Genomic DNA, 228,656 nt, shown 5'->3' on the forward strand with positions numbered 1-228,656 from the left:
CGCGCGGCGCTACCGCCGCCGCACTCAAACACCCGTTTTCTTAAAACCTTGGCCACCGATGATCAGTCGGCTCGCTCTAAGGGGAATAAAAGCCAGAGCGGTATTTGCTTAGCTAAATAGCTTCGGGGGCAGATATTAAGACCCCCGACAGAGCTCCCCAAAGCGAATACTGAAGAGCAATTGCAACAACTCCTGCCTTACTGATCAACAGCCACACCGCAAGGTGTGGTTATTGCACAGCCTACAATTAACCTAGGCTTATGATATTGCTTATGTTTACTCTATTTGGAGTTAGGGTGTTACTGAGATTTCTCAGTAACATGGTAAATTTAAAGTGAATTAAATGCTTGGCTGGCTGCTCAAGTTATTGATTTTAGGTGAACTGATGGGTATAAGTTTAAGTTACCTTTCGAGTATAACTCAGAGGTCCACATAATAAATGTTAGCATTACAGGAGCATTAACAAACATGAAGTTATCGATTTTATTTTTAGCGACTTTGCTGTCATTTAATTCTTTAGCTGCGGATTATCAAACCGAGATTGATGATTTCTTTAAGTTGTATCAATCTGGGAAGGTAGATGAAGCAGTTGATTCCATTTATCGAACAAATAAATACGTATCATCAATCCCAGATCAAATTAAAAATGTTAAAAATCAATTAAATGCGCTTGAAGGGCTTATAGGAGATATTAACAATATCGGTAAAGTTGATACATACGCAGTTGGTGATAACTTTGTTCATGTTACATATTTGGCCACATACGATAGGCAACCTGTTCGTTATGAGTTTCAATTTTTTAAAGTCAAAAGCGGTTGGAGAATATATTCATTTTCATTTGATGACGGCATAACCCAAGAAATAGCAACCGAAGCAAGAAAGGCCGCTTTGTCATCTCAAAAGTAATGCTAACGAGGGCCTTAAACACAGCGGCCTGCGGCCGCTGGACTCGTAACAAGTTGCTCGCCATCTAGGCGAGCGTTATGTTTCTAGGAGAATGCAGTGAAGTCTAAAATTTTAACATGGGTTGGAGTTGGTCTATTTATTATCTTAGTTTTTGTAGCGGGACTATTTAGTGGTGCTGTCTTGACGTTTCAAATGAATGGGGCTTCATATACTAAAGAACATGTAGATAATGGTCGTTTTTTTCTATATGCATTAAAAAGGCTTGAAGAAAAGAAAGACGTCGATGGCGCTATAAGTACACTGCGTAATAACTTATTTGCAAAAGTTTCAACTGTTGGCATTCAACTAGAGCTACCTACAAATAGTAGGGATAAAGAGCTTATAGAGTCTTTTTACTTTGAAGTAATTGATTACCTGAATGAACATGGTGGGCTGCATGATACTTACCAAGTTATTGAAAATGGTAAAACTATTGAAAAGCAATCAGGTTATTCAATGCTCTTGCAAGAATTTGCTGAGAAACATAAGAAGGCCATTAAATAGCGTACACGTAACAGTTGTCTCGGTTCCGCTTCGCTTCACATTTTAGCCAACTATTATTTAGCCATTTATGGTGGCGTTATGTGATGTATGCAGCAGTTAGAAAAGTTCGCGGTGAGAGCCAATGCTGCAAGTTGTAGTGTGTCATTGTTGATTCTATAGATCAGAACAAGGTCTGGTTTAATGTGGCAATCGCGAAAGCCGTGCCAGTTTCCCGTTAGGGGATGATCAACATTCTTGGGTGGTAACGTTTCACCGCGTTGTAACTGGGAATAGGCATTTTAGTGTTTTTTTAAAATCTTTTTTGACGTGTGTCGAGTATTCAAGGGTGAGCATTTGGAACCTTGCCCTCGGTCAGCTCGTTGAACTTATCATCAACAGTTACGCTTTATTTGCCTTTGCCGTCAACCAATTCTTTAATTGCAGCGGCAGTTGTTCCATTTGGTTGGCGAGCTTTAAGCTCAAAAGGTATGCCGCCATGATTGATAACTGCACGAGCAAAAAGCTTTAAAGCTTGAGATGGGCTTAGCCCGACATCATCGCAAATGTTGGTGAAAGCTACTTTTGTGTCATGATCAATGCGTGTGCTAAGCATTTCGCTTTTCATGTTAATTACTCCAGCATGTGTTGCAATGTTAGACATTGTAACACATAGTTGGAACATCACATGACAAACCGCGTCATTCACGGCTGTCGACCCTTGCTACGCTCTCGCGGGCATGCGCGGAGCGTAAGGAATAGTAAATGGGACTTAAACTTGAAGTTACAATAGAAAGCTGTTGGCGGGGTTCAATCTTAGATACTGTTTCAAAAATTGCCGAATTTGATTTAGTTGCAATGAAATCTTTTGCTGGACTATTGGGCCTTGAATTTGAAAAGTCACAATCTATTACATTAACAAATAAAGAAAAAGCTTTTGTTTGGGTAGCAAAAACTGCAGAAAATAAATATTGTTTTTCAATTAGCCACAATGAAAAAACTCTTTTAACTGTTAAAACTGAAGGTAATTTCTATGTTGAAACATATTTACCGGACGGAAAGTTTTATCAATTTAAGCTAACGGGTGAAATATAAATTCGCTATTTTACAATTTGCAAAAACTCAAATATGACAAATAGCTATGTTCAGTGGAATTCCTAACAAAGCGTTCTCGCATCGCGCACTACGTGTGCTGGACAGTTTGCGTTATAGATACATGGAAAAGTTGATTTATGATTAAGACAATTAGAGTGACTGAGAAAGATTATCTCAACTTCACTCATTACGCGTTTAAACGCCTGTGCACACCACAACCGAAGGGCGCTATAGGCTTCATCAAAAACATGGTTATTTGGTGCATTTTAACCATAGCTTTTATGTTTGTATTTCAGATTGATTCAATATCATTATCTAGGTTTCATTGGCCATCAGCGACAATAACTGCACTTCCTTTTGTAGTGTTTTTTGTCGTTTACTTTAACAATATGCATAAACTCCGTCAGTCGAGTATTCCCAATCAAAATGGCTTAATGCTTGGAGAAAAAACCATAGAGTTTGGTACTGACGGAATTACAGAAATAAACCCACTTGGAAAGTGTTTTTATAAGTGGGAAAGCGTTGAGTCTGTGGAAGATAATAGCGGTGATCTTTATATTTTCTTAGATAAGCTTTTTGCCTTAATCATCCCTGCTGCTTCTTTTTCCTCAGATACAGAAAAAGCAGAGCTCCAATCAATAGTGAAAAAATATGTATAACAAGGCGCTATTGTCGCCACTGTCGTGGCTGTGACGGCTTACGCTGTGCCAAAGCTTTGCGTTAAGCATCATATGGGGCTTTGATAGATACAGATATGAAAGACACAACATTGTTTTTCCTAAAGAACTGGCTTGAAGAAACAATTAATGGGTGTGACTGCTTTCTGCAAAATATCAACAAGCCATCCTCGTTTGAAAATTTGTTCAATAGACGCTGAATGTTTGATGAGCATGGCTATATGCCTGAAAATCTCATAGCAATAGAAAAATCCGTTACGAATGCAGAGCATTGTTAGATGAAATTATTGCACATCCAAGGTTTTAAGACGAGTAGCTTCGGTTTCAGATACCAAGACCCTTAACGTTTTCGCCGTTGGCGAGATACTTTCTTTTGCGTCGCCAAAAGAAAGTATCCAAAGAAAATGCGACCCCACTTCCGCTCGAAAGCCCGACTGCTCATGCGCTGTCCAAGGCGAAAACGTAACTCGCGCGGCGCTACCGTCGCCGCACTCAAACACCCGTTTTCTTAAAACCTTGGCCACCGATGATCAGTCGGCTCGCTCTAAGGGGAATAAAAAGCCAGAGCGGTATTTGCTTAGCTAAATAGCTTCGTAGCTTCTAGCTTCGGTAGCTTCGGGGTCAGATTCCAAGACCCTTAACTTATAGACGAAACAAAAGAAAGTTACTCGCCAACGGCGAAAAGTGGTTCACTTTTAAGTTGCTTTAATCAAATTCAAATTTGTATAGCACATCAACAGCGTTATCCAAGCCTGATACTGCTTCTAAAAACAGGCTGCGCATTAAGCGATAGCGCAGTGTAAACTGGCCAATCGGCTGAAAAATACCAATACCGTATTTTAGTTGTAAATCTCGGGTCAGATAACCACTGACGGTAACCTGTGAGTTATCACCGGCACCTTCGGTATCCAGAGTGAGATCACTGACCCCAAAAGCCTCGCCAATTTCCCCAACCAGTTTGCCACTGGAGGCGAAACTCATGCCAATTAAGCTGGTGGTAACGCTGTTGGCGGCATTGCCTGATTCACTGTCGAGATCTCGACCCATAATTAAATAGGAAAGGGCATTGGCTTGCGGTTTAGAGGGCTCGGAGAAAATACTAATCACCGGTTGATCGGCCGGACCCGTGACGCGAATACCGGCGATCACGTCATCTTCCATATTGATTGGGTTACGAATGGCTTCGACGTTTAAAAACGGCTGATCAGCGGGGCCACTAAAGGTCATTTTGCCTTGGCGGATCAATAAGTCTTGGCCATAAGCACGAAAGGTACCGTCTTTTAAGTTCACTTCACCCCGCACAGTGGGGTTAAACTGTTGTTGTTGCACACGTAAGTCACCGTTTAAACGGGTTTTTAAACCAAAGGCGGATAAATTCACCGCTTGGCCCAGTTGCACGCGAATGTCTGTTTCAATGGCAAAAGCCGCCGCTTGCTCTTCGCTGATGGGGTTTAAGCGGCGATCTAAGAGCACCAGATCGTTGGATAAGCCCACAGCATTTTGCGGCAAGCTATCAACGATAATCGTTGCACGTGGGATCTGCACTATACCGGTTATTTTACTGCGCCCTGGTGCGGCGGTGATCTGCAGATCGGGTTTTACAAACAATAAGGCTTGTGGGATCTGCAGTTTTAATTCATCCCCTTTAACTTGCACCGCTAAACGCCAATCTTCACGCTGTTGCCAATTAGCATCACCGCTTAAGGTGACGCGGCCTTCAGGGGTGTTGACGATGCCGCTTAAGCTGGCTTGTTCGCCGGTAAACTTCACTTGTAAATCGGCTTGCTCAATATCGGTTGGCGCTAATTTACCTTTAACCCGCAGATCGGCAAGGCGCAGCTCACCGGCAATTTGCGGCTCGGCTAAATCGCCGCTGATACTTAATTGGCTGGATAAGGTACCCGCCAGCTCGCTGTATTCATCCAGTAACGGCCGTAAAAAATCTAATGTCAGGTTTTGTAGGGTAATTTCACTGCGTAACGGTTTTTGTTCTTGGTTTAAATCACTGATCAAGGTTTGTGCCTGTAACACACCCTCCTTGCCAATACGCAGTTCAAGTTGGCTGCGTAGCTGATGTTGTTCGAGCGAGGCAGTGAGTGATAATGCCGACCAATCTAGGGTCACCGGCACATCCAGTTGTTGCGTAAAACTGCCCGGTTCACCGTTTAATTGTAGCGTTGCCTTGGCGGCTTGGCCTTGTTGCCAATGGGCGGCCAATTGCAGTGAAATACCGCCTTTTAAACTCGATTGATAGGGCAGTAGCGGGTTTAATTGCGCTAATTGATAATCTGCTAGCGTTAAGCTGAGGCTGATCGCTTCACGGTTTAAGGTGGTTGCTTCGGTTAAACATAAGGTGGTGGGGGCTTGCTGCCAACAATGCGCGGCCAGGCTTAATTGTTGCTTGATAATATCGACGGTAACAGGCAGCGGCGCAGTTAATTGCCAAGCGCCTGCTGGGCTGGTTAAAGCCACTTGTTGCAGCTCGGCTTGCCAAAGCTGGCGATCGGTTAAAGCACCCGATAAGTTGATATCGGTACTGAATTCATCTGCGGTCAGCGCCAATTTTAATTGATGTGCCAACTCGGTGCCGCTGAGCTCTAGCGATAATTGCTGCAAACGTTGTTGTTGATACTGCCCCTTCGTCGCGTTCAGTTTCAGTTGGCTGCGGATCGGTTGTGCCAAAGACACCTGTGCGGACACGTTCGCTTCCGCCAGTCGAAAATCTTCATAGTCGAGCTTGCTGGCATTCAGTGCGATTGAAATATCAGGCTGTTTCGCCAGGCCGCGTACTGATAAAGCACCGTTTATTGCGCCTTTTAAACCCGGGATACTCAGTGCTAATTGCGGCAGTGTGATTTCGCCATCCAATTGCCATTGTTCTGCCAGTGAACCTTGGACACTCAGCGTATTGCTGCCGTGGCTTAAGGTTAAGCCCGGTGTTGTTAGCTGCCAATCGGCGTTCGCGGGTTGGCCGGTTAGCGCTAACTCGCCCTGTAATTGCAGTGCTTGACCACGTAATGGGCCGCTCAAGTTTACTTGTGGTACGTGCAACTCAAGTTGTCCTGCTGTGTTATAGCTGCCTTGGGTTTGCAGCGAGCCTTGCAAGCGACCGGGGAAATCAGGCCAATATTGACCCGGCTGGATATCGCTTAAGGTTAGGGCTAATTGCCAGGCTATCTGCTGCTGTAAGTTGAGTAAACCTTCGGCATTGATAATGCCACCTAGGGTCGTCAATTGCAGTTGGGCAAGATCAAGTTGTTGTTGCCAATGTTGCCACTGGCCTTGCAGCAGCAGTTGACTGTCGGGCAGGTTGCTACCCGTGATGGCGCTGGCTAAGGACAGGTTTAAAGCACTTAAACGGCCAGTCACTTTTAATTGGGTGTCGTGCAACTGCATAGTCGGTGCACTTAACGGCCAGCTTAACTGGGGGCTTTGCAGGCTAAGTTGAAACGGTAAATCATCGGTTAACAACGCCAATTCGCTGTGTAACTCGGCAGTAATGGGCCCTGAAGCCAGCAATGACACCGACAGATCCGCCAGATCGCCACCGAGTGTTAACTTCAAGCGCTGTCCTGCAAAATCGCCTTGGTTTAACGTTGCATCAAGTTGTGCTTGCAGTGGGTAGTTAGGTTTGAGCTCGACATTGGCGCTGAATTGCACAGAGGCAAGCGGATGCTCGGCGCTGACATCAAGTAGCCGGACTTGTTGAGGAGTTAACTGGGCACTCAAGGTTAACTTCGCCAGTTGCTGTTGCAACGCTGCTTGCTTAAAGCTGAATTCTGTCAGTTGGAAATCTTCTATCAGGATCGACAGCGGCAGCGAAAACTCGGGTAATACCGGCGCGTGATAGCCGGTTAATGCGGCGGTTTCAGTAGGTGCTGGCGCAAGCTCAACGCTTAATTGATGCCAGCGTGTTTCGCTTAAACGCACTCGACTGCCCCAAGCAACCAAGGTGGTACTAAATGATTGCCAAGCAAGTTGCTGAGTCGGGGTATTGAGGGTGACATCTTCTAATATGATGCGGTTAATGTTAATAGGAATAGGAAGTAAAATACGCCCTGAACCGCTGGCCTCGGCGGGTGCTGCGCTTACCGTGTCTGGGTGGGTTTCTTCTAGGCTAGCGAGATCAATCCGACTACCACGCAGTTTTAATTCAGGGATACACACACGCAACTGTATGATGCAGCGTTTTTGCAGGCGAAAGGTTAGGCTTTCAAGCTGCACATCTGCCATGGCATTTTTAAAGCGAATATCCGCTAAGCTCACCCCACTTAACCAAGCGCCCTCAGTTTTGCCGATGCTTAATTCATCGACCAAGCTATCGGCTATCCACACGCTAAAACGTAACCCTGGCTGCGTAAACAACAGCAAGCTGAGTAACAGTAATACCGCTAACAAGGGCAGTACCAGTGTACGGTTTAACCAGCGGCGCACGCGCATTAGACGCTGCTCCTTTGTTCTGACCGAGTGATCATAATTCAGGCCCTAAAGAAAAATGGAGTTGGAAAGGGGAGTCAACGGCATCTAAACCCCAAGCTAAATCGATACGGACGGCGCCAATAGGCGAGGCCCAGCGCACACCAAAACCGACCCCGAGCTTCCAATCTGGGTTGTCTGTCCAAGCACTGCCATAATCGGTAAAGCCGGCTAACCACCAGTTGCCCTTTACCCGATATTGATATTCTATTGAGGCCGTTGTCATGTAACGACCACCAATCAGTTCGCCTTCATCGTTAAGAGGCGAAACAGATTCATAGGCGTAGCCACGTAAGTTGTTATCGCCACCAGCGAAAAAACGGATCGATGGCGGTAAGTTATCGATATCTTCCATCAGCACGGCACCGGCGTCTAGCCGACCGACGAAACGATGATTATTGGCAAAGGTGGTAATGTAGCCCGCTCGACCACGTAACCTGACAAAGCTAGCATCAGAGCCCCAACTGCGATCGGATACTTCCACGCCAAATAACAAGCGATCAGCGCGAGTTGGCATGCCTGAACCCGTTTGCCGGCTGCGCGAGAAACTCAAACCGGGCATAATTAAGCTGCTGGTGTCTTGTTGATCGGCTTGGGTGTAATCCTCATACAACCAGCGTAGCGATGCCGTGCGATACCAATCGTTGCTGAGCAGCCAATGCCGTTCTAATGCCAAATTAGACTCTTTTGACAAGGTATCTTGATAATCACGGTTGCGCAGGCCGTATTGTAATTGCCAGAAATCGGTGGCCACGCTTTCTAATGGCAGTTTATAGGCCGCCTGAATACTTTGCTCGGCCCCCGACAGCGCTAATTTGCTGTCTAAGCTATGACCACGCTCATTTAACCAAGGTTTTAACCAATTGAGCTTTAAGCGCGCGCCCACATCATCTGAGAAACCAATACCGGTCTCGATACTGTTGCGTTTGCGCGGTGCTAGCTCAACATCCACCGGTAAAATATGTTCGGCCACCTGATCGGTATTACCGGTGACTAAAATAGAAGAAAACCAACTGGTGTTGGCAATCGCTTGGTTTAATTCACCCAGTTGTGTTGCCAGATAAGGATCGCCCACTTTAAACGGCACTAAACTTTGTAAGCGGGCATCTTCAATTTGATTGCCTTGAAACCTCACCGGGCCAAAACGGTAACGAGGGCCACTGTCAAACGTCAGTTGTACAAAGGCTTGTTTCAGCGCCGGCGCCACTTCTAAACGAGCAAGACTAAAATTTGCCTCAAAATAGCCTTTGCGTAGGGCTAAATTTGTCAGCGCTTTTTTAAAACTGTCATAGCGGCCATGATGCACGGTTTGGCCAACTTGGGGGGCTTGTTTTAATAGTGCCAGAAAATCACTATCGTTTTGCGCTTCGCCGTTAATCAGAATATTGGCTTTGTTGATAAGCGTGGGCTCACCGGCATCCACCTGAATGAGCAGCCGACTATTTTTACCACTGTGTTGCAGTTCAATGCTGACAGTGCTGTGGTAATAGCCCAATGCTTGCAGAGCCGTGCTAATGTCATCTTCCAAGCGAGATTGAAAACGCAGTGCTGTGGAGATCTCGTCCGGTGTATAACGGTCGAGATAAAGTTTTACATTATCTTCCAGCTCGCCAGATAAACCCGTCAGGCGCAAGCTTGTTTGCGCCGTGGCAATGCTTGGCAGCAGCAACACCATTAAAAACATGATCAATCGGAACATGACTCTCCTGTGAGTTTGTCGGTTAGCCAACGTTAGGTCGTTAGCAGCAAAAAACCGAACTTCTTAAGTTAAGTGTACCTTATCGCCAGCATGGCGGCAGTAAAGAGCAGGCTAACTGCTGAAATATTCTGCAATAAATCAAGCTAAAGTTAGGGCTTGTTGACGTTTGCTGTTTAGATTTTGTTCGTTTGGCGATGTTTTGCTCGCGAAACGAGGAGTGCAGTTTAGTTATTCTAAATAAACGACGAGTGACAAAGAGCAAAGCATCGCCAGACGAACCCTTCGGGCAGCGTGTGGCTGGCATTTCTACTACGTTATCGCTTGTTTATGTAGAATAACTACACGGCACAAGCTCTGCCTTGTATAAATATCAGCCACTCAGCTGCAAAAATAACCATCAAACGTCAACAAGCCCTAAACTTGGCATCACCTCTGACCAGCAAGTTTGTTATACTGAGCCACAAAAGTGACAAAGGTTCACAATTACACAAGGTGGCGCGATGAAAAACATAGTGATCAGCGGCTCTGGCTTATTTACGCCAGAACTAACCATTAGTAATGAAGAATTGGTGCAAAGTTATAATCAGTATGCCGATCAATATAATGCGGAACATGCTGAAGCGATTGCCGCAGGCGAGTTAGCGGCACTGGCGTATTCTAGTTGCGAGTTTATTGAAAAAGCCTCGGGCATTAAATCGCGACATGTGTTGTATAAAGATGGCATTTTAGATCCTGCCGTGATGCGGCCTATTTTTCAAAAACGTGGTGAAGAGCAGATGCCAGAAATGGTTGAAATGGCGTTGTTTGCCGCGCATCAAGCCTTAGTTCAAGCAAATAAAACACCGGCAGATATCGATTTAATTATTTGTGCGGCGTCGAACATGCAGCGCCCTTATCCGGCTTTATCGATAGAGCTGCAACAGCAGCTAGGAGCGGGCGGTTATGCTTTTGATATGAATGTTGCCTGTTCTTCTGCCACCTTTGCCATTAGTAATGCTGCCAATGCAATTCGCGGTGGCACGGCGAAAACTGTACTGGTGGTCAACCCCGAGTTTGCTTCGCCACAAGTCGATTATCGTAATCGCGATAGCCACTTTATTTTTGGTGATGTGTGTACTGCAACCATTATTGAAGCGGAAGAAACCGCAAATAGCCCATACGCTTTTCGTATCTTAGGCATGCGCCTGAAAACTGAATTCTCTAATAATATTCGTTGTGATATTGGCTACACCGAGCATTGCTTTGATCAGCATGATGCCAGTACGCCTTTTTTCAAACAACAAGGGCGCAAAGTCTTTAAAGAGTTATTGCCGATTGTCGCCGATGTCATTTTAGATGAGCTTGCGGCGCAGCACATTGCGCCAACTGAGCTTAAACGGCTGTGGTTACATCAAGCCAATATCAATATGAATATTTTCGCTGCGCGGAAAATTTTAGGGCGCGAGCCTTTACCTGAAGAAGCGCCGTTAGTGTTAGATACTTATGCCAATACGGCTTCAGCAGGGTCGATTATTGCTTTTCATTTGCATCAACAAGGATTGGATACGGGTGACAAAGCCATTTTATGCTCATTTGGCGCCGGATACTCTGTTGGCTGTTTAGTTTTAGAAAAGTGCTAACGCAGCGCAAAAGCAACAATAAAGGTTAATTTATCACTTAAATTGAACGCCTGACGCTATGAAAAATAAGGGGCGAAATGCCCCTTGTTAATTAAATTTTTAATACTGAGTTCTGATCATGCGACATATCGCTTTGTGCAAAGCCATCTGCTTCATCGTCATTTAACCAAGTGGTACCATCGATAAGATAACGAAATTGGTATTCGCTATCTTTGGGTAACGTAATACTGGCACTGAAATCACCGGCTTTACTCTTCTTCATCAAAAGGGCTGCAGGATCCCAATCGTTGAACTCCCCTAACAAAGCAACCTGTGTAGCATCAGGCAGGCGAGCAGCTGCCAACTTAAAGGTCACTTTGCAAGCGGGTTTGGTTTTCAAATACTGCTTACTAATGCTCATTGCACACTCCTGTTGCGGCTTAGGGATTATACCAAATTGATACCAAGCATCATGTTTGGTACCTCATAACCCTAACGCAATGTAACGATTTTGCCAATGCCTAAAAATTAAGCATGGCAGGTTTTTTGGCATCATTAGTTTGTAACAAAATATTTTTTGCATTCAGGCGTAATAATACGGCTTTCCTAAATCGAGCCGCCACACTCTGCCTGGCTATCAGCGCTAAGCCCTTTGTATTAGCGCTTTTGCTTGTAACAGCGTTTTTTAAGGTATTAGCGACACGGGTTGGCGGCGTATTTTTATCGATACAAAAATTAACAGACCAATGCAACGATCTGTCGTAATTCTGCGTATGATGGCAAATAGCAAATTCTTATTAAACTCAGGATCACCTTATGTCTTCAAAATTTATGCGGGTCGGTTTGCCGATCATCATACTGGTACTCGCCATTGCCTCGGCTTACGGTTTGTCAAAGTTGCGTAAACCCCCAGCCAAGGTGGCAGAGCAGCGTTTAGCTTTATTAGTGAATGCCGCTGAGTTACCTGCCGAAGACATTACTTATAAAATTGCTTCGCAAGGTACAGTAACGCCAAAGCTTGAAACAACCCTGATCTCTGAAGTTACCGGGCGTATTGTCGCGGTCTCAGAGCAATTTGTGGTGGGCGGTTTTTTTGAAAAAGGCGACTTGTTATTTCAAGTGGATCCGGCCGATTACGAAACTGCAGTCAAGGCGGCGCAAGCCTCATTGGCGGGTGCCAAGGCACAGCTAGAAGAAGAAAAAGCCCGTGGCCGCGTGGCTGAAACCGAATGGCGCTCTTTTACCGAAGGCAAAGCCCCGGCGTTAGGTTTGCGCCAACCGCAATTGGCCAGTGCCTTAGCCAGCGTGCAAGCAGCCGAAGCCGAAGTAGAGCGGGCACAGCGTGATCTTGACAGAACACAGATCCGAGCGCCTTATGCCGGTATGGTGAATAGCCGCAGCGCCAACTTAGGGCAATTTATCACTCGCGGCTCTCAGTTAGGGATGATTTACGGCACTGAGATTGCCGAAATTCGTTTACCACTAACGGATACCGATTTTGGTTTTTTACCGCCAGCCAATAAGCAACAAAGCTTGTCTATTCCGGTGAGCTTAAGCACTGTGGTAGCAGGTCAGCCGCAGCAATGGCAAGCCACTATCGTGCGTACCGAAGGGGTATTGGATGAGCGCAGCCGCGTGATCTATGCCGTGGCAGAAGTCGCTGATCCCTATCAGCGGCAAAATGCCGCCGGCCAGCCGCTGCAATTTGGTCGTTTTGTACAAGCGGAAATCAGTGGTATTGCCGCATCACAAGTGGTCAAAGTGGCACGGCATTTACTGCAAGCGGGAAATCGGGTGTTAATTGTTGATGAGCAAAACACTTTGCAATTTCGCCAAGTTAACCTAGCACGCGCTGATGCTAATTTTGCCTATATCAATGCGGGCTTTATGCCGAACGATCGTTTAGTGGTATCACCGGTCACCAATCCGATTGGTGGTACTGTGGTGCGCGTGGCGGGTGATACGCCCAAGGATGCGTCAGATAATGATTCGCCTGCGATAACAACCGAGCAACTCGCAAGCGCAACTGAGGCAACCGGCAATGAATAAAGAAACGGGTATTATTGCTTGGTTTGCTCGCAATAGCGTAGCGGCCAATTTATTGATGATTATTTTGCTGCTCGCGGGTGTTGCGGCGGTTTTAACCATTAAAAAACAAGCTTTTCCAGAAATTCAGCTAGAGCAAGTGAATATTCGAGTGCCTTATTTAGGTGCTGCGCCACAAGAAGTGGAAAGTGGCGTTATTGATAAAATCGAAGAGAGCATTCGGGGCGTTAACGGTATCAAACGTATTCGCTCAACGGCGGTTGAAGGTTTAGGCACGGTTGTGGCGGAAATTGCCTCGGGTTATGACATTACCGAGGTAATGGAAGAGATTAAAACGCAGGTTAACTCGATTTCCACTTTGCCAGAGCAAACCGAGCGGCCATTAGTCTATCGGATTCGCTTTCAAAGTAATGTGATGTTTCTATCACTCTATGGTGCAGCCTCAGAGGCGGCATTAAAAGAACTGGCGAAAACCATTCGCGATGAAATTAAAAAACAGCCGGGTGTGAGTAAGGTTGATGTCATTTCAGCTCGAAACTACGAAATCTCTGTAGAGATCCCTGAATCACGCTTGCGTGAATACGGTTTAACCTTTGATCAAGTGGTCAGTGCCATTCGCGGCAGCTCGGTCGATTTACCCGGTGGTTCAATTCGTTCAGAAAGCGGCAATATTTTGCTGCGCACCAAAGGCCAGGCTTACGATCAAAACGATTTCGACAACATTGTTCTGGTGAAATACCCTGATGGTACTCGCTTAACATTAAGTGATATCGCGACAGTGACCGATGGTTTTATTGAACGCGCCAGTTTAGCGACTTTTAATGGTCAAAATAGCGTAACGGTGCGCATTGATGCGGTAGGTGAAGACGACACCCTACAAATTGCTGAAACAGTTAAAAAATACGTTGAAACTAAGCGTAATGAGCTGCCACCGAGTATCTCGTTAGATTATTGGGGTGATTCGAGTTATTACTTACAAGGTCGCCTGGATTTAATGACCAGCAACCTGCTGTATGGCGTGTTATTGGTGCTGCTGGCGCTCACGCTGTTCTTAGAATTCCGCATTGCTTTTTGGGTGATGGTGGGTATTCCAATCTGTTTCTTGGGTGCCTTGGCCATGTTACCGCTGCCCTTTTTTGATGTGTCCATCAATATGATCAGCTTATTTGGTTTTATCTTGGTGCTGGGGATAGTGGTCGATGATGCGATTATCATCGGCGAAAGCGCCTATACCGAAATTGAAAAACGCGGCAAGTCAACCGAAGCGGTCATTGCCGGTGCTAAAAAAGTGGCGATGCCAGCCACCTTCGGGGTGTTAACCACGGTAGCTGCCTTTGTGCCAATGTTATTGGTTGGCGGCGCCCAATCGGCTATTTGGGGCTCGATTGCTTGGGTTGTGGTGTTGTGTTTATTGTTTTCGATTGTGGAATCTAAGCTGATTTTACCGGCGCACATTGCCAATATGGACACCAAACCTTGGGATCCCGATAAAGGCGGTATTTATGCCTTAGGTCGTTTTGGTAGCAATACCCTGAAAAAAATCCGTGGCGCGGTCACTCGCCACTTAAACCACTTTATTCAACAGAAATACCGGCCTTTTATTGAGAAGTGCATCGAATTTCGCTATTTAACCATGGCGGTATTTTTTGCCTTGTTGATTTTAATGTTTGGGGTCATTTCGGCCGGTTTTGTGCGTTGGGTGTTTTTCCCTGATGTGCCGAATGATTTCTTACGCGCCACGGTGCAAATGGAAGAGGGCGCATCTAACGAAGCAACGGTGCTCGCCATGAAAGAAATTGAAGCAGCGTTAATGCGGGTAGATAAAGAGCTGTTAGCAGAAGGCGAAGATTTAGTTGTTAAACATCGTTTAGTTTTTCTCAGTAGCGATACTTCAGGGCAACTGCAAGTTGAACTGGATAAAAGTGAAGGTCGCGAAGTGGACAGCAACGAAATTGGTCGGCGCTGGCGTGAACAGATCCCGGAAATTCCAGGCTTAAAAACCTTTAAACTCAGTAGTTCTGGTTTTGGTGGCGGGGCTGACATTGCGCTGCAATTACGCGGTAGTAATTTGGCTAATTTGCAATTAGCCACTGCAGAATTAAAAGAGCGTTTAGCTACTTATGAAGGGGTCTTTGATATCGAAGATAACTTGCTCGGCGGCAACGATGAAATTGTGCTGGCGCTGAAGCCCGAGGCCGATGTGTTAGGCATTACTTTAGCTGATTTAGCGCGTCAGGTGCGCTATGGTTTTTATGGTGCAGAAGCGCAGCGTATTCAGCGCAATGGCGAAGAAATTAAAGTGATGGTGCGCTACCCACAAGAAGAGCGTCGTTCGATTGGTGATTTAGAGAATATGCGTGTGCGCACCGCTAACGGCGGCGAAGTGCCATTCTCACAAATTGCCAGTTACACCTTGCAACCCAGCTTTAGTGCCATCAACCGGGTTAATGGTGAACGAGCCGTTACCGTTACAGCGGCGGCTGACAAAGCCCGCATTGAACCGGGTAAAGTGGTCGCCGAAGTGCGTAAGACCCTTATTAAAGAGCTAGAACAAAAATACCCAGGTGTCACCGGTGAGCTCGATGGCGCAAGTCAGGATGAAGTGGATGCTATCCGCGATTTATTAATTGCCGGTGCCTTTGCCTTGTTCTGTATTTATGCCTTGATGGCGGTACCGCTGAAATCTTATGCCCAGCCTTTGATTATTATGAGTGTGATCCCCTTTGGTTTAGTCGGTGCGTTAATCGGCCACATGTTGTTGGGGTTAAGCTTGAGTATCATGTCCGTATTTGGTTTGGTCGCGCTGGCCGGGGTTGTGGTGAACGACAGTTTGATTATGGTTGACTTTGTGAACCGGGCAAGGGCAGAAGGTATCGCGATTAAGCAAGCGGTGGTCGAAGCCGGTACGCAGCGTTTTCGCGCCATTTTGCTGACGTCATTAACCACCTTTGTGGGTTTAGTGCCGATTGTGTTTGAGCGCAGCTTACAAGCAAAAATTGTGGTGCCTATGGCGGTGTCGTTGGCTTTTGGTATTTTGTTCGCTACGGTGATTACCTTAGTGTTGATCCCGGCGCTATATGTGATGCTAGAAGATGCTAAAAAGCATGTACCAAAGTGGTTCCGTAACTTTATGCAGGAGTTTGGCCGTTATGCCGATTGGCGGGGTTTAACGGAACGCAAAGCATATGTGCATTTTTATATGCTGCATCTGGTGATGATTGTCGTGTTCTTAATCATTGATGCCATTTTACGCACGAAAGGCATGGTCGCTTTGACCTATATGTTGTTTATGTATTTGCCGGTAACCGCCGCCACAGTTCGTCGTTTACGCAATATAGGCTGGAATCCGTGGTGGGTGCTTGTTAGTTTTATTCCGACTATGGGTAGGCTGTTGGTGTTCGTGATTTGTGCCATGCCTAGTCGGCAAGAAAAACATCAGGCATCTTTAGTGACCAGCCAGTAATCAGCCCAAGGAGCGTGGCATGACACTATGGCAAATTCTGACAGCGGCCATGCCGCTGCTCAGTGTATTTATCTTATTGGTGTTATTTCGCCTGCCAGCAAAGCAGGCGATGCCGCTGAGTTTACTGCTTAGCGCGCTATTGGCTTATAGCGTGTGGCAGATGCCGTTACAGCAATTGAGCGCTGCCGTGTTAGAAGGCTTAGTGATTGCCGCGACCATTATTTGGATCATCTTTGGCGCTATTTTACTGCTCAATGTGTTGAAGCGTAGTGGCGCTTTAGAGGTCATCAAAAAGGGTTTTAGTCAGATCTCGGCCGACAAACGCGTACAACTGATCATTATTGCTTGGCTATTTGGCAGCTTTTTAGAAGGTGCCGCCGGTTTTGGTACCCCGGCTGCCATTGCTGCACCCTTACTCGTCGCTTTGGGTTTTCCACCGCTAGCGGCCGTGGTGTTGGCACTGATTGCCGATTCCAGTGCCGTGTCTTTCGGCGCAGTGGGTACGCCGGTGTTAGTGGGGATTGCGCAAGGTGTTCCCGGCACCTCCTCCAGCGAATTACAGCAGATAGCCCTTATTGCGATTAGTATTGATATTATGGTGGCCTCTTGGCTACCGCTGTTGATGTGTGTGCTGTATACCCGTTTTTTCAGTACGCCTGCCAGTTGGCGCGCCGGTTTTGTTATGGCGCCGTTTGCCCTGTTTTCCGGCTTAGCCTTTACTGTGCCAGCTTATTGGGTGGCGTGGGCGTTTGGTCCAGAGTTTCCCTCTGTATTAGGTGCCTTAGTGGGCTTAGCTTTGGTTTGCACTGCCGCCAAGTACCGTTTTTTACTGCCGAGCGTATTAGCTAATTCTTCTGTAGCAACAGAGCCAAGCATTGCACCCACCTTAAGTCTTTGGCGTGCCTGGTTACCCTATCTGATGGTAGCGTTGTTGTTGGTGCTTAGCCGCGTGCCGGCTTTACCCTTTAAAAGCGGGTTACAACAAGTGAGTTGGCAATGGCAGGGTATTATCGGTTCCAGCTTAAATGTTAGCGTTGCGCCCTTGTATTTACCGGGTACAATTTTTGTGATCACGGCCATTTTAGCCTGTTTTATGTTGGCGGCACCGCGCCAGACGTTGCACCATGCCTTTAAAGACAGTAGCAAGATGTTGCTTCCTTCCGTTATTGCCTTGGCCGCTGCCGTGCCCATGGTGCGGATCTTTTTACACTCTGATTTGAATGACGCGGGTTTGCCGGCGATGCCGATGGCATTAGCCCAGCTAGCCGCAGGCAGTTTAGCTGAGAGTTGGTTATGGCTAGCGCCTTTTGTTGGTGCCTTAGGCTCCTTTATCGCAGGCTCTGCAACCTTTTCTAATCTGATGTTTGGCAGTTTTCAGCACGCCATGGCAATAGAAGCTGACGTGAGTAGCCAGTTGGTGCTGGCCTTACAAATGCTTGGCGCCAATGCCGGGAATATGATTTGTGTGGTGAACGTGGTGGCGGCGGCCAGTGTGGTTAATTTAAATGGCCGTGAAGGTGAGATCATCCGCTATACCCTGTGGCCAATGCTGTTTTATTGCTTAGGTGCGGTGCTGGTGGCAAACTGGTTTTTCAACTAAGCTCAAAGAAAAGGATGAAGTATGCAAATAGTCTTTCGAGCGCATGAAATAATCGAAGCACATATCGTCGCCGGTATGCTACAAGCTCATGATATTGCCGCTCATGTTGGTGGTCATTATTTACAAGGCGCTATTGGCGATATTGGCACCATGGGCTTTGCGAATGTGTTTGTGGCTGATGAAGATATGCCACGGGCCGAGCAGTTATTAAAAGATTATCAAGCGGCAGAAATCGTTGAGCCTACTGCAGCAGACTGGGATGAAACAGGTTTGCAAGGCGCTAAATAACACCAGACGGTTTAAGATGCATAAATTAAGCCGCGACAACCGGCTGGTAATCTATCAGTGTATGGCATGGGCCGCCGTTATCGCGTTTTAGTAACGAACGCTCAGATGAACAAGGACGTTAGTAGTAAAATGAAAAAGTTAAGTACGATACCATCGGCTGTGAAGGCTAAGCCTTTTTACCAACAACCGCGCATCATGTTTGCAATCTGGTTGTTTTTGAGCATCCTATATTTAGCGTATCGCTATATAACTGACCAGTTTTGGCTGGTCGAGACATTTTATGGTTTGTTGTGGCTCAGCTATCCTTTTTGGTTACCACAATTATTTAAAGGGCCTAAGCCATTAGTCATCAGCGATCCGAGGAATTATGTGCGCTTTAATGCTGAGCAAATGCTGATTGGCGAGGCGAATATAGAAATAAAGAAAGTACAAAAAGTTGCGCTAGATGTTGTGGAGCAGCAAGTGTATTTTTCGTTACCTTTTAATAGCAACAAATTACCGAGCTTTGTATTTGCTGTAGAACAGCTTGAAGATTTTAAAGCGCACTTGGTTAAGGGGTTAGGCAAGATTGATTATGTTTAATCTGCTTAGCAAAGTCAGTGAGACCTAGGCCTTACTGACTTCACTTGCACAAGCAGGGATATTAAAAAGCCATTAACACTCAATAATATTAACCGCTAAACCACCACGTGATGTTTCTTTGTACTTGGTTTGCATATCTTTACCCGTATCCCACATGGTTTTAATCACTTTATCTAACGAGACTTTGTGATCGCCACTACCACGGATCGCCAGGCGTGAAGCGTTAATGGCTTTAATGGCGCCCATCGCGTTACGTTCAATGCAAGGTACTTGCACTAAACCCCCGACCGGATCGCAAGTTAGCCCTAGATTATGCTCCATACCAATTTCGGCGGCGTTTTCGACATGTGAGGGGCTACCGCCAAGAATTTCCGTTAAGGCGGCGGCGGCCATGGAACACGCAACCCCAACTTCGCCCTGGCAGCCAACCTCTGCGCCAGAAATTGAGGCATTTTTCTTATACAAAATGCCAATGGCCGCTGCGGTTAACAAATAACGCGAGGCGATTTCTGGGGTTACCGGTTGAATAAATTTATCGTAGTACATCAACACTGCGGGGATAATGCCAGCAGCACCATTGGTCGGCGCCGTTACAACACGGCCACCGGCGGCGTTTTCTTCGTTCACCGCTAAAGCAAACAGGTTAACCCAGTCCATCACTTGCAGCGGATCATTGCTTTTTTCAGCGATTAAACGTTTATAAAGCCCTGGCGCGCGCCGCCGCACTTTCAGGCCGCCGGGTAAAATGCCTTCAGTTCGAATACCCCGTTCGATACAGGCACGCATCGTTAACCAGATATTATTTAACTCACTTTCAATTTGCTGGGTGCTGCGCAGTACTTTTTCGTTTTCTTGCATTAAACCGGCAATACAGAAACCGTGTTCTTTACATAGCGCGAGTAATTCGGCACCAGATTCAAACGGAAAGGGGGGCGGGTTATCGGCGGCAAATTGGCTAGCCGCTTCTTTTTCTTTGGCAAAATCGCTGGCTTTAACAATAAAGCCACCGCCAATCGAAAAGTAGATTTCGCGCAGCAAGACATTTTTCTCGGCATCAAAAGCAATCAGCTCCATGCCGTTAGAGTGCTCTTTTAACGTTTTACGCCGATGAAACATAATGGCGCCTTCGCGGGCAAAACTGACCGAGTGTTGCTGTGCCAATTGTAAACGTTGGCTGTCGTGTACTTGTTTTAAAATACCGTCAACGGCATCAGGATCAATGGTTTCTGGCAGATAGCCCGATAAGCCTAAAATAACGGCTTTGCCGGTGCCATGGCCAATACCGGTTTGGCCAAGTGAGCCATAAAGCTCTACTTTTACACTGGCTACCTGAGGTAGCATCTCATTTTGTGCTAAGTCTTCGGTAAACTTTTTAGCGGCGCGCATCGGGCCAACCGTGTGTGAGCTAGAGGGGCCGATACCGATACTAAACATATCAAATGCACTGATAATCATAATAAATCTACTTCTGAATTCTCATTGGCTGACGAACAGAGGGCAGGGCTAGCGTGTGGGCAAATCCTTGCACCCGGCCGTTTCCATTTTGGTTTATGCAGGGGTGTTGTTCAGGCCATTGTAGCTGAAGCACCGACAGACTGTAAGCCGCGAGCCGGTGAGCAGACCTGTCGTCTCTGAGTTTGCCGAAGCAAATAGTACGCTGGTGTATTGAAAACGTTACAGGGTGGCAGGGCTAAAGCTCAGTTAGCGGATGTGTTGCAGCAATTGCGCCATGATGGCTGCGGTGGCGCCCCAAATCAATTTGTTCTCAAAAGGCATAAAATGCAGTTGTCGAGCCTGCCCGCGCAAAGGCAGCCACAGTTCATGGCAGTTCCGTGGGTCAAGAAAAAAAGTCAGTGGCACTTCAAACACCGCGCTGACTTCAGCCGGATCGGCAATGATCGGGGTGCCGGCAGGCAATAAACCCACCCAGGGGCTAATTTGAAAACCGGTCAGCGTATGATGTGAGCCCAACTGCCCTAATAGCTGAATACGGTTGGCTGTAACGCCGATTTCTTCTTCGGTTTCACGTAGCGCAGCGGCCGCAGGCGTTTCAGCGTGTTCCAGTTTGCCGCCCGGAAAACTAATTTGTCCCGGGTGATGGGTTAAATGCCAGCAGCGCTGGGTAAATAACACACTGAGCCTGTCGCCATAATCAATAATGGGCACCAACACCGCACTTTGTCTAACGTGCGAGCCTTGCTCGATAGGCAGTAACTCGCTTTGCGGCGGCAAACCAGGCTGCAGCAAAAAGCGATTTTTAAACTGCGCGGCTAACATCATCGTCCTGCTCAGAGCGAGTAGCCGAGAGTACCGGTAAAATGCGGGCAACTTTATCTAAGGTTTCTTGATATTCGCTATCGGCATCAGAGTCTGCCACCAGACCGCCGCCGGCCCAGCAATGCAGTTGTCCTTGTTCGCAAACCAGGGTACGAATGGCAATATTAGTATCCATATTGCCGTTACTGCTGATATAGCCGATAGCACCACAATACACGTTACGCCGATGCGGTTCTAACTGCTCAATAATATGCATGGCACTGATTTTTGGTGCACCGGTGATCGAGCCTCCTGGAAAGGCGCCGCGTAATAAGTCACAAGCGCTGAACGGCGCTGCCAAGGTGCTGGTGATAGTGCTGACTAAGTGGTGTACCGCTGGGAAGCTTTCGATAGCAAACAATGCCGGTACTTTCACTGAGCCGGCTTCACTGACTTTACCCAGATCGTTACGCAGTAAATCGACAATCATCACGTTTTCAGCGCGATCTTTTTCAGATAGGGTCAGCGCATCGGCTTCAGCTTGATCGGTCTCAGGGCAAAGCCCACGCGGTCGAGTGCCTTTAATCGGTTTGGTTTCGATTTGTCGATCGGTAAGTTTAATAAAACGCTCAGGTGACATGCTGATCACCGCACCTTCAGGGATACGAATAAATGCTGAGAAAGGTGCGGCATTTTTCTCACGTAACAGTTTATAGGCTTGCCATTCATCCCCTTGATACTTTGCACTAAAGCGCTGCGCTAAGTTAATTTGATAGCAGTTGCCGCTAAGCAACTCTTGTTGCACTTGCGCAAACTTTTCTTGATATTGCTGTTGGCTCATATTGGCTTGCCAAGCTGAGGTTAACTGAAAGTGGCTTGACGTTTGAGGTGCCGCTTGTAAGCGTTGTTGTAACTTATACCAATTTTCTTCGGCATCGCCCGTGTAGTCGGTAAACCACAGTTGCTTGCTGTGCTGATCAAAGATCAGGGCCCAGCTGTATAGCCCAAGTGCCATATCCGGCAGGTGAATATCCGCGGCCGCCAGGCTGGGTTGTTTTTCCAGGTAACGGCCAAGATCATAAGCAAAATAGCCCAGTGCACCGCCATGAAAGGGTAATTCACTGCTGATGACCTTAGGAAAATACCGTTTTAGCGCACAGTCTAATACCTTAAACGGATCGGTTGTGTAATGATGGGCGCCGTGCTCATCTGTTAAGATGGTTTCGCCGTGCTGACTGGTCAGGGTGGCAATGGGCTCGGCAACCATAATCTGATAACGACTATTCGGATGGCTGGCATCTGCCGAGTCAAGAAGCATTGACCAAGGCTGCTCAGCAAATACCTCGAACAGGCTTAACAGAGAAAATATCGGGTCAGGAACCTTTTTCGCGTCGTAGATTAGATACTGCTGCATGATTGGGACTAGCCGCTGTTTTCGATGCACGCTATCATACCAGTACCTACATCAATAGTTAAATGTCTCGCCAAGTTTGGCGACTGAGGAAGGGCAAGCATGACGGTTATTCGCCAACAAGATTTTATTGATAGTATCGAAGATGCATTACAGTATATCTCTTACTATCACCCACTGGATTTTATCAAAGCGCTGGAAGTGGCTTACCATAAAGAGCAAAACCAAGCGGCTAAAGATGCCATCGCCCAAATTCTAATTAACTCGCGCATGTCGGCAGAAGGGCACCGGCCTATTTGCCAAGATACTGGCATCGTTACCTGTTTTGTGAAGATCGGTATGGATGTGAAGTGGGATAAAACCGACTTGACGGTACAGCAAATGGTTGATGAAGGCACCCGTCGTGCTTATCTTAACCCAGACAATCCGCTACGTGCCTCTATTGTTGCTGATCCTGCCGGTCTGCGCAAAAATACCAAAGATAATACCCCAGCCGTGGTGCACATTGATTTAGTACCAGGCCATCACGTTGAAGTGATGATTGCGGCCAAAGGCGGTGGCTCTGAAAATAAAACCAAGATGGCGATGTTAAATCCGTCAGATTCTATTGTGGATTGGGTACTGGAAACCCTGCCAAAAATGGGTGCTGGCTGGTGTCCTCCAGGCATGCTGGGCATTGGTATCGGTGGTACGGCTGAAAAAGCGGCGGTATTGGCCAAAGAATCATTAATGGACCCCGTGGATATTCAAGATTTACTGGATAAAGGCGCAGAGACCGCAGAAGAGAAACTGCGGGTTGAGCTGTACGAAAAAGTGAACAAATTAGGTATCGGTGCCCAAGGGTTAGGCGGTTTAACCACGGTTGTTGATATTAAGATCAAATCGGTACCGACCCACGCCGCATCTTTACCGGTAGTGATGATCCCGAACTGTGCGGCCACTCGGCATTTACATTTTCATTTAGATGGTAGCGGCCCGGCTGATATCAAGCCGCCTAAATTGGAAGACTGGCCACAAGTGACGTGGGAGCTAGGCGATAAAGTGCGTCGGGTAAACCTTGATACCGTGACACCCGAGGAAGTACAAAGCTGGCAAGCCGGTGAAACAGTATTACTAAGCGGTAAAATGCTTACGGGGCGTGATGCGGCGCACAAGCGTATTGCTGATATGCTGAATAAAGGCGAGGGCTTACCCGCTGGCGTTGATTTTAAAAACAAATTTATTTATTACGTCGGCCCAGTCGATGCAGTAGGTGATGAAGTAGTAGGGCCAGCCGGTCCAACTACCGCAACACGAATGGATAAATTTACCGATATGATGTTATCGCAAACCGGATTACTGGGCATGATTGGTAAATCTGAGCGCGGTGATAAAACCGTGGCCAGTATCAAGCAACACAAAGCAGCCTATTTAATGGCGGTAGGTGGCGCGGCATACTTAGTGTCAAAAGCGATTAAAAAAGCCCGCGTAGTGGCATTCGCAGACTTAGGTATGGAAGCGATTTACGAGTTTGATGTTGAAGATATGCCGGTGACGGTTGCCGTTGATAGCAACGGTAATAATGTGCACCAACAAGGGCCGGTGATTTGGAAAGCGAACATCGCTGAGTTAGATGCCAAGTTAAGCCAAGGCTCGAAATAATAATAACAGGCCGCAGCAACGACTGCGGCCTTTTGCTAACCGAGGGAACTGATGAAAAAACTGACGTTACTGGCTGCCTGTATTTTAAGCAGTACGGCCATGGCAAAGGGGCCGCTGACGGTCGAGCACCTAAACCAATTTAATAAAGTGGGTAATGTGGCGTTAGCGCCAGATGGTCAAGCGGTGGTTTACAGCCAGAGCAATGGCGGTTTTGCGCCCGCCGATACCAGCCATGATTTATATCTAATGACGCTAGGTGAAAATCGCAGTGTCAAACGCCTGACTACACACAGTAGCCGTGAAACTGCAGTGCAGTGGCATCCTAACGGCCAGAGTATTTTCTTTATTGCCAATCGTAGTGGCAGTAATCAAATTTGGCGGTTGTCGTTAGACGGTGGTGAAGCACAACAAGTCACCCAACTGCCAGTACCCGTAAATGCGTTTAAACTGGCGGCGGATGGCAAAACCCTGGCGTTAGCGTTGACCGTGAAACCGGGCTGCCAAACGTTGCAATGTACTTTGGACGCCCAAGCCAAAGACGCCGAGAAAAAAGACAGTGCCTTGGCTTATGACCAGCTAATGGTTCGGCATTGGGATCATTGGCGCGATCAATATCGTGAACATCTGCATATCGCCACCATCAGTGATAAAGTGCTGACCGATGCCAAAAATGTGATGGCAGATTGGAATACCGATATCGCTGGGATCAGCGAAGTGGCTTTTACGCCAGACAATCAGCAACTGGTGTTTAGTGCCAAGATCCCTGCCGTCGATCAAGCCTGGCATACCAATTATGATATTTTCCAGGTACCGATTAGCGGTGGCGAAAAAGTCAATTTAACCGCCAATAATCCCGCTTGGGATGCAAAACCGAAATTCTCCATCGATGGCCGTTTTATGGCTTATTTGGCCATGAAGAAACCCGGCGCTGAAGCCGATCGCTTTGGCTTAATGTTGTTGGATCTGGTGACCGGTGAGAAGAAAGAAGTGGCGCCAAACTGGGATCGCTCGATTTCTGATTATCAGTTTGGCTTAGATAATCGTACTATTTATGTGACTACCCAAGATGTGGGGCAATATAGCATTTATGCCATCAACACCAGCTTTGGTGATGTCGTCAAAGTGTATGGTGATGGCTATGCCGCTAACTTACAGGTTGCCAGCGATAAAATTGTGTTTACCAATCATCGCTTAAATATGCCAGCAGAAATTTTTCAAACCGGGCCCGATGGTTCGCAATTACAACAATTAACCGATGTGAACGCCCGCTGGCGCGAGCAGGTGCAGTTTGGTGATTACGAGCAGTTCAGCTTTAAGGGGGCAAATGATGCCACCGTATACGGCTATTTAGTGAAGCCGTGGAATTTTGAGCCAGGCAAAAAGTATCCGATGGCATTTTTGGTGCACGGTGGGCCACAAGGTAGCTTCGGTAATATGTTTAACGAGCGTTGGAATGCGCAAATGTATGCGGCTAAAGGCTATGCGGTGGTCATGGTCGATTTCCATGGCTCTACCGGTTATGGTCAAGCCTTTACTGATGCAATTAGCCGTGATTGGGGTGGTAAGCCCTTAATCGATCTGCAAAAAGGTTTTGAGTATATTGTGCAAGCTCAACCTTGGATTGATGGTGAGCGCGCTTGTGCGCTGGGTGCATCCTACGGTGGTTTCATGATGAATTGGATCGCCGGTAACTGGCCGGAGGGCTTTAAATGCTTAGTTAACCACGCCGGTTTATATGATATGCCAAGTTTTTATGGCAGCACAGAAGAGCTGTGGTTTCCTGAGTTTGATTTAGGGGGCCCAGCTTGGCAGGCTGAGTCAGATTATCAAAAGTTTAATCCGGCGGCGCATGCCGCAAAGTGGCAAACACCGATGTTGGTGATCCACGGCTTAAAAGATTTCCGTGTGCCTTATGCTCAGGGCTTAGGGGCTTTTACTAATTTACAACGAAAAGGCATTGATTCACGGTTGGTGATCTTTCCAGATGAAAACCATTGGATCTTAAACCCGGATAACCGCGTGCGTTGGTACAACGAAGTGTTTCAGTGGTTAGATAAATATACACGTTAAACATAAGCTCCGTTAAGCGTAATGCACGTAAGTTAAGCATGAGCTGTTTGCGCTAAATCAACCGTTGCAGGCCATGGATGGCCGCAAAGAATCCTCAGGGATGATTCATGGCGTGTTGACTGAGTAAACCGCATTTTGCTTAACACTAAACTGCTCGGTATGACCGATCAGCGGGGCTTTGTTATGCGGTCATGCCGCGGTTAATAGTAAGCAAAGGGTTGCTGCCCCGCTTGCAGTTGTCGTCTTGGGGCGGCAATGCCAAAATAGAGACGCAAATTTTCGGTGAAGCCTTCACGTTCTAATTCAAATAGCATATTCGCCAAGGGCTCTAATAAGGCACTGTGGTCGCGATGCAGTAGATGGTAATCGGGTAAGCTCAAAATAAATTGCTCGTTAATCGGGAAATGGCTTTGTGCATTTAGCTGATAAGCCGCAAAAATCACGGCATCGACTTTGCCGGTTAAGAATAAATTTTTGGTACTTTCGATACTGCCAGAGCTAATCACTTGGCGCGAAGGCGGCAGCTTTTTTAAGATTTCTTCCAGCACCAAAGAGCCTCGGACATAAGCCAAGCTTGGCACATCGTTTAGGCTGCATTTTGCACAGCGTTGCTGATTGATATACAAATAGACCTTGGTATCAAACAATACATAGGGTACTGCGACGAGGTTAGGGTAATGCTTAGTGACATCCAGCACCCGTGCCAGCTCGCCATCTAAGCTGCCTTTGTTCGACTCTAATAAACTTCGGCCAAACGGAATATCAATAAAGTGCGCATCAATATTTAAACGCCGATAGGCTTCCGACAACAAAGCTTGGCTATATTGTGCTGCGGGTGAGGTTAGCGCTTGGCGAAATTGCAGCTGCGACGGCAATGTTTCTACCGTTTCGGCGTACGATACACTCCAGATCATTATGCTAAAAAGTAGCAGCCATTTCATCAGATCAATCCGTTTAGTCTCAGCGTTAAAACATCTTGCGAGATGCTGTGCGGCTATTTATGAGTTAATAAAGCAACGTCAGGCGAATAGTGTTACCCGTTCAGCTAATAGGGCGCTAAAAATATCCCTCACGGGCAACGTGTTATCAGTTTACGGCTGCAGCTTTTGTTGCCATGCCGCTAACGCGAGCAGTTGTTGTTTAATATTTTCTTGGATTTTACTATCAATTAAATGTCCTTCGTTGTCAAAAGCGCCGCTAAACGCATTGGCAAAAACTTCGGGTTTATTTAACGGGTGTAAATCGAGATACACGCAGACTTGTCGTAAATGATATTGCGCGCGCGAGCTACCCATGCCCCCTGCCGCTCCCATAATAGCCACCGCCTTGCCACGTAATAGGTAATTATCAGGTTCACGCGAGGCCCAATCTAGCGCGTTTTTTAAGGCGGGGGCCAGTGAGTAATTGTATTCTGGGCAGCCCAGAATTAATGCATCTGCTTGGGCGAAATCGTTAAGTAACCGGCTGACAGCAGCGGGTTTTTCCGCTAAATCGGCGTTATAAAAGGGCACATCCAATAAGTCGGCCAGGTGAATTTTCATACCCTGAGGTGCGTGTGCTTGCGCCCATAGCAACATACCGCGATTAGTTGATTTAGCGCGTAAACTGCCGCCGATGGCCAAGACGTTGAGTGTTTTTGTCATAGTGATAGGATGCTCCATGTCAGGTGTTTAGCCTTGAGGCTTGCCGCGTTCAGGTTTGATAAATAGCTTAAGCCTAGCAGTTATCGTTAAAATTGCAGGATAAAAGTTAACCAAATGCGTAAACAATTTCACCGGTAAACCGCAAAAAAGCAAAGCAGTAATCCGATATCTGCTTTGACCTTTTACTGTTACAATACTCAGCGTTGCTCTCTGATAACAAGCAACGCTTAAACGCTAAGGTGAGCTTAAAGCTTAACATAGGGAATCAGGTGCGAACCCTGAACTGTACCCGCAACTGTAAACTACGCTGTGTTTCAAGGCCACTTAACGGGAAGGCGAAACATGGGTTATCGTAGTCAGTCAGGATACCTGCCTTGGTGTAAAAATGCCCCCGTGCGGGAAAACACGGTAGCGGCCTGCCACCTGTGTCAAACGGGCTGTAGGATGCTGCCTGCGAGCAACTACAGGATATTGTTTTGACAGCCGCCATTTATACTCTAGACCAGCTTTGTTTAGCGTATCCCAATTCGCGTAGCACAGGCTCTGTGCTGGCGCTCGACCAGATTACGTTGACTATTTCCCCTAATGAAGTCGTTGGTATTATCGGCCCAAATGGCGCGGGTAAAAGTAGTTTATTACAACTACTAAATGGCCGTTTTGCGCCGAATAGTGGCCGAATTTTACTTTCTGGCCAGCCGTTGCAGCAGCAGAGTGCACAAGCTTTAGCGCGGCAAGTTGCCACCGTGGCACAAATCAGCAGTGCACCGCAGGGGTTGTTTTGTGAGCAAGTTGCGGCGATGGGCTTGTTACCACATAAGCGCTGGTATGAGGGCACCAGTGCCCAAGACAAGCAGCAGGTAAGGTTAGCATTGCAGCAAGTGGGTTTAGCTGATAAAGCGCAGCTGCGCGCCGATACTTTATCGGGGGGCGAATTACAGCGGCTTTATATAGCACGCGCTTTGGTGCAGCAAGCGACTATTTTATTATTGGATGAGCCGACCAATCATTTGGATGTGAAATACCAACATCAGGTATTGCAACTGCTACAGGGGCTGAATAAAACCATTATTTGTTGTTTGCACGATCTGAATTTAGCCGCACGTTATTGCCACAAGCTATTGTTATTGGAAAACGGTAGGGTGCGCGCCTATGGTACGCCACACGACGTTTTGCGCCCTGCATTATTACAGCAGGTTTTTGGTTTGCCTTGCGTGGTGTCATCGCAAGCCGATTATGGCTGGCTGCAAGTGACCTTTATACCTGAGCTCGCGCACGCGAAAGTCGGAGTGCCAAGCCCATGCTAAAACAGTTAAAACCCCGTCAGCAAGCCTGGCTATGGCTGTTAAGCGGTTTATTGGTGCTGAGTTTACTATTCAGTTTGCAGATTGGCAGTGTCGCGATCAGTTGGCGTGAGTTGCTGCTCGCCTTAACTGGCCAAGCAGTGAGCGAGCCTCTGACCCAGACGATTATCTGGCAAATTCGTTTACCTCGTTTACTGGTCGCCATGTTAGTGGGGGCAGGCTTGGCTGTGGCCGGTGCCGTTTTACAAAACGTCAGTCGTAATCCACTGGCTGATCCTTATTTATTTGGTTTAATGGCTGGTGCTGGGTTAGGGGCGACCATTGTCAGTATTGTGCTACCCGATCAACTGATCAGCATGGCGTTGGCGGCCTTTTTAGGGGCACTGCTTGCGGTGCTGTTGGTGTTTATTGCCTGTATGGGTAATCGGCTACAAAAAATGGAAGTGACCTTACTCGCTGGGGTGGCGGTGTCATTTATGCTCAGCGCGATAAGCAGCTTTATTCTGTATTTTGCTGAGCCTTTTGCGGCTAATCGGGTTATTTTTTGGATGATGGGAAGCTTAAGTCGAACCGATTGGCACAGTGTGGCATTAATTGCGCCCGCCGTGTTGGTATTGCTGGTGGTGGCATTGGCGGTCAGGCGGCAATTGGATGCCTTGTTATTATCAGACGACAGTGCCCGCAGCTTGGGCGTGAATACACAGCGTCTGCGGCTGGTGTTATTACTGCTTACCGCGTTAGTCACTGCCTGTATTGTGGCGCAGTGTGGTGGTATCGCCTTTGTGGGCTTAATGGTGCCGCATATGGTGCGTTATTTTATGGGGGTAACGGCAGTGCCATTATTACTGGGCTCGGCGCTATTTGGGGCCATTTTTATGATGTGGGTGGATAATGCCGCGCGTAGCCTGTTAGCGATGCAAGAAATTCCACTAGGGGTGATCACCTCGGTGCTTGGCAGTGTATTCTTTCTGATTATTTTACGGCGACAGTTACAACAAGGTGGATAGCATGAGTGCAGATGAATTAAAACAACAACGCCATCAGGCACGGCAACAACGCTTAAAAGAGTATGTTGATGCCGCCGTAACACGAGCCAATATTGAAAAAGGCTTGTTGTTAGTGATAACCGGCAACGGCAAAGGTAAATCAACTGCCGGTTTTGGCACCGTGGCACGCGCGGTCGGGCATGGCCTGAATGCGGCAGTGGTGCAATTTATTAAAGGCAGTTGGGCTTGTGGTGAACGTAATTTACTGCAACAACATGGCGTTGAGTTCTCGGTGATGGCAACGGGCTTTACCTGGGATACGCAAGACAAAGCGGCAGATATCGAAGCGGCCGAGCGAGTGTGGCAAGATGCCGAGCGCTTTTTAGCCGACGATACGCTCGATTTGGTGTTACTAGACGAGCTTACCTACATGCTCAGTTATCATTATTTACCACTAGAACGCATTGAAAAAGCGCTGATGCAGCGCCCAGCTAAACAACATGTGGTGATAACCGGTCGCGCTTGTCATCGACGTATCTTGGAATTAGCCGATACCGTTAGCGAAATTCAAGCAGTAAAACATGCGTTTGACGCTGGTGTGAAAGCACAACAAGGTTTGGATTGGTAAATGCGATTATTACACCGAGTGTCGCGACTTTGGTTTAGTGGCGTTATTTTAGCACTAGTCGCTTTGCCGCTCGCTGCCGCGCCGCAGCGAGTGATCAGTCTGGCGCCACACATTACGGAATTAGTGTATGCGGTGGGGGCGGGCGAGCAATTAATTGCCGTGAGTGATTACAGTGATTATCCTGAAGCCGCCTTAGCATTACCGCGGGTGAACAGTTTTGCGGCCTTAAATATTGAGGCCATTTTAGCCTTAAAACCGGATCTGGTGCTTGCCTGGCGCAGCGGCAATCCGGCGCAGGATCTTGAACGCTTGCAGCAATTTGGTATTCAGGTGGCTTATTCTGATCCGGTCACGCTTGATGATATTGCACTGGAGTTAAAGCAGCTCGGTGCCTTACTCGGGCATGCACAGTTAGGTCAGCAACAAGCGGCAGCGTTTCAGCACCGCTTAACCTCGTTGCGTAAAGCCTATGCGCATAAACCGCGGCCAAGGGTGTTTTATGCCATGGGGGTGGCCCCGTTAACGACGGTCGCCAATTCGGCATGGCCTGCGCAACTATTACGTGAGTGTGCCAGTGATAACATTTTCGCTGATGCTAAAGGCGATTATCCGCAGCCATTGTTAGAGCAATTATTAGTACGCCAACCCACGGTGATTATTCAACCACAGCAGGCGGCAACAGCAGCGTTTTGGCAGCGCTATCCCAACCTGCCCGCGGTAAAAAATCAGGCTTTTGTTAGTTTAAATGCGGATTGGGTGTATCGAGCAGGCCCACGTATGCTCGATGCCATGCAGGCCTTGTGCGAAGGGCTAGAACCTTATCGTGGCTCAGTCGATAATATCTGAGCGTTGCTTGCCTAGCGGTCGGCATTCGTTGAAGTGACCGTTGTGCTTGCAAATTTCTTTGGGCTGCTCGTCTTTGCCGAGCTTTTTCACGCCTTCAATCACCGCGCTATCTACCGCAAGGCCCAGTTCAGTTAACAGTGAAGGGGGTTCGACGGTTTTGCTTTGCCCGGTTTGTTGATCTTGCACCACGCGCCTGTTGTCGCTTTGAAGCTGGCTATCACCGAGCATCCCTAAAGCGGTACAACCCGATAACAGGTTACCAAGCAGCAAGCTGCCGCCTAAAACTATCCATTTAGTTGATAACATTGTGCCGCTCCATTTGCAAAACATCCTTTTTGTTGCTGATAAGGTGACAAAAATACAACCTCGGCTAACAAATAGCCAGTTAAAAATAACGTTACAGCCGCTCTAGCTGATATTGGCCACTGGCAAAGGCGTCGGCGAGTTCATGTGAACGACTTAGCACCGTTTGCCAGGCTTGGATGCGCTGTGGCTCGTTGAGTTTAAAGTCTTTACGATCGGGAATTTTACCGTGAGGTAAGCTGCTGATCCAAGCTGGGCTAGGGCAGAGAATCACCACATTATCAAGATAAGCACGATTGGCTCTGCGCCATTTTAAACCTTTATCAAACCAGCCTGGCGTTAAGTCGGGGTAGAAATGCGGATAGAGCACCAAGCCTTCGCTGCTAAATTGCTGATTAAAATGATAATCGGTGATACCACCATCAAAGTAGTGTCCTTGGCCTGCACCTTGAATATCCAAAACGGGCTCTAGCACCATCGGAATGGCGCCACTGGCAATCACCGCGGCGGATAAATTGTGTTCATTTAGTAACACGTGTTCGGTTGGGAGATCCGCACTGTGGAAAAAAGGCGCCGCTTCACCGGCGACATGAAAATGGATACGCTGAAAAAAATGCCGTAACAATCGTCGATTTAATAAATTCGCCCCAGCAGCGAGCATCAACCCCGTGCCTTGCAGCCAAGGGCGGTTGCTGCGGTTTAAGCCTTTAGCGCGGTCAACTATTAAATTTAACTTCATAACCGGGTGCTGCAATACCTGTTGAATACTGTCTTTATCCGGCAGGATCTGCTTAATAATATTTTGTGAGATCTGCGTGATCAGTTTGATGTCGGCCTGCGGCGGAAAGCGAATTTCAGAGTAGGCTTGAGCAAAGCGGCTTGATGCAGCTGCACCATCTTGCTGGGCGTAACAAGCAAAGCGCCAAGCACCGGCAGAACTGCCCAGCAGGTGCAATGGCTTGCTGCGGTTTTTAAAAAATTGTGTAAGCAGATACTGATCAAGCCCATACAGGCAAAACCATTTAGGGCCACCGCTGGCGCCAATCATTACGCTGATATCATCAGCGTGTAAGCCCTGTTGTTGGATCTGTGTAAAGGCGCGTTGGCCTGCGAGAACCCGAAGTGGTCTTTGCACTCTTACGCCCTCAGTTTAACTACCAAATAAGCTGCTATACATCCGCTCGGCATAATCATCGGTCATGCCTGAAATATAATCGCAAATGACCCGCTGCTTGGCAGTTTTGTCCGAGGCATCTAACCAACGTTGCTGCGTGTTAAGCGGCAATAAACGTTGGGGATCAGAGGCAAAAGCATCGAATAATTTCAATAACATATTTTGACTACGAAAGCGTGATTGTTGAATGGTCGGTTGTTGGATCACACAACGATAGACCAGTTGTTTCAGCGTTTGTAAGATATGTTGCTCGGCTTCAGCTAGGCAGGCATTAAAACGAATTAACGGCTCTTCGCAGCGGGGTAGGCTTTCATATAAAGATACCGACGTAATTAACTGATTTACCAAGGAGCCAATTGCATCTTTGCGCAAGTGATGCGCCTTAGCAAACAACTTAACGCCAACGGCCTGCAGTGCTTGTTGTTGCTCGTGGTGCAGTGCAGCAAAGGGCTCAGCGGTAAACTGTTGCCATTGGCTAAAGCTGATATTACCTAGCACGATAGCATCTTCAAGATCATGTACACCGTAAGCGATGTCATCGGCCAGCTCCATAATCGACGCATCTAAGGATTTATAGCGCGATTTTTGCCACGGTGAGTCATCCAGTACTTGGGTTTGTTGAAACGCTTGGCGATCGGTTGCGCTTAGTGGCGCTAAGATCCAATCTAAAATAGCACTGTCAGCCGCAAAAATCGCCTTTGCGGGTTTCCACGGCGCTAAACTTAATGGGTTATCGAGCTGGGTTGGTGCTGTCAGCATCGGTTGTAGCACCGGATATTTTAATAATCCCAGTAAGGTGCGGCGTGTTAAATCCATACCGTGATGTTCAGTATAAGGTTCTAATTTACTGACAATACGTAAGGTTTGGCCGTTGCCTTCAAAGCCACCGTAGGCCAGCATTTTGTAATTAAGTGCTGTTTCGCCACCATGCCCAAAAGGAGGGTGACCTAAGTCATGCGCTAAACACAGCGCTTCCATTAGGTTGTCTTCGGGTAAAAAGGCGCGTACGGTATCATCCGCGTTTAGGCGTAATTGATTGAGTAAACCGGTGCCAATTTGCGCGGTTTCTAAAGAATGGGTTAACCGCGTGCGGTAAAAGTCATTTTGACCAATACCAAGAATTTGCGTTTTAGACTGCAAACGACGAAAGGCAGCTGAATGTAACACACGAGCCCGATCTCGTTGCCATGGCGTACGATGATCTAACGGGCGACTACCGGGTGCCGCCGACCGCCGTTCTGACCAAACTGAACCCATAAATCCTCCGCTGAAATCGCTATAGTTCGATTAGGCCTTGTTATAGTGATGATAGTAATGCAATTACAGCTCAGATGCGAGCGCTGGACAGGGTCTTATTTATACTGTATAAATAAACAGTTTTCTAGCAGAGGGTAAAACGATGGCGGTAATCACCAAATATGTTGTAGAGCGAAATGGAGTAGAAAAAATGACGTTTACCTCAAAAGCTGAGGCGGATGCCTATGACAAAATGCTCGATACGGCAGATGCTTTGCAACTATTACTTCAAGACAGCGCTTTAATCGCTGACGAACAACAAACTGAAACCTTGGCGTTATATTTAGCGCAGCAAAAAGACGCGGTATTAATTGCCTTAGGTGCCAAAAAAGCGCCAGCAAAAACGGCAGCGAAAGAGCCTAAAGTCAGCGAGAAGTCGCAGCAAAGCGCAGCAGAGTTAACGGCCGTAAAGAAAAGCAGTAAAACCGAGCAAGCGGCTTAACCCTTAGCTCAGCCTTCCTAGCCAATACGACTAAGGCAACACCTTGTCTGCGCGCGTGAAGCGCCAAAGGCAAGGTGTTGCTCTTATTGGCAGCACAAGCCTCAGTTGCGCAACCAGGCTTAGCCTACCTCAACACGATCTAGTGTTTATCGCGGTTTTGCCAATAACGATTTAAATCGGCTTTTACCTCTGGCAGCAGTAAATACAGGGCCAGAATATTCGGGATCGCCATTAAGAAAATCATTGAATCGATAAAATCAAACACTGCCATAATGCTGGGTATTGCGCCCATCGATACCATGCCACAGAATAAAATCTTATACAGCGTGGTCATTTTTGGGCCGGTACCCATAATGTAACGCCAGCCGGTTAAGCCATAATAAGACCAGCTAAGCACGGTTGAGAAACCAAACAGCAACAACGCCACCATCAAGACTATCGGAAACCAATCAAATACCGTAGCAAAGGCACCCGAGGTAATTTGTACGCCATCCAGCCCTTGTAATTGATAAGCCCCAGTTAAAATAATCACCAAAGCGGTAATGGTACAAATTAGTACCGTATCAATAAAGGGTTCGAGCAAGCCGACAAAGCCTTGCGAGATAGGATCTTTGGTTCGGGCTGCCGCATGCGCGATAGGTGACGAGCCAATGCCTGCTTCATTCGAGTAAGCGGCGCGCCGAAAACCTTGGATCAACACGCCAATAAAACCACCATAGGCCGCATCGGGCGCAAAGGCACTATGTACGATTAACAGCAAGGCGCTGGGCACGGCAGGTAAATGCTGTGCAATCACCACCAAGGCAGCCAGCAAGTAAATGGCACACATAAAAGGCACCAGTTTACTGGTGACATTGGCAATACTTTTGATACCGCCAATAATCACTGCGCCAATTAGCGCCGCGTAAATCACCCCAAACAGCCAGGGCTGATCAAAGCCCGTTACACTTTCTACTTGCACAAAGCCTTGGTTTACATGCACAAAGCCGGCCGAGCCAAAGATAACAGCAATAGAAAAGAAGATGGCCAAAGCGGAGCCCAAGCGCGGTAAGTGGTATTTATCCAGCGCCGCCTTAATGTAGAACATCGGGCCACCCGAGATACTGCCGTCGGCGTTTTGCTGACGATACTTCACAGCCAAGGTACATTCGACAAACTTGGTCGACATACCCAATAAACCGGCCATGATCATCCAAAACGTCGCGCCAGGGCCGCCAAGGCTGATAGCAATCGCCACACCTGCAATATTACCTGTACCCACCGTACCAGAGAGGGCGGTGGTTAGGGCTTTATAAGGGGAGATTTCACCGGCGCTATCGCGTTCTGGTTTGGCGAATAAGCGGCCAATCGCATAGCGAAAGCCACGAATATTAATAAACCCGAGGTACAGAGTAAAAATGATGGCACCGCTGATCAGCCAAATCATGACCAAGGGAATATCCACGCCATTAAAGGAAAAGGCGTAAAATACGACTGCGGCAAGTTGCGTCGTAAAAGCTTCAAACAGAGATTGAAAAGAGTATTCAGCAGACATTTTGCTATCCAGATGGCTACAACCTGGCCGAGCATACCTGCTTGACGCCGTGCTGACAACAGTGATGTGTCAAACACGGCATTTTTACCGATGAAGCTGTTAAAGCGTCATGTTTTATTCTTGACTATAGCTGGGTAAAAATTGTGCAAGCTTACTAATTGCCTGTCGTAATTGATCTTTATGCGGCAGTGTAACAATCCTAAAGTGATCCGGCTCTGGCCAGTTAAAGGCGCGACCATGCACTAACAGCACTTTGTGTTGCCGTAAAAAATCTAACACAAACAGTTCGTCATCTTTAATCTGATATTTCTTTAAATCAATTTTGGGGAAGAGATACATGGCGCCTTTTGGGCGCATGCAGCTTACGCCATCAATCTCATTGACCAACTTGTGCGCCAAATCCATTTGATCGTATAAACGGCCACCAGGAACGGTAAGTTCATTAATGCTTTGATAGCCGCCCAGTGCCGTTTGCACGGCGTGCTGACAGGGCACATTGGCACATAAGCGCATCGAGGCCAGGATATTTAAACCCTCGATATAGTTTTTGGCGAGCTTTTTCGCACCAGAGATAAACAACCAACCGATGCGAAAACCGGCTATGCGGTAATTTTTAGATAAGCCACCAAAGGTCAGCATTACTAAATCATCTGCTAATGCTGCCGTGCTGACATGCTCGGTACCGTCGTATAAGACTTTGTCGTAGATCTCATCACTCATCACCACCAGCTTATGTTGCCGGGCGATTTCAAGCAGTTCACGTAAGAATTCTGGGCTGTACACCGCACCGGTTGGGTTATTCGGGTTGATTAACACGATAGCACGGGTTTTTTTGCTGATCTTCGCTTTAATATCCTCAAGTGAAGGATACCAGTCTTGTTGTTCATCACATAAATAATGTACCGCTTTGCCCCCCGCTAAATTAACCGCGGCAGTCCACAGCGGATAATCGGGCATCGGCACTAACACTTCATCGGCGGTATTCAATAAACCTTGTAAGGCCATCAAAATCAGTTCAGAGACGCCATTACCGATATAAACATCATCGGCATCGGCACCACGAATACCCCGTTGTTGATAATATTGCGCGACAGCCACTCGCGCCGGATAGATACCTTGTGAATCAGAATAGCCCTGTGCCGTTGGCAAATTATGAATAACGTGCTTGAGAATTTCATCGGGTGCTTCAAAACCAAAAGGGGCAGGGTTACCAATATTGAGTTTTAGGATCCGATGACCTTCTTCTTCCATGCGCTTGGCTTCTCGAGCAACGGGCCCACGGATGTCATAACATACCCCATCTAACTTAGTTGAACGTTCAATTGGTTTCATATCTTCGCCATTTACCCCGTTATATCCATCCAGACAGCTAAATCTTATTAAGCCAGTTTTTATCAGACAGACTAAATTTGCAATGATTTCAGCATAAAATGCGTAAAAAAACCCAGCGTAGCAACTTTTGGTCGAATCTAGCAGACTAAGGCGGTAGAATGGCAGGTTAAATTATAATAATACGTTCTAATAGTGTTGAATTGTTGTTTCATGACAAAGGTGGTTAATGCTGTTTTTCCGAAAATTATTGCTGGTGTTGTTTTGGTTAGGGGTGCTGATTGCCACGTTAAGCCCTTTTAGCCAACTCGAACCACTAAAAGAAAGCGATTCGCTCGAGTCTTTCGAGCAATGGCAGATCCCAACTCGGCTGTCTGCATTATCGCAGGCTGATCAGAAAAAACTGCTACAGCGGTTGGCTTATCCTCGCTCTGAAATCCCCGCTCGGCCGTTACCGGACTTTAATGCCATTACAGATGTCCGTAAAAAGAAAAAAGCTTTTTTTGATTATTTGCGCCCTCATGTGCGTCGCGAGAATCAACGCTTGCTGTTATTGCGCGAGCAATTATTAGAAATTGAAGATAAAAAGCGTAAGAATATGCGCTTACATATCGACGAATATGCCTTTCTTTATAGTTTGTATGATGAGTTCCGCTTAGATATTACCGAAACGGATATGGCATCGCTGCAAGAATTACTGCTGCGCGTGGATATTATTCCGGAGAGTTTAGTCTTAATGCAGGCAGCCAATGAGTCGGCTTGGGGTACCAGTCGTTTTGCCGTGGAAGGCTATAACTTTTTTGGGCAATGGTGCTTTCGGGAGGGCTGTGGCCTGGTGCCATTAAATCGTGCTGAAGATCAGTTTCACGAAGTGGCCCGATTTGAAGATGCCTCCGCAGCGATTAGCAGTTATTTTTATAATCTGAATACTTTTCATACCTATGAGTCGTTACGCCAAATCCGCTGGAAGTTGCGTGAGCAGGATCGCCCCTTACGTGGTGAAGCATTAGCGCATGGGCTGCATGCTTATTCTGAGCGCGGTGAAGAGTACATCGAAGAGATAACCGCCATGATCCGTTACAATCGACGTTTTTTAGAGGATTAAGCTGCTCGCTATTGCCAGCGCTGCGATATGCTGTTGGGTATCGTTTAGCTGGACATCACAGCTAAGCAGCCAAATGCGCATAAGCCAAGGTGCAGCATGGTTATCAAAAGCAGACAGGCATAGCGCGCCGCTATGCCAAAGCGAAAGGCTGCGCTCCAACAGCATGATGCCAAGTTAAAGCGCAGCGATAATCAGGGGTTAGTTTAACTCGACCGCTTGTAGCAGCGGCTGCTCATCATCACTATCTATTTCTAAGCCAACCGGAATGCTGGGGATAGTCGCTTTATCAAATGCTAAATCACCCTCAGTCACTAAAGCGTCGCCCTTCGTCAGCCCTGCGAAATTAAACAGCGATTTATCTGCTAAATGTGATGGCACGATGTTTTGCATGGCTTGAAACATGGTTTCTATGCGCCCTGGAAAGCGTTTATCCCAATCTTGCAGCATCTCTTTGACCACTTGGCGCTGCAGGCCGTCTTGTGAGCCACAAAGGTTACAAGGGATGATCGGAAACTCACGCGCGACAGCGTATTTTTCAATGTCTTTTTCTTTGCAATAAGCCAAAGGCCGGATCACGATATGCTCACCGTTGTCACTGACCAGTTTAGGCGGCATCGACTTCATCTTGCCACCATAAAACATGTTTAAAAACAGGGTTTCAAGCATATCGTCACGATGATGGCCTAACGCAATTTTAGTGGCGCCCAGCTCTTTTGCGGTGCGATATAAAATGCCCCGGCGCAAACGTGAACACAGCGAACAGGTGGTTTTACCCTCTGGAATTTTATCTTTGACTATCGAGTAGGTATCTTCAGTAACAATCAGATATTCAATACCCAGCTGGTTTAAATACTGAGGTAATACCTCAGCAGGGAAGCCAGGTTGTTTTTGATCGAGGTTAACGGCAATAAGGCTAAAGTTTACCGGCGCGGATTGCTGTAAATTCATCAGGATATCGAGCATGGTGTAAGAGTCTTTGCCGCCAGAAAGGCAGACCATGATCTTATCACCTTCTTCAATCATGCCGAAATCAGCAATGGCTTGACCCACGCCCCGGCGCAATCTTTTATGTAATTTGTTCAGATTGTATTGAGCTTTTGCTTGTGCTGCGTGCGACATCAGTAACTACCCGCCAGAAAAAAGGCGCTCATTATACCCAACCTCGCGCCTTTACCAAAGTCTGATAGTTAGCTTTTTTCAAGCGGACAAATAAAGTCAGCGGGTTTCATGGCTAACACATCGCAATCTAGGCGGTCGATGACATGTTCAGCGGTATTACCAATGATCGCCGCAGATAAGCCCGTACGCCCAATAGTGCCGATAATAAGCATTTCGGCATCCAGCTTTTTGGCCAGTTTCGGGATCACGTCTTCTGGCATACCCTCTAATACATGACATTGATCTTTGCTGATTTGATGTTTGTCGGCCAGACTTAATATCGCTTCTTTGTGATGGCGGCGTAAGGTGTCATTGTATTCTTGTGGATTAAACTCGGGGATCTCAATCGCGATATTCACCGGGGTGCCAGGATAGGCATTGACTAAATGCACCTTAGCATCGAGTAATTGCGACATTTGTTGTGCTTTGTGGATCACCCGTTGATTTAATGACAGGTGATGCTCTTGCTCACTACCGGCATTAACGGCAGCAATGATATTGCCTTTAGCAGGCCAAGCATGATCTTTAACTAACAATACTGGGCAAGGACATTTACGCAAAATATGCCAATCGGTCGGCGTAAAAATCATCGATTTTAAAACATCATGATCATGCGTCCCCTTGATCACGAGATCATAATCATTATCTAAAACGGTTTTCACCACGGCTTCAAAGGGGCGATTGTGCCAAACCACGTGCATTTTGATGTCTAAACCCAAGGCGCTGGGTTGTTCTAATAAGGTTTTGACCCAAAGCTCGCGATCTTTAATCACCGACTGTTTCATCGATTCGCGCTCGTCACCCGATAACATGGTGGTCATCTCGTAAGAGAATTCATAAACACTAAGAAAAGCGGTCAGTTGACAGCCTTGCTTGCGGGCAAGTTCGATGGCCCTATCGAGCGCTTTTTGCTCATCAGCGATCGGATCTAAAACCACTAACACATTATTGTAAATAGACATTAAAGCTTCCCTCTTAAGTCAATAAGCTTATCTAAGTGTAGACCAAGATAAGCGATTAAGTGGGATTTATGTTTGTGCTATATCAAGTTAAGGGGCGTTAACACTGGCCTGAAAGCGCGGTTAAGCTAGGGGCATCCAAAATAGTGATGAGCTTGCCATCAACTTGAATAATTTCATCTTTGTGCATTTTACTGAGCAAGCGGCTGATGGTTTCTACGGTCAAGCCCAAATAATTACCAATGTCGCTGCGGGTCATACTAAGCCGGAAGGCTTTTTCAGAAAAACCACGATTGCCATAACGCGAAGCCAAATGATTTAAAAATGTTGCCAATTTTTGCTCTGCAGTTTTACGATTTAACAGCAACATCATTTGTTGATCAGATTGAATATCTTGGCTCATTAAGCGCATCATTTGCTGGCGCAGTTTAGGTAATTGACCTAACAGACTTTCAAGGTTTTGATAGGGGATTTCACAAATCATACCGGTTTCTAGGGCTTCAGCATAGCTGGCATGTTTTTCAGTATTGATGGCGTCAAAACCAATGACATCGCCAGGTAAATGAAAGCCGGTGATTTGCTGTTCACCTTGTGAGGTGAGCGTAAAGGTTTTAAAAGATCCCGTGCGGATGGCATACAACGATTTAAGCTCGTTACCGCTTTCAAACAACATGTCACCTTTGTGCAAAGGGCGCTTACGCTGAATGATATCATCAAGTTTGCTCATTTCTTGCTCACTGAGCGAAAACGGTAAACACAGCTGACTAAAACCGCAATCCTGACAATTTATAGCTGAACGTTGCATCACACACACCCTTTTACCCTTAATAGGGTAACAGCTTAAAAAACTAGTCTATGCAAAGCAAGCCATATTGTATAAATACCATAAACCGCTAACAATAATGCCGCGCTGTAACGAAACCATAATTGGTTTTTTAGTTTGACTAAGCTATTAGCCGCGGAGCCAAATACCAGTAACGCCGGTAAGGTGCCGACACCAAAAAGTAACATGATCAGTGCACCGCTACTGGCACTGCCGCTGGCTAAACTCCAACTAAGGGTCGAATAAACCAAGCCACAAGGCAAAAAGCCCCATAACATGCCATAGCTTAGGGCTTTACCACTGCTATCAAGCGGTAATAAGCGTTTGGTATAAGGTTGGATGAAACGCCATAAACCTTGCCCTGCGCGCTCTAAGCGGGTTAAACCAAACCAAAGCCTAGCAATATACAGCGCCATCGCCAGTAATAATAAGCCGGCCAATAAACGCAACCCAATAAAAGTGGCCCCGGTTATGCCCATGGCGGTCGCACCAAAATAACCGACCAAGCCACCAAAGCAGGCATAGGTAATCAAGCGGCCAAGGCTTAACAACACTTGTAAGCGAAACTTTTGCCAAGCACTTTGGGATGGCATGGCAAATTGCAAGGCGGCAACAATACCACCGCACATGACTAAACAATGGCTGCTGCCTAAAAAACCAATCAGCAGCGCCGCGACATAATCAATGTTCATCAGGCTTGTTCGGTGGTGTCGCTTTGGGCTTATCTTCGTCGAACAAGATACTTAAGCCTTCTTTTTCTAAATCTTCAAATTGCTTTGAGCGCACCGCCCAAAAGAAAATACCAATGCCAATAGCCACAAACAGGATGGCAATCGGGATCAGTACATAGATAATGCTCATTTTTTCAGTAACCTCAATGAATTGGATACCACTAACAGCGAGCTAAACGACATGCCAATCACGGCAATGTAAGGGGAAACAAAACCCGCAACGGCTAGAGGGATAATAACCAGATTGTAGCCCACTGACCAGCCAAGGTTCTGTTTGATCACTCGGGCGGTTTGTTTGCCACCTTGAAGGAGGTTTTGTAATAAGCGTAAATCGGCTTTTAAAAATACGACGTCAGCTTGGTTTTTCGATAAATCGGTGCCAGATTGCACCGCAACCGAAATATGCGCAGCGTTAAAGCTCGGGCTATCGTTAATACCGTCACCGAGCATCAGTACTTTGGCACCTGCAGCGATTAATTGTTGGATCTCGGTGACTTTATCTTCAGGGCTGCAACCTTTGTGCATAAAGTCGAGTTTTAACGCTGCGGTTAATTGTTCTGCTTGTACCGAGTGATCACCGGTTAACATCCCCAGTTTATAGCCTTGCTGCTGCAGTTGCTGAATTAACGCCGTCGCTTCTTCGCGTAATTTATCGACGAGTTGCAACTTGGCTTGCAGTTGGTTATCGAGAGTAAAATACACCTGCCATTCTGGCTCTGCCGGTACGCCACAAAATTGTGCGCTGCCTACTTTGAGTTGCTGGCCTTGCCAACGAGCACGAATACCGGCGCCAATGGCTACCTGTACGTCGTTTAATGTTAGGGGCTGCGTTAAATACGGCGCAAAGGCCCGGGCAATCGGATGCTCAGAATATTGTTCTAAATTGGCCACTAAGTTTAGTAAATCGGTTTCAGCGAGGGCAGGGTTGACCCTGTGCACCTGTTGTAAGCTAAATTTACCTTCAGTTAAGGTGCCGGTTTTATCTACCACGATATGGCTAATGTTGGGTAAAACCTCTAGCACTTGGGCATTTTTAATCAGCACGCCTTGTCGATTTAATCTGGCCAAGGCACAGGTTATCGCCGTGGGGGTCGCTAAGCTAAGGGCGCAAGGGCAGGTGGCGACTAACACCGATAGGGTGACCCAAAATGCGCGGCTGGGATCCCACAAGAAATACCAAAGTAAGAAAGTGAGCAGGGCGATCACCAACAAACGCTCAACAAAATACTTGGCTAATTGGTCGGTTTTTTCAACTAGTTTCGGTTTTTGGCTCAGCGTCAGTTGTTGTAATTGAATGATTTGACCTAAGCGCGAATGGGCTAATACTCGGCTTACTTGCACCTGTAATAAACCATCATGATTAACACTACCGGCCAATACTGTATCGCCAATTGTTTTACTGATCGCGCGATATTCACCGGTTAACATCGACTCATCAACTGAGCTTTGCCCGTCTTTTACTATGCCATCGGCGGGCAGGGTTTCACCGGCTTTAACTAAGATGATATCGCCCGTTTGTAAGCGCCGAGCCGATGTGGGCTGTGGCCCTTGCTCGGTGTAAAGGGTGGCCGTAACCGGCATAATTTTTAATAAATTACTGGTCGCTTCGCGGGCTTGCGCACGCGCGCGGAATTCAAAGAATTTGCCTAATTGCAGCAAGAAGGTAAACATACAAACGGATTCAAAATACACTTCGCCGGTTTGCATCGCGGTGGCATACGCAGACGCAAAAAAAGTGTAATACAAGGCCAGCGTAACCGGCACGTCCATATTCATTTGTCGTGCTTTAATACTGCGCCAAGCACTGACTACAAAAGGTTTAGCGGCATACAGCACCACAGGGATCGTTAAAAGCAAACTGATCCAGCGCAGATAGCCTTCATGGGCTGTTTCAATGCCAGTGTATTCGCCAAAATACAGCGCAAAAGCCAGCATCATCACTTGCATGGTTAAAATGCCGGATACCGCCAGCCGCTTTAGATAACGGTTAAGCTCGAGTTTGAATTTGTGCTCTTCTTGATCGGCCACAAAGGGGCTGGCTTGATAACCAATCTCGTTGATACGTTGTAAAATAGCGCTTAGCGACAGCTGCTTACTATCAAACCGCAGCAATGCTCGCTGGGTTGAGGCGTTAATGCTCACACTGTGGAGCTGAGGCAGTTTGCGAAGTTGTTTTTCGATTAGCCAAGCACAAGCTGCACAGCTCATACCACTGATGGACAATTCAATATCGGTTAGCTCATCATGCTGCTGACTGATATCGGCTAAGACCGCCTCGTTATCAAATTGGCTTAATTCGGCGCTGAGATCCAAAGGTAGGGCATCGATCTTACTGGCTGCAGCCGTTCGAAAACGATAATAATCGGCAAGACCATTATTAAAGATAGTATCAGCAACGGCTTGGCAGCCAGCACAGCAAAAATAATGTTGTTGCCCGTCAACGTTTAAAGTAAAACGTTCGCCGGTGTGAACCGTTTCATGGCAATGAAAACACCTAACTGCTGCCACAGCCGTTATCCTTCTTAATAACCCAGTTTAATTTCTTGTTCTGCCGGCAGTGTTAAGTTGGCGCGTAGTCGCCATTCTTCGGATTTGTCTGATACGGTTAAACGCCAACGGCCGTCTGGCGTGATAGGTAATGTTGCCACATACAGTAGCTCGCCACTGCGTTCGGCATCTACCGCAAAATCATGTGCGCCTAGGGTAGGGTGGTAAAAATCAAGATGAATGGTTTCACCCAATACTTGGTTTTCAGTAAATCGAATGACCGCCCGATTACCGGCGACCAAAATACGTGCATCCATATTGCGCAGGGCGGCTTCGCGATATTTCGCCAGCTGCATATTGATACTTTTACCGGCTTGATAATAGTCGTCAATGACGATTTCAGGCTTATGCTGCTGCATCACCACAACGGTGTGAACGGCTTTTAATGCGGTGACCACAGGGATGGCGATTAACACCCAGGTCCAAGCGTATTTATACCAGGGTTTAGTATCTTCTTGCATAACTCACCTCGTTCATAAAACTAAGCCCCTTTACGGGGCTTAGTGCGCTTCGGATTGCTGTGCGGTTTAGCGCAAGTCTTCCGGATTAGACAGTCGATACACATAAGCCGTTAGGATATGCACCTTGTCTTCGCCTAACGTCGTTTTAAAGGCCGGCATTACACCGTAACGACCTAAACGCAGTGTTTCTTCGATAGTGGCTGAAGAACCGCCATATAACCAAATGTTATCCGTTAGGTTAGGGGCACCGAAAGGTAAGTTATGCGCGACGCTACCACGACCATCAACACCGTGACAGGCAGCACACATACCAAATTTCGCTTTACCGGCTTCCGCATCTTTTTCGTTAACAGCACGACCCGATAACTGCAGAACATAAGCGGTCATCTCTTTGATGCCTTGGTCACCAAGTGCGGCTTCCCAACCTGGCATGGCGGCTTTACGACCGTGCAATAAGGTTTCTTTGATCTTGTCTGCTGTGCCACCATATAACCAATCGTTGTCGGTTAAATTTGGGAAGCCACGTTGGCCGCGTCCATCAGAACCATGACATAAGGCACAGTTTTGTAAGAACAAGCGCTGGCCAATCTTTAACGCTTCTGGATCGTAGGCTAAGTCCAACACATCGCGCTGAGCAAATTGTTGAAATACGGGGCCATACACTTCATCCGCTTTAGCCACTTCCATATCTAACTGTACGTTACGGCCTTCAGCTTGCGCTTGTAATACCGCTTGGCGAGATTCTTCCAAAGATTTGATACCTTGGTTAGAGCTGGTCCAACCTAAGAAACCTTTGTAATTACCTAAACCTGGATAGGCGGCTAAGTAAAACACCGACCAGACTAAGGTGGCAAGGAACATGTACGTCCACCATTTTGGTAGTGGGTTGTTAAATTCCTTTAAGCCATCCACTTCGTGATCAGTGGTCTCATCTTCAGGCACACCGACATAGTTTTTTAAGTTCCACATGATCAGGACTAAACACAGCACCAATACTGGGATGGTTAGTACCCAAATCCAAAGACTCCAGAAGCTACTCATGCTCCGACTCCCGTTTAGAATGTTGTTTTTTTGATTCTGGCTCGTCATCAAAAACAAGGTTGGCTGCTTCGTCGAAATCGGACTTACGTTTTTTACTGTAAGCCCAAATAACGAAAGCAACAAACGCGACGAACAGAATCACTGTCAGAATGCTATGAACTGTTGCAAATTCCATGGCGATTACTTTAAGGCTGTGCCCAGTGATTGCAGATACGCAATCAGGGCTTCCATTTCAGTTTTACCTTGCACTGCTTCAGCTGCACCAGCGATATCTTCATCCGTGTATGGCACGCCGAACTTACGGAATATTTCTAATTTTTTCGCGGTATACTTGCCATCAAGCAGGTTAGCATCTAACCACGGGTAAGCTGGCATATTTGACTGTGGCACCACTGAACGAGGATCCATTAAGTGAGCATAATGCCAGTCGTCACTATACCGTTGACCCACACGGGCTAAGTCTGGCCCCGTCCGCTTGGAACCCCACAAGAATGGGTGTTCCCAAACACTTTCACCGGCAACAGAGTAGTGACCATAACGTTCTACTTCAGCACGGAATGGACGCACCATCTGGCTGTGACAGTTGGTACAACCTTCACGAATGAAGATATCACGACCTTCCATCTGCAGCGCCGTATAAGGCTTTAAGCCATCAATCGGTTGCGTGGTTTCTTCCATAAACATCAAAGGTGTAATTTGTACCAGGGTACCGAAGCTGATCGCGACGATTGTTAACACCCCTAACAAACCCACGCTTTTTTCGACTTTTTCATGATGATTCTTTTGCATGGTCAGTCTCCTTAAGCCGTCGCCACTGCAGGCTGTGCAGCGGGATGTTTACTACTTACCGTTTTGTATACGTTGTAGGCCATGATTAACATACCTGTTACGACGAATACACCACCGATAAAACGCATCAGATAGAAGGGCATAGAGGCTTCAAGGCTTTGTACAAAGCTGTAAGTCAGGGTGCCGTCAGTGTTCACTGCACGCCACATCATGCCTTGCATAATACCGCTGATCCACATAGCAACGATGTAAAGTACCACACCGATAGTGTGTAACCAGAAGTGAGTATTGACCAGTTTTACGCTGTACATACCGGCTTTATTAAAGACAGTAGGGATTAAGTGGTACATCGCGCCGATTGAAATCATCGCAACCCAACCCAAAGCACCTGAGTGCACGTGGCCGATAGTCCAATCAGTATAGTGCGATAAGGCATTAACGGATTTGATGGCCATCATTGGGCCTTCAAACGTTGACATACCATAGAATGATAAGGAAACGATTAAGAAGCGTAAGATGGGGTCGGTTTTCAGTTTATGCCATGCGCCTGACAGGGTCATGATACCGTTGATCATACCGCCCCAGCTTGGTACGAATAAAATCACTGACATCACCATACCTAAAGACTGAGTCCAGTCTGGCAGGGCAGTGTAATGTAAGTGGTGTGGGCCAGCCCAAATATATAACGCAATCAGTGCCCAGAAGTGCACAATCGATAAGCGGTATGAGTAAACAGGGCGGCCTGATTGTTTAGGTACGAAGTAATACATCATCCCTAAGAAGCCTGCGGTTAATAGGAAACCGACCGCATTGTGACCATACCACCACTGCACCATGGCATCGACGGCACCGGCATAAATTGAATAAGACTTAACTAAATTCAGTGGGATAACCATGCTGTTGACAATATGCAGCGCAGCAACCGTGATAATAAAACCACCGTAGAACCAGTTGGCTACATAGATATGGCTCGTTTTACGTTTGGCTAAAGTACCAAAGAAAACAATAGCGAACGACACCCAAACGACAGTAATTAAAATATCGATTGGCCACTCTAGCTCGGCATATTCTTTACTTTGGCTAATACCCATAGGTAAGGTAATTGCCGCGGCAACAATAACTGCTTGCCAGCCCCAAAATGTAAACATTGCCAGCTTTTCAGCAAACAAACGTACCTGACAGGTGCGTTGCACAACGTAATAACAAGTGGCAAACAAAGCACTGGTTCCGAACGCGAAGATAACCGCATTGGTATGTAAGGGACGAAGACGGCTGTAGGTCAGCCACGGGGTGTCGAAGTTAAGCGCTGGCCAGTATAACTGGGCTGCAAGTAATACACCCACCACCATGCCAACAATACCCCATAATACGGTAGTGATGGCAAAGAGGCGGACAACGCTATAGTTGTATTCAACATTTAACGGTTTGGTCTGGCTCATGTTGAGTTCCGCTGCAGTTTTGCTGGTTACTAAATATACCACCTTGAGGTGGCCCTTCTTGTGATAGGCAGGTACTATCGGCACAATATTCTCAATGCCTAATCTTACCTACTATAATTGGCTCGAATGATACGAGTTTTACCGGTCAAAAGATAGGTAAAACAGCCGTTTTTATGATGTAGAACAAAGTCACTGTTCAATTTATCATCGCTTTTCGACTGCGCTGGTTTTTTTTATGCTGTTACGGTTAAAATAGCGTTTTAGCACAATCTAGTGGCAATAAATTGTTGATACGAACTGCGCTTAACGTTGTTATTTCTTTACTCTTTTTATTGGCGTTAACAGCATGTCAACCACCCGCCGAGAATACCAGTCAGCTACTGTTGCTGCAAACCGCGACGCTGCAACTCACGCTCTCTCCAGAGCATGCACCTGTAGAAACCCCTTTACAGCTCCGTCTACAAAGTCAAAAGCCTTTACGAGCCATTAGTGGTGAGCTCCAAGGTATTTCCATGTATATGGGGCGCATTCCGCTAGTCTGGCGCCAGCAATTAGCAGAACAGCCTGAGGCGTTAACCACTTGGCAGGCCGAGCTGTTCTTGGGCGCTTGTCGCGATCCAGATATGCAGTGGCAATTACAATTGATTTTGGATTATCAAGATGGTGAACGTGAACTGCATCAGCTGCAGTTCACCTCCAGTTGGCGCTAACGCTGTGACTCTGTCTTTGTTAACTTGCAGTGGGTTAGGGTTATCAATCTGCAGTTGTGCCGATGCAATTTGGCGCTAGCGCCGTGACTCTGTTTTTGTTAGCTGCAATGTCTGTGTTAACTGCAATGGGCTAGGGGTAGCCATCTGCAGTTGTGCCGTTTCAACGCAGACAAATTCTTGATAACCGTGATCAGGCAAATCCGCCATCGCTTTGCTACGTTCTGCTGCCGGGTTCCACAGCACGGTGCTGTCATGCCCTTGTTGGTCAATAAGTAGCTGATAGTGACCGCTTTGCACGCTTAACTGCGCTGCTGGCTCAAGATAAACCCGATCAATTTCTTGATTAAACACGACGGGATCCGCTTCAATAAAGTGTTGTTGTTGCCTAACTTTATCTATAAAGCGCTGACCCAACCCCTGCACAGTGCAAGCGCTCAGCGAGGGCACTTGGAAATAGCTGTGTAAAGCGGCTTGTTGTAACAGGGGTTCGTCACATTCGAGTGTGATACTGAGCTTATCGGTATAAAGCCGCAAGCAAAGCGTTAAGCTGAGTGTTTTAGCCCGATGTCCAGGCATATCATCGATACTGATGCTTAAGGTTAGGCTATTAAAATCGCTGTGCGCTTGGCTGTCGATAAAGGTCCACATTCGATTGCGCACTAACCCATGATTGGGTACGGCTTGCTGCTCTGGGTTTAATTTGGCTTCAATTGGACCAAACCAAGGCCAGCAAATCGGTACACCCCCGCGTAGCGGTTGTTGTTGATGCCAGCTTGCAAGTGGCGATAACCACAGTGTTTCTTGCCCTGGTTGCGGTTGATAAGACAGTAAATGCCCACCATACAGTGACACCACTAAACTGGCTTGCTGAAACTGTAAGCGATAACAGGGTAGATCGGTAAGATGGGCAAAACCCAATTGTGCGCTGGCGATTGACATGCTATTCCTCAACAACGGTGCTGTGATTATTAAAACGTTATTATAGGCTTAAACGCAAACAGCCAGCAAAGGCTGGCTGTTGTTGAAAAGCGTAAGGCTTAGAACTTCATTAATTCAACAGTGTTATCTAGCATACGGTTGCTAAAGCCCCACTCATTGTCATACCAGCTCATCACTTTGACTAAACGGCCCAACACCCGTGTTTCAGTGGCATCAAAGATAGATGACATGGGATTGTGGTTAAAGTCGATTGACACCAAAGGTAAATCGTTAACATGCAATACCTGATTCATCGGGCTGCTCGCTGCAGCTTGGCGAATAATACTATTCACTTCTTCTGCGTCGGTTTCACGACCGGCGATAAAGGTTAAATCAACCAACGACACATTTAACGTCGGTACCCGTACCGCTAAACCGTCAAATTTGCCTTTTAGTTCAGGTACCACTAAACCCACAGCCGCTGCCGCACCGGTTTTAGTTGGGATCATAGACATGGCCGCTGCGCGAGCACGACGCAAGTCAGTGTGATACACATCACTTAAACGTTGATCGTTAGTATAAGCATGAATAGTGGTCATTAAACCTGACTCAATACCTAGCGCTTCATATAACGGTTTAGCAATCGGCGCTAAACAGTTAGTGGTGCAAGATGCGTTAGAGATAATGTTCATCTCTGGCGTTAAAATCTGATGGTTAACACCATAAACAACCGTTGCATCGACATCTTTACCAGGTGCAGAAATAATCACTTTCTTGGCACCTGCGGTTAAATGCGCGCCAGCCGTTTTACGATCAGTAAACAGACCAGTACATTCTAGTACGACATCTACTTTCAGCTCAGCCCAAGGTAAATCGGCAGGGTTACGAACGCTTAACGTGCGGATCTCATCGTTATTAACATAGATAGCTCGCTCATCATGCTTAACGTCAGCCGCGAAAATGCCATGGGCAGTATCATATTTTAATAAATGAGCATTAATTGACGCATCACCTAAGTCGTTAATGGCAACCACTTTAATATCGTAATTTTTGCTGCTCTCATAGAGTGCGCGTAGTACATTACGACCGATACGGCCGAAACCGTTTATAGCAACACGAATTGACATAAGAACCCCGCTGTTAAGTGCTAGACTAAGTTTGAAAAAGTAATATCAACATAATATGTAGTAAAATTACATTTTTTGCCACAGTTTTCAAGCTTGAAAACTGTTTTGTTGGCTTTTTTGTAATTTTATGACATAAATTAGCTCATGACATCGGCATCTATGCCGCTTAGAATGCTTTATATTAGTTCTAATTTGCCAAGGAATTCCAATGGACGCAGCTTTACGGGCACAACTTATCGCTTTTAATGGTATCGAAACACATTTTAATGATGCCTGGGGCCAGCCGACAGAAGTCAGCGAAGTCAATCAATTAGCCTTATTAGCCGCAATGGGTTACCCGGTTGCAGATGAGGACGCGACCCGCACAGAATTACTTGAACGACAACTCGATTTTTGGCAGCAGTTAATTGCCCCTGTTTCTGTTCAGCAAGTTGCAGAGCAATGGCAACTTGAAGTGCAAGTGCCATTAGCCTTGGCTAACACAGATTTTGTTTTGCAGCTGATCACCGAGCAGGGCAAGGTAACGGATTATCCGTTAACGCCGGTTAATGGTGAGCTAACGCAAGTGACCGTGCTGCAAGAGGAAGAATATCAGCAATATTTACATGTCTTCGATGGGGCATTGCCGTTAGGTTATCATCAGTTGATCCTAACCTGCGCCGGCACAGAATTGTCAGTCAGTCAAAAACTGATTATTACGCCTGAGCGCTGTTATCAACCACCTGCCTTTACTGAACAAAAACAGTGGGGCACGGCAATTCAATTATATGCGCTGCGTTCAGCGCGAAATTGGGGCATTGGTGATTTTACTGATCTGAATAATTTAGTGCGTTATCTTGGGGCGCATGGTGCTGATTTTGTTGGGTTAAATCCTATTCATGCGCTTTATCCCGCCATTGCCGATAATGCCAGCCCTTATAGCCCGTCTTCGCGGCGTTGGTTAAATATTATTTATCTTGATGTTACGGCTGTGCCGGGCTATGCGCAATGTGCTGCTGCACAACAGCAAGTTAAAGACACCGCATTTCAGGAGAAATTAAAAGCGGTGCGTGCCGCAGACTGGGTGGATTACCCCACCGTAATGACGTTAAAACTGCCTGTATTAAAAAGCTTATATCAGTGGCTGCAAACACAAAGCTCAAAACAGTCAAAACTACTGACTGCGTTTGCAAAGTTTAAAGCCGATGGCGGTGAGAGCTTACAGCAGCTAGCCTTATATGATGCGCTACATGCTTGGCTGTATCAGCAAGATTCACAATATTGGGGGTGGCCAAATTGGCCAGAACAATACCGTGATCCTACCGATACCGCAGTACTGCAATTTGCCCAAGATCACGCGGCGGAACTCGATTTTTATTGTTACCTGCAATTTCTGGCCACAGAGCAATTAGCGCAAGCCCAGCAACTGGCTAAAGACAGTGGCATGTTGCTAGGTTTATATCGCGATCTGGCCGTGGGCGTCAGCGAAGCGTCTACTGAGATTTGGGGCAACCCTGAGTTATATTGTCGTGATGCCAGCGTAGGTGCTCCGCCAGATCCATTAGGGCCTGCCGGACAAAACTGGGGGCTGCCACCAATGAAGCCTTATCAGTTATATCAGCAAGCTTACCAGCCGATGATTGATTTATTTCGCAGTAATATGCAAAACGCGGGGGCGCTGCGCATTGACCATGTGATGGCGCTTCTGCGGTTGTGGTGGGTACCTAAGGCCGCAACTAATGCCGGTGGCGGTGCTTATGTGTATTATCCTATTATGGATTTGCTCGGGATCTTAGCCTTAGAGAGTCAGCGGCAACAGGCGGTGATTATTGGTGAAGACCTAGGTACGGTGCCAGACGGTATTCGCGAGTTATTACAGCAATTTGGCATGTACTCTTATCGGGTATTCTTTTTTGAAACAGCTGCCGATGGTGGCTATATTTCGCCAGCACACTACCCGCAACAAGCAATGGCGACACTCAGTACGCATGACTTGCCGACCTTAATTGGTTTTTGGCATTGTGAAGATTTAAAACTGGGCAAAGCGCTCGGGTTATATCAAGATGAAGCGCAATTAGAGCAGCTTTATCATCAGCGTCATCACAATAAACAACGTATTTTAGATTCTTTGCATGGCCATAACTTGCTACCCGCTGATTACCCCCGTAGTGTCGATCAGCTAGCCATGGACCGGGTACTCAATTTTGCCTTACAGCAACATTTAGCCAGTGGCAGTTCACAATTATTATGTTTACAAATCGAAGACTGGCTAGAGATGACGCAACCGGTCAATGTGCCTGGCACCAGTAATGAATATCCAAACTGGCGGCGTAAATTAAGCCGTGATCTTGAGCAATGGACCACCGAAGCACCGATCAATGAATTATTAAAGCAACTCGCACTTCGCCGTAAAGGCCAGTAATCGTGTTGACTCAGGATTAAGCAACAATAATAAGATAAGGACAAGGTAATGAACTTAACGTTTTTTGCACAAGCGCGCTGCAGACAGCCCTTTAGTGTTTTGGGTTGGCAGTTAATGCAACCAGACAATATAAATAAAGGCTTAGTGTTACGCTGCTATCTACCTCATGCGAGTGAAGTTGAAGCTTTTGATGCTAATACCGATAAAAGCTTAGGGCAATTAGCTGCAGTGATAGGCTGCCCGGGCGTGTTTGAACTGGCGCAGCCGAGAAAACGTAAAGCCGTGCCTTATTATCTTCAAGTTAAGCAAGGACAACACCCATACCGGTTGGTTGATCCCTATCAGTTTACTGAGCAAGCCTATCATGCTGTGCATTTTGTGCATTCCCAGCCAGAAAATTTATACCGCCAGTTAGGCGCTCAGCTGATCACTTTAGATTTTGCCGGTAAAAGCCTACCGGCGACTCGCTTTGCCGTGTACGCGCCGGATGCCAGCACCGTCAGTTTGGTGGGTGACATGAACCATTGGGATGGCCGTTGTCATCCGATGGAGCGCACCGAATGCGGGCATTGGGTATTAGTGATGCCTGAAATCGCCACTGGCACTCGTTATAAATTTGAAGTAAAAGATAAACACGGCCATTTATTACCACACAAAGCCGATCCGCTGGCGTTTTACGCTGAGCAATATCCGTCACATGCTTCCTTAGTTTATGATCATGCCGCTTATCAGTGGCAAGATCAAAACTGGACAACACGAAAGTCTGGCAATGTCTATCAAAGTGCGATGAGCATCTATGAGGTGCATCCAGGCTCTTGGCGTCGTGACAGCGACAATGCCCCGCTGAGTTATCAAGCGCTTGCTGCACAGTTAATTCCTTATGTGCTTGAGATGGGGTATACCCACATCGAACTGATGCCGATTATGGAACACCCCTTTGATGGTTCTTGGGGCTATCAGCCATTGGGCTTATTTGCGCCGACCTCCCGCTTTGGTCATCCAGATGACTTTAAAGCCTTTGTCGATGCTTGCCATCAGGCCGGTATTGGCGTGATTTTAGATTGGGTTCCGGCGCACTTCCCTGAAGACGGCCATGGCTTAGCACGGTTTGATGGCAGTTGTTTATACGAATACGAAGATCCGCGTCGTGGCTGGCACCCAGATTGGAACTCCTGCATTTATGACTTTGGTAAAGACTATGTGCGACAGTTTTTAGTGGCGAGTGCGATTTATTGGCTCGAACACTTCCACATTGATGGGATCCGTGTGGATGCCGTGGCCTCGATGTTGTATTGGGATTACTCGCGTAATGCGGGAGAGTGGGTGCCAAACATTGATGGGGGTAATCATAACTATGAAGCCATTAGTTTGTTTCAATGGCTTAACCGTGAAGTGTATAGCAAATTCCCTTTAGCGATGACCATTGCGGAAGAGTCGACCTCGTTTCCTCAAGTATCACGACCCACTGATAGTGGCGGCTTAGGCTTTGGCTTTAAGTGGAATATGGGCTGGATGAATGACAGCTTGCGCTATATCAGTAAAGATCCGGCTTATCGGCAGTATCATCATGGCGATCTGACGTTTTCAATGGTCTATGCCTATAATGAAAACTTCATTTTACCGTTATCGCATGATGAAGTCGTGCATGGTAAAGGCAGTTTGTTAGAAAAAATGCCGGGTGATGAATGGCAAAAAGCGGCCAATATGCGTGCCTTTTTAGCCTTTATGTTTGCCCATCCGGGTAAGAAAATGAATTTTATGGGCATTGAGTTTGCGCAAGCGCGAGAATGGTCGCACTCACAAAGCCTGGATTGGCATTTACTGAGCTTTGATAAACATCGCGGTATGCAGCAGTTGTTTCGTGATCTAAACCATACCTATCGCGGCCATACGCCCTTGTACCAATTAGATTATGACACCGCCGGTTTTGGTTGGTTAGATCATCAGGATGCTGCACACAGTACCGTAAGCTTGTTTCGGCAAGATGCCGCAGGCGAGCGGGTCTATGTGGTCAGTAATTTCACCCCGGTTCCACGCAATGCTTTTTGTTTAGGTGTGGCACAGGCCGGTGAATACGAAATCATTTTAAATACCGATAGCGAACATTACTGGGGCAGTAACTATCCGGTGCAGCAAGCACCTTTGCTAGCGCTTGAGCAGGCTATGCACGGTCAGGCTTGTAGTATCGTGTTAGATTTACCGCCATTATCGACGTTATACATTCGACAAAAAATCTAAGGAAATACCATGACCGCCGTCATTGGGTTGTTAAAAATGTCTGCTGGCCAGCCGAGTCCGTTAGGGGCGAGTTTAGTGCAAGCAGAAACGTGGAATTTTGCTGTGTATGCTCCAGATGCCAGTGAACTGACCTTGTGTTTGTTTCTGCCCGACACCGAAGAGTTGCTTGCCGAGATCCCCTTTCAAGGCCGTACTGGTGAGATCTGGCATGTGGCGGTCAGTGGTATTGAGCAGGGCTCTTTATATGCGCTAAAAGCGGCTGGGCCCACTATTCCGGATGCTGGTTTACGTTTTGATAAAGAGCGTTTATTACTTGACCCTTATTGTCGCAAGTTAAATCGGCCACAAATTTGGCAAGAACGCCAGTACGCTAGCCACAGTCATTATTCTTTAGCGAAAGGGGTGTTAGAACAGGCTCCATTTGACTGGCAAGATAGTGTTAAACCTGCGATCCCTCGAGAAAAAACCGTCATTTATGAAGCGCATGTCAAAGGCATGACCATGCAACATCCCGATGTGCCTGAACATTTGCGCGGGACCTATTTGGGCTTGTGTCATCCGGCGATTATTAAACATCTGTTAGCGCTAGGCATTACCACGGTGCAATTATTGCCGGTGGCTTCTTTTATGGCCGAGCCGCGGCTCAGTGCGTTACGTTTAACCAATTATTGGGGTTACAACCCGCTGAATTTTTTTGCACCGGAACCGCGTTATCAGTACGAAGATGCGGTAGCCGAGTTCAAAACCATGGTGCGCACCCTGCATCAACATGGCTTAGAAGTTATTTTAGATGTGGTGTTTAATCACACGGCCGAAGCGGGTGAAGATGGCCCAGTGCTTAGTTTTCGTGGTTTAGCCAATCGGCAGTATTATCTGTTTCATAGCCATGGCGAAATGATCGATTACCAGAATTATTGTAATTTTACAGGGTGTGGCAATACCTTGAATGTATCGCATCCGATGATGCAGCGTATGATAATGGATGCCTTGCGTTATTGGTTAACCGAGATGCAGGTAGATGGTTTTCGCTTTGATTTAGCGGTGACACTGGGCCGGGAGTTTAAACGCTACAATCCGTTTGCGGCTTTCTTTCAAATCGTCGCGCAAGATCCGGTGATCAGTAAAGCTAAGCTGATCGCGGAGCCTTGGGATGTCGGGCCTTTTGGCTATCATTTGGGGCAATTTCCGGCGCACTGGTCTGAGCTTAATGATAAATGCCGTGATACTTTTCGGGCGTTTTGGCGTGGCGACCAAGGGGTGCTCCCCGAATTTGCTACACGCTTATTGGGCTCGCGCGATATTTTTCAAAAACATCATAAGCCCGCCAGCTGCAGTGTGAACTATATTAGCTATCACGATGGCTTTACACTCAGAGATTTAGTCAGTTACAACGACAAACACAATTGGCTAAACGGTGAAGAAAACCGCGATGGTCACGGCCATAATCTGAGTAAGAATCATGGTGCTGAAGGTGTGACCTCGGATCAAGCCATTATTAATGCCCGTAATCAACATCGGCGTAATTTGGTTGCCACTTTAGTGCTTAGCCAAGGGATGATCCATTGGTTAGGCGGCGACGAGCTAAGTCATACTCAGCATGGCAATAACAATGCGTACTGCCAAGATAATCCGATTTCTTGGTTAAATTGGCAGTTAGATGGGCCCGCCACTAAGTTTCTGAAATTTGTGCAACAAATGCTGAAAATGCGCCAGTCATTATGTTGTTTACAGCAAATCAGCTTATTAGACGATAACTACCAAAAACATGGTGATAAACACCACGTGCATTGGTATTTAATGGATGGCACCGATATGACCGAGCCGAATTGGCATGAATCTGATCGGCACAGTTGCATGGTGGATATTGTTAATGACAATAGCGGTCAACGTTTGTTATGCATCTTAAATGCATCGGATAAAAATCAAGCGGTTAGCATTCCGGCGCCCTTACGCAACTTATTGTTCGACACTTCAGTGAATGACGGTTTAACGCCTACTACAGCGGTGCGTAAAGATAAGTGGTTGCAAAGCGCTTATAGCTTATCGGTCTGGCAGTAGGTTTATGCTGGCTAATAGCCTATAATGCGCGGCATTTTTCGACCCGCGCCAGTTTGCGCGCTTTCAACGTTGTTAAGGATCGTTAGATGACAGACAGCACAACTCTGTGTGAAATTGGTTTTGTTGGGGCAGGGGTAATGGGTAAAAACCTTATTCTCAACCTGGCAGATAACGGCTATCGAGTGGCGGCTTTTGACCTTGATAACCAGAAATTAGAGGCTGTGTTAGCACAAGATGCGGCAGAGCAAGGCGATAAAGGCCCCCGAGTTGTCGGGTGTAGCTCGTATACCGAATTGTTATCACGCTTATCTGCGCCTCACCTAATAGTGTTATCCGTGCCTGCGGGCAAAGCCGTTGACGATGTGTGTCATAAATTGATCGATGCCGGTATTCAAGCCGATGACATCGTAGTCGATACCGGTAACAGTCTGTGGACGGATACTGTCGCGCGAGAAAAAAGCTACGAAGGTAAATTTATCTTTTTCTCCACGGCCGTATCTGGTGGTGAAGTGGGTGCTCGGTTCGGCCCATCTCTCATGCCCAGTGGCGATCCTTACGCGTGGACCCGCATTAAACCGATGTGGCAAGCGATTGCCGCCAAAGTGGATCCAACCACCGGTAAACCCATCGAACGCTTTGAGCCGGGTAATCCCGTAACCGAAGGTGAACCTTGTGCGGCCTATATTGGCCCCAGTGGTTCTGGCCATTATGTCAAAATGGTGCACAACGGTATCGAATATGCCGATATGCAGCTGATTTGCGAAGCCTATCAGGTGATGCGAGATGTGTTAGGCATGTCGGCGGCGGCCATTGGTGAGATTTTCGTGCAATGGAATGATGGCCCACTGCACAGTTATTTAATGGATATCAGTGCCCAAGTCTTAGCCACCAAAGACAGCGAAACCGGCTTACCGCTGGTTGATGTTATTCTAGATAAGGCCGGTCAAAAAGGCACGGGCCTGTGGACTGCCGTGAGCAGTTTACAATTAGGTAGCCCCGCGCCCACCATCGCTGAAGCGGTATATGCCCGTGCGATTTCTGGCTTAAAAGCTGAACGGGTGAAAGCTGCAACGGTACTGGCCGGTCCTGCTCAAAATTTATTCTCAGAAGAACAGCAAGCCGACATGATCCAAGCACTGCATGATGCTTTGTATTGTGCCAAAATTTGCGTGTATGCGCAGGGCTTTCATCTGATGAAAACGGCTGCGGCCGAGCATGGTTGGCAGTTAAATTTTGCCGAAATCGCTAAGATTTGGCGTGCGGGCTGTATTATCCGAGCGGTGTTTTTACAATCGATCACTGAAGCTTACGAGCGAAACGACGAGTTGGAAAACCTGCTGTTGGATCCGTTTTTCTCAAAGCAAATTTCAGTGTATCAACAAAACTGGCGCAAGGCCGTGGCCAACGCGTCGCTGGCGGGGATCCCGGTTGCCGCGTTAAGTTCGGCGCTAAGTTATTATGATGCTTACCGCACCGCGGTGTTACCGGCAAACTTATTACAAGGCCAGCGTGATTTCTTTGGTGCTCATACCTTTGAGCGCACGGATAAAACCAAGGGTAAAACCTATCATGTTGATTGGAGTCGTCCTGAACGGCCAATGGTGAAAGTAAAATGAACGTTGTCATTGGAACACCCGGCTCAAGCAGCAGCACTAAGGTATTGTTATTGGGCGCTGGTGAGTTAGGAAAAGAATTGTGTTTAGAATTAAAGCGTTATGGCTGCGAAGTGGTAGCGGTTGATCGTTATCCGAATGCTCCTGCCATGCAAGTTGCCGATAAAGCGGTGGTGATCTCGATGCTCGACAATGCCGCACTGCGACAGTTGGTGATCACGGAAAAGCCGGCGTTAATTGTGCCAGAGCTAGAGGCGATAGCGACGTCGGTGCTGCTGGAACTGGAAGCCGCAGGTTTTAATGTGGTACCGAGTGCTCAAGCGGTTAATTTAACCATGAACCGCGAAGGGATCCGCCGTTTAGCTGCAGAAACCTTGCAGTTACCTACCTCAGCTTATCAATTTGCCAGCGATAAAGCCGGTTATCTGGCCGCGGTGGCTGCGATAGGTTATCCCTGCGTGGTCAAACCGATTATGTCTTCTTCTGGCAAAGGGCAAAGCGTATTACGCAGCGATGCCGATGTTGAAGCAGCATGGGTTCATGCGCAAGAAGGTGGCCGTGCCGGTAAAGGCCGTATCATTGTCGAAGGGTTTGTTGATTTTGATTATGAAATTACCTTACTGACGGTAAATTCTATTTCAGGCATTCAGTTCTGCGATCCGATTGGCCATCGGCAAGAGCAAGGCGATTATCGTGAAAGCTGGCAACCTCAACAGATGTCGGTTGTCGCTGCGCAAAAAGCCCAACAGTACGCTACCGCTGTGGTGCAAGCCTTGGGGGGTAAAGGCTTATTTGGCGTTGAGCTTTTTGTTAAAGGCGATGAAGTATGGTTTAGCGAAGTGTCACCGCGGCCACACGATACCGGTATGGTTACCTTGATTTCACAGCAATTAAGTGAATTTGCACTGCACGCTCGTGCGATCTTGGGTTTACCTATTCCTAGCATTAAACACTACGGCCCAGCTGCCTCGGCGGTGTTATTAGTGCCTGGGCACAGCCAAAATATTCAATATCATATTGGTGCGGCGGCATTAATGCAGCCCGATACGGAACTGCGTATTTTTGGTAAGCCCGAAGTTCAAGGCGAGCGGCGCATGGGGTTGGCATTAGCCTTGGCTGACGATACTGATAAAGCCTGTGCTAAAGCCTTAGCCGTTATCGCTGAACTCAAAGTCGAATTAAGCTAGTTTATCGCGGTGTTCAGCACCGATAACAAAGAAAACCCACTGCAGTTTGTTCGCTGCAGTGGGTTTTTTTTATGGTGATAAATGGATAAGGTTGTGCAAAAACAAGTTTACAGAGTTAACAGGGGTAACACATTAAATTGTTGCAGGTTTTTGCGTTTGCCGACTATGCTAAGTGGGTTAATCTTAAGCGTGGTTATTTTGATTTTGGATCGCAGGGAGTAGATAGATGAATTTTTGGTCAACAGCTGCGGGGCGTTTATTAATGTTGCCGCTGTTAGCATTAGTCGGTTTTATGTTAGTGGCATGGGTATCGTTACAAACCTTACATCATCATTTAATGGAAGGTCGCGAACAACGCGTCGTGGCAGTGGTAGAGGTGGCCTCTTCTATCGTTAAACATTATCAGCAACAAGCAAAACAGGGTGATTTGACGACAGCACAAGCCCAGCAAGCCGCTTTACAAGCCATCAAAGCCATTCGTTATGATACCGTTGAATACCTTTGGATTAATGATCTTTCCCGTCCTTTTCCCAACATGATCATGCATCCCACTGTGCCTGCACTGGAAGGAACCGTTTTAAATCGTGCTAGTTTTGATTACGCTACCCTGATGCGCAGTGCCGATGGCGAACAACAGCAAACATTATCGAATAAAAACTTGTTTGTTGCGATTATTGATACCGTTGCCCAATATGGCTCGGGTTTTGTGGAATATCAATGGACGAAGCCCTTGGTGGGGGGCGGTGCTTCTGAGCAGCGCTATCCCAAGTTATCCTACGTGGCAGCCGATAACGACTGGGGATGGGTATTAGGTTCTGGTATTTACATCGATGATGTAGAAGAAACTTTTTGGCAAAACAGCCTGAACTTAGCACTGGTGATTGGCATGGTTTTGTTGATCACCTTGGTATTTTCTTTATATGTCAGACGTTGGTTGCTAACGCAGTTAGGCGGGGAAGTTATTTACACCCGTAATATTGTACAGCAGATCAGCAATGGTGATTTCACCGCAGACATTAGCCTAAAACCGCAAGATGAAAACAGCCTTTTAGCTGCTGTGGCTTTGTTAGTGAAACGCTTACGCGAATTAATGCTGCAACAACAACAGTTAGTCGCTGGCTTAAACAAGCAGGCTGAGGTTCTGGATCAGTCCAGTCAAACAAGTCAGCAATCTTTACAGGGCGTAATGGATCAAACCGCACAGGTTGCTACAGCCGTGCATCAAATGAGTACCACCTGTGATGATATGGCTCGAAATGCCACTACTGCGGCACAATCAGCACGTGATGCCGATCGGCAAACAGCTGCCGGTGATCTGGCTGTAAACGAAACCCGAGCGGCAGTTGAGCATTTAGGCCACAAATTAGAAGACGTGGCCAAGGTTATCACCGAATTATCTAAGAGCAGTGAGCAAATTGGTGCAGTAACAGATGTGATTGGCGCTATTGCTGAACAGACTAATTTATTAGCCTTAAATGCCGCAATAGAAGCGGCACGTGCCGGCGAGCAAGGGCGTGGTTTTGCGGTGGTGGCGGATGAAGTCAGAACGCTGGCGAGTCGTTCTGCTAGCTCCACGCAGGATATTAGTCAGCGTGTCAGTGAAATCCAACGCAATACGCAACGTGCTATCGATTCGATGCAACAAAGCCAACAAGAAATGCAAGCCACTGTGGCACGTTCTACACAAGCCAGTCATGCCTTAAATGGCATTAATGGTGCCGTTTCTCAGATCACAGATGTCAACGATCAGTTAGCGAGCGCTACCGAAGAGTTGGCGACGGTTGCCGGAGGGATTAATCAGCATATGGAACACATCGCACAAGCGGTTAATGCGAGTCATCAGCAAGCCGAGGGGTTACGTGAGGCGAGTCAGGATTTAGGTAAGATGGCTAAAACATTGGAGCAGTTATTAGCGGGCTATCGATTAAACTAACGCTGGGTTATTCGCTCAGGTTGCAGCTGATATAGCCTACAACCTGAGCGTTATCAACGTTTACAAATTAAAACGCAAACACCCAGCGCGCTAAAAACAAGCTGGTTAAACTCACCACCAAGACGGCAAAGAGATTTAAAGCAAAACCGGCTTTAACCATGTCTGCAATGCGTAAATGGCCAGATGAAAAGACAATGGCATTGGGCGGGGTGGCTACCGGCATCATAAAGGCACAACTGGCCGCAATGGCAGCTGGGATCACCAAGGTAATTGGCGAGCCTGACATGGCTAACGATATGGGCGCTAGCAAGGGTAAAAAGCCTGCTGCTGTCGCGGTATTGCTGGTGACTTCGGTCAAAAATACGATAACAGTCGTCACGAGCACCACCATCAGCCACAGCGGCATGTTGTCGAGTAACATCACTTGTTCAGCGATATAACTGGCTAAACCACTTTTACTGATCAGCGCGGCGAGGCTTAAACCGCCACCAAATAACATTAAGATCCCCCAAGGCAACTGCTTGGTTTCTTCCCAAGTTAAAATGCGGGTGTTTTTACTATCCAAAGGCAACACCAAGATTAATACCGCTGCGAGCATCGCAATGATGGTGTCATCTAATGGTAAACCGGTGAGCTTGACTAAAAACGGACGTGTGATCCACAGTAACGCGGTCAGGGCGAAAATAATCAGTACCGCTTTTTCACCTCGCTGCATCTTACCTAGCACAATCAACTTTTGGTGGAATAAGTTACGGGTATTGGCAATCTTAACCTGGTCGAGTTTATAAGCAAATTTGGTTAGCCATAACCAACAACCGAACAACATGACTACGGTCAGCGGTAACCCCACAATCATCCACTCGACAAAACCAATACGAATGCCGTAGGTATCTTGTAAAAACGCGGCCATAAAAGCGTTAGGAGGTGTACCAATTAAGGTTGCTAAACCGCCAATCGAGGCAGCATAGGCCACGGCTAGTAAAATGGCCTTGCTAAAGTCATTTTCGGTGGGTTGTTTATCTTGCTCTAACATGCGAGTAATAGACAGTGCAATGGGTAACATCATTACCGCGGTTGCCGTGTTCGACATCCACATAGATAAGAACGCCGTGACTAACATAATACCGCCAATCTGCTGGCTTGGTTTACTGCCCACAATCAGCATGGTATGTAGGGCGATACGTGTATGCAAAGACCAACGTTCCATGGCGATCGAGATGATAAATCCGCCCAAGAATAAAAAGATCAATGGATGGGCATAAGACTGTGCTACGGCGCTTAAACCATTTAAATCGAGTAAAGGGGCCACCAGTAAAGGTAAAAAAGCCGTGGCAGGGATGGGAACGGCTTCACTGATCCACCAACTGGCCATCCAAGCAGTTAAACCTATAACTAACCAGCTAGGTTCATTCATACCAAAAGGTGCGGGTAGCACTAAGGTGATGAGCATCAACAATGGGCCAATCAGCAGCGCCAAAAATGGGGTTTTCGTTTCGTTAACTTTCATGATGAGCTCCTAGAAACGGTATTGCAGACCTAACGCGATCGAGGTGTCAGTCTCATCGGTCAACGCTAACTGGGTAACAAAGAAATACGCTTTGCTCTGGCTATTAAACAGATAATCGACACCTGCAGTATAGTGATTTGCAGCACTCTGTTGTCTGATTTCTGAAGTATCACGGCCAAGTTGTAGCTTGGGTTGCCAATCGCCAGCGGCATACTGCAGGCTGATATAACCGCCCGTACCTTTACGGTCGCCCTCACTTTGTTCACTGTATTGCAGTAATGAGCCTAAAGTAAAGTCACCCAGTTTTTGTTGCCACAATAAACGCGTCGCATCTAAGCCATTTAAACTTTGTGCTCGAGTCAGCGTGATGTAGTAAGGCTGTTTTTTTAAGCCTCGATCCCCATAAGCCAAGCTGATAGCGACGCCATCTTTACCATTTTGCACTTCATTGTCTTGGCCAAGCACATAGCTTGCCGACAGTGTCCAACCTTGATAACTCGGTGAGATATAGGTCAAGCTGTCGCCTAAGCGATCTTGGCCAGGTAAGATTTGCGCGATATCTCCACTGGTTTCATTAAATTGATCAATGCCGCCTTCACTGGTTTTCAAACGCGTATCGTTGCGTCCGGCAATCAATTGGCCAAACTGTCCTTTGATCCCGACAAAAGTGTTACGTGATGAAAAAGGGCTGACGGTGTTAGCCTCATCAAAACCACGCACTTCAACTTCATAGGTAAAAAAAGCGGTAATATGTTCATTTAAGACTTGCTCACCTCGAACACCCAAGCGGCTGAAAGGGCTATCGAGTTGCGAGCCTTGTTTCGTGTAGCGTAATAAGCCTTTATCGGTATGAGCCAGTTGCACTTCGGCCTTACCGTAAACAGTGATAGAGGGTAAGGTTAAAGACACGGCTTTGCTGTCAGCTGCCAGATGACCGGATAATGTGGTAGCGCCGATAGCGGCTACGGTTAAAGCGTTGCGAATGACCTGTTGCATAATGACCTCGTCATAAAGAGTTATAGTTGTAGGCACTAGGTATTAGCAAGAACGCGGCCAACAATTTAATTAACTTAAATCATATGTTTAGTATTTTGTTGATGTAGCTTTGGCTGCTAATTGAAACAGCGCTAAGGGCTTTTTAATCATTATTTTTGCAAAAAAGGCAACGCGCTAAGACAATCCCATCGCACTGCCAAACGTATCGGCTAAGGGTAAGCCTTGTTGCATTAAAACCCTATGCTAAGCAACACATTACTTTTAATAAGGTTTTCATCTATAAGTGTCTAATTTACCTTAAGGCCAGTCGATGGGCTACCCGTTAGTATTGATTTACCTCAACAAATAGCTAACTAGCGCATCGATAAGTGCTATCGTTAAGTCATGTCGTAACGGCTGTGTAATGTTGGCTAAGCCTACTTACACAATGCTTGCAGCTAACCAGTTTTGTTGATTCATTTTGCTATAAGCTTGTTTTAAAGCAGCAGCCATTGGCCATCCTTATGCTTTTAGCCAGGTTAGAGACAAACTGATTGAGCTAAGCGCAGCGCGCAGCGTATATTGATGTCAGTGTTATTAGATAATACAGGATCATCAAATGAAATTATCAGAAGCAGAATGGCGGCAGCGTTTAACCGAAGAGCAATTTCGGGTGACGCGCTTAAAAGGCACAGAATATCCATTCACGGGTGAATTATTACACCATACCGCCGCAGGCACTTATCACTGTGTCTGTTGCGGTGCAGAATTATTTAATGCCAGCACGAAATTTGATTCCGGGTGCGGCTGGCCCAGTTTTTATCAATCGTTAGCGGGGAAGGTACGTTATGAAGAAGACCATAGCCATGGTATGCAGCGCATTGAAATTGTTTGCAATAATTGCGATGCCCACTTAGGCCATGTGTTTGAAGACGGGCCTGCGCCAACCGGGCAGCGTTACTGTGTTAATTCTGCTGCATTAACTTTCACCCATAAGACTTAAGCCTATATTTAAGCTGTAAGTGTTGTGGTAGGGTTTCATAATCAATTACAATAGGCCGCCTTATAAAAACCGCTGTATCCTACAGAAAAGCGGCATAGGCACACCGATTAATTCATTTTATTGAAGTAAAAGGCCTAATAATGACCCTATCACACGCAGAACAGTATCAAAAAAGCTGGCAGGAACGCCAGGAATACGCCGAAAACATGTTACCTATCATTGGTCGGCTTTATCGTAATAAAGGCATCGAGGTGGTCATCTATGGACGGCCTTTAGTTAATGCTACCACCATTGATATTATCAAAGCGCATAAAACAGTAGAGCGGTTCGAAGGCCAAAAATTACGCCTTCGTGAGAGTTTTCCGTTATTAGAAGCCATCAGTAAAATGAATTTGGCACCCGGTCGGGTAGATATTGGTAAATTGGCTTACGCCTATTTATACAAAGACAATGCAACAGGCCTAACGCTTGAGCAATATTTAGCTCAAGAGCTAGCGGATATTCTTGATCACGAAGATCAAGTGACACCCGTCGATGTTGTGCTCTATGGTTTCGGTCGAATTGGCCGCTTAGTTGCCCGCTTAATGTTAGAGCGTTCAGGCCCTAGCAGTAAATTACGTTTAAAAGCGATAGTGGTACGTGGTGGTAAAAAAGGTGACTTAGAAAAACGCGCCAGCTTGTTACGTCGCGATTCTATTCATGGCCCTTTCAATGGCAGCATTACTGTCGATGAAGAGAACCAAGGCATTAAAGCTAACGGTACTTTTATCAAAGTGATTTACGCCAACTCTCCAGAGCAAGTTGATTATACCCAATACGGTATTGATAACGCGCTGATCGTCGATAACACCGGTATATTTAAAGACGATAAAGAATTATCCATTCATTTGCAAAGCAAAGGTGCGGCTCGCGTATTAATTACCGCACCGGCTAAAGGTGAAGTACCGAACGTGGTATATGGTGTTAACCAGCATATGATCACGCCAGAGCATAAAATTGTTTCTGCAGCCAGTTGTACCACTAACGCCATAACGCCGGTATTAAAAGCACTGCAAGATGAGTACGGTATTCGCAATGGTCACGTAGAAACCGTGCATTCTTACACCAACGATCAAAACTTGATTGATAACTTCCACAAAGCCGATCGCCGTGGCCGTGCCGCACCGTTAAATATGGTGTTAACTTCAACGGGTGCCGCCAGTGCGGTGGCTAAAGCCTTGCCTGAGTTAAAAGGTAAGTTAACCGGTAATGCGATCCGTGTGCCAACGCCTAACGTGTCAATGGCGATTTTATCGTTAAACTTGAATCGTGAAACCAACAAAGATGAGCTAAACGATTTCTTACAGCGCACGTCACTGTTCTCTGAACTGCAAGATCAAATCGATTTTACCAGTTCAACCGAAATCGTGTCTTCTGACTTAGTAGGCTCGCGCTACGCAGGGGTAGTGGACTCGCAAGCGACAATCGTAGACGGTGATCGCTGTGTGTTATACGTATGGTACGATAACGAGTTTGGTTACAGTGTGCAGGTTACTCGCGTAATGAATGAAATGGCGGGTATTAAATACCCAACCTTGCCAATCGCAAAATAATTTTTGTGCCATTTAGAAAGCCCGCTGTTTGCGGGCTTTTTTATGTCTGTTGTTTGCTGTTGTGTCGAAATAGTTTAGCTAATAGCGTTGTTTAGTGATGGCAGCAGGATGCTGCTTAGAGCGAAGAACAGGCATTCCTGCTGCGCCAAAATGTTTATGCGCATGTCCGCAATAACGTATTAAAGAAACAACTTTTTCGCCGTTGGCGAGTAACTTTCTTTTGTTTCGCCAAAAGAAAGTCACCAAAGAAAATTCGACCCACGTTGCGGCTTGCAACGTAATGGGATTTAAAAGCGCATCAGACACAGGCGTATTTCGGTTTTAAGATTATTACTGCTTTGAGCGATCAACAGAAATACCTGCCACACCAAAATGTCTATGCGCATATCTTCAATAACTTATAAGTAAACAACGTTTTCGCCTACGGCGAAAACGTTAAGGGTCTTGTTATCTAACCCCGAAGCTACCACTGATTTCTTACTCAGCAGACCGGCATCTAAGAGAGATAAACAATCTTTCGTAAGTACTAAAAATTATCAGCAATCGCATTTAAGATTATGAGCTTTATAAACCCATAATTGACACTTTGTTGCCTATCAGCTAAAAGTGCGTATGGAAGCCTGAGACAAGATGAGAAAATTAGGCAAATATTTTCAGGTTTGACTTACCTCAGTTTACTAAAATACCCGCATGAAATGGACGTTTATGAAAAACACATTATTTTTTATTCTTGTATTATTCTCAACATCAGCATTTGCAGAACCCCTTAAACTATCTGGTACTTTAATCCTTTCAATTGAGAAGGGAACAATTGAAGCTGAACTAAAACTCAGCAACATCCCAAAAATCAAAAATTACTACATCTTTATTAACTCTGGTTTAAACATTGAATACTTTAGAGATAAAGACGATAGCTTCAATTATGCTTTCCGGAAAAAATACAATGAGGAATATTCATACGAAAGCTTCGGATACTATCTTCCTGATAATAGTGGTAAAGAAAAGTTTCTCCCGAAGTCACTAAGCTTTAAGTATACAGGTAAATTTCCTGTGATTTCAGATATGGATAAAGCAAGCCAACATGGTGACTGGAAAGGAAATATTGCATTTAACGGAAAAACATTAAGATCCGACGGGATGCAAGCATCGTGGTATCCAGTCCTTTATGACATTGATAAGGATGTCAGGTTTGATTCCGTGACATATGACATTGAGGTTAAATGTACTGATTGTAAATCAATTTACCTGAACGGTAGCTCGCCAGTTTCAGGCAAAGCAGGTAAGTTTATTAGCGAAAATCCTGTGGAATTAATGCTATTTGCAGGTGATTTCGAAATAGAAAAATCAAATGGCAGCTACTTCTTAAATACAGGACTTTCAAATGAGCAAATGGTTGATTTTGGTAACGTTATCTCATCATTTGAAAAATTTTATCAAGAAAAACTAAATCTGCCATATGGTGATAGTGTCGTATTCATACATACAACACCAATCTCTAAAAATAACAGTTGGCTTTTTGTAGCATACCCTAGCATTGTTAATGTAGGTCACCCTGAAGGCGGATTAAGTGATTTAATAAATGACGAAAAATCTAATTGGTTCAAGCCTTTTATAGCACACGAATTAGCGCATTATTATTTTGGTACTTATAGAAAGTTTAATTCTGAACTGGGTGATATGTTGTCAGAGTCATTCTCAGAATATATATCTCTAAAACTTACAAAAGAATTGATCGGTGAAGATGTCTTTAACAACATCGTCGACAATAAACTTAAAGAGTTAATAAATGCCAAACTGATACCGATTAGCGAAATAAAATCTTCAAGTGGCTATGGTGATAGAAACTTGTACTTTTACACATATGCCCCGACAAATTGGATCAAATTGGAACATGTTATTGGTGAGGAGAATATGTGGAGATGGATAAATAAATTACTTACGGTTGAAAGCGAATTTACTGATTATGACTTTCTAATAAAAACCTTAGGTGATGTATTAAATGATAGAGCATTACTTGAAGTTATTGAGTCCAATTATTTTTCAAAAATTACACCGTTTGATAGCAACCACTAAAGTGGCATTAAACACTTGTAAACTTCTGCTTTTGGCACAAACAAGCTATTCAGCTAAGCGAATACCGCTCTGGCTTTTTATTCCCCTTAGAGCGAGCCGACTGATCATCGTTGGCCAAGGTTTTAAGAAAACGGGTGTTTGAGTGCGGCGACGAAGTGCCGCGCGAGTTACGTTTTCGCCTTGGACAACGCATGAGCAGTTGGGCTTTCGAGCGGAAGTGGGGTCGCATTTTCTTTGGAAACTTTCTTTTGGCGACGCAAAAGAAAGTATCTCGCCAACGGCCAAAACGTTAAGGGTCTTGGTATCTAATCCTGAAGCTACGCTTTCGTTGTAAACACATTGCTCTGGAGAACCCAGTCAGCTAAGCTCTTAACTTAATTAGAAAGTTAAAGATTTAAACTATGACTCCTATTGAGCTTTCTGACAAATTTCGCGGCATCTTTAACTCCACCTTTACCTTTATTGGTTTTTTAAACACCGACGGCGTGTTGCTTGAAGCAAATAATACTGCCGTTGAAGTTGCGGGTATCACACATGACGATGTCATTGGTAAGTACTTCTGGGATTGTTATTGGTGGCAATCCTCAACCTTAGAGCGTGAACGCTTGCGCGAAAACTTTGCAAAAGCGCTTTCAGGACAGGCCGTTACCTACGAAGCAGAAGTTCTAATTAAAGACGGCGCTCGCACCACGATATTATTTAGTTTAAGGCCAGTAAAAAATAGCCAGGGTGACGTGATCTTTATTATTCCTGAAGGCAGCCCTATTCAGCAATTGGTTGATGCCAGAACCAGGATGGAGGCAATTATTGATGGTGCAAATGCTGCTGTCTGGGAGTGGAACTTGCACAAAGATGAGATGCGCATTGATAAGCGATGGGCAGAAATGCTCGGTTTTACCCTAGAAGTTCTAACCCCTTTTTCATTTAAACAATGGTTAGACTTAATTCATCCTGCCGATAAAGATTTGGCAATAAAGCAGCTTGAAGCTTGCACTAAGATGGCGGCACACTCTTACGAGATGCATTATCGGGTAATGCACAAGACGGGCAAGTACATTTGGGTGGTTGATAGAGCAAAGCTGTTTGATTTAACCAAAAATGGCTCTTACGATTCGCTTATCGGGACTCGACAGGATATAAGCCAACTTGCCTCTTATCAGGAAAAGTTGCGCGTTGTTGAAGATACGTTTAGTAACAGCTTTTATCATTCCGGTATCGGCATGGCATTAGTGTCCACTGAAGGTCAATGGTTAAAAGTGAACCCAGCCCTTTCTAACATGCTGGGTTATACCGAAGCTGAATTTTTACGACTGACATTTCAAGATATTACCCATCCGGACGATCTTCAAGCCGACCTAGAACTCTTATATGAGACCATCGATGGAAAACGAGAAAGCTATCAGATGGAGAAGCGATATCGCCATAAACAGGGGCATTTTATCGATGCAATTCTGTGTGTCTCAACCGTGAGATCCGAAGACAGCAAGGTACTATATTTTGTTTCACAAATAATTGATATTAGTGAGCGAAAACACGTTGAACGCTTAAAAAACGAGTTTATCTCAACGGTCAGCCACGAACTTCGAACACCGCTAACGTCAATTTTAGGCAGCATTAAGTTGATTTTGTCTGGCAAATTGCTCTCAACGCAATCTCTACCTGCTAAGGTCAGTTATTTACTAAAGATAGCTCAAGAGAATACTGAACGACTGGCCTTTTTAGTCAATGATCTGCTCGATATAGAAAAAATCTCTGAAGGCAGAATGACGTACAATCTTATACCACATCAACTAGTTGACCTGATTGAGCAAGCCATCAATTCAGTAGCTCATTATAGTGAGCATCTGCTTATTAAGGATTTTTCTCCTGCTGCAGCTCAAGCTGTTGTCAACGTTGATGAACATCGTTTTATACAAGTGGTTATTAATTTGCTTTCCAATGCAATCAAGTTTTCATTGGCTAAATACCCTGTCAAAGTTCAAGCCACGATTACAGACGGTTATGCAAAAATTTCTGTCGAAGATAAGGGTATTGGCATTTCAGAAGCGTTTGTACCACACGTATTTGAAAAATTTTCACAAGCGGATTCAGGTAACATCAGAAGCGTCAAAGGTTCAGGTTTAGGGCTTGCCATCAGCAAGGCTCTGATTGAAGGAATGAATGGCCATATTGGTTATGAATCCGTGGAGGGGCAAGGTAGTACCTTTTGGATTTTACTGCCCATAAACTAAAGCAAAACCCGCTAAATGTATCTCAGTCAGTCGCTGCTCAAAATGCAACTATGGACTTCCCAGCTTTTACAAGACAGTTAGAGTTCAGAGTTTTCTGTGGCTTCCAAAGCATCGTGCACATTAATCCGTAAATAGGTTAGGGCTTGATTAAGAGGGTTGCGCAAGTATCAGTTGAACATACTTGGTATTTGCTAAAACCATTACTGTTCAGGCTTTTATTCCCCTTAGAGCGAGCCGACTGATCATCGTTGGCCAAGGTTTTAAGAAAACGGGTGTTTGAGTGCGGCGACGAAGCATAGCGCGAGTTAGCTTTTCGCCTTGGACAGCGCATGAGCAGTTGGGCTTTCGAGCGGAAGTGGGGTCGCATTTTCTTTGGATACTTTCTTTTGGCGACGCAAAAGAAAGTATCTCGCCAACGGCGAAAACGTTAAGGGTCTTGATGTCTGCCCCCGAAGCTACCGAAGCTATTCAGGTTGGCGAAATTAAGTGCCTGTGGTGGTGTGAATTTGCAACTAGTGGTAAGAACGTTTACAAGTGAGTGGTTCTTTGAAGGTGATTAACCAGCAGAATGCGAGAATGCAGAACAAGGCAATATAAAATATCAGAGGAAACAACAGCAAACAAACGAGGTAAGTAGAAACAGGAATGGCAGAAACAAAAAAGGCCAGCAAGCTGACCTTTTATACTATCTCAAATCGAGAAGCGCGTTATAAAAGTACTATTACAGTACAGTTACGTTAGCAGCTTGTGGGCCTTTTTGGCCTTGTTCGATTTCGAAAGCAACACGTTGGCCTTCGTTTAAGGTTTTGTAACCTTCAGTTTGGATAGCACGGAAGTGAACGAAAGCGTCAGCGCCGCCGTTGTCTTGAGTGATGAAACCGAAACCTTTATCTGCGTTGAACCACTTTACTACACCAGTTACTTTAGCCATGAGAGACTCCTAAAAATTTTAAAAAGTTATTTAACGCGAAATGCGCTTTTAGCCTGACTGTTACTTATGTGGCCAAACGTGCGTGAATCTTCAGGACATGACTTACAAGCGAAGCTGTGTAGCGAAGTTTTCAAAAACAAGTTGTTACATAGGTCTGTACTACAGGCCGGAAAGCACTATAACAGGTCTGAGCGGAATGTATAGCTTTATCGGATAATAAATCGTTAAAACAAGCAGAAATAAAAAAGCCGGTAAAAAATACCGGCTGTATGCTCAGACTAAAGGCAACGCTAATTAGGCACCAATAGCGGTTTCTGGCGCTACGTAAGCCAGTTTTAACGCGTCAGCAACACTTTCGTTGGTTACTAAGCCACGGTACACGTTTAGACCCGCTAACAGATGCTTGTCATCTTGTAAGGCTTTTTTGTAGCCTTTGTTCGCCAAACGAATAATGAAAGGCAGGGTGGCATTGTTCAAGGCGAAAGTAGAGGTACGTGGTACCGCACCTGGCATGTTCGCAACACAGTAATGCACAACTTCATCAACAATATAAGTTGGATCGGCATGGGTAGTGGGTTTTGAGGTTTCCACACAACCGCCTTGGTCAATCGCCACATCAACAATAGCTGAGCCTGGCTTCATGCGTTTGATATGGTCACGGGTAATCAGCTTAGGCGCGGCTGCGCCTGGAACTAATACACCACCAATCACCAAATCAGCGGCTAAGACTTCTTGTTCTAAGGCATCAGCAGTTGAGTAAATGGCCTTAACTGCGCCGTTGAACTGAGCGTTAATGCGGCGTAATACATCCACATTACGATCCAGTACGGTAACATCTGCACCTAAACCTAAGGCCATTTGCGCCGCGTTAGTACCCACCATACCGCCACCGACAACCACGACTTTAGCGGGTGCAACACCAGGTACACCGCCTAATAACATACCGCGACCAGCACAAGATTTTTCTAAAGCACGAGCACCGGCTTGAATTGACATGCGGCCAGCCACTTCTGACATAGGCGCTAATAACGGTAAACCGCCTTTATTATCGGTGACTGTTTCATAAGCGATACAAACCGCTTTTGAATTGATTAAATCAGCAGTTTGTTCTGGATCCGGCGCTAAGTGCAGGTAAGTGAACAGAATTTGGCCATCACGTAACATGGCACGTTCAACGGCTTGTGGCTCTTTTACTTTTACAATCATGTCTGCTTGTGCGAACACGTCAGCCGCAGTCGCTAATACAGAAGCACCGGCAGCTTGATAATCTTCATCGGTAAAACCGATACCCATACCGGCTTGTTGTTCAACCAACACGCTGTGGCCATGGCCAATCAGTTCGCGAACGCTTGCTGGCGTCATGCCGACACGGTATTCATGGTTTTTGATTTCTTTAGGTACACCGATAATCATATGTTTCACCTTGGTTCAGTTGAGTAATATTTTTAGGAAGTATAGCGGCAAAAAACCAGAATTACTGCTTGTTTTAAGTTTGCTAAATAGTGCAATATGCTGTTTATGGTTATAAGTCGGGATTTTATGCTGCTATGTATTCTTTAAGTAAGAGTATCAAGAAGTTAGATAGGATTGATCGAAAAATATTAGTCGAATTACAACTCGATGGTCGTTTAGCCAATGTGGAATTAGCCAGAAGGGTAGGGCTTAGTCCTACGCCCTGTTTAGAGCGAGTGCGAAAGCTAGAATCTGAAGGTTATATCTTGGGCTATACCGCGCAAGTTGACCCACACAAAGTGGGGGCCGCATTATTGGTTTTTGTTGAAATAACGCTAAGCAAAACCTCGCCGGAAGACTTTGATGAGTTCAGTAAAGCGGTGCAAAAGTTATCAGAGATCCAAGAGTGTCATTTGGTATCGGGTAGCTTCGATTTTTTACTGAAAACCCGTGTTGCAAATATGGCGGCATACCGAGAGTTATTAGGGGAAACCTTACTCCGTTTACCCAGTGTGCGCGAAAGCCGTACCTATGTGGTGATGGAAGAGGTGAAACAAAGTAGTTTTGTGCCGATGGTTTAAGCTAAGTTATTGGCTTTATACAGCTATCATTCAGCGAAAAGCCGTTACGCTATGCCTGACATAGATGCACTTTTACCCCAGCTCTGGTAACCTAGTCGCGTCAGTGGCGACAGGCAGTCGTGACTGAGCGCTAGTGGCAATTCATGGTATGAAACCGGCGTTGCGTAGCCAAGTGTGATGACGAATTTAGGGGCCTCTCTTTTGCAAAGCAAAGTGTTTTTCACGTTAAATGGAGTACAGCGATTATTAGAAGTGGGGCTGATAGTTTTTTCTGGCCTGGCACTTTTTATGTTGCTGTCACTGTTGTCTTTTGACCCAGCCGATCCGAGCTGGTCACAAACAGGCTATCATCAACAAATTAATAATTATGCTGGGCGCAGTGGCGCTTGGTTAGCCGATGTGTTGTTGGTCAGTTTTGGCTGGGTAGCCTATTTGCTGCCTTTTGTGGTGGCGTTAACCGGTTATCTGTTGTTTAAGCGCTACCATGACTTATTACAACTCGATTATTTAATTCTAGGCTTACGTTTATTTGGTGTGTTGTTGACACTGTGTGCGGCAACAGCCATTAGCAGCATGAATTTCAATGATATCTATTATTTCTCTTCCGGTGGCGTGTTAGGCGATCGGATAAGCGGTAATTTGCTGCCGTATTTTAATTTTATTGGCACCAGCCTGTTATTACTGTGCGCCTTTGCCACCGGCTTGACTTTATTAACCGGTATTTCTTGGCTAACCGTGGCGGATTATTTAGGCGCACAATGTTTTGCCCTGTTTAATCTTGTGCTGAATTTTCCTCAATTCTTGGCCGAGCGGCGAGCGGCCAATGCCGAGCGCAAAGCTGAACTGGAACGAGAAGAAGAGCTCGCGCCACCTACCAAAGCCATCGCCAAACGCGCGCGTATAACTCGGATGCCTGAGCCGATTGACGATGATATTGATTTTAGCGAGCCGCCAGAAAGTGTCGATCCGCATTTTTCTTTTAGTGATGATAATGTGCCAGCCATTAAACGCAAAGAGCCGCTGCCTATCCGGCCATTGAATGAACGAACTGAAAGCAAAGCTTATTACAGTGTTGACACCTTGGCGGATGATCAACTGTCTTTTAGTGCGGTGGATGATCCCTTTGATGCAGAACATGTTACCAGCACCTTCAAATATATGCAGCAAGAGGAAGAACTGGATCCGTTGATGCAGTTCCCGCCAGACGAGGATGACGCGGTTGATGACAGTGAAGAAGTCGCGCACTCGCTGGAAGAGTTACCGTCTTTAGCCTTATTGGATCGCCCCGATAAAGCGATTAATCCGATTGACCCCGCCGATTTAGAGCGTGTGTCGCGCTTAGTTGAAGCCAAGCTATTAGATTTTAATGTTGAAGCGCAAGTGGTCGGTGTTCACCCTGGCCCAGTCGTCACCCGTTTTGAATTAGACTTAGCCCCTGGGGTTAAAGTGAGTAAAATTACGGGTTTAGCCAAAGATTTAGCACGCTCATTATCCGCAATCAGTGTTCGTGTTGTGGAAGTTATCCCAGGTAAAAGCTTTATCGGTTTAGAGTTACCGAACCAGCATCGAGAAATTGTGCGTTTATCTGAAGTGATTGGCGATGAGATCTTCACGGAGTCCAAATCAGCTTTAACCATGGTGTTAGGCAAAGATATCGCCGGTAAATCAGTGGTGGCCGACTTAGCCAAAATGCCGCATTTATTAGTGGCCGGTACAACCGGTTCGGGTAAATCAGTAGGGGTTAACGTGATGATTTGTAGTTTGTTATACAAATCAACCCCTGATGATGTGCGCTTCTTAATGATTGATCCCAAAATGTTGGAATTGTCGATTTACGAAGGTATTCCGCATTTATTAACCGAAGTGGTTACCGACATGAAAGACGCCGCCAATGGCCTGCGTTGGTGTGTGGGTGAAATGGAACGTCGCTATAAATTAATGTCAGCCTTAGGTGTGCGTAACTTAAAAGGCTACAACCTTAAAGTTAAAGAAGCGGCTGCCGAAGGCGAGCCACTGAAAGACCCGCTATGGAAACCCTCTGATGATATGCGCACTGAAGCGCCATTATTAGAGAAATTACCGGCTATTGTCGTGGTAATCGATGAATTTGCCGACATGATGATGATCGTCGGTAAAAAAGTGGAGGAGCTGATTGCTCGTATCGCGCAAAAAGCCCGGGCCGCGGGGATCCATTTAATCCTGGCGACACAGCGTCCTTCCGTGGATGTGATCACCGGCTTAATTAAAGCCAACATTCCTACCCGCATTGCCTTTCAGGTGTCGTCAAAAATTGACTCGCGTACCATTCTGGATCAGCAAGGGGCCGAAAGCTTATTAGGGCAGGGCGATATGTTGTATTTACCGCCTGGTTCCGGTGTGCCAACACGGGTGCATGGTGCTTTTGTTGATGATCATGAAGTTCATGCGGTAGTCGCAGATTGGAAAAAACGTGGCAAGCCTCAATATATTGCTGAGATTTTAAGTGGCGAAACGACTGAAGAGAACTTATTGCCTGGTGAAACACTCGAAACGGAAGACGGCGAATCGGATCCTTTATATGATCAGGCGGTTGCTTTTGTTATCGAATCGCGTCGAGCTTCGGTCTCTGGCGTACAGCGCAAGTTTCGGATCGGTTATAACCGTGCTGCACGGTTAGTAGAACAAATGGAAAGTAGTGGCGTTGTCAGTGCGCCGGGACACAATGGTAATCGCGAAGTCGTGGTACCTGCGCCAAATAATAGAGGGTATTAATGAAAAAAAGTGCAGTGGTCGTTTTGCTCTTAACCAGTTTAACCGCAGCAGGGTTAACCTCTACGTTATCAGCGCAAACGGTAGAAGTCGTGGCACGACCTGATTTTGCGCCACATATGCAGGCATTACGGCAACAGCGCATGGCGAGCGAAGATGCCAGTCAGCCCTTGATGCAGCAACTGGCGAAAATTAAGAGTTTTTCCGCAGATTATCAACAGCGAGTTTATGATATTCAGCAGCAATTGTTGCAAGAAGGTCAGGGTAAGTTGGCGTTAAAACAACATGCGCGTTTTCGTTTTGAAAGTGAAACGCCAGAGCAGTCATTGTTAGTCAGTGATGGTAAAACCTTGTGGTTTTACAACGAGTTGCTTGAACAAGTCAGTATTTATGATGCCAACAGTGAAGTGGGTCAAACGCCTTTTGCACTGCTCACCTCTACGGATAAAGCGTTATGGCAGCAGTATCAAGTGACGCAGCAGCAACAGAGCTTTTTTATACATCCTCTCGATGCCGGTAATCCGGTGCAGCAACTGATGCTGACCTTTAAAGGGGATCAGTTAGTTGAAATGCAAGTTATTGATATCAACCAACAACAAAGCGTTTATTTGTTTAGTAAGATCAAGGTTAATAGCAGTATTGCCGATAAGCTGTTTACTTTTACCGTGAGCAAAAATTTAGATGTTGATGATCAACGTCAGCGTTAATTTCTACAGTTGCTTGCCTGATGAGTAGCTTACCTTTCGATTTTAATGACAACTTGATGCCGTTGGCCGCGCGCATGCGGCCACGTACTTTAGAGCATTATGTTGGGCAGCAGCATATCGTGGCGCCGGGTACACCGCTCTATCAAGCGATCCTCGCGGGACGCGTTTTTTCGTTGATCTTGTGGGGGCCGCCAGGCACCGGTAAAACCACCCTAGCTGAAATTATTGCCAGTCATGCCAAGGCTAGCATGCAGCGACTTTCTGCGGTAACTGCCGGTGTGAAAGAGATCCGTGAAGCCATTAGCGAAGCGAAATTACGCCAGCAGCAGTATCAACAGCGCACCTTATTGTTTGTTGATGAAGTACATCGTTTTAACAAAGCCCAGCAAGACGCTTTTTTACCCTTTATCGAAGATGGCACTATTATTTTCATCGGTGCGACCACCGAAAACCCCGCCTTTGCGTTAAATAACGCTGTGTTATCTCGCACTCGGGTGTGCGTGTTAAAACCGTTAACCGATGCAGATTTAAAGCAGGTATTAACACGTACCTTGCACAGCCACCCTGAGGGGTTGGCTGCGCTTAAACTCAGCTTAAGCCCTGCTGCTGAGCAGCTATTAATTCAATTAAGTGCCGGCGATGCGCGGCGTTTATTAAACATTTTAGAGCAATTAGCTGAGCTGGTGCAGGATGCCACCATCAGTGTTGAGCAAGTACGGCAAATTGTGCCGCAACAATTACCGGGTTTTGATCGTGAAGGTGAATTATTTTACGACCTGATTTCTGCTTTTCATAAATCCGTACGCGGCTCCGATCCGGATGCCGCCTTGTATTGGTATTGCCGTATTTTGGCCGGTGGCGGCGATCCACTTTACGTTGCCAGACGTTTGCTGGCCATTGCCAGTGAAGATATTGGTAATGCCGATCCTCGCGCGCTGACCTTGGCTAAGGATGCTTGGGATACCTTTCAGCGGGTGGGGCCAGCCGAGGGAGAGCGGGCTATCGCACAAGCCGCGGTGTATTTAGCGCTAGCGCCAAAAAGTAATGCGGTTTATCAAGCCTTCAATGACATGAAGCAGTTAGTGGCCAGCCAAACGGATTATCCCGTGCCGCTGCACCTGCGTAACGCGCCCACTCAGTTACAAAAACAATTGGGGCATGGGGCACAGTATCGCTATGCCCACAACGAACCCGGTGCCTATGCGGCGGGCGAGCGCTATTTACCTGCAGAGCTTTGGGGACAACAATTTTATCACCCCTCTGATCGTGGCATGGAAAAACAATTGGCAGAAAAGCTACGCTATTTACGTGAATTAGACGCCAACAGTAAAAACAAGCGTCAGCCTTGAGGAAAATCAAGGAAAAGCATTTCAATTTGCCGCGACGCTGGTTAATATTCTGACCTATTCGATTAATTGCCACCCTCGGGTTGGCCACAAGAAGTTATTACTATGTTAGATCCAAAATTTCTTCGCGCTGAGCTAGCGCAAACTGCCGAACGTTTAGCAACGCGTGGTTTAACGCTAGATGTTGCCACCTTAACTGCTTTGGAAGAACAACGTCGCGAATTGCAGATGCAAACGCAAGATCTGCAAAACTTACGTAACACTAAATCAAAAGGCATTGGTCAAGCTAAAGGCCGCGGTGAAGACATTACACCACTGTTAGCTGAAGTGGATGGTTTAGGCGCACAATTAGATGCAGCCAAGTTACGTTTGGATGCGGTGTTAGCCGAATTAGACAGAATTGCCTTAAGTTTGCCAAATTTACCGGATGCATCTGTACCTGTCGGCGCCGATGAGCAAGCCAATGTTGAAGTGCGACGTGTCGGTGAGCCGGCAACATTTGCTTTTCCGGTCAAAGATCATGTGGCCTTAGGTGAGGCCTATGCTGAAGGCTTAGATTTTGAAAGTGCCGTAAAACTTTCAGGCTCGCGCTTTGTGGTGATGAAAGGGCAAATGGCCAAACTGCATCGTGCTTTAGCGCAATTTATGTTAGATGTGCATACTGAACAGCATGCCTACACCGAGTTGTACGTGCCTTATTTAGTGAATCACGACAGTTTATATGGCACCGGCCAGTTACCCAAATTCAGTGCCGATTTATTTCATACTCAACCGGCGACCGAGGAAGGTCAAGGTATGGCGTTGATCCCTACGGCAGAAGTACCGGTGACCAACTTGGCGCGTGACAGCATTGTCGATGTAAACGAGTTACCGATTAAATATACAGCGCATACCCCTTGTTTTCGTAGTGAAGCCGGCTCATATGGTCGTGATACGCGAGGCCTGATCCGCCAACACCAATTTGATAAAGTAGAATTGGTGCAGTTGGTGCATCCAGAACTATCAATGGCCGCATTAGAAGAGCTGACGGGCCATGCCGAGAAAATCTTACAACTGCTCGGCTTACCGTATCGGGTCATGTTGCTTTGTACTGGCGATATGGGCTTTGGTGCCTGTAAAACCTATGATTTAGAAGTGTGGTTACCGGCGCAAAATACTTATCGTGAAATTTCGTCTTGCTCAAACATGGGCGATTTCCAAGCTCGTCGCATGCAAGCACGTTTCCGTTCAGCAGAAGGTAAAAAGCCAGAGTTGCTGCATACTTTAAATGGCTCAGGTTTAGCGGTAGGTCGCACCTTGGTAGCGATATTAGAAAACTATCAACAAGCCGACGGCTCAGTGGCTATTCCTGCCGTGTTACAGCCTTATATGGGTGGCAAAACGCACCTGCGTTAAACCGGCCTGTTATAAGCACTTGGCTGGTTTGGGTAAACCGGCTAGCCGAGTGGCTTGTTTAGCAGGGCCTTCTGGAAACAACATAAATAAATATTTACTACTGCCTTTTTCAGGGCCAAATTTGGCGGCCATGGCTTTGACTAACATCCGCACTGCGGGTGAAGTATTAAATTCCTGATAAAACTCTCGCACAAAGCGGATCACCTCCCAGTGCGCCTCGGTTAAGGTTATCTGCTCTAATTCTGCAAAACGCTCTGCTACCGACGGCTGCCAATCAGACATCTGCGCTAAATAACCGTGTTTGTCTAATGCGAGCTGCTGATCGCCTACTGTCAAAAATGTCATGCTCATACTGAGTTTCAATCCTTAATAAAACCTGGCGTTAACGCCATAAGATGCTTTTATTCGCGGCTGCCGTTAATTGCACCCATTCTTGTGCGTTGATCAGCTGAATATGCGCTGGCTTGGCCAGATTACGCCATGCTAGATCACTCGATAAAGCCAGCACCGTGCACGTAAAAGGCAATGATGGCTGTAACACTAGGTAAACGGCATCTTGGCGCAAAAGTACGGTATCAGCTGGGGTACAGAGCTGGGCTAATTCGGTTAAATCTGCTGCGGGGTTAATAAGATTAAACAGTAGCATGGCTTAGCACCTTATTACCTGATCGGCCGCGCGCATCAGGGCGGTTATGGCTGTCGGCGTAATAGTTTGAAATCCGGGAGGCAGCCGCAAAGCGGTCAGACCGCGTTGTGTTAATGCTTGCTGGCAGACGAAGCACTGTTCAATGTCGTATAAACCAAATAAACCAAAGCTTTTATACACCGGCTTGATGGGCAGTGCTTTTAACTCAGCAGGGCTGACTAATTGAAATACGGCGTCTGCCATAAAGACGACACTGAGCTGATAATCCACGGCGGCTAAAGCCAAGGTTAAATCGAGCGCTTCACGAGCGCGGGCTTGATTAAACGGCGACTGCGTTTGCAGTATCAGGATATGTTGCATCAGAATTGCACCAATTTACTGTTGGCCAAACGCATAGCAAACTCGGCCAAGCCAGCCGCTTGAAAAAGGCTATCATTCGCTGCTTGCACACCGCGTTTCTCTGCCGCGGTAATGCAATATAACAAGGGCAGTTGTTGCTGCTGACAAAATTTGGCTAATTCCGCTGCCAAATTACGTTCATCTGTGGGTAAGTCGATCGTTGCTGCGGCTGCGAATACGGCATCTTCATATAAAAACACCTGCTCAATGCTGTAGCCTGCGGCTAAAGCCGCTTTGGCAAATTGCAGAGCACTATCAAAGCTTTGACAAGCAAAGGGGTTTTGAGTCAACAATAAACTAAAATGAGCCACGGTAGTTTCTCTTAATAACGGCATTAGTGCACTGGGCACAGCACAGTAGGGCGCGGCTAAAAAAATACCCCGCTTAGCGGGGTATTTTAACTAAATTACGACTGAGCAGCAAAAGCTTAGTCGTCACCACCCATAATGCCTAATAAGCTTAACAGGTGCACAAAGATGTTGAACACGTTTAGGTATAACGAAACGGTTGCACGGATATAATTTGTTTCACCACCGTTGATGATACGGCTGGTATCAAACAAGATTAATCCTGACATAATCAAAATAACCACGGCACTGATGGTCAGGCTTAACGCTGGGATAGCTAGAAAGATATTTGCTAAAGCAGCAACCAACACCACGATTAAACCAATCATTAAAAAACCGCCCATAAAAGAGAAGTCTTTACGTGTGGTTAAAACATAAGCCGATAAACTAAAGAAGATCAGCGCAGTACCGGCTAAGGCTTGCATAATTAACGCTGGGCCATTAGCTAAACCCGCATACATTGACAACATTGGGCCAAGTGACGCGCCCATGGCGCCTGCAAAACCAAATACCCAGAAAATGCCGCTAGCAGAGTCTGCTTTTTTGTTAACAACAAATAGCATAATAAAGCCTGCGATCATGCAGACTAAAGAAGCCATCGGGGAAATGTTCATGGCCATGGCAATAACGGCGGTTACCGCGCTAAAGGCTAAGGTTAAACCTAGCAAAAAGTAGGTGTTGCGCAATACCTTGTTGATTTCAACACCATGACTGAGTGTGTTGATATTACTGGTTTCTCTGTATGACATAAATGTCTCCTATTACCGAGTTTTGTAAAGTTACTGAGTGCATAATACTGTTAAAGTTCCGTTATAACTAGTGCTGGCTGCACGAAAAAACGGCAGTTAGAATTATTTTAAATTTTTTGCTTTATTTTCCAGAGCAAAGTGATTAGTATACGCAGCGCTGGAGGGATGGCAGAGCGGTTTAATGCACCGGTCTTGAAAACCGGCGTAGGTTAATAGCCTACCGAGAGTTCGAATCTCTCTCCCTCCGCCATTATTCTGAAAAGCCACCCTAGGGTGGCTTTTTGCTTTCTTACGTTGCAGTTTAACGTTAGGTTCAACATCACGCTGTTGCAAACCAGAATAAACCGCGACGACGACAATATAGCGTTAGGTTTGTAACGTTTGCCCGCCATTTGCTGAAATTGTCGGCAGTTAGTTTAGCGAAGTAAAATTAACGCTTTACAAAGTGCAGCCAAGTTTTTAATATGCCGTCCTGTAACGCGGAGGGGTGGCAGAGCGGTTTAATGCACCGGTCTTGAAAACCGGCGTAGGTTAATAGCCTACCGAGAGTTCGAATCTCTCCCCCTCCGCCACGCAGCTTCCTTTACCCGTCTAGCTAAATACCTCATTATTTTTTCATTGAACTATACTCGCTAAATAAACTTAATCGCTATATAGTAGTTTTTGCGCTAGAAGCCTTTGATTTCGCTTGTTAATTTGCACCGATTTCAGAAACATTTAATGGTTTGCAGATGCAACGCTTTCTGGCACACTAAGCAGCTGCTTTGCTGGTTATTGTTAATTTCACGCAAAGCGATGACACCGTAGTTAGCCCTTAAGCGGTTAGCTGGAAAATTAATTTAGCGCCTAGCTGTGGATAAATCCGCCAGCTACAGGTGATAACCCGCATAACGGAGAAGCCAAGTTGATTAACGTGCTGTTAGTTGATGATCACGAGCTTGTTCGGACTGGTATAAGTCGCATACTAATGGATGAGCGCGGTATCAAGGTGATAGGCGAGGCCAGCTCCGGCGAAGAAGCCTTACAGTTTTGTCGTCAAAACGAACCTGATGTCGTGTTGATGGACATGAATATGCCCGGTATGGGTGGCATGACCGCGACCAAGCGCATTCTGCATTATTGTCCAGATGTTAAAGTATTGGCTTTATCTATTTCTTGTGAAGAGCCGGTACCGACCAAAGTGATGCAATTAGGTGCCGCCGGTTTTATCTCAAAAAATACGCCACCGAAAGAAATGGTGATGGCGATTAAAAAAGTGTATTCCGGTGTGCGACATATCTCCGATGAAGTGGCGCAAAAAATGGCCTTGGCTAAGGTCAATAATCTGCAACCTAATCCTTTTGAAGGTTTATCTGATCGTGAATTACAAATCATGATGATGATTACCCGTGGTCAAAAGGTGACCGATATCGCTGATCAGTTAAATGTCAGTGCAAAAACGGTGAATTCATATCGTTATCGCATGTTTGAAAAACTGGCGATTAATGGTGATGTTGAACTGACTCATCTAGCGTTTCGACACGGCATGATAGATATCGCTAAGATTGCGCATTAACAAGTCCTATTATGTTTGATTCAAAAGCGTTTTTGGCCACAGTGCCGCAACAACCTGGCGTGTATCGCATGTTTAACCAGGGCGGCATTGTTATTTATGTGGGTAAAGCAAAAGATCTGAAGAAAAGGCTAAGTAGCTATTTTCGAACCACGGTCGACAGTGTGAAAACTCGTGCCTTGGTTGGGCAAATTGCGAGTATCGAATTCACCCTGACGCACAGTGAAACCGAAGCACTGATTTTAGAAAACAACCTGATAAAACAATACTTACCCAAATACAATATTTTACTGCGTGATGATAAGTCTTATCCGTATATCTTATTAACTTCTCATCGTCATCCGCGGATTAGTTCGCATCGCGGCCCGCGAAAAGTAGTGGGGCAGTATTTTGGGCCTTACCCGAATGCCGGCGCGGTGTGGCAAAGTTTAAAAAGTTTGCAGAAAATTTTCCCGATCCGACAATGTGAAGATGGTTTCTACCGTGCTCGCACGCGGCCCTGTTTGCAATATCAATTAAAGCTGTGCAGTGCGCCCTGCGTGGGTAAAATTAGCGATGAAGATTACGCCGAGCAGGTGCGTTTAGCGGCGCTATTTTTAGCCGGTAAAAACCAACAAGTTATTGATGATTTAGTGCAAAAAATGGCTGCAGCCAGTGAGAGCTGGCAATTTGAAGCTGCCGCTGCCTTTCGCGATCAAATTAGTGCCTTGCGCAAAGTGCAAGAACAGCAATATGTGAGCGGTGATCATGAAGAGCTTGATGCCATCGGCTTTAGCTTGCATGGTCAAACCGCGGTAGTGCATGTGCTGTTTATTCGTGATCGGAAAATTCTCGGTAGCAAATCCTATTATCCGAAAGTGCCGTTGGATATGAGCGCGGCCGAGGTATTATCTGCTTTTATTCTACAATTTTATCTCAATGGTCACAGCGAACAGCAGATCCCTAAAGAGATCGTGTTGCCGATGGCACTTGAAAATGCGGATAGTTTAGCCGAAGCGATCAGTAATATTGCTGAGTTCAAAGTGCGGTTAACTGCCGCTAAACGCGGCGAGAAAGCCCAGTATTTGAGTTTAGCGCAGAAAAATGCGCAAATTGCCTTAGACAGCAGGCAGTCATTAACGCAAAAAATGCGGGTACGCTATCAAGCATTACAGCAATTATTACAATTACCAGATGATATTGGCCGTATGGAATGTTTTGATATCAGTCATACCATGGGGCAGGCCACCATCGCGTCTTGTGTAGTGTTTGATGGTGAAGGGCCTTACAAGCAAGAATACCGCCGTTACAATGTCACCGGTATCACCGGGGGGGACGATTATGCCGCGATGCGCTTTGCGTTAGATAAGCGCTACAGCAAGCTAAGCGAAGTCAGTAAAATCCCCGATATTATTTTTATCGATGGTGGTATCGGGCAACTGAACATCGCATTGGAACAATTTAGCGCTTGGCCACACGCGAAAAAGCCCTTATTGATTGGTGTGGCTAAAGGCGTCAGTCGTAAAGCGGGCTTAGAAACCTTAATTTTGTGGGACAGTGGGCGGAGTATTAACTTACCGGAAGATAGCCCCGCCTTGCATTTGATCCAGCAGATCCGTGATGAGGCGCACCGTTTTGCGATAACCGGTCATCGAAATAAACGCGGTAAAGCGTTATTAAAAAGTCCGCTTGAAAACATTTCAGGTATTGGTGAAAAACGCCGGCAAGCCTTGTTACAATACTTAGGTGGCTTGCAAGGTGTGTTGAAAGCGTCGGTCACTGAACTGAGTTCTGTGCCTGGAATTTCAAAACAACAAGCAGAAAAGATTTACCAAGCCTGTCAGAACAAGTAGCATTAAGGCATTAAGTGCCTGAGAACCCTGTTATGTGGAATATTCCCAACCTGTTAACGCTGTTTCGTTTACTGCTCATCCCAGTATTTATCTATTTTTTCTACTCTGGTTTGGAAAATGCCCGTTTTTGGTCTGCTCTGGTGTTTTGTCTAGCGGCAATTACTGATGCGTTAGATGGCTATTTAGCCAGAAAACTGGAGCAATTTACCCCGTTCGGTGCTTTTTTAGATCCGGTCGCTGATAAGGTGATGGTGGCCACTGCCTTGGTATTAGTTGCCGTAGACATTAAAACCCTCTGGGTGATCATTCCTACTATTATTATTATTAGTCGTGAAATCTTTATTTCGGCGTTACGGGAATGGATGGCCAGCCTAGGCAAACGCGCGAATGTTGCGGTATCGAATTTAGGCAAATACAAAACTATTGCGCAAATGTTAGCGTTAATCGCTTTAATTTGGCAGCCAACATTAAGCTTATTGAGCTGGTTTACACCCGTTGGTATGTTAATGTTGTACATCGCGACTATCCTAACCGTGTGGTCGATGTATGAATATTTGCGTTCGGCCTGGGCGGATTTGTCGACAGTGTAACCAAGTCGCTGTTATTGTCAGCAAGTCAGTTACTTTTTAAGCAAACAGACATAAAACTAAAAATTTAATATTGACGGATTTATTTAAAACAGTAGAATGCGTCACGTGTTAAGGCAGATGGCCACGAAACGGTCATAGCAACGCGAGTTTAGCTCAGCTGGTAGAGCGCGACCTTGCCAAGGTCGAGGTCACGAGTTCGAATCTCGTAACTCGCTCCAATTCTTTAGAGTTGGCAGCAACAGTGGCGGGTTGGCAGAGTGGCCATGCAGCGGATTGCAAATCCGTCCACCTCGGTTCGACTCCGGGACCCGCCTCCATAACATGCTGTTTTAATACGTTTGAAAGTTGTCTGCCCGGGTGGTGAAATCGGTAGACACAAGGGATTTAAAATCCCTCGGGGGAAACCCCGTGCCGGTTCAAGTCCGGCCCCGGGCACCATTTAATATTGACCAGCAATATTAAAGTATCACATTGCGAGTTTAGCTCAGCTGGTAGAGCGCGACCTTGCCAAGGTCGAGGTCACGAGTTCGAATCTCGTAACTCGCTCCAAATTCAAAAAAAACCGTTTATCTAAGCGGTTTTTTTGTATCCGAAATATCGCCTTTTATATTAAGGCGCTTTAACGTTTACCTTCCAAAATTCGCACTATTTCTCTGCTGTGTTCAAATAATTCAATGATGGTGCCTTCAACTTGGATAGTAATAATGCCATCAGCATTCGGTCTTTTTAATACCGTACTACGACGATAATAATCATCATGTAGATACTGGCCAGCCGATAGTTTTTTTTGCCAACCAGGCGGTAAAGGTTTACCTTTTTCTAGCTTTTTCTCCAAGCCTGGTGGTAAGCCTTTATCGTGCTCAGGTTTGGCCATAGCCGAATGACTTAACAGTAAGGTAGAGATGGATAAGACGAACATTAACGTTTTCATTTGCATGTACCTTTCAACGTGTGAACTTTATTTATAACACCCTGCGCTTAACGCTACATTAACCATTGCCGCGGCTGTTGCGTGTTGGTTTGTCGAATCAGGGATAAACAAAAGGGTTGTTAAGCTGTTATTTGATTAAATATAACTGAACATCTGATGCTAAGTGCTAAGTGCTAAGTGCTAAGTGCTAAGTGCTAAGTGCTAAGTGCTAAGTGCTAAGTGCTAAGTGCTAAGTGCTAAGTGCTAAGTGCTAAGTGACATGGCAAGGATTTCAGCGAACAACCGCGACATACAGTCGTATCCTGTTGGCGTTTTTAGGCAACGAGGTTGTTGAGTTCAGCAGCGTTATGACAAAAGATAACCTAGACCTCAAAAACTTTTAATGCTGAAACACCGGTAAGTTTCTAAGTAAAGACTATACTCCTCAGACAGTTATCATTAGGAGTAAAGGATATGCCGATAAAGGTTGCCGTGCTGTTTGAGCGCAGGCCACATGAGAAACGGGTCGCGATGGTGCCCGCAGTGGCCGATAAGCTCGCGAAACTGGGTTGCAGTATCAGTATGTTAAGCGGGGCGGGTTTAGCCAGTAAGCTGCCAGACACGGCCTTTAGTGCTGTCAGTATTGCTCAGAGTGAACAAGCATTACTCGCGGATGCTGCTATTGTGTTGGCTGTGCAAGCGCCCAGTGCTGAACAAATCGGCTTGCTTCAACCCGGCACGATTTTACTCAGTTTCATCTACCCGCATAAAGAGGCGGAATTAACCCGCTTATTACGCGATAAACAGATCACCTGTTTCGCCATGGAACAAGTACCGCGCATTAGCCGCGCCCAAGCTATGGATGCTTTATCTTCACAAGCCGCACTTGCCGGTTATTATGCCGCCTTAATGGGCGCGACTAAGCTCTCGCGTATTTTACCGATGATGACCACTGCGGTAGGCTCTATTCGCCCGGCACGCTGTTTAGTGATGGGGCTTGGGGTTGCCGGTTTGCAAGCGTTGGCCACCGCTAGACGCTTAGGTGCGATTACCGAAGGTTATGACGTCAGGCCTGAAACCAAAGAGCAGGCCGAATCTCTGGGGGCTAAATTTGTGGATACCGGCGTTGATGCTCGCGGTGAAGGCGGTTATGCCCGAGAATTAACCGCTGCAGAAAAAGACAAGATTGCTGCGGTCGTCACCAAACATATTCAACAAGCCGATATTGTGATCACCACTGCAGCCATTCCGGGGCGACCTTCGCCCAAATTGATCAGTAAAGCGCAAGTTGATGGCATGAAACTGGGCGCCGTAATCATTGACCTTGCCGCCGAGGGCGGTGGTAATTGCGAATACAGCGTACCGGGTGAAACCGTACTGCAAGGTCAAATTACTATCGCGGCCCCTTTAAATGTCCCCTCGATGTTGGCGGAGCATGCTTCTGAGTTGTACGCCAAAAACGTACTGAATTTACTGCAACTGTTTATTGTTGACGGTGAAATCGCCCTGAACTGGGAAGATGAAGTGTTAGCCAAAACGGTACTGACGCACGCGGGCGAGATCAAACCCGCTGCGATTAAAACCGCACTAGAACAATAAATATAGGCCTTGGGAGTTTTTATGGAATACAGCACCACTATTTTAACGGGCTTTGTCGCCTTATACATTTTTATGCTGGCTGCCTTTACCGGCTTTGAAATTATTGGCCGAGTACCGGCTATTTTGCACACGCCGTTAATGTCTGGCTCGAATTTTATTCATGGCATCGTGGTAGTGGGGGCGCTCTGGGCATTACTTAATGCGAGTTCATTACCTGAGCAGATCATTGGTTTTTTAGGCGTGTTATTGGGGGCCGGCAATGCTGCGGGCGGTTATGTCGTCACAGAGCGTATGCTGCAGATGTTTAAACCCTCAAGTAAAAGCCCTAAAGCCAAGGAGTAACACATGAATGCAGCTTTGTTGATTGATGCCAGTTATTTCGTTGCGGCGTTTTTGTTTATCTATGGTTTAAAGCGCATGTCGTCACCCTTAACCGCACGCTCAGGCATTGTGGTAGCCGGTGCCGGTATGGTGTTAGCGGTGTTGGCGAGCTTTCTCTACACGTTAGACGTGAACGAAGCCGCAAAACCGCATTTAAGCACCAACCTAACGCTAGCCTTAATTGCTTTGGCCATCGGTTTAGGCTGGGCTTGGCGCAGTGGGAAAAAAGTGGCCATGACCGAAATGCCACAAATGGTGGCGCTTTATAATGGCATGGGCGGCGGTGCAGCAGCGGCTATTGCTGCTATTGAGCTAATTGGCTATAAAACGCACGGCAGTATTTCACTGAGCCTAGCGGTGCTTGGCGGGGTGATTGGTGCGGTGTCGTTGTCCGGCTCATTAATTGCCTGGGCAAAACTCGATGGGCGAATTAATGGCACCTTGCGTTTTAGCGCGCTACAGTTGGTCAACGGCAGTTTGTTGCTGGTGTTGTTAGCCATGGGGGCTTATATCGTTTGGCAGGGCGGTGCGGTCAGCATGCCGGTGTTTGCGGTGTTTTTTGCCTTAGCGCTGGTTTACGGTGTGATGATGACCATGCCCATTGGCGGTGCCGACATGCCTGTTGTGATCTCACTTTACAACGCCTTTACTGGCTTAGCGGTTGGCTTTGAAGGCTATGTGCTGAATAACCCGGCGTTGATGATTGCCGGTATGGTGGTTGGCTCTGCTGGCTCTTTATTAACCTTATTGATGGCCAAAGCGATGAATCGCTCTGTGGCTAATGTGCTGTTTTCAAACTTCGGGGCAGCGGGCGATGAAGAACAAGGCGAAATGGCGGGTAGCCAAAAACCGATTGATGCAGGCGATGCCGGTATTAATATGCGGTATGCCACTAAAGTGATTATTGCCCCAGGCTACGGTTTAGCGGTGGCACAAGCACAACATAAATTGTATGAATTAGTGAAGTTACTGCAAGACGCCGATGTGGAAGTGAAATTTGCCATTCATCCGGTAGCGGGCCGTATGCCCGGACACATGAACGTGTTACTGGCAGAAGCCGGTGTGCCTTATGACATTATCTATGATATGGAAGACATAAATAATGAGTTTAAAGATGCGGATGTCGCCATTGTGATCGGCGCTAACGATACGGTCAACCCCGCCGCACGCAGCAACAAAAGTTCACCGATCTATGGTATGCCCATTTTGAATGTCGACATGGCTAAGCAAGTGTATGTGGTGAAGCGCGGTCAGGGTAAAGGGTATTCTGGTGTTGAAAACGCGCTGTTTTATGCCGATAACACGCAAATGGTGTACGGTGATGCGCAAAAGGTCATGGTGTCGATGATCCAAGCTATTAAGTCATTGGGTGGCGGTCATTAAACGCTGCTGACAACACACTGCGTAACCAGTCGTTGTGTGCTAATAACAAGCATCCACCGCTTAGGTGGGTGCTTGTTGGTCATTAAAGCCGCAACAAGTTGTTATTTTGACAGCGGCAGGGTAAGGGATTAACGAGCGCGCGGCAGGCTAAGACTTGGGTAGCAGCTTGTTGCTAAACAAGCCCAACCAAAACCCCAATTCTAATACCATGCCTAGCACCACAAAAATTACTGCGCCACTCGAAAAACCGTAGCCATAGCATATTAAGGCGGCGAGCAGTAAGCCGATAATCATTAAGGTTCTGTAGAGGGTTTTCATTCATTCTCGCTCTTGCAATAGTGTTGCTGTTTAACTTTAGAGGCTAGGTGGGTTTTCGTCAAATGGCCAGCCGTTGCCCCTTATTTTGGGACGTGATGAGGGGAGAAGTTGCACCGTCGCGTGACAAGTCGCAAAACTTTAGTCGCAAGCGGCTGCTTGTCAGTGCTATTTCACCCGTAAAGCAGTAAAGTAGCGCCATTATTGTGGCCAGGATCAAGGCTGCATTTCTAGGTGTCGTCAGCCCCTTGCGGGCAGTCAAAGGTGGTAAGCATGGCGCAAATTTTTAGTAATGAAGCGATCAGTCGCGTTTTGCTGTTGTTGATTTTAGCCGCTGGGGTGTTTTTCTTTATTGGTTTTTTGGTGCCGGTATTAGCCGCACTGATTATCTGCTTTGCCAGCTGGCCGCTTTATCAAAAATTAGTGCAGCGCTGCGCTGAAAACGTCACCTTAGCGGCAACACTGGCGCTAACGATAATGGTGTTAGGGTTAGTGGTGCCTTTAACGTTGGTGTTTTCTTTTGCGCTGCAAGAAGCCAAAACCTGGCTGCAATGGCTGGTACATGCCAATCAATTTGGTGAGCCCGTGCCCGCTTGGTTAGCCGCCTTACCCTTAGCGGGCGAGTGGTTAGCAGAGTTATGGCAGGCGCACCTTAGTGCGCCTAATCAGTTGGGGCAATTTATCAGTGTGGTCACGGGGGAGCATCTCGGGGGTATTTCCCGCACCATTTTAACCATGGGTTGGCATACCGCAGGTTTTTTGCTGTCACTGTTGTTTATGTTAATTACCCTGTTTTTTTTATACAAAGACGGCGACAAATTAGCGCTGCAATTAGATACCGTGGGCGAGCGGATTTTGCCACAGCGTTGGCAGCGTTTCTCGCGGGTGGTACCGGCTACCGTGACTTCAACCGTGCTGGGTATGTCAATTATTGCCGTGGGTGAGGGCGTGGTACTGGGCGTTGCCTACTGGGTGGCTGGGGTGCCTTCGCCGGTCGCTTTTGGTGTGTTAACGGGCTTTATGGCGCTGGTGCCCGGTGGCGCACCGCTGGCCTTTAGTTTAATTTCGTTATACCTCGTTGGCACCGGTGCTACCACCGCAGGGATTGGCTTATTTTTATGGGGCAGTATCGAGCTATTTATTGTCGATAAAACCATTCGACCCACTTTGGTGGGAGGGCGAATTAAACTGCCGTTTTTACCCACATTTTTTGGTTTAATTGGTGGCGTGAAAACGATGGGTTTAGTGGGGTTATTTATTGGCCCGGTATTAATGGCATTGTTGGTGGCAATTTGGCGCGAATGGATCCGCGATGAAACCCAAAAAGCGCAAGCAGAAGAGCGTAATAGCTTATCTGAATGAGCCCTTGGGCCCGTCAGCAAATCAGCTGGCGGGGGCTTTACTCTGCGCTTTGCAGAGGTTTAACTAAAATGTTACCGGGTTCATTCAGCTCATGTAACTGCACCTGCAGTTGCTGGCCTAACTCGTACAAGGCTTGCTCGGCAAGATAGCAACGGCCTTCTTCCCAATTTAATTTAACCGTTTCGCTACCCTGAGCAATTAAGCTGGCAGGAATAAAAGCCGCCGCGCCGTTTTCTAATAAACGCACACGGATCCCCGCTCGGTTAATATCAAATATCTCAGCGGTAAATGCTTGAGCTGCACCGAGTTGCGGTTGTAGATACAGATGATATAACCAATCGGCGATATCCCGTTCGGCTTTGCGCTGTACTTTGCGTTGATCGGCCAGATGTTGCGTCAGCTGTTCGGGGATCTCCGGCGCAGGCTGTTGCTGTAAAATGGCTTTTAACAAACGTTGATTGACCAGATCGCCATATTTACGGATCGGTGAAGTCCAAGTCGCGTATTGCGTTAATCCCATACCAAAATGCGGTGCAGGCGCAATACTCATGCCAGCATAGGCTTGAAAACGGCGTAAACGGCTTTCTAAATAGCGGGTATCTTGTTGCGTTAACCAGCGACGGAGTTGGCAATAACCGCTCAATTCAGCCAGTTCCTCGTGTGCGACAGGCGCGGCATGCTGTTGCAGTAATTCAGCCAGTGCGCTGAGTTTGTTGCTGTCAAAGCCTTGATGCACGTTAAATAAACCAAAGCCCAAACGATTGGCCAGTAAGTCACCACAGGCTTGGTTAGCGGCGATCATCGCCTCTTCTACCATTTGATTAGCGATGCGCCGATGTTCGGCATGAATATGCACCACTTGACCGGCCTCATCTAATTCAAAGCGGTAATCCGGTTTATCTTGAAACACAATGGCGTGTTGCTGACGCCATTGTTGTCTGGCTTGCGTTAATAACTGCAGCTGCTGTAATTGCTCGGCTATGTCGCTATTATCGGGTTGCCAATCACCTTGTTGTTCTAAAAAGTCGGAAACCTGCTGATAATTAAGTCGCGCCTGCGAGCAAATCCAGGCCAACGTAAACTCAGCAGGGCTTTGCAAAGCACCGTCAGTGGTAATGAACATTGTGGCGACAATGGCTGGGCGCTTTACCCCTTGTTGCAGCGAGCATAAATCATCGGCGAGTTCGCGCGGTAACATGGGGATATTACGCCCAGGCAAATAGGTGGTAAAAGCCCGTTGCTGTGCTTGTTGATCTAAGGCAGAACCGGCGGCTATGTAAGCGTCTGGATCGGCAACAGCAACTTGTAATTGCCAGCCATCCGCCACGGCTTGAACACTGATCGCATCGTCCATATCTTGAGTTGAGGCGTTATCAATCGTCAAAAACGGTATCGTGGTGAAGTCTGTACGAGGCTGAGTATCCAGTAATGGCCATTGCTGATGAGCATCTGGCGCTCTTTTCGGTAATGCGTGCCGCGCTAACACAACCCACCAAGGCGCTTCTGGATCATCGGCTTTTGCCACTAACTCGGTAATGGTGACCATAAAGCTTTCAGCGCTAAGCGCATGCTGGCTTAGCGTAGCAATCACCCAATCACCATTTTGTAACTCAGCGGCATTGATGCCCTCAGCTACTGTCGCTTTAAAAGCGTCTCGTAACAGTGGGTTGGCGGCCTCTACACTGAGTTTATTTTTTTGACGTTTAATCTGGCCAACAAAACTGCTTATGGCACTTTCTAACAATGCTTCAGGTTCAGCTTGGCTTTTCTCGCCCTCGGTGCGGATCACCGCGCGGATACGATCACCATGCAGTACCTTTTTCATTTGGGGAGGCGCGATAAAAACACTTTCTTTGTCGCTGATTTCTAAAAAGCCGTAGCTTTTTGCCGTTGCGCGAACGATACCTTCTTTAGTGGGTAACGTTTCTTTAAGTTGTTGTTTTAATTGAGCCAAAAGCGGATTGTTTTGCAGCATAAATAAGAACCTAAGAAATTAACCGCGCCACTATACGGTGTTAGGGCGCAGAAGCCAAGTTAAGCCCAAGCGATTGGCATCATTATGCCAGTGCTTTTGCGGATTAACGGGTTAAATCTTCAGCATATCCATAAATATCCTTGTTGCACCCTGTCAGGCACTGTGGTTACATGTGCTACACGTGTTTTATAGGCTAAACTCATAAGCCTATGCAGTTAAATGGTGTGAAGAGTGCCAGAAACTTGGAAAGTAAACGATAGTATAAGCCGTGCTTCGGCAGTAGTGTTTTATCTGCTGACTGCAGGTTTTTACACTATTATTGCGTTATTAGGACTGGTCGAGCACCTGTTTTTAGCTAAGCTTATTCTGCCTTTACTATCATTTAATTTAGTTCTCGCCACCGCCTTAGTTAGCTTGGGGTTAACCGCTTTACTCTTCAACCGCCGCAAACTGCAAATATTTTGCAGCCTATTGATATTAAGTTTTATCAGTTATCTGTGGTTGGCTACTCGTCAAGGCCAGCTGCAAGACTTAAGTGGAATGCCATTACCCTTGCTGTCGGTGCTGCTATTGTTAGCGGCGGCCATATTAGTCTGTTCGCATACCACGCGTGTTGGCCATTATCTTTGGCGCATTTTGGCTTTCATTTGTCTCGTGTATGGTTGCTATGCCCAGCTAAGCTTGTGGTTTCCGCAACTGCCTTGGCAAAATACCACGCCCTTTAGCTCATCCTTATTACCCATTATGCTGATTATGGTCGGGATTTCGGTTTGGCTAAAACAGCATTTTCAGTTGCAGGTCACGGGGCCATTAAGCCATAGCGCTATTGCTGCTATGTTAATGTTTCAAGCCGGATATGGCATCTGGTTTGCCTTAAGCGTGTTTGATGTGCGCTATGAAACACACTTAGCCGAGCAAAAAGTGACTCGGGTGGTCAGCCAAGTACAAGCACAGTTAGCGTTTTCTGAAGAGTTATTTCAGCGTGCTCGTATAAGATGGCAGCGAGTTAATCCTGCTGAACGTTTGCAATTTATCACAGAAGATCTGTCTGCCATCACGGCTGCCTACGATGTGGTCTATGGGGCCGTTATTTTTGATCAGCAACAGCAAGCCGTGTTGATGACGGGTAAAGCCGCTGCGTTTCAAGCACAAGGTTTGTTCAGTAGTGAGGGCACTCGTTCGTGGCTGTTTTCTGATTCGGATCAGGAAGCCATGGCCATCAATCGTGCTTCTTTAGACAGTGATTCACCCATTATGATGTTGCGCTTAGCTTTGCCTGTTACAGACGCGTCGCCACAATTTTTATTAGTGCTGATTAATTTACAACAAGCGTTATTAGTGGATAACTCTGTGGGCGCGGCAAAAATCCAAATTTACCTGGAAGTATTACCCCAGTTGCTGTTTACCGCCGATGCCAGTGGCTTTAAGCGGGCGACCTTGGCTGATTTACAACGCCGTTATCCGTATCATCAACAAATTCAACCGGATCAAGCTAATTGGGGCAGTATTCCTTTTTATGTTTTTATTACCGATCTCACCGAGTTACAAGCGCGCAGTCGATTACATCAAATCATATTATGGGTATCGCTACTGTTCTGCTGCACCTTTATTTTAGCGGTTGATCGCACGCGTTTGTTGCGCCACGAAAAAGTGAAACTGTCTACCCTCGCTAAGTTTGATGATATTACCGGCTTATTGCGCCGCGATGCCTTTTATCAAGCGGTCGAGCAGGTGGTGATCCGTGAAAAGACGGCACCCGAAGTGATTATTTTTATTGATTTAGACGGGTTTAAACCGATAAACGACAGTTTTGGGCATGATGTTGGCGATAAACTGCTCTCAGAAATGGCGCTGCGTATCCGTTTGCTTTGTGGAGAAAAGGCTTTATTAGCGCGTTTCAGTGGTGATGAGTTTTTAGTGTACTTACCTGAATCTCCCGTTGAGGCCACTGAACAGTTAGCGAATGCGTTGTTACGCGCTTTATCTCAACCTAGCACAGTGACCGGGTTTGATGTGTATTTGTCAGCCAGTATTGGTATTGTGCAAAATCAAGAAGCCCATTGCAGCTCGCAATTATTAACCCAGCTTGCAGATGTGGCGATGAGTAATGCCAAACAGGCGGGGGGAAATACTTACCGTTTTTATCAAGATACCATGGCTGATAACTACCGCAATATTGTGGCTATGCGTAACAAGTTACAAGCGGCCCTCGATGCAGAGCAGTTACAGGTGTATTACCAGCCGGTGATTGAGTTCAGCACGGGTAAAACCGTTGCCATTGAAAGTTTAGTGCGTTGGCAGCATCAGGGGCGCTTTATCTCGCCCGTTTCTTTTATCCCGATTGCTGAACAAACCGGACAAATCATTCAGATCGGCGAACAAGTCATGAAGATGGTGCTACGTGATCTGGTTGAAAACCAGGGTTTAGCCAAACTTAGCGTGGCGATTAATGTGTCAGCACAGCAGCTTAGACGTTATGATTTTGTGCAATTCTTAGCCGCAGTTTTAGCTGAATATCAGATCGACGCTGCGCGAATTTGTATTGAGTTAACCGAAAGCGCTTTATTAGAAGAACAAGGCCATACGCTGGCTCTGCCCAATCAGATTAAAGCCTTAGGCTGTCAGCTAGCCATTGATGATTTTGGTACCGGCTATTCTAGTTTGTCTTATCTTTATCGGTTGCCGGCAGATATTGTGAAATTAGATCGCTCCTTTACCCGCGATCTTACTCACGATCTTAAGCAACGTAAAATTGTTGAAATGCTGGTTAGTACCTGTAATCAAATTGGTAAAACCGTGGTGATTGAAGGTGTGGAAACCGCAGAGATGAGTGAATTGTGTCAACAACTCGGTTGTGATCGAGCGCAAGGTTATTATTATGCGCGGCCGATGCCGTTAGCAGACTTACTGACGTTTTTAAATCGCCCTGCAGAGCAGGGCTAGGTATACAAGAAGATGACCGTTGCTGCGGCTCGGTTATTCTTCGTGATCATGCTGGGCGCCAGCGGCCACTTTGCTGGAATCTTGAACCAATTGGTCCAGCATTTTAATTTCGATCGGATCGAGTAAGCGCCATTTGCCGGGTTTAAGCTCGGCTAAACGAATATGCATAATACGGATGCGTTTTAGCTTAACCACTTCATAGCCTAAAAACTCTGCCATACGGCGAATTTGCCGATTAAGCCCCTGCGTTAAAATAATCTTAAACGTATTACGTGAGATCTGGGTCACCTGACAGGGAAGGGTGACCGTGCCTAAAATGGGCACTCCCTGTGACATTTTCTTGATAAAGTAATCTGATATCGGTTTATTCACGCTGACCACGTACTCTTTCTCGTGGGCATTGCCGGCGCGCAATACTTTATTAACGATGTCACCGTCATTCGTTAAAAAGATTAAACCTTCAGAGGGTTTGTCTAAGCGGCCAATCGGGAAGATCCGCTCGGGGTACTTCACCGCATCAATGATATTGCCAGCAATATGCCGCTCAGTGGTACAGGTAATGCCAACCGGCTTATGATAAGCCAGATAAACCCGTTTGGGTTTTTCCTTTAAGGGTTGCCCTTTAATTAAGACAGTGTCAGCATAAGATACTTTCAGGCCCATTTCTGCCAATTGACCATTTACGGTGACTTCACCGGCAGCAATGTGGGCATCGGCCTGACGGCGCGAGCAAAAACCGGTATCACTGATAAATTTATTTAAACGGTACAAGGTAGTTTCTTCGGTCATAGCGGTGTCGGTAAACAGTATTAAAAGTTATCTAGCGCGCTAGTGTAAGTGTCTGGCTTGGTTTGTACAAGGTTTTCACCGCCGCGCGTTCAGCTTGATTTAGCATAAGCCTTCAATTAATTGAGAATTCAGCATGACATTACCAATACATGATATTTTACCGCAAGCCAGCCGCATTAGTATGGGGTGTATGGGATTAGGCGGCGGTTGGAATGAAACCGAGGTAAGCCTCGCGGCCGAGCAGCAGGCCTTTGCCGTAATAGAGACCGCACTGGAGAATGGTATTAATTTCTTCGACCATGCGGATATTTACAGTCATGGTAAAGCTGAAACGGTGTTTGGTCGTTATTTAAACGCCCATCCTCAGCAACGGGAGCAACTGTATATTCAGTCTAAATGTGCTATTCGCTTACCGCAGACGGGGCAAGTGGGTTTATACGATTGTTCTAAAACCGCTATCTTGCGCGCTGTTGAAGAATCGTTACAACGTTTACAAACCGAGTATCTCGATCTGCTGTTACTACACCGGCCGGATCCTTTATGTCAACCTGAAGAAGTAGCAGAAGCGTTCAACCAATTACAACAGCAAGGTAAGGTAAGGCACTTTGGTGTCTCGAATATGGGCTGGGCACAATTGCAACTGTTGCAGCAAGCCGTGACACAGCCGCTACGTGCTAATCAGTTAGAAATGAGTTTAGCAGCACATAACTGGCTAGAAGAAAGTGTTATGGTCGGTATGCCCGCCGCTGCAGGTCGACACTTTGGTTATGGCACCATTGAATATTGCCAATTGCATAACATTCAAATTCAAAGCTGGGGCAGCTTAGCACAAGGTCGCTTTAGTGTCGGTTATCCTGGGCAGACGGAAGCAGAAAGTGCGGTGTGTCAGCTACTGCAACAATTTGCAGCAGAATATCAATGCAGTACTGAAGCGATTATCCTCGCTTGGTTAATGCGCCATCCGGCACAGGTACAGCCGGTGATCGGCACCACCAATTTACAGCGCATTCGTGCTTGTGCCGAAGCGAGCCGTATTTTATTAAATCGCGAGCATTGGTATCAATTATATATTGCGGCCCGCGGCGAACGACTGCCTTAACAGCCTAGGTTGCATCAAGCAAAACGCCGCGTTTTACGCGGCGTTTTTTAAGGGCAATAAACATGCTTACATATTCGGGTAGTTCGGCCCGCCGCCCCCTTCTGGTGTCACCCAAGTAATATTCTGACTGGGATCTTTAATATCACAGGTTTTACAGTGAATGCAGTTCTGCGCATTAATTTGCAGTTTAGGATTAGCGTGTTCGTCTTCGATAATTTCATAGACTCCTGCCGGACAATAACGCTGTGCCGGTTCGGCATATTTGGCTAAATTAACCGTGATCGGAATGCTGGCATCTTTTAAACGTAGATGACAAGGCTGTTCTTCCTCGTGGTTGGTATTGGACAAATACACTGAACTTAAGCGATCAAAACTCAGCTGGTTATCTGGTTTCGGATAACTGATTGGCTGACACTCGCTGGCCAGTTTTAAACAGGCGTGATCCGGCATGGTATCGTGTAGGGTAAAGGGTAATTTACCTTGAAACAGGTTTTGATCCAGCGTGTTATAAACACCACCGAAGAAGGTTCCAAACTTGTGGATGGCAGCACCAAAGTTTCGCGCGCTATAAAGCTCTGTATAGAGCCAGCTGTTTTTAATATTGCTGGCGTAAGCCGTTAAATCTTGCCCACCCAAATCACCATTAAATAAGGCATCCGCAACGGTTTCGGCAGCTAACATACCCGATTTCATGGCCGTGTGATTACCTTTAATTTTGGCAAAGTTTAAGGTACCCGCGTTACAACCGAGCAGTAAACCACCTTTGAAGCTCATTTTCGGTAAGCTGTGCAAGCCGCCCTTGGCAATGGCGCGGGCACCGTAAGTCACGCGTTTGCCGCCACTAAGATATTGACGAATCACCGGATGTTGCTTATAGCGTTGAAACTCTTCAAACGGGTTCAGATAGGGGTTTTGATAATTTAAGTCGACAATTAACCCGACCACAACTTGCTGATCTTCGCTGTGATATAAATAACCGCCACCGCTGGCATCGTTTAAAGGCCAACCGGCAGAATGCACGACTAAACCTGGATGATGTTGATCGGCAGGCACATCCCAAATTTCTTTAAAGCCAATAGCATAATGTTGTGGTGCGCTGTCTAGATCTAATTTAAATTGGCTAATTAGTTGTTTGCCTAAATGCCCGCGGCAACCTTCAGCAAATAACGTATATTTTGCCTTTAATTCCATGCCGGGTGTGTAACTGTCTTTGGGTTGACCTTGGCGATCGACACCCATATCACCAATGATTATGCCAGCAACGGCACCGTCGTTCAGCAGTAATTCGCTGGCGGCAAAACCGGGGAAAATATCGACACCTAAGCCTTCAGCTTGTTCGGCTAACCAACGACACAAATTGGCTGCAGAGATAATAAAATTTCCGCTGTTATGCATGGTTTTAGGTGCGGCGATACCTGGTATTTTTCGGGCTTGCTCGGCATTATTAAACCAGTAGATATCATCATGGGTTACCGGTGTTTTCAGCGGTGCTCCCAGCGTTTGCCAATCAGGTAATAATTCATTTAACGCTCTGGGTTCAAACACGGCGCCCGATAAGATATGAGCGCCCACTTCAGAGCCTTTTTCCACCACACAAACAGACAGTTCTTGAGCTGCGGCTTGCGCGCGTTGCATCAAACGGATGGCAGCTGATAAACCAGCTGGACCTGCACCGACGATGACAACGTCGTACTCCATTGCTTCTCTTTCCACTGAATACCTCTCTTGCTGCGTTGGGGGTGGCGGTCGCGAGTGGCTTAATGAAAATAACGCATTAAGTCACTCAGTAAACCGACGTTGGATGCTATAGTTTACATAATTGTCGCATCTAATACGGCTATCAGAATATTGCAGGTTGACGTTAACGTCAACAGGAAGTAGATTGACAGGCATTCGACAAGTTAAACTTTACCTTCACGTAAAGCAGCCTGCAAAAGGCTGGCATTAATATGAGGCCATTATGAAGCTATTAGTACCGGTAAAACGGGTAATTGATTATAACGTGAAAGTTCGGGTTAAACCGGATCAAACTGGTGTGGATTTAGCGAATGTCAAAATGGCATTGAATCCGTTCTGCGAAATTGCTGTTGAAGAAGCGGTGCGCTTAAAAGAAGCCGGTACCGCTAGCGAAGTGGTCGTGGTGTCTATTGGTGCAAAAGCGGTTCAAGAACAGTTGCGTACAGCTTTAGCTTTAGGTGCAGACCGCGCTATTCATATCGAAACTGACCTTACGCTTGATTCGTTACAAGTGGCTAAATTATTAGCCAAAGTGGTGGCAGAAGAACAACCACAGCTAGTGATTCTGGGTAAACAAGCGATCGATTCTGATAATAACCAAACCGCTCAGATGTTAGCTGCGCTAACCGGTATGGGGCAGGGTACTTTTGCCTCAAAAGTAGTGGTGGCTAATGATAAAGTGCAAGTGACACGTGAAATTGACGGTGGCTTGCAAACAGTAGAACTGAGTTTACCTGCGGTGGTATCAACCGATTTACGCTTAAATGAACCGCGTTACGCCTCACTGCCGAACATTATGAAAGCGAAAAAGAAACCTTTAGATGTTAAAGCCGCAGACAGTTTCGGTGTCGGCTTAAGCTCAGAAGTACAGACTTTAAAAGTCACGGCACCACAAAGCCGTAAAGCCGGGGTCATTGTCGAGTCAGTGGCTGAGTTGGTCAGCAAGTTAAAAGATGAAGCGAAGGTGATCTGATGACGATTTTAGTAATTGCAGAACATAATAACGCGGCGTTAAAAGCAGATACATTCAAAACAGTACAAGCGGCGACCTTAATTGGCCAAGACATTCATCTGTTAGTGGCGGGGGCAGATTGCCAAGCTGCAGCTAACGAAGCCGCGACCATCGCGGGGGTCAGTAAAGTGTTACACGCAGATGCGCCCGCTTATGGCCATCAACTGGCTGAAAATGTCGCCGCACTGGTGGCCGAGCTTGGCGCGAGTTACAGCCATATTCTGGCGGCCGCGACCACCACCGGTAAAAATATGCTGCCACGCGTAGCGGCTTTACTTGACGTGGCACAGCTTTCCGATGTGATTGCGATTGAAAGTGCCGATACCTTTGTCAGACCTATCTATGCCGGCAACGCTATCGCTACCGTGCAATCGACGGCCAAGATTAAAGTATTAACGGTGCGTAGTTCTGCTTTTGCCGCTGCTGCAACCGGCAATACTGCTGCCATTGAAGCGGTGTCGGTGGTTAAAGATCTCGGTGTATCTCGTTTTGTCGCAGAAGAGCTTACCAAATCAGAGCGTCCTGAACTGACCGCCGCTAAAGTAATCATTTCTGGTGGCCGTGGTATGCAAAATGGTGAAAATTTTGCGCTGCTAAATGGTATTGCCGATAAGTTGAATGCGGCGATTGGTGCGTCTCGCGCTGCAGTGGATGCCGGCTTCGTGCCGAATGATATGCAAGTGGGCCAAACCGGTAAAATTGTGGCTCCTGATTTGTATATTGCCGTCGGTATTTCTGGTGCTATCCAACACTTAGCCGGTATGAAAGACTCGAAAGTGATTGTTGCCATTAACAAAGACGCTGAAGCGCCAATCTTCCAAGTAGCGGATTACGGTATTGTTGGCGATTTGTTTAATGTACTTCCTGAGCTTGACGCTGCGCTTTAACAGTTGGCGTTAATAGCAAGTCGTTATGAAAAACGGAGTGGCCAAGCCACTCCGTTTTTTTAGGCCGCGACAAAAACCTTTACCTGCTTAACCTCGCTTTTCGCATAATCTGCTGGCTTTTCCTGTGGCGCAACTTTACTATTTGCAGCTGTTATTTATCTCATATGGTCTGGTTCGTCTTCAGGGAGAAAAGTCATGTTACCGCTTATTCGACATGCAGAGCCGGCAGATATTGCGGCAGTGAAAGCCATTTATGATGCCCCCTTAGTCTATGCCAACACCTTACAATTGCCGTTTCAGCCGATGGCAAAATGGCAAAGTTTATTTGAACCGCAAGCCGGTTTTTATAATTTGGTGGCGGAATTAGAAGGTGAAGTCATTGGTCAATTAGGTTTACAGGTGATGCAGAATCCGCGGCGACGCCATGCTGCGGATATTGGTATGGCAGTCGCTGAAGCGTATCAAGGGCAGGGGGTGGGCTCGTCACTGCTGCGTGCCGCCTTAGATTTAGCGGATAACTGGTTAGCCCTGCGGCGTATTGAATTACTGGTGTATAGCAATAACGACTCCGCGATTGCATTGTATGAACGTTTTGGTTTTGAAGTTGAGGCGGAATTAACAGATTATGCCTTTCAATATGGCAACTATATCAATGCGCTGCAAATGGTGCGGATTAATGCTGACCTTTAATCAAAGCGCACCGCCGGTTTAAGACATTTTAGGGTGAAACCTTAGGTTTCACCCTGTTATTTATTATTTCATCTCTTCCAGTTGTTTTTGCTTGTTTTCCCAACGGCGTTTCGCAAAACGACGCAGGTTGGGAATGTTATCGGTTTCATCCATAATCGGTTGGCCGATAATCGCTTCAAACACATCTTCCATGGTCACTAAACCCATCCAGCTGCCGTACTCGTCATAAACCAGCGCCATATGTTGCTGCTCGCGGATCAACTGCGACATTAATTGCTCAACATTCATTTTATCCGAAATGACTTTAACCGGTTTTTTGATGTCTGAGGCCGTTTGTCCGCTTTGATAATCCAGCATGTCATAACGAAACACGATGCCGATAGGAGCTTCTTCGTGATCTAAAATAGGATAACGGGAATACTGGCCTTTTTTGGCGCGTTTCACTAAATCGGCTAACAGTTCATCCGGTTTGGCATAATCACAAACGGTGCGCGGCGTCATAATATCGCGTACTTTGATCTCATGCAGATCCAAAATATTACTGATCACGCGTTGCTCATTTTCATCCAGTTTATTTAACTCACGGCCTAAAATGGTTAAGGCTTTAATTTCTTGTCTTAAATCAAGTTCATGCTGGCCGCCACCAAATAATTTCATCACCTGATCCGACATCCAGATAAAAGGTTTTAGCAACAGAATCATCGCGTTTAACACAGGAGGCAACACTGGCACTAGGCTTGGCCAATAACGGGCACCGATGGTTTTCGGCACGATCTCGGAAAGAATCAAGATCAATAATGTCATTACCGCAGAAGCGATACCCAAATAGCCATCACCAAATACAATAGTGACTTGCGCACCGACACCGGTTGCACCCACGGTGTGGGCCACGGTATTGAGCGTTAAAATCGCCGCTAAGGGTTGGTCAATTTTTTCTTTTAATTGTTTTAGTTTTTCGTATAGCTTTGGCTTGAGCAATTTTTGCTGCGCAATATAGCTCGGTGTGATGGAGAGTAGGGCGGCTTCAAGAATAGAGCAAATGAAGGAAACGCTGATAGACAAAACCACAAACGCGATCAATAAACTCATATAATTTAGTTTTAACACCTCTTTTTGCTAAGACGGCAACATTATATCAAGCGTATTTAACAATAGCTTTAAAATAATTGCTGAGATTGGCCAGCAATTTGAGCAAAAAAAACCTTCACAAGGAAGGTTTTTTAAGGTTTCGATTTACTGATTTTGCGCGTAAAGCTTACATTTTGCCGCATCTTCACACTCACCATACAAATACAAACTGTGATGGGTGAGTTTGATGCCATTGCTGTTAGCGATTTCTAATTGGCGTCTTTCGATAATATCATCTTCAAATTCGACAACCTTACCGCATTTTAAACAGACTAAATGATCATGATGGTTAGCACCGGTGAGTTCAAACACCGATTTGCCGCCTTCAAAATGGTGGCGCGTTAAAATGCCCGCATCATCAAATTGGTTAAGTACTCGATAAACTGTGGCTAAACCGATATCTTCACCCAACTCCAACAGGATTTTATACACATCTTCAGCACTGATATGCTGATTTTTTGGATCTTGTAGGATCTCAAGGATTTTCACTCGAGGCAGCGTGACTTTGAGGCCCGCTTTGCGTAATTCGGTATTGTGATCGTTCATAAGTACTCTTTTTTAACGTGAACTTGCTAAGGATTATAAAGAGATCAGGGCTATATTCAAATGCTTTATGTACATTGCTTTTTTAAGAGCCACTCTTGTACTGTTAACGACAATCGGTAGAATGCACTAAACAGGTCTTACCAGGGGAACTTATGCGTTGGGCATTTAAGCCATCGGTACTGCGGCATTTACTTAATTTTTGGCCGCCGTTTTTATTTTGTGGTATCAGAGTGACGGTATTAAGTGATGATTATCGCTATTGTAAAGTAGAGCTAAAATCACGGCCTTGGACCAAAAACATTAATCGCAGTCAATTTGGCGGTTCTATGTTTGCGATGACCGATCCCATTTATCCCTTGATGTTAATGGGCGCCTTAGGTAAAGAGTACCACGTTTGGGATAAACAAGCTGACATCAACTTTATTAGCCCTGGCTACAGTAAGTTGGTGGCTGAGTTTTGGTTATCGGATGACACCGTGACCGACATCAAGCAACACACAGCGCAGGGCGACAAATATTTTCCACAGTTTCTGGTGCATATTCATGATGCGAAACATCAGGTGGTGTGCGAGGTCAATCGTACCTTGTATGTGCGAAAGAAAGCACAATATCGCGCTGGCTAAGCATCAAAAAGCACAAAGGCTGCCCATGGCAGCCTTTGTTTGAATAACCTAAGCGCTGGCTGTAATTACAGCGAGGCAAACTCAGCTAAACTCATTTCATCATAAACTTGCTTACACCACTGCTTAACCCTTTTTTCGGTTAATTCAGGTTGACGATCTTCGTCAACCCCTAAACCGATAAAGTGGTTATCATCCACTAAGGCTTTTGAAGCCACAAAGTTGTAGCCTGCGGTTGGCCAGTGTCCAACGATGATGGCGCCTTTAGGTTCGATGATGTCACGTAATGTGCCCATCGCATCGAGGAAATACTCCGCGTAATCTTCCTGATCACCACAACCAAAGATACCAACCAGTTTATTATTAAAGTCGATGCCTTCAAGTTCTGGGAAAAAATCGTCCCAGTCACATTGTGCTTCGCCATAATACCAAGTAGGAATGCCCAACAGCAGTAAATCAAAATTCGCTATATCTTCTTTACTGCTTTTAGCGATATCCCGTACTTCTATTAACTGTTTACCCAGTTCTTTCTGGATCATTTTGGCGATATGTTCAGTGTTACCTGTATCGCTACCAAAAAAAATGCCAACTGTTGCCATGTTTTAAGCCTTCTTACCCGGCCAAAGCCTGTTCTAAAAGATGTTCAATAAAGTGACTACGTGTCATATTTGCCTGTGCGGCGGCCAAATCAAGCTTTTCACAAAGCTGTTCTGGCACTTTACACTCAATACGCTTTAAGCCCTTAACACGATCGCGTTTAATTTGATTACGTTTGTTTTGTTTCAGTTGTTCTTCCCGTGGCAACAAATTGGTTTTGGGCCGACCAGGACGCTTATCCAAAGCAAACAAATCAATAGTTGTGCGATCAGTGGCTATTTTCGCCATTAATCTGTAACCCTCTTATTCGAAAAAATACTGCACAATACTTTTCACGATAAACACCAGGGGTGATAAAAACAGCACTAGCCAAACAAAAATTTGTCCGATTCTTGGTGCTTCACTTTTCTTCAAGACGTCTCGGATAGCCAGTACGATAAAGAAGTACAATCCGCCAAGTCCTAACCATAATCCAATGGTTTCAAACTGTTCTATGCTCATTGACATCGTTCGCCTCTGAAAAAAGTGCGCGCATCATAGCATATTTAGTGAAAAGTTTTCTGCGTTACGTCAATAAAAAGTCAGATACCAGCTTATTAAACGCACTGGGTTTTTCGGCATGTAACCAATGCCCCGTGCCTTGAATAATCTTCGCTTGTGCCTGTGGGAACAAGCCTAAGATGGTTGGGCGATGTTCTGGCAAAATATAATCCGATTCGGCACCCTTGATAAACAAGACTTTTCCATTGAATTGGCCACCGGCTTGCGGCGCGTTTATCAGCTGCAGATACTGCTGCTGCAAGGCGGCTAAGTTAAAGCGCCAACGGAATCCGTTGTCTGTTTTCTCTAAGCTTTTCAGTAAAAATTGCCGCACACCCGGTTCAACAATGTGCTGCGCCATCTGTTGGTCTGCCTCACCGCGATTGGCGATGTGCAAAAGATCAACCTGATTTAAGCCGGCAAAAACCGTGCTATGCCGAGCGCTGTAACTGACCGGAGCAATATCCGCCACAATTAAGCGGTCGAGTCGCTCAGGGTGGCGCAGCGCAAATTCCATCGCCAATTTACCGCCCATCGAGTGCCCTAACAGCGCAAAAGGTCGCAGCCCTAAGTCATCTAAGGTTTCAGACAGATCGGCTGCCATCAGTGAATAGTTCATTTCATCGCTATGTGCAGAGCGGCCATGATTGCGTACATCAACGTTGAGCACCTGAAAATGCTCGCTTAGCGCACGCGCCACACCGCCTAAATTTTCTAAGCTACCGAATAAACCGTGGACCAACACCACTAAGGGGCCTTGGCCTGTTAATTGATAATGTAAAATCATAATTATCCTATCTGCGTAATTGCTGCTATTTTAACAAAACAGCGAACTGGCGTCAGTGGCAAAGCCTTTATATAATGACCTGAATTTGAGGTAACGGATTAAATCTATGAAAACCATTGAAATTGACGACGATTTGTATCAATACATTGCGGCACAGACATTGCAGATTGGCGAAAGTGCGTCGGATATACTGCGTCGTTTATTGCCTGGTGCTCCGCTAAAAACTTCCACTGCATCCCTTGACAGCTCGCCAGAGCTCAGCAAAGCTAAGTCTGAAGAGCCAGTGGTTCCGGTTGCAACGGTTAGCGAGCCGCCAAAGCGTACCGAGAAACAAGGCAATATTTTTGATCTGGTCACGCCGGCTGATTTACAAGCCGAGCACAATATCGTTGGCCGTTTTTTGTATTTGTTGTCGGTGTTAGCCCGAGTGCACAAAAAAGACTTCCCCAATGTGTTGGAAATAAAAGGCCGCAATCGCCTGTATTTTGCTAAATCAGCAGCGGAATTGTCTGAAAGTGGCAGTAGTACTAACCCTAAGCAAATTCCGAATACGGATTTTTGGGTGATTACTAACTCGAACACAACTCGCAAGAAAATGATGTTGACAGAAACGGCAAGCAAACTGGGTTATAGCGCTGAAGACGCAGAACGTATTCGCGATTTATTATAATAATTAAGGAATGGTTATGTCATTACATCCGCTGGCAGGTCAGCCGGTACCTAACGAACTTATCCCGAATGTTTGCCGCTTAATGACGGCCTATTATGTCCTAGAACCCGATATTCATAGCCATGCCACACACCGCGTTAGCTTTGGGACTTCTGGCCATCGTGGTAGCGCATTAAGCTGCTCTTTCAACGAGCCGCACGTTTTAGCCATTTGCCAAGCGGTCGCCGATTATCGTAAAGCACAGGGGATCACGGGCCCGTTGTTTTTAGGTAAAGATACGCATGCCTTATCAGAAGCGGCCTTTGCCAGTGCCTTAGAGGTGTTAATTGCTAACAATATTCAGGTTTGTATTCAAGAAGGCCTTGGCTATACGCCTACTCCGGTTATTTCGCATGCCATATTAACGCAAAATAAAGGCGCTACTGGCCAACTTGCCGATGGTATTGTCATTACACCGTCGCACAATCCACCTGAAGATGGCGGTATTAAGTACAATCCACCGCACGGTGGCCCAGCGGATACCGATGCGACAAACTGGATTGAGCAACGCGCTAATGAATTACTGGCTAACGAATTAGACGGTGTGCGGATGATGCCTTACGCCTTGGCCTTACAATCAGGCTATTGCCAGCATATCGATTATATCCAGCACTATGTTGATGACCTGGAAAACGTGATCGACATGGCCGCCATTGCCAAAGCCGGTATACGGATCGGGGTCGATCCTTTAGGGGGCTCCGGTATTGCCTATTGGCCGCGTATTGCTGAACGTTATGGTTTAAATATTACCGTGGTAAACAACAAAGTTGACCCGTCATTCTCTTTTATGTCGTTAGATAAAGACGGCAAGATCCGCATGGATTGTTCCTCTGCTTATGCCATGGCGAATTTAATTAAACTCAAAGATCAGTTTGATGTGGCCATTGGTAACGATCCAGATTTTGACCGCCATGGCATCGTGACGCGCAGTGGCGGCTTGATGAATCCGAACCATTACTTGGCGGTGGCGATCAATTATTTACTGGCGAATCGACCGCAGTGGGATGACAAACTGGCCATCGGTAAAACCTTGGTATCCAGTGCGCTAATTGACCGAGTCGTTGCAGCACAAGGCCGTATTTTAAAAGAAGTACCGGTTGGCTTTAAATGGTTTGTTGAGGGTTTACACCAAGGCACTATTGCTTTTGGTGGCGAAGAGAGCGCCGGTGCCAGTTTCTTACGCCATGATGGTACCGCTTGGTCTACCGATAAAGACGGTTTTATCCTGGGCTTATTAGCCGCTGAAATGCTGGCAAAAACCGGTGTTGATCCTTATCAGCAATACCAAGCGTTAACGCGTGAGCTGGGCTCGCCGTTGTATCGTCGTTTAGATGCGCCGGCGGATGCCAAGCAAAAAGCGGCATTAAAGAATCTGGATACCAGCAGTGTCAGTGCCACCCATTTAGCGGGTGATGCCATCTTAGCGGTTTTAACGAAAGCACCCGGTAACGATGCCAGTATTGGTGGCGTTAAAGTCGTGACAAAGAATGGCTGGTTTGCTGCGCGGCCATCGGGTACCGAAAACGCCTATAAAATATACTTAGAAAGCTTTGTTGATCAGGCCCACTTAGAGCAGCTAGAAATGGATGCGAAAGCCTTTGTGGCTGATGTGTTCAGTAAAATGTAGTGTTACACCCTTTAGGCAGGTAAACACGCTTTTGTCGCGTATTTGCCTGCCTGCTGCGGTTTAAATGAAAATCGTGATTATGTAATTTAATTACAGGATGCACTTTTTTTTTGCCAAAACGACCTTTATAGGCTATTGTTTTAGTAATTTTTCAACAAATATGCATTGAAATCGTGAAATACGCGGAAAACTTTAGGATTGGCAATGAAAAAAACCACTACAGCTAAAGCGGCCGCGTCTGCCGCAACTGCCACAGAGCAGTTGAAAGAACGCATTGTTAAACATTTACACTCCACCTTAGGTACCGATCTTAATAAAGCCAGTCATCAGGCTTGGTGGCGCGCGACCTGTGCCGCTGTCAACGAACAAATCTACGACGGTTTAAGAACAACGCAACGTACCCACTATGAAAAAGATACTCGGGCACTCCACTATTTCAGTTTAGAGTACCTGATGGGACGTATGTTCAGTAATAACCTGCATAACCTTGGGTTATACGAGCAAGCAAAACAAGCTTTATCTGAATTGGGCTTAGACATTGCCGATTTGGAAGATCAAGAAGAAGATATGGCACTGGGTAACGGTGGTTTAGGGCGCTTAGCCGCGTGCTTTATCGAATCGTTAGCCACCTTAAATTATCCGGCCATTGGCTATGGTATTCATTACGAAAACGGTTTGTTCCAGCAAAGTTTTCAAGATGGACGTCAAATCGAACGTCCAGACAGCTGGCGCGAATACGGTAACCCTTGGGAGATCTGTCGCCCAGAATCAGTACAAGAAATTGCTGTTTATGGTTATGTCGAGACCGTATTTGATTTACAAGGCCAAATGCAAAAAGTCTGGCACCCGGGGCGTATTATCAAAGGTGTGCCTTGGGATATTCCTATTGTTGGTTACGATGGTAGCTCAGTTAACGTGTTACGTTTGTGGGAAAGCCGTGCCTCAGACTTTTTTAACTGGGACGTATTTAACTCGGGTGGTTATATCGATGCTGCGCGTGAAAACGTGGAAGCCGAAAATATTTCCAAAGTGTTATACCCCAATGATGAAACGGATGCCGGTAAAGAGTTACGGTTAATTCAGCAGTATTTCTTCTGTTCTTGTTCATTAAAAGACATTATTCGCCGTTATAAACGTCGGCACGGTGATGATTGGAGCCAATTTGGTAAACAAGTGGTCATTCAATTAAACGATACTCACCCTGCGGTAGCGATTCCTGAATTAATGCGTATTTTAGTCGACCGAGCGCAAATGGCTTGGGATGATGCATGGGCGATTTGTCAGCAGGTTTTTGCCTACACCAACCATACCTTATTGCCAGAAGCGCTAGAGCGTTGGCCGGTAAGATTGTTTGAAAAAGTATTACCTCGGCACATTGAAATTATTTATGAAATCAACCGCCGCTTCTTGTTAGAGCAGGTAGACGTGTTGTGGCCTGGCGATAACGAGAAAAAACGTAAATTGTCTATTATCGAAGAAGGCCATGAGCCAATGGTTAGGATGGGGCATTTATCGGTTGTGGGTTCATTTAAAGTGAATGGTGTGGCCGAAGTGCACTCTAAATTGGTGCAATCCGATCTTTTCCCAGAAATGGTGGCATTATGGCCGGATAAATTTACCAACATCACTAACGGTGTCACGCCACGGCGTTGGTTAAAGTCATGTAACCCGCGTTTGGCTAAGTTGCTGGATACGATTGTCGGTACAGATTGGCCGCGAGAGCTGAATCAGTTACAAAAACTTGTTGAGCATGCCAAAGATCCGCAGTTCCAAGAAAACTTTATGGCGATTAAACAGCAAAATAAAGCTGACTTAGCCGTGGTGATTAAGAAACTGACGCGTATCGATGTTGATCCTACCGCGATGTTTGACGTGCAAATTAAACGCTTACATGAATACAAACGGCAACATCTGAATTTACTGCATATCTTGGCGTTATATCGCCGTATTTTGCAAAATCCAGATTACGATATGGTGCCTCGTGTGTTCTTGTTTGGTGCTAAAGCCGCACCCGGTTACAAGCTGGCTAAAGACATTATTTATGCCATTAATAAAGTCGCTGAAAAAATCAACAACGATAAGCGAGTTAAAAACCGTATTAAAGTAGTGTTCATGCCGAACTACCGCGTCACCTTGGCTGAAAAACTGATCCCCGCAGCAGATATTTCTGAGCAAATCTCTATGGCTGGTAAAGAAGCTTCGGGTACCGGTAATATGAAACTGGCGTTAAATGGTGCCATTACAGTAGGGACCTTGGATGGGGCTAATATTGAAATTGCCGAAGAAGTCGGTGAAGACAATATCGCGATCTTTGGTTTAACGGTAGATGAAGTAAAAGCGCTACATCAGAAGGGCTATCATAGCAGCGAGTATTACCATAATAACCCTGAGCTGAAAGCGATTCTGGATTGGTTAGAAACCGATTACTTTACGCCAGGTAAACCCGGTGAGTTAGCGGCAATTAAACGCAGCTTGTTAGATGGTAACGACCCATACTTAGTATTGGCTGATTTTGAGTCTTACTTAGCGGCGCAGCAAAAAGTCGATACATGGTATCGTGACCCTGCGCTCTGGGCAGAGAAAGCCATTATCAATACCGCATCGGTCGGGAAGTTTACTTCAGATCGCTCTATCAACGATTATGTTGAACGGGTGTGGAAACTGAAGTCTTGCGACATTATTAAAAAGTAAGAGAAAAAAGAAAGTAAACGTCTGATTGCGTTTCTTCATAGTTTAAACGGCAGCGCTTTTCGCTGCCGTTTTTATTTAATGCTCGAAACTTGTCTTGCTTTCTTTTATGCTAGCGCCAAGTTCGATGGCGTAGTGTGAGAGCTTATGCGTTTTCTTTGCGTGGTATTATGCTTTTTCTGCTTTAGCAAAATGGCCAGTGCTAACGAGTCATTGGCCAACACTTTGCAGTGGGCCATCAATGATGCACCGCCTTTTCATATTATTGACGGGCCCTATCAAGGCTTAGGCTTGTGTGATGGATTAATGGATGCAGTACATCGCGCCTTGCCAGATAAACAACGTTCAGTGTGGTTAATGCCACAAGCGCGCATCAGTAGTTTATTAAAACAACAATCCGAATTATGCTTCCCCTGTATGATTTATCATGGCCAACATGATGAGCGAGCCTATTTCAGTTTACCGACCCATGTCTATTACCCTTATCAACTGATCACCACTAAAGCCAAAGCGGCACAGATACAATTGCGCTATGGTAATCCATTAGCTTTTACCGCCTTATTGGCTGATAAACACTACCGCTTAGGTTATCCGGCGGGGCGGCGCTATAGTATTTTGCAGCCCTTGTTAGATAAAACCCCACCGTTTCTCGCGCGAACTGGCAGTGGCGGTGCTATTGCGATCCTGCAGATGATTGTGGCAGATCGCTTAGATTACACGATGGATTATCCCATTATTGCCAATTACTTTCATAAAGTGTTTGATAGCGAGTTAACGTTAACTCCACTGCAAGAGAACGATCAAACGCACATACCTGGTGCCATTGGCTGTGCTAAAACGGCATGGGGCCAAGCGGTCTTAGCCGAGATCAACGCGGTAATGCCACAAATAAGACAAGATCCCGCCTTTCTTAAAATTCTGGAATTGTGGGCAGGGCAAGATCCTGCTGCTTACCTAGAGTTTAATAAACTGCATTTGGCCAATCCTGCTTATAATGCCAGCCCCTTACAACCTTAAATGGCTTCGTGCTAACCGCGGCGTTTGGTGATCAGGCTTTCTCGGGTTACTATCAGAAAAAACACTACTAAGAATTAACATTTTATCGACAGGAGTAACAGCAATGATGATGGAGCAGTTTCGTCATAGCGGCGATTTTTTAGCTTTTACCTTAGCCAATCCTAATGGTTTAGCCCCTTGTCAGTTTGAATTAGGCTCAGGCGTTACTGTCGAGATCTGGGATACTGGTGTGATCTGTTTTCAGCCCGCCCAAGCCGCTCGACAGCATATTATTCTCAGTTGTGGTGTGCATGGTAATGAAACGGCTCCCATCGAACTGTGTGCCGCTATCGTGCAAGATATTTTACAGGGGCATTTAACACCTACTGAGCGGGTATTAGTGCTATTCGCTAATCCTGCCGCCATAAATTTAGGCCGCCGTGAAGTGACTGAGAATTTAAATCGGTTATTTTCGGGGCATCATAGTAAGGGGGCGGGTTTAATCAACGCCGAGCGGCAACGTGCCCAAGCGTTAGAGCAGTATGTTACCCGATTTTATGACGGCGCCCCGGCCAATGAGCCGCGTTGTTTATATGATTTACACACCGCCATTCGTGGCTCTCGTTTTGAGAAGTTCGCCGTGTATCCTTTTTTACATGGTAAGCCTTGGCGCAAACAACAGTTACAATTTCTGGCGGCTTGCGATGTGCACACGGTGCTGATGATGCAAACGCCGGCCAGTACCTTTAGCTATTATGCGTCGCACAGCCATGGCGCGGATGCCTTCACCATAGAACTGGGTAAAGTGCAGCCGTTTGGCCAAAATGATATGTCACGTTTTGCCCAAGCAGACAGTGCCTTACGTGCACTGATTACCGACCGTTTACCTGCGCCGAAACCTTTTGCGGCAGAAGATTTTCATCTTTATGAAGTGTATCGCGCCATTAATAAGCAAACTCAAGATTTCAAGTTACATTTTGCTGACGATGTCCAGAATTTCACCAGTTATCCGTTAGGTAGCTTATTGGCCACCGATGGTGACTTAGAGTATCGGGTAGAGCGCGAGGGGGAGGCGTTAATTTTCCCGAACGCTAAAGTGGCCATTGGGCAGCGTGCTATGCTGATGGTGGTACCCACAGACATTCAACATAACCTGATCTAACGTCTTAACGGCCTTAGCCAGTAAATATAACCTGACAGTACTGTGTGCTGTTAGGTTTTTTTATGCCAGCGCGCGGTTGCATTGCAGTTTACGTAAAGGTAAAGTCTAGCGGAAAAACGAGTCATTACAACCAAGAGAGTCCTTATGACCAATCCAAATAACGCCACCATTACCACGGTGCATCGCGCAGAGTTTACTGCCAGTGACGCGTTAAAAATCCCTACCTTAAGGATCCTGAAAGACGATGGTAGCCTTTATGCAGAAGCAGAGGCACCTACGTTAGACAAGGCAACCGCGTTAAAAATGTATGACACTATGGTGTTTATCCGAGTGTTAGATGAAAGGATGTTGGCTGCACAGCGCCAAGGTCGCATCAGTTTTTACATGCAATGCTTAGGCGAAGAGGCAACCACTGTCGGCAGTGCGGCAGCGTTAACGGATCTTGACATGATTATGGCGCAATACCGCGAACAAGGTGCTTTGCGCTATCGTGGCTTTACGCTAGAACAATTTATGAACCAGTTGTTCTCCAACGAGAAAGACTTGGGTAAAGGCCGGCAGATGCCGGTGCATTATGGTAGCAATGCTATCAACTATATGACGATTTCGTCACCCTTAGGCACCCAGATCCCACAGGCCAGTGGTTACGCTTATGCGCAAAAGTTGCGTGGATTGGAAGCCGTAACAATTTGTTATTTTGGTGAAGGTGCGGCTTCTGAAGGCGACTTCCATGCCGGTTTAAATATGGCAGCGGTGCATAAAGCACCGGTGATTTTTTTCTGTCGCAACAATGGCTATGCCATTTCTACGCCAGCGAATGAACAGTTTGTCGGTGACGGTATTGCCTGTCGCGCGGTAGGTTATGGCATGAAGTCGATTCGTGTTGATGGGGCCGACATTCTGGCGGTGTTTAAGGCCACGCAAATGGCCCGTGAATATGCGTTAAAGCATAACGAGCCGGTTTTAATTGAGTCGATGGCATACCGTTTAGGTGCCCATTCCTCTTCTGATGATCCAAGTGGCTATCGTTCTAAGGAAGAAGAAGCCTTATGGCGCAAGAACGATCCTATCGCCCGTTACAAAGCCTGGTTATTACAGCAAGGTTGGCTGGATGAAGCGGCCGACAAAGCGCAAACTGAGCAGTTACGTATTGATATCTTAGATGCGCTTAAAGTGGCTGAAAAAGTGGCGAAACCAGGTATCGAACACTTAATTTCTGATGTTTATGCCGAGCCTATTCCTGCATTACAGCAACAATTAGACGAATTAAAACAGCATATCCGGAAATATCCAGATGCGTATCCGATCACGGCGGGGAGATTAGACTAATGGCAAAAATGAACATGTTGCAGGCCATTAACAATGCCCTAGATTTGGCAATGGCTAAAGATGATGGCGTGGTCTGTTTTGGTGAAGATGTTGGCCACTTTGGTGGTGTATTTCGTGCAACCAGTAAACTGCAAGAAAAGTATGGTAAAGCTCGTTGTTTCAACACGCCACTGACTGAGCAAGGTATCGCTGGTTTTGCCAATGGTATGGCGGCACAGGGCATGAAGCCGGTCGCTGAAATTCAATTTGCGGATTATATCTTTCCCGCCTTTGACCAAATCGTCAATGAAACCGCCAAGTTTCGCTATCGCTCGGGTAATGAATTTAATGTCGGTGGCTTGGTGTTCCGTACGCCTTACGGTGGCGGCATTGCTGGTGGACATTACCACAGCCAAAGCCCAGAGGCCTACTTTGCGCACACCCCGGGTTTAAAAATCGTGGTACCTCGCGATCCTTATCAAGCGAAAGGCTTACTCTTAGCCTCGATTGCTTGTCCAGATCCGGTGATCTTTTTTGAACCGAAGAAACTGTATCGTGCCTCCATTGGCGAAGTACCAGAAGAGTATTATGAGTTACCTATCGGTAAAGCGGAGATCCTACAACAAGGTAAGGATGTCACGGTACTGGGCTGGGGCGCGCAAATGGAAATTATTCAAAAAGCCGTTGAGATGGCCGCTGCCGAAGGTATTTCCTGTGAAGTGATTGACCTGCGCAGCATTCTGCCATGGGACGCGGATACCGTTGCCGCATCCGTGAAAAAAACCGGCCGTTTAGTGATTAACCATGAAGCGCCATTAACCGGTGGTTTCGCCGGTGAAATTGCCGCGACCATTCAAGGCAGCTGTTTCTTGCACCTCGAAAGCCCCATCGAACGGGTGTGCGGTATGGATACACCTTATCCGCTGGCGCTAGAAAAAGAATATGTCGCCGATCATCTGAAAACCTTCGAAGCGATTAAACGCTCGGTTAACTTCTAAGGAGCTCCGGATGAAACAAGATTTTATTCTGCCAGATATTGGCGAAGGTATTGTTGAGTGTGAAATCGTGGAATGGCTGGTTGCTGAAGGCGATACCATCAGTGAAGACCAACCGGTTTGTGATGTGATGACCGACAAAGCATTAGTGCAGATCCCCGCGGTTTATAACGGTGTGGTCAGTAAACTGTACTATGCCAAAGGTGAGATTGCTAAGGTACATGCGCCATTATTTGCAATGGAGATTGCTGACGATGGCAATACCGCTGCCCATGCTGAACCCGCGAAGGCCACCCAAGTAGCGGCCCCAGCTCAGCCTGCTGCTGCGCCACAAGCCAATGGCACGATCAGTGAAGACTTTATTTTACCGGATATCGGTGAGGGTATTGTCGAGTGTGAAATCGTAGAATGGTTAGTTGCTGAAGGTGAGACCATCAGCGAAGATCAACCGGTTTGTGATGTGATGACTGATAAAGCCTTAGTGCAGATCCCGGCAAAACACTCGGGTGTAGTCAGTAAACTGTATTATGCCAAAGGTGAGATTGCCAAGGTGCATGCGCCGTTATTTGCCATCAGTCGTGCAGTGGATGCGCTATCTGACAGCAGCAATGCGGTTACCGCAGCCCCAGCAGCCACCACCAGCAGCCAAGTGACTGCTCAGGCTAAAGCCAGTAATCATGCCGCGGTAAGTCGTCAGGCGCCACAAGGTAAAGCCTTAGCTAGCCCTGCGGTGCGGCGTTTAGCACGTGAACTGGGTGTGGATATTCATATGGTACCCGGCTCTGGTGATAAAGGCCGGGTGTTTAAAGACGATGTCCGTGCCTTTACTGCCGGTGAGGCGAAGCCCACGACGCAAGCAACCGCCAGCAGCGTGAGCAACACGACAGCCTCTGCAGCGCCAGCAGCATCAGCGACTCATCGCGTTGAAGCTATTCGGGGAATTAAAGCAGCCATGGCTCGGCAAATGACCGAGTCGGTATCGACTATTCCGCATTTTACTTATTGCGAAGAAATTGATTTAACGGAATTGATTGCCCTGCGCAGCCAGTTAAAAGATCACTATGCCAAGCAAGGCGTGAAACTGACCATGATGCCGTTCTTTATGAAAGCCTTATCGCTGGCGATCAATGAGTTTCCGGTAATGAACAGTCAGCCGAATGCCGACTGCACTGAGTTAACTTATTTTAGTGCGCACAATATTGGTATTGCGGTTGACTCTAAAGTCGGTTTGTTAGTGCCTAATATTAAAGGTTGTGAGCAAAAGTCTATTGTGGAAATTGCCAAGGCCTTAACTAAATTAACGGATGCCGCTCGCGAAGGCCGAGTGAGTCCTGCTGATTTAAAAGGCGGCACGATTACCATCAGTAATATTGGCGCCATTGGTGGCACAGTAGCGACACCCATCATCAATAAACCGGAAGTGGCAATTGTCGCCCTAGGTAAGGTGCAGTCTTTACCGCGCTTTGATGCCAAAGGCCAAGTGGTCGCTCGGCAAATTATGCAAGTGAGCTGGTCAGGCGATCACCGCATTATAGATGGTGGTACCATTGCACGCTTTACCAATTTGTGGAAACAGTATTTAGAGCAGCCAAGCAGTATGCTGGTGGCTATGCGCTAAACCGTGCATTTTAAGTCGATTTAAAACCCCAGCTTGCTGGGGTTTTGTTTTTGGTGAATTGAAACTGAAATGTAAACTTTATTTTTTTGCGGTGTTGCGTTAAATTGCTGACTGTTTATGTTTTATCCATCAGGCGTCATCACAGCGTGTTGTCAGTGTTTGTTTGAATTTAATCTAAAGGAACTAGAATGGTTATTGTTAGCAACCTCCAGTTAGGTATCAAGCTCAGCATCATACTCGCGGCACTTATGCTCGGTGCTTGCCAAACCCCAGCGCCTTCAACCTATTCTGATTTACCGCTAACGCCAGGTTTGCTGAATCAGCCGTCGTGGCAGGTGGTCAAGCCGATTGAACCGCTTTATCCGGTCGAAGAAGCCATAGAGGGTACCGAGGGTTGTGCCAGCCTTTCTTATGTGGTGACGCCCACTAATCAATTAACGGATGTGCAGGTGTTGCATGCGTCCTCACATCGATTTGCCCGTGAAGCGCGCAAAGCCATCGCTAAGTGGCAATGGCAACATTTACCGGCAGGGTTGCTCAATGCACCGGTGAAAAGCGCCGTGCGTTTTGAATTTTGTTTAGAAGATAACAGTGGGCACTGCAATGAAGCCTTTTTTGCTGCGCCATCGAAATGCCCAGGCGAGGATGTACTTCCGGTCATTGGTTATCGGATCAAGAATCTCTAAAGAGAATAGCCGTGTTTAGCGTGATGACCGGCAGATTAAGCTTGTAAAAAAAATAGGTAGTGCTAAGGTCAAATCTTGTTATGTCGGGAGTTATCAGGATGTTTTATAGGCGTTTTTTCATTAGCATGGCGTGTTGTTTCGGCTTGGCAGCCTTTCAGGTACAAGCGGACAATGCGCAACAGGTCTTTAGCCAATATCAAGATGCCTTACTGCAGGTGCAGGTCGTTGAAAAACAAACTCAGCACAAAACCTCAATTGGCAGCGGTTTTTATATTGCGCCCGAGTTGGTGATCACCAATTATCATGTGGTTGCAAGCCGCGTTGCCACCCCAGATAGCTATCAATTAATGGCAAAGTTTGGTGATGATGGCTTACAGCCATTAGAGATTTTAGCCCTGGATGTGGTAAACGATTTAGCCTTGTTGAAAGCCCCGGCCAGAGTAGGACATTTTTTTGCGTTAGCCGATGCCTTACCGGAGCAGGGCGCGGAGGTGTTCAGTTTAGGTAATCCGCATGATTTAGGCATGGTAGTGGTGCCGGGTACCTATAACGGCATGAAACAACAAAGCTTTTATCCGCGTTTACATGTCACGGGCTCGATTAATCCGGGTATGAGTGGTGGCCCTAGTGTTAACGAGCTTGGCCAAGTGGTTGGGGTGAATGTGTCAACCGGCGGTAATCAATTAGGCTTTGTGGTGCCGATGGCGCAGGTTAAAGCCCTGGTGAATACACAGCCTGCCGAGGTCCCTGCAGTTGAGCTATTAAAAACACAAATTGGCCAACAGTTATTGGCCAACCAACAACAAATGCTCGAACCCTTATTAAACGCTAACTGGCAAATGAAAGCTTTAGGCCGGGGTTTAGTGCCAGAGAGTATCGCGCCTTATATCACTTGTTGGGCTCGCACTAATCCCCCCCGCGTAGAGCAAGAAATTCGCGCTTCTGCCGCGTTTTGTGGTTTGTCGGAAGATGTGTTTATTAGCCATCAATTCACCACCGGCAAAATTCAAATGCAATTTGAGTGGTTTGATGGCTCGGCGTTAGCCATGACAAAATTCGTGCATCATTACGCGAACAAACTAAAACAAATGCGCCCAGACAATCGCGCTTCGGTGCGTGATGTTGGCGAATATAGCTGCTTAAGTGATATTGTCGGCGACAAGCAAGTTGCAGCTCGCACCATCTATTGTGTGCGTGCCTACAAAGATTACCCCGAGCTATTTGATGTGTTGTTTTTAGCTGGAACCGTGCCTGCTGAGCAACAAGGTTTTGTGAGTCACTTTTCGTTAGCAGGCGTTAGTCAACAAAATGCCGATGCGTTTACCCGTAAGTTTATGGAGACAGTGAAATGGCAGTAATTATTGAGCTGTTAAATAATCAGGGAAAAAGTATTGGGATCCATAAATTTACTCAAAACGCTATCCGGATTGGTCGCAGTTATGATAACGATGTTATCTTACTGGATCCGCACAGCTGCGCTGAGCATGCCATGCTCAGTTGCGATGAGCAGGGGCAGTGGCAGTTGCGCGATCTGGATTCGGCAAATGGCACTTTAAGTAGCTCAGGGCAGCGTATTCAGCAAACCGCGATCCCGCATTCTGGCCAAGAATTTATCTTAGGCAAGCAACGTTTACGGGTGTTTTTTGCGGCGGCCAGTGTCGCGCCAACGCGCATACTCGCTAAAGGCTGGCACAGTTTACAATTATTATCGTCAGTACCCTTGCTGATCTTATTATTGTTGTTGGTTTCTGCGTACTTTTCTTATGAAATGTGGCTGGGTGCCATCGGTGAGGCAGCTGAGAATTGGCATCGACAGTTATTAAGTATTCCGTTTATTTTATTGGCTTTGTTGTTGTGGCCTGCACTGTTAGCGTTATGGGCGCGGCTGCGCTCGCAAGAGTCAAATTTTCGACCGCAGGTGACGCTGATCCTGCTCATTACCGCAAGTTGGTTGCTTTGGTCAGAATTGAGCCGCTGGTTAAGTTTTAACTTTAGTCAGGCCGTGTTGGTCGAGGTGTTGCAGTTAACGCTGCCGGCAGTACTGCTTGTGGTGTTGTTTTGGAATGGCTTTAAACTGGCGGGTATGCAACGTAAAAGTTTACAGCTAGTGTTAACCATTGCCTTAGCGAGTACTTATTGGTTAGTACCCTACATGCAAGCGGCTGGGCCGCAATTAATGCCGCAGTATCAAGCGGAATTATTGTCACAACCTATGCTCATTAGTACGCCCAAAAATCCAGAAATGTTTTTAACCGACAGTGCCAGCTTGTTTGACAAGGCGACACAGTCGGCGAAACAACCTTAAGCGTAGAATTTGTTATTCTGCCGTGGTTGCTATTGCTGGGTTGCGGCGAAATTTATCGCCCAACACCAGCAGAGCGGGGGTCAGAAACAGCGTTAATATCGTGGCAAAGGTTAAACCTCCGGCGATGGCACTCGATAGCTGTGTCCACCACATGGTCGAGGGGGCACCAAAACCTAAACTGGGTTCCAGTAAGTTAACATTCACTGATAGCACCATCGGCATTAAGCCCAGCACCGTGGTAATTGACGTCAATAACACCGGCCTTAGGCGTAAACAGCCTGTTTCTAACGCCGCACTGACCGCAGTATGGCCTTCCGCGCGAAATTGGTTGTAGGTATCAATTAACACAATATTGTTGTTTACCACGATACCGGCCAAACCAATAATTCCCATGCCCACCATCACAATGCCAAAACTTTGGCCATTGATCAGCAAACCCAACAAAACGCCTGCGGTAGACAGTACAATGGCGGATAAAATCAGTAAACTTTGATACCAGCTATTAAATTGCGCCAGCAAAATCATTAGCATAATAAAGATAGCAATCACAAAAGCGCCCAGTAAAAAACTCATGGTTTCTTGTTGATCGGCATCTTCACCGGCGGTTTGAATCATCACCCCGTCGGGAAGCGTAATGTCGGCAGAGCGCAGTGCACTTAAACGTTCTGTTAACTGATAACCTTCTGCTAAATCGCTTTTGATGGTGATGGCACGGTTACTGTCAACGCGTTTAATTACACTGGTTTTGGGGGAGGGCACCACATTGACAAAGTTACTCAGCGGCACCTGACCTGAGGTGGTTGCTACGGTTAACCGTGTTAACTGGCTGAGCGAGCGTTCGTTATGAGGAAAGCGTACCCGAATATCGACTTCATCACTGGCGTATTCAGGACGAAACCGAGCCAGTAATAAGCCATTGCTGACCAATTGAATGGCATTGCCGACGGTTAATACATCCGCACCAAAACGGGCGGCTTCGGCGCGGTTCACTTCTACCCGCCATTCGATACCCGGTAAGTTACGATCATCTTCAATATCGACAAAACCACCGAGTTGCTGCATGTTGGCAATGACCAACGCGGTTGCCGCATCAATTTGCGCTGGATCTTGTGAGGTAATTAATAACTCCACCGGTTTACCCGCAGCAGGGCCTTCTTGCTGTTGGCGAAACTCCAGCATAATGCCGGGGATATCGGCGGTCAGTTGCCGCATATCGTGTAATATGGCTGCCGCAGGGCGGCGTTGATCCCAATCAAAAAATTGAAACTGCAAGGTGCCGACGACATCTGCCGCTAACTCGCCACCCGCACTGGCCATTGAGCGTGCATATAAGGCTTTCACTTCAGGTAAATGCAATAAACGCTGCTCCACTTTTTGCAGCAAAGCATCTTTTTCAAAAATGGACATGTCACCGCGTGCCCGCACCCAGACTTGCGCCGATTCTGGCTCTACGGCAGGAAAAAATTCAGTACCATAGTTAAATTTGGCATACGCAAAATACACCAAAATAATCGCCGATAGTGTAAAAGCCAAGCTGCGACCAGGCCAATGTAGCACCACGCTTAACGCACGACGATAGCCCGCGCTAAAACGGTTTGCCGGTTCAGCAATATCGGGTGCCGGTGGTCGATAACGGCCAAGGCTACCCATCACCGGTAAGAAAATGAGCGCCATCGCCATGGATGCTAGCAAACAGACAATCACGGTCGCCGGTAGGTATTTCATAAATTGCCCGACCATGCCAGGCCAAAATAACAAGGGCACAAACACAGCAAGGGTAGTGCAGGTAGAGGCGATGATAGGCCATGCCATTCTATCGGCGGCATTGAGCCAAGCGGTTTTGCGATCTTGCCCTTCTTTACTGAAACGGTCAGCTAATTCAGATACGACAATCGCGCCATCAACTAACATGCCTGCCACTAAGATTAGCGCGAACAACACGATAATATTCATGGTAAAACCCAGAGCCCAGATCAGCATAATGCCCGCAAAAAAAGCGCCAGGGATAGTGATGCCCACCAATAAGGCACTGCGCAGCCCCATGGTAGCGATAATCAAAATTAACACTAACACCACGGCGGTCAGCACATTGTTAAGCAGATCCGACAGCATTGTTTCAACCTGCACAGATTGATCCATGATGTAGTCTATTTGCAGCCCCTCTGGAAATTGTTTGCTGGCCTCGGTTAATAACGCCTTGGTTTGCTCAATACTGGAGATAATATTGGCGCCACTGCGTTTTTTTACTTCGAGTACCACGGCGGGCTGGCCATTGATGCGGGCAAAGCCTTGTGGATCTTTAAAGCTGCGGTTGACGGTCGCAACATCGCCAAAGGTGATAACCGTATCGCCACTGACTTTGATCGGCATCGCCAGCACATCGGTAAGATCTTCAATGATCCCAGGCACTTTTAATGCCATACGCCCCGCACCGGTATCTAAACTGCCGGCGGCGACTAAGCGGTTATTGTTGCTGACTAACGAGAACAGCTGTTGATAATCCAGGCCATAACTTTGCAATACTTGTGGATCGACGACAATCTCCAGTAAATCTTCCCGATCACCGCCAATGTCGACTTCTAATACTTCCGGAATGGCTTCAATTTGCTCTTTTAATGCACGGGCAATGCGCACCAAAACTTCTTCGGCGATGGGCCCCGATAACCCAACTGACAGCACCGGAAATAACGCCACGTTGATTTCATTGACCGTGGGCTCTTTGGCTTCTGCTGGCAGTTTCGCGCGAGCGGCATCTACTTTCACGCGAACATCCGCCAAGGCTTTATCTGCATCAAAACCCGCATCAAACTCTAGCATCACCGAGGCATGACCTTCGCTGGCGGTGGAGGTCATTTTTTTAATGCCCTCTAACGAGCGTAATTCGTGCTCCATCGGCCGCACCAGTAATCGCTCACCGTCTTCTGGGCTGATGCCATCGAGCGACATCGACACATACATCATCGGAATGGCAACATCGGGGTTGGCTTCTTTTGGGATGACGATATAGGCGGTTAGGCCTGCAGCAAAAATAAACAGCAACAGCATAATGCTGGCTCGACTGCGGTCAATCGCCGCGGCGATTAACGCTCTCATTCGCTGACTCCGCGCTGTACTGTCACGGCTTGGCCGACTGCAACAAAGCCTGCGCCTTGTGTGATCAATTCCACTTGTGCTGGCAGACCTGTGATCCAAGCGCTATTGTTGTCGGTGCTTAATAAACTGATGGGGTAAAACTGCACTATACCGTTTTCTACCGTGTAAAGACCAAGCCGACCTTGTGGGTCAAGTCGTAATAACGCCGGTGAGATCTGATGAGCCTCCACTGCCGACAAGGCAATCACCAAGGTCGCACTGGCACCAGCGAGTGGCTGTAACTGAGGATTCGCCACGGTAGCTTCAATATAATAACTGCGGCTTTGTGCATCAGCGACGGGGCTAATAAAACTGAGGCTGCCGTTAAGCTGTTGGCCGTTCAGTAAATTGACTGCTACGGTTTGACCCAGCGATAACTCTGCTACGCGTTGTTGTGGCACTTGCGCCGTTACGCGTAATTGACTGATATCCACTAATTGAAAAAGTGTATCGCCAACTTGCACTCGGCTACCCGGATCGCTGTAACGACGTGCTAGCACACCATCAAAGGGAGCCGTAGGCTGAGTGTGGGCAACATTTAATTCCGCCTCGGCTAAATTGGCTTCTGCACTGGCTAAGTCACTTTGTAAGCGTGCTAATTCGGTTTTACTCACAAATTGTTGGCGGGTTAATTGTTGAGCGCTTTGCAGTTCACTTTGTCGTAAATGATACAGTGCTTTGGCTTGCTGTAAGCGGGCGGTGCGTCCTTCATCACTTAATTGCAGTAGCTTTGTCCCTTGTTTGACCTTATCGCCTTGCTCGACGTTTAATTGCAGTAGCTGTCCGGCAACTTGGGCTTTTATGTCAATACTGTGCCAAGCCATTATTTGCCCCTGTAACTGCTGCGTTGCAGGGTAGGCTGAGGCATTCGATAACTGTGTTTGCACGGTAAAAGCAGCAGCGGGGGTAGGCGCTGCGGCTTCTGGCGCTTGCTGGGCGGCTTGGCGATGATCCGCAAAGATTAACCAGAGCGCTAAAAGCAGAGTAAGTAAGATAGCTAAGAATAACGGTGACTTAACGCGAGATAACAGCATAAACAGCTCTTTATAACAATATTACCGCTAATTTAATCAGTTTTAAGCTGTTTACACAAAAGGTAAATGTAACAAAACGTAGCAACGAGCAAGTCAAACTCCTCGATATATTTTTCGTTATGAGAAAGACAAAATAACAGACTGACTAATAAGTGATGTTTATACAGGTAAAACAGTAAGTTCTATTTTTACTGAATGAGTTTAGCTGCACACAAACACTTTTAATTGCGGTGATACGTTTTCAAAAAGGCTAGCGGTAAAGCCCTTGTTTTGTTGTTAAATACCGATTGGCTAGGGGATTTTACCTATTGAGCTAGGGGATACACCCGATGTTTAAGATTGATCGCGCAAGGCACAGTAAAGGCTAGGTTGTGCATAAGACACAACAGTTAAAATACCAGGAGAGCCTTATGCTTTATCGTAAACTGACCAATACCTTACTTACCGTGGCGCTGGCAGGTTTTTCATTATCTGCAGCAGCTCAAGCTGTTATCGGTTCACAGCTATCTGAAAAACTGCAAACAGTACCTAGCACCGAACAAATGATGGTGGTAGTGACCTTTGATCAACTCGACCCTTTAAATACGTCGCAATTACAGCGTTTAATCAATTTAGGCGTAACCCAAGCGGTGCAATTTAAGTCGTTGCCGATTATTGGTGTGCTGGTAAACCCAGCGCAGATCAATCAAATTGGCGCGATGAGCGATGTGCGCTCGGTCTTTCTTAACTCGAAGTTAGACTATTTTAATGCCGAGGCACGCGAGTTAACCGGCGTTGATCGTCTGCAATCTCAAGCTTATATCGATCGTAATGGGTTAAGTTACACCGGGAAAGGGGTCACCGTGATGATTCACGATTCCGGTATTGATGCCACCTTGGATGATTTAGCCTATGGCGACAAAGTTGTACAAAATGTGCAAGCGGTCACGCATGCCCAAGCGATTAGTTTAACCGGTGTATCGGGTGTGTTAATTGAGAATCAATTGAATACTGATACCAACTCTGGACATGGTACTCATGTTGCGGGCACGGTGGCAGGCTACGGCAGTCATTCAGATGGCAAGTACAAAGGTGTCGCCGTGGATGCTGATTTAGTCGGTTATGGTTCAGGTGGCGGTATCGCCATTTTAGATGCCTTGGGTGGCTTTGATTACGCGATTACCCGCGTGTTTGATTTTAGAAGCCCGATCCGTGTCATAAGCAACTCATGGGGCAGCAGTGGTAAATATGATCCAAACGGCCCCATTAGTATTGCCTCTTATAAAGCGTACAAATTAGGAATCACCACGGTATTTGCCGCCGGTAACTCAGGCCCAGGTGAAGACACGCATAACCCTTATGCACAAATCCCTTGGGGTATTTCTGTCGGTGCAGGTACAAAAAGCGGTGAGTTGATTGGTTTTTCTTCACGCGGTGAGCGTTTCGAAACCGGCGATTTCACTATGCCAGATGGCAGTGAGTGGACTTATCGTAATGAAGTGACGGTAGTCGCACCGGGTGTCGATATTATTTCTAGCCGCGCTAAAACAAATTTATCTGCGAATGGTGGTGATGCGGATATCGAGGCGATTGAACCAGAGTATTTACCGTTTTATACCATGATCTCGGGTACCTCAATGGCAACACCGCATGTCTCTGGCATTATCGCCTTAATGTTAGAAGCTAACCCCGATCTTCAACCACTGGATATAAAACGTATATTGCAGGAAACGGCGACCAACATGCCTGGCTATGAGCGCTTTGAAGTGGGTACGGGGTATGTCAACGCGCATGCTGCTGTGGCTGCAGCCTTGGGTGAAAAAGAGGGCTATCGTGCTACGGTTAATAATATTAACACTTTCAATGCCAATTCATTAATACGTCCAGCAGATAACGCTGTGCCTTTTAACATCTTGTATTCGCCAGTGGGTGAGCCAGAAGTATTTCCTTTTGAAGTCGGTGCTGATGTCATCAGAATTTCTGCTTCAGCGGCACCGTTAGCCAATACCGTAAAATTAAAACTAACTAGCCCAACCGGTGAAGAATACCTAGGTAGCTTATCTACTCCGGTACTCAGTGATGTCAGCAAAGTCTCTGCGCCCGCTACCCCTGGTACTTGGAAATTATCGGTCTATGGCTTGACTTCCCTGTCTGGTGTCAATCCGGATCCATTAGGTTTAACCAATGGACCAGGTGCGCCTGAGTTTGTCAATGGCAACATTACCTTTTTATTGTCTGATGGCTATACCGGTTTAAATGATATGCAAGGTCATCCAGCTGAAAATGCAGTGCAATATGCGGTGAATGAGCGCTTGATGGATAGTTTTAACACCAAAGTATTTAAACCCGATCACAGCTTAAAGCGTGGCGACTTAGCGCAATATTTAGTGATGGGTGCTTCAGTTCGCCAATATCGGGCACACTTAAATGAGCCCGCTATTGTCACAGCAGATACGATTTCGGCCAGTGTTAAACCTTTTGCTGATGCGGTATTGGCCACCGGTGGTGCGTTAAAAGATCGAGTACAACAGCAAAGCCCGGTATTACCTCTGCAAAATGGTAAATTTAATGCCGGCGCTGCCGTAACACGTGATGTCTTGGCGTATAGCATGGTGCAAGCATTAGGTTTACAACAACAAGCGGCCGCCTTTAGTGGTGAGATCACGGTAGACTATCGCGGACAACGGGTGCCTGTGCTGGATACGCAAGATATTGCGGTAGCTATGCGCGGCCATGTGCAAACTGCGTTGGATCTGAGCTTGATGAATGTGCGTTTTGCAGTACAGCAAGGGCCATTTGATTTAGAACCACGCTTGGTTGCTTATTTTGAACCCGCTCGGGCGGTAAAACGCGGCGAATATGCGGTTTCAGCAGGCGCCTTAACGGATTATTATCTAAACTAAGCGAACAGCGTGATGATAAAGGCAACTTCGGTTGCCTTTTTTTATCGATAAATACAGTGTGGGCGCTGTAATTATCGACCTAGGGGAAATCCCCTATTCATTTCTTCGTGTTAATACTGCAGTATGCATAGTAAGCTTTACTCGAACTGACAGTTTGCACTGTAATCGCCTATTAACGGAGTCATTATGTTAAGAACAATTCTGCTAGGATCTTTAATGTTGTTAAGCAGCATGTCGTTGTTTGCCAGCACGTACCCCGTTCATATCAGTGGCAATACGGCGGAAACCACCATTACGTTGCCTGGTGGTTATGAAGTGGATGTGGCATTAACCTTTGAAAATGTGATGGGGTTAACCGCACAAAACATCAATATTAGCGCCTATGTGGCTAATCCGTTGTCTGCCGATATCAGCAGTCGTCTTGCCAGCCAGTTAATTTCTCTGCAAGCGGCTTACCCTGTGGTGATAAGAATTGAGCCGCTGGCCAACAGTGGTTTTAGTTTCTCTGGGCCATTGGTCATTGATTTGCACACGCACAATTTGCAATACAGTTTAAATACACCATTACGACTTTATAAATCTCACGACGGTGCGGCTTTTGAAGATATTACCGTGGCCACCGGAGCGGGTAGTATTCGTACAAGGGGGCAGGTCGGTAACTTATCTGACTTTATAATCGTGGCTGATGTACGTCCGGTTGCCCAAGTTATTAATCAAAAAGCGTTAAAATTGGAGCAACAACTCAACAATTTTGCTAGTCAGATTGCACCCGAATTGTTAACGGCTTTACAGCAAAGCGTCAGTATTATTCGAAGTGAATGCGGTGCTGTGCGCTATCCGCAAGCACTTAGTGAAATCAAAAAACTGCAAAAACTGATCAGTAACGCTAATGCCGCGCAAATACCCAATGTTTGGCGCTCAGCCCGCGATATTGATAATGTATCGGGCATGCTTACTGCGTCAGCAGAAACTTTGGCCTATTCGCTACGTTTAGCGATTTAGAGCAAATTATGAATGCGCAACTGACCGTCATCAGCGCGAAACGCGCAGCCGACCAGTTTCTGTTGGCAGATAAAGCCACTTTTTATCTGGGCCGTGCGCCAGAGAACGACATTGTGATCCAAGAACCGTCGGTTTCTCGCCAGCATGCCAAGCTCGTCTACAGTGAAGCATTTTGGTTGATGTCTGATCTAAACAGTATGAACGGTTTGCGCAGTCAGGGGATTCAGCAGCAATGTTGTTTATTGGAAGATGGCAGCATTGTTGTGGTAGGTAATGTGCCTGTGCTATTTAACGCTATCGAGCCATCAGCGCTGCTACGCCAGCAGCAATATGATGATTGGCGTGTGCAGCAAGCCGCTCAACTTAATGCACAAGCGCTTAGTAACAGTAAAGCCGATCTGCAACATCTGTTGTCTGAGGCGTTAAAACTCTGCCAAATGCAGCGCGCGGCATTGTTACTCGGTTCGGATTTAACCTCACTGAAATTGCATTGCAGTTTGGGAGTTAGCAAGGAAGCGCAAGATCAAGCCAGTTTCTTTGGTAGTGTCGGGGCATTACAAAGCGTACTCAATAGTCAGCAACCGTTGGTAGCAAATGATATTTCGCAACACCAAGCGTTGTCGCAACGTGCCAGTATTAAATTAAAGCAACTTTCTGCCACAGCATGCTTACCCTTACTGTGTCAGGGCAAGCTGTTTGGGCTGTTTTATGTTGACAGCCAACAGCCAAGTAAATACCTGTCAGCACTCGACTTTGAGTTGCTGCAAACGCTGGTTAATAACCTGACATTGACCTTATTTAGCCAACAGTTAGATGAAGAATTACAAAAATTCTCGGTAAATAACCGGCAATTCAGTTAAAAAACCATTAGTATTGATCATAGAGCCCAATGTATTACTGAGGCATGCTGTTGTTAAGTACTGATGATCACACCCAAGAGTTACCTGCTTTTACCGGACAAGCCGCCGGCGATGTCTTGGCCAAGCGCTTTCGTTTAGTAAAATTACTGGGCAATGGCAATAATGGCAGCGTGTTTCTAGCCGAAGATTTGCATCTGCATTGCAATGTCGCGTTAAAAATCCTGCATAACAGCCTACTAGACTCCACCGTGACTACGGACAAAGTCCGTCAAGAAATCTTGTTAGCCCGGGGTATCTCGCACCCTAATGTGATCCGCGTCCATGATTTTTATTTAGCAGCAGACTGTGCTTTTTATACGATGGACTACATTAGCGGTATTTCTTTAGCACAATACCGCTTACCGCAAGATAAACATCAAGAAGCGGTAGCCGAACACATTGGTGCGCAATTAATTGATGCCGTAGAAGCTATTCACCGGCAAGGCATAGTGCACTGTGACATTACCCCACAAAATGTTTTACTTGATGGCGATAATCGCCTGTACCTTCTTGATTTAGGCTTAGCGTCAGCATTAAGTGAAGTGTCACACCAAAGTTGCACCCCGCTCTATAGCGCCCCTGAGGTGTTACAAAGCGCCCAACACAGCCCTCAGAGTGATTATTATGCTGTTGCCGTTACACTTTATCAGTTGCTCACTGCAGATTTGCCTTTTAATCAAGCTGATATGGGCCAGCAACTCGCGGCCAAATTACAAAGTAATCCGCCACTGGATAAAATCAGCAAAGACTTTCCGCGCTGGCGCAGTTTCTTTTTACAAAATTTAGCTGCGCACCCGCAACAACGCAGTCAAACAGGTCAGCAGCTAAAACAGCTGTGGTTAACACAAACGGCGGCTAACAAAACAAAAAGACGGGGTAATATTGCTAGTCTATTGTTGTTGGCTGCGGTCATCGCTGTTGTGTTTTTTATGCTGTCACCGCGTAAGGAAGCCCCTAATGCAACGCAAGACGAGCAAGCCTTAACGCTGCCTATCGCGTTGGCGGTGTTACCTTTTGCTGTTCAAGCCGATAATCCACAACAAACTGCGGTGCAAGGCTTAGTGCAGCAAGTTATCTTTGAACAATTAAGATCGAAAAATATCCGCTTGATCCCGCCGCAGCGGGTGCAAACCACCTTACAGCATTTGGGGTTTGTTACTCCGCTAAATGATAAGCAACTGCAAGATTTAGCCAGCTTGCTCGGTGTGGATGTTATTTTAACCAATCAAATTACCGTGTTAGACAGTAAAGTGGAGTTAGCCGCAACCTTAACTGATATGCGGCAACCGCTATTACCGCAGCTGTGGTCTGATCGGCAAAGCATCGTTTTAGACTCGGTATCAGCAGGTGTGCTTAAGCAAATGAATGCCATGCTTATGGTGTTAAACACCAAAAGTGATCCGGCTATTGCTGAAGTGCAGCCTTTACCCGATGCTGCCCAGCAGTTATACAACCAACTAATGCTAGCGCAAGCGAATAACAACACACAGCAGCTACAGAGTTTATTGCAGCAGTTTCAGCAACGTTTTCCGCAGCTGGCTATTGGCTATTTATTGGCAGCAGAATGGCATGAACAACAGCAAAATTGGCTGCAAGCAGAAAATCTGTATGCCCAAGCCGTGCAGCAATCGACACCTCACAGTTATGAGCATTTATTATCGAATGCCCGCTTAGCTGCGTTACAAGAGCAGTACTCGTTAGCAGATGATAACTACCAGCTTTTGCTCCAAGCAAAACCATTTGATACGGCGTTGACGATGGAGTACGCCAACTTCTTATCGCTGCAAAACCGCTATCAAGATGCCAGCGCACAATTACAGCTTTTGGCGACAGTAGATAAAACCAACCCAGAAATATTTTTGCAGCTAGGCAAGTTGGCCATTCGCACGGGCGATATTAGCCGGGCGGTTGACGAGTATTTATTGCAAGCGCAAGTGTTGTTTACCCGGTTAAAAAATAAAGCGGGCCTTGCTGATGCCTTAAATGCGGTTGGTGTAGCGATGCAACGGCAGGGTAAATTTGCGGAGGCGATACCTAATTATCAGAATGCATTTGTATTATTTCAAGAAGTCGAAGATGTATCTGGTATGGCTAAAACTTTGTCTAACTTGGGATTTGTGCAGTTTGTAACTGGCGACGTTCTGCAAGCGCGAACTACCCTGCAGAAAGCTATCGAAAATTATAAGCTCATTAAAGATCTGGCTGCTTTAGCTATTACAATAGACTACTTGGGTATTTTGGAAGAGGAGCAAGGCGAATACCTAATTGCGCAACGCTATTTTAATGATGCTTTTAACATTAGAAGCCAAATTGGTGACAATTGGAACTTGACGGAGAGTTTAATAAATTTAGGTTATATTTACTTTGTGTTATCGGAGTTTGACCAATCGCAAGTCTATTTAAAACAAGCCGAACAAAATGCGGTTGCCAACAATGATGCGCTCAGTTTAATTAAAGTACGGCAAAGCTTAGCCCAGCTAAAAATTCAGCAAGGGGAGTGGGGCCAAGCATTTCGGTTATTTAAATCGACCAGTGAAGATGCTGAAGCCTTAGATCTGACTGAAGATAAGTTAATAGCTGAAGCTTTTTTAGCTAAGTTAGCGGCGTTGCATGGTAATTTTATGCAAGCAGAAACACAGTTACTTGTGTTTATTGAGCAAGCGCAGGCAGAGCAAGACCCCAGAGCGGTGCTTGAATTTAGACTATGGTTAACCGAGCTTTATCAAAATAGTGCGCAGTACGACAAGGCAGAGACACAGCTAACCCTGCTGCGTGACAGCATGTCCGTTTCATCGAATAATGAACAAAAACAAAGCCTAAGTTTATTGACCGTTAATCAACTGATTGGTACCGGGCAAATCCAACGAGCCGAGCTGCATGTCAAACGCCTACAGGACACATTGCAAGCACAACCACTACCGCGATTAGAGCTAAAAGCCTTTATTGCCCAGCAACATATTCAATTTATGCAAGGACAACCACTGAATAGTTTACCGGTCGCTTATGAAACCTTTATGCGCCATCATGTACCTGAGCGCTTACTGTGGCTTGAGTTGCAGGCATTAGCTGCGGCGAAACAGGGCCAAACAGAAGTGGTAGGGCAATTACTGAATCAAGCCTTACCCTTATTGCGCCGAGCTACCAGTTATTGGCGCAGTTTTGCCTTTGAATATTTACAGCAACGCTTTAAACAGCCCGATCGGGCTGATCACACCTTTAATTTAGCGGATACGGCAGAATTTGAACGATTACTGCAACAAACGCCGGAGCCTTATCGACAGGCTATTCAAACACGAGAAAAGGCGATGATGTCAGGTTATGTCAAATAACAACGAGCAACAGATCCAACAGCAGTTAACTCGGCTGCACTTTCAACAAAAGCAACTGCAAACACAGTTAGCTGAAAATAATAGCCGTATGCAGCATATTTTGCGGCGGGTTTGGCAATTAAATGACACCACGCAAAAACGCATTGCCAATGATTTACACGATGGTGTTGGTCAAGTACTCACTGCATTGGTCAACGAGTTAACCGCTATTGATAATTCAGACCCGCAACTACAACGCGCTTTAGCATTAGCGGAGTTGGCGTTAAAAGATACCCGGCATATATCACGATTGTTACGCCCGCCGGTGCTGGATGATCTGGGGTTACACGCGGCATTAAGCTGGTTAGTTCGACAAATTACAGAGAGTTGTCCTACGCTCAACATCAGCTTAGTTATTGCGGCGGATTTGCAGTTAGCTGATGAGTTACAAATTATGGTGTTCCGAATATGTCAGGAAGCCCTGAACAATGTCGTGAAATACGCACAGGCAACACAAGCTCAGGTCGCCATTAAACAAGATCGTGAAGGGCTTAAACTGATCATCACTGATAATGGTATTGGTTTTGAACTAGACGAACAGACGCAAAAAGGCGTCGGATTATGCAGTATGCAAGATCGTGCCGCGTCTTTTGGTGGTCGCTGTTTAATTGAAGCGGCTGCCGCTCAAGGTTGCAAAATTAGTATTATGATCCCCCATGAACAAACACCGAGAGAGCGAGGTCAAAATGATTAGTGTGGTAGTTGCTGACGATCACGATATCGTGCGCCAAGGCTTAGTCAGTATTATTGATCAGGCTGATGATTGTAAGGTGGTGGGACAAGCCGTGGATGGTGTTGAAGCACTGGCGTTGTTAGAGCAGCTGTCACCCGATGTGTTAGTGGTCGATATTAGTATGCCTAGGGTGAATGGCTTGGAAGTCGTACGACAAGCGAATCAGCGCTTTAAGCAATGTCAGGTGTTAGTGCTAACCATGCATGAAGAAGAAGAGTACGTGATCCACATGGTGCGTGCTGGCGCCAGTGGTTATTTAGTGAAATCGAGTGCCGGCCAGCATTTACTCAGTGCGGTGCGGCATTTGGCGGTGGGTAAAACCTATTATTGCCAGTTTGCCTCACAGGCGTTAGCAGAGCAGTATCGCAACCCGAATGAGAACCTGGATGACCCGTATAAAAATTTGACTGAGCGCGAGCGCGAGGTGTTTCACTTGGTTATTTCTGGCGCTTCAACTAAGGATATCGCTAGGCTGCTGGACATTAGTGTAAAAACGGCAGAAAACCATCGCGGTAAAGTGTTAGAAAAATTAAATATGCATAACTCTATTGAGTTGGTGCGTTACGCTGCTAAAAAAGGCTTATTGGATTAAAAATACACTTACTAGGTAGAAAAGCTACTGCTGCTAGGGGGAAGCCCCTATGGGATAGTCAAATAGAGTATGTGACTCTGGAATAGAACTTCCTAGTCGTCCGAGGCACATATGAAAACTAAAACTAAATTAACCTTATTATCTCTCTCTTTGGCTATGGGGCTGTCTGCCTCTAGCCTTCACGCTAAAACATTAGATCCTGCACTGGTCAGCATTATGCAACAAGCGCCCGCCGGTAGCTTACATCAAGTGATCATTACGTTTGATCAACAAGGCGCACCGCATAACAGCCAACTGAATATGTTGTCTTCAATGGGTATCAGTGGCGTTAGCTTACATAATTTACCTATCGTCGGCGCTGTGGCTACTGCAGAGCAAATTCAGCAAATTTATGCCCGTAATGATGTGTTGTCGGTATGGCACAACGCGCCTATGAGCTTAGAAAATAATGAATCAACCGCCATTACCGGTGTACAACAATTACGCGCGGATCAAAGCCTACGCAGCAGCGGTATGCCGTTTTCCGGTCGCGGCATCGGCGTGGTGGTGAATGATTCCGGCGTTGATGGTTCTCATCCTGATATTCGCTTTCCTAACCACACCGTGCAAAACGTGCTAGCACAAACTAATTTAAATAGCTTCTCGGGCATTCTGCCGATCACTTATCAAGAAAATGTTGAAAACACCGATATTGCAGGTGGGCACGGTTCGCATGTTGCTGGGATCATTGGTGCGAATGGCGCGCAGTCTTCTGGCAAGTATGCCGGTGTGGCGCCCGGTGCCAAAATTATTGGTTATGGCTCAGGCGCAGGCTTATTTATCCTGGATACCTTGGGCGGTTTTGACTACGCCTTAACGCACCAGTATGACTACAACATTCGGGTAATCTCCAACTCGTTTGGTAATACTGGTGATGTCGGTACCCCTTTTAATCCTGATGATCCTACCAACGTTGCGACTAAAGCATTAAGTGATAATGGCGTGATTGTGGTGTTTTCTGCGGGTAACTCAGGCTCTGGCGAGTCAACTATTACCGGTAATTTCAAAAAAGCGCCTTGGGTCGTCACAGTCGCCGCTGGCGACAAAAGTGGTGCTTTAGCCAGTTTTAGTTCACGTGGTACCAAGGGTAATGGCGGGCAGGTTGAAGTCGGTGGCGAAATGTTTAATTGGGTTGATGAGCCGACAATTACTGCACCCGGTGTCGATGTTGTATCGGTGCGCGCCTCGTTATCGAGTTTAAGTGCGTTAAGCCTAACCGATGACAGTGAAATTATTGAACCGCAACACTTACCGTACTACACGCTGAGCAGTGGCACCTCAATGTCTGCACCGCATATCTCAGGCGTAGTGGCCTTAATGCTGGAAGCGAATCCTAATTTAAACTGGCGAGATGTAAAACGTATTCTACGGGATACCGCAACCAATATGTCAGGGCGTGAGTCATGGGAAGTGGGTGCCGGTTATGTCAATGCACATGCTGCAGTGCAAGCAGCACGGGCGATGGATAATCGTTTTGGTGATACGGTAAAGCAAAACCGGCAGTTTAATGCCAAAGCATTAACGTCGATTGCTGCCAGCTTTACGCAACCGGTAAATTTCAATCCTGTTGGTGAACTTGAGGTTGAAACTTTTGAAGTGGATAGCAGCATTTCGCTGGTCAGTGTTAAAGCACGTGTCAGTGACAATACTGTTGCGCTGGTACTTGAAGATCCCAATGGTAAACGTTATGGCTCAGGTGTGGCGCTACCAGTATTAGGTGAAAATATTGGTTTATCGGCCGCAGGTGTGGCGGGTACTTGGAAAATTTATGTGCGTGGCGTCGGTGGTTTAAGTGGCGTAGCGTTAGATCCACTGGGTGTGACTAATGGTTTTGGTATACCTGACACCATTAATGCGCAAATAAAATTGGTGCGTACCGATGGCTACGTGGGGCTCGGTGATGTGATTGGCCATCCTGCACAAGGCTTTATTGAGTATGCAGTAGCAGAGCAGTTGATGGACGGTTTTAGCTATGGCTTTGATCCTGATAGCAAAATCACTAAAGCCCAATTAGCTGATACGATGGTATTAGCGGGTGCGGTGCGCCAGAGCAATAAGGGCGATCAGTTAAATTACACTGATACTAACGGTGATACGGCGGCGGCTGCCAATGCGGTAACCATGAAAGGAGCTGCCTTAAAAGACTTAGGCTTCGCACAACAGCCAGTGGTTAAGCCGGTATCAAGCAGCAAGTTTGGCGTAAATAACAAAGTGACGCGTGCTGAACTGGCCTATTCGTTGGTGCAAACCTTGGCGAAACAAGCCGATGCCGCGAACTTTAACCCTGCCTCAAACTTGAAAGTATTCGCCTTTAATCAATGGATTGATGTGGCTGACAGTGCTTTGATTAGCCCTGAGTTAAAGGGTTATGTCCAAAAAGCCTTAGATCTCGGCTTAATGCATGTGCAGTTTAGCCTGACTCAAGGACCTTTTGATGCAGAGCCGGTGATCAAAGCGCACTTCTCGCCAAATGAAACGTCGAGCCGTGCTGCACTGGCCATGTCATTAACCACCTTGCATCAGCTGATGGCACAATAAATAATCCCAACCTTACCGTGTTTGGTGAACCACAACAGCGTGCCTGCTGTTGTGGTTTTTTCTTTTATGATTTTTCGAGTGTTTCCGCAGCAATTTGACGCAGTGAAGCGGCTAATTGCTGTGGCTCTTGTGCGCCAGAAATCAGGTATTTGTTATTAATGATAAAGGCCGGCACCGAGGAAATACCGGCTTGTTGGTACTTAGCAATATCAGCAGATACGATATCGGCGAAGTCATTACTGGCTAAGATCTGTTCTGCTTGCGTTTGATCTAAACCGGCATTTTTCGCGCATTCTGCCAGCACTGATCTATCAGCCACATTGGCTGCTTCACCAAAATAGGCATCAAACAGTGCCAGCTTCATGGCGGTGGCTTTTTGTTGTGTGTCGGCCCATTTGACCAAGCGATGCGCATCAAAGGTATTACAGGTTTTGCGCTGCTGTAACTGACTAAAATTGATGCCGAGGCCGCTGGCGATCTGCATCATATTGGCTTGCGCTTGGCGCATTTCTTCTTCACTTTTACCGTATTTACGGCTAAGTGCCGGTAAAATTGCTTCTTGTGGCGCGTTTTTATCCGGATTTAATTCAAAGGCGTGCCACTCTAAGGTGACGGCTAATTCCGGTGCCAGTGTTAATGCCTGCTCTAAGCGGGCATAGCCGATAGCGCACCATGGGCAGGCAATATCAGAAACTAAATCGATTTTTAACGGCGTCATGCAGCTAGATCCTTGTGATGTTAAAAGCCAGTGAAACAATGTGTATAACAGAACGATGAGGGCGACAGGCGCGCGTTTCAACTCAGCTTTGATGCTAAATAGTCCACGAGGACCCGCACTTTAGCGGATAAATGCCGATTTTGTGGATAGATAGCCCAAATACCCTCATCCGGTTGCCGCAGTTCACTAAGAACCGCCACCAACTCGCCTTGCTGCAAATTGTCACTGACATAGTAGTCAGGTAATTGCACTAAACCCAGCCCTTTGAGGGCGGCATCGCGCAGTGCCACGCCACTATTGCAAACAATACGGCCTTGTGGCTTAAACTGAACGATTTTTCCTTGCTGCATAAAGCGCCAATTCGCTACGGTGCCGGTGAGGCATTGATGCTGCGCCAAGGCTGTTAGGCTAGTGGGTGTGCCATGCTGAGCTAAATAGGCCGGCGCTGCCACCACATATTGTGTGCGGCTGGCCAGTTTGCGGGCAATCAAACTCGAACTTTCTAAGGTACCAAGTCGAATAGCCAGATCATAGCCGCCTTGCACCAAATCCAGTTTGTTGTTGCTAAGCTGCAAATCTAATTCAGTGTCGGGGTAGCGCAGCATAAAATCATGTAGCAGTGGGGCAATTCGGGTTTCACCATAAAAAACCGGTGCGGTCAGTTTAATTTGGCCGCGAGGCGTCGCTTTGAGGTTGGCCAGTGTGCGGTTTGCTTCATCTAAACTGGCCACCAAATGCCGACAATGCTGTAAATACAATAAGCCTTCTTCAGTCAGACTGACACTGCGGGTACTGCGATACAGCAGTTTAATGGCAAGACTCGCCTCTAATTCAGCAATGTTACGACTGACTTGTGCGACCGAAATGCCTAACTGTTTAGCGGCCTTGGTAAAACTGTGTTGCTCAGCCACGGCCACAAACTCACTAATGCCGATCCATTGTTTCATTAAAATGCCATTGTTATTGTTATTCGCCAGAACGCTTGTCACTTTTTGCGTCAATCGCCTTGATCATAGTACAAAGCGCTACATTTTTGCAAAAATGAAAAACTGATTTGCATTTTAATGCTATTCAACCTGATATGGAAAAAATCAAAATCAGGTTACACTTAACCCCATAGTAAAATCTTCCTGTGTAACTTTTTAAAAGGATCAACAGATGAACATGATTAAAACACGTGCCGCCGTCGCTTGGGGCCCAGGTCAACCGTTAACCATTGAAGAAGTCGATTTAATGCCGCCACAAAAAGGCGAAGTGTTAGTGCGTATCGTGGCTACCGGCGTGTGCCATACCGATGCCTTTACCTTGTCTGGTGAAGATCCAGAAGGCATTTTTCCGGCTATTTTAGGGCACGAGGGCGGTGGTATTGTCGAGGCCGTCGGAGAAGGAGTCACTTCAGTGGCAGTAGGCGATCATGTGATCCCACTGTACACCCCAGAGTGTGGTAAATGTAAATTCTGTTTGTCGGGCAAAACTAACCTGTGCCAAGCCATTCGTGCCACTCAAGGCAAAGGCTTGATGCCTGATGGCACCACCCGTTTTTCAAAAGACGGTAAGCCAATTTATCACTATATGGGCACTTCCACCTTTTCTGAGTACACGGTATTACCAGAAATTTCACTGGCTAAAATTAATAAAGAAGCCCCGCTGGAAAAAGTCTGCTTACTCGGCTGTGGTGTCACTACCGGCATGGGTGCAGTAATGAATACCGCCAAAGTAAAAGAAGGCGATACCGTCGCAGTGTTTGGTTTAGGCGGTATCGGCTTATCGGCGATCATTGGTGCTGTTATGGCCAAAGCCAGCCGCATTATTGCCATTGATATTAATGAAGATAAATTTGCGATCGCCAAACAACTGGGCGCGACTGATGTGATTAACCCGAAGCATTTCGACAAACCGATCCAAGAGGTGATTGTTGAGATGACCGATGGTGGCGTGGATTTCTCGTTTGAATGTATTGGTAACGTCAACGTGATGCGCTCCGCTTTAGAATGTTGTCATAAAGGCTGGGGCGAATCGGTGATTATTGGTGTGGCGGGTGCCGGACAAGAGATCTCAACCCGGCCATTCCAGTTGGTTACTGGCCGCGTATGGCGCGGTACGGCCTTTGGTGGCGTAAAAGGTCGCAGCGAATTACCGGATTATGTCGAGCGTTATTTAAACGGTGAGTTTGAACTTGATACCTTTATTACGCATACCATGCCGTTAGAGGACATCAACAAAGCCTTTGATTTAATGCATGAAGGCAAGTCGATCCGCACCGTAATTCACTTCTAAAGCTTATCACTAACACGCCTTAGCGCTTTCGCTTTGGCGTGTTAGGCCGATAGGCATCTTGCGCTTTTCGATATTAAGAGGCCGCGTATGACAACTTCTTCTGCACTTATCGCTGTTAGCGAACAACGCTGTTTTGGTGGCAAACAACTGCGATTTAAACATCAATCTGCGGTGCTGCACTGCGAAATGCAATTTTCAGTATTTTTACCGCCGCAAGCAGAGCAACACAAGGTACCTTCACTGTATTGGTTATCAGGTTTAACCTGTACCGACGAGAATTTTTCCAGCAAAGCCGGGGCGCAGCGTGTGGCTGCAGAGCTTGGGCTGGCGCTAATCATGCCCGATACCAGCCCTCGTGGCGCCGATGTTGCTGATGATCCAGATGGGGCTTATGACTTTGGCTTAGGGGCCGGCTTTTATGTTAATGCCACTGAAGCGCCTTTTGCTGCGAATTATCAGATGTATGATTATATTTTGCAGGAATTACCGGCACTGCTGCAGGCAGAGTTACCACTGAGCGCGGCTAAAGCAATCAGTGGTCACTCGATGGGCGGGCACGGTGCTCTGGTCATTGGCCTGCGTAACAATGCCGAGTATCGCAGTATTTCTGCTTTTTCACCCATTTGTCATCCGATGAATTGTGCTTGGGGCCAAAAAGCGCTGCGCGGTTATCTCGGGGCCGATGAAACAAAATGGCAGCAATACGACGCTGCTTATTTGCTGGCGAAGCAGGGCAGTCAGCTGCCGATTTTAGTTGATCAGGGGCTCAGTGATAACTTTTATCCGGCACAGTTGCAAACCGACAGCCTGGTTAAAGCCGCAGAGCAAGCAGGCGTGGCCGCTGAAATCCGTTTGCAAGCAGGCTATGATCACAGCTACTACTTTATCGCCAGTTTTATCGAGCAGCATTTGCGCTTTCATGCCCGTCATTTAGGCTTAACTGGCGCTTAGCGAGCTTTGTTTTATGAGCAGTGACGGTATCGTGTTATGCCGTTACCCTCACTGGCTTCCTGGGCTAGCGGTTTCTAGTTAATCCCCACCGTTAATGGGCCTTGCACACTGGGTATTAGCAACAACATGTCGTCACTGCACCGGCGATTTTTCAGGCTAGTGCATAACAAAGCGCAGTGCACTGCTACCTTGTTGCCGTTCATGCTGGCATAATCGGTAAACGTTAATAAACCCAGCCAGGAGCACCTTATGAGCTATAAAGATAACAACGTTTTCGCCAAAATTTTACGTGGTGAATTACCCTGTTTTAAAATTAATGAGGATGAACACAGCTTAGCCTTTATGGATATTATGCCGCAGGCGGATGGTCATGCTTTAGTGATCCCCAAATACCCGGCAGAAACATTGGCAGAACTTCCTTTAGATTATGCTGCTCCTTTGCTAGCGACGGTGCAAAGAGTGATGGCTGCGCAAAAAACGCTGCTAAAAGTGGAAGGCATCGTCTTAATGCAACTCAATGGTACTGCTGCGGGGCAAACGGTGCCGCATTTGCATTTTCATCTGATCCCAACGCATTTAAGCGAATTAAAACGCCACGGTACTGAGCAAGGTGATATGGAGCATATCAGAGCGCAAGCAGCTGAATTGGCAAAGTTATTAACGCAATAAGCGCAGATTAACCGCAGTGGCCATCGCCAAGGTAAGCGGCTAACTCAGGTGTAAAAATACGGAAACCACTGATGCAAAAGCAAACGGGCATACTACTGGCTTTAACGCTGCTGTTAGGCAGTTGTACTCATCAAACCGAACGGTTCACACCTGCAACGGTAACAACGGGCTTGCAGCTGCAAATTATTCATATTAATGATACCCACTCACAATTTGATGCCTCACCCGCTAAGTTATTTGGGGCGGCAGAGCAGCCGCTTTATACCTTTATTGGTGGTCATCCACGGGTACTCAGCCATGCGCGCACCTTACGCCAGCAAGCTGCCAATGAGGGGTTGAGTAGTTTATTTTTACATGGTGGTGATGCCTTTAAAGGCAGTGCATATTTTGAATTGTTTGAGCATGAAATTAATATCGACATTCTTAATCGCATGCAGCTGGATGCGATGGCGCTGGGAAACCATGAATTTGATATCGGCCTTGAGAAATTAGCGCAATTTGCCAACCAAGTTAATTTCCCGGTGTTAGCCGCTAATGTCGATAGCCGCGCCGAGCCGCGTTTAGCGAAGGTCGAGAATTTAAAGCCGTTTCAATTATTTCGTTTAGTAGATCAGCAATGGCAACCGACCTCTTTACCGATTAACCCTTATGAACCGGTGCTAGCGGTGTTTGGCTTGGCGCTTGAGGATATGCGCGCCATGGTGCCTGATACCGGCGCCTTAGTCTTTGCCGATGAAGTCGCGTCTGCCCAACAAACGGTAGATTATTTACAGCAACAGGGTGTCAAACATATCGTGGCGTTAACCCATTTAGGGCATCAGCGTGATCGCACCTTGGCCGCTAAGGTAAATGGTATTGATGTGATTGTTGGCGGGCATTCGCATACCTTACTTGGCGATTTTCGGCAGTGGTCGCTAGGCCAGCAAGCGCCGTACGCCGAGCAAATTCGCAATGCCGATGGCAAGGCCATCACCTGCGTTGTGCAAGCCGGACAGTTTGCGCAAGCCGTCGGTGCTTTAACGGTGAGCTTTGATCGGCAAGGCCAAATCAATCGCTGCGATGGGCAAAACACCTTACTGGCCAGTAAACAGTTATATCACTCGGCTTTGCGCCAAGCCGATAGCCAGCTACAGGGCGAGCCACTGGCCAAGCAATTAGGTTTTATTGCCACGTTAGCGCGCACGGCCATTACTGAAGAAGATGCTAACTTACGCCAAGTGCTGGATGAGGTTTATTTACCTGCCGTGCAACAGGCCTATGGGCAGCAAATCAGTGCACTGGAGCAAACCCTTTCCCATGTGCGTTTACCGGGTACGGGTGGCAGTGACCAACACGGCTCGCTTTTAGCGGCGCATATCACCGATGGCATCCAATATTGGTTAAATAGCCGTGCGCGCGCGGAATTGGAGCAACCGGTTGATTTTACTTTGCTGGGGGCGGGCAATATTCGCAGTGATTTAACCGCCGGTGCCGTGTTCGAAGGGCATATTCGTTTAGAAGTATTGCCCTTTGCTTCTGCGCTCAGTGTTTTAACCGTAAGCGGAGCCGATGTGCTGGCATTATTGCAGCAAACCATCAGCGCTACCTTACCGGCCGGTGCGCATGCTGGGAAGTTTCCGTACAGCAGTCATTTACGATATACCGCAACAGAGCAAGCGGATGGCCGTTTAGTGTTTACAGATGTTGCGGTATTACAACAAGGGCAATGGCAAGCACTGCTGCCCGAGCGGCAGTATCGTCTTGCCACGACGGATTATTTAGCCAATGGCAATGATGGCTGGCATAAGCTGCAACAAGTACAACAAAACGGCAGCGATCGGCGAGATATTATTTTGCTGAACGGTCAGCCAAAAGCGTTTGCGGTAACACGGGTGCGCGCCGAGCAAGATGCCAGTGGTAAAACAGCTTATGTACCGGAATACGCACAAGCGGCTGGCTTACCTTGTCAGCAAAGTAACGCGGATTGTAAAGTACCGGCCGAGGCGTTTATTCGTTATCTGCAAGCTTATCCGGCGCTATGGCAACAGACAAGGCCTGCAACGGTAACGCTTCAGCGCGCGCCATAGGCGCTTCGCTTGATGGTTGCGCAGAGCGATGGCCTGAACTGAGCGCTCTTATTCCAACTTGGAATAGCGAAGAAGAAAATCGAACTTTATTGTTATTGAGTTTTCGCCGTAAGATACGCTTTTAGGCGTAGCTTAACCTACTGCGCCTGCTAGGGGGTTGTCCAGCTGCAGAGCTGGCCGCGAAGAGGCTGCAATGAGTATCCATATTGAACAGATCAGTAAACGTTTTGGGCAATTTCAGGCGTTAAACCAGATTAATCTGCAACTGAATACCGGTGAGCTCACGGCGCTACTAGGCCCGTCTGGCTCGGGTAAAACCACCTTATTACGAATTATTGCGGGCTTAGAGCAGGCCGATAGCGGCCTTATTCGCTTTAATCAGCAAGATATTAGTCAGCAACATGTGTCTGAGCGCGGTGTTGGGTTTGTGTTTCAGCATTACGCCTTGTTTAAGCATATGACGGTGTTTGAAAACGTGGCTTATGGTTTAACGGTGAAACCGAAAAAACTGCGGCCAAGCAAAGCGGACATTGCAAAAAAAGTGCATAACCTGCTCGAGTTAGTGCAACTAGGCTGGACTGCCGACCGCTATCCAGCGCAATTATCCGGTGGGCAACGCCAACGCATTGCCTTAGCGCGAGCACTCGCGGTAGAACCCAAAATGTTGTTATTAGACGAACCTTTTGGTGCGCTCGATGCCAAGGTGCGCGCTGAGTTACGCCGTTGGCTGCGCCGTTTACATGACGAGATCCATGTAACCAGTGTGTTTGTTACGCACGATCAGGAAGAAGCACTAGAGGTTGCGGATCGTATCGTAGTGATGAACCAAGGCCAAATTGAGCAGCACGGTACGCCTGAGCAAGTGTATGATCATCCGGCCAATCCGTTTGTGTATGAGTTTTTGGGTAATGTCAATTTGTTCCATGCTAGGGTTAATCAAGGTCAAACCCATATTGGCAAAGCCGCGATGCCCGCGCCAGAGCATAGCAGTGCTGCTGAGCAGGCCGGTTTAGCGTATGTCAGGCCGCATGAAATTGATGTCTTTAATCATCCGCAAACTGATGCGATACCGGTAACCATTGATTTAATTACGGTGGTAGGGCCGACAGTGCGCTTAGAAGTACAAGCGACGGAGCTGGCACAGCTGGTGCATATTGAACTGCCCAAAGCGCAATTTAATACGCTGAATTTAGTGACCGGAGCGCCAGCCTGGATCCAACCTCGGTATAGTAAAGTGTTTTTAGGCGAAGGTATTTAATACCTTACCAACACCATGGCCTGCTAGGCTGATGGAGGTTGGCTAGACTTTGCGTTGTCGTGCTGTGCTTGTTTGTGAGTGTTCCGTAAATCTCGATAAACCGCTGCGCGCATTAACAACATGGCACTGACTGGGGCCGTGAGCAGTACAAAAGCGCTGATTAACAGTTCATGCAGCACAGGTCGCAGCCCTAAACCGCTAAAATACAGCATCGACGCCAGCACAAAACAGGTGGTACCAAAAGTAATGCTGATCGCCGGGCCATGGATGCGCTGATAAAAATGCGGTAGACGCACTAAGCCTAAGGTACCAATTAAGGTGATCAGGCTACCGGCAATTAACAGCAAGGCCACCGGTACTGCGATCCACGCTAGGATCGACTCGGCTAATTCAATCATTCGATCACCTCTCCACGTAATAAAAACTTCGCTAAGGCCAAGGTAGAAACAAAGCCAATTAGAGCAATTAACAATGCGATTTCGAAATACAACACGCTGCCAAAACTGATACCGAGCACCAGAATAAATAGCATGGCTACCATCCATAAAGTGTCTAAGGCTAACACCCGATCCTGAGCAGCGGGGCCACGGATCAAGCGAATACCACAGCAGAGCATGGCAAGCAGTAAACAAAATTGGCTAAAATATAATGCCACTGTCAGTAACAGGCTCATTGGCTTGCCCCTTCAAAAATCTCGATCAAAGGTTGTTCATAGCGCTGTTTAATGGTGTCTATCCACCAGGCTTCATCATGTAAATCAAATACATGTAAAGATAACTCATGTGTATCTGGCAGAATTTCTACCCAAACGGTGCCAGGGGTTGAATTAATAATACACGATAAAACGGCAAGCCCGGTGACATCCCTTAAATGCAATGGCACACGAATAAATTGCGAATTCAGTTGATGTTGGCGCCGAAATAAAATGATGCGGCTGACATTAATACAAGAACGGACAATTTCAGTAGCCGACCATGCCAGTAAACGAAATAGTACCCAAGGCTTGCGAATACGCGAGCCTTTAATGGCTAACGGCGCACAATACATAGGGATAACCCATGCGAGCAGGCCGCCTAAAAGCAGTTGAGAAAGGGCCAATGATTGATTAAGTAATAGCCATATCACGATTAAGCTAACCGATAACAATGGGCTAGGCAGCAGTTTATTCATGGTGCCTCCTTGCGTGTCGGTAAAGTGCTTAAGACCTGCTCGATATAACGTTGTGGATGTTGTAAGTCAGCAGTAATACGCTCCAGTAAGTTATGTAGCGGCTCAGCAAAAAAAGCTAAGCTAATACAAAGCACTAACAGCAGTAGCACGGGGCCTGCTTCATTTAATTTTAAGCGCGGGCTGGTGGTGGCTTGTGCTGTCCAAAAGCTGCGCACGCCAAAGCGCATAAAGGCAATAATAGCGGTTAACCCTGCCAGCATGAGCAAAATAAGCAACAGCCAATGGCTTAAGCTAAAGGGTAGCTGCAACAGATGATGCAAGATATTAAACTTGGCGATAAAGCCCGATAGTGGCGGTAAGCCTGCAATAATAAGCGCGCAGGCTACAAAACTCATACCTAAAAAGGCCATTGCCGCCGGGATCGCCACGCCAGCTGACTCCTGCTTTTCTTCCTCTGGGGCAAAAAACTCCATACTCAATGCAAACACGCTATCGGCCGGCGTGTAGATCCGTTCAATCAATTCAGTTAACAACACAAAAGCGGTTACCGCTAAAGTAGAGCTGATCAAATAAAACAGCATGGCACTGAGCATACTCGGCTCGGCTAAGCCTAATAAGGTTAACAATAAGCCTGAAGATATCACCGCACTGTAACTGGCTATGCGACTGGACTCCTGTGACGCGAGTAAACCCAGCGCGCCAAAAGCCAAGGTCATTAAGCCGGCATAAAGTAGGAAATCAGCAGCAAAACCGGCTGAGGCACCGCTATTGCCACCAAATAAAAGGTAATACAGCCGCAGCAGAATATAAATACCCAGTTTGGTTAAAAAGACCAACATGGCGGCCACTGGCGGGGATGCGGCCGAGTAGGTCGTCGGCAACCAAAACCCAAGAGGCCAAATGGCACTTTTTGTTAAAAAAGCCACCGCCAGCATGGCAGCACCCGCGTGCAGTAATTGCCGTGGTTCGTCCGCTAATGTTGGCATTTTCGTCGCTAAATCGGCAAAGTTTAATGTGCCAGTTGCAGAATAGACTAAAGCAATACCCAGTAAGAAAAACACCGCCGCCAACAGATTCACCACGATATATTGCATACCGGCGCGGATCCTCGTGATGTTGTAACCGTGTAATAACAGCCCATAAGATGCGGCGAGCATCACTTCAAAAAACACAAATAAATTAAATAGATCGCCGGTGAGTAAGGCGCCATTAATACCCATTAATAAAAACTGGAACAAAGTATGAAAATGCACACCTAAACGCGCCCAGCGACTATAAGAAAATATTAACGCGGCATTGGCCAGTAATGCCCCAACTAATAAAAATAGCGTAGCCAAACGATCACCGACCAGCACAATACCGAAAGGCGCAGCCCAGTTAGCCGACAATACCACCAGCAAGCCTTGTTCGGCGGGGGCGCTATCGGTGATACCCAGCAGCAGGACGGCCAGAAAAAATAGCAGTAGGGTACTGGTTTGATTAATAAAAAACTTAAGTTTGTGATGGCGTTCGTTTATTAGCAGTAGCAAGGCGCCGGTAAATAACGGCAACAAGATCGGTAATACGATGATCTCGGCTAAAAGCAAACTCATTCGTCATGCTCCTGCTCTTTACCATCGACGTGATCGGTACCGGTTAAACCACGAGAGCCTAATAACACCACCAGATATAACGCCGAGGTCGCAAAGCCAATCACAATGGCAGTGAGTACCAAGGCTTGCGGCAACGGATCGGCATACAGCCCTTCGATAAAACTGACGGCTTCGCTGGCAAAAGCGGGACGATTGACCTGAATTTTGCCGGTAATAAACAGAAATAAATTCACCGCATAAGACAACAGTAACAGGCCAATAATCACCTGAAAGCTGCGTGGCCGTAGGATCAACCAAATACCTGAAGCGAACAAAATGCCGATGCTAGTTGCTAAAATCAGTTCCATTAACGGCGCTCCTCTGCGGTGTCTGTCTCTGTTTTAATACCCGGGATACGATGGCTGCGCACAGCTTGGTGGGCGATAGCGATTAAGATCAGCATGGTGGTGCCAACCACTACTGCAAAGATGCCCAGATCAAAAAACATCGCACTGGGTAAATGCAGCTTGCCCAGCAGGGGTAAATCGAGGTGCAAGGTATGCGTGGTTAAAAACGGATGGTCAAAATACCAAGCCATAGCCCCGGTTAGTGCCGCTAGCACTAAGCCAAAACTGAGCCAGCGGTGCGGTTGTAGTTTGAAGCGGGCTTCAACCCAGGCCGTGCCAGACAGCATATATTGAATAATTAACCCTACCGAGAAAATCAGCCCGGCAATAAAGCCGCCGCCGGGTAGGTTGTGGCCACGTAAAAAGAAGTAGGCGACCACCAGCAAAATAATAGGTAACAGCAAGCGTAAATAGACGCCTGGGATCTGTAAATAACCGCTGATGGCTTGTTCACTGGGCAGTTGTGAATAAGCCGGGTCCAGAGGATTGCGTTGTTGCGGTGGGATCTTAATGCTCTCAATAGCAGGGCGAAAACGTCGCAGTAGGGCATAGACCGTTAATGCCACGATGCTTAATACCGCAATCTCGCCCAGCGTATCTAAACTTCGATAATCCACTAACAGTAAATTGACAACGTTGCTGCCGCCGCCCTCAGGTATGGCTTTTTCTAAGTAAAAACGACTTAAGGTGGCGTTATCTGGCTGGTGCAAAATAATATAACTGATAACAGCTAAAGCAGTACCAGCACTGATGGCAATGATTAAATCGCGAATGCGGCGTAACCGATCGCGTGCCGATGCCTGTAAATTCAGTTTTTTCGCCGCAATACGTGCCGGCAGCCAGCGTAAACCGAGCAGTAATAATACCGTGGTGACGGTTTCCACCATTAGTTGTGTTAAGGCTAAATCGGGTGCCGATAACCACAAAAACGTGACACTGGTGGCGATACCCGTACCCCCCACTAAAATAAGGGCGGCTAAACGGTGAAATTTTGCCTGCCAGGCCGCCGCAATGGCACAGCTACAGCCCACTAACCATAACAATGCAAAAGCCAAACTGAGCGTGTCGTTTGGCCAACTGACACTGAGTGTTGGCCAAGCTGATAACAGCCATATCGATGCCGCTAACCCCGCTAAAATCATCCATATTAATTGCGGTTGTAAGCGGCGGGTACTGAGCTGCCGCTCTAAGCGTGCGGCGCTGGCAGCGAGGATCAGCATCGTCGTTTCATAGGCCGCTTTACCATTTAAGCGATGCAATAACGGCACCCGATCACGCTGATGCAATTGGCAGTAACGGCTGAGCCAAAAATAAAAACTGATACCGCCAACAAAGGCCAATACACTCATTACCAGCGGCAGGTTAACGCCATGCCAAATGGCTAACGAGTATGCGGGTAGGGCTTGACCCAACACTGATTGTGCGGCGCCGTGTAACACCGGCCCGATACTTAATTCAGGTAAGATCCCCACCACAAAACAGCACAGCACTAAAAACTCGACCGGAAAGCGCATCCAGCGTGGCGGTTCATGCGGGTTGGCTTTAACCGTTTGCACTGGGCCAAAAAACACCTGAATAAAGCGTAGCGAATAAGCCACACCAAAAATCCCCATTAACACCGCCGCGGCCGACATCCACCAATTTGAGCTTGAGCCGACTAACAACGCCTCGGCAAAGAACATTTCTTTGGATAAAAAGCCATTTAACAACGGCACACCCGCCATCGCTGCGCTGGCCACGATGGCTAACGTGGCAGTGTAGGGTAACACGTGGCGTAAGCCACTGAGCGCGCGCATATCACGACTGCCGCTTTCATGGTCAATGATACCCACGGCCATAAATAACGAGGCTTTAAAGATGGCATGATTTAACGTGTGGAAGATAGCTGCCACCATGGCTAAAGGCGTGCCGATGCCCAGTAAGCAAACAATCAGGCCAAGATGACTAATAGTCGAGTAGGCCAGTAGGCCTTTTAAATCATGTTGAAAAATCGCCAAAAAAGCACCGACCAACATGGTACAGACCCCAGCAGTGCCGATGATCCATGTCCATTCTGGTGTGCCCGCGAGCACCGGCCACAGTAACATCAATAAAAAGATGCCTGCTTTAACCATGGTAGCCGAATGTAAAAAGGCCGAAACCGGCGTGGGGGCGGCCATGGCATGCGGTAACCAAAAGTGAAATGGAAATTGTGCGCTTTTACTTAAGGCTCCTATTGCCACTAACAGCACTATAGCCAAGTACCAAGGATGTGCCTGAATGACCGTGCTGGCTTGGCGCACCTGATCCAAGTCGTAGCTGCCCGCGACATGGCCAAGTAATAACACGCCAATAAATAAACACAAGCCACCAAAGGCGGTAACGGTAAAAGCCATTCGAGCACCACGGCGAGCGTCGGGTCGATGATGCCAATAACCAATTAATAAAAAGGAGGTAAGACTGGTTAACTCCCAAAACATCACCAGCTGTATTAAGTTGCCAGATAACACGATACCTTGCATCGCGCCCATAAAGGCCAACAGAAAAGCGAAAAACCGCGGTACCGGATCTTTAGGTGACATATAGTAGCGAGCGTAAACCACCACGAGTAAACAGATCCCTTGGATCAACGCCGTAAACAGCCAGGCTAAACCATCAAGCCGAAACACCAAGTTTAAATCGATAGCCGTGAACCAAGGGATTTCTTGGCGTAAACTCAGCCCTTCGGCAATAACCGGATATTGAGAAAAGGTCAGCAGCAAACCACTCAGTGCAATCAGTGCGGCAAACCAGGCTTCGCGGTTTCGCGCATGTGCAGGCATAAAGGCCGCGATAAGCGCGCCGATAAAGGGCAGTAAAATCAGTAACAGTAGCATTTCGCTCCTTGCAAATATCTGCTGTTAAATAAAGAGTATAGAGAGTAGGTATTTACGCCCGCAAAGGCATTGACCTGTCTTTGCCACTAAGGTGTTGCCATCTTAGCATTACTGGCTGCCTTTTCAGCTTAGCAATGTTTAAAAATACCGATAAAAAGCCTCAATCTGAGGGTATTAGCGCCAATTTCGTGTTTAGCTTTGCCATTTTAACTAAAACGCTTATTCAAGCCGTTGCAGGCGCCATTGTAAAACGGCTTTGACGATGAGCGTGGCAATCGCCATCAAGGTTAATAAAGCGGCGGCAATAAAGGCTCCCGTCGTATTGTAATCTTGCTGCAATAACTCGATATGCAAGGGTAAGGTATTGGTTTGGCCGCGTATCGTACCTGAAACGACGGAGACCGCACCAAACTCACCGACCGCACGCGCGTTAGTGAGGATTACGCCATATAACAGTGCCCAACGAATATTCGGAAAGGTAATATGCCAAAACACTTGCCAACCACTGGCGCCTAGCAACACCGCGGCTTCTTCTTGTTCGGTGCCCAGAGTAGACATTAAGGGCACGAGTTCTTTCACCACAAAAGGGCAAGACACAAACACGGTGACCATCACTAAGCCTGGCCATGCAAACATCAGCTGCATATCGGCGGCGTCTAGCCACTGGGCAAAAGGACCGTTGCTGCCATAAAGCAATAAATACAATAAACCGGCGACCACGGGTGACACCGCAAAAGGAATATCTATCAGCGTTAGCAATAAGCGGCGGCCAGGAAACGTAAAACGGGTGACACACCACGCAATTAAGGTACCAAACAGCACATTAATGGGCACGGTTAAACCTGCCACTAATAAGGTTAAACCGATGGCATGCAACATATCCGCATCTTGCAAATTCTGCCAAACACCGTCAACGCCAGCAGCAAAGGCGGCGATAAAGATAAAGATCAGTGGCACCAACAGCAGCAGCACACTTAAGGTCATGCCGGTACCAATTAGCCACCATTTTAAGGGCTGTTTTACCTGAGCCGTCATTTTAATGCTCCAGTAATGTGTTGATAGCGCTGCTGAATACCATTAATAATAAATAACAATAGTAATGAACTCAGTAACACCACACTCGCAATCGCCGCGGCAGCAGCATAATCAAACTCTTGTAAGCGTACAAAGATCATCAAAGACGTCACTTCTGTCTGCCAGGGTAAATTACCTGCAATAAAAATAACCGCGCCAAATTCTCCTAAGCTGCGGGTAAACGACAAGGCGGTGCCGGTTAATAAGGCGGGTTTAATTTCCGGTAAGATCACCCGAGTAAACGTTTGTAATGGGCTTGCCCCCAGCGTCGCCGAGGCTTCTTCGTATTCCGGGCCAAACTCTTCTAAAACGGGCTGAACGGTGCGTACCACAAAAGGCACGCTGGTAAACAGCATGGCGATGACAATACCCAACCAGGTATAAGACACCTTGATATCCCATAGCGCAAAATATTGGCCATACCAACCTTGGGTAGCAAACAATGCCGCCAAGGTTAAGCCGGCTACCGCCGTGGGTAAGGCGAAGGGTAAGTCCATTAAGCCATCAAGTAACAGCCGCCCAGGAAAGCGATAGCGCGTTAAGATCCAAGCCATCAACAAGCCAAAAAACAAATTCAGTATGCTGGCCACTAAGGCGGCCGATAGTGTGACTTGGTATGTTGCCACCACGCGGGGATCGCTAATAATGGCCCAATATTCGGCTAGGCTAAGTTGCGCTACTTCCATCACCAAGCCGGTTAATGGCAATAAAATAACCAAACCGATAAAAAATAGACTGCTGCCTAAGCTAATGGAAAAACCTGGTAACACTCTTTTGGTTTGGTAATCAGCCATTAGTTACGGCGTCCTTCAGCTAAAATTTTATCCAGTTCTGCGTTACTGCCAAAGTGCTGCTTATTCACTTGCTCCCAGCTACCAAATTGCTGTTCAACGGTGAACAATTCCGTTGCTGGAAATTGTGCTTGGCTGCTAGCTTGCACTTTTGGGTGATGTACGCGATAGAAGTAACTCGCTAACACCTGCTGGGCTGGCTCAGAATATAAAAAGTTTAAATACGCTTTTGCTTGTGCAGTGGTGCCATTACGCTCAACATTTTTGTCGATCCAGGCTACCGGGAACTCCGCTAAAATATTGGTTTTCGGTACCACGCGTTCCAGTTGTAACTCGGGGTATTGCTTGATGATGTTGTTCACTTCCGATTCAAACGTAATCAGCACATCGCCTAATTGCCGCTCAACAAAAGAGGTTGTGGCGCCGCGACCACCGGTATCGAACACGACTACGCGGCGTAAAAAATCGACCATCCAATTTCGCGCGGCTTGATCATCAGCAAGCCGCAACTTGGCTGCACCGTAGGCCCCTAAATAAGTGTAACGGGCATTGCCAGAGGTTTTTGGGTTAGGAAAGACTAAGGCGACATCGTCTTTAGTGAGGTCGGCCCAATCTTGAATATGCTTTGGGTTTCCCTTACGTACCAAAAAAGCCATGGTGGAGTAGTAAGGTGAGCTGTTATTGGCCAGCCGATCACGCCAATTCTGCGGCAGTAACTTACCGCGCTGGTACAAAATATCGATGTCGGTACTTTGGTTAAAGGTGACAACATCCGCCCGCAGCCCTTGAATAATGGCTTGCGCTTGGCGTGAAGAGCCGCCATGCGATTGATTAATGGTTAATGTTTCACCGCTCTCAGCTTGCCAGTGCGCCACAAACAACGGGTTAATTTCAGCAAAGAGTTCGCGGGCGATATCATAGCTGCTATTGAGCAACTCTTTAGCCACTAACGCCGGACTTAATACACTGCTGCTAAGCACCACAGCCAATAATAGGTTACGCATTGTCATTCACTCCTTCATGATCAGGGGTGTTAGTTTAATATGCGTATTGGTTACTACAAGAGAGTTGGTAATGCCATTTTGTTATATAGCATAGTTAGAAGCTATATGCTGTTGGTGGTACAGCTTTTGTCTGAACACTTTTCAGAGCTGTAATTGTTTAAATGATCATAGCCTATCTGCTTGGTGATGTTGCTAATCAATTAATATTAAGCACTTTTTTACTAAATTAACTGCGTAATCATAAAGGCCGGCTTAATACATTAGGTACAGAGAGTAGAACATTTTCTTCAGACGGTTTAACCGATTCTTTTTACCAGGTACATAAAACAATGGCCTTTAAACTATTGCGCCATTTGCAAATAAAAAGTAATGATTTAAAGTTAATAAATTAACAATTTTGGCAAAGCCCATCCTGACAGGATGAAGGTGTTTGTTCAGTAAGCATGGCACTGTTAATGATGAATGCTTTTAAGCAAAGCTCAGTTTTAATCATTTGAGCAGAACATGATTGATCAAAAACGTTGTTATGAAACATGTTTTGTCTTATGTCGTTATCTTAACGACAGGTCCGCGCGTATTGGCTGCATTATGGTTTTCTCTATCATGTTAAATTCAAAAGGAATGCTGGAATGAAATCAATTAAATTAAAGTCCTTACTGATAGAATTTTTCATAGCAGGATTATCGGTAATGATAACTTTTGCACTAATGATTAATTCAGGCATTGATTTGAGCCAAGCTAACATTTTCTCATTTGATACGTTTTCTATTTATGTATTTGCTTTGATCGCTATTTGCCTGCATTTTTTCAGAAAAATGCTCACTAACTTGACTAAACTTATCAGTATTTTTGTCACATCTCAGGGATCTGAAAAAAACTAACTAGAAAATGGCATACGGTTGTTAAGGGGAGGGTTGTTCAGATGCCCTGTGTTGTTGTTTTATTAATGAGATGGTAAAAAAATAGTATTGAGCTATATTATTTACTTTATTAACTAAAAACCAACAAGTGTGTCGATCTATTGGGTTTAACGGGTAACATTAACCTGCGAGTTCAACAGTTAGTACTTAGTCGCAAGTTATGATTTCTGGGGCATCAGCATGAAAATATACTGGTCATTTAATCATATTCCTGAGCTTTCCCATTTATCAGCAAGTGAAAAAAAACGGTTATGGCAAAAAGCTTCCTCAAGATGTTTGCAAAGTTGGCTCGGGTGGCTTGGGCTGATTTTCTGTGGTCTTAGTGGATCTTTGGGCGCTGATATAGGGGAAATGTATGAATTAAAAATGCTTGGTACTGTACTAGGTGGCGCCACCGGTGGTCTTATTTATGCTCAAATTGTTACCTATTTAGCGGTAAAGCATCATAAAGAACTTTTGGCAGAGCCACGTTCTTCACATGACCCTGAAACTTAAGCAGACGCTATTGTTGTCAACGCTAGCCGTTCGTGACGCGGTTTATCTGCACCGTGAGCCGCAGTGTTATTTTTGGCTGTTTAAGAATGGTTATAACTGCCCTAATCGATAAATAAGCAAGGCTGATTTTTCGATGTTTTTGCTTAAACTTGTCAGATCGGCCGTTTCATTTTGAGTGTGAGCACCTGCGCCCATTAAACCTAGCCCATCAAGTGCCATGGCTACATGGTTTGCAGCAAATGAGATATCGGCCGCACCGGCATTGCGTGGGTTGGCAGCCAACACTGTGTTGTAGCCTAAATCTTCACTGGCTTTGCTGTACATGGCCAATAACTTTTGATTGCCTTCAGTCATTGCCATGGCGGGGTAGCCGTCTGCAAATTCAAGCGTCGCTTTGCTGCCATTTAAGTTATGACTAACAATACGTTGCATTGTTTTTTTGGCATCTTCTTCTTGTGTGGGGGAAAGCGCCCGAAGATCACCGGCAACATAGACTTTTTGGGCGATAACATTACTTTTTCCGAACGCCGTTGCGGTTGAATGGGCATTGTCGAAATCGGCTTGAGTGCCGCCAACTATCAGTCCTGGGTTAAAGGTTAAATTAGGCTGCGCAGCGAGTTGTTCTCTAAAGCTATTTAAAATGCGAGAGGCTTCATAAATAGCGCCAAAACCCACGGTGTCACTAAATATTTGTGACGAGTGAGCAGCTTGTGCTTCCACGGTAAGAGTCCAGTCGATATAGCCTCGCCGCGCGACCATAGCGGTTTCAATATTGTTATCCGCATTCTCATAGCCCAGGGCTACATCTGCCCAGATTGCCGCATCGACGATGGCTTGCTTCGATAAATTCAATGGCTGGCCGCTGCTTTCCTCATCGCCGGTGAGTAACACCTTAATGCTGACATTGTTAAGCAAATTGAGTTCGTGCAGGCTTTTAAGGGCAGTAATAATAATCGTATTGCCACCCTTCATGTCGGCAACACCCGGGCCGGATGCCAATGTCGGACTAAGTTGTGTGTAGGTGTTAAAGTTATCGTTTTCGGCGAATACGGTATCAAGATGGCCAATCATCAGTATTTTTATGGCATTGGGATTGTTGCTTTTGCGTGTTGCCAGCACATGGCCCGCGCGGTTAAAAGCACTGCCATCCAGCCATTCTACTGTAAAACCAATAGCGGTTAATTGTGTAGTGGCTAACTCGCCAACCTTTTTAACACCCGCAAGATTCAGCGAACCACTATTAATATTGACGGCTTGTGCTATCTCTTGTAATGCCTGAGGCAGATGCTGTGCAACCTGTTTAACGATTTGTTGCTCGTTTTTATCAAGCTTCGCATAGCAGGTTAAAGGAAATGTCGTGGCAAGCGCAATAATGAGTACATGGCTAAATTTTAAGAATGACATGGCAGCCTAATTAATCAGCAAGAGTGAGCTGAATATGCAGTAAAACGTCTCGATATTCAATACAAAAACCTCATAAATTAAAGGGGTTTAAGCGTAATCATCAGCCGGTTTGACGGTTTAGGGTTATATGAGATGTTTCACACACATGCCATTAGTGAATGTGTGTGAAACAGATAAGGTTAGTGCATTTTACTGCTACAGCGGTAAAGCGTTGTACGCTGATGTTTATTCGTTACTCGATTTGAGCACACCAATGCGATCGCCGCCAAAAGTGCCGAACCAAAGCTCATTATTGACTTCGAGCGCCATAGTCACATTACTAAACTGGGGTTGCGCTGCTGACTGCGCCATAATTGTCGTGCTCATGGTTGTGGGCTCGGTGGCAATGGCCATAAAGCCACGTGGACAGCTGGCAAACTGCATAAATTCAAACACCGCATTAGGCTTAATATTGCCGCAGTCTGTATCACGAAGTTTCAGGCCGGCGGTGAGCAGTTTGCCATCTTGGCCCCAGCGTAAGTTATCTGGCACGATCGGCAATATTTCGCTGCTTCTGAGTAATCTAGCCGGTTGCGTATTGCTAAAGGCCATCACTTTCAGATCGCCGGAAGAGGCAACATAAAACTCTTTGCCATCAGCAGACACTTCAATGCCATTTGGATAACGCATTTCAGTACCTTTAACGGCAGTAAACTGCGTATCGCCAGGTGACCAACGAAACACTGATCCAGTTGATTCTAGAGTAAACAAATCATTAATATCTACGCCATCTCGTAGTGGCAGGGTGGCCAATAAAGCGCCATCCGCTAGCGATGTTACACTGTTTGCGGCAACTCCATCTGGCGTGAGTATGCAGCCTACCCAGGTAATCAGAGGCTCCTGCTGCCGTGTATCAATTTCAAATACTTCAATAGCTTCTCGTTCGCCATGACCTACCACATATAACATGGATAAGTTTTTGCTGATTTTGCGTACATTCAGTCCATGGCCGGTAAAGGCATTGGGATTTGGCGAGCCGGGGCATTTTGCGTACATGGCCATATTTTGCTTGGCTACGGGTGTTGTGCCTGGGTAGAAACTGCGCCAAGCTTTGCTTTGTGCGTTGATCAGATACAGGGCGTCTTTGCCAGCAAAGCCGCTGGCGATAACCCAATCGCTATCTGGTAACCGCAATAAGTCTTCTGGGCTGGCGAGGCCACAAATAAATTGATACTGACCATTGGCCTCGCATGTTGTCTCTGACGCGTGTATCGGGTTGGGTGTTAGCAGTAACAGTGTGCTGCTGAGTAGCAGGCTAAAGTAGCCAAATGCCATTAGATTACGTTTCATGCTTATTTCCTTATTCCGTTTATGCGGTGTTATCAATAGGCGGCTGAAAACAGTAAGAGCGAAAAGTGATGCACGCTCTTCTTCACGTAAACAGTCTTGTGAGCATTTAATCTAAGGAATACGTTAGTGACAGTCAGAAAGAGAGGAGAGCACTAACACGATAGGTGTGTTTGCTGCTGATGGTGATACTGCGAGTAACGGGGCGGTAAACGCTTTTAAGCCGCTTAAATCACCCTACAGATTTGTACAATAAACCATCAATTCTTGCTGTGCAACTGTAAAACCTAGCACGAGAATGGTCCAGCTATAGGTGTTGATTGAGTGCGAACTATTTTTTATGCCGCAAAGCGCGTTAAAGGCGAGTGGTTTTCTGGCTAGTATAGGCTGTGCACCGTTCTTACTCGTCACTAAACACTGCACGGTCACGCCCGTTAGCTTTAGCTAAATACAGCGCCTCATCGGCACGTTTTAACCAGCTATCTTCCGTGGTACCTGGCAGCCATGGTGCTACGCCAAATGACACGGTGATTTCTTGGCCATCAGGTGTTTTTAACGCGCCTTTAATCGCCGTTCTCAGATGTTGAATAAAGGTGTGATGCTGCTCATTGATTTGCGGGATCAATAACACAAATTCTTCACCACCGAACCGATACAGCCGATCATATTGCCTTATTTGCGACGTGGTAAAAGCCACAAAATCTTTGAGTACCTGATCGCCGACCGCATGGCCAAATCGATCATTGATAGCTTTAAAGTAGTCCAAATCGAGAATGGCTAACAAGGGTTTGCCACCGTTACGTTCTGCGGTTGCTAGGGCGGCTGTTATATCCACGCTCATGGCTCGGCGATTAAAGGCGCCGGTAAGTGCATCGACTGTATTGAGGGTTTCCAATAAGCTAAATTGTTTAGCGCTATGGCTGGCATAAACAAAGGAGCTTAGAGACAACATTAAAATGGAAATAATGTACGAGTCGAGTGACACAATCACAAAAATGTCGGAGAGCAGCGCCAGCGCAATACCGGCGAGCATATTAATACTAAAGGCTTCTATCGGCTTAACTAAAATAAAAGTACTGGCGAAAACCGGGTAGATCCATAAAAAACTGTCTATACCATTAGCGCTGCCAATGGCAACAACCCCGGCATTAATAAAGATGGCAATGATGATGCTGACCATACGAATATGCAAGCTGAAATAGGCATAAGCAACTAACACGATAATGCCCAAAACCAGCGTGATATCGATGACCGCTGCTATCATGTTACCTTCTAGGTAACGTATTACGGCGAAAGGTAAAACGCCCAGCACAGCAACCACACCAAGTAACAACAGCAACGACAGTTGATATTTTTGCTGTAACTGATTAATCATAACCGTCTCGTTTAAATGAAATGAGTATATTTATCACTTTGCATATTAACATGAAGAAAACGTTATTATTATTTTATCTTCCTTCAATACGTGCAGTGCGGTTATCAATACTTTTTCAGTTTATCGAAGCAAAAACCTGCGCTAGTTGGTTATTGCGATCAGTTTAGTGTTCAACTGACAAGCATGATTTTGAAACCTACCGAGTTGTTAACGGATTGTATTGTTGCATTTGCCATCCTTAACTGTAATATGTTGTTAATAAATTTTTACGGCAGTTCAGAGGGTGCTCAAGCCCCGCGATAGCTCGGGCGGCAAGTTTGTGTTTATGCACACAGCAAGCTGCCTTCAGCTTGCACAGTTCTGTGTCGGTAATACGCCAGCGGCGTTAAGCATTTAGCATAAAGCATATCAGTGAAACAATTTAAGCCGAAGTTTGGCGTCATAAATCAAAAACTAGAGGGAATTAGTGATGAAAAAAGTCGTGTGTTTAAGCGTGTTAGGTGTGCTTTTAATCGGTTGTAAAGCCAATGATTCGGTACAAGGTACTGATCACGCCGCCTCACTGGCTGGGCTGAATTATCTCAATCTGACGGCTGAAGATAAAAAAGATTTATTAGATGAATATTGGATAGCCGAAAAAAAACAAGAACCACGTTATCCGCTTGATGCTGCGTTTAACCAGCTATCAGGTTGTGTCGATATGCTTGTGGGTATTGATAAAGACGGCAAAGCTACAGCGGTATCGATTATCACATCTTTTCCTAAGGGCATTTTTGATGCAAACGCAATAGAAGCGTTATCGCATTGGCAATGGGTCGCCAGTGCTAAAAACAGTGCTAAACAACCGGTGTTAACTTCAATCCAATTTGATTTTACGGTCAGTGGTTCTAAAAACCTGACTAAGGCTGAGCAGCAATGCAATTATGTGCATACAGTTGATTAGCTTTAAAACAGTCGTGTCAGCAATGCCCAGTAGGGTCATCGTCAGCGCATCATATTGGGGATTTCAAAATAGCGCATATTCGATGCGCTATGATCATTAAGAACGGCTGGCGGTCACTAGGCTTTGTAAGTGTAAGATAATCGCCTCAGATTCATACAGCCACTGCGTTTCACCCAAGTCATCTTTGATCTGCAAACAAGGTACTTTCACTTTACCTCCACCGCTGAGCAGTTGTTGCCGGTACTCGGCATGGTGCTGTGCGTCACGTTTTTGGATGTTTAAGCCTAAACGGGCCATCTCTTTGCGCACTTTAATGCAAAAAGGGCAGGCGGCAAATTGATACAGCGCCAATTGCTGGCAGGCTTGAGATAATTGTTGTTGTTGCTCGGCGCTATGAGGCATAGGGCTTGGGGTGCTGAGTTTTTCAGCCAGTAACATAACAGGGGTTAATACCAAACGAATAAAGCGAAAAAATAAACGGATGATCACACGCATAAACAACTCTGCTGCTCGTCATTGAATAAAAAATAGTGGCGCAGCATAGCACAATTTAGCGGTTTTTTGCTTTAACGAAATAGCACCACGATGCCTTGGCGATACAGCGGCCAGGCTAAACTTAAACCGCGTAATAACATAAATAGCGACAAGGCTAGCCAAAGCGCATGATTATTTAAATTTTGTAGCAGCAGGTAGCACAGCACAAAGCCACTAAAGGCAAGCAACATACTGTTTCTCATCGCGCGTGCTTGAGTTGCCCCAATATAAATGCCATCAAGCAAGTAGCCCCAAACGGCTAACAGTGGTAGTCCAATTAGCCAAGGCAGATACAGGTTTGCTTGCTGTTGCACCGCGGTAATAGAAGTTAAGCTGCTAATAATCGTCGAGCCTGCCAGCCAAAACAGCGCGCTGAATAGCATCCCTAATAACCATCCCCAGCCCGCCAAGATCTTAAGCAACAGCCGCAACTCGCTTTGATCTTTTGCACCAACCGCTTTACCTGTCAGTGCTTCTGCGGCATAGGCAAAGCCATCTAAGGCATAAGATACCAGCATTAAAAAGGTGATCAGCACTGCATTTGCCGCAACTATAGTATCGCCAAAACTGGCACCCCGAAAAGCGATAAATACAAACACCAGTTGTAGGCATAGGCTGCGAATAAAAATATCGCGGTTTAAAGCAAAGAGTCGGCTATAACCGTCGGTTGAGAGCAGTTGCGGCCAGTTTAAAGTGCCCAGTTGCTGTTGTCGCCATAAGCGGCGCACCAAGTAAAGCCCAACGGCCAGCGTACTGTAATCGGCCAAAACTGATGCTGCCGCGACACCACTGACTTTCCAGTCAAAGCCTAAGACAAATAACAGATCAAGCAAGATGTTAATGGTTTGATTCAGCAGTAGTAGCCACATGGGATAACGGGCGTTTTGCAGGCCCAAAAACCATCCGAGTAACACCATATTCAGCAGGGCGGCAGGGGCGCTCCAAATACGGATCTGAAAATAGATCTCAGCCTGTGTTAACACTTCCGTGCTCGCACTGCTGAGCTTATAGACGATTGGCATTACCCATGGATGCACGATTAACAAAAGTATCGCTAAGCAGAGCGCCACTAAGCCTGCTTGCAGTAAACTTTGGCGCAAAGCCTGTTGGTTATTGCGGCCTAAAGCTTGTGCCGTCAAACCGGTGGTGCTCATACGTAAAAAGCCGAGTAACAAAAACACTAAGCTAATTAAACTGCTCCCCAGCGCCACACCGCCCAAATACCATGCCTGTGCTAAATGCCCTACCACGGCGGTATCGACCAACGATAGTAATGGGATGGTGAGGTTGGAGGCAATCATGGGCAGTGCAATCAATAGCACTTGCTTTTGTTTAGGATGCTGTAAATTTAACAACGCTGAGGCAACTTGCTGCTGTTCATATTAGGGCCGTTCCTATCATTCATAAGACTTAAAACGCTTGGCGTTTAAATTTGGTTTCTAAAATGACCGACGAGGTGGTACGTTCAACGCCTTCTAAATTACCAATATCATCAAGTAAATGACTCAGTTGCTCAGTACTCTGAGCTTGCACAATCGCAATTAAATCGTACTCGCCACTGATGGCATAAAGAGCGGCTATTTGTGGAATGTGTTTCAATTCGTTATTGGTACGTGCTGTCAGCTTTTGTTTCACTTTGATGCTAACGTGTGCTGCCACTAAACTGGCTAACCAGTTTTCGCCCACCTCAACGGTATAGCCTTTGATCACGCCGGTTTCTTGCAATTTTTGCAAACGATTTTGCACCGTGGCGCGAGACAAGGATAAGGCTCGTGCCAGATCGGAAATACTCGCGCGTGCATCTTTTTGCAGCAGTGCGAGCAGTTTTTCATCTTCTTTGCTTATCACTTTGTATTATATCCTTAGCAAATTGCAATATAACTCTTTTATTCTGTTAAAAATGATACTGCAAAATGTCAGCTATGGCGAATATAATGGTATTACGACGAGTTACTGTTTTCTCGCTTATTCGCTGAGGCTATGTGTATGTTATTGATCCGACCGATTACGACGGCTGATTTTGCCGCCTTAAAACAAATTGCGGTGGAATCCGGCCCTGGCTTTACCTCTTTACCGGTGCATGATGAGCGTTTACAACACAAAATTGCCCATGCTTCGCACAGTTTTAATGTGGATGTTTCTGCACCAGGCGATCACGGCTATTTATTTGTGTTAGAAGACTGCAGCACAGGTGAAATCGTCGGTACCACCGGTATTGAAGCGGCCGTTGGCTTACATACACCGCTGTATCACTTTCAACAAAACACCGTGATCCATCACAGCGCAGAGTTGAATGTATTAAACCAATTAAAAACCTTGACGCTATGTAACGACTACACCGGTGCATCAGAAATTTGTACTTTATTTTTACGTGAAAGTTATCGGCGTAATCATGCTGGGCGCTTTCTGTCTAAGGTGCGGTTTTTATTTATGGCCGAGCATCCGCAGCGCTTTTCTGACATCGTGATTGCCGAAATGCGTGGTGCCACCAATGCCGAGGGCAAGCCGCCTTTTTGGAATTGGTTGCAGAACTTGTTTTTAACCATCGACTTTCCTACGGCCGATAAACTGATTGGTGTCGGCAAAAAGGCTTTTATTGCTGAGTTGATGCCGCGTCATCCTATTTATGTTGGCTTACTGCCTACTGAGGCGCAGCAAGTGATTGGTCAGGTGCATGAAAATACTAAGCCAGCGTTAAAAATGCTGGAAAAAGAAGGCTTTAAGCATCGGGGGTACATTGACTTGTTTGATGCTGGCCCAACGGTAGAAGCCCGCTTACAAGATATTCGTTCGGTCGCGTTAAGTCGCCGTGTACCGGTGACCATTAAAGAAGTGCGTGGTGAGCGCACTTTAGCTGTGGCGAACACTGCCCTGAGTGAGTTTAGAGCCAGTTTTGGTAAAAATGCCCAGTTTGATGAACAACAACAACAGTTACAGATCAGCGCAGAGTTAGCCGCCGCCTTGCAATTGGCCGAAGGTGATTTTGCACGTTTTATTAATTTAGATTAATGTCGGTGCAGCCGCGTTTGTTACTATCAACACACGCGGCTGTGCCAGCCTAGCCATTAGTGGGAGTTGCAATGCATACTTGTGTAAAAAGCTTATTTGAAAATTTATGGCAAAATTACCTGACGGTAACGCCATCAGCTCGTCAAGTGCACCAGTTGTTGGGGTCATCACAAAAAGATGATGTGATTAATGACCATATTGCGCTACGTACCTTTAATTTACCGAAAGTCAGTTTAGATAAGCTAGCAGCGCATTTTCTGGCGCTGGGCTATACCGAGTGTGGTGAGTACCATTTTGAAGCTAAAAAGCTTTATGCCAAGCATTTTGAACATGCGGATACCAGCCTACCGAAAGTGTTTATTTCTGAATTGTTATTAGATAAGTGTTCTGCTTCGCTGCGTGAGACGATCACCGCATTAGTGGCACAGATCCCTGACGATGCAGTAACGGCGGATAACTTTTTATACTCGGGTACGCATTGGCAAATTGACAGCGCCACCTATGCCGCTTTATTAGCCGAGAGCGAATACGCAGCATGGACCGCCGCTTGGGGTTATCGCGCAAATCATTTTACGGTTAACGTGAATGATTTACAGAAGTTCGATAGCCTAGAACAAGTGAATGAAGCGTTAAAAAGCGCCGGATTTTTATTGAATACGTCAGGCGGCGAAATTAAAGGTACGCCAGAGGTGTATTTAGAGCAATCTTCAACGTTAGCCGATATTGTGCCGGTACAGTTTAGCGATGGTGAAGCGCAGATCCCAAGCTGTTTCTATGAATTTGCTCGCCGTTATACACTGCCCAATGGCAAGCTGTATACCGGTTTTGTCGCGGCTTCAGCCGACAAGATTTTTGAAAGCACCAACGCCCGCTAAGCATTGGGTTTACGAATAAGGCCCCGCACTATGCTCTGTAGTGCGGGGCTTTTTTTAGCGCGGTGCAAAGCCTGACGGTTTGTTAATTTTACTGGGTAAATTCAAATAACTTTGTTAGTCTAGACCTTTGTAATAGTGAGATGGCCGCTGTGACTGAATATGAGAAAATGCTTAATGCTCAATGGTATAACCCATTAGATAAAACCTTACGTGAATTGCGTTTAGCCACTCGACAGCTGTTATATAAATTTAACAAAACCTCGCCTGAACAAGTGAAAATTCGACGCACGCTGCAACAGGATTTATTTGCTGAAGTGGGCCGTGATGTCTTTATTGAACCGCCTTTTTTCTGTGATTATGGTCAGCACATTCGACTGGGCGATAAAGTGTTTTTTAACTTTAACTGCGTGGTGCTGGATGTCGGTTGGGTGACAATTGGTAACAACGTGTTTTTCGGTCCTGCAGTGCAAATTTATACGGTGAATCATCCTTTAGTGGCAGATGAGCGGCGCAGCGGTATCGAGCAAGCGTTACCCATTAACATTGCCGATGATGTATGGATCGGCGGGGGCGTGATTATTTGTCCTGGCGTGAGCATTGGAGCAAGAAGTGTTATTGCTGCAGGCAGCGTTGTTACTAAAGATGTGCCTGCTGATGTTGTTGTGGCAGGTAATCCCGGTAGAGTGTTGCGCAGCTTAACTGCTGACACCGCCGCTGATACCCAGGTGCACCGTTAAACTTTTTGGCTCTATTACACGTAGTTAACGCAGATTATTTAAGGGAAGAACATTATGCGCTTTATTACCGCGCTGGGTATATGGATCACGCTTGCTATTCCGGGTATTTATGCCCCCTTTAGTGCAGCCTTTGAAATGGATCGGGTACATGTGGCCCTAAACCACCCAGCAAATGGCAGTATCATGATGCTGCAAGGCCAAAATCAATTACTGGTGTCTGGCTTTAGTCAATTCGAGCGTTGGTTAACCCTCGTGGAACTGGAGCAATATCAAACGTTAGCCGTGCCTATTCCAGCCAACGCGCAGTTTTTCAGTAAAGCGCGATTAGTCGGCTATGAGGCCGAGCAGTTGGTTTTTTTAACCGCTGACGGCATTGTGCATTACCAACAAGCCAGTGCCGGTTCATTATCCGCCGGGCGCTTTCAACCTTTGCTGGCCAGCAGTTCAATGTTTCGAGTGATTGATGAGGTGCGTTTACGCGAACGTCAATTTGCCCTTGATTTGGGGTCGGGCCGCAGCGACTTTTTGATTGCCGATTTTCAGCATATGCACCTGTATCGCCAGCAAGCGGATGGGCAGTTTGTGCATTATGCGTTACCCGTCAGCGCAAGAATACAAACCTGGGGCAATAATCGAGCGGATTATTCGGGCCGACGCCATTATGCAATAGACGTGGATCAAGATGGTTTATTAGATCTGGTGTTTGTGCAACAAGGCCGTTTTAGTGTGTTTTTGCAGCAAGCGGATGGCAGTTTCGCACTAGAGCCTTATTATCCCAGTTGGCCGGTGTTGCTATCAACCGAACGCCAAGCTGATCAACGCTCGGATGCGGGTCGCAGCTACTCGGGCCAAAATATCACCACCTTAGAAGATATCACCGATTTAGACGGGGATGGGCTGCCCGATCTGGTACTGAATGTGGAGCAAATAGCCGATGCCTTAGAGCGCAGCAGTCGCTTTCAAATCTTTTTTGGGCGAGCAGCGGATGATGGTGTCACTTATCCAACCGTCGCCGATACCGAAATCAGTATTGATTCAGTGCCTACAGAAGTGGTGATTGGCGATTTTAATGGCGATGGTCGAAAAGACTTTTATATTCCGACCACCAAGATTGGTGTCGGCACTATTGTACGTGTGCTGCTGCGCGGCAGTGCCAATTTAGATGTCGATTTTTATTTGTTATCTGAAAATCGGAGTTATGCGGCGAAAGCCGATTTTCGACAACAAGCCAAGATTGATGTTAGCATCAGTAATCTGCGCTTCGACATGCCGTTATTTAAACTGATTGATGTGAATGGCGATGGTCGTAAATCGTTGTTACTAGGCGAGGGGGGTAATGAATTACGCTTTTTTGCACCAGATGGCAGCCGTTTGTTTAAGCGTAATAGTGATAAAGTGCAGATGCCCTTACCTCGTGATGCCAGTCGGGTACAGGTTATTGATCTGAACGGGGATAACAAAGAAGATTTGGTTTTACCTTTCGATAGCTTAGATGATGCCGAGTTACGCAATCAACTGATTTTACTATTCAGCCGTTAAGCGCGGCTGACCTTTTTTGGGGCAAGCGTGCTTGCCCCTTATCCATACTCTGAGCACGAACGTCTTGCCAACAGTCTTAATCTAATAAGCTAAAAATATCACTGACCACATCATTCATGGTGATGAGCCCAACTAATTGATTGGCATCGGTAACGACTAAACGTTTTAAGTTATGCTGGCTCATAATGGCCGCCGCGTGTTTTACCGCCAGTTCGGGATGAACACCCAGGGTCGGTTTCACACAGACGTCGTAAACGTTGATCAGATCAATATCGCCATCTTCAGCAATAATGGTTTTTAAGATGTTGCTGTAAGTAATTAAACCAAAAGCATCATGTGCGTTTTGTCGCTCGACCACTAACGACTTAATTTTATGCTGTTTCATTAGCTTTAGCGCATCTCGCAAACTGCTAAAGGCGGAAATAGTGATGACCTGTTGTTGCATTAAATCTTTAACCAATTTTAACGACATATTCCGCTCCTACTGCTGTTCACGAAGGTGTTGCTCGAACTGCATGATTTGCCCCATATCCAAGCCGGTTAGATGATCAATCGGCATGGTAAAGGCAATGCCTCGTGACTCGCCATCTTGCACCAATAATGCCTGCATTTGCTTTAAAATAGGCAGTGATAAATGTTTGGCGACAACCATGAGTAAAATGGTTTGGCTACCTTCGAAGATCATACCGAAAAAAGTTTTTTTCTCTGCACCTCCCATACCGCGGCCTGATAGCAATGTGATGCCACTGGCACCAGCAGCCTTGGCTGCGCTGATTGCTTGTTGTTCAAGCTCTGTTGGCGCAATGACCAAAATGGCAGAAAATTTCATACGTCAGCACTCCTGGATAACCTGATATGTTCAACAATAATGGCATACAGCATAACCGTTATAATGGGGAAAATTGAGGCGAAGGCAATTAAGCCAAAGCCATCAATTAACACATTTCGCCCGTCAATCGCTGAGGCTAAACCAATACCCAAGGCGGTAACCAAAGGCACGGTGACCTCTGAGGTGGTAACCCCACCGAGATCAAAGGCCAGCGCCACGATATAGCGTGGTGCAAATGCGGTTAATATCACCACGATGCAGTAGCCTGCCATAATATAGTAATGAATTGAATCACCGCTAAGAATGCGATACACCCCCAGTGTGATGCCCAGTGCTACGCCTAAAGCAACAATTAGCCTGATCACGGCGGCCCGTAACTTACCTTGTGCTGCTTCTTCAGCTTGTTGAGCGATGGCGATCAACGCGGGCTCTGCCATGGTGGTAGCAAACCCAATCAAAAAAGCGAAAAGTAAGATTAACTGAACCGCGCCCCGAGCAATTAATTGCTCCGCCATCATTTGGCCAATAGGAAATAAGCCTAATTTTAAACCCAGCACAAAAGCATACAAACCGCAGAGCACCATCATAAAACCGATAGTGATTTTTAATGGGTTAGCCAGTGGTCGGCGTAAAATGAAATACTGAAAGACTAAAACCACCAGCATCATGGGTAAGATATCTTTTACTAAGGTGGCTAAATCAACTAGCGCAGTGAGCAACCAATGCCCGTTTTCCACTTGAAGAGTAAGGCTAAGCGTACTGGCGGTTTCAGCAAAGCGATACACCCAAATACCATAAAGCTGCACGCTGATCATCGGCACCATCACGGCCAGCGCCACTAGGCCAAAGCCGTCGGTAAGCGAGCTGCGGCCTTTAATGGAATTAGCTAAGCCCAAACCCAAGGCCGCAATCAGCGGTACGGTCACGATATTGGTGGTGACACCGCCAGAGTCATAGGCCAGCCCAACGATTTCGGCTGGCGCAAAGAAGGTAACTAAGATCACTAGCACATAGCCGCCAATCATCAGCCAATGGATTGGCCAGCCTAAAATAATGCGTAATACGCCCACTGCCATCACAAAGCCAACGGAGCTGGCCACAATAAGGCGCAGTGTTACACCTTGGATCCGGCCCTGACTAATTCGCTCGGCTTGCTCGGCCACGGCAATTAAGGCTGGCTCAGCAATGACGGCGGCGAAACCAATGGCAAAGCCAAAACACATTAATAGCGGTAGCGAGCCTTTACGCGCAAATTGGTTGGCTAAATTTTTTCCTACTGGAAAAATACTGAGCTCTAACCCCAGTAAAAATAAGGCAATACCCACAGCAACAATTAATAAACCTATTAGCAGGCTCAGTGGTTCGGCTGGCAAGGTTTGGAAGATGACTAACTGAAATAGCAATACGACCAGCACGATGGGGAGCAGGTTTTTAAGCGCATGAATAAGCTGCTGTAAAAAAGGGTGTAGCAAGACACCTCCCCGATAGCGTTGTGACAATATCAGGCTTAATGTTAGAGCATTAAAAGCGGCAACGGCTGAAAAAAACCGCAGAAAAATTGATGTAAATTAAATTTAGCATGGTTTCTAAACTGTGATGCAGAGTTTGCACTGAGGTTACTTCGCAAAATGCACAGTCATTAGCACGTAAATAAAGAAGGGGGGGGGTAACAAGCGGGTAAAGCATCAGCGGAGTGTGGATCACACACTCCGCTGAAAACTAACTTAACGTGGTTCGAAGTAGAACGGCTGACGTTTGCGCTCACGCAAACCAATTTCATTCATGCTTGCGGCATCAAATAACCGGCCATTGACCATGGTGTAGACCACTTTATCGGTCACGCGGATATTTTCTAGTGGATTACCGTCGATGACGATTAAGTCAGCCAATTTGCCTGGTTCAATACTGCCAAGTTGATGATCCATACCAAAGGTTTTGGCAGGGTTTAACGTGGCAGTGCGTAAGGCTTCTAACGGTGTCATACCGCCTTGCGCAAACATCCAAATTTCCCAGTGTGCGCCCAAACCTTCACGTTGCCCATGGGCACCGATATTAGCAATCACCCCGACGTCTTTCAGTTCATTTGCCGTTTTTACCACATTAAAGTGGTTATAGTGATGCTCTGGTGCTGTTGGCCGGCGCATACTGCGCGGCGCTAGGCGATCCATCGGGACATATTGACTTAACCGAGGGTGTTTCCAAACCTCAGTTTTATCGTACCAATAATTTTCGCCCCAAATACCGCCATAAGCCACGTTTAATGTGGGGGTATAAGCGGTGCCACTGGCTTGCCACAATTGTTTAATATCATCATAAACTTTTGCTGCAGGTAAAGCGTGTTCAATAGTGGTATGGCCATCGACAATCATCGTGAGATTGTGCTGCATTAATGAACCGCCTTCAGGTACTACCATCATGTTCAATTCACGCGCGGCTTGGATCACTTGCTGGCGCTGATTACGACGTGGCTGGTTGTAACTTTTGACACTAAAGGCACCGACTTTTTGTAAGCGCGTTAAGTGAAACTTCGCATCTTCTAGGCTATCAATATGCGAGGTATAACCTGCGCCTTCCGCACCGTAAAGAATCGTACCCGTAGAGAAAATACGTGGGCCAACAATTTGACCGCTGCGTTGTAACTCGCTGGCACTGAAAATCTCACGCGTATCATTAGACGGATCATGAATACTGGTTACACCAAAGGTTAAGCCGGCATAGTTTTCCCAGTTTTGCTGCGGGGTAATTTGCTGCACACCTTGGCTGCCGTGAGCATGGGCATCAAAAATACCGGGCATCAACGTTTTACCGGTAATGTCGAACACTTTGGCGCCTTTGGGAATAGCGATATCCGCACGGCTACCTACGGCTTGGATTTTGTTGTTTTCAACTACAACCACCGCGTCTTGTAACACTTGATCGCCGTTCATGGTAATCACTTGGCCACCGACAAAAGCTACGATACCACGAGGCATATCAACGGGCATTTTAAAACCTAAAGATACGGCTTGCTCGGTGGGGCTGTGTTGCTGTGCACTTGGGGCGAACAGACCATCGATGCTAGCTTGGTATAACTCAGGACCTAATGTCCAATACAGTTTGTCACTGTCGCCATTCCAGCTGATGTACTCACCTGCGCGTACCGACAATTGTTTCACTGGGAATTGCTTATCGTTGGCGCCAATCGCGATAGCGCTGCCACGTTCAGTAAACGGCGTAACAAACACTTTAAAACGGTCGGCAAAGGCTAAATGTTTGCCATCTGGCGAGATTTTAAATTCTGTACCAAATTTTGCGGTGTACAGTGTTTGTTGCGTGTGTTTTTGCAGGTCAATGCTGATTAAGCTAGGGGCACTGCCATAATCCATCGCATACACTTTGTCATTGTTGGCGCCAAACATGGGGCTGCGACCATTACGAGCGATCAGGGTAGCATCGCCGCCGCGATTGCTGATTTTATATAAACCGGTTTGTAGCGACCATTGCAGTGGCAAAATACCGCCAGCGCCGATTTTACGATACACCACGGTTTTGCCATCTGGGCTAAACGTCGGTTCGATATACTTGCCTGGCTCATTGGTCAGTTTGGTCACGCGGTTGTTGCGCAAGTTGATAATATTAACAGCACCTTGCGTTTGGTCATTCCAGCTCACAAAAACCAGCTCGCGGCCGTCGCGAGAAAATTGCGGGTATAGCTCAAAATCGGTCGTTTGACGGGTCAAACGACGCGGTTTAGGATCGTTAATATCGGTGATGTAGAGATGGCCAAGCGCGGTAAAGACCGCTTGTTTACCATCAGACGAAATCTGAGTAAAACGTAACATTTTTACGTCAAATTCGTCTTGGTCTAAGTTTTGTTTAACCCGTACTGCCGTTTGAATTTGCTTGCTGGTATTCACTTCAAAGGGAATGGTGCTCACTTTTTTATCGCTAAGCGCTAAGCGTTTAATTTCGCCCCCCGCCCAAAAGACCAGATGTTTATTATCAGGTGTCCAGCTGACGGTAGGGTAAACACCGTGAATGGCCCAGGTTTCTTGCATGTCGCGATCTAATCCATCATAGAGTTTGATGTGTTCGCCACTGGTTAAATCATATAAAAACAGCGTGCTTTGAAAGTCGACACGACGAATGTATGCCAAATATTTGCCATCAGGTGAGGGGGTTGGCCGAATTGCACCGCCCGGGCCGGTTAAAATGACATCCATTTTACCGGTTTCACGTTCAAAACGTTTGATGGTGTAAATACCCGATTCTGAGTCTTTGCTGTAGTGGAAGGTTTTGCCTGGCGTATCATCTTGTGAAAAATAAATATAGCGGCCATCGGGTGAGAAGGCGGGCTCACCCAGATCTTTTTGATCATCAGGTCGCTCGGTTAACATCACACCGCTACCGCCACTGATATGGTATTGCCATACCTCACCCGCCCCTAAAGAGCGGCTGGCGGTAAAGTGTTTACGCGCCACAATAAATTGGCTATCTGGGCTCCAAGCAGGGCTGTTGAGTAAGCGAAAGGTTTCGTTGGTAACGGCACGAGGCGCTGAGCCATCGCTGCCCATGATCCAAATGTTGTCTCCACCATCGCGATCTGAGGTAAAAGCGATGTATTTACCATCGGGGCTAAATACTGGCTGCATATTCCAAGCTATATCGTTGGTCAGCGGCGTGGCTTTACCACCGCTAATCGGCATAGTGTAAATGTCACCCAGTAAATCAAATACCACGGTTTTACCGTCTGGGCTGACGTTAACGTTCATCCAGCTACCTTGTTGTACCTTAATATCAACACTGCTGAATTGACCGATAGGAGCATTAACCTGCCAGGTAGCAGGTTCTGTTTCGGCATAACTAAAAAAGCTACTGATGGCTAACGCGAGTAAGGTTGGAGACTGAATACGCATAAGGATCCTTATTATTGTATTTTTTGTATTTTAGTTAGGGCTTGTTGACATTTGATGGTTGTTTTTGCAGCTGAGTGGCTGGTATTTGTACAAGGCAGAGCTTGTGCCGTGTAGTTATTCTACATAAACAAGCGATAACGTAGTAGAAATGCCAGCCACACGCTGCCCGAAGGGTTCGTTTGGCGATGCTTTGCTCTTTGTCTCTCGTCGTTTATTTAGAATAACTAAACTGCACTTCTCGTTTCGCGATCAAAACATCGCCAAACGAACAAAATCTAAACAGCAAACGTCAACAAGCCCTAGATTGTCATACTCTATAAGATTAGTTAAGAGGCTAGCGCAGTTGCTGCGTTAAATCACCCTTAGCGTCAGATAAAAACCGCTAGCGAGTGGCATTGTTGTATCAATAGCACAACAGCATCAATAGCAAAGCGCAGGACGGTAAAATAAGCGATAAAAAAAGCCTGTCAGCAGCAGCGACAGGCTTTGTCTTAGTCATGCATTATTAGCAAAAGCTTAGAAGTGCTGGTTTTTTAAAAACATCAATTTGCCAAGGGTTGCAACGTAGGCGGCCCTGAGTTGCTTTGTTGCTAAAATAAATAAAAATGTTCAAAAGCTCGCTTCAGGCAGCGAAATAAAAGCGTATGTGCTAACAGATTTAGAAGCGGGTTTGCTTAGGGCAAGATGAAAAAAGCCAGTCAAATTGACTGGCTAAAAGGAGAGGGAGTGTATATGTTTAGCGGTTAGCCACCTGCACGAGCAACTAAAACTTCAACCACAGGTGATTCAGCAAAGCCATTACCTTTAGCCCAATCAATGTCACCTGAAGAGGCAACGATGCTGCCTGGTAATTGCTTGATGATAAATTCAGCGGTGTCATTCGCGTTGTTTTTGATTGCAAAACGGACCATGGGTAAGCCGTCACATACGATACCATCGTACACATTGCTTAAACGTAAGCGGTTATCAGATAAAGTTTTACGTAATTGGTTACGGTTATCTGCAGCGACGTAAGAACAGATTGATTGTGCTAACTGTTCGTCAGCGGCAACAGGAGTACTGATAAAAGCTGATGTAGCAACTAAAGCGGCAAGTGTAATGATGGTCTTAGTCATGGTGTGCTCCTGCGTGTGCCGTTGGCGATCACTGTAAAGTTAGTTAATTTAGTGAAAGGCAAATCATGCGGGAAGCGTGATCATTAATTAACATGGGTTAATTAATGGCAGCCCGGCTATCATAGGGAAGAACCCGTTAGATCCGTAGCTTTGCGTGTTCATCCTTTCGGATGACTTGCCTGTCAATGAATTTATACTAATCAATGATTATTAAATGTGCAAGAAATAAATGGTTCATTTTTTAAATTCTTTTTTTAAGCGCTGTATTTTTGCAAGTGTTTCGTAATCTTTGCACTACCAACATGAGGTCTTGCTGAAGGGCAAATTTGTGCAGACGAAAAAAAACTGGGCCTTAAAGCCCAGCGTTGTTTAACAAGTTAGCCATTAATTCTAAAGCGGCTAAGCCTTGAATATCAGTAGCTTGTAACGGGATCTTATAGCGCGGTAGCTGGCTAAAATCCTGTTCAATTTGTTGTAAATGGCTTTGTTCTTGGGTGCGTCTTTTCGCTAAAAAAGCGCCATCCGCTTCAGCAGGTAAAATACGATTAACGATTAAACCGGCTAACGGTAATTTTTCTTGCTGTAAACTTTGTACCGCACGTCCTGTTTCTAAGATAGGCAATTTCTCGGGCGTTAATACAAAGAGTAAAGCGGTGCGCTTTTTATCAAGCAATAACTCACGGGTGCGTTGCAATAAACGTTGCCGAGTTAATAGGGTTTCGGTGATGGCCTTATTGCGCTCATCCATGCCTGATGTCGCCAGCTCGGCGGGATCAACCAGCGGATTATCAATATCACGGCCGCCTTTAGGGGTCAGATGTCCGAGCACTTCACCGAGTTTTTTCGAGCGTTTATTGGCAGTGAGTAAGCCTTGCGTCCACGCGGCCATGGCTTCAGGCAAGCTGAGTAAGCGCAAAGTATGGCCTGTTGGTGCCGTATCGAATATGACTAAATCATAATCGGTTAAACCCAGTTCAATCGTATGCGCAATCCGTTCCAGCATGGCCGCTTCTTGTGCCCCAGGTGATTGCCGTGTTAAACGCATTTGCCGTTCAATTTCAGCGTACATTTCAGGACGGGTAAAACGCTTCAGTTGCGCGCTGACTTTGGCTAAATGTTGATTGACCTCCTCGTCAGGATCGAGTTCTAACGCATCCAGATTTGCAGCTAAGCGAGTGATCTTGTCGCCAATTTTTTCACGACCAAAGGCATCGGCCAAGCTATGCGCCGGATCGGTGGAAACCAATAACACTTTTTTACCGCGTTGGCTGGCTAATACCGCTAAGGCGGAAGACATGGTCGTTTTACCGACTCCGCCCTTGCCACCAATTAGCAGTACTTTTTTGTCGGTTAACAACATTTGAAATTATCCAGAGGTGAGTGCTCCATACCCATGCGGGTATGCCAATCATGAAATCGCTCCATTAACAGTGGCTGCAATTCTAAGGTGTAATAACTGGCAGGGTTGGGGACACCCATCATTTCAGAAAAAATCAGTAGCATGAAGAGGTCATTTTGCTCACGTTGCGCTCGGGCAATAGCCGAGCGGTAGGGGGCATTATAAGCCTCTTCAGCATAAAAACTGGCCTGGCGAAACCAGGCCTTAATGGTATCGAGCTTCATACTTTATCGTTGGCAAGCTTATTGGCTTTGATTTGTCGGGTAAGCGTACCCACAGATTCCAGGATCACTAAGATTGCTGCGATTAAGATAACCAAGTCTAGAGTGAATAAGAACCAATCTTGCTTGTCATAAAAGCTTTTGAGTTGAATTAACAGACCTAGAGTGGTCATCGTTAATAAGAAGATTAATGGTGCCAGCGTGTACCACATTGGACGGCCCAGTTTTACTAACATAACCGTGATCACTAGCAAGGTTAAACCTGCTAATAGTTGGTTAGTGGTACCAAACAATGGCCAAATCATCATGCCGCCTGAACCATCACCACCGGCACCAAAGGCCAGCAGTAAACAAGAACCTACCGCTAACAGCGTGGCGGGTGCAGCTTTTTGCATCCAACTAATATTATAAATACTGCCCCATTCTTGGAAAATGTAACGTTGTAAGCGTAAGCCGGTATCCATCGTGGTACCTGCAAACAAAACCACCATTACCGTTAACAAGGTTTGAGATAAAACCGCGTCTAAACCAATACCATTTTCCAAGATATTGGCACCGCCGCGGATAAAGGCGCTAACGCCACCTTGGCCAAAGCTATGATAAATCGCCTGCCAATCAGCAAGGGTAGCAAAACCGGCAGTGGCAGCAATAATGGCTGCTAAAGCTAATGAACCTTCACCAATGGCGCCGAAGTAACCGACAAAACGTACATCGGGTTCTTTATCAAGCTGTTTAGAAGTTGTACCGCTAGCAACTAAACCATGGAAACCGGAGATAGCACCACAGGCGATAGTAACGAACAACAATGGGATCAGCGAAGGTGTGCCTTCCGGTACATCATGATTAAAGGCCGGAGCAACAATATCTGGGCTGGCAAAAATAACGGCCGCGTATAATAAACCTAAACCGATAAATAATTGGATGCCGTTAATGTAATCACGTGGTTGCAATAAGGCCCATACCGGTAATAATGAGGCGATAGCTGCGTAAACAAACAGTAAGACAATCCAGCCTTGGCGATCAGATAAACCCATAACGGTTTCTGGTAACGACAGCGGGAACATTGGGCCGGCATAAATCATCGCATAGAGCGCGACGACACCAATAATGGTCACCATTAACAAGCCAATCAGCTTGCGATAAATTAACTGACCGATAATTAAGGCAACCACAATGGCGCCCCAGACGGGCACGGTGGCGCTTGGGAAGTTAATTAACTGACCGGCAATAACCACGGCAAATACCGCGTTAACCATCAGCAATACCAAGAAAATTACGATCATAAAGATACTGCGTGCGCGATTACCGACGATATCACCTGTTAAGGCACCGATAGATTTCGCTTTGTTACGGCTACTGGCCCAAATTGCGCCTGCATCGTGCACACCCGCAAAGAAAATAGTACCAAAGACAACCCATAAAAAAGCCGGTACCCAACCCCAGATCACCGCAATGGCAGGCCCGATGATGGGGGCGGCTCCCGCTACTGAGGTAAAGTGATGCCCCCATAAGATATACTTGTTGGTTGGCACATAATCGATACCGTCCTGCATTTCATGAGCGGGCGTACGGAAATTTGGATCTACCTTGAAGATTTTTTCGCAAATAAACTTTGAGTAAACAAAGTAACCTAGCGCCATGGCGGCTAGGCCCATTACCATCAAATAAATAGCATTCATGCTATAACCTCTTAGTGGGTGTTAGAATCAACCTTAAATAATACAGTAAGGCCTGATGTTCAAGTATGCGACTAAAGTCTAATTGTTGGTTCCTGTTATCGGTAAAGCTGCTGTTTTTGTTGTAAAAATCAGCGTTTTTGTACCCATTTCCCTTCAAGTAAAATAAAGTGGCCACGTTGCGTGCGTTCGATGGCCTTTTGACCTGCTAAGGCTTCAACATCTGCAACGGCGATGTTGTTGTCTTTTGCTAGGCGCGTATATTCGGCACGGCGTGCATCATTAATCAGTTTAGCGATGGTGTCGGCTTCACTATTGGCGTTGATCACCCCAAGATAACCATTCAGTTGTTCACCAACTAAACCTTGTGTTTTGGCGTTGGGTAAAGCGGCCATTGCTTGTTGTAATGTCATGGCCATAATTGGCAAACTGACTGCCATTAATACACTTAGTACTAACAGTTTAAGTGAGCTAAAAGCGGTAAAACGTGATAAAAAAGTCATGGTGTTCTCCTTAGAATAACCCGCTGGCATCACTGAATAAATCGTCGAGTTGCTTATCTACTTTAATATAGATCTCATGTTGGATTTTTACATTAAGGTTAATGTTAATAGGCTCATTTGCTAGTGCGACTTCCACCTTTGGGGTGCAAGCAGCAAGGGCGAAAACTAAGCCTAGCCCTAGCAGCACATGTCGTTTCATCGTTTTTCTCCTGCAGCGGCTTTCGCAGCTTGTTGTCGTTGAATATATTGTTGGACTCGTTTGGTCAAGGTATCGTTCAGTTTGTTGGCTAACTGCAAGCTCGCGAGCATGGCCGGTAAATCTTCCTCTAAGTTAATATTTAAATTAATCGCTCGACCTTGTTGTAAAGCCGGATTGGCGCCTTTTAGCTGTAGCGCCAGCGTCAGTTTGCCATCGGTTGCATAATTAAGTTCAGAGTTCAGTACACTAAATTGAAAGTTTTCCAGTGCATCAAAGACGATTTTCATACCGCCACTCTTCGCTGAGGCAGCACTGGCGGCACTGCGATACTGCAAAGTGCCGCCTGGCGCTTCTGCGGCTAATTGACCTTGTTGCACACTAAATTGTTTGTTGTTGATAGTTAATGGAATACGCCCGCTTAGTTTACCATTGGCTTTTAATTCTGTAGTGGGGTGCTGACGCACCAGCTCTGCTAAATCAAGTTGGTTGATTAATAATACCAGTTGCTGGCTTGGCTGTTTTAGCGCCATTAATTGAGGTTCAACAGACAACTCACCTTGCATAAAGCCTAGTCGAGCGTCTAACAGTTGTAAATTACCTAAAATAGGTTCTGCTAGGGTCGCTTGATACTGCGCCTTCAGCTGTAACGGGCCCATCTGTAAGCCATGGTTAAGCTGCGCCAGCTGCAATTGTGGCACCGCTATTGTGAATTGCTGGGCTTGTAAATTCACTAAAAACTCAGAGGTTAAGCCAGTAAACAGGGTACGATCATAAAGCCCTGTTAATTCTCGAAAATTCACCTGTGCAGTGGCAACAAGTTGTTGCTGATAGCTAAGCTGGCCATGGGCGTTAATACGACCACGATTTAAACTAAGTAAACTTGGCCAAGCATGGAAGCTTGTGGCTAATGGGTTGCCTGCCAGTAAAAACAAGTCCTCTAGTTGCCAATCCATTTGCAGTTGCGCAGGGGCTTGCCACGCGGTTTGTTGTTTTACGGTTAAGCCACTGTTATTACTTAACACCCCGTCAGCGTCAAGCTTTGTGAGGGAGCCACTGACGTTGCCTTGCCATTGCCAGTTTTGTGTGAACAATTGAGTGTGTTGCAGTTGTTGTACCAGCAGTTGCAGTTGACTGCTCAGTGTGACATCGGCGTCTGCTGCTTGGCTAACTGTGGTGGCATTAAGGGCTAGTTTCACTTGACCTTTAGCGCTGGGATGCGTCACTTTTGCCGCTAAGCTGGTGTTATCGGCTAGCTGTAATTGCCAATACTTGGCCTGCCAAGCGCCGTGAAAACGGCTTTGCAATGTCACATTTTGCAGTTTTAATTGGTGCGCTTTGACTTGCAGTTGCTTGGTTTTTAGCGTGAGCTCAGCTTGATTGAGCGTGATGGCTAGCTCTGGTGTTAAACTTAACATCGCTTGTGCATTAAAGCTGCTTTGTACTGGGTTGGCCGAACTAAGTTGAAGTTTTAGCGGCAGTTGCGATAATGATGGGCTGCTGGCGCTTTGACTATCAATTTTAATCAGCAGCGGCGCCAGCGGATCCGCCAAATAAGCTTTCAGGCCAAAATCAGGATAATGACTTAATGCCAGATCAGCGGCTAATTGCCACTGCGCCAATTGCTGATCGGCAATCTGGAGCTGTGCCTTTAATTCTCCTTTTAACCAGCCGACATTGGGAATAATAAATGCATCGGGGGCTCTGGCAATAATATCTAACTCGGCATTGGCCAAGGGTAAGGCGTTGGTTGCTAGCCTTGCCTCAGGCCATAGCTCGGGTAATTGCCAACGGGCGACAAGATGTAATTGTACTGGTTGGGTAAATTGCTCGCGCCATTCATCAGGTAGCTGCAGATCCCACTCGTTAAGCCAAGCTAATAAGGCCGGTGAGGGCGGCGAAATGGCTAAGGCTAACTCGGTACTGGCAGCACGATCGACAGCAAGCTGTTGTTTAAAACTTAACGCCAGTTGCTGATCTAGGATCAAGGTCGCTTGAACAGCCAGTGCATCAGGACCTTGCTGCAATTGCCAATCAGTTTTGACGGTTTGCTGATACTGTGGGCTTCTGAACGATAAACTGGCTTGCCAAGCTTGCTGCTCATCCGCACTGGCCAGTAGACTAGCTTGCAAGGCACATTGGCCGCTGGCACAGGGCAGCAATAAATCGATTTGGTCTAGTTTAATCAGCTTTGGCAACCATGCAGGTAAGCGCCAATCGGCTGATAGCACCACAGGGGGGCGAGCGGCGGTGTCTGCCACGTGCTCGCCGGTTTGCTGCACAGTGATGGTAGCACTGGCCAGTTGGATGCTATGTGCTTGAATTCGAAAAAAGGCCGGCCATGACCAGCGCAGTTGTAAGTCGTGTAAGCTCACTTCGCTACGATAGTGGTCGTTTTCATAAACGAGATCTAATTGGTTTATGTTGGCTTGATGCCAAGAAAGGTGTGCTATTTGCAGCGACCAGCTACTGATCCCGGCCATTTTTAATTGAGTATGCAGGTACAACCAAGCGATAAACAGTAACACCGGTAATGCTAACAGCAGCATAGCTAAGATTTTTAGCAATCGACGCATGCAGGCTCCTCGTTAGTTTACCGCCAAAGGTGAGTGTGCTTTAGCCTAACTGAATTGATTCTGAATTTATAGCGATAAAAAAAGCAGCCGAAGCTGCTTTTTAATGTAACTGATTAAATTAAGAAAAATTATTCTTGGCGTTGTGCCGCTGAAGCATCACGAATAGCGCGGAACTCGTTACCTTGATACCAGTTTGGCCACAGTCGACTATTCGCTAACTCGTTACCGACGCGATAGTACAAAAACAGATCTTGCTGCGCACCACGTAAGTCCCAACTGTCGTCCCATTCATCGCCTACTTTGTGATAACAACAGCTGTTGTATTCTGCACGTTGAGCCGCACCCCATTCTGAGCCGTTTTGATAGTGGTCATTACCGCCTTTGGCATACAGGATCGGTACCCCTTTTTTCGACAAACTAAAATGGTCTGAACGGTAAGCGATACCGGCTTCTGGATTCGGCTCTTTTACGGCATATCGATTTTGTGCTTTGGTGTGTTTTACCAATATTTCTTCTAAGTCGGTGTTACCTAGTCCAACAACGACCATGTCTTTCATTGGGCCATAAACGTTCATCACATCCATATTGATGGCTGCAACTGTTTTCTCTAATGGGAATACTGGATTTGCAGCATACCAAGCAGAGCCAAGTAAGCCACGCTCTTCCGCCGTCACTAACACAAATACCACCGAGCGCTCTGGCTGGGCGTGTTGTTTAAAGTATTCCGCTAAGGCAATAACAGCACCGGTGCCGCTGGCATTATCTTGCGCACCATTGAAGACTTTATTGGTTGGGTTGGAGAAGTCCATGCCAAGGTGGTCCCAATGCGCCATGTAAAGTACGTATTCATCGGGGTATTTGCTACCTTCAATGTAACCGACCACATTACTTGAGTTAAGCTCGCGTAAGTTGTTATCGATGGAAACCGACGCTTTCACATTTAATGGCACCGGTTTGAAATCACCTGATAAAGCCTGTGCACGCATGCTTTCAATATTTTGATCAATATTGCTAAACAGCTTTTCAGCGGTTTCTGCGGTGATCCAACCTTCCACTTGTGCACGATCACTGTTTTTGTTTTCTTTGATTAAATCAAATTTAATCGGCGAGCCATGCGCAACCACGCCCCAACCATAGCTAGCAGGTGCGGTTTCGTGAATGATCAGGACCATTGCCGCGCCTTGACGCGCCGCTTCTTCATATTTGTAAGTCCAACGACCGTAATAAGTCATGGCATTACCGTTAAACAATTCAGGATCTTGAGTCGCATAACCGGGGTCGTTAACAAACATCACGACGGTTTTGCCTTTAACATCTAAGCCTTCGTAGTCGTTCCAATTATATTCTGGTGCAACAATACCGTAGCCGACAAACACCATTTCGCTTTCTGCGACATTAACTTTTTCAACAACTTGGGTGGTCCAAGCAATCATGTCATCGCGATAAGCTAGGCTATCAGGCACCGCATCGCCACCGCCCGTAAGTGTCATTGCCGTGACATTTTTCGGATCAATTTGCACCAAAGATACCGGTTGTTTATAGCTGTCGCCATCAATGCCTTTTAAACCGATACGGCGAAAATTATCTTCAATGTAAGCAACGGTAAGCTCTTCGCCTTTAGTGGCCGGAGCGCGCCCTTGAAATTCATCTGAAGACAGGGTTTTGATGTATTCAGCGAGTTTAGGGTTAAAGTCGGTATCGACTAACGCAGGGGCTTCGGTGGTTGCCGTAGCCGCCGCATTACTAGGGGCTTTGGCAGGTTTATCGCAAGCACTGAGGAATAGTGCAGAGGCTAAACTTAACCAGATAGCAGGTTTAACAGTATCTTTCATTAGAACTTCCTTGGATGTGTTAGGCTATATTCTTAGTGTATGAGTCGACGACACACTTGCCTAGTGCTGCCGTCGCGAAATTAGGGCGGTTAATCGGCATAACCCCAAGGTACAGGCGGTAAAGACACCGGTTGAGTCAAATCAAAGTCGACCCGAAATTCGCGGCCTTCGCGCACTAGCCGATAAGTAAATTGTTCTGGATAGACATACATTTGCCAGGTATTGCCAATGGATTGTGCAGAGCCATTGGCGGCAAATAACTCTTTAGAGTATTGATCGGCAGGAAACGACTGAACGTTCGGCCAACCGGCATCAACAGTATGGCCCCCATACATGGTTTGCTCGTCATGCGAACCATCTTTATGGCGGTGATCGTGTTTTAAAGAGAGTCCTGAACCGGTTTTAGTGATAATCCAAGTACGCGAATGATTGTCACCGACATGAAACGGTATTTGTAATTCCGTATCGGTGCAGCGGCGTACGTGCATAATTAATGCACCTTCAAAACCCGGTGCAGCGGGTGTATCAACGACAGTTTTACCGGCAAAGGCTTTTCCGCACAGTGCTTTTAATTGATTAAAAAAACTATCATGCGTGGCAATAGAGACGAGCGGTGCGGGTTGGACAATGTTGGCGTGAGCTGCAAAGATGCTGAGTAAACTGGCAGCAACAAAGGCTATTTTCATTATTTTTCTCCTTTTAAGACAATCGAACTATACCGATAAAGCGTAACTGGTTCAAACCGAACAAACTGGAGTCATTATGCAAAACGAAATTGATGGCAAGTTCTTACTGAATTTGTACAGTAAAATTGAAAAATCAGGTCAAGCCGTGAACACTGAGCAGGGGGCGGGCTTTGAATTAGAAGGCATAACTGTAAGCCAAGGTTTTGATGGTTATGAAGTCTACTTTACCGATGGGCAAGTGCAACTCACCTTGGGTTTTCATAATAAATGGCATGCCGATGCCGCTGAAGAAAAAACCATGGAACGTTTTCTAGAACGGTTAAAACATATTCAAACACATTATTAATTTTTCATTGGCGCTTGACGGTTCAAGAAAATAATTGCATTCTTACATCTAGATGGCTAAAAGGCTATTGCAAGTCTGCAGAAATCTTGGTAAAGTCAGCGCCGTCAATCGTATTCGATAGACCAGAAGAGGCGCGCTAGCCAGGTATTCTATGTCAGAGCACTATCACTCGTAGCATAGTTGAGGGGGTTTAGCGCCGAGAGTGAGTAACGAGATAGACATTACTTACTCGGTCGCTAAGGCTGAATCCTTAGGACTGTCACCTGTAATCGGTGGAGAGCTTCTGGCCTTTGTTACTTTCAGCAACGGTCTGTTTCTATTCTCGTTTTGCCTGCTAGCAAATGCCATGCTCTGCTTATCTAATTTGTTAAGGAGAGACCCCAGTGTCTAAATTTATTATTGCCAAATTTGGTGGCACCAGTGTCGCTGACTTCGATGCTATGTCTCGTTGTGCCGATATCATTCTGGCAGATGACAATATCCGTGTGGTAGTGGTTAGCGCAAGCTCTGGCGTAACCAACTTGTTAGTGGATATTACCAAAACCACTGATGTCACTTCCCGTCACGATGCCTTTGCTGGCATTGAGCGCATTACTTTAAATGTGTTAAATCGCTTACAGCAACCGCAAGCCGTAGCCGAGCCTATTGAGTTGTTGTTGGCTGAACTTAGAGCGATGATTGAAAATGGCGGTGCGGTATACAGCAGCGCACATAAAGATCTGATCCAATCCTTTGGTGAGCGTTTAAGTTCTGTGCTGTTTGCACAAGTATTAGTTGAGCGTGGTGCGGCCTCGCTGTGTTTTGATATTCGCCGTGTTATGCGTACCGACAGTCGCTTTGGCAAAGCTGAGCCGCAATTAGCAATGATCGCTGAGCTTGCTCAAGTGCATTTAACACCGTTGTTAGCCGATTATCGTGTTGTTACCCAAGGCTTTATTGGCGCAGATGATTTTGAACAAACCACAACCTTAGGCCGTGGCGGTTCCGATTACAGTGCCGCCTTATTAGCTGAAGCGATCCAAGCGGCAACGGTACAAATATGGACCGACGTTGTGGGTATCTTCACCACCGATCCGCGTTTAACCAGTGATGCGCGTTGTATCCGCGAAATCAGTTTTGACGAAGCGGCAGAAATGGCCACTTTCGGTGCTAAAGTGTTACATCCTGCCACCTTGTTGCCGGCAATGCGGCAAAATATCGCGGTGTTTGTCGGTTCAAGCCGTGAACCGGCTGCCGGTGGAACTTGGATTGCGAAGACCGTGCAAGAGCGGCCACCTTATCGTGCTATCGCTTTGCGTAAATCACAAACCTTGATCACAGTAAAAAGCCCTGCCATGTTGCATGCCGCGGGTTTTTTAACACGGGTGTTTGATACGCTTAGCCGTCATCAGATCTCGGTCGATTTGGTCACAACATCCGAGATCAGTGTGGCGCTAACGCTGGATGAAGGCGGCATGACTAGTGCTTTTTCTAATAGCGTTGAACCCGCGTTAGATGAGCTTAAAACCTTTTGTGAAGTCACCGTTGAGCAAGGTTTAAGTTTAGTGGCGGTGATTGGTAACCATTTACATAGCAGTAAAGGGGTAGCGGGCGCGTTATTCCATGCGCTTGAGCGTATTAATATGCGGCTGATTTGTCACGGCGCTTCAAAGCATAATCTGTGTTTCTTAATCCAAGATCAGGATGGCCCCGCTGTCGTCAAGCAACTGCATCAAAGCTTGTTTAGCAGTTAGCACGGCCTCATTTCGCCACTGAGCTAGCGTAAAAAAAACCGGTTTTAACTTAAGATAACCTACTTAAGCCTAACCGGTTTTTTTGTGGCTGACGGGCTCGTTTTAGTGTGATGCTGGTGTTAGCCACTGAGCGCAGCTGTTAACGATAAGCCAGCACACTGGCGTGCAGTTCACCATAGCAATTGAGGGGTTGGCCAACGCACAGCTGCTGCGTATCGTTGAGCCAAACCGGCAAAGGTTCAGCGCTATCAGCAAGACGCAGTAATAGCTGCTCATCACTAAGGATCTGCTGTACGACGCCACTAACCTTAACTTGCGGCAAGCTGGCGACAATGGCTTGTAACGATGGGTTCGCTTGGGTGTCGTCATCGCTCAGCCGTTTGGCCTCCCACAAACTACAACGCAGCGTAATCGTCTGCTGATGCCGTTCTGCTATGGCATCAAAATCGTCTTCATCACCATCAATGATCAGTGTTTTTAATCCTGTATAGCTACACTGGGCTAATTCTGCACCGGCAGTGTAGGGCAGTCGACTCAGTTTAGTGATCTGAGTGTCTATCTGCATACCGCTTCGCTCCTATTTAGCAAAAGACAGGGTTAAACAGGCACCGCCGTTATTCATATGGCAACGGATCGGTGGTGTGATTAAGTGCAAAGGCTTCTAAACGCTCCTGACAAGAACCGCATTTACCACAAGCATGTTCACGGCCGTTGTAGCATGTCCAGGTTTTGCTGTAATCCAAGCCCATTGCTAAGCCATCACGTAAAATCTCAATTTTCGTCTGATATAAATACGGGCTGACAATGTCGACGGGTTGATAATTAGCGATCTGACAAACATCATTCATTTTTTCAACAAATTCAGGTCGGCAATCTGGGTAGATAAAGTGATCACCTGAATGTGCACCATAATATACCGCGCGCGCGCCCAGTGAGTCGGCATAACCGACCGCAAGCGACAATAAAATCATATTGCGGTTGGGCACTATGGTCGATTTCATGGTATCGGCAGCATAATGGCCTTCAGGCACATCGATGTCACTGGTCAGTGAAGAGCCGCTGATCAATTGGTTAATCGCGGTAATATCAACAATTTTATGGTCGATATTTAATTCCTGGCAAACTTGCTCCGCGCATTTTAGCTCTTTAACGTGGCGTTGGCCGTAATTAAAAGACAGCGCATAGACCTGATGACCGGCATGAATGGCATTGTGCAGCACCGTGAAGGAGTCCATACCGCCAGAATAAATAACCACAACTTTTTGCGTCATTCGCGCCTCTCTCTAGTATAATGCCGGAAAATTTGGCCGCGTAGTATAGTGCAAAAGCGGCTAGGGCGCACTAATTGCGTCGGTTACTTTGATTAAGAGGATTAACAAAGCGGGTGTATAAGGTTAACGAAGTTTTTCAAACCATTCAGGGCGAAGGTAGTTTTACCGGTATGCCAGCGATTTTCGTACGGTTGCAAGGCTGTCCTGTGGGCTGTGCTTGGTGTGATACCAAGCACACTTGGGCCATCAATCTGGAACAACAAGTCGATTTAGCTCAGGTCAGTGCGAAACAAGCCGATAGTGAATTTTGGGCAGATGTCACACCGCAAGCCTTGTTAGCACTGTTTGCCGAGCGTGGTTATCAAGCCCGGCATGTGGTGATTACCGGTGGTGAACCCTGCATGTATGATCTCGTTCCATTATGCCAAGCGTTAAGCGAGCAAGGTTACAGTAGCCAAATTGAAACCAGCGGCACATTTGAAATAAAAGCCCCTGCTGATTGTTGGGTGACGGTATCACCAAAATTGAATATGGCGGGGGGCTATAAAGTTTTAGCTAGCGCTTTGCAACGCGCTGATGAAATTAAACACCCGGTGGCCATGCAAAAACACGTTGATGAGCTAGTGACGTTATTAACCGAGCATCAAATTTTAAATAAGTTAGTGTATTTACAACCGATTAGCCAGCAAAAGCGCGCCACTGAACTTGCCATCGCCAGCTGTATTCAGCATAACTGGCGCTTGAGTGTGCAAGTGCATAAATACTTGGGTATTGAGTAAAATGCCCTAAAGGCTTAGGCGTTATGTTCGAACCAGCATTCAAGTTGTTCTAAGCAGTAGGCAGGATCACTTTGTGCTAAGCTCACCTTAAGTGCCGGTTGCATTGGCAGTAATTCTAACCAGCGCCCGGCCAGCCAAGCGCCATCATCCAGTTTAGGCTCTGGGTATAACTCCGCTAACAGCGGGTATTCGGCTAAAAGCTCAGCAAAGGATTGGGCAAAGCCATGCTGAGCTGCCGGCAGCAGTGTATCAGCCCAATCTGCTTGTGCTTCTACCTCGGCGATGTGCAAGTTATCACTCTCTTGCCAACGGTGGCGGATATGATAACGACCTACGCCACGTAAGGTGATGCCTAACAGACCATCTGGCAACGCTTCAAAATCTTCTATTTTCACCTTACAGACCAGTGGCAATATCCGATCAGGGTGTTGTTGACTGACGAATGGATTTAATGTGGCCATCGCAAAATCACGTTTTTCACTTAGTGATTCTTTGACCAACCGGACATAGCGTGGCTCAAATACCCGCAATTTCATTCTGCCACCGGGTAACAGAAAACTGCTTAATGGAAATAGTGCCAATTGCTCGCTCATAACTACTGCATATGTTTATTCAAGATAGTGAATATTACGGACTCAATGAGCAAGCAGATTGCTCGCATAAAAAAAACTGCAAGCTACCGAGGGTAAATTGCAGTTTTGCTGGATTAACGACCCGAGATTTTGCGCTCAGGATCATCTTTTAATTTGGGGATTTTTAAACCGAGTTCTTGGCCGCGATTGCGGGCAAAGTAGGTGCAGCCATAAAACATGACGCAAGATAACACTAACTCTACTGCAGACAAGGCTTGATATAAGCCGCTGCTGACCCATAAGTTGGTTAAACTGTGTAAAAAATAGATCATGACAATAAAATTAGCCCAAGCAAAGGTATATGCTTTGGCTTTGATAATGCCTATCATCGGTAACCATAACGGTAGCCACAAAAAAAGGAGTGTACTAAGCGTGCTGGGTTGCAAATTTTGATCTTCACCATAACTCACTGGGGCCAACCAAAGATGCCACAGCGGGATCAAAAGCCATAAGCCCCAATAGCCAAGCCTACCCAATAACAGAAAACGTTGGGTTTGCGCAGACATGGGCACTGCAGAAGTTGCCGTCATTAACTTGTAAATCCTTTATTTTTCAATGCAATACTAAGTTGGCCTAGGCGTTTTCCAAACGCCAAGGCTAATCGCTGTTCGTCAACCGATAACTGGGTATCATGGTTTAAACCACTGACATGGCTTGGGCCGTAAGGTGTGCCGCCACTCTGGGTTTTATGCAACTCAGGCTCGCTGTAAGGCACGCCCATTAACACCATACCGTGATGTAGCAAGGGTAACATCATACTGAGTAGGTTGGCTTCGTTGCCCCCATGCAAACTGCCTGAAGACGTAAAGACCCCCGCGGCCTTGTTAATTAATTCGCCTTTAAGCCAACAACTGCTGGTTGAATCCCAAAAAGCTTTAGCTTCAGCAGCCATATTACCAAAACGTACAGGGCTACCAAAGGCTAAACCATCACATTCTCGTAACTCTGCTAATTCAGCGACGGGGTGTTTAGGCACGCTGCTTTTATCAAAACCAGCTATACAGCGAACTTTTGCTTCTGCACCGGCTTGTTGGATGCCGCTGGCGATTTTCTCAGCCAAAGCAGCGACTGAGCCATGGCGTGAGTAATAGAGGACTAAAACACTGCAAGTCATGCTAACAACGCTTCAATATTAGCTAACGGCCGGCCAATCGCCGCTTGCTCACCTTTAACGACGATAGGGCGCTCCATTAAACGTGGATGTGCGACTACGGCCTCGATAATCTGCTGCTCGCTGAGCGACGGATCTGCCAAGTTCAAACTTTGATACTCTGGCTCTTTACTGCGTAAAATCTGCCGTGCAGGTAATTGTAACTTCGCCAGTAAATCAACGATGGCTGAGTAATTGAGTGGCGTTTTTAAGTATTCAATAACTTGATAGGGTTGGCCGCTATCGGCCAGAAGCGCTAAGGCGTCACGGCTTTTTGAGCAACGTGGGTTATGGTAAATAATCATTATAGGTCCTCATCGTCAGTTACATGCGTTGCAAGCGCTCAAATTCAGCTTGCAGTTGACGTTTTTTGGCTTCAATTCGCCGGTTTTCTAAACGGGCATCGGGTTTAAGACTGTTCAACGCTTCATTCAAATCATCGATGGCTTTTGGATAATTAGCCAATTGATAAAACAGATCTGAGCGTGTTTCATAATATTTGGCGAAGTCTTCTTGTGCTTTATAAGCTTCTGACAACAAATCATAAGCTAAGATATTATCGTCTTTGTAATACAATAAGTTACGTAGCAAATGTACGGCTAAACCATAGTTAGCTGATTTCACGGCCACGTTAGCGTAGTTTAACGTTACCACTTGGTTGTTAGGCCGCAGTAAATAGGCTTGTTGTAAAAACTCTTTTGCTTGTTCGTATTTCTTTTCAGCTATCAAGATATCCGTATACACATCAAGGTAATACAGGTTGTACGGATCTTGCTTCAGCAAGTCTTCTATAAGAACACGGGCTTCTTCGTAGTTTTTATTATCCAGCTTGGCAATGGCTAAACCGTAATGATTGGCACGGGTATTGCCACCGGGTTCGGTTAGCATACGTTCGAAGATGATTAACGCGTCTTTGGTGCTGTAATGATAACGGGCCAAAATACGCGATTTAGTTAAAGTGAAATCTTGGCTATCCGGCACAAAACGTTGTGGGAACTGTTGCGCACGTAAACGGGTGTCACTGACTCGAGCTTGCGAAAGAGGGTGCGTTTGTAAAAAGGATAATTGTTGATTAACAAACCGGCTTTGTTGACTTAACCGGCTGAAAAATATCGGTACGGCATTGGGATCAAAACCCGCTTCGGCTAAGATCGTCATCCCTATACGATCAGCTTCTTGTTCATTACTGCGGGTAAAGTTAATGGCACTTTGCTGTGCCGCGCCCTGCGAGGCGGCCATCGCAGCCATGCCAGCTTCTGGATTGATGGTCGCTAAAATAATCGATCCCAACAAACTGGCAATGGTCAGCGGCGAACGTTGGTTTTGCGCTTCAACAAAACGGGCGATATGTCGTTGTGTCACGTGGGCAACTTCATGGGCGATCACCGACGCAAACTCACTTTCACTTTCAGAGACCGCTAAAGTACCCGTATGAGAAACGATATTGCCGCCTAAAGAGGCAAAAGCATTAATCTCTTTGTTATTGACCCAATAAAATTTAAAAGGAAATTTCACATCATTCGAGCGAGCGACTAAACGGTTACCCAGTGCATTAAGGTACTCATCGAGTAAAGGGTCGTACACCATGGGTAAACGAGCACGGGTTTGTCGGATCAGTACATCACCGATTTGTTTTTCTTTTTCAGGCGTTAAAGTTGAAAAAGCGTTGCCGCCAATATCGGGCAATGTATTTAAAGCCATAGCGGATGGCGTCTGCAAACTTAATGTGAGCAGAGAGAGCAAAATTGTCTTTCTTACTGCAAAGCGTATCATAAATCACTGACCTGTTTGATGCTGCAAATTAAGCTACATTTCTGCTGGTTTGGCTCTGTTAAACGCTGTAAGTTCAGTTAAGTTCAACGAAGCGTCACTGTTTGTCGCTTTTTAATACAATCAGTAAGCTAACGGCTCAATACTGCACTAATTTACCACATTCAGCACCTTGTCTAACAGTGAGTCGTTACTTTTATGCTGATGTTGGTATACTGCAAAATCGTTTAAATTTACGCGAGGCATCACATGCTAGACTGGTTACAAAAATGGTACAAAAACAAATTCTCTGATCCGCAGGTTGTTACGCTGTTTTTGATGCTGCTGACCGGTTTTTTTGCCATTTATTGGCTCAGTGGCATGTTAGCGCCTGTGTTGGTCGCCATTGTCTTTGCCTACTTATTAGAATGGCCCGTTGCACGTCTAACGCGCTGTGGTTTTAATCGAACCATCAGTACTAGCGCAGTAGTGCTTGGTTTTATGAGCATTTTGATCCTGCTGTTGATGTGGGTGGTCCCGATTGCTTGGTATCAAGGCCGAAACTTATTACGCGATTTGCCACAAATGATTGCGCTCGGTCGCACTTACTTACTCGAATTACCTGAACTGCTGCCCGGCATGGTCGGCGAAGATCAGATTTTATTGCTGATGCAATCAGTTGATGAGCGAGTCATGACGTTTGGTCGCACTGTGTTGTCGTTATCACTGGGATCTATTGTGGATTTAGTCGCGCTGCTGATTTATCTGGTATTAGTACCGGTCATGGTTTTCTTTATGCTGAAAGATAAAACCGAGTTGTCTAATGGCTTTGTGCAGTTTTTACCCGATGAGCGCAAATTAATTACTCAAGTTTGGCATGAAATGAACGTGCAGATCATGAATTATATTCGTGGCAAAGTGCTAGAAATTGTCATTGTCGGTACGGTGAGTTACGCGGTATTTTCGTTGTTTGGGTTAAATTATGCGATGTTATTGGGCTTATTGGTCGGTTTCTCGGTACTCATCCCCTACATCGGGGCGGCTGTGGTCACGCTGCCCGTAGCTACAGTGGGGTTGTTTCAGTTGGGTTTAACACCTGAATTTGGTTACTTACTGTTGGCGTATGGCATTATTCAAGCCTTAGATGGCAATGTATTGGTGCCGCTGTTATTTTCAGAAGTGGTCGACTTAAACCCCGTTTACATCATCATTGCGGTATTGTTTTTCGGAGGGTTATTTGGTTTCTGGGGGATTTTCTTCGCCATACCATTAGCTTCACTGGTAAAAGCAACAGCGAAAGCGTGGTCAACGAGAGTCCATCCCGCTGACCCCGCAGATTAATATTACCAGCGATAATTTAGGTTCACACCCGCACTAACATAACGACCTGGTGCGGGTTCAAAAGCGCGGCCATTACTTTGATTAACCACCACCGCACCCACATTTTTCCGATCGGTTAAGTTGTTCACTTTTAGCCAATAACGCACTTGCCACTGTGCTAACACCTGCTCGGTGCTGATAGCGGCATCAAAAGTAACGGCGCTTGGCGCAAAATCACTATTCTCATCATCGGTTGCAATTTTGCTACGATAGCTGCTGATCCATTCTAAATACAACGGCAGCGTTAAGCGGGGTTGATAGCGTAATTGCGAATAGGCATCTGTTTTTGCTACGCCGGGTAAGCGATTTCCCGATAGTGCTGTTGATGCAAAGGTCGCATCAAGTAAGGTTAAGCTAAAATCGTGTTGCAAATGCGCGGATAACGCGGTGCGCATTGCCAACTCAATACCATCTCGCGCCGTATTACCGGCATTACGATAACTGGTGCGGCCGTTATTGCTACTGGCAACCAACAATTCATCGCTGCTGCGGATACTGAACACACTTAAGCTCATACTGCTCGCAGCATCTTGGTACTTTATACCTGTTTCCCACTGTCGATTCTCACTGGCTTGTAAGCCTAAATTTAAGCCACTGCCTTCAGTTTTATAGGCAAGCTCGCTTAATGTGGGGGCTTCAAAACCTTGACCCGTACTCATAAACCAAGCCCAGTTTGCGGCAAACTGATAATTTATACCGATGGCGCCAGCGTGTTGGTAATAATTGCGCTCACCACTGTCATCGGGATTGGCGCCTTGGATAAAATTATCGCGAATAGCATAGTGCAGTTCGCTGTAGCGTAACCCCCCATTAAAGCTCAATTTATCGGTCGGTTGATAATTGACACGCCAGTAAAGATCCCGGTTTTCGGCGAGATTGGTTTCGTCGCGTCGCAAGTCACCGCGCTGTCCGAATTGATTGACATACCCTTGGCGAGCATCATCACTTTTGGCAATGGCCGCGCCAACCAGCGTACTCAGCTCAGGGTGCAGCTGCCATTGCTTTTGTGCATTAGCGCCTTGGAAATCGCGGTCTAGTGCGATAACACCGCCTGATGAGGTGATGGCAGAGCCGGGGAAGGCTAAGTTTTGCGCCACTTCACGATTACCTTGCCAAATAGCAACTTGCCAAGGATGCTTACCACTGTGTGCTAGGGCAAGGCTGGCTTGATGTTGTCGGGTGCTTTTAGTGGTATCAAACAAACTGGCTTGAGCCGCTGTTTGCTCAGGATCTTCTCGCCATTGCTCTGCAGATAAACTCAGCGGATCTTGCAGCAGCGGATCATTCGAGCCGTCAATGCGAACACGTAGGGTGAGCTCGTCTGTTAATAAGCTTTGCCAACCAAATTGAATTTGTTGCTTACGCGCGCTGGAACGCTCTCGAAAGCCCTCTGTTTCAAAGTGTTTAGCGGCCAACTGCCAACTATTATTTAATGAGCGTTGGCTAATTTGCAGTTGGTATTGCTGATGCATCGAACTTAACGCGAGATCACTGCTAACCCCACTGGGTTGTTGCTCATTAGTGTATAACGAAATCACGCCACCGGCGCCATTGCCATACAATACGGCCATCGGGCCACGTAATACTTCGGCATAAGCAATGTTATCGAGTAAAACGCTGGAGAGTTGGCCTTGGCCATCGGGTGCCGAGATGGGGATACCGTCTTGTTGTAAGTAAATACCACGAATACCAAAAGCGCTGCGGCTACCAAAACCACGTAAACTGAGCCGTGTGTCCTGCGCAAAATTGGCACGACTATCAACTTGCAAGCCAGGGATCCCTTGCAGGAGTTCCGCGCTATCGATTAACAGACCGTGTTCATTGCGCCTGGCAATGTCGATACTCGCAGGCGTACTGAGCCAAGATTGTTGTTGCTGACTGGCTGTAACCACAATAATTTCTGTGGGTTCAGCCGCGAATGCCGAGTAGGGCAACAAGCTGGTGGCAACAAGGCCACCGGCTAGTGTAGATCGAGGAAGCATAGACATTTTTAATTGGCAGCTTTTAATCGAAGAATTTGGCCATTAATTTGATCGGTCAGCAGATACACTGCACCATCAGGGCCTTGGCGGACATCACGGATCCGCTGGCCAATCATAATACGTTCTTCATGACTGACTTTTTCACCGTTGAGTTCTAAGCGCACGAGTTGACCAAATTTCAGTGATCCAACTAATAAGCTGTCTTTCCACCCAGGAATGGCGTCAGACAAGTAGAAGCTCATGCCGCTAGGTGCAATGGATGGCACCCAATAATGCATTGGCTGCTCTAAGCCGGCTTTTTTGGTTTGACCAATAGTGCCGCCGCCATATTCTTCACCATAAGTGATCACCGGCCAGCCATAGTTATGTGTGGCACGCGTTACGTTAATTTCATCACCGCCTTGTGGGCCGTGCTCATGCGTCCACAATTCACCCGTAACGGGATGCAGAGCTGCACCTTGAATATTACGATGACCATAAGACCAAATATCATCTAATACCGCAGCATCTTTCACATAAGGGTTATCGTTGGGTACGCTACCATCTAAATGTAAACGGATCACTTTACCGTGATGGTTATCTAAGGTTTGTGCATCATCACGGCGCTGCCCTCGATCGCCCAATGTAATAAATAAGTAGTTATTTTCTTTGATCACTAAGCGCCCGCCAAAGTGATGGCGGCTTTCAAATTTAGGATTAGCACTAAACACGATGTTTAAATCGCTGATCGCCGTGTCGCTCAAAGTTGCTAGGGCGACAGCCGTACTGCTGCCATTTTCGCCAGGCTGATTAAAACTAAAATAGAATTGCTTATTCGTTGCGAAATCAGGGTGTAACACCACATCAAGTAATCCCCCTTGACCGTTGATAACGATGTCAGGTAAGCCCTGTAAAGGTGCGCTCAGGCTACCGTCTGTATTAACTAAACGCAGCTTGCCAGCGCGTTCTGTGACCAACATCCGACCATCGGGTAAAAATGCCAAACCCCAAGGGTGCTCTAAGCCTTCGGCCACTTTTTCAACAGACAAGACTGATTTTTCTGTTTGTAAGGTTTGTGCATTCACAACAGGTGAGGCTAACAAAAGGGCCGAAGCCAAGGCAGAAAATGTCATCAATTTTTTCATCGGGTGCTCCAAATAAGGATAAAGCTAAGCGTAATCACTGAATATGATGCTAGCAGCTCTGTCATTATTTAGTATAACGACAGGCTAAAATGCGAGTCTGGCAAGATGAATGCTAGCTTTTTAAGTAGCTCAGTACGACTTCGTGGTGATCTTTGGTTTTAAATTTATCGAAGACTTTTGCAATGCTACCGTCTTGATTGATAAGAAAGCTTAAACGATGCAAACCCTCGTATTCTTTACCCATGAATTTTTTCAAGCCCCAAACGCCAAAAGCTTCTGCAACCTGATGGTCTTCATCGCCAAGCAAGGTAAAATTCAATTGATCGCGTTCAGCGAATTTGGCTAAGCGTGCCGGTGCGTCAGTGCTAATACCCACCACTTTAACGCCTAACTGTTCAAGTTCAGCCATGCTGTCACGCAGTGCACAGGCCTGCACAGTGCAACCTGGCGTCATGGCTTTTGGGTAAAAATAAACAAGTACGCGCTGCTGTTTAAGCAAAGCACTAAGGTTGACGGGCTGTTGTTGTTGATCGGGCAACGTAAAATCAGGGGCGATTTGTCCGGCGGTTAGTGTTTGCATAGCGTTTCCTTATTGTTGTGCTTGAAAAGTACCTTGTAAGCCGAGTTGTTGCATCAAGGCAAAGAGTTCTACAGAAATGTGTTCAGCATCAATCCCTTCCGCTAACTCCAGCGTCATTTGCGTATGCATCATTACGCCGTTTGCGCTGGGGCTGGTAGCCGATTGCAAAGAGCCAATGTAAATATTGTGACTGGCTAACAATCCCGTAATAGCACCAAGCGTACCGACTTTGTCTGGGCCCGCATAGTCCAAGACATAATGCGACACAACCTGGGTTTGCGATTGGCCACTAGTACGTTTACTCATCGTAGTTAGATCAAGTTCTAACCCTAGAGCCGGTAACAGGTGTTCAATACGGCTGATGGCCGGTAAATCGCCAGAGAGCAGCATAATAAAGGTGAATTCACTGCCGAAAATAGCCATACGGCTATCAATGATGTTGCAATTACATTCGGTCACCAAGCGGGCTAGCTTACTGACGATGCCGGTGCGATCCGGGCCTATCGCGGTAACCACAAGTTGAAGAGGCATAGCACTTCCTATAAAGGTCTAAAAACAGCAGTTTTTTTGCCTGCATGATACGGCGCGCAGTTTAGCATATTGCAAATGAATGTCATCTGCCCTTACGCATCAGCAATCAGGGTGAAAGCTTGCTTGTGTTTACTGGCTGCTGTCTTTAACATAGGCGCCCTTAATACAAAATGTGGAGCCACAGTAGCATGTTCAAAGGTAGTATCGTTGCCCTGGTGACGCCGATGACCGATGAGGGTCAGGTTGATTTTGAGAGCTTAGCGCAATTAGTGGCTTTTCACTTGGCGCAAGGTAGTGCCGGTCTGGTGATTATGGGCACTACAGCAGAAGCCGCTACCTTAACCATGGCAGAACAACATGCAGTGATGGCTAAGGTATGCGAGCAAGTGGCGGGGAAGATCCCGGTCATTGCGGGTAATGGTGCAATGTCGACCAGTGAAACCATTGCTAAAACGCAATTCTTTGCTGATCTGCCCATCGATGGCTACCTAACGGTGACACCGTTTTACAATAAGCCAATGCAAAAGGGCATGCTGGCGCATTTTACTGCGGTAGCGGCGGCAACAGACAAGCCGATCATTTTATATAACGTGCCAGGCAGAACGGGCGTTGATTTACTACCGGAAACGGTAGCGGCTTTAGCGAAAGTCAACAATATTGTCGGTATAAAAGAAGCGACCGGTTCACTGGCTCGTCTAGCCGAGCTTAAAGCGCTATGTCCTGCTGATTTTTTACTGTTAAGTGGCGACGATGCGAGCTTTGCACAGTTTATGTTGGCGGGGGGGCATGGTGTCATCTCGGTGTCGGCTAATGTCGTTCCCGCGGCCATGAGCCAAGTGTGTCAGGCTGCTTTTGCCGAGCAAAATGCCGCAGCCTTAGCCATTGATGCAAAGCTTCAAGCGCTTCATCAAGATTTATTTATCGAATCCAATCCAATTCCAACAAAGTGGGCATTAAAGCGCATGGGCTTAATCAAGTCTGATTTTTTGCGCTTACCGTTAACCCAGTTGGAACCAATTCATGAAAAACGAATCGAACAGGCATTACAACAAGCCGGAATTTTAGAGCAGGAGTAGTTTAGGTGCAAAAGTGGGCAAATGGTATTATCGCTGTCAGCGTCTTAGTAAGTGGCTGTTCAGTTTTTGACAAAACACCAACAGAAAGCACTGAGCTGAAGAAAGTTAACCTGCAGATCCCCGCAGGTATGGCCACACCCAATCAGCCAGCAATCTATGATATTCCAGCCAATCAGCCGGTGAAAACCGCCTCAAAAGAACAAATCAGTAAGCGTTCTCCTACCTTAGTTCTTGCCACTGCAACCAGCAGTCGCCTAGAGGAAGAAGAAAAACTTGCTCGGGTATGGTTCGAACGGAATGATTTAACCGGTGAGTTAACGCCTTTTGTGACTGAGCAATTGCAGGCGTTTTTTCAACAGCAAGCCATTGAATTAAAGCAAACTGACGATGCCGGCTTACGGTATGAAACGGGTTGGATCAAGCGCTCTGAGACTTCCGGCTTTCTGTTTTGGAAATCTGAAGATGCCGTGGATCAAGTCCGTTTTCAAATTGAGTTAGCACCTCGGCCGCATGGTCGCAGTTTAAGTATGACGGTGACCTTGTTAGAGCATCAGTATTTTGTGCCAGGTGAACAGCTCAATGCGGTACAAATTAAAGCCAACGAAGTGAATTTACTTAACCGAGTGATTAATCAAGTGGCTGTAACCGAGGTCGCCAAGGCGCGTGAGTTACGTGCACAAGTGGCCGAAGTCTCTTTGGCTCCCGGTATCGACAAAGCCGGCAATGCCGCTTTAATCACTGAACAGCCGTTAGATGTGACGTGGTCACAGTTAGAGTTATTATTTAATGATTTAAATTTATCGGTAACAGATTTTGACCGTTCTGTTTATACCTATTATTTGAATTACACCAAACCCGAACGGGGTTTTTGGCGCACCATTACGTTGCGTGATGCCCCTTTACAGTTGCCAATAGAAAATGGCGATTACCGGATTGTGTTATCACGTTTAGCCAATAACCATACTGCGATTGCTTGGTTAGACAAAACAGGTGAGCCATTATCTGCTGATATTGTGAACAGTATTTACGAGCCGATGGTCACCGCCATCCGTGCAGCTGGTGCTGAGTTATAATCTGCGGTAAAAAGTCATTTGCGATCAGGCCAAAGCCCTTTATACTTTGCGCCTGATTTTAGTGCCTGCCGATCGGAGTTTAAAATGGTCCAAAAGACAACTGAGCTGTACCGTGGAAAAGCCAAAACAGTGTATAACACCACAGATAATACGCTGCTCGTGTTACACTTTCGTAATGATACCTCTGCTTTTGATGGTGAGCGTATTGAACAGCTTGATCGTAAAGGCATGATCAACAACAAATTTAACTTTTTCATCATGCAAAAGTTGCAAGAAGCAGGTATTCCAACGCAAGTTGAGAAATTGCTCAGCGATGATGAAGTGCTGGTGAAAAAGTTAGACATGATCCCAGTAGAGTGCGTTATTCGTAACTATGCTGCTGGCTCATTGGTGCGTCGTCTTGGTGTTGCTGAAGGGATGGCTTTAACGCCTGCAACCTTTGAATTGTTCTTAAAAAATGATGCGTTACACGATCCGATGGTGAATGAATCGTTGGCGGTGTCTTTTGGCTGGGCAACAGCTGAGCAATTAGCTGAAATGAAGCGTCTGACATTTAAAGCGAATGAAGTTTTAAATGCCTTGTTTGACGCAGCTGGGATGTTGTTGGTTGACTTCAAATTAGAATTTGGTGTTTTTAACGGCCAAGTGGTGTTAGGTGATGAATTCTCACCGGATGGCTGCCGTTTATGGGATAAAGCAACCCGTAAAAAACTAGATAAAGATCGCTTCCGTCAAGGTTTAGGTGGCGTGGTAGAAGCTTATGAAGAAGTGGCCAATCGTTTAGGTGTTCATTTAGGCTAATCGTTTGCTTGTTTGAGTGAAGCCACCTGCGGGTGGCTTTGTTATAATAAGGCGTAATCTGGTAAGCAGCGCAAAGGAGAGAGCATGGTCTTGGCTAAATGGCTGGGGTTAGCATTAATATTGTTGTTTAGCAATGTACTGTGTAGCGCAGAGCGCCCGCCTTTGTATCAGGCTGAAGTCAGTGCAGAGCAAACGCAACAGCAATGGCAACGTGAAGCCTTACAGCAAGTGTTAATGCGTGTGACTGGTCGTCCAGACATTATGCAACAAGCCGAGCTGCGTAGTGAATTAGCCAATGCCGCAAGCTACGTTAAGCAGTTTGAAGCGATCCGAACCGAGCAAGGCAATAAGGTTCGTGTTGTCTTAGACAGCCAACGTATTCAACAATTACTTAAAACTTACCAAATTCCAGTATGGGGTGGTCAAAGACCTGAAATTTTATTTTGGATTGTTGAACAACAACAGTTGCAACGTAATTTTGTGCGCCGCGCTGATAGTGTCTGGTTAACGAGCTTAAGCAGCGCTTTGCAGCAACAAGCCTTACCTTTTACTTTACCCTTGTATGATATCGACGACTTAATGTTGTTAACTGAAACTGATGTGTGGGCCGGGTTTTGGCAACAAATTGATGCCGCCAGCGCACGCTATCAAGCAGATGAAGTGGTGGTGTTATTACTGGAAACCACAAACGATAACCCCGAATTACCTTGGCGTTTAACCGCGTTGCGCCAGCAAGAAGGGCGCGTATTACGAAATGAATATCAAGCGGTCAGTGAAACAGAATTAATGCAGCAGTATGCGGCTAGCTTAGGTCAAGAACTGGCGCAACAATTCGCTATTTTACTTAACCCTGCAGCAGAGCAACATGTGGTACTGCAAGTCGGTGGTATGCAAAGTTTGGCCGAGGTGGTCAGTGTTGAGCGTAACCTTGCGAGTTTACTGGGGGTCAGCAAAGTTCAGATCGTGCAACAAAGCGCGCAATTTACCCGTTTTCAGCTGACTATCCAAATGAGTACCGAGCAATTATTGCAAAGCTTGCAGTTTGAACCGACTATTCAAAAAATCGATACCCTTGAACCTTCTTTCGGTGCTTATCCTGGGGTACCGATGCTGCAAACGGATCCTAATCCATCGGATGTTTTAGCGGTATTTCAATTTGTTAGGCGTTAAATGCAACTGACTTTAGCTGTTACTTTGCCTGAAGATGAAACCTTAGACAGTTTTTATGCCGCCGAACATAGTGCGGCAGTGAGCTTTTTAAAGCAGTATTTAGCTGATCCTAGTGGGCAAGCACCGGTGTATTTATTCGGTGCCAGTGGTAGCGGTAAATCGCATTTATTATATGCTGCCTGCGTGCAGGCGCATGAGCAAGGCCGCACCAGCCAGTTAGTGGCGTTGCAAGATTGTGAGCAATTAACTCCGCGGATCTTAGATAACCTTGAACAACTCGATCTGGTTTGTTTAGACAATATTCAGGCGGTGGCGGGCGATCTCAACTGGCAGGTGGCGGTGTTTGATTTATATAATCGTCTGGTTGAGCAAGGTAAAGCACTGATTATTGTAGCTAATCAAGCACCACAACAGCTGGGGATCACCTTACCGGATTTAGTGTCACGCTTGCATGCCTGCACCAGTTTTCAATTACGTTTGTTAAGTGATGACGACAAGCAAGGCTTATTACAGCAAAAAGCGCGGCTCAAGGGCATTGAACTACCTGCTGAGGCGGCGCGTTATTTATTAAACCACCATAATCGTGATATCCGCTCGCTGGTGGCTATTTTAGATCGACTTGATAAAGCCTCTATTGTGCATCAGCGCAAACTCACTATCCCATTCATCCGTGAAATTCTGCAACAAGCCTAAAATAATCAGAAAAATCTGCTTCTAAACGAAAAAAAATGCTGCTAAAACTGCGTGCTAGCCATTTCTGGTGTATTATTGGCGGCTTTGAATCTAGGCAATCCTGGTGACGTTGAGGACAACAATGAACCTGACAGCGATATTAAATGAGGCTCTGGCTGCGGTAGCAACCGCGAGCGATATTCCTGCTTTAGAAGAGGTTCGCGTAACCTTTATGGGTAAAAAAGGCAGTATTACCGATCTGCTGAAATCCTTAGGGGCGATGGACCCAGAGCAGCGTAAAATCGCTGGTCAACAAATAAACGAATTAAAGCAGCAAGTGCAAGACGCGCTAAATCAAAAACGTGATCTGTTACAACAAGCGCAACTGGCCGCTAAGTTGGCACAAGAGCGAATTGATGTCACCTTACCCGGCCGCGCTATTGAAAGCGGTGGCTTACACCCGGTCAGTCGCACTATTGCGCGGATCGAAAGTTTTTTTGCTGAGTTAGGTTTTGAAACCAAGCACGGCCCAGAAATCGAAGACGACTTTCATAACTTTGATGCGCTGAATATTCCTGAGCACCATCCTGCCAGAGCAGATCATGACACCTTTTATTTCAATCCTAAGCTGATGTTGCGCACGCAAACCTCGGGCGTGCAAATTCGCACTATGGAAAAAGAACAACCGCCACTGCGCATTATTTCGCCAGGTCGGGTGTATCGTAATGATTATGATCAAACACACACGCCAATGTTTCATCAAGTTGAAGGCTTAATGGTCGATAAAAATGTCAACTTTGCTGAGCTAAAAGGCATTTTGCATGACTTCTTGCAAAACTTTTTTGAAGAAGACTTACAGGTTCGCTTTAGACCGTCGTTCTTCCCATTTACAGAACCTTCCGCTGAAGTGGATGTGATGGGTAAAAACGGAAAATGGTTAGAAGTACTCGGTTGTGGCATGGTGCATCCGAATGTGCTGCGCTCTGTCGGCATCGATCCTGACGTGTACAGTGGCTTTGCCTTTGGTATGGGCGTTGAGCGTTTAACGATGTTGCGTTACGGCGTAACCGATTTACGCTCATTCTTTGAAAATGATGTGCGCTTCTTAAAGCAGTTCAGATAAGCGGAGTAGAACAAGATGAAATTTAGCGAATCCTGGTTACGTGAATGGGTTAGCCCTAAGCTGGATACTCAAGCTTTATCTGAACAATTATCCATGGCCGGTTTAGAAGTCGATGGTATTGCAGCGGTGGCCGGTGAGTTTAGTGGCGTAGTAGTCGGTGAAGTCGTGGCTTGTGAGCAACATCCTGATGCCGATAAATTGCAAATGACCAAAGTGTCTATTGGCTCTGCGGAGTTATTAGACATTGTTTGTGGCGCAAAGAATTGCCGTTTAGGGCTAAAAGTTGCGGTAGCTACCGTGGGTGCGGTATTACCGGGTAATTTTCAAATTAAAAAAGCCAAACTGCGTGGACAGCCTTCACACGGTATGTTGTGTTCATTCTCAGAATTAGGCATGGCAGATGACTCTGACGGTATTATGGAATTACCAACAGATGCGCCAGTGGGCACTGATCTTCGTCAATATTTAGCTTTAGACGATGTGACTATCGAAGTTGATTTAACGCCAAACCGTGCTGACTGTTTAGGGATTAAAGGCTTAGCGCGTGAAGTGGCCGCGTTAAATAAACTTGAGGTTTGCCAGCCTGTGTTTACGCCAGTCGCTGCGACCATCGATGAACAAAAAGCCATCAACCTTAAAGCCCCTAGTGCCTGCCCACGCTATTTAGGTCGTGTCATTCGCAACGTTAATGTGCAAGCGGCCAGCCCATTATGGCTAACTGAAAAATTACGGCGCTGTGGTGTTCGTAGTATCGATGCCATCGTTGATGTTACCAATTATGTTTTATTAGAGCTGGGGCATCCAATGCATGCCTTTGATTTAGCAAAAATCAACGGTGATATTCAAGTGCGAATGGCCACAGCCGGCGAAAAACTGGTGTTATTAGATGGCGAAGAAGTGACTTTGCAGGCTAATACCTTATTAATTGCCGATGCGGATAAAGCGTTAGCGATGGCAGGTATTTTTGGTGGTTTAGACAGTGGTGTTACAAAAAGCACGACGGATATTTTCCTAGAAAGTGCCTTTTTTGCCCCTTTAGCCATTGCCGGTAAAGCGCGTCAGTATGGTTTACACACGGATGCCTCGCATCGTTATGAGCGCGGTGTTGATCCTGAATTACAACGTACCGCCATGGAACGTGCCACCGCGTTGTTGTTGCAAATAGTTGGCGGTGAAGCCGGCCCGATCACCGAAGCGGTTGCTGCAGACTGTTTACCGGTAAAAGCTCCTATCGTGTTGACTGAGCAAAAGTTAAAACGCATTGTCGGTCATGATATCGCACGCAGCGAAGTGACTGATATTTTTCAGCGCCTAGGCTTAGGTGTCACAGATACCGCAGAAGGTTGGCAAGTCACGGTGCCAGGTTACCGTTTTGATATCAGTATCGCCGAAGATTTGATTGAAGAAGTGGCCCGGGTATATGGCTATAACAATATCCCAAACCAAGCGCCCATCGCAGCCTTAAAAATGCGCCGTTTTAATGAAGCCAGTTTAAGTGTGTCGCAAATGCGTCAGGTGTTGGTGGATCGTGGTTATCAAGAAGCAATTACTTACAGCTTTGTTGATCCCAAAGTGCAACAGGCGTTATTTGGCGAGCAAAGCGTTTTAGTGTTACCGAATCCGATTTCGGCAGATATGTCGGCCATGCGTTTAAATAGCTGGCCAGGCTTATTACAAGCGGTGCAATACAATCAAAATCGTCAGCATAATCGGTTACGGTTATTTGAATATGGCTTAAAATTTATTCCTGATGCTGCTGCTGAAAACGGTGTACGTCAAGTACCGGTGATCGGTGGTGTGGTCGTGGGTTCTTATGCCAATGAACACTGGACAATCGCAGAGCGTCCGGCTGATTTTTACGATGTGAAAGGTGATGTCGAAGCCTTGTTGGCCTTATTGTCAGCGCCCGCTCGTGTACATTTTGCTGCGGCAGAGCACAGTGCACTGCACCCTGGGCAAACTGCCGCAGTGTATGTTGATGGCGAGGTAGTGGGCTATTTAGGTGCTTTGCATCCCGAAGCTGAACGTAAGTTAGGCATTAAAGGTAAAGCTTTCTTGTTTGAGCTTGACGTTGCCGCTTTAGGCCTTCGTCAAATAGTGCAAGCGCAAGATTTATCAAAATACCCGGCAAATCGCCGAGATTTAGCGGTTGTTGTTAGATCAGATGTGCATTTTGCTGATATTGTTGCTAGTATTAAAAAAGTTGGCGTAAATCAGTTAGTTGACCTAAAATTATTTGACGTATACACCGGTCAGGGCGTTGCGGAAGGATTTAAGTCATTAGCGATTGCTCTGACCTTACAGGATAAAGCGCGTACGCTTGAGGATAAAGCTATCCAAGAAGTTATAAATCAAGTGGTTAGCGTGCTTAAAAATGATTTCGACGCAACGTTGAGGGAATAAAGATGGCGCTTACCAAAGCTGATTTAGCAGAACGTTTGTTTACCAAGTTTGGCGTAAGTAAACGAGATGCCAAACTAATAGTGGAAGCTTTTTTTGAAGAGATCCGTGCTGCGCTAGAGTCTGGTGAGCAGGTTAAGTTATCGGGTTTTGGTAATTTTGATTTGCGCACTAAAAACGAGCGACCAGGCCGAAATCCAAAAACGGGCGAAGATATTCCCATTTCTGCTCGCTGTGTAGTCACGTTTCGGCCAGGCCAGAAACTGAAATCACGGGTAGAAAGCGGTACCAGTAAAGGTTAGATAGACAGTAAATCCGAAAACGGCAGTTACCAAGTAACTGCCGTTTTTTTTTGATTTTTTTTAAAGGGTTGATCCGAATGAATAGGTCAACTGTAAAGAAGAGTGTTCACTACTGAGCAAAATGCTGACAGCAGTAACGTCAGGATCAGTGCTGCCGTGCTTTCTACTGGTAGGATCCTTAAATAATCGTGTTTAGGCAATTATGGTAAATTGATTGCTGGAATTATTTTGACGTGCAAACACGTCTAATTTGGATACAAAGCCTCATGAAAACACCCTCTGTCCATTTAGTCTGGTTTCGACATGATTTACGTTGTCATGACAACGAAGCATTGCATGCGGCTGCTAACGCGGCGGCGGCAGACAATGGTGTGGTTATCGCTGTGTTTATTGCTACCGCTAAAAGCTGGCAACAACATCATATGGCCGCTATGCGTCAAGATTTGTTGCGCCGTCGTGTCAAAGCATTAGAGAGCGAGCTGGCAGATTTAAATATTCCGTTAGTGATGGTGGAAGGTGCCGACTATGCTGGCTGCGCTGAGACGATTGCTGCCTTTATTCCTAAAGGGCTGGTGGCTTTGTATGCACAGCGTGAGTACGAAGTGCGTGAGCAGCAGCGCGATGAGCAGGTTAGCGCACTGTTACAACAGCAGCAGATTGATTGTCATTGGTTCGACAGGCTTTGCATTATGCCCCCCGGCTCAGTGTTAACCCAGCAGGGGGATGTCTATAAAGTATTTACACCGTTCAAACGTAATTGGTTAGCAAAATATGCCGATCAAGGTGTGCATTGCTTGGCTAAGCCAAAGCCACAAGCGCGAATCTTTACTGACTTACCAACGTTTACTGTGATGCAAGAGGGGGATAACAGTTCAGCGGCGTGGCCAGTGGCAGAGGCAGAAGTGCTGCAGCAGATGCGCCTATTTTGTCAGCAAAAGGTGCAAGATTACACTTTGCAACGTGACCTACCTGCCGTGGATGGCACGTCACAGGTTTCACCTTACTTGGCGATTGGCGTGCTGTCAGCACAACAATGCGTCGCTCGCTTGCAATTAGAAGCCGGAGCATCAATTTGGCAAGAGAAAAGTGGTGCTGCAGTCTGGTTATCTGAACTGATTTGGCGTGATTTTTACAAACACATCATGCTGGCCTTTCCAAAACTAATTAAGCATAAAGCGTTTCAAGCGGAAACCGATCTCATTCAATGGCCGAATAACGCGGCCTTATTTGAAGCGTGGTGTCAGGGTAAAACCGGTTATCCGATTGTGGATGCCGCCATGCGGCAATTAAATCAAACGGGCTGGATGCATAATCGTTTACGTATGATCACGGCCAGTTTTTTAGTTAAAGATTTGCATATAGATTGGCGCTGGGGCGAGCAATACTTTATGTCGAAGCTCATTGATGGCGATTTTGCGGCGAACAACGGCGGCTGGCAGTGGGCCGCATCAACCGGTACAGACGCGGCACCGTACTTCCGTATTTTTAATCCAGTAACACAAAGCCAGCGTTTTGATGCCAATGGTGACTTTATCCGTAAGTTTATTCCTGAATTGGCGGCTAAATCGGCTAAAGACATTCATTGGCCGCATAAACCGATTACGCCTAAAGGTTATGCTGCTCCTGTGGTTGCACATGATCAAGTTCGAAAAATTACCTTAGCGCTGTTTTCAGCAGTAAAAAATCAGGAGAACCAGCATGCTTGAACCGCGCCTACAGGCCTTTTTAGATTATTTTAATCAGATCTCAGGGCAACATACTATTGCACCAACAGCGCTCTATCATAAAGACGTCTGTTTTATTGATCCGGTGCAACAAATTCAAGGCGCAACTGCGTTACAAGTTTACTTGAATCATGGTTATCAACGGTTGAACTATGCGCGCTTTGCGCCGGTATCCGGAGCTTGTACGGGTGATGTCGGTTTTTTAAGTTGGGTGATGTCGTACAGCCATCCTGCCATTGCTAAGGGTAAAGAAATTAGTGTTAAGGGCTGTTCAGAATTACGGTGGCAAGGTGAGCAAATTATCTATCATCGTGATTATTATGATATGACCGAAATGGTTTATCAGCAGATCCCAGTATTAGGTTGGTTAACCAGCCAAGTTAAACGTAAAATGGCTGCGGGTTAACCCGCTGTTTAAGCAGGCGTTTAGTCTGTCATTATAAGGAAAGTTATGCGCATAGCAGTAATAGGCGGCGGAATTTCTGGCATGTTAAGCTGGTATCTGTTGCAACATAAATATGATGTTACTTTGTTAGAAGCAAATGATTATCTTGGCGGTCACACTGCCACTGTTGATGTCGAAGTGCAAGGCAAGCACTATGCCATTGATACCGGTTTTATTGTTTTCAATAACTGGACCTATCCCATCTTCAATAAATTTATTGCTGAGCTTGCTGTACCTGCGTTACCAACAGAGATGAGCTTTTCAGTAAAAAATACACAAAACAATCTGGAATATAATGGCAACACTTTAGCCAGCTTGTTTGCACAAAAACGTAATGTGTTTCGACCGTCTTTTTGGTTAATGCTGCGGCAAATCGTGCGTTTTAACAAATTGGGTAAGCAACTGGTTGCTGAAGATCATGCCGATCTGGATTTAGAATTGGGCGTGTTTTTAGACAAACATGGCTTTGGCAAAGGCATTCGTGATAATTATTTAATGCCGATGGGCGCAGCCATCTGGTCAGCCGGTTTAACCGATATGCCAAAATTTCCGGTGCGTTTTTTCCTTCGCTTTTTTAATAACCACGGTTTGTTAAATATTAATGATCGGCCACAATGGTCAGTGATCAAAGGAGGGTCTAAGCGCTACGTTGAGGCACTGTTACAAAAGGTTGATGCTGCTAAATTACGCTTAAAGCAAAACATCAGTGGCGTGTCGCGCGATGCTATGGGTGCAACCATTCATTTTGCCGATGGCACAACCGAACAATTTGATAAAGTGATCTTTGCTTGTCACAGCGATCAAGCGCTGGCTTTATTAAAAGATGCCACAGCACAAGAGCGGGAGATTTTGGGGGGAATTGCTTACCAACAAAACGAAGTTGTGCTGCATACCGACACGAATTTACTGCCGGTTCGCCAAGCGGCTTGGGCGTCTTGGAACTACAATCTTGATAGCCAGCAAAGCAATCAAGCGACACTTACCTATAATATGAATATTTTACAGCGCTTAGAAGCCCCCGTGACTTTTTGCGTGACGTTAAACAACAGCGCCAGTATCGCCAAAGATAAGGTATTAGGGGTTTATCACTATGCACATCCCGTGTATAACCATAGTACTATCGCCAGCCAGCAGCGGCGTCATGAGATCAATGGTGTGAATAATAGTTTCTTTTGTGGTGCCTATTGGTATAACGGTTTTCATGAAGACGGCGCGCGTAGTGCTGTCGATGTTGCCGCCTTATTAGGTGTAGATTACTGATGCAAACAGGCCATGCGGTATATTGTGGTCGGGTAGGGCATAAGCGCTTTCTACCCAAGGTGCATGGCTTTAGCTATCCTTATGCAGCTTATTGGCTGGATTGCAGCCAGCTAAACCAGGCTAGTTTATCTGCTGTAGGCATCGGTTTTGAGCGGTTTGCTGCGATTAGTTTTCGACGTAAAGATTTTCTTGAGGGTGATAGCGACTTGGGGCAAGCTGTTCGCGCCAAAGTACAGCAGTTAGGCGGTAATGTGGCGATTAACCAGGTTTTCTTGGTGTCGCCATTGGCAGGCTGGGGCGTCTATTTTAGCCCGCTTAATTTATACTACTGTTACGATGAAAGCGGTCGTTGCTGTTATTTGCTCGCGGAGGTCAGTAATACGCCTTGGAACGAACGGCATTACTATTTGCAGCAGTTGCAAGAAGACGCCAAGTTTTATGAACATGACAAAGTGTTTCATGTTTCACCGTTTAATCCATTAGATATGCAATATCGATGGCAAATTCCTCAGCCTGGCGAGCAATTGTTTTGCAGTATTACGAATATCAAGCAAGCCCAAGCGGTGTTTAGTGCGTGGTTTACCCTACGACGCTTTGAGCTGACAGCCGCAGTGCGCCGTAAGATATTGATCCGTCAGCCATGGCAAAGCGTACAGATCATGACGCGAATTTATTGGCAGGCTTTAAAACTAGTGTTTAAAAGGATGCCTATCTATGGCCATCCTAAATCCAGAGGATCTGATGTATGAGTTTGTCGCTTAGTGAAAAAGCGGTGTTTGACAATCTTGGTTGGTTTGACCGGTTATGTCGTAAATTTACTTTGAATTTCCTCAGCCAATTACGTCACGGTGCCATCACGGTGATTGAAGCAGGGGTAGAACAACAATTTGGTGAAACGGGTGCTGAGTTACACGCCACGATAACCGTGGTTGATCCTGCCTTTTACCAAAAACTGGTGTTAGCTGGCTCGGTTGGCGGCGGTGAAGCTTATATTCATGGCCATTGGCGCTGCGACAACTTAACCGCCCTAGTACAAATTTTTGCCCGTAACTTAGCTGTGCTCGATAAGATGGACTCCACCTGGGCCCGCTTGAGCCGTCCAGTATTAAAGCTGTTAAATTACCGTAATCGTAATACGGTCAGTCAGTCTAAACGCAACATTTCTGCGCATTATGACTTAGGCAACGCGATGTATAAGCTGTTCTTAGATCCGAGTATGATGTATTCCAGTGCGGTTTATCCCTCTGTTGATAGCAGTTTAGCCGAAGCGCAGCAGCATAAGTTGCAACAAATTTGTGAGCGTCTGCAATTACAAGCCAGTGATCATGTGATTGAGATTGGCACCGGTTGGGGCAGTATGGCTATTTATGCTGCACAGCATTATGGTTGTAAAGTGACTACCACCACGATTTCACAACAGCAATATGATTACACCCAAGCCCGTATAAAAGCCTTAGGTTTAGAGGGACAAATTACCCTGTTGTTTAAAGATTATCGCGAGCTTGAGGGTAGCTACGATAAACTGGTGTCTATTGAGATGATTGAAGCGGTAGGCGATGATTTTCTCGATAATTACTTTGCCAAGTGCAGCAGCTTATTAAAACCCGATGGCATTATGGTATTGCAGGCAATTACCATGGTCGATCATCGTTATGATCAATATGTGCGTGAAGTTGACTTTATTAAACGCTATATTTTTCCGGGCGGTTGTTTACCGTCCATTAGCCGGATGGCTACTGCGGTTGCGGAGCATACGGACTTAGTGATCCGTCAGGTTCAGGATATCGGTTTTGATTACGCTCGTACGCTAAAAGATTGGTGTGATAATTTTATGGCACAGCGCGATGCGGTGCATAAATTAAATTATGACGATAACTTTATTCGGTTATGGCATTTTTATCTGTGTTATTGCGAAGGCGGCTTTCGTGAGCGGGCCACCAGCGCGGTGCATTTAGTTTGCACAAAACCAAATAACCGCAGCGTCATTTGAGCCAAATTGGGCTAAAAAATAAAACCGGTCTGCTCAGCAAGACCGGTTTTTTGTTTTACTCGCCATTTTTAGCATGAACGGCGTATAGCATGAAGGTGATTACCGCTTCAATTCGCCTCGTTTTGCACGAAGCACAGGTGTTATTTTTTTAAACTGACTTTTCAACCAGCAGCAAACCGGCAGGCGTGATAACAATTAGCTTGTCTTTATACAATGCACCAATGGCTTGCTTAAAGGTTTTTTTACTCACCCCAAAGGCATCGGCAATCAGTTCTGGCGAGCTTTTATCCGTTAAAGCAAGCTTGCCGTCGTTTTGGCGTAAACGCTGTAAAATCTTTTCAGTTAACGCCTGAGCTTGCTGATAAGTGGCTTGATTTAGGCGTAAATCAATTTTGCCATCATCGCGAACTTTGGTGATCAGGGCGGTGTGGCGTTCACCTCGTTTCAGTGGGCGAAAAACTTCATTTTTATACAATACACCCCAATGTTGATGTTCAATAATCGCTTTGTATCCAATATCGGTTTGCTCGCTGATCATCACTTGCACCTTATCACCGGTTTGGTAAGGCGCAGGGGTTTTATGTAAATGACGATCTAATTTAGTCGAAGCAACAATACGATTACTTAAATCGACATAACAATACACTAGATAGTGCTGGCCCACTTTCAGCGGGATTTGCTGCTCGCTAAAGGGCACTAATAAGTCTTTCTTTAAACCCCAATCTAAGAAAGCACCCACCTTAGTACTGGCAACCACAGCTAAAGAGGCCACCTGGCCAACCATAATTTTCGGTTGCTCAGTGGTGGCAATCAGTTGATCTTCAGAATCTAAATATAAAAATACAGACAAGGGCTCGCCGATAACAATATCTGCGGGCGCCACGTTGTTCGGCAGTAGGATCTCACCCCAGCTTAATCCGTCCAGGTAATAACCAAACTTAACCTGTTTTTTTACGGTTAATGTATTCAGGGTACCTAATGCTATCATTTGTGCCTCATTATTCATTGTTTAAGTTGAATATTGTAACGGCTTTTTGCGGTGCGTGCTGTGCTAATTTCAACGGGTATGCTGCTTTCGTTGCTTATTAGTTTAAGCCGCAAAGCCTTGCGGTGTATTAGCCAGTTTAGACCAGATTTTTTCATGGAAAAAATAACCTACCGTATTTACCGCGGGTTCAACAATAGCAACCAAGCCACCGAGGATGAGATCGCCGGTAATTAAATAGGTCACTGCAAAAGCAATGGTAAAGTGCATTAGCGCGAAGGTGAGAGTCTTAATCATCAGTTACATCCTATCTCAATACGATTATTAAATGATAACACTTCTCATTTGTATTTAAAGTGAATTTTATTGCTTAACATAAACAATAAAATTAATCAGCTTGGCAAGTCAATTGACGCCCGTGTTGCGTATACCTTATCTTGGCATGAGCAATATGCTGTTTAGCCTAAGTGATTTACATTATCGCAGGGTAGAATATTTCGGAGAAACCTTATGGATTGCCGTCAATGGCTGGATATCAAGCAGTATGAGTTCCTGATGAACTATTTTATGCGTCGTCAACAACAACACGCTATGGCTGATTTGAATGAGCCTTACAGTTATGATGGTTTTAGTACCTATGATCAGTTGTACCAGCAAATTGTTAAAGAAGCAGAAGTGGCGTTTATTGAATGTTTTGGTGAACCGGCGCCGCCCATTGTGTTTACCAATTTATTTCATCTCGCCGAGCTTGAGTTAGCAGGTAAGCGGCCCCGCTTAAAAGGGCCGAAGCTGATCCAGTAAGCGCTCGGGTGCAGTTAGTCTTCTAAGCGCTTTAAGGCATCAATCAGCATCGGAACGTCGAGCTTATCATTCAGCGGCACCAGAGTACCTGCAGACCACACGCCATAGCTGCCATCTTGACGTAAGATCAGCATCTTATCTTTTCGGATACTAATAATATCTTGCTGGCTGATATTCAGTTTGGGTAAGGCTTTAGGTGCGAGTAAATTGTCGCTAAGCCAGCGTTGCTGGCCATCACAGCCGGCCGCAGCAACCAAGGTGGGTAACCAGTCCAGCTGTTGGCTATTATGCTGTTTTAATTGTTGACTCAGTGCTGGCCAGCGGGTCAGAGCGGTGACAGGAGCCAGTTGGAACTTAGTATTATTACTGTGTAACGGCACAATGACAATTTGGGCATATTGTTGATAGTCAGCCCAATTTTGCGTGGGATCCGCATCAAATACCATACTAAAAGGCGTGAGAGTGGCCGACTCTGTTGCCCAAGGAAGCAACGCGCTGAGCTTGGGGTCGCGATTCACTACCGAAAATGCCTGGCTGTGAGAGGGTGATAACCAGCTTGGCCGCTGTTTAAGCGCTTCGGTGTCGCTTGCTTCTACCATAAATTGGCCATACAACACATTGAGCAGCGCTTCAGGGGCATTATTGGGGGCAAAATGTTGTTCGTGTAATCGAAATTGCTGCTGACGGAAAAAGTTAATCTGCGACTCGGTTAAGGGTTGGCTAAACAGCAGTAGTGTCGACTGTTGTGCCGGCAAAGTACAACGTAACTCACCGGTAAGTGGCAAACTGGTTTCTAAACTTAGCCGCTCGGCTTGGCGTTGTGCGCGTTGTGTTAAATCAACTAACTGATAGCGGGCTAACAAACTTTTTGCCGTAGCGGGATAAGAAAACGGTAAAACATTATCTTGGCGGGTAATGTCCCACTGCAACTTCGCGTCAGCATAAATATGTAAAACATGGCTTAACATAAAACTGCCGAAAAACAGCATAAGTGCAGGTTTACCAATGCCTGATTGCCCTAAGCGGGTGATCTTTTTCCAGCAAAAGTTACTGATGGTCAGTTCTATGGCAAACAACATACTGCCCACTACGGCCACGATCAGCAAAAAGTTACGCAGGTTAGTGACTATTTGCTGGCGTAATAAATCAATCGTTTGGTCATAAGAAGCACTGCCTAGATGATAACCAAGCTGGTTATAAACGTAGGCGTCAAAGATTAATAATACTAAGCCAATACTGGCGAGCGCTGCGGCCAAGCCGCGAATATGGCGCTGATAGGGGAAAATTAACGACAACGGAAAGATGGTTAAAATAAAAAACATAAAGCAGATAAATGCGGTATGTCCTAGCCAGGTTAATACAAGATAACTCCAGCCAAGGAATGTCACAGGTAAAGGTTCTGCCCACCAGAAAGAGGCGGTAATCACTAAAGCCAGTAGCATATTAAAAAAGCTGAACCAGTGACCCCAATTCAGCAAGCGATTGACTTTTTTTACCAGTGACAGATTTTGTTCTAACACCATGTTAAGTTTACTGACGATTTACGTTGATGGCATCCGCTAATGCCCGATTAAATGATTCAGTGACCGCAGCGCGTTGTTTGGCGGGTACTGATGTATTAATAACATGGCTGACGGCATTGCCTAAACACATTAAGCTCAGCTCGGTAGTCGCCTGCTCATTTTGCAGGGTGTCGATAAGTTGATTTACCAGCTTTTCAATTTGGCTAGTCGAATATTTTGATACAATAGGCATGGATTACTCAGATAAACAAAGCTTAAACAGATAGAATAGTAACAGAATTCAGAAAAAACAGGAAAATTTATGTCGGTAGATATGCAACATCTGGCTATTAATTACATTGCGTTGACCGATAGTGGCGAACATCAAGCGCATTATCGTGACGGTTTGATCAGCAGTAACGTCGCCGTTGCCAACTTGGTAGAAACCTTACATCTGGCCTATAACGGCAAACCAGCTAAAGGATATGCCAGTTTTAATCCAGAGAAGTCCGCACGAGTGCCAAAAGCATTAGCCGATTGGCAGGCTGATCAAACAGACTTTTTGGGTTTTGCCAAAGCCACTACGGATGCATTGGTGGTGGAATTAAGCCAACATCAATTACCTGAAACAGGTTATGTGTTACTGGCACATTATCGTTATTTAGCCAGCGATTACCTTTTGGTCTGCCTGTTAGGCAGTAAAGATCACTTTGAATTGTCGGAGCAACTCGAGTTAGCAACTTCACGGCATTTAGATATTGGCCGGATGCAACTGGCCGCACGTTTAGATTTAACGGAGTATGCGGTTAATGCGGCTAAAGGCAATTACATCAGTTTTATTCGTGGACGTGCAGGGCGAAAAGTGGCCGATTTCTTTTTAGATTTTTTAGGCTGTACCGAGGGCGCCGATGCACGAGTGAATAGCCAAAAAGTGTTGGCGTCGGTTGAAGAATACCTGGGAGCGGCAGAATTTGATGCCTCTGAAAAAACCAGCGCTCGGCGTCAGGTGTTTGACTACTGTGAAGAGCGCGCCAAGAGCGGGCAAGATGTGGTACTCACTGAGTTATCGGCGGTCGTTGATCCTGAGCAGAGTAATGGTTTCTTACACTATTGTGCGGAACAACAGCTCGATGTCGCTGAACAATTTCCGGTCGAAGTGAAAGAGCTGAAAAAAATGGTCAAGTTTAATGGTGCGGGTGGCGGCTTATCGCTTAGCTTCGATGAAAAGCTACTCGGGGAGCGGATAAAGTACGATATCAAAACCGATACTTTAGTTATTACGGGCACACCACCTAACTTACGAGACCAGTTACAACGCTTTAGTCAGGGCTATTCGGCTTTTGATCAGGGCTCGGAGTAACCGTTTTACTTTGTGTTTGCTTGGCAGCGTCAGTTTGACTGGCGTTGTCAGGCTTGGCTTGCGGATCGGCTAGATCTTTTAAACTGGGCATTTTCATTTTAGCTGAATGTTTAATGAGCATGATATTGCCGATGATTACGCCAAAAGCGAGTGCGATGCCCCAAAATAACGGCCAATTCATATTTTTGCCTCACAAATGTTAGTGATAAAACGAGGATATAACTCCGGTAACATTTGCAACACCGTGGCTTGCTCGGCAATCGGGTTATCCATCAAGGTTTGTTGTAATTGTTCTAGGGTTAGCGCTGCCTGACATGTACTGGCCAGCGGTTGATAGCTCAAATGCCAAGGCTCTGCCGCTACACCACCGCGAAATTCGCGATAAGGTAAAAAGAAGCCATAGTCAGCAGCATTCTGTTGTAACCACTGCGCTAAAGTGGCGAAAGGCCCATCGCCTTGATATTCGTCTGTACTTAACTGAACTTGATAATCTGTTGGCACAGCCGCGGCATCATAAACATCTATTTCTGTTCCCCAGTGATGTCGACTTGCACCAGGTAGTGCCGAATAAAGCATAATCGCTTCAATACGTGCCTGCGCTGACAGTGATGTCACATCAACCCGTTGTTGAGCATGATTAAAAACCGGACGTTGCCCCAAACATTTTGCTTGCCAGATACGTGCTTGACGCTCGAAACTGCGCCAAGCCGATACCACGGCTAAATCAATACCTTCATTAGCCAAGGCCGTTTTGAGTTGCAGAAATGCAGCCATGGCCTCTTGGTGAAGCCATTGCTGATTGCCGATATGTTGCATGGCTGAATTATCAAGCCCCGTTAACAGGGCTCGGTTCAGTATCGCGCGGCTCATGCGGTTAAGCGTTGCTGCAAATTAATCAATAATTGCAGGTACACTTCAGTTAATTGGCTAAGATCGGCAATCGCCACACATTCATTTACTTTGTGGATAGTGGCATTGCAGGGGCCTAGTTCAATCACTTGAGCGCCAGTTGGGGCAATAAAACGGCCATCCGAGGTGCCACCTGTGGTTTCAAGCCGTGGCGTAATACCTCGTACTTTTTCAATCGCGGCCACCGTGGAGTCAACTAAATCGCCTTGCTCGGTTAAAAACGGTAAGCCATTTAACGTCCACTCTAGCTGATAATGTAAACCAAATTTGTCGAGTAGGGCATAGACTCGACTTTGCAGCTGCTCGGCATCCACTTCCGTGCTGTAGCGGAAGTTAAACATGACGTTTAATTCTCCCGGGATCACATTTGAGGCGCCGGTGCCACCTTGAATATTGGCGATTTGAAAGCTGGTTGCTGGAAAATAAGCGTTCCCGTTATCCCAAATCTCTGTTGCTAAGGCGGCCAATGCCGGTGCCGCTTTATGAATAGGATTATCAGCCAAGTGTGGGTAGGCGACATGGCCTTGAATACCTTTTACGGTTAAGTGCCCTGTTAACGAGCCTCGCCGACCGTTTTTTATCACATCACCCACTTGCAGATGGCTAGAGGGTTCGCCAACCAAACACCAACGAATTTTTTCTTGGCGTGCTTCTAAAGTTTCAATCACTTTGACCGTACCATTGATAAAGGGGCCTTCTTCATCGCTGGTAATTAAGTAAGCTAAATTAAATGCCGGTGACGGTTCTTGTGCTAAAAATTGCTCAGTCGCAACAACCATCGCAGCTAAGCTGCCTTTCATATCGGCAGCACCGCGACCAAATAAGGTATCGCCAATGATGGTTGGCTGAAACGGGGGGGTGTGCCATGCATCGACAGGACCGCTCGGTACTACATCGGTGTGACCGGCAAAACAAAATAACGGTTTGCCTTGACCATGGCGTGCCCACATATTGAGCGTATCGGCAAACGGCATCATCTCAATATTAAAGCCCACTTTAGCTAAACGTGCTGCCATCAGTTGCTGACAACCTGCATCTTCAGGTGTTACTGACGCCCGTTCAATTAACGCCATGGTGAGCGCTAATGTTGGGTTGCTGGCCGGATTGGTGAGATCAGTCATAAATGAATTACCTATTTTTCAGAAGAGGCAGATAAAGCAAGATAAGCTTGCTCATCAAAGCCCAGTAACAGTTGTTCGTTATGTTGTAATACTGGCCGTTTGATTAGCGCAGGTTGTTCTAGCATTAAGGCTAAAGCACGTGTTTCGTTGATCTCCGCTTTATCGCTGTCAGCTAACTTACGCCAAGTTGTGCCACGTGTATTAAGTAAATTTTTCCAGTCTAATTCCGCGGCGAAACGCGCTAGCAGTTCAGCGTCCAAGCCATCGATGCGATAATCGTGAAATTGATAGGCTAACGCTTGTTGCTCTAAACAACGTCGGGCTTTTTTGATGGTGTCACAGTTTTTGATGCCGTATAAGGTAATCATAGTTTTTTACTTTTTAAATTGCAGAACAAAAAGAGGATCTTGGTTGGCTAGCACTTGAGCTTGTCGGCTGAGTAACTTATCGAGTTTGCTCGGTAAAGATAAGCTCGCGACACAATACAGTTCATCGAGCACTAATTGCCAATACGCTAAGTCGATTTGCAGTATCGGTGTACCTGCCTTGACTTCACGTGGTGCTCGGCACAGCCAATGTAAGCCTTTGCCGTGATCGATGCTAATAGCAAAAGGCAAATCGACGGTCAGCGTTAGCCCCGAAGTATGAGTAAAGATTAAACGACGCTCACCGGCTCTGGCTGTTGTAAAGTGGCCACTGAATGGAGCATAAAGCGTACCTTGTTGTAATTTACAGCATAAGGTCGCCGGAAAAATATCCTGCTGATACAGTAATTCAGGATGCATGCTGATCGGTAAGACCTGACCACTAAACGGGCTTTTAATAATAAAACCTTCTAGTGTGGTCCAATCTTGTTGCCAGATGATGACTGATTGCTGCACTGTTGCTCTCCAAGATCATGAAGCTTTGATGATAGCTTAAAGTTTTTGCAATATCAGCATCTTTCACTGCCTTATGTAGCCCAGCATTAAAGCGATAGCAGCGCTTTTGGCCATAAAACTGCTGCTTTTGCCGTATTTGCTCAAATTTGTAGCTTAATTAACGATTTCTACTAGCAAAAAAACAGTGGTTAAGCCATTAAACCGTTATTAACAAGCCTCATGTTGTCCACAGATTCTGTGAATAACATTGTGAATAACACGATTTATCTTGTTTATCGTTTTGTATTTTATTGGATTTTTATTTTGGCATATTTTTTGTTTAGTCTGTCATGATCGAAAAAGTTCAGAGAACGTAAAAAAAGCAGAGTTTTGCTATAAAATTGGTTTAAATATCTTGTTGTTTATATTTTGTTAAATCTGAGGCGTCACTGTGTCTGTCATTAACGTTTCAATGGCATTTTTATTTTGTTTAGAACAATTAAAAGTATGCTAAAGTTATCAAACTAGGCCAGCACGGGAGTAGAGTAATTGCAGCTGATTCGTATTCTAAGCCAAGGTATTCGTTATAGTCGTACTTGGCCGACTAAACCAGAATTAAATGCTATTTTCCCTGAAAATAAAGTCATTTTCTTAACGCGTAAAGGCGTTCATTTTTTGCCGGTGTTATCGGTAATCACGGCTTTAGTCCAATTCAAATTGCTTGGTGCAGAACATCTCGGTCAGATTATTGCCATGATGTTGTTTTTAGCCGCGTTACCGTTGCAGGGTTTTTACTGGCTAGGCATACGAGCTGACAACAGTTTACCTCCTGCGCTGATAAATTGGGGAAACGAAATTCGTGAGCAAATCATCAAGCATGGCCAATTACAAAGCCAGCCTGGCTCGTTAAAAAGTTATTTTGATCTGGCTAAGCTACTACAACAGGCTTATCAGCAGTTAGACAATACGGTAATGCGCCGTTGGTTTTAACAAGACGCATTCATGGCAGTGGTTTAAGCTAAATTAAATACTGACCAAACAGGGGCGTGGTCAGATGGGCGTTCAATACCCCTGAGTTCATAATCGATGCCTGACTCAATACACTTAGCCGCCAGCAACGGGGTAGCCATAACCACGTCTATGCGTAATCCACGATTATCATCAAAACCCTTTGAGCGATAATCAAACCAACTGTATTGTGCGCCAGTTTCTGGATGCAGTGCACGGAAAGTATCGATCAAGCCCCAATCTTTCAATTGTTGTAGCCAAGCACGTTCTTCCGGCAAAAAAGAGGTCTTACCTTCACGCAACCAACGTTTGGCATTGGCTTCGCCGATGCCGATATCTAAGTCGATAGGCGAGATGTTAATATCACCTATTACGGCCACGTAGTCCTTTTCGCTGTTATGCGAAGTTTCTAGGTAATGTTGCAAATCAGCGTAAAACTGAGTTTTCGCTGGGAATTTTATCGGGTGCTCGCGGTTTTCCCCCTGCGGGAAATAGCCGTTTAGCACGGTTAGGCGTTTGCCATCGGCTAAATCGAATTGTCCAATTAGCATTCGACGTTGAGCATCTTCAGCATCGCCGGGAAAACCATATTGCATTTCGCTAGCCGGTTGCTTACTCATGATGGCAACGCCATAATGCCCTTTTTGGCCAAAATGATAAACGTGATAACCCATGGCTTGAACATCAGCTAATGGGAATTCACTGTCATGTACTTTGATTTCCTGTAAACCAATAATGTCAGGTTGATGTTTTTCAATTAATGCTTGAAGTTGATGCAGCCTGGCGCGAATACCGTTAATATTAAAAGAAATTATTTTCATACACTATCCGAATTAAGACCTGTTAACGCTTGTCGTTGATCATACCATGTAATCCAGATCAGCACGACCTGTGACAAACTCGGATCCGGAGCAATCTTTGGCAATATTATCTGGGCAAACAGCTTTGCCTTTTAACTATCAAGTCATCTACAGTCGGCGACGTTCTGTGCAATTGGCCATTAAGGCAGGGCAATTGACCATTCGAGCACCCAAAGGCACTTCAAGTCAGTTCATCTCTGCGTTATTAGCGCGCAAACAACAATGGATCTTATTACACCTTGCTCGAACGGAAGCCGAAGCTGATAGCGTCGTGGCAGCGTTGGATCGTCATGAAATTTTAGTGTCAGGGCAATCGATACCATTTTGTTGGCAGTTAGCGGCCAAAGCCGATGTGGTAATGACGGAACGTCAGTGTAAAGTATCGATCCCAACGCGGGTGAAGCCAGAACGACGTGCTTTATACCTGAATCGACAACTGCAAGAATATTTTGTACCGCTGGCTGAACAGTATTTTCAGCAAGCGGTAGCTTCTCAAGCTCAGCTTATGGGGTGTAAGCCAAAGGCAATCCGTATTGGTAACTGGCAGCGTAAATGGGGGTTTTGCAATAGTTTGTCAGAGGTCGGGTTTAATTGGCGCTTGATGCAAGCGCCTACTTGGGTCGCCGATTATGTTGTTGTGCACGAATTAGCACATTTAACCCACATGAATCATTCAAACGCTTTTTGGCAACGCGTAGCGAAGTTTTCTGCTGATTACAGGTTAGCGGAGCAGTGGCTAAAGCAACATCAGCGGTTGTTGTTATAAAAAAAAACCGACCTTTGCAGGTCGGTATCAAGATAAATTGATTAAAGGAGAATACATCCAGGGATAACACACCTTTTAAGACCCACTTATTATGAAAAGATTCCATTGCGGCATAATTATTTATTAGATTTTGCATTAAATCGCTATTTTAGTTTAATCTCTGCCCTTACTAGGTGAGCATACCGCGATTAATTAGACGGTAATTAATAATAATGAATCAGACAGGCAACTAACCATGATGAATCCCCTTCGTTTATTGCAACTGCTTAAACTTTTAGATGTAACACGCTTACAAGATAACGATGATCAGCGTCAAATGACCGATTGGTTAGCCCAATTACCGGTAACTCCCGCGCCGGTGGCGGCATTATGTGTGTATCCTGAATTTTTAGCCGAGGCCCGTGCACATATTACGCAGTCTAATGAAACTGTGGCACTGGCGACGGTTGTTAATTTTCCAACTGGCGATCAACCCTTATCTACCGTACTAGCGGACATCGCTACAGCACGCCAAGCCAGTGCGACGGAAATTGATTGTGTTTTACCTTATCAAACCTTACTCAGCGGCAAAGAAACCGAAGTCGCTCAGTTTTTAGCTGCGGTGCGTGAAGCAAGCCAAGGTCTGTGTTTAAAAATCATTATTGAATCAGGTGAGCTATTAACTGCACAACAAATTACTAAAGCCAGTGAATTGGTTATAGATAGTGGTGCCGAGTTTATTAAAACATCAACCGGTAAAGTGCCGGTTGGCGTTACCTTGGAGGCGGCTAAAATCATCTTAACCAGTATAGCTGCCGCAGATCGCTCGGTAGGATTTAAAGCATCAGGTGGTGTCAAAACCGTTGAGCAAGCATTAGAGATAGTCAGTTTATATGAGCAAGTGACGGGTAAAACGGCACAAAGCGAAGGGCTACGTATTGGTGCCAGTACCTTATTAACTGAGCTATGTCAGCAACTTGCTAGTGAGTAACGTGCCATTTGAATCATGCAAGGACGCTAGAGAACAGAGGGAGGCGGTAGAAAGGATAACTCGCCTTGCAGGCCAGCGTCACAGGCCAGCGTCACATAGTGCCGCTGTTTAATTCTGCGCATTGTCAAACCTGACAAAGGTTCTCACCTTGTCCTGAGATTGTTTTATAGCGTATTGATTTAAATTGAAGAACTTAGGCAGAAAGAGAAATGGTGGAGGGGGAAGGATTCGAACCTTCGAAGGCAGTGCCGGCAGATTTACAGTCTGATCCCTTTGGCCACTCGGGAACCCCTCCACAAGTGCAGGCGCATATTATCAAATTCAGTTTTTAAGTAAAGCACTTTACTAAAGTTTTTTGACTGTTTGCCGATAAAGCAAACAGTTAGGCTAAAAAGTGTAGATAATGCAAGCAATCATTAACGAATGGCAACTGGGTACAACGCTTAACCAAGCACTGCAACAACAGCATCGTGCTGATTTTGCGTTGTGGTTAGCGGTGTTGTCTCCGGCGGTACAAGAAATGGCGGCTTTTTATACGCCATTACCTAAAAGCGCTGAGGTTAACGCAACGCTCTATCAGCAATTATCTGTGCGTCAACGCCGCAGTTTTGCATGGCAAGAAACTGATGCGACTGTGTTAGCGCAACTTAATCGATCTGCGCAAACGAGTTTACGCCAATTGAAATTACAAAGCGCTTTAACCCCTGAGCCTTGGGTTAGAAAAGATGATGCCAAAAAATTAGATGGTCGCTTGATGAGTAATTTAGATCAGCATGCTATACGTCGTCTAAGTGGCAAGGAACCACCGATCCAAGAAGGGGACGAAACCGCGTTATATGAAATGCTGCAAGAACTGAATGCTAACCCTTTACCGCTTTAGTGCTTTTTGAGCTTATGCTTGACCGCTTATTAGATGAGTTTGACAATGTTTCACTTTTATCAATGAACCACACGGGCAAAGCTCATTACGTTTTAACTTATGGCTTGGTGTGGCTGACAGTTTGCCACTGTGGTAATACCATTTATCAATAAATTCAAAAAATGACTGTTCTGTGATCACTTCAACGGTGTTATCGATAATAAAGTAGGCTTTGAAACTCACTTCACCTTTGGGCATATTCTGGTTGCTTGCGCTGATCGCTAACTTAAAAAAATGCACACTATCAGCAAACTGTTGAATTTCTTCAATCAATTTTGCTGAACGTTGTGTTGGATGCGTAGTGTGGTAAACATAGTCAATCTGACCGCGACAATAGGCCGTGTAACGTGAACGCATTAAGGCTTCACAATTTGGTGCTAACTTACCTTCTAATAAATAAGGGGCACAGCATTCAATAAACGGTTTTTTTGAACAGCAATAACACAGCATCGTTATCTCCACATTAATGCGTGCTAGTTTACCCCTAAGCCAGCTCAGGGTGTTTCACTTTATTGATAATTTATCATTTTTTGTTAAGTATTGTGATGCATAGCTCAGATAAAATATGTCACTTGTCACTTGTCACTTGTCACTTGTCACTAATATAGTGTTTTAGTGTTGTTTTACCATTGCCTGCGTTAAGGGATACAACGCAGTTTGCTGCTTCTCTGCTAATTGCGCTAATTGCGTTGCTTCCTCATCAGTTAACACACCACCATGCAACACAACTTTACAGCTAGCACTGTTTATCGCGCGTTGTACCGTTTTCGCTAAATCCTTAACCTGGTGCGGATGAATCATTAAGATTTTTTCTAAAGGGATCTGGCAGCTTGCCCAAAAATTTTTATTAGGCTTCACTTTCGGTGCAATTAATACAATCCAGCCGTCCACATCGCGGTGTTGCTGTAACAATTTTAAGAGTTGGAGTTCAGTGTTATTGCGTTGCAATAAGGTGAGTGGCGGTATTGATCCAGTATGACTCGTGTTTAACGTTTTGCTGGTACGAGATGGGGTATCGGAATGTAAAACTTTGCTGGTGATAAGCATGTAAACCTCTAACTGGTTATTTGTACAGTGTATGCTTATACAGTAGTTTTTGTTCAAATAAAAAGCAAGTGTTTTGTGTGGGTTTTTTTAGTGAGTCATATTTTTGTCATGAGCTCTGCATAGTATTGTCATTGTTGTTAATTTTGGATTTGATGTATGGCAACTTCTGAACAGTCTTGTCTTGAGCTAAAAAGTATTTTGCGTTCCAGAGCGCTTCAACCGCTATTTCAACCTATTGTTTCTTTAAATAATGCTCATGTATTTGGTTATGAAGCGTTAATTCGTGGGCCTTCCAATAGCCCACTGCATTCGCCCTTTCAACTATTTAAAACGGCGTTAGCATGCCATGCTTTAGCTGAGTTAGAGTTGCTGTGTCGCGAGTTGAGTATTGCGGCTTTTGCCCGTGCGGCTGTTTGCGGTAAATTATTTTTAAACGTCAACCCCTTGCTGTTACTTACTGCTGATCATCCTAGTGGGCTAACCAAAAGCATGTTGCAACAAGCAGGTTTAGATCCGTCACAAGTCGTGATTGAGATTTCTGAGCAATACCAAGTTGAAGATGCTAGCTTACTGATTAAGGCTGTAAATCATTATCGTGATCTGGGTTTTTTAATTGCCATTGATGATTTAGGGAGTGGCTTTTCGGGTTTAAAACTTTGGTCAGAGTTGCAACCTGACTTTGTTAAAATTGATCGATACTTTATTAGTGAGATTTATCGCGATCCAACCAAAAAAGCATTTGTAAAAAATATTATCAGTTTGGCAAAAGCAACGGGCTCCTTAATTATTGCAGAAGGGATTGAAACGGAAGAAGAGCTCTTGCAATGTAAAGAACTTGGAGCTGACTTTGGGCAAGGTTATTTGCTAGGGCGCCCGCAAGTCTCTTTTTTAACGCAAATAAGTTGTAAAGTCATCATGGGTGCGAAACCTCCATTACCCAATCAACATAGTGTTCTTTCGCTGCTGATTGATATTGCACCGATATCAACATCGCTAACCGCGTTACAAGTGGCCACGCTGTTTGAGCAAGATGCCAGATTGCAAACGCTGGCTGTGGTAAGTAATAACAGGCCTGTCGGTTTAGTGTGTCGTTCGGAGCTGCAAGCGCTTTTCTCACAACATTTTGGTCGAGCGTTACATGAAAGAAAAACGATTGGCCAGATAATGAATACTAACGCAGTCATTGTCGATGCAGACTCTAGTCTCGATGATGTAAGTAAAATGGTTGCTGAAAATGAATACAGTGCCGCAAGTTGGTATTTCATTATTTGTCGTCATGGTCATTATTTAGGTTTAGGTTCGGTACGGCAATTATTAAAAAAAGTCAGCGAAGAGAAACTCCAGCTTGCACGTTACGCAAATCCATTGACCTTTTTGCCCGGTAATGTGCCTATTTATTTAGAGATTGATAAATGGTTATCTAAGGGGAGTGTGTTTGCCGTAGCTTACTTAGATCTAAATCACTTTAAGCCCTACAACGATATCTATGGTTATAGTAAAGGTGATGCGGTATTGCAGATGTTAGCCGAGATTATCCAGCAAAATGCCCAAGGGGTAGCGTGTTTCGTTGGTCATATAGGAGGGGATGATTTTGTGCTGGTCAGTGATACTGTTGATATTGAGCCACTGTGTCAGGCGATTTTGGATGAGTTTGCTGTACGTATTTTGGTTCACTATGAACCTGAACATGTGCAACAACAAGGGATCCATGCTTTAAATAGAATGGGTGACTCTTGTTTTTATCCTATGCTGTCATTGTCTATTGGCGTGGCTTTTCCTGATCCTACTTTATGTCATACACATCATGATGTGGCGGCTTTAAGCACATCAGCTAAGTTTAATGCTAAACAAATGGGTGGTAACGCGCTATTCTTGTCAAGACATCAAGGGCCAATCAGTAAGGCAACCGCACTGGCTAGACCATCTGCAGACTGATTTAGGCTAGAATATCCCATCGATATGTTATTAAGGTAATTCAGAAGTAATGATTTTAGATGCATTTGTCAGTCGTCATGGCGACGCCTTTAGTTTTACACGTCAGCACTCCTGTAATTTTGCCAAGAAGATCGCGGGTGATTTTAATCCTATTCATGATGTTGACGCTAAACGGTTCTGTGTCCCAGGTGATTTGTTATTTAGTTATTTACTTACCCGCTATGGAGTAAGCCAACAACTGAATTGTCAATTCTCCGGAATGGTCAGCGCCGATGTCCTTTTACACTGCGAGTTGTCTGAAGGACAAATTCAAGTATGTGATGAACAGGGCCGCGTTTACCTTACGGTACAGTTTTCTGGTGAGCACACCCATGATATCGGGGTGATCGAACCGTTGTTTCAAGATTATGTGCAATTTTCAGGTCAAAACTTTCCGCATATTCTGCAACCTTTAATGGAACAGCAAGGTGTGATGATTCATCCACTGCGTCCTTTAGTCATTTATGAAAGTATGGCATTAAGCTTCACGACGTTACCCACGAGTAAAGTCGAACTCAGTCTTGCCAGCAGTAAGTTAGATATAGAGGGTAAAAGAGGTAACGTGACGCTTAACTTTATATTGACTGCAAAGGGCGTGCAGATTGGCAAGGGTGAGAAGAAAATGATTTTAAGTAATCTTCAGCCTTATGATGCTACAGAGATGCAGCGTATGGTTGATGAATATAATAATCGTAAGACCTCTGCGGGTTGTGGCAATTTCGATTTATAAGCCCTATAACAGCTAAAAAGTGTCATTTTTAGCTGTTTAGTTCAAAAAATAGCCGAACAAACTCTTTTTTTTAAAATTATGCTTGCAGGCTAAATTAAACTCCCTATAATGCGCATCCACAGACAGGGACAACGGCAACGACATCCGGTCTGTGAAGCGAAAGCTAACTGAGGCAAACGCCTCGCTCTGAATGCAGAGCACGCTCTTTAACAATTCGCAATCAATTATCTGTGTGGGCACTTATGATGATGTTCGTTAAAACGAAATAATCAGTATGAGTGACCAAGTTATAAAGATTTAGTCAGTAATGCTGAGCTGAGGCTTCGGTCTCGAAAGAAC

General features: G+C 46.2%; 204 protein-coding genes, 7 tRNA genes, 3 pseudogenes and 3 riboswitches. Of the genes and pseudogenes, 109 read left to right on the forward strand and 105 right to left on the reverse strand.

Annotated features, from left to right (window positions below; all coding sequences use genetic code 11):
• Nucleotides 1–468: 468 nt before the first annotated feature.
• The gene (locus LMJ53_RS09295) at nucleotides 469–906 is read left to right on the forward strand and encodes a hypothetical protein (RefSeq protein WP_229585805.1); all 438 of its coding nucleotides are present in this window, start codon (nucleotides 469–471) and stop codon (nucleotides 904–906) included.
• A gap of 96 nt (nucleotides 907–1,002) precedes the next feature.
• Nucleotides 1,003–1,449 carry a hypothetical protein gene (locus LMJ53_RS09300; RefSeq protein ID WP_229585806.1) on the forward strand — a complete coding sequence of 149 codons (447 nt, stop codon included), beginning with the start codon at nucleotides 1,003–1,005 and terminating at the stop codon, nucleotides 1,447–1,449.
• 96 nt (nucleotides 1,450–1,545) lie between these two features.
• On the opposite strand, the pseudogene LMJ53_RS17010 reads toward LMJ53_RS09300, so the two are convergent.
• Nucleotides 1,546–1,685: pseudogene (locus tag LMJ53_RS17010) on the reverse strand (type II toxin-antitoxin system YafQ family toxin); the annotation flags it as partial.
• A gap of 149 nt (nucleotides 1,686–1,834) precedes the next feature.
• Complete coding sequence (locus LMJ53_RS09310) at nucleotides 1,835–2,053, reverse strand: type II toxin-antitoxin system RelB/DinJ family antitoxin (RefSeq protein ID WP_229585807.1); 219 nt, start codon at nucleotides 2,051–2,053, stop codon at nucleotides 1,835–1,837.
• A gap of 137 nt (nucleotides 2,054–2,190) precedes the next feature.
• On the opposite strand from LMJ53_RS09310, the gene LMJ53_RS09315 reads away from it, so the two are divergent.
• Nucleotides 2,191–2,520 carry a hypothetical protein gene (locus tag LMJ53_RS09315; RefSeq protein ID WP_229585808.1) on the forward strand — a complete coding sequence of 110 codons (330 nt, stop codon included), beginning with the start codon at nucleotides 2,191–2,193 and terminating at the stop codon, nucleotides 2,518–2,520.
• 137 nt (nucleotides 2,521–2,657) lie between these two features.
• Nucleotides 2,658–3,179 (forward strand): YcxB family protein, encoded by a 522-nt coding sequence (locus tag LMJ53_RS09320; protein ID WP_229585809.1) that lies wholly within the window; start codon nucleotides 2,658–2,660, stop codon nucleotides 3,177–3,179.
• Nucleotides 3,180–3,481: 302 nt separating this feature from the next.
• Here the strand turns inward: LMJ53_RS09320 and LMJ53_RS09325 are convergent, their stop codons facing one another.
• The 3 genes from LMJ53_RS09325 to LMJ53_RS09335 form a co-directional block, all read right to left on the reverse strand.
• Complete coding sequence (locus tag LMJ53_RS09325; protein WP_229585810.1) at nucleotides 3,482–3,697, reverse strand: hypothetical protein; 216 nt, start codon at nucleotides 3,695–3,697, stop codon at nucleotides 3,482–3,484.
• 205 nt (nucleotides 3,698–3,902) lie between these two features.
• Nucleotides 3,903–7,637 (reverse strand): translocation/assembly module TamB domain-containing protein, encoded by a 3,735-nt coding sequence (locus tag LMJ53_RS09330; protein ID WP_229585811.1) that lies wholly within the window; start codon nucleotides 7,635–7,637, stop codon nucleotides 3,903–3,905.
• Between the two features lie 31 nt (nucleotides 7,638–7,668).
• Nucleotides 7,669–9,372, reverse strand: coding sequence for an autotransporter assembly complex protein TamA (locus LMJ53_RS09335; protein ID WP_229585812.1), 1,704 nt, complete (start codon nucleotides 9,370–9,372; stop codon nucleotides 7,669–7,671).
• Nucleotides 9,373–9,872: 500 nt separating this feature from the next.
• On the opposite strand from LMJ53_RS09335, the gene LMJ53_RS09340 reads away from it, so the two are divergent.
• Nucleotides 9,873–10,991, forward strand: coding sequence for a beta-ketoacyl-ACP synthase III (locus LMJ53_RS09340; RefSeq protein ID WP_229585813.1), 1,119 nt, complete (start codon nucleotides 9,873–9,875; stop codon nucleotides 10,989–10,991).
• Nucleotides 10,992–11,082: 91 nt separating this feature from the next.
• Here LMJ53_RS09340 and LMJ53_RS09345 read toward each other — a convergent pair whose 3' ends face one another.
• The gene (locus tag LMJ53_RS09345; protein ID WP_229585814.1) at nucleotides 11,083–11,391 is read right to left on the reverse strand and encodes an isoamylase early set domain-containing protein; all 309 of its coding nucleotides are present in this window, start codon (nucleotides 11,389–11,391) and stop codon (nucleotides 11,083–11,085) included.
• Between the two features lie 395 nt (nucleotides 11,392–11,786).
• Between LMJ53_RS09345 and LMJ53_RS09350 the strand changes: the two genes are divergently transcribed.
• The 5 genes from LMJ53_RS09350 to LMJ53_RS09370 all read left to right on the forward strand — a co-directional run bounded on the left by LMJ53_RS09350 (nucleotide 11,787) and on the right by LMJ53_RS09370 (nucleotide 18,949).
• Entirely contained in the window at nucleotides 11,787–13,019 is a 1,233-nt protein-coding gene (locus LMJ53_RS09350) for an efflux RND transporter periplasmic adaptor subunit (RefSeq protein WP_229585815.1), read from the forward strand.
• The gene (locus LMJ53_RS09355) at nucleotides 13,012–16,479 is read left to right on the forward strand and encodes an efflux RND transporter permease subunit (RefSeq protein ID WP_229585816.1); all 3,468 of its coding nucleotides are present in this window, start codon (nucleotides 13,012–13,014) and stop codon (nucleotides 16,477–16,479) included. Before LMJ53_RS09350 ends, LMJ53_RS09355 begins: the two co-directional genes overlap by 8 nt.
• Before the next feature lie 19 nt (nucleotides 16,480–16,498).
• On the forward strand, nucleotides 16,499–18,079 hold the full coding sequence (locus LMJ53_RS09360; RefSeq protein WP_229585817.1) for an L-lactate permease: 1,581 nt from the start codon (nucleotides 16,499–16,501) through the stop codon (nucleotides 18,077–18,079).
• A 21-nt stretch (nucleotides 18,080–18,100) separates the two neighbouring features.
• Nucleotides 18,101–18,367: a DUF2007 domain-containing protein gene (locus tag LMJ53_RS09365; protein WP_229585818.1), complete on the forward strand. Its 267-nt coding sequence runs from the start codon at nucleotides 18,101–18,103 to the stop codon at nucleotides 18,365–18,367.
• A 216-nt stretch (nucleotides 18,368–18,583) separates the two neighbouring features.
• A complete protein-coding gene (locus LMJ53_RS09370; RefSeq protein ID WP_229585819.1) occupies nucleotides 18,584–18,949 on the forward strand; it encodes a hypothetical protein in 366 nt (121 codons plus the stop codon).
• Nucleotides 18,950–19,021: 72 nt separating this feature from the next.
• Here LMJ53_RS09370 and LMJ53_RS09375 read toward each other — a convergent pair whose 3' ends face one another.
• The 3 genes from LMJ53_RS09375 to pabB all read right to left on the reverse strand — a co-directional run bounded on the left by LMJ53_RS09375 (nucleotide 19,022) and on the right by pabB (nucleotide 22,619).
• Nucleotides 19,022–20,404, reverse strand: a complete 1,383-nt coding sequence (locus LMJ53_RS09375) for an L-serine ammonia-lyase (protein WP_267867489.1) — start codon at nucleotides 20,402–20,404, stop codon at nucleotides 19,022–19,024.
• Between the two features lie 246 nt (nucleotides 20,405–20,650).
• Nucleotides 20,651–21,229 carry a CoA pyrophosphatase gene (locus tag LMJ53_RS09380; RefSeq protein ID WP_229585820.1) on the reverse strand — a complete coding sequence of 193 codons (579 nt, stop codon included), beginning with the start codon at nucleotides 21,227–21,229 and terminating at the stop codon, nucleotides 20,651–20,653.
• Nucleotides 21,207–22,619 (reverse strand): aminodeoxychorismate synthase component I, encoded by a 1,413-nt coding sequence (gene pabB / locus LMJ53_RS09385; protein WP_229585821.1) that lies wholly within the window; start codon nucleotides 22,617–22,619, stop codon nucleotides 21,207–21,209. Before pabB ends, LMJ53_RS09380 begins: the two co-directional genes overlap by 23 nt.
• A gap of 99 nt (nucleotides 22,620–22,718) precedes the next feature.
• Here pabB and LMJ53_RS09390 point away from each other — a divergent pair, with 99 nt between their 5' ends.
• Together LMJ53_RS09390 and LMJ53_RS09395 are read left to right on the forward strand one after the other, a co-directional pair.
• Complete coding sequence (locus LMJ53_RS09390) at nucleotides 22,719–24,257, forward strand: fumarate hydratase (RefSeq protein WP_229585822.1); 1,539 nt, start codon at nucleotides 22,719–22,721, stop codon at nucleotides 24,255–24,257.
• Nucleotides 24,258–24,308: 51 nt separating this feature from the next.
• Nucleotides 24,309–26,327: an alpha/beta hydrolase family protein gene (locus tag LMJ53_RS09395; RefSeq protein ID WP_229585823.1), complete on the forward strand. Its 2,019-nt coding sequence runs from the start codon at nucleotides 24,309–24,311 to the stop codon at nucleotides 26,325–26,327.
• Nucleotides 26,328–26,527: 200 nt separating this feature from the next.
• Here LMJ53_RS09395 and LMJ53_RS09400 read toward each other — a convergent pair whose 3' ends face one another.
• Together LMJ53_RS09400 and LMJ53_RS09405 are read right to left on the reverse strand one after the other, a co-directional pair.
• Nucleotides 26,528–27,268: a hypothetical protein gene (locus tag LMJ53_RS09400; protein ID WP_229585824.1), complete on the reverse strand. Its 741-nt coding sequence runs from the start codon at nucleotides 27,266–27,268 to the stop codon at nucleotides 26,528–26,530.
• A 150-nt stretch (nucleotides 27,269–27,418) separates the two neighbouring features.
• Nucleotides 27,419–27,970, reverse strand: coding sequence for an NADPH-dependent FMN reductase (locus LMJ53_RS09405; RefSeq protein WP_229585825.1), 552 nt, complete (start codon nucleotides 27,968–27,970; stop codon nucleotides 27,419–27,421).
• A 220-nt stretch (nucleotides 27,971–28,190) separates the two neighbouring features.
• Nucleotides 28,191–28,362: riboswitch (cobalamin riboswitch) on the forward strand.
• 84 nt (nucleotides 28,363–28,446) lie between these two features.
• Between LMJ53_RS09405 and LMJ53_RS09410 the strand changes: the two genes are divergently transcribed.
• The 4 genes from LMJ53_RS09410 to LMJ53_RS09425 are packed head-to-tail and all read left to right on the forward strand — an operon-like array spanning nucleotide 28,447 to nucleotide 31,731.
• Entirely contained in the window at nucleotides 28,447–29,274 is an 828-nt protein-coding gene (locus tag LMJ53_RS09410; RefSeq protein WP_229585826.1) for an ABC transporter ATP-binding protein, read from the forward strand.
• Complete coding sequence (locus LMJ53_RS09415; protein WP_229585827.1) at nucleotides 29,268–30,278, forward strand: FecCD family ABC transporter permease; 1,011 nt, start codon at nucleotides 29,268–29,270, stop codon at nucleotides 30,276–30,278. The genes LMJ53_RS09410 and LMJ53_RS09415 overlap by 7 nt, the downstream gene beginning before the upstream one ends.
• A 1-nt stretch (nucleotide 30,279) precedes the next feature.
• Complete coding sequence (gene cobO, locus LMJ53_RS09420) at nucleotides 30,280–30,885, forward strand: cob(I)yrinic acid a,c-diamide adenosyltransferase (RefSeq protein WP_226750961.1); 606 nt, start codon at nucleotides 30,280–30,282, stop codon at nucleotides 30,883–30,885.
• The gene (locus LMJ53_RS09425) at nucleotides 30,886–31,731 is read left to right on the forward strand and encodes a cobalamin-binding protein (RefSeq protein ID WP_229585828.1); all 846 of its coding nucleotides are present in this window, start codon (nucleotides 30,886–30,888) and stop codon (nucleotides 31,729–31,731) included. It abuts the gene before it with no gap.
• On the opposite strand, the gene LMJ53_RS09430 is transcribed toward LMJ53_RS09425, so the two are convergent.
• From LMJ53_RS09430 to LMJ53_RS09440, 3 genes are all read right to left on the reverse strand, one after another.
• On the reverse strand, nucleotides 31,714–32,037 hold the full coding sequence (locus tag LMJ53_RS09430; RefSeq protein ID WP_229585829.1) for a hypothetical protein: 324 nt from the start codon (nucleotides 32,035–32,037) through the stop codon (nucleotides 31,714–31,716). The genes LMJ53_RS09425 and LMJ53_RS09430 overlap by 18 nt on opposite strands.
• 91 nt (nucleotides 32,038–32,128) lie before the next feature.
• Nucleotides 32,129–33,169: a patatin-like phospholipase family protein gene (locus tag LMJ53_RS09435; RefSeq protein WP_229585830.1), complete on the reverse strand. Its 1,041-nt coding sequence runs from the start codon at nucleotides 33,167–33,169 to the stop codon at nucleotides 32,129–32,131.
• A gap of 15 nt (nucleotides 33,170–33,184) precedes the next feature.
• Entirely contained in the window at nucleotides 33,185–34,465 is a 1,281-nt protein-coding gene (locus LMJ53_RS09440) for an anti-phage deoxyguanosine triphosphatase (RefSeq protein WP_229585831.1), read from the reverse strand.
• A 190-nt stretch (nucleotides 34,466–34,655) separates the two neighbouring features.
• Here LMJ53_RS09440 and LMJ53_RS09445 point away from each other — a divergent pair, with 190 nt between their 5' ends.
• On the forward strand, nucleotides 34,656–34,946 hold the full coding sequence (locus LMJ53_RS09445) for a YebG family protein (RefSeq protein ID WP_420778855.1): 291 nt from the start codon (nucleotides 34,656–34,658) through the stop codon (nucleotides 34,944–34,946).
• 139 nt (nucleotides 34,947–35,085) lie between these two features.
• Here the strand turns inward: LMJ53_RS09445 and LMJ53_RS09450 are convergent, their stop codons facing one another.
• Together LMJ53_RS09450 and LMJ53_RS09455 are read right to left on the reverse strand one after the other, a co-directional pair.
• Entirely contained in the window at nucleotides 35,086–36,480 is a 1,395-nt protein-coding gene (locus LMJ53_RS09450) for an alanine/glycine:cation symporter family protein (RefSeq protein WP_229585833.1), read from the reverse strand.
• Between the two features lie 114 nt (nucleotides 36,481–36,594).
• Nucleotides 36,595–37,812: a pyridoxal phosphate-dependent aminotransferase gene (locus tag LMJ53_RS09455; protein WP_229585834.1), complete on the reverse strand. Its 1,218-nt coding sequence runs from the start codon at nucleotides 37,810–37,812 to the stop codon at nucleotides 36,595–36,597.
• A 226-nt stretch (nucleotides 37,813–38,038) separates the two neighbouring features.
• Here LMJ53_RS09455 and LMJ53_RS09460 point away from each other — a divergent pair, with 226 nt between their 5' ends.
• Nucleotides 38,039–38,914, forward strand: a complete 876-nt coding sequence (locus LMJ53_RS09460; protein ID WP_229585835.1) for a glucosaminidase domain-containing protein — start codon at nucleotides 38,039–38,041, stop codon at nucleotides 38,912–38,914.
• Between the two features lie 198 nt (nucleotides 38,915–39,112).
• Here LMJ53_RS09460 and ttcA read toward each other — a convergent pair whose 3' ends face one another.
• The 11 genes from ttcA to ccoN all read right to left on the reverse strand — a co-directional run bounded on the left by ttcA (nucleotide 39,113) and on the right by ccoN (nucleotide 48,862).
• The gene (gene ttcA / locus LMJ53_RS09465) at nucleotides 39,113–40,033 is read right to left on the reverse strand and encodes a tRNA 2-thiocytidine(32) synthetase TtcA (RefSeq protein WP_229585836.1); all 921 of its coding nucleotides are present in this window, start codon (nucleotides 40,031–40,033) and stop codon (nucleotides 39,113–39,115) included.
• A 68-nt stretch (nucleotides 40,034–40,101) separates the two neighbouring features.
• On the reverse strand, nucleotides 40,102–41,034 hold the full coding sequence (uspE, locus tag LMJ53_RS09470; protein ID WP_229585837.1) for a universal stress protein UspE: 933 nt from the start codon (nucleotides 41,032–41,034) through the stop codon (nucleotides 40,102–40,104).
• Nucleotides 41,035–41,131: 97 nt separating this feature from the next.
• Nucleotides 41,132–41,836, reverse strand: coding sequence for a fumarate/nitrate reduction transcriptional regulator Fnr (gene fnr, locus LMJ53_RS09475; protein WP_229585838.1), 705 nt, complete (start codon nucleotides 41,834–41,836; stop codon nucleotides 41,132–41,134).
• Between the two features lie 35 nt (nucleotides 41,837–41,871).
• Nucleotides 41,872–42,546, reverse strand: coding sequence for a sulfite exporter TauE/SafE family protein (locus tag LMJ53_RS09480; protein WP_229585839.1), 675 nt, complete (start codon nucleotides 42,544–42,546; stop codon nucleotides 41,872–41,874).
• Nucleotides 42,536–42,715, reverse strand: a complete 180-nt coding sequence (gene ccoS, locus LMJ53_RS09485) for a cbb3-type cytochrome oxidase assembly protein CcoS (RefSeq protein ID WP_226750974.1) — start codon at nucleotides 42,713–42,715, stop codon at nucleotides 42,536–42,538. Before ccoS ends, LMJ53_RS09480 begins: the two co-directional genes overlap by 11 nt.
• Nucleotides 42,712–45,093 carry a heavy metal translocating P-type ATPase gene (locus tag LMJ53_RS09490; protein WP_229585840.1) on the reverse strand — a complete coding sequence of 794 codons (2,382 nt, stop codon included), beginning with the start codon at nucleotides 45,091–45,093 and terminating at the stop codon, nucleotides 42,712–42,714. Before LMJ53_RS09490 ends, ccoS begins: the two co-directional genes overlap by 4 nt.
• A gap of 14 nt (nucleotides 45,094–45,107) precedes the next feature.
• Nucleotides 45,108–45,593, reverse strand: a complete 486-nt coding sequence (locus tag LMJ53_RS09495) for a FixH family protein (protein ID WP_229585841.1) — start codon at nucleotides 45,591–45,593, stop codon at nucleotides 45,108–45,110.
• A gap of 66 nt (nucleotides 45,594–45,659) precedes the next feature.
• Entirely contained in the window at nucleotides 45,660–46,634 is a 975-nt protein-coding gene (gene ccoP, locus LMJ53_RS09500; protein WP_229585842.1) for a cytochrome-c oxidase, cbb3-type subunit III, read from the reverse strand.
• Nucleotides 46,627–46,809 carry a cbb3-type cytochrome oxidase subunit 3 gene (locus LMJ53_RS09505; protein WP_226750978.1) on the reverse strand — a complete coding sequence of 61 codons (183 nt, stop codon included), beginning with the start codon at nucleotides 46,807–46,809 and terminating at the stop codon, nucleotides 46,627–46,629. The genes ccoP and LMJ53_RS09505 overlap by 8 nt, the downstream gene beginning before the upstream one ends.
• A 5-nt stretch (nucleotides 46,810–46,814) precedes the next feature.
• Nucleotides 46,815–47,423: a cytochrome-c oxidase, cbb3-type subunit II gene (gene ccoO, locus LMJ53_RS09510; protein WP_229585843.1), complete on the reverse strand. Its 609-nt coding sequence runs from the start codon at nucleotides 47,421–47,423 to the stop codon at nucleotides 46,815–46,817.
• A gap of 11 nt (nucleotides 47,424–47,434) precedes the next feature.
• Nucleotides 47,435–48,862: a cytochrome-c oxidase, cbb3-type subunit I gene (gene ccoN, locus LMJ53_RS09515; protein ID WP_229585844.1), complete on the reverse strand. Its 1,428-nt coding sequence runs from the start codon at nucleotides 48,860–48,862 to the stop codon at nucleotides 47,435–47,437.
• 284 nt (nucleotides 48,863–49,146) lie between these two features.
• Between ccoN and LMJ53_RS09520 the strand changes: the two genes are divergently transcribed.
• Nucleotides 49,147–49,572 carry a hypothetical protein gene (locus LMJ53_RS09520; protein WP_229585845.1) on the forward strand — a complete coding sequence of 142 codons (426 nt, stop codon included), beginning with the start codon at nucleotides 49,147–49,149 and terminating at the stop codon, nucleotides 49,570–49,572.
• Between the two features lie 75 nt (nucleotides 49,573–49,647).
• Here the strand turns inward: LMJ53_RS09520 and LMJ53_RS09525 are convergent, their stop codons facing one another.
• A complete protein-coding gene (locus LMJ53_RS09525; RefSeq protein WP_229585846.1) occupies nucleotides 49,648–50,511 on the reverse strand; it encodes a D-hexose-6-phosphate mutarotase in 864 nt (287 codons plus the stop codon).
• Nucleotides 50,512–50,609: 98 nt separating this feature from the next.
• Nucleotides 50,610–51,617, reverse strand: a complete 1,008-nt coding sequence (gene gap, locus LMJ53_RS09530; protein ID WP_229585847.1) for a type I glyceraldehyde-3-phosphate dehydrogenase — start codon at nucleotides 51,615–51,617, stop codon at nucleotides 50,610–50,612.
• 208 nt (nucleotides 51,618–51,825) lie between these two features.
• Here gap and malQ point away from each other — a divergent pair, with 208 nt between their 5' ends.
• The 6 genes from malQ (at nucleotide 51,826) to LMJ53_RS09560 (ending at nucleotide 63,047) form a co-directional block, all read left to right on the forward strand.
• Nucleotides 51,826–54,018, forward strand: a complete 2,193-nt coding sequence (gene malQ / locus LMJ53_RS09535) for a 4-alpha-glucanotransferase (protein ID WP_229585848.1) — start codon at nucleotides 51,826–51,828, stop codon at nucleotides 54,016–54,018.
• Between the two features lie 48 nt (nucleotides 54,019–54,066).
• Nucleotides 54,067–56,256, forward strand: coding sequence for a 1,4-alpha-glucan branching protein GlgB (gene glgB, locus LMJ53_RS09540; protein ID WP_229585849.1), 2,190 nt, complete (start codon nucleotides 54,067–54,069; stop codon nucleotides 56,254–56,256).
• 9 nt (nucleotides 56,257–56,265) lie between these two features.
• A complete protein-coding gene (glgX, locus tag LMJ53_RS09545; protein WP_229585850.1) occupies nucleotides 56,266–58,314 on the forward strand; it encodes a glycogen debranching protein GlgX in 2,049 nt (682 codons plus the stop codon).
• An 86-nt stretch (nucleotides 58,315–58,400) separates the two neighbouring features.
• Nucleotides 58,401–59,930: an NADP-dependent phosphogluconate dehydrogenase gene (gene gndA, locus LMJ53_RS09550; RefSeq protein ID WP_229585851.1), complete on the forward strand. Its 1,530-nt coding sequence runs from the start codon at nucleotides 58,401–58,403 to the stop codon at nucleotides 59,928–59,930.
• A complete protein-coding gene (gene purT, locus LMJ53_RS09555; protein WP_229585852.1) occupies nucleotides 59,927–61,114 on the forward strand; it encodes a formate-dependent phosphoribosylglycinamide formyltransferase in 1,188 nt (395 codons plus the stop codon). Before gndA ends, purT begins: the two co-directional genes overlap by 4 nt.
• Nucleotides 61,115–61,340: 226 nt before the next feature.
• Nucleotides 61,341–63,047 carry a methyl-accepting chemotaxis protein gene (locus LMJ53_RS09560; RefSeq protein WP_229585853.1) on the forward strand — a complete coding sequence of 569 codons (1,707 nt, stop codon included), beginning with the start codon at nucleotides 61,341–61,343 and terminating at the stop codon, nucleotides 63,045–63,047.
• Between the two features lie 67 nt (nucleotides 63,048–63,114).
• Here the strand turns inward: LMJ53_RS09560 and LMJ53_RS09565 are convergent, their stop codons facing one another.
• Together LMJ53_RS09565 and LMJ53_RS09570 are read right to left on the reverse strand one after the other, a co-directional pair.
• Entirely contained in the window at nucleotides 63,115–64,554 is a 1,440-nt protein-coding gene (locus LMJ53_RS09565) for an SLC13 family permease (RefSeq protein ID WP_229585854.1), read from the reverse strand.
• A gap of 9 nt (nucleotides 64,555–64,563) precedes the next feature.
• Entirely contained in the window at nucleotides 64,564–65,550 is a 987-nt protein-coding gene (locus tag LMJ53_RS09570) for a porin (protein ID WP_229585855.1), read from the reverse strand.
• Nucleotides 65,551–66,148: 598 nt separating this feature from the next.
• Here LMJ53_RS09570 and msrB point away from each other — a divergent pair.
• Together msrB and LMJ53_RS09580 are read left to right on the forward strand one after the other, a co-directional pair.
• Nucleotides 66,149–66,532, forward strand: a complete 384-nt coding sequence (gene msrB, locus LMJ53_RS09575) for a peptide-methionine (R)-S-oxide reductase MsrB (protein ID WP_229585856.1) — start codon at nucleotides 66,149–66,151, stop codon at nucleotides 66,530–66,532.
• Nucleotides 66,533–66,672: 140 nt separating this feature from the next.
• Nucleotides 66,673–68,124 (forward strand): glyceraldehyde-3-phosphate dehydrogenase, encoded by a 1,452-nt coding sequence (locus LMJ53_RS09580; protein ID WP_226750990.1) that lies wholly within the window; start codon nucleotides 66,673–66,675, stop codon nucleotides 68,122–68,124.
• A gap of 78 nt (nucleotides 68,125–68,202) precedes the next feature.
• Here LMJ53_RS09580 and LMJ53_RS09585 read toward each other — a convergent pair whose 3' ends face one another.
• Complete coding sequence (locus tag LMJ53_RS09585) at nucleotides 68,203–68,430, reverse strand: hypothetical protein (RefSeq protein ID WP_229585857.1); 228 nt, start codon at nucleotides 68,428–68,430, stop codon at nucleotides 68,203–68,205.
• A 399-nt stretch (nucleotides 68,431–68,829) separates the two neighbouring features.
• Here LMJ53_RS09585 and LMJ53_RS09590 point away from each other — a divergent pair, with 399 nt between their 5' ends.
• Entirely contained in the window at nucleotides 68,830–70,197 is a 1,368-nt protein-coding gene (locus LMJ53_RS09590; RefSeq protein ID WP_229585858.1) for a hypothetical protein, read from the forward strand.
• Between the two features lie 401 nt (nucleotides 70,198–70,598).
• Nucleotides 70,599–72,428, forward strand: coding sequence for a PAS domain S-box protein (locus LMJ53_RS09595; protein ID WP_229585859.1), 1,830 nt, complete (start codon nucleotides 70,599–70,601; stop codon nucleotides 72,426–72,428).
• A 721-nt stretch (nucleotides 72,429–73,149) separates the two neighbouring features.
• On the opposite strand, the gene cspE is transcribed toward LMJ53_RS09595, so the two are convergent.
• Together cspE and ald are read right to left on the reverse strand one after the other, a co-directional pair.
• Nucleotides 73,150–73,359 (reverse strand): transcription antiterminator/RNA stability regulator CspE, encoded by a 210-nt coding sequence (gene cspE / locus LMJ53_RS09600; protein ID WP_027670166.1) that lies wholly within the window; start codon nucleotides 73,357–73,359, stop codon nucleotides 73,150–73,152.
• Nucleotides 73,360–73,653: 294 nt separating this feature from the next.
• A complete protein-coding gene (ald, locus tag LMJ53_RS09605; protein ID WP_229585860.1) occupies nucleotides 73,654–74,772 on the reverse strand; it encodes an alanine dehydrogenase in 1,119 nt (372 codons plus the stop codon).
• A gap of 134 nt (nucleotides 74,773–74,906) precedes the next feature.
• Here ald and lrp point away from each other — a divergent pair, with 134 nt between their 5' ends.
• From lrp to serS, 6 genes and pseudogenes are all read left to right on the forward strand, one after another.
• Entirely contained in the window at nucleotides 74,907–75,392 is a 486-nt protein-coding gene (lrp, locus tag LMJ53_RS09610; RefSeq protein WP_226751455.1) for a leucine-responsive transcriptional regulator Lrp, read from the forward strand.
• A 288-nt stretch (nucleotides 75,393–75,680) separates the two neighbouring features.
• Nucleotides 75,681–76,082 (forward strand): annotated as a pseudogene (locus LMJ53_RS17145) (DNA translocase FtsK 4TM domain-containing protein); the annotation flags it as partial.
• 327 nt (nucleotides 76,083–76,409) lie between these two features.
• Nucleotides 76,410–78,143: pseudogene (locus LMJ53_RS09615) on the forward strand (DNA translocase FtsK); the annotation flags it as partial.
• Nucleotides 78,143–78,847, forward strand: coding sequence for an outer membrane lipoprotein chaperone LolA (gene lolA, locus LMJ53_RS09620; RefSeq protein WP_229585862.1), 705 nt, complete (start codon nucleotides 78,143–78,145; stop codon nucleotides 78,845–78,847). The pseudogene LMJ53_RS09615 and the gene lolA, both read left to right, overlap by 1 nt.
• Nucleotides 78,848–78,867: 20 nt before the next feature.
• Nucleotides 78,868–80,196, forward strand: coding sequence for a replication-associated recombination protein A (locus LMJ53_RS09625; RefSeq protein WP_229585863.1), 1,329 nt, complete (start codon nucleotides 78,868–78,870; stop codon nucleotides 80,194–80,196).
• A gap of 102 nt (nucleotides 80,197–80,298) precedes the next feature.
• The gene (serS, locus tag LMJ53_RS09630; RefSeq protein ID WP_229585864.1) at nucleotides 80,299–81,588 is read left to right on the forward strand and encodes a serine--tRNA ligase; all 1,290 of its coding nucleotides are present in this window, start codon (nucleotides 80,299–80,301) and stop codon (nucleotides 81,586–81,588) included.
• A 9-nt stretch (nucleotides 81,589–81,597) separates the two neighbouring features.
• On the opposite strand, the gene LMJ53_RS09635 is transcribed toward serS, so the two are convergent.
• The 5 genes from LMJ53_RS09635 to LMJ53_RS09655 form a co-directional block, all read right to left on the reverse strand.
• A complete protein-coding gene (locus tag LMJ53_RS09635; RefSeq protein WP_267867490.1) occupies nucleotides 81,598–81,939 on the reverse strand; it encodes a TusE/DsrC/DsvC family sulfur relay protein in 342 nt (113 codons plus the stop codon).
• A gap of 31 nt (nucleotides 81,940–81,970) precedes the next feature.
• Complete coding sequence (locus tag LMJ53_RS09640) at nucleotides 81,971–82,234, reverse strand: DsrH/TusB family sulfur relay protein (RefSeq protein ID WP_229585865.1); 264 nt, start codon at nucleotides 82,232–82,234, stop codon at nucleotides 81,971–81,973.
• 3 nt (nucleotides 82,235–82,237) lie between these two features.
• Entirely contained in the window at nucleotides 82,238–82,594 is a 357-nt protein-coding gene (gene tusC / locus LMJ53_RS09645) for a sulfurtransferase complex subunit TusC (RefSeq protein ID WP_229585866.1), read from the reverse strand.
• Nucleotides 82,594–82,968, reverse strand: a complete 375-nt coding sequence (locus tag LMJ53_RS09650) for a DsrE/DsrF/TusD sulfur relay family protein (protein ID WP_229585867.1) — start codon at nucleotides 82,966–82,968, stop codon at nucleotides 82,594–82,596. The genes tusC and LMJ53_RS09650 overlap by 1 nt, the downstream gene beginning before the upstream one ends.
• A 92-nt stretch (nucleotides 82,969–83,060) precedes the next feature.
• A complete protein-coding gene (locus tag LMJ53_RS09655) occupies nucleotides 83,061–83,729 on the reverse strand; it encodes a Bax inhibitor-1/YccA family protein (protein ID WP_229585868.1) in 669 nt (222 codons plus the stop codon).
• A gap of 159 nt (nucleotides 83,730–83,888) precedes the next feature.
• Between LMJ53_RS09655 and LMJ53_RS09660 the strand changes: the two genes are divergently transcribed.
• From LMJ53_RS09660 to LMJ53_RS09700, 9 genes are all read left to right on the forward strand, one after another.
• A tRNA-Ser gene (locus tag LMJ53_RS09660) sits at nucleotides 83,889–83,979 on the forward strand.
• Between the two features lie 231 nt (nucleotides 83,980–84,210).
• Nucleotides 84,211–84,301 (forward strand) — tRNA-Ser (locus tag LMJ53_RS09665).
• Nucleotides 84,302–84,633: 332 nt separating this feature from the next.
• Nucleotides 84,634–85,284, forward strand: coding sequence for a UvrY/SirA/GacA family response regulator transcription factor (gene uvrY / locus LMJ53_RS09670; protein WP_226751465.1), 651 nt, complete (start codon nucleotides 84,634–84,636; stop codon nucleotides 85,282–85,284).
• Between the two features lie 11 nt (nucleotides 85,285–85,295).
• Nucleotides 85,296–87,113, forward strand: coding sequence for an excinuclease ABC subunit UvrC (gene uvrC, locus LMJ53_RS09675; RefSeq protein ID WP_229585869.1), 1,818 nt, complete (start codon nucleotides 85,296–85,298; stop codon nucleotides 87,111–87,113).
• 32 nt (nucleotides 87,114–87,145) lie between these two features.
• Nucleotides 87,146–87,703, forward strand: a complete 558-nt coding sequence (pgsA, locus tag LMJ53_RS09680; RefSeq protein ID WP_229585985.1) for a CDP-diacylglycerol--glycerol-3-phosphate 3-phosphatidyltransferase — start codon at nucleotides 87,146–87,148, stop codon at nucleotides 87,701–87,703.
• A gap of 142 nt (nucleotides 87,704–87,845) precedes the next feature.
• Nucleotides 87,846–87,921, forward strand: a tRNA-Gly gene (locus tag LMJ53_RS09685).
• 25 nt (nucleotides 87,922–87,946) lie between these two features.
• Nucleotides 87,947–88,020: transfer RNA gene (locus LMJ53_RS09690), tRNA-Cys, on the forward strand.
• Nucleotides 88,021–88,054: 34 nt separating this feature from the next.
• Nucleotides 88,055–88,141 (forward strand) — tRNA-Leu (locus LMJ53_RS09695).
• Between the two features lie 35 nt (nucleotides 88,142–88,176).
• Nucleotides 88,177–88,252: transfer RNA gene (locus tag LMJ53_RS09700), tRNA-Gly, on the forward strand.
• A gap of 70 nt (nucleotides 88,253–88,322) precedes the next feature.
• On the opposite strand, the gene LMJ53_RS09705 is transcribed toward LMJ53_RS09700, so the two are convergent.
• Entirely contained in the window at nucleotides 88,323–88,634 is a 312-nt protein-coding gene (locus tag LMJ53_RS09705; protein ID WP_229585870.1) for a hypothetical protein, read from the reverse strand.
• A gap of 453 nt (nucleotides 88,635–89,087) precedes the next feature.
• Here LMJ53_RS09705 and LMJ53_RS09710 point away from each other — a divergent pair, with 453 nt between their 5' ends.
• The 4 genes from LMJ53_RS09710 (at nucleotide 89,088) to LMJ53_RS09725 (ending at nucleotide 93,653) form a co-directional block, all read left to right on the forward strand.
• A complete protein-coding gene (locus tag LMJ53_RS09710; protein ID WP_229585871.1) occupies nucleotides 89,088–90,212 on the forward strand; it encodes an NAD(P) transhydrogenase subunit alpha in 1,125 nt (374 codons plus the stop codon).
• Nucleotides 90,213–90,233: 21 nt separating this feature from the next.
• The gene (locus LMJ53_RS09715) at nucleotides 90,234–90,554 is read left to right on the forward strand and encodes an NAD(P) transhydrogenase subunit alpha (protein WP_226751470.1); all 321 of its coding nucleotides are present in this window, start codon (nucleotides 90,234–90,236) and stop codon (nucleotides 90,552–90,554) included.
• Between the two features lie 3 nt (nucleotides 90,555–90,557).
• A complete protein-coding gene (locus LMJ53_RS09720) occupies nucleotides 90,558–91,976 on the forward strand; it encodes an NAD(P)(+) transhydrogenase (Re/Si-specific) subunit beta (RefSeq protein WP_229585872.1) in 1,419 nt (472 codons plus the stop codon).
• 588 nt (nucleotides 91,977–92,564) lie between these two features.
• Nucleotides 92,565–93,653 (forward strand): AI-2E family transporter, encoded by a 1,089-nt coding sequence (locus LMJ53_RS09725; RefSeq protein WP_229585873.1) that lies wholly within the window; start codon nucleotides 92,565–92,567, stop codon nucleotides 93,651–93,653.
• Between the two features lie 37 nt (nucleotides 93,654–93,690).
• On the opposite strand, the gene LMJ53_RS09730 is transcribed toward LMJ53_RS09725, so the two are convergent.
• On the reverse strand, nucleotides 93,691–95,628 hold the full coding sequence (locus tag LMJ53_RS09730; protein WP_229585874.1) for an exoribonuclease II: 1,938 nt from the start codon (nucleotides 95,626–95,628) through the stop codon (nucleotides 93,691–93,693).
• A gap of 231 nt (nucleotides 95,629–95,859) precedes the next feature.
• On the opposite strand from LMJ53_RS09730, the gene LMJ53_RS17085 reads away from it, so the two are divergent.
• Nucleotides 95,860–98,571 carry a putative bifunctional diguanylate cyclase/phosphodiesterase gene (locus LMJ53_RS17085; protein WP_229585875.1) on the forward strand — a complete coding sequence of 904 codons (2,712 nt, stop codon included), beginning with the start codon at nucleotides 95,860–95,862 and terminating at the stop codon, nucleotides 98,569–98,571.
• A gap of 33 nt (nucleotides 98,572–98,604) precedes the next feature.
• Here LMJ53_RS17085 and LMJ53_RS09740 read toward each other — a convergent pair whose 3' ends face one another.
• Nucleotides 98,605–99,360, reverse strand: a complete 756-nt coding sequence (locus LMJ53_RS09740; protein ID WP_229585876.1) for a pseudouridine synthase — start codon at nucleotides 99,358–99,360, stop codon at nucleotides 98,605–98,607.
• 133 nt (nucleotides 99,361–99,493) lie between these two features.
• Here LMJ53_RS09740 and LMJ53_RS09745 point away from each other — a divergent pair, with 133 nt between their 5' ends.
• Entirely contained in the window at nucleotides 99,494–100,459 is a 966-nt protein-coding gene (locus tag LMJ53_RS09745) for an aldo/keto reductase (RefSeq protein WP_229585877.1), read from the forward strand.
• Nucleotides 100,460–100,525: 66 nt separating this feature from the next.
• Here LMJ53_RS09745 and LMJ53_RS09750 read toward each other — a convergent pair whose 3' ends face one another.
• The gene (locus LMJ53_RS09750; RefSeq protein WP_229585878.1) at nucleotides 100,526–102,157 is read right to left on the reverse strand and encodes an electron transfer flavoprotein-ubiquinone oxidoreductase; all 1,632 of its coding nucleotides are present in this window, start codon (nucleotides 102,155–102,157) and stop codon (nucleotides 100,526–100,528) included.
• A gap of 262 nt (nucleotides 102,158–102,419) precedes the next feature.
• Here LMJ53_RS09750 and LMJ53_RS09755 point away from each other — a divergent pair, with 262 nt between their 5' ends.
• The 3 genes from LMJ53_RS09755 to LMJ53_RS09765 all read left to right on the forward strand — a co-directional run bounded on the left by LMJ53_RS09755 (nucleotide 102,420) and on the right by LMJ53_RS09765 (nucleotide 104,785).
• Nucleotides 102,420–103,169, forward strand: coding sequence for an electron transfer flavoprotein subunit beta/FixA family protein (locus tag LMJ53_RS09755; protein WP_229585879.1), 750 nt, complete (start codon nucleotides 102,420–102,422; stop codon nucleotides 103,167–103,169).
• The gene (locus LMJ53_RS09760; RefSeq protein ID WP_229585880.1) at nucleotides 103,169–104,095 is read left to right on the forward strand and encodes an electron transfer flavoprotein subunit alpha/FixB family protein; all 927 of its coding nucleotides are present in this window, start codon (nucleotides 103,169–103,171) and stop codon (nucleotides 104,093–104,095) included. Before LMJ53_RS09755 ends, LMJ53_RS09760 begins: the two co-directional genes overlap by 1 nt.
• A gap of 195 nt (nucleotides 104,096–104,290) precedes the next feature.
• The gene (locus LMJ53_RS09765) at nucleotides 104,291–104,785 is read left to right on the forward strand and encodes a GNAT family N-acetyltransferase (protein ID WP_226751481.1); all 495 of its coding nucleotides are present in this window, start codon (nucleotides 104,291–104,293) and stop codon (nucleotides 104,783–104,785) included.
• 63 nt (nucleotides 104,786–104,848) lie between these two features.
• Here the strand turns inward: LMJ53_RS09765 and LMJ53_RS09770 are convergent, their stop codons facing one another.
• Together LMJ53_RS09770 and fur are read right to left on the reverse strand one after the other, a co-directional pair.
• Nucleotides 104,849–105,874, reverse strand: a complete 1,026-nt coding sequence (locus LMJ53_RS09770) for a CNNM domain-containing protein (RefSeq protein ID WP_229585881.1) — start codon at nucleotides 105,872–105,874, stop codon at nucleotides 104,849–104,851.
• A 144-nt stretch (nucleotides 105,875–106,018) separates the two neighbouring features.
• Entirely contained in the window at nucleotides 106,019–106,459 is a 441-nt protein-coding gene (gene fur / locus LMJ53_RS09775) for a ferric iron uptake transcriptional regulator (protein WP_229585882.1), read from the reverse strand.
• Nucleotides 106,460–106,611: 152 nt separating this feature from the next.
• Between fur and LMJ53_RS09780 the strand changes: the two genes are divergently transcribed.
• Nucleotides 106,612–107,082, forward strand: coding sequence for a DUF4442 domain-containing protein (locus LMJ53_RS09780; protein WP_229585883.1), 471 nt, complete (start codon nucleotides 106,612–106,614; stop codon nucleotides 107,080–107,082).
• Nucleotides 107,083–107,147: 65 nt separating this feature from the next.
• Here LMJ53_RS09780 and fldA read toward each other — a convergent pair whose 3' ends face one another.
• The 4 genes from fldA to LMJ53_RS09800 all read right to left on the reverse strand — a co-directional run bounded on the left by fldA (nucleotide 107,148) and on the right by LMJ53_RS09800 (nucleotide 109,003).
• Nucleotides 107,148–107,678: a flavodoxin FldA gene (gene fldA, locus LMJ53_RS09785; protein ID WP_226751485.1), complete on the reverse strand. Its 531-nt coding sequence runs from the start codon at nucleotides 107,676–107,678 to the stop codon at nucleotides 107,148–107,150.
• 13 nt (nucleotides 107,679–107,691) lie between these two features.
• Complete coding sequence (gene ybfE / locus LMJ53_RS09790) at nucleotides 107,692–107,964, reverse strand: LexA regulated protein (protein ID WP_226751486.1); 273 nt, start codon at nucleotides 107,962–107,964, stop codon at nucleotides 107,692–107,694.
• A 15-nt stretch (nucleotides 107,965–107,979) separates the two neighbouring features.
• Nucleotides 107,980–108,177 (reverse strand): DUF2788 domain-containing protein, encoded by a 198-nt coding sequence (locus LMJ53_RS09795; protein WP_229585884.1) that lies wholly within the window; start codon nucleotides 108,175–108,177, stop codon nucleotides 107,980–107,982.
• Nucleotides 108,178–108,241: 64 nt separating this feature from the next.
• A complete protein-coding gene (locus LMJ53_RS09800) occupies nucleotides 108,242–109,003 on the reverse strand; it encodes an alpha/beta fold hydrolase (protein ID WP_229585885.1) in 762 nt (253 codons plus the stop codon).
• Between the two features lie 106 nt (nucleotides 109,004–109,109).
• On the opposite strand from LMJ53_RS09800, the gene seqA reads away from it, so the two are divergent.
• From seqA to LMJ53_RS09855, 11 genes are all read left to right on the forward strand, one after another.
• Nucleotides 109,110–109,673, forward strand: a complete 564-nt coding sequence (gene seqA / locus LMJ53_RS09805) for a replication initiation negative regulator SeqA (RefSeq protein WP_229585886.1) — start codon at nucleotides 109,110–109,112, stop codon at nucleotides 109,671–109,673.
• A 16-nt stretch (nucleotides 109,674–109,689) separates the two neighbouring features.
• On the forward strand, nucleotides 109,690–111,339 hold the full coding sequence (gene pgm, locus LMJ53_RS09810) for a phosphoglucomutase (alpha-D-glucose-1,6-bisphosphate-dependent) (RefSeq protein ID WP_229585887.1): 1,650 nt from the start codon (nucleotides 109,690–109,692) through the stop codon (nucleotides 111,337–111,339).
• 204 nt (nucleotides 111,340–111,543) lie between these two features.
• A complete protein-coding gene (locus tag LMJ53_RS09815) occupies nucleotides 111,544–114,030 on the forward strand; it encodes a glycogen/starch/alpha-glucan phosphorylase (RefSeq protein WP_229585888.1) in 2,487 nt (828 codons plus the stop codon).
• 144 nt (nucleotides 114,031–114,174) lie between these two features.
• Nucleotides 114,175–115,044: a hypothetical protein gene (locus tag LMJ53_RS09820; RefSeq protein ID WP_229585889.1), complete on the forward strand. Its 870-nt coding sequence runs from the start codon at nucleotides 114,175–114,177 to the stop codon at nucleotides 115,042–115,044.
• Nucleotides 115,045–115,147: 103 nt separating this feature from the next.
• The gene (astE, locus tag LMJ53_RS09825; RefSeq protein ID WP_229585890.1) at nucleotides 115,148–116,185 is read left to right on the forward strand and encodes a succinylglutamate desuccinylase; all 1,038 of its coding nucleotides are present in this window, start codon (nucleotides 115,148–115,150) and stop codon (nucleotides 116,183–116,185) included.
• Nucleotides 116,186–116,329: 144 nt separating this feature from the next.
• Nucleotides 116,330–117,514: a thiamine pyrophosphate-dependent dehydrogenase E1 component subunit alpha gene (locus LMJ53_RS09830; protein WP_229585891.1), complete on the forward strand. Its 1,185-nt coding sequence runs from the start codon at nucleotides 116,330–116,332 to the stop codon at nucleotides 117,512–117,514.
• A complete protein-coding gene (locus LMJ53_RS09835) occupies nucleotides 117,514–118,491 on the forward strand; it encodes an alpha-ketoacid dehydrogenase subunit beta (protein WP_226751495.1) in 978 nt (325 codons plus the stop codon). Before LMJ53_RS09830 ends, LMJ53_RS09835 begins: the two co-directional genes overlap by 1 nt.
• Nucleotides 118,492–118,501: 10 nt before the next feature.
• Nucleotides 118,502–120,106, forward strand: a complete 1,605-nt coding sequence (locus LMJ53_RS09840) for a dihydrolipoyllysine-residue acetyltransferase (RefSeq protein ID WP_229585892.1) — start codon at nucleotides 118,502–118,504, stop codon at nucleotides 120,104–120,106.
• A gap of 188 nt (nucleotides 120,107–120,294) precedes the next feature.
• Nucleotides 120,295–120,792 carry an energy transducer TonB gene (locus LMJ53_RS09845; RefSeq protein WP_229585893.1) on the forward strand — a complete coding sequence of 166 codons (498 nt, stop codon included), beginning with the start codon at nucleotides 120,295–120,297 and terminating at the stop codon, nucleotides 120,790–120,792.
• A 98-nt stretch (nucleotides 120,793–120,890) separates the two neighbouring features.
• Nucleotides 120,891–122,150: a S1C family serine protease gene (locus tag LMJ53_RS09850; protein ID WP_229585894.1), complete on the forward strand. Its 1,260-nt coding sequence runs from the start codon at nucleotides 120,891–120,893 to the stop codon at nucleotides 122,148–122,150.
• Nucleotides 122,141–123,097, forward strand: coding sequence for an FHA domain-containing protein (locus LMJ53_RS09855; protein ID WP_229585895.1), 957 nt, complete (start codon nucleotides 122,141–122,143; stop codon nucleotides 123,095–123,097). The genes LMJ53_RS09850 and LMJ53_RS09855 overlap by 10 nt, the downstream gene beginning before the upstream one ends.
• A gap of 12 nt (nucleotides 123,098–123,109) precedes the next feature.
• On the opposite strand, the gene LMJ53_RS09860 is transcribed toward LMJ53_RS09855, so the two are convergent.
• Nucleotides 123,110–126,190, reverse strand: a complete 3,081-nt coding sequence (locus tag LMJ53_RS09860; protein WP_229585896.1) for an efflux RND transporter permease subunit — start codon at nucleotides 126,188–126,190, stop codon at nucleotides 123,110–123,112.
• Nucleotides 126,187–127,263 (reverse strand): efflux RND transporter periplasmic adaptor subunit, encoded by a 1,077-nt coding sequence (locus LMJ53_RS09865; RefSeq protein WP_229585897.1) that lies wholly within the window; start codon nucleotides 127,261–127,263, stop codon nucleotides 126,187–126,189. The genes LMJ53_RS09860 and LMJ53_RS09865 overlap by 4 nt, the downstream gene beginning before the upstream one ends.
• A 410-nt stretch (nucleotides 127,264–127,673) precedes the next feature.
• Here LMJ53_RS09865 and LMJ53_RS09870 point away from each other — a divergent pair, with 410 nt between their 5' ends.
• From LMJ53_RS09870 to LMJ53_RS09900, 7 genes are all read left to right on the forward strand, one after another.
• Nucleotides 127,674–130,145, forward strand: a complete 2,472-nt coding sequence (locus LMJ53_RS09870; RefSeq protein WP_229585898.1) for a S8 family peptidase — start codon at nucleotides 127,674–127,676, stop codon at nucleotides 130,143–130,145.
• Between the two features lie 186 nt (nucleotides 130,146–130,331).
• Nucleotides 130,332–131,147: a DUF6689 family protein gene (locus tag LMJ53_RS09875; RefSeq protein ID WP_229585899.1), complete on the forward strand. Its 816-nt coding sequence runs from the start codon at nucleotides 130,332–130,334 to the stop codon at nucleotides 131,145–131,147.
• Nucleotides 131,148–131,155: 8 nt separating this feature from the next.
• Nucleotides 131,156–132,007 (forward strand): GAF domain-containing protein, encoded by an 852-nt coding sequence (locus LMJ53_RS09880; RefSeq protein WP_229585900.1) that lies wholly within the window; start codon nucleotides 131,156–131,158, stop codon nucleotides 132,005–132,007.
• 50 nt (nucleotides 132,008–132,057) lie between these two features.
• Nucleotides 132,058–135,375, forward strand: coding sequence for a protein kinase domain-containing protein (locus LMJ53_RS09885; protein WP_229585901.1), 3,318 nt, complete (start codon nucleotides 132,058–132,060; stop codon nucleotides 135,373–135,375).
• Nucleotides 135,365–136,108, forward strand: coding sequence for a sensor histidine kinase (locus LMJ53_RS09890; protein ID WP_229585902.1), 744 nt, complete (start codon nucleotides 135,365–135,367; stop codon nucleotides 136,106–136,108). The genes LMJ53_RS09885 and LMJ53_RS09890 overlap by 11 nt, the downstream gene beginning before the upstream one ends.
• Nucleotides 136,101–136,739: a response regulator gene (locus LMJ53_RS09895; RefSeq protein ID WP_229585903.1), complete on the forward strand. Its 639-nt coding sequence runs from the start codon at nucleotides 136,101–136,103 to the stop codon at nucleotides 136,737–136,739. The genes LMJ53_RS09890 and LMJ53_RS09895 overlap by 8 nt, the downstream gene beginning before the upstream one ends.
• Before the next feature lie 111 nt (nucleotides 136,740–136,850).
• Complete coding sequence (locus LMJ53_RS09900) at nucleotides 136,851–139,316, forward strand: S8 family serine peptidase (RefSeq protein WP_229585904.1); 2,466 nt, start codon at nucleotides 136,851–136,853, stop codon at nucleotides 139,314–139,316.
• Between the two features lie 64 nt (nucleotides 139,317–139,380).
• On the opposite strand, the gene LMJ53_RS09905 is transcribed toward LMJ53_RS09900, so the two are convergent.
• Nucleotides 139,381–140,034, reverse strand: a complete 654-nt coding sequence (locus LMJ53_RS09905; protein ID WP_229585905.1) for a DsbA family oxidoreductase — start codon at nucleotides 140,032–140,034, stop codon at nucleotides 139,381–139,383.
• A 77-nt stretch (nucleotides 140,035–140,111) separates the two neighbouring features.
• Nucleotides 140,112–140,981: a LysR family transcriptional regulator gene (locus LMJ53_RS09910; RefSeq protein WP_229585906.1), complete on the reverse strand. Its 870-nt coding sequence runs from the start codon at nucleotides 140,979–140,981 to the stop codon at nucleotides 140,112–140,114.
• 217 nt (nucleotides 140,982–141,198) lie between these two features.
• Between LMJ53_RS09910 and LMJ53_RS09915 the strand changes: the two genes are divergently transcribed.
• The 5 genes from LMJ53_RS09915 to LMJ53_RS09935 all read left to right on the forward strand — a co-directional run bounded on the left by LMJ53_RS09915 (nucleotide 141,199) and on the right by LMJ53_RS09935 (nucleotide 147,255).
• Complete coding sequence (locus LMJ53_RS09915; protein WP_229585986.1) at nucleotides 141,199–142,311, forward strand: S-(hydroxymethyl)glutathione dehydrogenase/class III alcohol dehydrogenase; 1,113 nt, start codon at nucleotides 141,199–141,201, stop codon at nucleotides 142,309–142,311.
• 87 nt (nucleotides 142,312–142,398) lie between these two features.
• Nucleotides 142,399–143,262 carry an S-formylglutathione hydrolase gene (fghA, locus tag LMJ53_RS09920; protein ID WP_229585907.1) on the forward strand — a complete coding sequence of 288 codons (864 nt, stop codon included), beginning with the start codon at nucleotides 142,399–142,401 and terminating at the stop codon, nucleotides 143,260–143,262.
• Nucleotides 143,263–143,511: 249 nt separating this feature from the next.
• Entirely contained in the window at nucleotides 143,512–143,931 is a 420-nt protein-coding gene (locus LMJ53_RS09925) for an HIT family protein (RefSeq protein ID WP_229585908.1), read from the forward strand.
• Nucleotides 143,932–144,002: 71 nt separating this feature from the next.
• A complete protein-coding gene (locus LMJ53_RS09930; RefSeq protein ID WP_229585909.1) occupies nucleotides 144,003–145,997 on the forward strand; it encodes a bifunctional metallophosphatase/5'-nucleotidase in 1,995 nt (664 codons plus the stop codon).
• A gap of 193 nt (nucleotides 145,998–146,190) precedes the next feature.
• The gene (locus LMJ53_RS09935; RefSeq protein ID WP_229585910.1) at nucleotides 146,191–147,255 is read left to right on the forward strand and encodes a sulfate/molybdate ABC transporter ATP-binding protein; all 1,065 of its coding nucleotides are present in this window, start codon (nucleotides 146,191–146,193) and stop codon (nucleotides 147,253–147,255) included.
• Between the two features lie 23 nt (nucleotides 147,256–147,278).
• On the opposite strand, the gene mnhG is transcribed toward LMJ53_RS09935, so the two are convergent.
• From mnhG to cysP, 9 genes are all read right to left on the reverse strand, one after another.
• The gene (gene mnhG, locus LMJ53_RS09940) at nucleotides 147,279–147,653 is read right to left on the reverse strand and encodes a monovalent cation/H(+) antiporter subunit G (protein ID WP_229585911.1); all 375 of its coding nucleotides are present in this window, start codon (nucleotides 147,651–147,653) and stop codon (nucleotides 147,279–147,281) included.
• A complete protein-coding gene (locus LMJ53_RS09945; RefSeq protein ID WP_229585912.1) occupies nucleotides 147,650–147,928 on the reverse strand; it encodes a K+/H+ antiporter subunit F in 279 nt (92 codons plus the stop codon). The genes mnhG and LMJ53_RS09945 overlap by 4 nt, the downstream gene beginning before the upstream one ends.
• Nucleotides 147,925–148,425: a Na+/H+ antiporter subunit E gene (locus LMJ53_RS09950; RefSeq protein WP_229585913.1), complete on the reverse strand. Its 501-nt coding sequence runs from the start codon at nucleotides 148,423–148,425 to the stop codon at nucleotides 147,925–147,927. The genes LMJ53_RS09945 and LMJ53_RS09950 overlap by 4 nt, the downstream gene beginning before the upstream one ends.
• The gene (locus LMJ53_RS09955) at nucleotides 148,422–150,017 is read right to left on the reverse strand and encodes a monovalent cation/H+ antiporter subunit D (RefSeq protein WP_229585914.1); all 1,596 of its coding nucleotides are present in this window, start codon (nucleotides 150,015–150,017) and stop codon (nucleotides 148,422–148,424) included. The genes LMJ53_RS09950 and LMJ53_RS09955 overlap by 4 nt, the downstream gene beginning before the upstream one ends.
• On the reverse strand, nucleotides 150,014–150,364 hold the full coding sequence (locus LMJ53_RS09960; protein WP_229585915.1) for a Na+/H+ antiporter subunit C: 351 nt from the start codon (nucleotides 150,362–150,364) through the stop codon (nucleotides 150,014–150,016). The genes LMJ53_RS09955 and LMJ53_RS09960 overlap by 4 nt, the downstream gene beginning before the upstream one ends.
• Nucleotides 150,364–153,258, reverse strand: coding sequence for a monovalent cation/H+ antiporter subunit A (locus LMJ53_RS09965; RefSeq protein WP_229585916.1), 2,895 nt, complete (start codon nucleotides 153,256–153,258; stop codon nucleotides 150,364–150,366). Before LMJ53_RS09965 ends, LMJ53_RS09960 begins: the two co-directional genes overlap by 1 nt.
• A gap of 219 nt (nucleotides 153,259–153,477) precedes the next feature.
• A complete protein-coding gene (gene cysW / locus LMJ53_RS09970; RefSeq protein WP_229585917.1) occupies nucleotides 153,478–154,293 on the reverse strand; it encodes a sulfate/thiosulfate ABC transporter permease CysW in 816 nt (271 codons plus the stop codon).
• Complete coding sequence (gene cysT / locus LMJ53_RS09975) at nucleotides 154,290–155,126, reverse strand: sulfate/thiosulfate ABC transporter permease CysT (RefSeq protein ID WP_229585918.1); 837 nt, start codon at nucleotides 155,124–155,126, stop codon at nucleotides 154,290–154,292. The genes cysW and cysT overlap by 4 nt, the downstream gene beginning before the upstream one ends.
• Entirely contained in the window at nucleotides 155,126–156,127 is a 1,002-nt protein-coding gene (gene cysP, locus LMJ53_RS09980) for a thiosulfate ABC transporter substrate-binding protein CysP (protein WP_229585919.1), read from the reverse strand. Before cysP ends, cysT begins: the two co-directional genes overlap by 1 nt.
• A 629-nt stretch (nucleotides 156,128–156,756) precedes the next feature.
• On the opposite strand from cysP, the gene LMJ53_RS09985 reads away from it, so the two are divergent.
• On the forward strand, nucleotides 156,757–157,008 hold the full coding sequence (locus LMJ53_RS09985; RefSeq protein ID WP_229585920.1) for a hypothetical protein: 252 nt from the start codon (nucleotides 156,757–156,759) through the stop codon (nucleotides 157,006–157,008).
• A gap of 219 nt (nucleotides 157,009–157,227) precedes the next feature.
• Entirely contained in the window at nucleotides 157,228–157,542 is a 315-nt protein-coding gene (locus tag LMJ53_RS09990) for a hypothetical protein (protein ID WP_229585921.1), read from the forward strand.
• Nucleotides 157,543–157,632: 90 nt separating this feature from the next.
• Here the strand turns inward: LMJ53_RS09990 and LMJ53_RS09995 are convergent, their stop codons facing one another.
• The 3 genes from LMJ53_RS09995 to LMJ53_RS10005 form a co-directional block, all read right to left on the reverse strand.
• Nucleotides 157,633–158,946, reverse strand: coding sequence for a M20/M25/M40 family metallo-hydrolase (locus tag LMJ53_RS09995; protein WP_229585922.1), 1,314 nt, complete (start codon nucleotides 158,944–158,946; stop codon nucleotides 157,633–157,635).
• Between the two features lie 225 nt (nucleotides 158,947–159,171).
• A complete protein-coding gene (locus tag LMJ53_RS10000; protein ID WP_229585923.1) occupies nucleotides 159,172–160,275 on the reverse strand; it encodes an SMP-30/gluconolactonase/LRE family protein in 1,104 nt (367 codons plus the stop codon).
• Nucleotides 160,276–160,672: 397 nt separating this feature from the next.
• Entirely contained in the window at nucleotides 160,673–161,647 is a 975-nt protein-coding gene (locus LMJ53_RS10005) for a GGDEF domain-containing protein (RefSeq protein WP_229585924.1), read from the reverse strand.
• Nucleotides 161,648–162,116: 469 nt separating this feature from the next.
• Between LMJ53_RS10005 and LMJ53_RS10010 the strand changes: the two genes are divergently transcribed.
• Nucleotides 162,117–162,590, forward strand: a complete 474-nt coding sequence (locus tag LMJ53_RS10010) for an energy transducer TonB (RefSeq protein WP_229585925.1) — start codon at nucleotides 162,117–162,119, stop codon at nucleotides 162,588–162,590.
• A 96-nt stretch (nucleotides 162,591–162,686) separates the two neighbouring features.
• On the opposite strand, the gene LMJ53_RS10015 is transcribed toward LMJ53_RS10010, so the two are convergent.
• From LMJ53_RS10015 to LMJ53_RS10025, 3 genes are all read right to left on the reverse strand, one after another.
• The gene (locus tag LMJ53_RS10015) at nucleotides 162,687–163,085 is read right to left on the reverse strand and encodes a glutaredoxin family protein (protein ID WP_229585926.1); all 399 of its coding nucleotides are present in this window, start codon (nucleotides 163,083–163,085) and stop codon (nucleotides 162,687–162,689) included.
• Between the two features lie 71 nt (nucleotides 163,086–163,156).
• Complete coding sequence (gene dinF / locus LMJ53_RS10020) at nucleotides 163,157–164,479, reverse strand: MATE family efflux transporter DinF (protein ID WP_229585927.1); 1,323 nt, start codon at nucleotides 164,477–164,479, stop codon at nucleotides 163,157–163,159.
• A 55-nt stretch (nucleotides 164,480–164,534) separates the two neighbouring features.
• On the reverse strand, nucleotides 164,535–164,972 hold the full coding sequence (locus LMJ53_RS10025; RefSeq protein WP_229585928.1) for an Lrp/AsnC family transcriptional regulator: 438 nt from the start codon (nucleotides 164,970–164,972) through the stop codon (nucleotides 164,535–164,537).
• A gap of 138 nt (nucleotides 164,973–165,110) precedes the next feature.
• Here LMJ53_RS10025 and astA point away from each other — a divergent pair, with 138 nt between their 5' ends.
• The 4 genes from astA to LMJ53_RS10045 all read left to right on the forward strand — a co-directional run bounded on the left by astA (nucleotide 165,111) and on the right by LMJ53_RS10045 (nucleotide 169,284).
• Nucleotides 165,111–166,133 carry an arginine N-succinyltransferase gene (astA, locus tag LMJ53_RS10030; RefSeq protein WP_229585929.1) on the forward strand — a complete coding sequence of 341 codons (1,023 nt, stop codon included), beginning with the start codon at nucleotides 165,111–165,113 and terminating at the stop codon, nucleotides 166,131–166,133.
• Nucleotides 166,134–166,204: 71 nt separating this feature from the next.
• Nucleotides 166,205–167,008: a DUF1338 domain-containing protein gene (locus LMJ53_RS10035; protein WP_229585930.1), complete on the forward strand. Its 804-nt coding sequence runs from the start codon at nucleotides 166,205–166,207 to the stop codon at nucleotides 167,006–167,008.
• A 140-nt stretch (nucleotides 167,009–167,148) separates the two neighbouring features.
• Nucleotides 167,149–167,745 carry a sugar O-acetyltransferase gene (locus tag LMJ53_RS10040; RefSeq protein WP_229585931.1) on the forward strand — a complete coding sequence of 199 codons (597 nt, stop codon included), beginning with the start codon at nucleotides 167,149–167,151 and terminating at the stop codon, nucleotides 167,743–167,745.
• Nucleotides 167,746–167,799: 54 nt separating this feature from the next.
• Nucleotides 167,800–169,284, forward strand: coding sequence for an FG-GAP repeat domain-containing protein (locus LMJ53_RS10045; protein WP_229585932.1), 1,485 nt, complete (start codon nucleotides 167,800–167,802; stop codon nucleotides 169,282–169,284).
• Nucleotides 169,285–169,360: 76 nt separating this feature from the next.
• Here the strand turns inward: LMJ53_RS10045 and LMJ53_RS10050 are convergent, their stop codons facing one another.
• From LMJ53_RS10050 to LMJ53_RS10110, 13 genes are all read right to left on the reverse strand, one after another.
• Nucleotides 169,361–169,756 carry a CBS domain-containing protein gene (locus tag LMJ53_RS10050; protein WP_229585933.1) on the reverse strand — a complete coding sequence of 132 codons (396 nt, stop codon included), beginning with the start codon at nucleotides 169,754–169,756 and terminating at the stop codon, nucleotides 169,361–169,363.
• A gap of 9 nt (nucleotides 169,757–169,765) precedes the next feature.
• Entirely contained in the window at nucleotides 169,766–170,113 is a 348-nt protein-coding gene (locus tag LMJ53_RS10055; protein WP_229585934.1) for a P-II family nitrogen regulator, read from the reverse strand.
• Nucleotides 170,110–171,585, reverse strand: a complete 1,476-nt coding sequence (locus LMJ53_RS10060) for a DUF1538 domain-containing protein (protein ID WP_229585935.1) — start codon at nucleotides 171,583–171,585, stop codon at nucleotides 170,110–170,112. The genes LMJ53_RS10055 and LMJ53_RS10060 overlap by 4 nt, the downstream gene beginning before the upstream one ends.
• A 252-nt stretch (nucleotides 171,586–171,837) precedes the next feature.
• A complete protein-coding gene (locus LMJ53_RS10065) occupies nucleotides 171,838–175,008 on the reverse strand; it encodes an amidohydrolase family protein (protein ID WP_229585936.1) in 3,171 nt (1,056 codons plus the stop codon).
• A 743-nt stretch (nucleotides 175,009–175,751) separates the two neighbouring features.
• Entirely contained in the window at nucleotides 175,752–176,123 is a 372-nt protein-coding gene (locus LMJ53_RS10070) for a DUF3718 domain-containing protein (protein ID WP_229585937.1), read from the reverse strand.
• A gap of 103 nt (nucleotides 176,124–176,226) precedes the next feature.
• Nucleotides 176,227–176,313, reverse strand: a riboswitch (cyclic di-GMP riboswitch).
• Between the two features lie 162 nt (nucleotides 176,314–176,475).
• Nucleotides 176,476–177,483 carry an ArsA family ATPase gene (locus LMJ53_RS10075; protein WP_229585938.1) on the reverse strand — a complete coding sequence of 336 codons (1,008 nt, stop codon included), beginning with the start codon at nucleotides 177,481–177,483 and terminating at the stop codon, nucleotides 176,476–176,478.
• Nucleotides 177,474–177,746: a cory-CC-star protein gene (locus LMJ53_RS10080; protein ID WP_229585939.1), complete on the reverse strand. Its 273-nt coding sequence runs from the start codon at nucleotides 177,744–177,746 to the stop codon at nucleotides 177,474–177,476. Before LMJ53_RS10080 ends, LMJ53_RS10075 begins: the two co-directional genes overlap by 10 nt.
• Nucleotides 177,743–179,422, reverse strand: coding sequence for a carbon starvation protein A (locus LMJ53_RS10085; RefSeq protein ID WP_229585940.1), 1,680 nt, complete (start codon nucleotides 179,420–179,422; stop codon nucleotides 177,743–177,745). The genes LMJ53_RS10080 and LMJ53_RS10085 overlap by 4 nt, the downstream gene beginning before the upstream one ends.
• A gap of 128 nt (nucleotides 179,423–179,550) precedes the next feature.
• The gene (locus LMJ53_RS10090; protein WP_226751534.1) at nucleotides 179,551–179,922 is read right to left on the reverse strand and encodes a YdbL family protein; all 372 of its coding nucleotides are present in this window, start codon (nucleotides 179,920–179,922) and stop codon (nucleotides 179,551–179,553) included.
• Nucleotides 179,923–179,932: 10 nt separating this feature from the next.
• Nucleotides 179,933–180,121, reverse strand: a complete 189-nt coding sequence (locus LMJ53_RS10095; RefSeq protein WP_229585941.1) for a YnbE family lipoprotein — start codon at nucleotides 180,119–180,121, stop codon at nucleotides 179,933–179,935.
• Nucleotides 180,118–182,694 carry a YdbH domain-containing protein gene (locus LMJ53_RS10100; RefSeq protein ID WP_229585942.1) on the reverse strand — a complete coding sequence of 859 codons (2,577 nt, stop codon included), beginning with the start codon at nucleotides 182,692–182,694 and terminating at the stop codon, nucleotides 180,118–180,120. Before LMJ53_RS10100 ends, LMJ53_RS10095 begins: the two co-directional genes overlap by 4 nt.
• A gap of 128 nt (nucleotides 182,695–182,822) precedes the next feature.
• On the reverse strand, nucleotides 182,823–184,526 hold the full coding sequence (locus LMJ53_RS10105; protein ID WP_229585943.1) for a M28 family metallopeptidase: 1,704 nt from the start codon (nucleotides 184,524–184,526) through the stop codon (nucleotides 182,823–182,825).
• 89 nt (nucleotides 184,527–184,615) lie between these two features.
• Nucleotides 184,616–185,212: a hypothetical protein gene (locus tag LMJ53_RS10110; RefSeq protein ID WP_229585944.1), complete on the reverse strand. Its 597-nt coding sequence runs from the start codon at nucleotides 185,210–185,212 to the stop codon at nucleotides 184,616–184,618.
• Between the two features lie 76 nt (nucleotides 185,213–185,288).
• On the opposite strand from LMJ53_RS10110, the gene LMJ53_RS10115 reads away from it, so the two are divergent.
• Nucleotides 185,289–185,558, forward strand: coding sequence for a DUF3081 family protein (locus LMJ53_RS10115; RefSeq protein ID WP_229585945.1), 270 nt, complete (start codon nucleotides 185,289–185,291; stop codon nucleotides 185,556–185,558).
• Between the two features lie 118 nt (nucleotides 185,559–185,676).
• A riboswitch (Lysine riboswitch) is annotated at nucleotides 185,677–185,849 on the forward strand.
• A gap of 92 nt (nucleotides 185,850–185,941) precedes the next feature.
• Nucleotides 185,942–187,291 (forward strand): lysine-sensitive aspartokinase 3, encoded by a 1,350-nt coding sequence (gene lysC, locus LMJ53_RS10120; RefSeq protein WP_229585946.1) that lies wholly within the window; start codon nucleotides 185,942–185,944, stop codon nucleotides 187,289–187,291.
• Between the two features lie 139 nt (nucleotides 187,292–187,430).
• Here the strand turns inward: lysC and LMJ53_RS10125 are convergent, their stop codons facing one another.
• Entirely contained in the window at nucleotides 187,431–187,856 is a 426-nt protein-coding gene (locus LMJ53_RS10125) for a hypothetical protein (RefSeq protein ID WP_229585947.1), read from the reverse strand.
• Nucleotides 187,857–187,905: 49 nt separating this feature from the next.
• A complete protein-coding gene (gene queC, locus LMJ53_RS10130) occupies nucleotides 187,906–188,562 on the reverse strand; it encodes a 7-cyano-7-deazaguanine synthase QueC (protein ID WP_229585948.1) in 657 nt (218 codons plus the stop codon).
• A 113-nt stretch (nucleotides 188,563–188,675) separates the two neighbouring features.
• Here queC and queE point away from each other — a divergent pair, with 113 nt between their 5' ends.
• The gene (gene queE, locus LMJ53_RS10135) at nucleotides 188,676–189,341 is read left to right on the forward strand and encodes a 7-carboxy-7-deazaguanine synthase QueE (protein ID WP_324295602.1); all 666 of its coding nucleotides are present in this window, start codon (nucleotides 188,676–188,678) and stop codon (nucleotides 189,339–189,341) included.
• A 14-nt stretch (nucleotides 189,342–189,355) separates the two neighbouring features.
• Here queE and LMJ53_RS10140 read toward each other — a convergent pair whose 3' ends face one another.
• The 5 genes from LMJ53_RS10140 to LMJ53_RS10160 all read right to left on the reverse strand — a co-directional run bounded on the left by LMJ53_RS10140 (nucleotide 189,356) and on the right by LMJ53_RS10160 (nucleotide 192,824).
• Nucleotides 189,356–189,934 carry an LON peptidase substrate-binding domain-containing protein gene (locus LMJ53_RS10140; RefSeq protein ID WP_229585949.1) on the reverse strand — a complete coding sequence of 193 codons (579 nt, stop codon included), beginning with the start codon at nucleotides 189,932–189,934 and terminating at the stop codon, nucleotides 189,356–189,358.
• Nucleotides 189,935–190,047: 113 nt separating this feature from the next.
• A complete protein-coding gene (locus LMJ53_RS10145; protein ID WP_226751545.1) occupies nucleotides 190,048–190,503 on the reverse strand; it encodes a DUF2069 domain-containing protein in 456 nt (151 codons plus the stop codon).
• Nucleotides 190,503–191,087, reverse strand: a complete 585-nt coding sequence (gene wrbA / locus LMJ53_RS10150) for an NAD(P)H:quinone oxidoreductase (protein ID WP_229585950.1) — start codon at nucleotides 191,085–191,087, stop codon at nucleotides 190,503–190,505. The genes LMJ53_RS10145 and wrbA overlap by 1 nt, the downstream gene beginning before the upstream one ends.
• Nucleotides 191,084–191,428, reverse strand: coding sequence for an arsenate reductase (glutaredoxin) (gene arsC, locus LMJ53_RS10155; RefSeq protein ID WP_229585951.1), 345 nt, complete (start codon nucleotides 191,426–191,428; stop codon nucleotides 191,084–191,086). The genes wrbA and arsC overlap by 4 nt, the downstream gene beginning before the upstream one ends.
• A 19-nt stretch (nucleotides 191,429–191,447) precedes the next feature.
• On the reverse strand, nucleotides 191,448–192,824 hold the full coding sequence (locus tag LMJ53_RS10160; protein ID WP_229585952.1) for a M48 family metalloprotease: 1,377 nt from the start codon (nucleotides 192,822–192,824) through the stop codon (nucleotides 191,448–191,450).
• Between the two features lie 318 nt (nucleotides 192,825–193,142).
• On the opposite strand from LMJ53_RS10160, the gene LMJ53_RS10165 reads away from it, so the two are divergent.
• Entirely contained in the window at nucleotides 193,143–194,213 is a 1,071-nt protein-coding gene (locus LMJ53_RS10165) for an AI-2E family transporter (RefSeq protein ID WP_229585953.1), read from the forward strand.
• A 2-nt stretch (nucleotides 194,214–194,215) separates the two neighbouring features.
• Here the strand turns inward: LMJ53_RS10165 and LMJ53_RS10170 are convergent, their stop codons facing one another.
• The 4 genes from LMJ53_RS10170 to LMJ53_RS10185 all read right to left on the reverse strand — a co-directional run bounded on the left by LMJ53_RS10170 (nucleotide 194,216) and on the right by LMJ53_RS10185 (nucleotide 198,469).
• The gene (locus LMJ53_RS10170) at nucleotides 194,216–196,240 is read right to left on the reverse strand and encodes a TonB-dependent receptor family protein (RefSeq protein ID WP_229585954.1); all 2,025 of its coding nucleotides are present in this window, start codon (nucleotides 196,238–196,240) and stop codon (nucleotides 194,216–194,218) included.
• A gap of 2 nt (nucleotides 196,241–196,242) precedes the next feature.
• On the reverse strand, nucleotides 196,243–197,358 hold the full coding sequence (locus LMJ53_RS10175; protein WP_229585955.1) for a PQQ-dependent sugar dehydrogenase: 1,116 nt from the start codon (nucleotides 197,356–197,358) through the stop codon (nucleotides 196,243–196,245).
• Between the two features lie 112 nt (nucleotides 197,359–197,470).
• Complete coding sequence (gene bcp, locus LMJ53_RS10180) at nucleotides 197,471–197,938, reverse strand: thioredoxin-dependent thiol peroxidase (RefSeq protein WP_229585956.1); 468 nt, start codon at nucleotides 197,936–197,938, stop codon at nucleotides 197,471–197,473.
• A 9-nt stretch (nucleotides 197,939–197,947) separates the two neighbouring features.
• Nucleotides 197,948–198,469 carry a glycine cleavage system protein R gene (locus LMJ53_RS10185; RefSeq protein ID WP_229585957.1) on the reverse strand — a complete coding sequence of 174 codons (522 nt, stop codon included), beginning with the start codon at nucleotides 198,467–198,469 and terminating at the stop codon, nucleotides 197,948–197,950.
• Between the two features lie 188 nt (nucleotides 198,470–198,657).
• Here LMJ53_RS10185 and dapA point away from each other — a divergent pair, with 188 nt between their 5' ends.
• The 13 genes from dapA (at nucleotide 198,658) to LMJ53_RS10250 (ending at nucleotide 212,505) form a co-directional block, all read left to right on the forward strand.
• Nucleotides 198,658–199,545 carry a 4-hydroxy-tetrahydrodipicolinate synthase gene (gene dapA / locus LMJ53_RS10190; protein WP_229585958.1) on the forward strand — a complete coding sequence of 296 codons (888 nt, stop codon included), beginning with the start codon at nucleotides 198,658–198,660 and terminating at the stop codon, nucleotides 199,543–199,545.
• A 5-nt stretch (nucleotides 199,546–199,550) separates the two neighbouring features.
• Nucleotides 199,551–200,618 carry an outer membrane protein assembly factor BamC gene (gene bamC, locus LMJ53_RS10195; protein ID WP_229585959.1) on the forward strand — a complete coding sequence of 356 codons (1,068 nt, stop codon included), beginning with the start codon at nucleotides 199,551–199,553 and terminating at the stop codon, nucleotides 200,616–200,618.
• Between the two features lie 84 nt (nucleotides 200,619–200,702).
• A complete protein-coding gene (gene purC, locus LMJ53_RS10200; RefSeq protein WP_229585960.1) occupies nucleotides 200,703–201,419 on the forward strand; it encodes a phosphoribosylaminoimidazolesuccinocarboxamide synthase in 717 nt (238 codons plus the stop codon).
• 84 nt (nucleotides 201,420–201,503) lie between these two features.
• The gene (locus tag LMJ53_RS10205; RefSeq protein WP_229585961.1) at nucleotides 201,504–202,589 is read left to right on the forward strand and encodes a DUF2066 domain-containing protein; all 1,086 of its coding nucleotides are present in this window, start codon (nucleotides 201,504–201,506) and stop codon (nucleotides 202,587–202,589) included.
• Nucleotides 202,590–203,282: a DnaA regulatory inactivator Hda gene (hda, locus tag LMJ53_RS10210; protein WP_229585962.1), complete on the forward strand. Its 693-nt coding sequence runs from the start codon at nucleotides 202,590–202,592 to the stop codon at nucleotides 203,280–203,282.
• 121 nt (nucleotides 203,283–203,403) lie between these two features.
• A complete protein-coding gene (gene pheS, locus LMJ53_RS10215; protein WP_226751559.1) occupies nucleotides 203,404–204,384 on the forward strand; it encodes a phenylalanine--tRNA ligase subunit alpha in 981 nt (326 codons plus the stop codon).
• Between the two features lie 15 nt (nucleotides 204,385–204,399).
• Nucleotides 204,400–206,787, forward strand: coding sequence for a phenylalanine--tRNA ligase subunit beta (gene pheT, locus LMJ53_RS10220; RefSeq protein ID WP_229585963.1), 2,388 nt, complete (start codon nucleotides 204,400–204,402; stop codon nucleotides 206,785–206,787).
• 2 nt (nucleotides 206,788–206,789) lie between these two features.
• Nucleotides 206,790–207,086 (forward strand): integration host factor subunit alpha, encoded by a 297-nt coding sequence (gene ihfA, locus LMJ53_RS10225; RefSeq protein ID WP_226751561.1) that lies wholly within the window; start codon nucleotides 206,790–206,792, stop codon nucleotides 207,084–207,086.
• A gap of 266 nt (nucleotides 207,087–207,352) precedes the next feature.
• The gene (phrB, locus tag LMJ53_RS10230; RefSeq protein WP_229585964.1) at nucleotides 207,353–208,792 is read left to right on the forward strand and encodes a deoxyribodipyrimidine photo-lyase; all 1,440 of its coding nucleotides are present in this window, start codon (nucleotides 207,353–207,355) and stop codon (nucleotides 208,790–208,792) included.
• Nucleotides 208,785–209,216, forward strand: a complete 432-nt coding sequence (locus tag LMJ53_RS10235; RefSeq protein WP_229585965.1) for a nuclear transport factor 2 family protein — start codon at nucleotides 208,785–208,787, stop codon at nucleotides 209,214–209,216. The genes phrB and LMJ53_RS10235 overlap by 8 nt, the downstream gene beginning before the upstream one ends.
• A 45-nt stretch (nucleotides 209,217–209,261) precedes the next feature.
• Nucleotides 209,262–210,515: an NAD(P)/FAD-dependent oxidoreductase gene (locus LMJ53_RS10240; RefSeq protein WP_229585966.1), complete on the forward strand. Its 1,254-nt coding sequence runs from the start codon at nucleotides 209,262–209,264 to the stop codon at nucleotides 210,513–210,515.
• Entirely contained in the window at nucleotides 210,515–211,264 is a 750-nt protein-coding gene (locus LMJ53_RS10245) for a DUF1365 domain-containing protein (protein WP_229585967.1), read from the forward strand. The genes LMJ53_RS10240 and LMJ53_RS10245 overlap by 1 nt, the downstream gene beginning before the upstream one ends.
• The gene (locus LMJ53_RS10250) at nucleotides 211,261–212,505 is read left to right on the forward strand and encodes an SAM-dependent methyltransferase (protein WP_229585968.1); all 1,245 of its coding nucleotides are present in this window, start codon (nucleotides 211,261–211,263) and stop codon (nucleotides 212,503–212,505) included. The genes LMJ53_RS10245 and LMJ53_RS10250 overlap by 4 nt, the downstream gene beginning before the upstream one ends.
• A 148-nt stretch (nucleotides 212,506–212,653) precedes the next feature.
• Here the strand turns inward: LMJ53_RS10250 and LMJ53_RS10255 are convergent, their stop codons facing one another.
• Together LMJ53_RS10255 and LMJ53_RS10260 are read right to left on the reverse strand one after the other, a co-directional pair.
• Nucleotides 212,654–213,493, reverse strand: coding sequence for a S1 RNA-binding domain-containing protein (locus LMJ53_RS10255; RefSeq protein ID WP_229585969.1), 840 nt, complete (start codon nucleotides 213,491–213,493; stop codon nucleotides 212,654–212,656).
• A gap of 102 nt (nucleotides 213,494–213,595) precedes the next feature.
• Nucleotides 213,596–213,787, reverse strand: a complete 192-nt coding sequence (locus LMJ53_RS10260) for a DUF2061 domain-containing protein (RefSeq protein WP_226751568.1) — start codon at nucleotides 213,785–213,787, stop codon at nucleotides 213,596–213,598.
• Between the two features lie 213 nt (nucleotides 213,788–214,000).
• On the opposite strand from LMJ53_RS10260, the gene LMJ53_RS10265 reads away from it, so the two are divergent.
• Nucleotides 214,001–214,291, forward strand: coding sequence for a hypothetical protein (locus LMJ53_RS10265; RefSeq protein WP_229585970.1), 291 nt, complete (start codon nucleotides 214,001–214,003; stop codon nucleotides 214,289–214,291).
• Nucleotides 214,292–214,305: 14 nt separating this feature from the next.
• Here the strand turns inward: LMJ53_RS10265 and LMJ53_RS10270 are convergent, their stop codons facing one another.
• Together LMJ53_RS10270 and LMJ53_RS10275 are read right to left on the reverse strand one after the other, a co-directional pair.
• The gene (locus LMJ53_RS10270) at nucleotides 214,306–215,814 is read right to left on the reverse strand and encodes a DUF3413 domain-containing protein (protein WP_226751570.1); all 1,509 of its coding nucleotides are present in this window, start codon (nucleotides 215,812–215,814) and stop codon (nucleotides 214,306–214,308) included.
• A 7-nt stretch (nucleotides 215,815–215,821) separates the two neighbouring features.
• Nucleotides 215,822–216,046, reverse strand: coding sequence for a DUF1414 domain-containing protein (locus LMJ53_RS10275; RefSeq protein ID WP_226751571.1), 225 nt, complete (start codon nucleotides 216,044–216,046; stop codon nucleotides 215,822–215,824).
• 69 nt (nucleotides 216,047–216,115) lie between these two features.
• Between LMJ53_RS10275 and yejK the strand changes: the two genes are divergently transcribed.
• On the forward strand, nucleotides 216,116–217,153 hold the full coding sequence (gene yejK, locus LMJ53_RS10280; RefSeq protein WP_229585971.1) for a nucleoid-associated protein YejK: 1,038 nt from the start codon (nucleotides 216,116–216,118) through the stop codon (nucleotides 217,151–217,153).
• Here the strand turns inward: yejK and LMJ53_RS10285 are convergent.
• From LMJ53_RS10285 to LMJ53_RS10305, 5 genes are read right to left on the reverse strand one after another with little or no spacing between them, the layout of a single operon-like run.
• Nucleotides 217,113–217,334, reverse strand: a complete 222-nt coding sequence (locus LMJ53_RS10285) for a DUF2897 family protein (protein ID WP_229585972.1) — start codon at nucleotides 217,332–217,334, stop codon at nucleotides 217,113–217,115. The two genes, yejK and LMJ53_RS10285, sit on opposite strands and share 41 nt — an antisense overlap.
• Nucleotides 217,331–218,023, reverse strand: coding sequence for a M15 family metallopeptidase (locus tag LMJ53_RS10290; protein WP_229585973.1), 693 nt, complete (start codon nucleotides 218,021–218,023; stop codon nucleotides 217,331–217,333). Before LMJ53_RS10290 ends, LMJ53_RS10285 begins: the two co-directional genes overlap by 4 nt.
• On the reverse strand, nucleotides 218,020–219,183 hold the full coding sequence (gene dapE / locus LMJ53_RS10295; RefSeq protein WP_267867491.1) for a succinyl-diaminopimelate desuccinylase: 1,164 nt from the start codon (nucleotides 219,181–219,183) through the stop codon (nucleotides 218,020–218,022). Before dapE ends, LMJ53_RS10290 begins: the two co-directional genes overlap by 4 nt.
• Nucleotides 219,184–219,194: 11 nt before the next feature.
• Nucleotides 219,195–219,551, reverse strand: a complete 357-nt coding sequence (locus tag LMJ53_RS10300) for an ArsC family reductase (RefSeq protein ID WP_229585974.1) — start codon at nucleotides 219,549–219,551, stop codon at nucleotides 219,195–219,197.
• Between the two features lie 6 nt (nucleotides 219,552–219,557).
• Nucleotides 219,558–220,064: a PTS glucose transporter subunit IIA gene (locus LMJ53_RS10305; protein ID WP_226751577.1), complete on the reverse strand. Its 507-nt coding sequence runs from the start codon at nucleotides 220,062–220,064 to the stop codon at nucleotides 219,558–219,560.
• A gap of 528 nt (nucleotides 220,065–220,592) precedes the next feature.
• Here LMJ53_RS10305 and yfbV point away from each other — a divergent pair.
• Nucleotides 220,593–221,033 (forward strand): terminus macrodomain insulation protein YfbV, encoded by a 441-nt coding sequence (gene yfbV, locus LMJ53_RS10310; protein WP_226751578.1) that lies wholly within the window; start codon nucleotides 220,593–220,595, stop codon nucleotides 221,031–221,033.
• 23 nt (nucleotides 221,034–221,056) lie between these two features.
• On the opposite strand, the gene xthA is transcribed toward yfbV, so the two are convergent.
• On the reverse strand, nucleotides 221,057–221,872 hold the full coding sequence (gene xthA / locus LMJ53_RS10315; protein ID WP_229585975.1) for an exodeoxyribonuclease III: 816 nt from the start codon (nucleotides 221,870–221,872) through the stop codon (nucleotides 221,057–221,059).
• Between the two features lie 97 nt (nucleotides 221,873–221,969).
• On the opposite strand from xthA, the gene LMJ53_RS10320 reads away from it, so the two are divergent.
• On the forward strand, nucleotides 221,970–222,677 hold the full coding sequence (locus tag LMJ53_RS10320) for a M48 family metallopeptidase (RefSeq protein WP_229585976.1): 708 nt from the start codon (nucleotides 221,970–221,972) through the stop codon (nucleotides 222,675–222,677).
• Between the two features lie 235 nt (nucleotides 222,678–222,912).
• Nucleotides 222,913–223,647: a deoxyribose-phosphate aldolase gene (gene deoC, locus LMJ53_RS10325; protein ID WP_229585977.1), complete on the forward strand. Its 735-nt coding sequence runs from the start codon at nucleotides 222,913–222,915 to the stop codon at nucleotides 223,645–223,647.
• A gap of 210 nt (nucleotides 223,648–223,857) precedes the next feature.
• Here the strand turns inward: deoC and LMJ53_RS10330 are convergent.
• A tRNA-Tyr gene (locus tag LMJ53_RS10330) sits at nucleotides 223,858–223,942 on the reverse strand.
• Nucleotides 223,943–224,050: 108 nt separating this feature from the next.
• Between LMJ53_RS10330 and LMJ53_RS10335 the strand changes: the two genes are divergently transcribed.
• Nucleotides 224,051–224,527, forward strand: coding sequence for a VC2046/SO_2500 family protein (locus tag LMJ53_RS10335; protein ID WP_229585978.1), 477 nt, complete (start codon nucleotides 224,051–224,053; stop codon nucleotides 224,525–224,527).
• 12 nt (nucleotides 224,528–224,539) lie between these two features.
• Here LMJ53_RS10335 and LMJ53_RS10340 read toward each other — a convergent pair whose 3' ends face one another.
• Entirely contained in the window at nucleotides 224,540–225,016 is a 477-nt protein-coding gene (locus LMJ53_RS10340; RefSeq protein ID WP_229585979.1) for a YchJ family protein, read from the reverse strand.
• Nucleotides 225,017–225,178: 162 nt separating this feature from the next.
• Nucleotides 225,179–225,613, reverse strand: a complete 435-nt coding sequence (locus tag LMJ53_RS10345; protein ID WP_229585980.1) for a SulA-like leucine-rich domain-containing protein — start codon at nucleotides 225,611–225,613, stop codon at nucleotides 225,179–225,181.
• 156 nt (nucleotides 225,614–225,769) lie between these two features.
• Here LMJ53_RS10345 and LMJ53_RS10350 point away from each other — a divergent pair, with 156 nt between their 5' ends.
• Both LMJ53_RS10350 and LMJ53_RS10355 read left to right on the forward strand, forming a co-directional pair.
• Nucleotides 225,770–227,548, forward strand: a complete 1,779-nt coding sequence (locus tag LMJ53_RS10350; protein ID WP_229585981.1) for a GGDEF domain-containing protein — start codon at nucleotides 225,770–225,772, stop codon at nucleotides 227,546–227,548.
• A 49-nt stretch (nucleotides 227,549–227,597) separates the two neighbouring features.
• Nucleotides 227,598–228,317: a DUF3581 family protein gene (locus tag LMJ53_RS10355; RefSeq protein WP_229585982.1), complete on the forward strand. Its 720-nt coding sequence runs from the start codon at nucleotides 227,598–227,600 to the stop codon at nucleotides 228,315–228,317.
• Nucleotides 228,318–228,656: the final 339 nt, after the last annotated feature.

This window comes from Rheinheimera sp. UJ51, from assembly GCF_020819615.1.
GTDB lineage: Bacteria > Pseudomonadota > Gammaproteobacteria > Enterobacterales > Alteromonadaceae > Alishewanella > Alishewanella maricola.

What these genes read in the sequence shown, in the direction of transcription:
- LMJ53_RS09295 (WP_229585805.1), top strand. Translation starts at nt 469, where the DNA reads ATGAAGTTATCGATTTTATTTTTAGCGACTTTGCTGTCATTTAATTCT.
- LMJ53_RS09310 (WP_229585807.1), bottom strand. Translation starts at nt 2,053, where the DNA reads ATGAAAAGCGAAATGCTTAGCACACGCATTGATCATGACACAAAAGTA.
- LMJ53_RS09315 (WP_229585808.1), top strand. Translation starts at nt 2,191, where the DNA reads ATGGGACTTAAACTTGAAGTTACAATAGAAAGCTGTTGGCGGGGTTCA.
- LMJ53_RS09320 (WP_229585809.1), top strand. Translation starts at nt 2,658, where the DNA reads ATGATTAAGACAATTAGAGTGACTGAGAAAGATTATCTCAACTTCACT.
- LMJ53_RS09330 (WP_229585811.1), bottom strand. Translation starts at nt 7,637, where the DNA reads ATGCGCGTGCGCCGCTGGTTAAACCGTACACTGGTACTGCCCTTGTTA.
- LMJ53_RS09335 (WP_229585812.1), bottom strand. Translation starts at nt 9,372, where the DNA reads ATGTTCCGATTGATCATGTTTTTAATGGTGTTGCTGCTGCCAAGCATT.
- LMJ53_RS09340 (WP_229585813.1), top strand. Translation starts at nt 9,873, where the DNA reads ATGAAAAACATAGTGATCAGCGGCTCTGGCTTATTTACGCCAGAACTA.
- LMJ53_RS09345 (WP_229585814.1), bottom strand. Translation starts at nt 11,391, where the DNA reads ATGAGCATTAGTAAGCAGTATTTGAAAACCAAACCCGCTTGCAAAGTG.
- LMJ53_RS09350 (WP_229585815.1), top strand. Translation starts at nt 11,787, where the DNA reads ATGTCTTCAAAATTTATGCGGGTCGGTTTGCCGATCATCATACTGGTA.
- LMJ53_RS09355 (WP_229585816.1), top strand. Translation starts at nt 13,012, where the DNA reads ATGAATAAAGAAACGGGTATTATTGCTTGGTTTGCTCGCAATAGCGTA.
- LMJ53_RS09360 (WP_229585817.1), top strand. Translation starts at nt 16,499, where the DNA reads ATGACACTATGGCAAATTCTGACAGCGGCCATGCCGCTGCTCAGTGTA.
- LMJ53_RS09365 (WP_229585818.1), top strand. Translation starts at nt 18,101, where the DNA reads ATGCAAATAGTCTTTCGAGCGCATGAAATAATCGAAGCACATATCGTC.
- LMJ53_RS09375 (WP_267867489.1), bottom strand. Translation starts at nt 20,404, where the DNA reads ATGATTATCAGTGCATTTGATATGTTTAGTATCGGTATCGGCCCCTCT.
- LMJ53_RS09380 (WP_229585820.1), bottom strand. Translation starts at nt 21,229, where the DNA reads ATGATGTTAGCCGCGCAGTTTAAAAATCGCTTTTTGCTGCAGCCTGGT.
- pabB (WP_229585821.1), bottom strand. Translation starts at nt 22,619, where the DNA reads ATGCAGCAGTATCTAATCTACGACGCGAAAAAGGTTCCTGACCCGATA.
- LMJ53_RS09390 (WP_229585822.1), top strand. Translation starts at nt 22,719, where the DNA reads ATGACGGTTATTCGCCAACAAGATTTTATTGATAGTATCGAAGATGCA.
- LMJ53_RS09395 (WP_229585823.1), top strand. Translation starts at nt 24,309, where the DNA reads ATGAAAAAACTGACGTTACTGGCTGCCTGTATTTTAAGCAGTACGGCC.
- LMJ53_RS09400 (WP_229585824.1), bottom strand. Translation starts at nt 27,268, where the DNA reads ATGAAATGGCTGCTACTTTTTAGCATAATGATCTGGAGTGTATCGTAC.
- LMJ53_RS09405 (WP_229585825.1), bottom strand. Translation starts at nt 27,970, where the DNA reads ATGACAAAAACACTCAACGTCTTGGCCATCGGCGGCAGTTTACGCGCT.
- LMJ53_RS09415 (WP_229585827.1), top strand. Translation starts at nt 29,268, where the DNA reads ATGCTAAAACAGTTAAAACCCCGTCAGCAAGCCTGGCTATGGCTGTTA.
- cobO (WP_226750961.1), top strand. Translation starts at nt 30,280, where the DNA reads ATGAGTGCAGATGAATTAAAACAACAACGCCATCAGGCACGGCAACAA.
- LMJ53_RS09425 (WP_229585828.1), top strand. Translation starts at nt 30,886, where the DNA reads ATGCGATTATTACACCGAGTGTCGCGACTTTGGTTTAGTGGCGTTATT.
- LMJ53_RS09430 (WP_229585829.1), bottom strand. Translation starts at nt 32,037, where the DNA reads ATGTTATCAACTAAATGGATAGTTTTAGGCGGCAGCTTGCTGCTTGGT.
- LMJ53_RS09440 (WP_229585831.1), bottom strand. Translation starts at nt 34,465, where the DNA reads ATGGGTTCAGTTTGGTCAGAACGGCGGTCGGCGGCACCCGGTAGTCGC.
- LMJ53_RS09445 (WP_420778855.1), top strand. Translation starts at nt 34,656, where the DNA reads ATGACGTTTACCTCAAAAGCTGAGGCGGATGCCTATGACAAAATGCTC.
- LMJ53_RS09450 (WP_229585833.1), bottom strand. Translation starts at nt 36,480, where the DNA reads ATGTCTGCTGAATACTCTTTTCAATCTCTGTTTGAAGCTTTTACGACG.
- LMJ53_RS09455 (WP_229585834.1), bottom strand. Translation starts at nt 37,812, where the DNA reads ATGAAACCAATTGAACGTTCAACTAAGTTAGATGGGGTATGTTATGAC.
- LMJ53_RS09460 (WP_229585835.1), top strand. Translation starts at nt 38,039, where the DNA reads ATGCTGTTTTTCCGAAAATTATTGCTGGTGTTGTTTTGGTTAGGGGTG.
- ttcA (WP_229585836.1), bottom strand. Translation starts at nt 40,033, where the DNA reads ATGTCGCACGCAGCACAAGCAAAAGCTCAATACAATCTGAACAAATTA.
- uspE (WP_229585837.1), bottom strand. Translation starts at nt 41,034, where the DNA reads ATGTCTATTTACAATAATGTGTTAGTGGTTTTAGATCCGATCGCTGAT.
- fnr (WP_229585838.1), bottom strand. Translation starts at nt 41,836, where the DNA reads ATGCAACGTTCAGCTATAAATTGTCAGGATTGCGGTTTTAGTCAGCTG.
- LMJ53_RS09480 (WP_229585839.1), bottom strand. Translation starts at nt 42,546, where the DNA reads ATGAACATTGATTATGTCGCGGCGCTGCTGATTGGTTTTTTAGGCAGC.
- ccoS (WP_226750974.1), bottom strand. Translation starts at nt 42,715, where the DNA reads ATGAGCATTATCTATGTACTGATCCCGATTGCCATCCTGTTTGTGGCT.
- LMJ53_RS09495 (WP_229585841.1), bottom strand. Translation starts at nt 45,593, where the DNA reads ATGCAAGAAGATACTAAACCCTGGTATAAATACGCTTGGACCTGGGTG.
- ccoP (WP_229585842.1), bottom strand. Translation starts at nt 46,634, where the DNA reads ATGAGTAGCTTCTGGAGTCTTTGGATTTGGGTACTAACCATCCCAGTA.
- LMJ53_RS09505 (WP_226750978.1), bottom strand. Translation starts at nt 46,809, where the DNA reads ATGGAATTTGCAACAGTTCATAGCATTCTGACAGTGATTCTGTTCGTC.
- ccoO (WP_229585843.1), bottom strand. Translation starts at nt 47,423, where the DNA reads ATGCAAAAGAATCATCATGAAAAAGTCGAAAAAAGCGTGGGTTTGTTA.
- ccoN (WP_229585844.1), bottom strand. Translation starts at nt 48,862, where the DNA reads ATGAGCCAGACCAAACCGTTAAATGTTGAATACAACTATAGCGTTGTC.
- LMJ53_RS09525 (WP_229585846.1), bottom strand. Translation starts at nt 50,511, where the DNA reads ATGTCAATCGCCAGCGCACAATTGGGTTTTGCCCATCTTACCGATCTA.
- gap (WP_229585847.1), bottom strand. Translation starts at nt 51,617, where the DNA reads ATGTCAATTCGTGTTGCTATAAACGGTTTCGGCCGTATCGGTCGTAAT.
- malQ (WP_229585848.1), top strand. Translation starts at nt 51,826, where the DNA reads ATGGACGCAGCTTTACGGGCACAACTTATCGCTTTTAATGGTATCGAA.
- glgB (WP_229585849.1), top strand. Translation starts at nt 54,067, where the DNA reads ATGAACTTAACGTTTTTTGCACAAGCGCGCTGCAGACAGCCCTTTAGT.
- glgX (WP_229585850.1), top strand. Translation starts at nt 56,266, where the DNA reads ATGACCGCCGTCATTGGGTTGTTAAAAATGTCTGCTGGCCAGCCGAGT.
- gndA (WP_229585851.1), top strand. Translation starts at nt 58,401, where the DNA reads ATGACAGACAGCACAACTCTGTGTGAAATTGGTTTTGTTGGGGCAGGG.
- purT (WP_229585852.1), top strand. Translation starts at nt 59,927, where the DNA reads ATGAACGTTGTCATTGGAACACCCGGCTCAAGCAGCAGCACTAAGGTA.
- LMJ53_RS09560 (WP_229585853.1), top strand. Translation starts at nt 61,341, where the DNA reads ATGAATTTTTGGTCAACAGCTGCGGGGCGTTTATTAATGTTGCCGCTG.
- LMJ53_RS09565 (WP_229585854.1), bottom strand. Translation starts at nt 64,554, where the DNA reads ATGAAAGTTAACGAAACGAAAACCCCATTTTTGGCGCTGCTGATTGGC.
- LMJ53_RS09570 (WP_229585855.1), bottom strand. Translation starts at nt 65,550, where the DNA reads ATGCAACAGGTCATTCGCAACGCTTTAACCGTAGCCGCTATCGGCGCT.
- msrB (WP_229585856.1), top strand. Translation starts at nt 66,149, where the DNA reads ATGAAATTATCAGAAGCAGAATGGCGGCAGCGTTTAACCGAAGAGCAA.
- LMJ53_RS09580 (WP_226750990.1), top strand. Translation starts at nt 66,673, where the DNA reads ATGACCCTATCACACGCAGAACAGTATCAAAAAAGCTGGCAGGAACGC.
- LMJ53_RS09590 (WP_229585858.1), top strand. Translation starts at nt 68,830, where the DNA reads ATGAAAAACACATTATTTTTTATTCTTGTATTATTCTCAACATCAGCA.
- LMJ53_RS09595 (WP_229585859.1), top strand. Translation starts at nt 70,599, where the DNA reads ATGACTCCTATTGAGCTTTCTGACAAATTTCGCGGCATCTTTAACTCC.
- cspE (WP_027670166.1), bottom strand. Translation starts at nt 73,359, where the DNA reads ATGGCTAAAGTAACTGGTGTAGTAAAGTGGTTCAACGCAGATAAAGGT.
- ald (WP_229585860.1), bottom strand. Translation starts at nt 74,772, where the DNA reads ATGATTATCGGTGTACCTAAAGAAATCAAAAACCATGAATACCGTGTC.
- lrp (WP_226751455.1), top strand. Translation starts at nt 74,907, where the DNA reads ATGTATTCTTTAAGTAAGAGTATCAAGAAGTTAGATAGGATTGATCGA.
- lolA (WP_229585862.1), top strand. Translation starts at nt 78,143, where the DNA reads ATGAAAAAAAGTGCAGTGGTCGTTTTGCTCTTAACCAGTTTAACCGCA.
- LMJ53_RS09625 (WP_229585863.1), top strand. Translation starts at nt 78,868, where the DNA reads ATGAGTAGCTTACCTTTCGATTTTAATGACAACTTGATGCCGTTGGCC.
- serS (WP_229585864.1), top strand. Translation starts at nt 80,299, where the DNA reads ATGTTAGATCCAAAATTTCTTCGCGCTGAGCTAGCGCAAACTGCCGAA.
- LMJ53_RS09635 (WP_267867490.1), bottom strand. Translation starts at nt 81,939, where the DNA reads ATGAGCATGACATTTTTGACAGTAGGCGATCAGCAGCTCGCATTAGAC.
- LMJ53_RS09640 (WP_229585865.1), bottom strand. Translation starts at nt 82,234, where the DNA reads ATGCTACTGTTTAATCTTATTAACCCCGCAGCAGATTTAACCGAATTA.
- tusC (WP_229585866.1), bottom strand. Translation starts at nt 82,594, where the DNA reads ATGCAACATATCCTGATACTGCAAACGCAGTCGCCGTTTAATCAAGCC.
- LMJ53_RS09650 (WP_229585867.1), bottom strand. Translation starts at nt 82,968, where the DNA reads ATGCCGTTATTAAGAGAAACTACCGTGGCTCATTTTAGTTTATTGTTG.
- LMJ53_RS09655 (WP_229585868.1), bottom strand. Translation starts at nt 83,729, where the DNA reads ATGTCATACAGAGAAACCAGTAATATCAACACACTCAGTCATGGTGTT.
- uvrC (WP_229585869.1), top strand. Translation starts at nt 85,296, where the DNA reads ATGTTTGATTCAAAAGCGTTTTTGGCCACAGTGCCGCAACAACCTGGC.
- pgsA (WP_229585985.1), top strand. Translation starts at nt 87,146, where the DNA reads ATGTGGAATATTCCCAACCTGTTAACGCTGTTTCGTTTACTGCTCATC.
- LMJ53_RS09705 (WP_229585870.1), bottom strand. Translation starts at nt 88,634, where the DNA reads ATGAAAACGTTAATGTTCGTCTTATCCATCTCTACCTTACTGTTAAGT.
- LMJ53_RS09710 (WP_229585871.1), top strand. Translation starts at nt 89,088, where the DNA reads ATGCCGATAAAGGTTGCCGTGCTGTTTGAGCGCAGGCCACATGAGAAA.
- LMJ53_RS09715 (WP_226751470.1), top strand. Translation starts at nt 90,234, where the DNA reads ATGGAATACAGCACCACTATTTTAACGGGCTTTGTCGCCTTATACATT.
- LMJ53_RS09720 (WP_229585872.1), top strand. Translation starts at nt 90,558, where the DNA reads ATGAATGCAGCTTTGTTGATTGATGCCAGTTATTTCGTTGCGGCGTTT.
- LMJ53_RS09725 (WP_229585873.1), top strand. Translation starts at nt 92,565, where the DNA reads ATGGCGCAAATTTTTAGTAATGAAGCGATCAGTCGCGTTTTGCTGTTG.
- LMJ53_RS09730 (WP_229585874.1), bottom strand. Translation starts at nt 95,628, where the DNA reads ATGCTGCAAAACAATCCGCTTTTGGCTCAATTAAAACAACAACTTAAA.
- LMJ53_RS09740 (WP_229585876.1), bottom strand. Translation starts at nt 99,360, where the DNA reads ATGACCGAAGAAACTACCTTGTACCGTTTAAATAAATTTATCAGTGAT.
- LMJ53_RS09745 (WP_229585877.1), top strand. Translation starts at nt 99,494, where the DNA reads ATGACATTACCAATACATGATATTTTACCGCAAGCCAGCCGCATTAGT.
- LMJ53_RS09750 (WP_229585878.1), bottom strand. Translation starts at nt 102,157, where the DNA reads ATGGAGTACGACGTTGTCATCGTCGGTGCAGGTCCAGCTGGTTTATCA.
- LMJ53_RS09755 (WP_229585879.1), top strand. Translation starts at nt 102,420, where the DNA reads ATGAAGCTATTAGTACCGGTAAAACGGGTAATTGATTATAACGTGAAA.
- LMJ53_RS09760 (WP_229585880.1), top strand. Translation starts at nt 103,169, where the DNA reads ATGACGATTTTAGTAATTGCAGAACATAATAACGCGGCGTTAAAAGCA.
- LMJ53_RS09765 (WP_226751481.1), top strand. Translation starts at nt 104,291, where the DNA reads ATGTTACCGCTTATTCGACATGCAGAGCCGGCAGATATTGCGGCAGTG.
- LMJ53_RS09770 (WP_229585881.1), bottom strand. Translation starts at nt 105,874, where the DNA reads ATGAGTTTATTGATCGCGTTTGTGGTTTTGTCTATCAGCGTTTCCTTC.
- fur (WP_229585882.1), bottom strand. Translation starts at nt 106,459, where the DNA reads ATGAACGATCACAATACCGAATTACGCAAAGCGGGCCTCAAAGTCACG.
- LMJ53_RS09780 (WP_229585883.1), top strand. Translation starts at nt 106,612, where the DNA reads ATGCGTTGGGCATTTAAGCCATCGGTACTGCGGCATTTACTTAATTTT.
- fldA (WP_226751485.1), bottom strand. Translation starts at nt 107,678, where the DNA reads ATGGCAACAGTTGGCATTTTTTTTGGTAGCGATACAGGTAACACTGAA.
- ybfE (WP_226751486.1), bottom strand. Translation starts at nt 107,964, where the DNA reads ATGGCGAAAATAGCCACTGATCGCACAACTATTGATTTGTTTGCTTTG.
- LMJ53_RS09795 (WP_229585884.1), bottom strand. Translation starts at nt 108,177, where the DNA reads ATGAGCATAGAACAGTTTGAAACCATTGGATTATGGTTAGGACTTGGC.
- LMJ53_RS09800 (WP_229585885.1), bottom strand. Translation starts at nt 109,003, where the DNA reads ATGATTTTACATTATCAATTAACAGGCCAAGGCCCCTTAGTGGTGTTG.
- seqA (WP_229585886.1), top strand. Translation starts at nt 109,110, where the DNA reads ATGAAAACCATTGAAATTGACGACGATTTGTATCAATACATTGCGGCA.
- pgm (WP_229585887.1), top strand. Translation starts at nt 109,690, where the DNA reads ATGTCATTACATCCGCTGGCAGGTCAGCCGGTACCTAACGAACTTATC.
- LMJ53_RS09815 (WP_229585888.1), top strand. Translation starts at nt 111,544, where the DNA reads ATGAAAAAAACCACTACAGCTAAAGCGGCCGCGTCTGCCGCAACTGCC.
- LMJ53_RS09820 (WP_229585889.1), top strand. Translation starts at nt 114,175, where the DNA reads ATGCGTTTTCTTTGCGTGGTATTATGCTTTTTCTGCTTTAGCAAAATG.
- astE (WP_229585890.1), top strand. Translation starts at nt 115,148, where the DNA reads ATGATGATGGAGCAGTTTCGTCATAGCGGCGATTTTTTAGCTTTTACC.
- LMJ53_RS09830 (WP_229585891.1), top strand. Translation starts at nt 116,330, where the DNA reads ATGACCAATCCAAATAACGCCACCATTACCACGGTGCATCGCGCAGAG.
- LMJ53_RS09835 (WP_226751495.1), top strand. Translation starts at nt 117,514, where the DNA reads ATGGCAAAAATGAACATGTTGCAGGCCATTAACAATGCCCTAGATTTG.
- LMJ53_RS09840 (WP_229585892.1), top strand. Translation starts at nt 118,502, where the DNA reads ATGAAACAAGATTTTATTCTGCCAGATATTGGCGAAGGTATTGTTGAG.
- LMJ53_RS09845 (WP_229585893.1), top strand. Translation starts at nt 120,295, where the DNA reads ATGGTTATTGTTAGCAACCTCCAGTTAGGTATCAAGCTCAGCATCATA.
- LMJ53_RS09850 (WP_229585894.1), top strand. Translation starts at nt 120,891, where the DNA reads ATGTTTTATAGGCGTTTTTTCATTAGCATGGCGTGTTGTTTCGGCTTG.
- LMJ53_RS09855 (WP_229585895.1), top strand. Translation starts at nt 122,141, where the DNA reads ATGGCAGTAATTATTGAGCTGTTAAATAATCAGGGAAAAAGTATTGGG.
- LMJ53_RS09860 (WP_229585896.1), bottom strand. Translation starts at nt 126,190, where the DNA reads ATGAGAGCGTTAATCGCCGCGGCGATTGACCGCAGTCGAGCCAGCATT.
- LMJ53_RS09865 (WP_229585897.1), bottom strand. Translation starts at nt 127,263, where the DNA reads ATGCTGTTATCTCGCGTTAAGTCACCGTTATTCTTAGCTATCTTACTT.
- LMJ53_RS09870 (WP_229585898.1), top strand. Translation starts at nt 127,674, where the DNA reads ATGCTTTATCGTAAACTGACCAATACCTTACTTACCGTGGCGCTGGCA.
- LMJ53_RS09875 (WP_229585899.1), top strand. Translation starts at nt 130,332, where the DNA reads ATGTTAAGAACAATTCTGCTAGGATCTTTAATGTTGTTAAGCAGCATG.
- LMJ53_RS09880 (WP_229585900.1), top strand. Translation starts at nt 131,156, where the DNA reads ATGAATGCGCAACTGACCGTCATCAGCGCGAAACGCGCAGCCGACCAG.
- LMJ53_RS09890 (WP_229585902.1), top strand. Translation starts at nt 135,365, where the DNA reads ATGTCAAATAACAACGAGCAACAGATCCAACAGCAGTTAACTCGGCTG.
- LMJ53_RS09895 (WP_229585903.1), top strand. Translation starts at nt 136,101, where the DNA reads ATGATTAGTGTGGTAGTTGCTGACGATCACGATATCGTGCGCCAAGGC.
- LMJ53_RS09900 (WP_229585904.1), top strand. Translation starts at nt 136,851, where the DNA reads ATGAAAACTAAAACTAAATTAACCTTATTATCTCTCTCTTTGGCTATG.
- LMJ53_RS09905 (WP_229585905.1), bottom strand. Translation starts at nt 140,034, where the DNA reads ATGACGCCGTTAAAAATCGATTTAGTTTCTGATATTGCCTGCCCATGG.
- LMJ53_RS09910 (WP_229585906.1), bottom strand. Translation starts at nt 140,981, where the DNA reads ATGAAACAATGGATCGGCATTAGTGAGTTTGTGGCCGTGGCTGAGCAA.
- LMJ53_RS09915 (WP_229585986.1), top strand. Translation starts at nt 141,199, where the DNA reads ATGATTAAAACACGTGCCGCCGTCGCTTGGGGCCCAGGTCAACCGTTA.
- fghA (WP_229585907.1), top strand. Translation starts at nt 142,399, where the DNA reads ATGACAACTTCTTCTGCACTTATCGCTGTTAGCGAACAACGCTGTTTT.
- LMJ53_RS09925 (WP_229585908.1), top strand. Translation starts at nt 143,512, where the DNA reads ATGAGCTATAAAGATAACAACGTTTTCGCCAAAATTTTACGTGGTGAA.
- LMJ53_RS09930 (WP_229585909.1), top strand. Translation starts at nt 144,003, where the DNA reads ATGCAAAAGCAAACGGGCATACTACTGGCTTTAACGCTGCTGTTAGGC.
- LMJ53_RS09935 (WP_229585910.1), top strand. Translation starts at nt 146,191, where the DNA reads ATGAGTATCCATATTGAACAGATCAGTAAACGTTTTGGGCAATTTCAG.
- mnhG (WP_229585911.1), bottom strand. Translation starts at nt 147,653, where the DNA reads ATGATTGAATTAGCCGAGTCGATCCTAGCGTGGATCGCAGTACCGGTG.
- LMJ53_RS09945 (WP_229585912.1), bottom strand. Translation starts at nt 147,928, where the DNA reads ATGAGCCTGTTACTGACAGTGGCATTATATTTTAGCCAATTTTGTTTA.
- LMJ53_RS09950 (WP_229585913.1), bottom strand. Translation starts at nt 148,425, where the DNA reads ATGAATAAACTGCTGCCTAGCCCATTGTTATCGGTTAGCTTAATCGTG.
- LMJ53_RS09955 (WP_229585914.1), bottom strand. Translation starts at nt 150,017, where the DNA reads ATGAGTTTGCTTTTAGCCGAGATCATCGTATTACCGATCTTGTTGCCG.
- LMJ53_RS09960 (WP_229585915.1), bottom strand. Translation starts at nt 150,364, where the DNA reads ATGGAACTGATTTTAGCAACTAGCATCGGCATTTTGTTCGCTTCAGGT.
- LMJ53_RS09965 (WP_229585916.1), bottom strand. Translation starts at nt 153,258, where the DNA reads ATGCTACTGTTACTGATTTTACTGCCCTTTATCGGCGCGCTTATCGCG.
- cysW (WP_229585917.1), bottom strand. Translation starts at nt 154,293, where the DNA reads ATGACGGCTCAGGTAAAACAGCCCTTAAAATGGTGGCTAATTGGTACC.
- cysT (WP_229585918.1), bottom strand. Translation starts at nt 155,126, where the DNA reads ATGGCTGATTACCAAACCAAAAGAGTGTTACCAGGTTTTTCCATTAGC.
- cysP (WP_229585919.1), bottom strand. Translation starts at nt 156,127, where the DNA reads ATGCGTAACCTATTATTGGCTGTGGTGCTTAGCAGCAGTGTATTAAGT.
- LMJ53_RS09985 (WP_229585920.1), top strand. Translation starts at nt 156,757, where the DNA reads ATGAAATCAATTAAATTAAAGTCCTTACTGATAGAATTTTTCATAGCA.
- LMJ53_RS09990 (WP_229585921.1), top strand. Translation starts at nt 157,228, where the DNA reads ATGAAAATATACTGGTCATTTAATCATATTCCTGAGCTTTCCCATTTA.
- LMJ53_RS09995 (WP_229585922.1), bottom strand. Translation starts at nt 158,946, where the DNA reads ATGTCATTCTTAAAATTTAGCCATGTACTCATTATTGCGCTTGCCACG.
- LMJ53_RS10000 (WP_229585923.1), bottom strand. Translation starts at nt 160,275, where the DNA reads ATGAAACGTAATCTAATGGCATTTGGCTACTTTAGCCTGCTACTCAGC.
- LMJ53_RS10005 (WP_229585924.1), bottom strand. Translation starts at nt 161,647, where the DNA reads ATGATTAATCAGTTACAGCAAAAATATCAACTGTCGTTGCTGTTGTTA.
- LMJ53_RS10010 (WP_229585925.1), top strand. Translation starts at nt 162,117, where the DNA reads ATGAAAAAAGTCGTGTGTTTAAGCGTGTTAGGTGTGCTTTTAATCGGT.
- LMJ53_RS10015 (WP_229585926.1), bottom strand. Translation starts at nt 163,085, where the DNA reads ATGCGTGTGATCATCCGTTTATTTTTTCGCTTTATTCGTTTGGTATTA.
- astA (WP_229585929.1), top strand. Translation starts at nt 165,111, where the DNA reads ATGTTATTGATCCGACCGATTACGACGGCTGATTTTGCCGCCTTAAAA.
- LMJ53_RS10035 (WP_229585930.1), top strand. Translation starts at nt 166,205, where the DNA reads ATGCATACTTGTGTAAAAAGCTTATTTGAAAATTTATGGCAAAATTAC.
- LMJ53_RS10040 (WP_229585931.1), top strand. Translation starts at nt 167,149, where the DNA reads ATGGCCGCTGTGACTGAATATGAGAAAATGCTTAATGCTCAATGGTAT.
- LMJ53_RS10045 (WP_229585932.1), top strand. Translation starts at nt 167,800, where the DNA reads ATGCGCTTTATTACCGCGCTGGGTATATGGATCACGCTTGCTATTCCG.
- LMJ53_RS10050 (WP_229585933.1), bottom strand. Translation starts at nt 169,756, where the DNA reads ATGTCGTTAAAATTGGTTAAAGATTTAATGCAACAACAGGTCATCACT.
- LMJ53_RS10055 (WP_229585934.1), bottom strand. Translation starts at nt 170,113, where the DNA reads ATGAAATTTTCTGCCATTTTGGTCATTGCGCCAACAGAGCTTGAACAA.
- LMJ53_RS10065 (WP_229585936.1), bottom strand. Translation starts at nt 175,008, where the DNA reads ATGCGTATTCAGTCTCCAACCTTACTCGCGTTAGCCATCAGTAGCTTT.
- LMJ53_RS10070 (WP_229585937.1), bottom strand. Translation starts at nt 176,123, where the DNA reads ATGACTAAGACCATCATTACACTTGCCGCTTTAGTTGCTACATCAGCT.
- LMJ53_RS10075 (WP_229585938.1), bottom strand. Translation starts at nt 177,483, where the DNA reads ATGTTGTTAACCGACAAAAAAGTACTGCTAATTGGTGGCAAGGGCGGA.
- LMJ53_RS10080 (WP_229585939.1), bottom strand. Translation starts at nt 177,746, where the DNA reads ATGAAGCTCGATACCATTAAGGCCTGGTTTCGCCAGGCCAGTTTTTAT.
- LMJ53_RS10085 (WP_229585940.1), bottom strand. Translation starts at nt 179,422, where the DNA reads ATGAATGCTATTTATTTGATGGTAATGGGCCTAGCCGCCATGGCGCTA.
- LMJ53_RS10090 (WP_226751534.1), bottom strand. Translation starts at nt 179,922, where the DNA reads ATGACTTTTTTATCACGTTTTACCGCTTTTAGCTCACTTAAACTGTTA.
- LMJ53_RS10095 (WP_229585941.1), bottom strand. Translation starts at nt 180,121, where the DNA reads ATGAAACGACATGTGCTGCTAGGGCTAGGCTTAGTTTTCGCCCTTGCT.
- LMJ53_RS10100 (WP_229585942.1), bottom strand. Translation starts at nt 182,694, where the DNA reads ATGCGTCGATTGCTAAAAATCTTAGCTATGCTGCTGTTAGCATTACCG.
- LMJ53_RS10105 (WP_229585943.1), bottom strand. Translation starts at nt 184,526, where the DNA reads ATGAAAGATACTGTTAAACCTGCTATCTGGTTAAGTTTAGCCTCTGCA.
- LMJ53_RS10110 (WP_229585944.1), bottom strand. Translation starts at nt 185,212, where the DNA reads ATGAAAATAGCCTTTGTTGCTGCCAGTTTACTCAGCATCTTTGCAGCT.
- LMJ53_RS10115 (WP_229585945.1), top strand. Translation starts at nt 185,289, where the DNA reads ATGCAAAACGAAATTGATGGCAAGTTCTTACTGAATTTGTACAGTAAA.
- LMJ53_RS10125 (WP_229585947.1), bottom strand. Translation starts at nt 187,856, where the DNA reads ATGCAGATAGACACTCAGATCACTAAACTGAGTCGACTGCCCTACACT.
- queC (WP_229585948.1), bottom strand. Translation starts at nt 188,562, where the DNA reads ATGACGCAAAAAGTTGTGGTTATTTATTCTGGCGGTATGGACTCCTTC.
- LMJ53_RS10140 (WP_229585949.1), bottom strand. Translation starts at nt 189,934, where the DNA reads ATGAGCGAGCAATTGGCACTATTTCCATTAAGCAGTTTTCTGTTACCC.
- LMJ53_RS10145 (WP_226751545.1), bottom strand. Translation starts at nt 190,503, where the DNA reads ATGACGGCAACTTCTGCAGTGCCCATGTCTGCGCAAACCCAACGTTTT.
- wrbA (WP_229585950.1), bottom strand. Translation starts at nt 191,087, where the DNA reads ATGACTTGCAGTGTTTTAGTCCTCTATTACTCACGCCATGGCTCAGTC.
- arsC (WP_229585951.1), bottom strand. Translation starts at nt 191,428, where the DNA reads ATGATTATTTACCATAACCCACGTTGCTCAAAAAGCCGTGACGCCTTA.
- LMJ53_RS10160 (WP_229585952.1), bottom strand. Translation starts at nt 192,824, where the DNA reads ATGGCTTTAAATACATTGCCCGATATTGGCGGCAACGCTTTTTCAACT.
- LMJ53_RS10165 (WP_229585953.1), top strand. Translation starts at nt 193,143, where the DNA reads ATGCTAGACTGGTTACAAAAATGGTACAAAAACAAATTCTCTGATCCG.
- LMJ53_RS10170 (WP_229585954.1), bottom strand. Translation starts at nt 196,240, where the DNA reads ATGTCTATGCTTCCTCGATCTACACTAGCCGGTGGCCTTGTTGCCACC.
- LMJ53_RS10175 (WP_229585955.1), bottom strand. Translation starts at nt 197,358, where the DNA reads ATGAAAAAATTGATGACATTTTCTGCCTTGGCTTCGGCCCTTTTGTTA.
- bcp (WP_229585956.1), bottom strand. Translation starts at nt 197,938, where the DNA reads ATGCAAACACTAACCGCCGGACAAATCGCCCCTGATTTTACGTTGCCC.
- LMJ53_RS10185 (WP_229585957.1), bottom strand. Translation starts at nt 198,469, where the DNA reads ATGCCTCTTCAACTTGTGGTTACCGCGATAGGCCCGGATCGCACCGGC.
- dapA (WP_229585958.1), top strand. Translation starts at nt 198,658, where the DNA reads ATGTTCAAAGGTAGTATCGTTGCCCTGGTGACGCCGATGACCGATGAG.
- purC (WP_229585960.1), top strand. Translation starts at nt 200,703, where the DNA reads ATGGTCCAAAAGACAACTGAGCTGTACCGTGGAAAAGCCAAAACAGTG.
- LMJ53_RS10205 (WP_229585961.1), top strand. Translation starts at nt 201,504, where the DNA reads ATGGTCTTGGCTAAATGGCTGGGGTTAGCATTAATATTGTTGTTTAGC.
- hda (WP_229585962.1), top strand. Translation starts at nt 202,590, where the DNA reads ATGCAACTGACTTTAGCTGTTACTTTGCCTGAAGATGAAACCTTAGAC.
- pheS (WP_226751559.1), top strand. Translation starts at nt 203,404, where the DNA reads ATGAACCTGACAGCGATATTAAATGAGGCTCTGGCTGCGGTAGCAACC.
- pheT (WP_229585963.1), top strand. Translation starts at nt 204,400, where the DNA reads ATGAAATTTAGCGAATCCTGGTTACGTGAATGGGTTAGCCCTAAGCTG.
- ihfA (WP_226751561.1), top strand. Translation starts at nt 206,790, where the DNA reads ATGGCGCTTACCAAAGCTGATTTAGCAGAACGTTTGTTTACCAAGTTT.
- phrB (WP_229585964.1), top strand. Translation starts at nt 207,353, where the DNA reads ATGAAAACACCCTCTGTCCATTTAGTCTGGTTTCGACATGATTTACGT.
- LMJ53_RS10235 (WP_229585965.1), top strand. Translation starts at nt 208,785, where the DNA reads ATGCTTGAACCGCGCCTACAGGCCTTTTTAGATTATTTTAATCAGATC.
- LMJ53_RS10240 (WP_229585966.1), top strand. Translation starts at nt 209,262, where the DNA reads ATGCGCATAGCAGTAATAGGCGGCGGAATTTCTGGCATGTTAAGCTGG.
- LMJ53_RS10245 (WP_229585967.1), top strand. Translation starts at nt 210,515, where the DNA reads ATGCAAACAGGCCATGCGGTATATTGTGGTCGGGTAGGGCATAAGCGC.
- LMJ53_RS10250 (WP_229585968.1), top strand. Translation starts at nt 211,261, where the DNA reads ATGAGTTTGTCGCTTAGTGAAAAAGCGGTGTTTGACAATCTTGGTTGG.
- LMJ53_RS10255 (WP_229585969.1), bottom strand. Translation starts at nt 213,493, where the DNA reads ATGATAGCATTAGGTACCCTGAATACATTAACCGTAAAAAAACAGGTT.
- LMJ53_RS10260 (WP_226751568.1), bottom strand. Translation starts at nt 213,787, where the DNA reads ATGATTAAGACTCTCACCTTCGCGCTAATGCACTTTACCATTGCTTTT.
- LMJ53_RS10265 (WP_229585970.1), top strand. Translation starts at nt 214,001, where the DNA reads ATGGATTGCCGTCAATGGCTGGATATCAAGCAGTATGAGTTCCTGATG.
- LMJ53_RS10270 (WP_226751570.1), bottom strand. Translation starts at nt 215,814, where the DNA reads ATGGTGTTAGAACAAAATCTGTCACTGGTAAAAAAAGTCAATCGCTTG.
- LMJ53_RS10275 (WP_226751571.1), bottom strand. Translation starts at nt 216,046, where the DNA reads ATGCCTATTGTATCAAAATATTCGACTAGCCAAATTGAAAAGCTGGTA.
- yejK (WP_229585971.1), top strand. Translation starts at nt 216,116, where the DNA reads ATGTCGGTAGATATGCAACATCTGGCTATTAATTACATTGCGTTGACC.
- LMJ53_RS10285 (WP_229585972.1), bottom strand. Translation starts at nt 217,334, where the DNA reads ATGAATTGGCCGTTATTTTGGGGCATCGCACTCGCTTTTGGCGTAATC.
- LMJ53_RS10290 (WP_229585973.1), bottom strand. Translation starts at nt 218,023, where the DNA reads ATGAGCCGCGCGATACTGAACCGAGCCCTGTTAACGGGGCTTGATAAT.
- dapE (WP_267867491.1), bottom strand. Translation starts at nt 219,183, where the DNA reads ATGACTGATCTCACCAATCCGGCCAGCAACCCAACATTAGCGCTCACC.
- LMJ53_RS10300 (WP_229585974.1), bottom strand. Translation starts at nt 219,551, where the DNA reads ATGATTACCTTATACGGCATCAAAAACTGTGACACCATCAAAAAAGCC.
- xthA (WP_229585975.1), bottom strand. Translation starts at nt 221,872, where the DNA reads ATGAAAATAATTTCTTTTAATATTAACGGTATTCGCGCCAGGCTGCAT.
- deoC (WP_229585977.1), top strand. Translation starts at nt 222,913, where the DNA reads ATGATGAATCCCCTTCGTTTATTGCAACTGCTTAAACTTTTAGATGTA.
- LMJ53_RS10335 (WP_229585978.1), top strand. Translation starts at nt 224,051, where the DNA reads ATGCAAGCAATCATTAACGAATGGCAACTGGGTACAACGCTTAACCAA.
- LMJ53_RS10340 (WP_229585979.1), bottom strand. Translation starts at nt 225,016, where the DNA reads ATGCTGTGTTATTGCTGTTCAAAAAAACCGTTTATTGAATGCTGTGCC.
- LMJ53_RS10345 (WP_229585980.1), bottom strand. Translation starts at nt 225,613, where the DNA reads ATGCTTATCACCAGCAAAGTTTTACATTCCGATACCCCATCTCGTACC.
- LMJ53_RS10350 (WP_229585981.1), top strand. Translation starts at nt 225,770, where the DNA reads ATGGCAACTTCTGAACAGTCTTGTCTTGAGCTAAAAAGTATTTTGCGT.
- LMJ53_RS10355 (WP_229585982.1), top strand. Translation starts at nt 227,598, where the DNA reads ATGATTTTAGATGCATTTGTCAGTCGTCATGGCGACGCCTTTAGTTTT.